Annotated in this window: 218 protein-coding genes, 1 tRNA gene and 6 pseudogenes (2 of these 225 cut by a window edge); 129 read left to right on the top strand and 96 right to left on the bottom strand. The window is 63.5% G+C overall.

The annotated features are described in order from the left end of the window. The 8 genes from EJ071_RS26775 to EJ071_RS26740 all read left to right on the top strand — a co-directional run. A protein-coding gene (locus EJ071_RS26775; RefSeq protein WP_126100544.1) for an ABC transporter substrate-binding protein crosses the window boundary here: on the top strand, positions 1-1,407 show its 3' portion. 132 nt of this gene lie to the left of the window's left edge; only the last 1,407 of its 1,539 coding nucleotides appear in the window; its start codon lies beyond the left edge, outside the window; it ends in the stop codon at positions 1,405-1,407. Between the two features lie 111 nt (positions 1,408-1,518). Next, positions 1,519-2,460, top strand: a complete 942-nt coding sequence (locus tag EJ071_RS26770; protein WP_126100543.1) for an ABC transporter permease — start codon at positions 1,519-1,521, stop codon at positions 2,458-2,460. Beyond that, a complete protein-coding gene (locus EJ071_RS26765; RefSeq protein ID WP_126100542.1) occupies positions 2,460-3,323 on the top strand; it encodes an ABC transporter permease in 864 nt (287 codons plus the stop codon). Before EJ071_RS26770 ends, EJ071_RS26765 begins: the two co-directional genes overlap by 1 nt. Continuing rightward, positions 3,323-4,543, top strand: a complete 1,221-nt coding sequence (locus EJ071_RS26760) for an amidohydrolase/deacetylase family metallohydrolase (RefSeq protein WP_126100541.1) — start codon at positions 3,323-3,325, stop codon at positions 4,541-4,543. Before EJ071_RS26765 ends, EJ071_RS26760 begins: the two co-directional genes overlap by 1 nt. Further along, positions 4,540-5,559, top strand: a complete 1,020-nt coding sequence (locus EJ071_RS26755; RefSeq protein WP_126100540.1) for an ABC transporter ATP-binding protein — start codon at positions 4,540-4,542, stop codon at positions 5,557-5,559. The genes EJ071_RS26760 and EJ071_RS26755 overlap by 4 nt, the downstream gene beginning before the upstream one ends. After that, complete coding sequence (locus tag EJ071_RS26750) at positions 5,556-6,578, top strand: ABC transporter ATP-binding protein (RefSeq protein WP_126100539.1); 1,023 nt, start codon at positions 5,556-5,558, stop codon at positions 6,576-6,578. The genes EJ071_RS26755 and EJ071_RS26750 overlap by 4 nt, the downstream gene beginning before the upstream one ends. 39 nt (positions 6,579-6,617) lie before the next feature. Further along, positions 6,618-7,427 carry an IclR family transcriptional regulator gene (locus EJ071_RS26745; protein ID WP_245459972.1) on the top strand — a complete coding sequence of 270 codons (810 nt, stop codon included), beginning with the start codon at positions 6,618-6,620 and terminating at the stop codon, positions 7,425-7,427. 118 nt (positions 7,428-7,545) lie between these two features. Then, the gene (locus EJ071_RS26740; RefSeq protein ID WP_126100537.1) at positions 7,546-8,919 is read left to right on the top strand and encodes a glutamate--tRNA ligase; all 1,374 of its coding nucleotides are present in this window, start codon (positions 7,546-7,548) and stop codon (positions 8,917-8,919) included. On the opposite strand, the gene EJ071_RS26735 is transcribed toward EJ071_RS26740, so the two are convergent. The 4 genes from EJ071_RS26735 to EJ071_RS26720 all read right to left on the bottom strand — a co-directional run bounded on the left by EJ071_RS26735 (position 8,837) and on the right by EJ071_RS26720 (position 13,981). Beyond that, positions 8,837-10,057, bottom strand: a complete 1,221-nt coding sequence (locus tag EJ071_RS26735) for a DUF2865 domain-containing protein (protein WP_126100536.1) — start codon at positions 10,055-10,057, stop codon at positions 8,837-8,839. The two genes, EJ071_RS26740 and EJ071_RS26735, sit on opposite strands and share 83 nt — an antisense overlap. Positions 10,058-10,117: 60 nt before the next feature. Then, entirely contained in the window at positions 10,118-10,525 is a 408-nt protein-coding gene (locus EJ071_RS26730) for an MAPEG family protein (protein ID WP_126100535.1), read from the bottom strand. A 121-nt stretch (positions 10,526-10,646) separates the two neighbouring features. Further along, on the bottom strand, positions 10,647-12,971 hold the full coding sequence (locus EJ071_RS26725) for an NADP-dependent malic enzyme (protein ID WP_126100534.1): 2,325 nt from the start codon (positions 12,969-12,971) through the stop codon (positions 10,647-10,649). A gap of 230 nt (positions 12,972-13,201) precedes the next feature. Next, positions 13,202-13,981, bottom strand: coding sequence for an SDR family oxidoreductase (locus tag EJ071_RS26720; RefSeq protein ID WP_126100533.1), 780 nt, complete (start codon positions 13,979-13,981; stop codon positions 13,202-13,204). 119 nt (positions 13,982-14,100) lie between these two features. Here EJ071_RS26720 and EJ071_RS26715 point away from each other — a divergent pair, with 119 nt between their 5' ends. Continuing rightward, complete coding sequence (locus tag EJ071_RS26715) at positions 14,101-14,931, top strand: UDP-2,3-diacylglucosamine diphosphatase (protein ID WP_126100532.1); 831 nt, start codon at positions 14,101-14,103, stop codon at positions 14,929-14,931. Between the two features lie 18 nt (positions 14,932-14,949). On the opposite strand, the gene EJ071_RS26710 is transcribed toward EJ071_RS26715, so the two are convergent. Continuing rightward, positions 14,950-15,870: an AraC family transcriptional regulator gene (locus tag EJ071_RS26710; RefSeq protein WP_126100531.1), complete on the bottom strand. Its 921-nt coding sequence runs from the start codon at positions 15,868-15,870 to the stop codon at positions 14,950-14,952. Positions 15,871-15,998: 128 nt separating this feature from the next. On the opposite strand from EJ071_RS26710, the gene EJ071_RS26705 reads away from it, so the two are divergent. Then, positions 15,999-16,889, top strand: a complete 891-nt coding sequence (locus tag EJ071_RS26705; protein WP_126100530.1) for an SDR family oxidoreductase — start codon at positions 15,999-16,001, stop codon at positions 16,887-16,889. A 171-nt stretch (positions 16,890-17,060) separates the two neighbouring features. Beyond that, on the top strand, positions 17,061-18,293 hold the full coding sequence (locus tag EJ071_RS26700; RefSeq protein ID WP_126100529.1) for an MFS transporter: 1,233 nt from the start codon (positions 17,061-17,063) through the stop codon (positions 18,291-18,293). On the opposite strand, the pseudogene dgcA reads toward EJ071_RS26700, so the two are convergent. Further along, a pseudogene (gene dgcA / locus EJ071_RS26695) lies at positions 18,263-19,228 on the bottom strand (N-acetyl-D-Glu racemase DgcA); the annotation flags it as partial. The gene EJ071_RS26700 and the pseudogene dgcA sit on opposite strands and share 31 nt — an antisense overlap. 77 nt (positions 19,229-19,305) lie before the next feature. On the opposite strand from dgcA, the gene EJ071_RS26690 reads away from it, so the two are divergent. From EJ071_RS26690 to EJ071_RS26675, 4 genes and pseudogenes are all read left to right on the top strand, one after another. Beyond that, positions 19,306-20,487: an ABC transporter permease gene (locus EJ071_RS26690; RefSeq protein WP_126100528.1), complete on the top strand. Its 1,182-nt coding sequence runs from the start codon at positions 19,306-19,308 to the stop codon at positions 20,485-20,487. Between the two features lies 1 nt (position 20,488). Next, the gene (locus EJ071_RS26685; RefSeq protein WP_126100527.1) at positions 20,489-21,307 is read left to right on the top strand and encodes an ABC transporter ATP-binding protein; all 819 of its coding nucleotides are present in this window, start codon (positions 20,489-20,491) and stop codon (positions 21,305-21,307) included. Positions 21,308-21,321: 14 nt separating this feature from the next. Continuing rightward, a pseudogene (locus EJ071_RS26680) lies at positions 21,322-22,700 on the top strand (MlaD family protein). A gap of 79 nt (positions 22,701-22,779) precedes the next feature. Continuing rightward, positions 22,780-23,382 carry an ABC-type transport auxiliary lipoprotein family protein gene (locus EJ071_RS26675; protein ID WP_126100526.1) on the top strand — a complete coding sequence of 201 codons (603 nt, stop codon included), beginning with the start codon at positions 22,780-22,782 and terminating at the stop codon, positions 23,380-23,382. A 370-nt stretch (positions 23,383-23,752) separates the two neighbouring features. Here the strand turns inward: EJ071_RS26675 and EJ071_RS26665 are convergent, their stop codons facing one another. Continuing rightward, positions 23,753-29,845: a kinesin gene (locus EJ071_RS26665; RefSeq protein ID WP_126100525.1), complete on the bottom strand. Its 6,093-nt coding sequence runs from the start codon at positions 29,843-29,845 to the stop codon at positions 23,753-23,755. Between the two features lie 291 nt (positions 29,846-30,136). Here EJ071_RS26665 and EJ071_RS26660 point away from each other — a divergent pair, with 291 nt between their 5' ends. The 3 genes from EJ071_RS26660 (at position 30,137) to EJ071_RS26650 (ending at position 32,162) form a co-directional block, all read left to right on the top strand. Continuing rightward, complete coding sequence (locus EJ071_RS26660) at positions 30,137-30,505, top strand: Hpt domain-containing protein (RefSeq protein ID WP_126102725.1); 369 nt, start codon at positions 30,137-30,139, stop codon at positions 30,503-30,505. A 108-nt stretch (positions 30,506-30,613) separates the two neighbouring features. Further along, a complete protein-coding gene (locus EJ071_RS26655; RefSeq protein ID WP_126100524.1) occupies positions 30,614-30,934 on the top strand; it encodes a 2Fe-2S iron-sulfur cluster-binding protein in 321 nt (106 codons plus the stop codon). Positions 30,935-31,130: 196 nt separating this feature from the next. Continuing rightward, the gene (locus tag EJ071_RS26650; RefSeq protein ID WP_126100523.1) at positions 31,131-32,162 is read left to right on the top strand and encodes an NAD(P)/FAD-dependent oxidoreductase; all 1,032 of its coding nucleotides are present in this window, start codon (positions 31,131-31,133) and stop codon (positions 32,160-32,162) included. A 23-nt stretch (positions 32,163-32,185) separates the two neighbouring features. Here EJ071_RS26650 and EJ071_RS26645 read toward each other — a convergent pair whose 3' ends face one another. Then, complete coding sequence (locus tag EJ071_RS26645; RefSeq protein WP_126100522.1) at positions 32,186-33,667, bottom strand: MDR family MFS transporter; 1,482 nt, start codon at positions 33,665-33,667, stop codon at positions 32,186-32,188. Positions 33,668-33,884: 217 nt separating this feature from the next. After that, on the bottom strand, positions 33,885-34,505 hold the full coding sequence (locus EJ071_RS26640) for a DUF922 domain-containing protein (RefSeq protein ID WP_126100521.1): 621 nt from the start codon (positions 34,503-34,505) through the stop codon (positions 33,885-33,887). Positions 34,506-34,589: 84 nt separating this feature from the next. On the opposite strand from EJ071_RS26640, the gene folP reads away from it, so the two are divergent. Genes folP through folK form a run of 3 tightly spaced genes read left to right on the top strand, consistent with a single transcriptional unit; the run spans position 34,590 to position 36,302 of the window. Next, on the top strand, positions 34,590-35,444 hold the full coding sequence (gene folP, locus EJ071_RS26635) for a dihydropteroate synthase (protein WP_126100520.1): 855 nt from the start codon (positions 34,590-34,592) through the stop codon (positions 35,442-35,444). Between the two features lie 2 nt (positions 35,445-35,446). Continuing rightward, positions 35,447-35,806 (top strand): dihydroneopterin aldolase, encoded by a 360-nt coding sequence (gene folB, locus EJ071_RS26630; protein ID WP_126100519.1) that lies wholly within the window; start codon positions 35,447-35,449, stop codon positions 35,804-35,806. Beyond that, complete coding sequence (folK, locus tag EJ071_RS26625; protein ID WP_126100518.1) at positions 35,790-36,302, top strand: 2-amino-4-hydroxy-6-hydroxymethyldihydropteridine diphosphokinase; 513 nt, start codon at positions 35,790-35,792, stop codon at positions 36,300-36,302. Before folB ends, folK begins: the two co-directional genes overlap by 17 nt. Before the next feature lies 1 nt (position 36,303). Here the strand turns inward: folK and EJ071_RS26620 are convergent, their stop codons facing one another. The 3 genes from EJ071_RS26620 to EJ071_RS26610 are packed head-to-tail and all read right to left on the bottom strand — an operon-like array spanning position 36,304 to position 38,965. After that, a complete protein-coding gene (locus tag EJ071_RS26620; protein WP_126100517.1) occupies positions 36,304-36,543 on the bottom strand; it encodes a hypothetical protein in 240 nt (79 codons plus the stop codon). A 27-nt stretch (positions 36,544-36,570) separates the two neighbouring features. Beyond that, positions 36,571-37,119 carry a DUF924 family protein gene (locus EJ071_RS26615; protein WP_126100516.1) on the bottom strand — a complete coding sequence of 183 codons (549 nt, stop codon included), beginning with the start codon at positions 37,117-37,119 and terminating at the stop codon, positions 36,571-36,573. A 10-nt stretch (positions 37,120-37,129) separates the two neighbouring features. Then, positions 37,130-38,965 (bottom strand): monovalent cation:proton antiporter-2 (CPA2) family protein, encoded by a 1,836-nt coding sequence (locus tag EJ071_RS26610; protein ID WP_126100515.1) that lies wholly within the window; start codon positions 38,963-38,965, stop codon positions 37,130-37,132. A 141-nt stretch (positions 38,966-39,106) separates the two neighbouring features. On the opposite strand from EJ071_RS26610, the gene EJ071_RS26605 reads away from it, so the two are divergent. From EJ071_RS26605 to EJ071_RS26595, 3 genes are all read left to right on the top strand, one after another. Next, the gene (locus EJ071_RS26605) at positions 39,107-40,090 is read left to right on the top strand and encodes an AraC family transcriptional regulator (RefSeq protein WP_126100514.1); all 984 of its coding nucleotides are present in this window, start codon (positions 39,107-39,109) and stop codon (positions 40,088-40,090) included. A gap of 60 nt (positions 40,091-40,150) precedes the next feature. After that, entirely contained in the window at positions 40,151-41,359 is a 1,209-nt protein-coding gene (locus EJ071_RS26600; protein ID WP_126100513.1) for an MFS transporter, read from the top strand. Positions 41,360-41,655: 296 nt separating this feature from the next. Next, the gene (locus EJ071_RS26595; protein ID WP_059185639.1) at positions 41,656-41,922 is read left to right on the top strand and encodes a hypothetical protein; all 267 of its coding nucleotides are present in this window, start codon (positions 41,656-41,658) and stop codon (positions 41,920-41,922) included. Positions 41,923-41,994: 72 nt separating this feature from the next. Here the strand turns inward: EJ071_RS26595 and EJ071_RS26590 are convergent, their stop codons facing one another. From EJ071_RS26590 to EJ071_RS26575, 4 genes are all read right to left on the bottom strand, one after another. Further along, complete coding sequence (locus tag EJ071_RS26590) at positions 41,995-42,549, bottom strand: hypothetical protein (RefSeq protein ID WP_126102724.1); 555 nt, start codon at positions 42,547-42,549, stop codon at positions 41,995-41,997. A 97-nt stretch (positions 42,550-42,646) separates the two neighbouring features. Then, complete coding sequence (locus EJ071_RS26585; protein ID WP_126100512.1) at positions 42,647-43,729, bottom strand: YcjF family protein; 1,083 nt, start codon at positions 43,727-43,729, stop codon at positions 42,647-42,649. Continuing rightward, entirely contained in the window at positions 43,726-45,195 is a 1,470-nt protein-coding gene (locus EJ071_RS26580) for a YcjX family protein (protein ID WP_126100511.1), read from the bottom strand. Before EJ071_RS26580 ends, EJ071_RS26585 begins: the two co-directional genes overlap by 4 nt. 63 nt (positions 45,196-45,258) lie before the next feature. Next, positions 45,259-45,762 (bottom strand): histidine phosphatase family protein, encoded by a 504-nt coding sequence (locus EJ071_RS26575; protein WP_126100510.1) that lies wholly within the window; start codon positions 45,760-45,762, stop codon positions 45,259-45,261. A 265-nt stretch (positions 45,763-46,027) separates the two neighbouring features. Between EJ071_RS26575 and dksA the strand changes: the two genes are divergently transcribed. Continuing rightward, positions 46,028-46,444, top strand: coding sequence for an RNA polymerase-binding protein DksA (gene dksA / locus EJ071_RS26570; protein ID WP_059185643.1), 417 nt, complete (start codon positions 46,028-46,030; stop codon positions 46,442-46,444). Between the two features lie 100 nt (positions 46,445-46,544). Here the strand turns inward: dksA and EJ071_RS26565 are convergent, their stop codons facing one another. Next, positions 46,545-47,336, bottom strand: a complete 792-nt coding sequence (locus EJ071_RS26565; protein WP_126100509.1) for an SDR family oxidoreductase — start codon at positions 47,334-47,336, stop codon at positions 46,545-46,547. A gap of 162 nt (positions 47,337-47,498) precedes the next feature. On the opposite strand from EJ071_RS26565, the gene EJ071_RS26560 reads away from it, so the two are divergent. Then, a complete protein-coding gene (locus tag EJ071_RS26560; RefSeq protein WP_126100508.1) occupies positions 47,499-48,512 on the top strand; it encodes a sigma-70 family RNA polymerase sigma factor in 1,014 nt (337 codons plus the stop codon). Between the two features lie 33 nt (positions 48,513-48,545). Here EJ071_RS26560 and EJ071_RS26555 read toward each other — a convergent pair whose 3' ends face one another. Beyond that, a complete protein-coding gene (locus EJ071_RS26555; protein WP_126100507.1) occupies positions 48,546-49,256 on the bottom strand; it encodes a flagellar biosynthetic protein FliO in 711 nt (236 codons plus the stop codon). A gap of 224 nt (positions 49,257-49,480) precedes the next feature. Between EJ071_RS26555 and EJ071_RS26550 the strand changes: the two genes are divergently transcribed. Continuing rightward, positions 49,481-52,063 carry a PAS domain-containing sensor histidine kinase gene (locus EJ071_RS26550; protein WP_126100506.1) on the top strand — a complete coding sequence of 861 codons (2,583 nt, stop codon included), beginning with the start codon at positions 49,481-49,483 and terminating at the stop codon, positions 52,061-52,063. A gap of 74 nt (positions 52,064-52,137) precedes the next feature. After that, the gene (locus EJ071_RS26545) at positions 52,138-52,845 is read left to right on the top strand and encodes a DeoD-type purine-nucleoside phosphorylase (protein ID WP_126100505.1); all 708 of its coding nucleotides are present in this window, start codon (positions 52,138-52,140) and stop codon (positions 52,843-52,845) included. 103 nt (positions 52,846-52,948) lie between these two features. On the opposite strand, the pseudogene EJ071_RS26540 reads toward EJ071_RS26545, so the two are convergent. Next, a pseudogene (locus tag EJ071_RS26540) lies at positions 52,949-53,146 on the bottom strand (ribbon-helix-helix domain-containing protein); the annotation flags it as partial. On the opposite strand from EJ071_RS26540, the pseudogene EJ071_RS26535 reads away from it, so the two are divergent. Further along, positions 53,145-53,786: pseudogene (locus EJ071_RS26535) on the top strand (GMC family oxidoreductase); the annotation flags it as partial. The pseudogenes EJ071_RS26540 and EJ071_RS26535 sit on opposite strands and share 2 nt — an antisense overlap. Positions 53,787-53,843: 57 nt before the next feature. On the opposite strand, the gene EJ071_RS26530 reads toward EJ071_RS26535, so the two are convergent. Beyond that, positions 53,844-54,233: a hypothetical protein gene (locus EJ071_RS26530; RefSeq protein WP_126100504.1), complete on the bottom strand. Its 390-nt coding sequence runs from the start codon at positions 54,231-54,233 to the stop codon at positions 53,844-53,846. Positions 54,234-54,570: 337 nt separating this feature from the next. Between EJ071_RS26530 and urtA the strand changes: the two genes are divergently transcribed. The 7 genes and pseudogenes from urtA to EJ071_RS26495 all read left to right on the top strand — a co-directional run bounded on the left by urtA (position 54,571) and on the right by EJ071_RS26495 (position 62,103). Then, positions 54,571-55,851, top strand: coding sequence for an urea ABC transporter substrate-binding protein (gene urtA, locus EJ071_RS26525; RefSeq protein ID WP_126100503.1), 1,281 nt, complete (start codon positions 54,571-54,573; stop codon positions 55,849-55,851). Between the two features lie 133 nt (positions 55,852-55,984). Next, a complete protein-coding gene (urtB, locus tag EJ071_RS26520; RefSeq protein WP_126100502.1) occupies positions 55,985-57,601 on the top strand; it encodes an urea ABC transporter permease subunit UrtB in 1,617 nt (538 codons plus the stop codon). Next, positions 57,598-58,656: pseudogene (urtC, locus tag EJ071_RS26515) on the top strand (urea ABC transporter permease subunit UrtC); the annotation flags it as partial. The gene urtB and the pseudogene urtC, both read left to right, overlap by 4 nt. A 172-nt stretch (positions 58,657-58,828) precedes the next feature. After that, positions 58,829-59,575 (top strand): urea ABC transporter ATP-binding protein UrtD, encoded by a 747-nt coding sequence (gene urtD, locus EJ071_RS26510; RefSeq protein ID WP_126100500.1) that lies wholly within the window; start codon positions 58,829-58,831, stop codon positions 59,573-59,575. 70 nt (positions 59,576-59,645) lie between these two features. Beyond that, the gene (gene urtE / locus EJ071_RS26505) at positions 59,646-60,341 is read left to right on the top strand and encodes an urea ABC transporter ATP-binding subunit UrtE (protein WP_126100499.1); all 696 of its coding nucleotides are present in this window, start codon (positions 59,646-59,648) and stop codon (positions 60,339-60,341) included. A gap of 437 nt (positions 60,342-60,778) precedes the next feature. Further along, positions 60,779-61,720 carry an IS110 family transposase gene (locus tag EJ071_RS26500; protein ID WP_126096410.1) on the top strand — a complete coding sequence of 314 codons (942 nt, stop codon included), beginning with the start codon at positions 60,779-60,781 and terminating at the stop codon, positions 61,718-61,720. 206 nt (positions 61,721-61,926) lie between these two features. Further along, positions 61,927-62,103 (top strand): hypothetical protein, encoded by a 177-nt coding sequence (locus tag EJ071_RS26495; RefSeq protein WP_126100498.1) that lies wholly within the window; start codon positions 61,927-61,929, stop codon positions 62,101-62,103. Between the two features lie 76 nt (positions 62,104-62,179). On the opposite strand, the pseudogene EJ071_RS26490 reads toward EJ071_RS26495, so the two are convergent. The 11 genes and pseudogenes from EJ071_RS26490 to EJ071_RS26440 all read right to left on the bottom strand — a co-directional run bounded on the left by EJ071_RS26490 (position 62,180) and on the right by EJ071_RS26440 (position 71,626). Beyond that, positions 62,180-63,321, bottom strand: a pseudogene (locus EJ071_RS26490) (GGDEF domain-containing protein). 111 nt (positions 63,322-63,432) lie between these two features. After that, complete coding sequence (locus EJ071_RS26485) at positions 63,433-63,687, bottom strand: hypothetical protein (protein ID WP_126100497.1); 255 nt, start codon at positions 63,685-63,687, stop codon at positions 63,433-63,435. Positions 63,688-64,041: 354 nt separating this feature from the next. Next, positions 64,042-64,848 (bottom strand): DUF72 domain-containing protein, encoded by an 807-nt coding sequence (locus EJ071_RS26480; protein ID WP_126100496.1) that lies wholly within the window; start codon positions 64,846-64,848, stop codon positions 64,042-64,044. Positions 64,849-64,874: 26 nt separating this feature from the next. After that, positions 64,875-65,333: a GNAT family N-acetyltransferase gene (locus EJ071_RS26475; protein ID WP_126100495.1), complete on the bottom strand. Its 459-nt coding sequence runs from the start codon at positions 65,331-65,333 to the stop codon at positions 64,875-64,877. Further along, the gene (locus EJ071_RS26470) at positions 65,330-65,740 is read right to left on the bottom strand and encodes a DUF302 domain-containing protein (RefSeq protein ID WP_126100494.1); all 411 of its coding nucleotides are present in this window, start codon (positions 65,738-65,740) and stop codon (positions 65,330-65,332) included. The genes EJ071_RS26475 and EJ071_RS26470 overlap by 4 nt, the downstream gene beginning before the upstream one ends. After that, positions 65,740-68,661, bottom strand: a complete 2,922-nt coding sequence (gene uvrA, locus EJ071_RS26465) for an excinuclease ABC subunit UvrA (RefSeq protein ID WP_126100493.1) — start codon at positions 68,659-68,661, stop codon at positions 65,740-65,742. The genes EJ071_RS26470 and uvrA overlap by 1 nt, the downstream gene beginning before the upstream one ends. A 783-nt stretch (positions 68,662-69,444) precedes the next feature. After that, positions 69,445-69,720, bottom strand: a complete 276-nt coding sequence (locus tag EJ071_RS26460) for a hypothetical protein (protein ID WP_126100492.1) — start codon at positions 69,718-69,720, stop codon at positions 69,445-69,447. A gap of 66 nt (positions 69,721-69,786) precedes the next feature. After that, positions 69,787-70,392, bottom strand: a complete 606-nt coding sequence (locus EJ071_RS26455) for an ATP-dependent Clp protease proteolytic subunit (protein ID WP_126100491.1) — start codon at positions 70,390-70,392, stop codon at positions 69,787-69,789. 27 nt (positions 70,393-70,419) lie between these two features. Beyond that, positions 70,420-70,890, bottom strand: coding sequence for an SRPBCC domain-containing protein (locus EJ071_RS26450; RefSeq protein WP_126100490.1), 471 nt, complete (start codon positions 70,888-70,890; stop codon positions 70,420-70,422). Next, on the bottom strand, positions 70,887-71,201 hold the full coding sequence (locus tag EJ071_RS26445) for a metalloregulator ArsR/SmtB family transcription factor (protein ID WP_126100489.1): 315 nt from the start codon (positions 71,199-71,201) through the stop codon (positions 70,887-70,889). Before EJ071_RS26445 ends, EJ071_RS26450 begins: the two co-directional genes overlap by 4 nt. Before the next feature lie 44 nt (positions 71,202-71,245). Beyond that, positions 71,246-71,626, bottom strand: coding sequence for a cupin domain-containing protein (locus tag EJ071_RS26440; RefSeq protein WP_245459971.1), 381 nt, complete (start codon positions 71,624-71,626; stop codon positions 71,246-71,248). Positions 71,627-71,821: 195 nt separating this feature from the next. Here EJ071_RS26440 and ssb point away from each other — a divergent pair, with 195 nt between their 5' ends. The 3 genes from ssb to EJ071_RS26425 are packed head-to-tail and all read left to right on the top strand — an operon-like array spanning position 71,822 to position 73,221. Continuing rightward, positions 71,822-72,343, top strand: a complete 522-nt coding sequence (gene ssb / locus EJ071_RS26435; protein ID WP_126100488.1) for a single-stranded DNA-binding protein — start codon at positions 71,822-71,824, stop codon at positions 72,341-72,343. 31 nt (positions 72,344-72,374) lie between these two features. Beyond that, entirely contained in the window at positions 72,375-72,773 is a 399-nt protein-coding gene (locus tag EJ071_RS26430; RefSeq protein WP_126100487.1) for a DUF2306 domain-containing protein, read from the top strand. A 22-nt stretch (positions 72,774-72,795) separates the two neighbouring features. Further along, positions 72,796-73,221 (top strand): OsmC family protein, encoded by a 426-nt coding sequence (locus EJ071_RS26425; protein ID WP_126100486.1) that lies wholly within the window; start codon positions 72,796-72,798, stop codon positions 73,219-73,221. 16 nt (positions 73,222-73,237) lie between these two features. Here EJ071_RS26425 and EJ071_RS26420 read toward each other — a convergent pair whose 3' ends face one another. The 3 genes from EJ071_RS26420 to EJ071_RS26410 all read right to left on the bottom strand — a co-directional run bounded on the left by EJ071_RS26420 (position 73,238) and on the right by EJ071_RS26410 (position 74,900). Next, positions 73,238-73,867: a MarC family protein gene (locus EJ071_RS26420; RefSeq protein WP_126089097.1), complete on the bottom strand. Its 630-nt coding sequence runs from the start codon at positions 73,865-73,867 to the stop codon at positions 73,238-73,240. Positions 73,868-73,959: 92 nt separating this feature from the next. After that, complete coding sequence (locus EJ071_RS26415; RefSeq protein WP_126100485.1) at positions 73,960-74,337, bottom strand: VOC family protein; 378 nt, start codon at positions 74,335-74,337, stop codon at positions 73,960-73,962. A gap of 32 nt (positions 74,338-74,369) precedes the next feature. Then, positions 74,370-74,900: a hypothetical protein gene (locus EJ071_RS26410; protein ID WP_126100484.1), complete on the bottom strand. Its 531-nt coding sequence runs from the start codon at positions 74,898-74,900 to the stop codon at positions 74,370-74,372. An 86-nt stretch (positions 74,901-74,986) separates the two neighbouring features. Between EJ071_RS26410 and EJ071_RS26405 the strand changes: the two genes are divergently transcribed. Next, positions 74,987-75,847, top strand: a complete 861-nt coding sequence (locus EJ071_RS26405; RefSeq protein ID WP_126100483.1) for an AraC family transcriptional regulator — start codon at positions 74,987-74,989, stop codon at positions 75,845-75,847. Positions 75,848-76,039: 192 nt separating this feature from the next. Beyond that, positions 76,040-78,835, top strand: coding sequence for a DNA gyrase subunit A (gene gyrA, locus EJ071_RS26400; RefSeq protein WP_126100482.1), 2,796 nt, complete (start codon positions 76,040-76,042; stop codon positions 78,833-78,835). Positions 78,836-78,885: 50 nt separating this feature from the next. On the opposite strand, the gene EJ071_RS26395 is transcribed toward gyrA, so the two are convergent. After that, a complete protein-coding gene (locus EJ071_RS26395; protein WP_126100481.1) occupies positions 78,886-79,038 on the bottom strand; it encodes a hypothetical protein in 153 nt (50 codons plus the stop codon). Positions 79,039-79,230: 192 nt separating this feature from the next. On the opposite strand from EJ071_RS26395, the gene coaD reads away from it, so the two are divergent. From coaD to EJ071_RS26355, 8 genes are all read left to right on the top strand, one after another. Beyond that, positions 79,231-79,731, top strand: a complete 501-nt coding sequence (gene coaD / locus EJ071_RS26390; protein WP_126100480.1) for a pantetheine-phosphate adenylyltransferase — start codon at positions 79,231-79,233, stop codon at positions 79,729-79,731. 17 nt (positions 79,732-79,748) lie between these two features. After that, a complete protein-coding gene (locus EJ071_RS26385; protein WP_126100479.1) occupies positions 79,749-80,339 on the top strand; it encodes a peptidylprolyl isomerase in 591 nt (196 codons plus the stop codon). Between the two features lie 30 nt (positions 80,340-80,369). Next, entirely contained in the window at positions 80,370-80,882 is a 513-nt protein-coding gene (locus EJ071_RS26380) for a peptidylprolyl isomerase (RefSeq protein ID WP_126100478.1), read from the top strand. 12 nt (positions 80,883-80,894) lie between these two features. After that, positions 80,895-81,344 carry a DMT family transporter gene (locus tag EJ071_RS26375; RefSeq protein WP_126100477.1) on the top strand — a complete coding sequence of 150 codons (450 nt, stop codon included), beginning with the start codon at positions 80,895-80,897 and terminating at the stop codon, positions 81,342-81,344. Continuing rightward, the gene (gene queA / locus EJ071_RS26370; RefSeq protein WP_126100476.1) at positions 81,344-82,432 is read left to right on the top strand and encodes a tRNA preQ1(34) S-adenosylmethionine ribosyltransferase-isomerase QueA; all 1,089 of its coding nucleotides are present in this window, start codon (positions 81,344-81,346) and stop codon (positions 82,430-82,432) included. The genes EJ071_RS26375 and queA overlap by 1 nt, the downstream gene beginning before the upstream one ends. Beyond that, entirely contained in the window at positions 82,422-82,691 is a 270-nt protein-coding gene (locus EJ071_RS26365; RefSeq protein WP_126100475.1) for a hypothetical protein, read from the top strand. Before queA ends, EJ071_RS26365 begins: the two co-directional genes overlap by 11 nt. Beyond that, complete coding sequence (tgt, locus tag EJ071_RS26360; RefSeq protein ID WP_126100474.1) at positions 82,684-83,814, top strand: tRNA guanosine(34) transglycosylase Tgt; 1,131 nt, start codon at positions 82,684-82,686, stop codon at positions 83,812-83,814. The genes EJ071_RS26365 and tgt overlap by 8 nt, the downstream gene beginning before the upstream one ends. Before the next feature lie 66 nt (positions 83,815-83,880). Continuing rightward, a complete protein-coding gene (locus tag EJ071_RS26355; protein ID WP_126100473.1) occupies positions 83,881-84,606 on the top strand; it encodes an SDR family NAD(P)-dependent oxidoreductase in 726 nt (241 codons plus the stop codon). Positions 84,607-84,615: 9 nt separating this feature from the next. Here EJ071_RS26355 and EJ071_RS26350 read toward each other — a convergent pair whose 3' ends face one another. Continuing rightward, entirely contained in the window at positions 84,616-85,035 is a 420-nt protein-coding gene (locus tag EJ071_RS26350) for a DUF4864 domain-containing protein (RefSeq protein ID WP_126100472.1), read from the bottom strand. An 85-nt stretch (positions 85,036-85,120) separates the two neighbouring features. Here EJ071_RS26350 and EJ071_RS40105 point away from each other — a divergent pair, with 85 nt between their 5' ends. From EJ071_RS40105 to EJ071_RS26265, 18 genes are all read left to right on the top strand, one after another. Continuing rightward, positions 85,121-85,255, top strand: a complete 135-nt coding sequence (locus EJ071_RS40105) for a hypothetical protein (RefSeq protein WP_281058878.1) — start codon at positions 85,121-85,123, stop codon at positions 85,253-85,255. Positions 85,256-85,323: 68 nt separating this feature from the next. Then, positions 85,324-85,560 carry an Lrp/AsnC ligand binding domain-containing protein gene (locus EJ071_RS26345; protein ID WP_059185676.1) on the top strand — a complete coding sequence of 79 codons (237 nt, stop codon included), beginning with the start codon at positions 85,324-85,326 and terminating at the stop codon, positions 85,558-85,560. Between the two features lie 168 nt (positions 85,561-85,728). After that, on the top strand, positions 85,729-87,141 hold the full coding sequence (locus EJ071_RS26340) for a circularly permuted type 2 ATP-grasp protein (protein WP_189521226.1): 1,413 nt from the start codon (positions 85,729-85,731) through the stop codon (positions 87,139-87,141). A gap of 100 nt (positions 87,142-87,241) precedes the next feature. Then, a complete protein-coding gene (locus EJ071_RS26335) occupies positions 87,242-87,556 on the top strand; it encodes a four helix bundle protein (RefSeq protein WP_245460357.1) in 315 nt (104 codons plus the stop codon). A 63-nt stretch (positions 87,557-87,619) separates the two neighbouring features. Next, complete coding sequence (locus tag EJ071_RS26330; RefSeq protein WP_126100469.1) at positions 87,620-88,561, top strand: alpha-E domain-containing protein; 942 nt, start codon at positions 87,620-87,622, stop codon at positions 88,559-88,561. 66 nt (positions 88,562-88,627) lie between these two features. Continuing rightward, positions 88,628-89,422, top strand: coding sequence for a transglutaminase family protein (locus EJ071_RS26325; RefSeq protein WP_126100468.1), 795 nt, complete (start codon positions 88,628-88,630; stop codon positions 89,420-89,422). Positions 89,423-89,557: 135 nt separating this feature from the next. Then, positions 89,558-90,289 (top strand): peptidase, encoded by a 732-nt coding sequence (locus tag EJ071_RS26320; protein ID WP_126100467.1) that lies wholly within the window; start codon positions 89,558-89,560, stop codon positions 90,287-90,289. Positions 90,290-90,399: 110 nt separating this feature from the next. Then, complete coding sequence (locus tag EJ071_RS26315; protein ID WP_126102722.1) at positions 90,400-92,028, top strand: thiamine pyrophosphate-dependent enzyme; 1,629 nt, start codon at positions 90,400-90,402, stop codon at positions 92,026-92,028. 149 nt (positions 92,029-92,177) lie between these two features. Continuing rightward, positions 92,178-92,945 (top strand): DeoR/GlpR family DNA-binding transcription regulator, encoded by a 768-nt coding sequence (locus tag EJ071_RS26310; protein WP_126100466.1) that lies wholly within the window; start codon positions 92,178-92,180, stop codon positions 92,943-92,945. A gap of 125 nt (positions 92,946-93,070) precedes the next feature. After that, positions 93,071-94,591 (top strand): glycerol-3-phosphate dehydrogenase, encoded by a 1,521-nt coding sequence (gene glpD / locus EJ071_RS26305; RefSeq protein WP_126100465.1) that lies wholly within the window; start codon positions 93,071-93,073, stop codon positions 94,589-94,591. Positions 94,592-94,630: 39 nt separating this feature from the next. Then, positions 94,631-95,710: an ABC transporter ATP-binding protein gene (locus tag EJ071_RS26300; protein WP_126100464.1), complete on the top strand. Its 1,080-nt coding sequence runs from the start codon at positions 94,631-94,633 to the stop codon at positions 95,708-95,710. 10 nt (positions 95,711-95,720) lie between these two features. Further along, positions 95,721-96,788 (top strand): ABC transporter ATP-binding protein, encoded by a 1,068-nt coding sequence (locus EJ071_RS26295; RefSeq protein ID WP_126100463.1) that lies wholly within the window; start codon positions 95,721-95,723, stop codon positions 96,786-96,788. Then, positions 96,789-97,655 carry a sugar ABC transporter permease gene (locus EJ071_RS26290; RefSeq protein WP_126100462.1) on the top strand — a complete coding sequence of 289 codons (867 nt, stop codon included), beginning with the start codon at positions 96,789-96,791 and terminating at the stop codon, positions 97,653-97,655. 1 nt (position 97,656) lies between these two features. Beyond that, on the top strand, positions 97,657-98,565 hold the full coding sequence (locus EJ071_RS26285; RefSeq protein WP_126100461.1) for a carbohydrate ABC transporter permease: 909 nt from the start codon (positions 97,657-97,659) through the stop codon (positions 98,563-98,565). 2 nt (positions 98,566-98,567) lie between these two features. Then, entirely contained in the window at positions 98,568-98,855 is a 288-nt protein-coding gene (locus EJ071_RS26280) for a DUF2160 domain-containing protein (RefSeq protein ID WP_126100460.1), read from the top strand. A 76-nt stretch (positions 98,856-98,931) separates the two neighbouring features. Beyond that, positions 98,932-100,659: an ABC transporter substrate-binding protein gene (locus tag EJ071_RS26275; protein WP_126100459.1), complete on the top strand. Its 1,728-nt coding sequence runs from the start codon at positions 98,932-98,934 to the stop codon at positions 100,657-100,659. Between the two features lie 92 nt (positions 100,660-100,751). After that, positions 100,752-102,245 carry a glycerol kinase GlpK gene (gene glpK / locus EJ071_RS26270; RefSeq protein WP_126100458.1) on the top strand — a complete coding sequence of 498 codons (1,494 nt, stop codon included), beginning with the start codon at positions 100,752-100,754 and terminating at the stop codon, positions 102,243-102,245. A gap of 31 nt (positions 102,246-102,276) precedes the next feature. Then, entirely contained in the window at positions 102,277-102,747 is a 471-nt protein-coding gene (locus EJ071_RS26265) for a DUF6882 domain-containing protein (protein WP_126100457.1), read from the top strand. Positions 102,748-102,878: 131 nt separating this feature from the next. Here EJ071_RS26265 and EJ071_RS26260 read toward each other — a convergent pair whose 3' ends face one another. Next, positions 102,879-103,349: a BA14K family protein gene (locus EJ071_RS26260; protein ID WP_126100456.1), complete on the bottom strand. Its 471-nt coding sequence runs from the start codon at positions 103,347-103,349 to the stop codon at positions 102,879-102,881. A gap of 284 nt (positions 103,350-103,633) precedes the next feature. Between EJ071_RS26260 and EJ071_RS26255 the strand changes: the two genes are divergently transcribed. Continuing rightward, positions 103,634-103,709 (top strand) — tRNA-Lys (locus tag EJ071_RS26255). 92 nt (positions 103,710-103,801) lie between these two features. Here the strand turns inward: EJ071_RS26255 and EJ071_RS26250 are convergent. Continuing rightward, positions 103,802-104,692 (bottom strand): adenylate/guanylate cyclase domain-containing protein, encoded by an 891-nt coding sequence (locus EJ071_RS26250; RefSeq protein WP_189521224.1) that lies wholly within the window; start codon positions 104,690-104,692, stop codon positions 103,802-103,804. 377 nt (positions 104,693-105,069) lie between these two features. Here EJ071_RS26250 and EJ071_RS26245 point away from each other — a divergent pair, with 377 nt between their 5' ends. The 3 genes from EJ071_RS26245 (at position 105,070) to EJ071_RS26235 (ending at position 107,310) form a co-directional block, all read left to right on the top strand. Further along, positions 105,070-105,609 (top strand): J domain-containing protein, encoded by a 540-nt coding sequence (locus EJ071_RS26245; RefSeq protein WP_126100454.1) that lies wholly within the window; start codon positions 105,070-105,072, stop codon positions 105,607-105,609. A gap of 60 nt (positions 105,610-105,669) precedes the next feature. Continuing rightward, on the top strand, positions 105,670-105,855 hold the full coding sequence (locus EJ071_RS26240) for a hypothetical protein (protein WP_126100453.1): 186 nt from the start codon (positions 105,670-105,672) through the stop codon (positions 105,853-105,855). Positions 105,856-106,164: 309 nt separating this feature from the next. Further along, the gene (locus EJ071_RS26235; RefSeq protein WP_126100452.1) at positions 106,165-107,310 is read left to right on the top strand and encodes a hypothetical protein; all 1,146 of its coding nucleotides are present in this window, start codon (positions 106,165-106,167) and stop codon (positions 107,308-107,310) included. Between the two features lie 7 nt (positions 107,311-107,317). Here EJ071_RS26235 and dprA read toward each other — a convergent pair whose 3' ends face one another. The 4 genes from dprA to EJ071_RS26215 all read right to left on the bottom strand — a co-directional run bounded on the left by dprA (position 107,318) and on the right by EJ071_RS26215 (position 111,362). Further along, complete coding sequence (dprA, locus tag EJ071_RS26230) at positions 107,318-108,454, bottom strand: DNA-processing protein DprA (RefSeq protein ID WP_126100451.1); 1,137 nt, start codon at positions 108,452-108,454, stop codon at positions 107,318-107,320. Next, the gene (plsY, locus tag EJ071_RS26225) at positions 108,451-109,032 is read right to left on the bottom strand and encodes a glycerol-3-phosphate 1-O-acyltransferase PlsY (protein ID WP_126100450.1); all 582 of its coding nucleotides are present in this window, start codon (positions 109,030-109,032) and stop codon (positions 108,451-108,453) included. The genes dprA and plsY overlap by 4 nt, the downstream gene beginning before the upstream one ends. Positions 109,033-109,098: 66 nt before the next feature. After that, a complete protein-coding gene (locus EJ071_RS26220) occupies positions 109,099-110,385 on the bottom strand; it encodes a dihydroorotase (protein WP_126100449.1) in 1,287 nt (428 codons plus the stop codon). After that, positions 110,382-111,362: an aspartate carbamoyltransferase catalytic subunit gene (locus tag EJ071_RS26215; protein WP_126100448.1), complete on the bottom strand. Its 981-nt coding sequence runs from the start codon at positions 111,360-111,362 to the stop codon at positions 110,382-110,384. The genes EJ071_RS26220 and EJ071_RS26215 overlap by 4 nt, the downstream gene beginning before the upstream one ends. 177 nt (positions 111,363-111,539) lie before the next feature. Between EJ071_RS26215 and EJ071_RS26210 the strand changes: the two genes are divergently transcribed. The 3 genes from EJ071_RS26210 to EJ071_RS26200 all read left to right on the top strand — a co-directional run bounded on the left by EJ071_RS26210 (position 111,540) and on the right by EJ071_RS26200 (position 114,225). After that, on the top strand, positions 111,540-113,168 hold the full coding sequence (locus EJ071_RS26210; protein ID WP_126100447.1) for a DNA alkylation response protein: 1,629 nt from the start codon (positions 111,540-111,542) through the stop codon (positions 113,166-113,168). Positions 113,169-113,323: 155 nt separating this feature from the next. Continuing rightward, complete coding sequence (locus EJ071_RS26205; protein WP_126100446.1) at positions 113,324-113,884, top strand: hypothetical protein; 561 nt, start codon at positions 113,324-113,326, stop codon at positions 113,882-113,884. After that, positions 113,884-114,225 (top strand): DUF6105 family protein, encoded by a 342-nt coding sequence (locus EJ071_RS26200; RefSeq protein WP_126100445.1) that lies wholly within the window; start codon positions 113,884-113,886, stop codon positions 114,223-114,225. The genes EJ071_RS26205 and EJ071_RS26200 overlap by 1 nt, the downstream gene beginning before the upstream one ends. On the opposite strand, the gene ruvX is transcribed toward EJ071_RS26200, so the two are convergent. Beyond that, positions 114,167-114,649 (bottom strand): Holliday junction resolvase RuvX, encoded by a 483-nt coding sequence (gene ruvX, locus EJ071_RS26195; protein WP_126100444.1) that lies wholly within the window; start codon positions 114,647-114,649, stop codon positions 114,167-114,169. The two genes, EJ071_RS26200 and ruvX, sit on opposite strands and share 59 nt — an antisense overlap. A 107-nt stretch (positions 114,650-114,756) precedes the next feature. On the opposite strand from ruvX, the gene EJ071_RS26190 reads away from it, so the two are divergent. The 6 genes from EJ071_RS26190 to EJ071_RS26165 all read left to right on the top strand — a co-directional run bounded on the left by EJ071_RS26190 (position 114,757) and on the right by EJ071_RS26165 (position 119,169). Beyond that, positions 114,757-115,464, top strand: a complete 708-nt coding sequence (locus tag EJ071_RS26190) for a metal-dependent hydrolase (RefSeq protein ID WP_126100443.1) — start codon at positions 114,757-114,759, stop codon at positions 115,462-115,464. A gap of 60 nt (positions 115,465-115,524) precedes the next feature. Further along, entirely contained in the window at positions 115,525-115,908 is a 384-nt protein-coding gene (locus tag EJ071_RS26185) for a hypothetical protein (RefSeq protein WP_245459970.1), read from the top strand. A gap of 105 nt (positions 115,909-116,013) precedes the next feature. Then, positions 116,014-116,301: an Asp-tRNA(Asn)/Glu-tRNA(Gln) amidotransferase subunit GatC gene (gene gatC / locus EJ071_RS26180; RefSeq protein ID WP_126100441.1), complete on the top strand. Its 288-nt coding sequence runs from the start codon at positions 116,014-116,016 to the stop codon at positions 116,299-116,301. Between the two features lie 3 nt (positions 116,302-116,304). Next, entirely contained in the window at positions 116,305-116,763 is a 459-nt protein-coding gene (locus EJ071_RS26175; RefSeq protein ID WP_126100440.1) for a GNAT family N-acetyltransferase, read from the top strand. Then, the gene (locus tag EJ071_RS26170; RefSeq protein ID WP_126100439.1) at positions 116,763-118,328 is read left to right on the top strand and encodes an amidase family protein; all 1,566 of its coding nucleotides are present in this window, start codon (positions 116,763-116,765) and stop codon (positions 118,326-118,328) included. Before EJ071_RS26175 ends, EJ071_RS26170 begins: the two co-directional genes overlap by 1 nt. A 43-nt stretch (positions 118,329-118,371) precedes the next feature. Next, a complete protein-coding gene (locus EJ071_RS26165; protein WP_126100438.1) occupies positions 118,372-119,169 on the top strand; it encodes a YdcF family protein in 798 nt (265 codons plus the stop codon). Here the strand turns inward: EJ071_RS26165 and EJ071_RS26160 are convergent. Continuing rightward, the gene (locus tag EJ071_RS26160) at positions 119,118-119,861 is read right to left on the bottom strand and encodes a DUF599 domain-containing protein (RefSeq protein WP_126100437.1); all 744 of its coding nucleotides are present in this window, start codon (positions 119,859-119,861) and stop codon (positions 119,118-119,120) included. The genes EJ071_RS26165 and EJ071_RS26160 overlap by 52 nt on opposite strands. A 175-nt stretch (positions 119,862-120,036) precedes the next feature. Between EJ071_RS26160 and EJ071_RS26155 the strand changes: the two genes are divergently transcribed. The 5 genes from EJ071_RS26155 to EJ071_RS38705 all read left to right on the top strand — a co-directional run bounded on the left by EJ071_RS26155 (position 120,037) and on the right by EJ071_RS38705 (position 123,429). After that, positions 120,037-121,440, top strand: a complete 1,404-nt coding sequence (locus EJ071_RS26155; protein ID WP_126100436.1) for an L-serine ammonia-lyase — start codon at positions 120,037-120,039, stop codon at positions 121,438-121,440. Positions 121,441-121,506: 66 nt separating this feature from the next. After that, on the top strand, positions 121,507-121,761 hold the full coding sequence (locus tag EJ071_RS26150; RefSeq protein ID WP_126100435.1) for a type II toxin-antitoxin system HicA family toxin: 255 nt from the start codon (positions 121,507-121,509) through the stop codon (positions 121,759-121,761). Further along, positions 121,758-122,096: a type II toxin-antitoxin system HicB family antitoxin gene (locus tag EJ071_RS39610; RefSeq protein ID WP_126100434.1), complete on the top strand. Its 339-nt coding sequence runs from the start codon at positions 121,758-121,760 to the stop codon at positions 122,094-122,096. The genes EJ071_RS26150 and EJ071_RS39610 overlap by 4 nt, the downstream gene beginning before the upstream one ends. A 73-nt stretch (positions 122,097-122,169) precedes the next feature. Continuing rightward, positions 122,170-122,607 (top strand): DUF1489 family protein, encoded by a 438-nt coding sequence (locus EJ071_RS26140; RefSeq protein ID WP_126100433.1) that lies wholly within the window; start codon positions 122,170-122,172, stop codon positions 122,605-122,607. A gap of 123 nt (positions 122,608-122,730) precedes the next feature. Further along, a complete protein-coding gene (locus EJ071_RS38705; protein ID WP_189521570.1) occupies positions 122,731-123,429 on the top strand; it encodes a molecular chaperone DnaJ in 699 nt (232 codons plus the stop codon). 42 nt (positions 123,430-123,471) lie between these two features. On the opposite strand, the gene EJ071_RS26125 is transcribed toward EJ071_RS38705, so the two are convergent. Beyond that, positions 123,472-124,923 (bottom strand): D-alanyl-D-alanine carboxypeptidase, encoded by a 1,452-nt coding sequence (locus tag EJ071_RS26125; RefSeq protein WP_126100430.1) that lies wholly within the window; start codon positions 124,921-124,923, stop codon positions 123,472-123,474. 288 nt (positions 124,924-125,211) lie between these two features. Here EJ071_RS26125 and EJ071_RS26120 point away from each other — a divergent pair, with 288 nt between their 5' ends. The 4 genes from EJ071_RS26120 (at position 125,212) to EJ071_RS26105 (ending at position 129,291) form a co-directional block, all read left to right on the top strand. Continuing rightward, positions 125,212-125,541, top strand: coding sequence for a phasin family protein (locus EJ071_RS26120; protein ID WP_126100429.1), 330 nt, complete (start codon positions 125,212-125,214; stop codon positions 125,539-125,541). Between the two features lie 277 nt (positions 125,542-125,818). Then, complete coding sequence (gene clpS, locus EJ071_RS26115; RefSeq protein WP_040972327.1) at positions 125,819-126,145, top strand: ATP-dependent Clp protease adapter ClpS; 327 nt, start codon at positions 125,819-125,821, stop codon at positions 126,143-126,145. A gap of 6 nt (positions 126,146-126,151) precedes the next feature. After that, the gene (gene clpA / locus EJ071_RS26110) at positions 126,152-128,617 is read left to right on the top strand and encodes an ATP-dependent Clp protease ATP-binding subunit ClpA (RefSeq protein WP_126100428.1); all 2,466 of its coding nucleotides are present in this window, start codon (positions 126,152-126,154) and stop codon (positions 128,615-128,617) included. A gap of 62 nt (positions 128,618-128,679) precedes the next feature. Then, positions 128,680-129,291 (top strand): chloramphenicol phosphotransferase, encoded by a 612-nt coding sequence (locus EJ071_RS26105; protein ID WP_126100427.1) that lies wholly within the window; start codon positions 128,680-128,682, stop codon positions 129,289-129,291. Between the two features lie 183 nt (positions 129,292-129,474). On the opposite strand, the gene EJ071_RS26100 is transcribed toward EJ071_RS26105, so the two are convergent. The 5 genes from EJ071_RS26100 to EJ071_RS26080 all read right to left on the bottom strand — a co-directional run bounded on the left by EJ071_RS26100 (position 129,475) and on the right by EJ071_RS26080 (position 133,959). Further along, the gene (locus tag EJ071_RS26100) at positions 129,475-130,677 is read right to left on the bottom strand and encodes a phosphatase PAP2 family protein (RefSeq protein WP_245459969.1); all 1,203 of its coding nucleotides are present in this window, start codon (positions 130,675-130,677) and stop codon (positions 129,475-129,477) included. 122 nt (positions 130,678-130,799) lie between these two features. After that, complete coding sequence (locus EJ071_RS26095) at positions 130,800-131,228, bottom strand: HIT family protein (protein ID WP_126100426.1); 429 nt, start codon at positions 131,226-131,228, stop codon at positions 130,800-130,802. Between the two features lie 118 nt (positions 131,229-131,346). Next, positions 131,347-132,561: a GNAT family N-acetyltransferase gene (locus EJ071_RS26090; protein WP_126100425.1), complete on the bottom strand. Its 1,215-nt coding sequence runs from the start codon at positions 132,559-132,561 to the stop codon at positions 131,347-131,349. Between the two features lie 193 nt (positions 132,562-132,754). Next, positions 132,755-133,483, bottom strand: a complete 729-nt coding sequence (locus tag EJ071_RS26085) for a glycerophosphodiester phosphodiesterase (protein ID WP_126100424.1) — start codon at positions 133,481-133,483, stop codon at positions 132,755-132,757. A gap of 11 nt (positions 133,484-133,494) precedes the next feature. Then, a complete protein-coding gene (locus tag EJ071_RS26080) occupies positions 133,495-133,959 on the bottom strand; it encodes a RidA family protein (protein WP_126100423.1) in 465 nt (154 codons plus the stop codon). Between the two features lie 138 nt (positions 133,960-134,097). Between EJ071_RS26080 and EJ071_RS26075 the strand changes: the two genes are divergently transcribed. From EJ071_RS26075 to tsf, 5 genes are all read left to right on the top strand, one after another. Beyond that, positions 134,098-134,928, top strand: a complete 831-nt coding sequence (locus EJ071_RS26075; RefSeq protein WP_126100422.1) for a cell envelope integrity EipB family protein — start codon at positions 134,098-134,100, stop codon at positions 134,926-134,928. A 96-nt stretch (positions 134,929-135,024) separates the two neighbouring features. Next, positions 135,025-136,320: a hypothetical protein gene (locus tag EJ071_RS26070; protein ID WP_126100421.1), complete on the top strand. Its 1,296-nt coding sequence runs from the start codon at positions 135,025-135,027 to the stop codon at positions 136,318-136,320. 63 nt (positions 136,321-136,383) lie between these two features. Then, positions 136,384-136,662, top strand: coding sequence for a DUF4031 domain-containing protein (locus EJ071_RS26065; protein WP_059188655.1), 279 nt, complete (start codon positions 136,384-136,386; stop codon positions 136,660-136,662). Positions 136,663-136,920: 258 nt separating this feature from the next. Then, entirely contained in the window at positions 136,921-137,700 is a 780-nt protein-coding gene (gene rpsB / locus EJ071_RS26060) for a 30S ribosomal protein S2 (RefSeq protein ID WP_126100420.1), read from the top strand. 120 nt (positions 137,701-137,820) lie between these two features. Then, positions 137,821-138,741, top strand: coding sequence for a translation elongation factor Ts (gene tsf, locus EJ071_RS26055; protein ID WP_126100419.1), 921 nt, complete (start codon positions 137,821-137,823; stop codon positions 138,739-138,741). A gap of 27 nt (positions 138,742-138,768) precedes the next feature. Here tsf and EJ071_RS26050 read toward each other — a convergent pair whose 3' ends face one another. After that, positions 138,769-139,695, bottom strand: a complete 927-nt coding sequence (locus EJ071_RS26050) for a LysR family transcriptional regulator (protein ID WP_126100418.1) — start codon at positions 139,693-139,695, stop codon at positions 138,769-138,771. Between the two features lie 114 nt (positions 139,696-139,809). Between EJ071_RS26050 and EJ071_RS26045 the strand changes: the two genes are divergently transcribed. The 13 genes from EJ071_RS26045 (at position 139,810) to lpxB (ending at position 152,897) form a co-directional block, all read left to right on the top strand. Next, complete coding sequence (locus tag EJ071_RS26045) at positions 139,810-140,337, top strand: nuclear transport factor 2 family protein (protein ID WP_126100417.1); 528 nt, start codon at positions 139,810-139,812, stop codon at positions 140,335-140,337. A 22-nt stretch (positions 140,338-140,359) separates the two neighbouring features. Next, positions 140,360-141,469 (top strand): aldo/keto reductase, encoded by a 1,110-nt coding sequence (locus tag EJ071_RS26040; protein WP_126100416.1) that lies wholly within the window; start codon positions 140,360-140,362, stop codon positions 141,467-141,469. 149 nt (positions 141,470-141,618) lie between these two features. Beyond that, the gene (gene pyrH, locus EJ071_RS26035) at positions 141,619-142,341 is read left to right on the top strand and encodes a UMP kinase (RefSeq protein WP_126100415.1); all 723 of its coding nucleotides are present in this window, start codon (positions 141,619-141,621) and stop codon (positions 142,339-142,341) included. 89 nt (positions 142,342-142,430) lie between these two features. Then, complete coding sequence (gene frr / locus EJ071_RS26030; RefSeq protein WP_126100414.1) at positions 142,431-142,985, top strand: ribosome recycling factor; 555 nt, start codon at positions 142,431-142,433, stop codon at positions 142,983-142,985. 31 nt (positions 142,986-143,016) lie between these two features. Continuing rightward, positions 143,017-143,736 (top strand): isoprenyl transferase, encoded by a 720-nt coding sequence (locus tag EJ071_RS26025; protein ID WP_126100413.1) that lies wholly within the window; start codon positions 143,017-143,019, stop codon positions 143,734-143,736. Positions 143,737-143,748: 12 nt separating this feature from the next. Beyond that, entirely contained in the window at positions 143,749-144,564 is an 816-nt protein-coding gene (locus tag EJ071_RS26020) for a phosphatidate cytidylyltransferase (protein ID WP_126100412.1), read from the top strand. Positions 144,565-144,667: 103 nt separating this feature from the next. Next, complete coding sequence (rseP, locus tag EJ071_RS26015) at positions 144,668-145,810, top strand: RIP metalloprotease RseP (RefSeq protein ID WP_126100411.1); 1,143 nt, start codon at positions 144,668-144,670, stop codon at positions 145,808-145,810. A gap of 218 nt (positions 145,811-146,028) precedes the next feature. After that, positions 146,029-148,401 (top strand): outer membrane protein assembly factor BamA, encoded by a 2,373-nt coding sequence (bamA, locus tag EJ071_RS26010; protein ID WP_126100410.1) that lies wholly within the window; start codon positions 146,029-146,031, stop codon positions 148,399-148,401. Positions 148,402-148,479: 78 nt separating this feature from the next. Then, a complete protein-coding gene (gene lpxD, locus EJ071_RS26005) occupies positions 148,480-149,535 on the top strand; it encodes a UDP-3-O-(3-hydroxymyristoyl)glucosamine N-acyltransferase (protein WP_126100409.1) in 1,056 nt (351 codons plus the stop codon). Further along, entirely contained in the window at positions 149,528-149,986 is a 459-nt protein-coding gene (gene fabZ, locus EJ071_RS26000) for a 3-hydroxyacyl-ACP dehydratase FabZ (RefSeq protein ID WP_126100408.1), read from the top strand. Before lpxD ends, fabZ begins: the two co-directional genes overlap by 8 nt. Positions 149,987-150,000: 14 nt before the next feature. Beyond that, on the top strand, positions 150,001-150,837 hold the full coding sequence (lpxA, locus tag EJ071_RS25995; RefSeq protein WP_126100407.1) for an acyl-ACP--UDP-N-acetylglucosamine O-acyltransferase: 837 nt from the start codon (positions 150,001-150,003) through the stop codon (positions 150,835-150,837). After that, positions 150,824-151,726: an LpxI family protein gene (locus EJ071_RS25990; protein ID WP_126100406.1), complete on the top strand. Its 903-nt coding sequence runs from the start codon at positions 150,824-150,826 to the stop codon at positions 151,724-151,726. Before lpxA ends, EJ071_RS25990 begins: the two co-directional genes overlap by 14 nt. Continuing rightward, positions 151,716-152,897 carry a lipid-A-disaccharide synthase gene (lpxB, locus tag EJ071_RS25985; RefSeq protein WP_126100405.1) on the top strand — a complete coding sequence of 394 codons (1,182 nt, stop codon included), beginning with the start codon at positions 151,716-151,718 and terminating at the stop codon, positions 152,895-152,897. The genes EJ071_RS25990 and lpxB overlap by 11 nt, the downstream gene beginning before the upstream one ends. Before the next feature lie 86 nt (positions 152,898-152,983). Here lpxB and gltA read toward each other — a convergent pair whose 3' ends face one another. Next, the gene (gene gltA, locus EJ071_RS25980) at positions 152,984-154,312 is read right to left on the bottom strand and encodes a citrate synthase (protein WP_126100404.1); all 1,329 of its coding nucleotides are present in this window, start codon (positions 154,310-154,312) and stop codon (positions 152,984-152,986) included. Between the two features lie 182 nt (positions 154,313-154,494). Next, entirely contained in the window at positions 154,495-155,919 is a 1,425-nt protein-coding gene (gene gltX / locus EJ071_RS25975; protein ID WP_126100403.1) for a glutamate--tRNA ligase, read from the bottom strand. A gap of 102 nt (positions 155,920-156,021) precedes the next feature. Between gltX and EJ071_RS25970 the strand changes: the two genes are divergently transcribed. Next, positions 156,022-158,478: a ComEC/Rec2 family competence protein gene (locus EJ071_RS25970; RefSeq protein WP_126100402.1), complete on the top strand. Its 2,457-nt coding sequence runs from the start codon at positions 156,022-156,024 to the stop codon at positions 158,476-158,478. On the opposite strand, the gene lexA is transcribed toward EJ071_RS25970, so the two are convergent. The 6 genes from lexA to EJ071_RS25940 all read right to left on the bottom strand — a co-directional run bounded on the left by lexA (position 158,472) and on the right by EJ071_RS25940 (position 164,727). Further along, entirely contained in the window at positions 158,472-159,206 is a 735-nt protein-coding gene (lexA, locus tag EJ071_RS25965) for a transcriptional repressor LexA (RefSeq protein ID WP_126100401.1), read from the bottom strand. The genes EJ071_RS25970 and lexA overlap by 7 nt on opposite strands. Before the next feature lie 115 nt (positions 159,207-159,321). Then, positions 159,322-160,527, bottom strand: coding sequence for a gephyrin-like molybdotransferase Glp (glp, locus tag EJ071_RS25960; protein WP_126100400.1), 1,206 nt, complete (start codon positions 160,525-160,527; stop codon positions 159,322-159,324). A 1-nt stretch (position 160,528) separates the two neighbouring features. Beyond that, on the bottom strand, positions 160,529-161,008 hold the full coding sequence (moaC, locus tag EJ071_RS25955; protein ID WP_126100399.1) for a cyclic pyranopterin monophosphate synthase MoaC: 480 nt from the start codon (positions 161,006-161,008) through the stop codon (positions 160,529-160,531). 2 nt (positions 161,009-161,010) lie between these two features. After that, positions 161,011-161,823, bottom strand: coding sequence for an indole-3-glycerol phosphate synthase TrpC (gene trpC / locus EJ071_RS25950; protein WP_126100398.1), 813 nt, complete (start codon positions 161,821-161,823; stop codon positions 161,011-161,013). A 4-nt stretch (positions 161,824-161,827) separates the two neighbouring features. Further along, positions 161,828-162,838: an anthranilate phosphoribosyltransferase gene (trpD, locus tag EJ071_RS25945; protein ID WP_126100397.1), complete on the bottom strand. Its 1,011-nt coding sequence runs from the start codon at positions 162,836-162,838 to the stop codon at positions 161,828-161,830. Beyond that, positions 162,835-164,727, bottom strand: coding sequence for a peptidyl-prolyl cis-trans isomerase (locus EJ071_RS25940; protein ID WP_126100396.1), 1,893 nt, complete (start codon positions 164,725-164,727; stop codon positions 162,835-162,837). The genes trpD and EJ071_RS25940 overlap by 4 nt, the downstream gene beginning before the upstream one ends. Before the next feature lie 144 nt (positions 164,728-164,871). On the opposite strand from EJ071_RS25940, the gene tpiA reads away from it, so the two are divergent. From tpiA to EJ071_RS25915, 5 genes are all read left to right on the top strand, one after another. After that, positions 164,872-165,639, top strand: coding sequence for a triose-phosphate isomerase (gene tpiA, locus EJ071_RS25935; RefSeq protein WP_126100395.1), 768 nt, complete (start codon positions 164,872-164,874; stop codon positions 165,637-165,639). Between the two features lie 163 nt (positions 165,640-165,802). Then, entirely contained in the window at positions 165,803-166,306 is a 504-nt protein-coding gene (gene secG, locus EJ071_RS25930; protein WP_126100394.1) for a preprotein translocase subunit SecG, read from the top strand. A gap of 213 nt (positions 166,307-166,519) precedes the next feature. Then, a complete protein-coding gene (locus tag EJ071_RS25925) occupies positions 166,520-167,644 on the top strand; it encodes a L,D-transpeptidase (protein WP_126100393.1) in 1,125 nt (374 codons plus the stop codon). A gap of 195 nt (positions 167,645-167,839) precedes the next feature. Beyond that, entirely contained in the window at positions 167,840-169,477 is a 1,638-nt protein-coding gene (locus EJ071_RS25920) for a CTP synthase (RefSeq protein ID WP_126100392.1), read from the top strand. 20 nt (positions 169,478-169,497) lie between these two features. After that, positions 169,498-170,037 (top strand): DUF1697 domain-containing protein, encoded by a 540-nt coding sequence (locus EJ071_RS25915; RefSeq protein WP_126100391.1) that lies wholly within the window; start codon positions 169,498-169,500, stop codon positions 170,035-170,037. A 67-nt stretch (positions 170,038-170,104) separates the two neighbouring features. On the opposite strand, the gene EJ071_RS25910 is transcribed toward EJ071_RS25915, so the two are convergent. Next, a complete protein-coding gene (locus EJ071_RS25910) occupies positions 170,105-171,562 on the bottom strand; it encodes an NCS1 family nucleobase:cation symporter-1 (protein ID WP_126100390.1) in 1,458 nt (485 codons plus the stop codon). Positions 171,563-171,714: 152 nt separating this feature from the next. Here EJ071_RS25910 and EJ071_RS25905 point away from each other — a divergent pair, with 152 nt between their 5' ends. Continuing rightward, positions 171,715-172,158, top strand: coding sequence for a DUF982 domain-containing protein (locus EJ071_RS25905; RefSeq protein WP_245459968.1), 444 nt, complete (start codon positions 171,715-171,717; stop codon positions 172,156-172,158). Between the two features lie 104 nt (positions 172,159-172,262). Here the strand turns inward: EJ071_RS25905 and EJ071_RS25900 are convergent, their stop codons facing one another. The 3 genes from EJ071_RS25900 to EJ071_RS25890 form a co-directional block, all read right to left on the bottom strand. Further along, entirely contained in the window at positions 172,263-173,789 is a 1,527-nt protein-coding gene (locus EJ071_RS25900) for an HlyD family type I secretion periplasmic adaptor subunit (protein ID WP_126100389.1), read from the bottom strand. Between the two features lie 3 nt (positions 173,790-173,792). Then, entirely contained in the window at positions 173,793-175,541 is a 1,749-nt protein-coding gene (locus EJ071_RS25895; RefSeq protein ID WP_245460356.1) for a type I secretion system permease/ATPase, read from the bottom strand. 88 nt (positions 175,542-175,629) lie between these two features. Further along, positions 175,630-179,277 carry a DUF5801 repeats-in-toxin domain-containing protein gene (locus EJ071_RS25890; protein ID WP_126100388.1) on the bottom strand — a complete coding sequence of 1,216 codons (3,648 nt, stop codon included), beginning with the start codon at positions 179,275-179,277 and terminating at the stop codon, positions 175,630-175,632. Between the two features lie 524 nt (positions 179,278-179,801). Here EJ071_RS25890 and dusA point away from each other — a divergent pair. After that, complete coding sequence (dusA, locus tag EJ071_RS25885; protein WP_126100387.1) at positions 179,802-180,788, top strand: tRNA dihydrouridine(20/20a) synthase DusA; 987 nt, start codon at positions 179,802-179,804, stop codon at positions 180,786-180,788. A gap of 156 nt (positions 180,789-180,944) precedes the next feature. On the opposite strand, the gene EJ071_RS25880 is transcribed toward dusA, so the two are convergent. From EJ071_RS25880 to EJ071_RS25830, 11 genes are all read right to left on the bottom strand, one after another. Further along, complete coding sequence (locus tag EJ071_RS25880) at positions 180,945-181,172, bottom strand: GDCCVxC domain-containing (seleno)protein (protein ID WP_126100386.1); 228 nt, start codon at positions 181,170-181,172, stop codon at positions 180,945-180,947. Further along, positions 181,169-181,450 carry a heavy-metal-associated domain-containing protein gene (locus EJ071_RS25875; RefSeq protein ID WP_126100385.1) on the bottom strand — a complete coding sequence of 94 codons (282 nt, stop codon included), beginning with the start codon at positions 181,448-181,450 and terminating at the stop codon, positions 181,169-181,171. Before EJ071_RS25875 ends, EJ071_RS25880 begins: the two co-directional genes overlap by 4 nt. 9 nt (positions 181,451-181,459) lie before the next feature. Next, complete coding sequence (locus EJ071_RS25870; RefSeq protein ID WP_126100384.1) at positions 181,460-181,840, bottom strand: mercuric transporter MerT family protein; 381 nt, start codon at positions 181,838-181,840, stop codon at positions 181,460-181,462. Continuing rightward, positions 181,837-182,493: an NrsF family protein gene (locus EJ071_RS25865; protein ID WP_126100383.1), complete on the bottom strand. Its 657-nt coding sequence runs from the start codon at positions 182,491-182,493 to the stop codon at positions 181,837-181,839. Before EJ071_RS25865 ends, EJ071_RS25870 begins: the two co-directional genes overlap by 4 nt. Continuing rightward, positions 182,490-183,095 carry a sigma-70 family RNA polymerase sigma factor gene (locus EJ071_RS25860; RefSeq protein WP_126100382.1) on the bottom strand — a complete coding sequence of 202 codons (606 nt, stop codon included), beginning with the start codon at positions 183,093-183,095 and terminating at the stop codon, positions 182,490-182,492. Before EJ071_RS25860 ends, EJ071_RS25865 begins: the two co-directional genes overlap by 4 nt. Further along, positions 183,092-183,577, bottom strand: coding sequence for a DoxX family protein (locus EJ071_RS25855; protein WP_126100381.1), 486 nt, complete (start codon positions 183,575-183,577; stop codon positions 183,092-183,094). The genes EJ071_RS25860 and EJ071_RS25855 overlap by 4 nt, the downstream gene beginning before the upstream one ends. After that, entirely contained in the window at positions 183,574-184,365 is a 792-nt protein-coding gene (locus tag EJ071_RS25850) for a DNA-binding domain-containing protein (protein WP_126100380.1), read from the bottom strand. Before EJ071_RS25850 ends, EJ071_RS25855 begins: the two co-directional genes overlap by 4 nt. Further along, the gene (locus EJ071_RS25845) at positions 184,349-185,212 is read right to left on the bottom strand and encodes a DUF692 domain-containing protein (RefSeq protein WP_126100379.1); all 864 of its coding nucleotides are present in this window, start codon (positions 185,210-185,212) and stop codon (positions 184,349-184,351) included. Before EJ071_RS25845 ends, EJ071_RS25850 begins: the two co-directional genes overlap by 17 nt. Positions 185,213-185,279: 67 nt before the next feature. Beyond that, positions 185,280-185,612, bottom strand: a complete 333-nt coding sequence (locus EJ071_RS25840) for a DUF2282 domain-containing protein (RefSeq protein WP_126102718.1) — start codon at positions 185,610-185,612, stop codon at positions 185,280-185,282. Between the two features lie 327 nt (positions 185,613-185,939). Beyond that, the gene (locus EJ071_RS25835; protein WP_126100378.1) at positions 185,940-186,644 is read right to left on the bottom strand and encodes a TIGR02281 family clan AA aspartic protease; all 705 of its coding nucleotides are present in this window, start codon (positions 186,642-186,644) and stop codon (positions 185,940-185,942) included. Positions 186,645-186,668: 24 nt separating this feature from the next. Next, positions 186,669-186,899 (bottom strand): DUF1289 domain-containing protein, encoded by a 231-nt coding sequence (locus EJ071_RS25830; RefSeq protein WP_126100377.1) that lies wholly within the window; start codon positions 186,897-186,899, stop codon positions 186,669-186,671. Positions 186,900-187,055: 156 nt separating this feature from the next. Here EJ071_RS25830 and EJ071_RS25825 point away from each other — a divergent pair, with 156 nt between their 5' ends. After that, positions 187,056-188,051, top strand: a complete 996-nt coding sequence (locus EJ071_RS25825; protein ID WP_126100376.1) for a nicotinate-nucleotide--dimethylbenzimidazole phosphoribosyltransferase — start codon at positions 187,056-187,058, stop codon at positions 188,049-188,051. A gap of 100 nt (positions 188,052-188,151) precedes the next feature. Here EJ071_RS25825 and EJ071_RS25820 read toward each other — a convergent pair whose 3' ends face one another. Beyond that, positions 188,152-189,672 carry a HAMP domain-containing sensor histidine kinase gene (locus tag EJ071_RS25820; protein WP_126100375.1) on the bottom strand — a complete coding sequence of 507 codons (1,521 nt, stop codon included), beginning with the start codon at positions 189,670-189,672 and terminating at the stop codon, positions 188,152-188,154. Positions 189,673-189,748: 76 nt separating this feature from the next. On the opposite strand from EJ071_RS25820, the gene EJ071_RS25815 reads away from it, so the two are divergent. The 4 genes from EJ071_RS25815 to EJ071_RS25795 all read left to right on the top strand — a co-directional run bounded on the left by EJ071_RS25815 (position 189,749) and on the right by EJ071_RS25795 (position 192,462). Further along, a complete protein-coding gene (locus tag EJ071_RS25815; protein ID WP_126100374.1) occupies positions 189,749-190,372 on the top strand; it encodes a thermonuclease family protein in 624 nt (207 codons plus the stop codon). A gap of 233 nt (positions 190,373-190,605) precedes the next feature. Further along, the gene (locus EJ071_RS25805; RefSeq protein ID WP_126100373.1) at positions 190,606-191,217 is read left to right on the top strand and encodes a glutathione S-transferase; all 612 of its coding nucleotides are present in this window, start codon (positions 190,606-190,608) and stop codon (positions 191,215-191,217) included. Continuing rightward, positions 191,157-191,861 (top strand): uracil-DNA glycosylase family protein, encoded by a 705-nt coding sequence (locus EJ071_RS25800; protein WP_126100372.1) that lies wholly within the window; start codon positions 191,157-191,159, stop codon positions 191,859-191,861. The genes EJ071_RS25805 and EJ071_RS25800 overlap by 61 nt, the downstream gene beginning before the upstream one ends. A 109-nt stretch (positions 191,862-191,970) precedes the next feature. Next, on the top strand, positions 191,971-192,462 hold the full coding sequence (locus EJ071_RS25795) for an Lrp/AsnC family transcriptional regulator (RefSeq protein WP_126100371.1): 492 nt from the start codon (positions 191,971-191,973) through the stop codon (positions 192,460-192,462). 45 nt (positions 192,463-192,507) lie between these two features. Here the strand turns inward: EJ071_RS25795 and EJ071_RS25790 are convergent, their stop codons facing one another. The 13 genes from EJ071_RS25790 to moaA all read right to left on the bottom strand — a co-directional run bounded on the left by EJ071_RS25790 (position 192,508) and on the right by moaA (position 202,148). Beyond that, positions 192,508-193,083 (bottom strand): DUF3299 domain-containing protein, encoded by a 576-nt coding sequence (locus EJ071_RS25790; RefSeq protein WP_126100370.1) that lies wholly within the window; start codon positions 193,081-193,083, stop codon positions 192,508-192,510. A 63-nt stretch (positions 193,084-193,146) separates the two neighbouring features. Beyond that, positions 193,147-193,725, bottom strand: a complete 579-nt coding sequence (locus EJ071_RS25785; protein ID WP_126100369.1) for a GNAT family N-acetyltransferase — start codon at positions 193,723-193,725, stop codon at positions 193,147-193,149. Next, on the bottom strand, positions 193,685-194,389 hold the full coding sequence (locus tag EJ071_RS25780; protein ID WP_126100368.1) for a DNA alkylation repair protein: 705 nt from the start codon (positions 194,387-194,389) through the stop codon (positions 193,685-193,687). The genes EJ071_RS25785 and EJ071_RS25780 overlap by 41 nt, the downstream gene beginning before the upstream one ends. 6 nt (positions 194,390-194,395) lie before the next feature. Then, positions 194,396-195,265, bottom strand: coding sequence for an NAD(P)-dependent oxidoreductase (locus EJ071_RS25775; protein ID WP_126100367.1), 870 nt, complete (start codon positions 195,263-195,265; stop codon positions 194,396-194,398). Between the two features lie 113 nt (positions 195,266-195,378). Beyond that, positions 195,379-196,206 carry an ABC transporter permease gene (locus tag EJ071_RS25770; protein ID WP_126100366.1) on the bottom strand — a complete coding sequence of 276 codons (828 nt, stop codon included), beginning with the start codon at positions 196,204-196,206 and terminating at the stop codon, positions 195,379-195,381. Then, a complete protein-coding gene (locus EJ071_RS25765) occupies positions 196,203-196,919 on the bottom strand; it encodes an ABC transporter permease (RefSeq protein WP_126100365.1) in 717 nt (238 codons plus the stop codon). Before EJ071_RS25765 ends, EJ071_RS25770 begins: the two co-directional genes overlap by 4 nt. 78 nt (positions 196,920-196,997) lie before the next feature. Beyond that, complete coding sequence (locus EJ071_RS25760) at positions 196,998-197,783, bottom strand: ABC transporter substrate-binding protein (RefSeq protein WP_126100364.1); 786 nt, start codon at positions 197,781-197,783, stop codon at positions 196,998-197,000. 151 nt (positions 197,784-197,934) lie between these two features. After that, on the bottom strand, positions 197,935-198,450 hold the full coding sequence (mobB, locus tag EJ071_RS25755) for a molybdopterin-guanine dinucleotide biosynthesis protein B (RefSeq protein WP_126100363.1): 516 nt from the start codon (positions 198,448-198,450) through the stop codon (positions 197,935-197,937). Then, on the bottom strand, positions 198,447-199,079 hold the full coding sequence (gene mobA / locus EJ071_RS25750; RefSeq protein WP_126100362.1) for a molybdenum cofactor guanylyltransferase MobA: 633 nt from the start codon (positions 199,077-199,079) through the stop codon (positions 198,447-198,449). The genes mobB and mobA overlap by 4 nt, the downstream gene beginning before the upstream one ends. Positions 199,080-199,084: 5 nt before the next feature. Next, positions 199,085-200,005 (bottom strand): DMT family transporter, encoded by a 921-nt coding sequence (locus EJ071_RS25745; RefSeq protein WP_126100361.1) that lies wholly within the window; start codon positions 200,003-200,005, stop codon positions 199,085-199,087. Between the two features lie 124 nt (positions 200,006-200,129). Beyond that, positions 200,130-200,486, bottom strand: coding sequence for a hypothetical protein (locus EJ071_RS25740; RefSeq protein WP_126100360.1), 357 nt, complete (start codon positions 200,484-200,486; stop codon positions 200,130-200,132). A 115-nt stretch (positions 200,487-200,601) separates the two neighbouring features. Further along, positions 200,602-201,099 carry a hypothetical protein gene (locus EJ071_RS25735; RefSeq protein WP_126100359.1) on the bottom strand — a complete coding sequence of 166 codons (498 nt, stop codon included), beginning with the start codon at positions 201,097-201,099 and terminating at the stop codon, positions 200,602-200,604. 53 nt (positions 201,100-201,152) lie between these two features. Beyond that, positions 201,153-202,148, bottom strand: a complete 996-nt coding sequence (gene moaA / locus EJ071_RS25730; RefSeq protein ID WP_126100358.1) for a GTP 3',8-cyclase MoaA — start codon at positions 202,146-202,148, stop codon at positions 201,153-201,155. Between the two features lie 195 nt (positions 202,149-202,343). Between moaA and EJ071_RS25725 the strand changes: the two genes are divergently transcribed. Together EJ071_RS25725 and EJ071_RS25720 are read left to right on the top strand one after the other, a co-directional pair. Continuing rightward, positions 202,344-202,697, top strand: coding sequence for a DUF971 domain-containing protein (locus EJ071_RS25725; protein ID WP_126100357.1), 354 nt, complete (start codon positions 202,344-202,346; stop codon positions 202,695-202,697). A gap of 93 nt (positions 202,698-202,790) precedes the next feature. Continuing rightward, on the top strand, positions 202,791-203,402 hold the full coding sequence (locus EJ071_RS25720; protein WP_126100356.1) for a pyridoxamine 5'-phosphate oxidase family protein: 612 nt from the start codon (positions 202,791-202,793) through the stop codon (positions 203,400-203,402). Positions 203,403-203,570: 168 nt separating this feature from the next. Here EJ071_RS25720 and EJ071_RS25715 read toward each other — a convergent pair whose 3' ends face one another. Then, entirely contained in the window at positions 203,571-204,023 is a 453-nt protein-coding gene (locus EJ071_RS25715; RefSeq protein WP_126089229.1) for a MarR family transcriptional regulator, read from the bottom strand. Positions 204,024-204,070: 47 nt separating this feature from the next. Here EJ071_RS25715 and EJ071_RS25710 point away from each other — a divergent pair, with 47 nt between their 5' ends. Then, positions 204,071-204,979 (top strand): alpha/beta hydrolase, encoded by a 909-nt coding sequence (locus EJ071_RS25710; RefSeq protein WP_126100355.1) that lies wholly within the window; start codon positions 204,071-204,073, stop codon positions 204,977-204,979. A gap of 131 nt (positions 204,980-205,110) precedes the next feature. Here EJ071_RS25710 and EJ071_RS25705 read toward each other — a convergent pair whose 3' ends face one another. The 4 genes from EJ071_RS25705 to EJ071_RS25690 all read right to left on the bottom strand — a co-directional run bounded on the left by EJ071_RS25705 (position 205,111) and on the right by EJ071_RS25690 (position 208,251). Further along, positions 205,111-206,091 carry a hypothetical protein gene (locus EJ071_RS25705; protein WP_126100354.1) on the bottom strand — a complete coding sequence of 327 codons (981 nt, stop codon included), beginning with the start codon at positions 206,089-206,091 and terminating at the stop codon, positions 205,111-205,113. A gap of 188 nt (positions 206,092-206,279) precedes the next feature. Then, positions 206,280-206,969: a hypothetical protein gene (locus EJ071_RS25700; RefSeq protein WP_126100353.1), complete on the bottom strand. Its 690-nt coding sequence runs from the start codon at positions 206,967-206,969 to the stop codon at positions 206,280-206,282. A gap of 189 nt (positions 206,970-207,158) precedes the next feature. Next, positions 207,159-207,560, bottom strand: a complete 402-nt coding sequence (locus EJ071_RS25695; protein WP_059188597.1) for a rhodanese-like domain-containing protein — start codon at positions 207,558-207,560, stop codon at positions 207,159-207,161. A gap of 79 nt (positions 207,561-207,639) precedes the next feature. Next, positions 207,640-208,251 (bottom strand): TetR/AcrR family transcriptional regulator, encoded by a 612-nt coding sequence (locus tag EJ071_RS25690; protein ID WP_126100352.1) that lies wholly within the window; start codon positions 208,249-208,251, stop codon positions 207,640-207,642. 112 nt (positions 208,252-208,363) lie between these two features. Between EJ071_RS25690 and EJ071_RS25685 the strand changes: the two genes are divergently transcribed. Next, positions 208,364-209,110, top strand: coding sequence for a 3-oxoacyl-ACP reductase family protein (locus EJ071_RS25685; RefSeq protein ID WP_126100351.1), 747 nt, complete (start codon positions 208,364-208,366; stop codon positions 209,108-209,110). Positions 209,111-209,320: 210 nt separating this feature from the next. Then, on the top strand, positions 209,321-211,198 hold the full coding sequence (locus EJ071_RS25680) for a murein L,D-transpeptidase (RefSeq protein ID WP_126100350.1): 1,878 nt from the start codon (positions 209,321-209,323) through the stop codon (positions 211,196-211,198). Between the two features lie 63 nt (positions 211,199-211,261). Here the strand turns inward: EJ071_RS25680 and EJ071_RS25675 are convergent, their stop codons facing one another. After that, positions 211,262-211,753 (bottom strand): hypothetical protein, encoded by a 492-nt coding sequence (locus EJ071_RS25675; protein WP_126100349.1) that lies wholly within the window; start codon positions 211,751-211,753, stop codon positions 211,262-211,264. Positions 211,754-211,860: 107 nt separating this feature from the next. After that, positions 211,861-212,118, bottom strand: coding sequence for a PepSY domain-containing protein (locus tag EJ071_RS25670; protein ID WP_126100348.1), 258 nt, complete (start codon positions 212,116-212,118; stop codon positions 211,861-211,863). A 409-nt stretch (positions 212,119-212,527) separates the two neighbouring features. Here EJ071_RS25670 and EJ071_RS25665 point away from each other — a divergent pair, with 409 nt between their 5' ends. Both EJ071_RS25665 and EJ071_RS25660 read left to right on the top strand, forming a co-directional pair. Beyond that, the gene (locus EJ071_RS25665) at positions 212,528-214,309 is read left to right on the top strand and encodes an adenylate/guanylate cyclase domain-containing protein (RefSeq protein ID WP_126100347.1); all 1,782 of its coding nucleotides are present in this window, start codon (positions 212,528-212,530) and stop codon (positions 214,307-214,309) included. A gap of 119 nt (positions 214,310-214,428) precedes the next feature. Next, on the top strand, positions 214,429-218,706 hold the full coding sequence (locus EJ071_RS25660; RefSeq protein ID WP_126100346.1) for a cytochrome P450: 4,278 nt from the start codon (positions 214,429-214,431) through the stop codon (positions 218,704-218,706). 17 nt (positions 218,707-218,723) lie between these two features. Here the strand turns inward: EJ071_RS25660 and EJ071_RS25655 are convergent, their stop codons facing one another. Further along, positions 218,724-219,410, bottom strand: a complete 687-nt coding sequence (locus tag EJ071_RS25655; protein ID WP_126100345.1) for a Crp/Fnr family transcriptional regulator — start codon at positions 219,408-219,410, stop codon at positions 218,724-218,726. A 612-nt stretch (positions 219,411-220,022) separates the two neighbouring features. Here EJ071_RS25655 and EJ071_RS25650 point away from each other — a divergent pair. Beyond that, positions 220,023-223,694 carry a S8 family serine peptidase gene (locus EJ071_RS25650; RefSeq protein WP_126100344.1) on the top strand — a complete coding sequence of 1,224 codons (3,672 nt, stop codon included), beginning with the start codon at positions 220,023-220,025 and terminating at the stop codon, positions 223,692-223,694. Further along, positions 223,687-224,105: the 5' end (the start) of an MBL fold metallo-hydrolase gene (locus EJ071_RS25645; RefSeq protein ID WP_126100343.1), read on the top strand. Its footprint extends 1,108 nt past the window's final position; only the first 419 of its 1,527 coding nucleotides appear in the window; its start codon is at positions 223,687-223,689; the stop codon falls past the right edge of the window. Before EJ071_RS25650 ends, EJ071_RS25645 begins: the two co-directional genes overlap by 8 nt.

The raw sequence follows: 224,105 nt of genomic DNA, 5'->3' as shown, positions 1-224,105 counted from the left end.
CCGATGGCGTCCACGGCCGATCTCGTCGGCATCGTCACCCAGCACATTTATGAGACGCTTTACACCTTCGACAAGGATTGGGGCATCACTCCGCTTCTCGCGGCCGACATGCCGCAGATTTCGCCCGACGGGCTCGTCTACACGATCAAGCTGAGGGCCGGCGTGAAGTTCCACGACGACAGCGATATGGACGCCACGGACGTCGTCGCGTCGCTGCAGCGCTGGATGAAGATCGCCACCCGCGGCAAGCAGGCCGCCGAGGTGATCGCCTCGGTCGACAAGGTCGACGACAACACGGTCAAGATCACGCTCAAAAAACCCTTCGCGCCGCTGCTGGCGCTGCTGTCGCTGAACAACGCGGCCGCCATCATCATTCCTTCTGAGAACGCCAAGCAGGACCCGCTGACCAGCTTTGTCGGCACCGGGCCTTACATGCTGAAGGACCGCAAGCCCGACCAGTTCATCCAGCTTGCCCGTTTCGACGGCTACAAGTCGCGCGACGGCGAGCCGAACGGCTATGGCGGCGCCAGGAAGCAGTATCTCGACGAAATCCGTTTCGTGCCGGTTCCCGACGCCAACACGCGCGTGGAAGGGGCTGTCGCCGGCCAGTTCGCTTATGCCGACGCGCTTCCCGTCGAATCCTTCGACAAGATCTCCGGCGGCAAGACTGCGCCCGTCATCCTGAAACCGTTCGGCTGGCCGGTCTTTGTCCTCAACACCAAGCAGGGGCCGAACAGCGACATCCGTATCCGCAAGGCGATCCAGGCAGCGCTTGCGCCCAACGACATGCTGCTCGCTGCGTTCGGTTCCAAGGATTTCTTCGCCGCCGACGGCGCGCTCTATCCGGAAGGCTATGCCTGGCACAGCGATGCCGGCACCGAAGCCTACAAGCCGGATGGCGACACCGAAGCGGCCGCGGCCCTGGTGAAGGAAGCCGGCTATGACGGCAAGCCGCTGCGCATCCTCACCAGTCGCCAGTACGAGTTCCACTACAAGATGGCGCAGGTCGCCGCGGAATATCTCAAGGCCGCCGGTTTCCAGGTCCAACTCGACGTCGTCGAATGGGCGACATTGACCAAGAACCGCACCGATCCGGCGCTCTGGGACATCTACATCACCCACAGCCCGTTCCTGCCCGAGCCGTCGCTGACCGGCATCATGTCGGACTCTTCGCCCGGATGGTGGGTCTCCGATCGCAAGCACAAGGTGCTCGACGCTTTCAACGCCGAGCCCGATCCGGCCAAGCGCGTCGCATTGTTCGCGGATGTCCAGAAGGCGGTCCTCGACGAGGTTCCGGCAGTCAAGATCGGCGACTTCAACGCACTGGCCGCCCAGGCGCCGACGCTCAAGGGCGTGACCCCGGCGCCGTGGCCGTATTTCTGGAACGCTTATCTGGAAGGCAAGTAGGTTTCCTCCCGCCTGTCCCGGCGCGCAACCGGGGCAGGCAAACAGGGTGCCGGCCAGTTACGGTCGGCACCTAAAAACTTCGCTAGACCACCGAAGAGAGGCTGAACGCCGATGCTGCGCTCTATCCTCAACAGGCTTCTCGGCATGATCGTCGTGATGGCGCTGGTCGTCACTATCGTCTTTGTCATCGTGCGGATAACACCCGGCGATCCGGCCGCCGTGATGCTCGGCCCGGATGCATCGGCCGCCGACATCGCGGCACTCCGTTCCAGGCTCGGGCTCGACGGCTCGATCCTGGAGCAGTTCGGACGCTACGTGCTTGGCGTCGTTCAAGGCGATTTCGGCCAGTCGATCTTCCTCAACGAGCCGGTCACGACAGCGCTCGCCCAGCGCGCCGAGCCCACCTTCTTCCTCACCGTGTTCTCGCTGCTGATCGCGACGGCGATCGCCTTGCCTGTCGGGATACTCGCCGCCTACAAGCGCGGATCGATCTTCGACCAGGCGACGACAACGGTCGCCATGTTCGCGGCCAGCGTGCCGAGCTTCTGGCTGGGTCTTTTGCTCATCCAGTTCTTCGCCGTCCGGCTCGGCTGGTTCGACACGTCGGGCTATGGCGGGCCGGGCGCATCCTTCATTGTGCGGTTGAACCATCTCGTGCTGCCGGCGCTGGCGCTCGGCCTGGTCAGCTCGGCGCTGATCACGCGCTTCACCCGCGCCTCGATGCTCGACGTGCTCAACGACGAATATGTACGCACCGCGCGCTCGAAAGGCATGAGCGAATGGCGCGTCGTGCTGAAGCATGCCTTCAAGAATGCGCTGATCCCGATCATCACCGTCATCGGCCTCACCGCCGCGCTGCTCATCTCGGGAGCCGTGGTGACTGAAACAGTGTTCGGCCTGCCGGGCGTCGGCAGTCTCGTCGTGTCGGCGGTGCTCAGGCGCGACTATCCCGTCATCCAGGGCGCGCTGTTGGTCATTGCCGGCCTCTATGTGCTGGTCAATTTCGCCATCGACATGCTCTACCTCGTCGTCGACCCAAGGGTTCGCTACTGATGGCCGCGATCTCCGTCCCGCTCCATTCCGAACCCAACATCCTGTCGCGGCTGATCGGTCGGCCGACATCCGCCATCGGCCTGATCGTGCTGGTCATCATCGTGCTGGCCGCCATTCTGGCGCCCGTCATCGCGCCCTATGCACCGTCGAAACTCTCGATCGCCAGCCGGCTGCATCCGCCTAGCCTCGATCATCTGTTCGGCACCGACGATCTCGGTCGGGACGTGTTCACCCGCATGCTCTATGCCGCGCGCACCTCGCTCAGCGTCGGTTTTGCGGTGGTCGTGCTGTCGTCGATCATCGGCACCATCTTGGGGCTGACGGCAGGCTATTTCAAACGTCTCGACACGCCGGTATCGCGGCTGATCGATGCCGTGATGGCGTTCCCGGACATCCTGCTGGCGATCGCGCTGGTCGCCGCGCTCGGCCCGACGGCGGTCAATGTCGTGGTGGCGCTGGGCATCGTCTATGCGCCAAGGATCGCCCGCGTCGTGCGAGCCTCGACGCTGGTCATCCGCGAGCTTCCTTATGTGGAAGCGGCGCGGGCGCTCGGCGTGCCGACGCCGGTCATCCTGATCCGTCACGTGCTGCGCAACGTCACGTCACCGCTCCTGGTACAGGCCACCTTCATCTTCGCCAATGCCATCCTGGCGGAGGCCGGCCTGTCCTTCCTCGGCGTCGGCATTTCGCCCGACATTCCGACCTGGGGCACGATGATCGCCACCGGCCGCCAGTACATGGACCAGGCCGGTTGGGTGATGATGTTCCCTGGCGCGGCGATCGTCGTGACGGTGCTGTCGCTGCAACTCCTCGGCGATGGGCTGCGCGACCTTCTCGATCCACGTCTCGCCAAGGATATCTGATGTTTGCCAACCGCTTCCCCCGGGCTGACCGGCCACTGCTGATCAAGGGCGCCAGACCCGTCGGGTTCGGCGACGGCCTCGATCAGCCGATCGACGTGATGATCGACGAGCAGGGCCGGATCGCCGAAGCCGCCTCCGCCATAGCCGCCGGCGATGGTGTCGAGACCGTCGACGCCAAAGGCGCTTTCCTGTCGCCGGGCTGGACCGACCTGCATGTCCATGTCTGGTATGGCGGCACCGACATTTCGCTGCGCCCCGAACAATGCGGCGCGACGCGCGGCGTCACCACGATGGTCGACGCCGGCTCGGCCGGCGAGGCGAATTTCCACGGCTTCCGCGAGTTCATCATCGAACCCGCGAAGGAGAACGTCTACGCCTTCCTGAACATCGGCTCGATCGGCCTTGTCGCCTGCAACCGCGTCAGCGAGCTGATCGACATGCGCTCGATCGATTTCGACCGGATCATCGCCACGGCCGAGGCCAATCGCGACGTCATCATCGGGCTGAAGGTCCGCGCCAGCCATGTCATCACCGGCGGCTGGGACCTGACGCCGGTGCGCCTGGCCAAGAAGCTCGGCCGTATCCTGAAGCTGCCGATCATGGTGCATGTCGGCGAGCCGCCGCCGCTCTATGACGACGTGCTCGGCCTCTTGAGCGAGGGCGACATCGTCACCCATTGCTTCAACGGCAAGGCCGGCGGCTCGATCATCGAGGACGACGACCTCTACCGGCTCGCCGAGCAGGCGGCGGCGCGCGGCATCGTGCTCGATGTCGGCCATGGCGGGGCCTCTTTCTCCTTCGACGTCGCCAAAGCCGCGCTCGAGCGCGGCCTGCCGCCGGCGACGATCTCGACCGACCTCCACAACCGCTCGCTCGACACCTCTGTCTGGGACATGGCCACCACCATGTCGAAGCTGCTGTCGCTCGGCATGAAATTCGAGGACGTGGTGGCGGCGTCGACCACGGCGCCTCGCCGCGCTATCCGCCTGCCGACCGAAAGGCTGCTGGACAAAGGCAAGCCGGCGGAATTCACGCTGTTCGACGTCGTCGACGCCGATGTCACGGTGCGTGATTCACGAGGTGCGCTGAGCACGCTGCATCGCCTGTTCGAACCGCGCCATGCCATCCTGGGCGCAGAAGCTGTTGCCGCGCATCGCCATGTGCCGGCAGAAGGCGAGGGCGGTTCCCATGCCTGTCCGCATTGCGGGTGGAAATCATGACCGAGCCTTTAGCCAGCGACGTCATCCTCTCGGTCCGCGATCTCAAGACCTGGTTCGTGACGCGCCGGGTGACGGCGAAGGCGGTCGATGGCGTGACCTTCGATCTGAAGCGCGGCAGGACGCTGGCGGTGGTTGGCGAATCCGGCTCCGGCAAGTCGGTCACCAGCCTCTCCATCATGGGGCTGCTGTCGCGGCCGGGCCGCATTGCCGGCGGCAGCATCCTGTTTCGCGACCGGCAGGAGCGCGTCCACGACCTCGCCGGCTTCGGCCAGCGGCAGTTCCGCAAGCTGCGCGGCAGCGAGATCGCGATGATCTTCCAGGAACCGATGACCAGCCTCAATCCGCTGTTCACCGTCGGCGACCAGATCGGCGAGATGATCGCGCTGCACGAGCCGGTCGATCGCCGCGAGGCGCGCAGGCGCGCTCTAGCCATGCTGAAGCATGTCGAAATCCCCGACGCGGAATCGCGCCTGGACGACTATCCGCACCAGATGTCGGGCGGCATGCGGCAGCGGGTCATGATCGCCATGGCGCTGTCCTGCAGCCCGTCTCTCTTGATCGCCGATGAGCCGACGACCGCGCTCGACGTCACCATCCAGGCGCAGATCCTCGATCTGTTGCGCCGGCTGCAGGCCGAGATGGGCATGTCGATCCTGTTCATCACCCACAATCTCGGCGTGGTGGCCGAGATCGCCCATGATGTCGTCGTCATGTATGGCGGCCGCGTCGTCGAGCAGGCGCCGGTCAACGATCTCTTCGCGCATCAGCGCCATCCCTACACCAAGGGCCTGCTTGCCTGTACGCCGAATGCAGCGCGCGACATCGATGCAGCCGGGCAACGCCGTGCGCTGCATTCGATCCCCGGCAGCGTGCCGCCGATCACCAACCTGCCGCCAGGCTGCGCCTTCGAGCCACGCTGCGATTTCGCCATCGCGCCCTGTCGGGCGGCTCCGCCGCCTTTGGTGCCTGCCGGTCCGCATGGTGCGTCCCGCTGCATCCGGAGCGCCGAGCTATGAGCCCTGCTACATCCGTCGAGGCGAAGCCCCTGCTCAGCGTGCGGGGCCTGACCAAGCATTTCCCGGCCAGGGGCGGCCGCATCGTCCACGCCGTCGAGGATGTCAGCTTCGACATCCAGCGCGGCTCGACCGTCGGCCTCGTCGGCGAATCCGGGTCCGGCAAGACCACCGCCGGCCGCGCGCTGCTGCGACTAATCGAGCCGACCGGCGGCAAGGCGCTGTTCGACGGCGTGGACCTGTTCTCGCTGTCGCAGCGCGAGATGCGCGGCTACCGGCAAAGGCTGCAGATCGTCTTCCAGGATCCGTTTTCGAGCCTCAATCCGCGCATGCGGATTGGCGCCATCATCGCCGAGGCCCTTGACGCGGCCGGCTATCCGCGTGGCAGGCGGCGCGCCGAACGCGTCGGCGAGTTGCTGACGCTGGTTGGTCTCACGCCGGAGCATGCCGGCCGCTACCCGCATGAATTCTCCGGCGGCCAGCGCCAGCGCATCGGCATTGCGCGGGCACTTGCCGTCGAACCGCAATTCATCGTCGCCGACGAGCCTGTCTCGGCGCTCGATGTTTCCGTGCAGGCACAGGTGCTCAACCTGTTCGGCGACCTGCAAAAGAAGCTCGGGCTCACCCTTCTGTTCATCGCGCATGACCTGTCGGTGGTCGAATATCTCTGCGACGAAGTGGTGGTCATGTATCTCGGCCGCGTCATGGAGCGTGGGCCGAGCCGGCTTGTCTATGCCACGCCGCGCCATCCTTACACCAGGGCGCTGCTCGCAACGGCGCCGGTGCCCGACCCGTCGCGCCGCCGCACGCATACGCCTTTGCACGGCGACATCCCGAGCCCGATCGCGCCGCCCTCCGGCTGCGTCTTCCGCACCCGCTGCCCCGAAGCCGTCGCCGCCTGCGCGCAGACCGTTCCGCCGGTCGAGCATATTGGCGGAGGACACCACGTGGCGTGCATCCGCCACAATGAGAAGCTGCCTGATCTGAACCGGGTTGACCACGACCGGGATGCTGCCCTTTAGATCATCGCGATCAACATTTGAAACCACATGACTGCTGACGTGAGAGACCAAGACCTGAGCCGCACCGAAGTAGCCGTCGAACCGCGCCGGTCGCGCACCAGCGGCATCGACCGCGTGCTGCAGATCCTGGACTGCCTGCAACGGCGGGGACGCCCGGCAACCGCCTATGAAATCGCGCGCGATATCGGCGCGCCGCTGTCGACCGTCTACGTCATCGTCGACGACATGGTCGAGAAGGAGCTTCTCGATCGCAAGGATGGCGGCCTGCTATGGCTCGGGCCGAGGCTTTATCAGTACGGGCTGACTTATGCCCGCACGCTCGATCTGCTCAATGTGGCGACGCAGGAAATGCACGAACTCGCCCAGGGATCGAAGGAAACCGTCCAGATATGCGGCCGCGACGGCGACTATATGGTCGTCTTGGCCATGGAGGAGGGCAAGGACCATTTCCAGGTGACGTCGCGAGTCGGCACGCGCACGCCGCTCAATTGGACAGCGTCGGGCCGGTTGCTGGTCGGTCACCTGCCGGAGGCTGAGCGTCTCGCCATTTTTGCCCGCTCGGCGACTGTTTCGCCGACAGGACGCGCTGAAACGGACGAGCACGTGCTTGCTCGCGCATCTGAGGCGGCGCTGGCGGATGGGCTTGCCATCCAGGCCGGCGAGTCGGATTTTTCGGTCGCCTGCATCGCGTCGCCGATCCGCGACAACCTGGGGGCGTGTCGGGCGACGATTTCGATCGTCGTGCCGGATGTGAAACTTCGCCAAAAAGATCCGGATTTGACGTCGCTGGTCAGGCAAAGCGCCAGGCGCATCGAGGAGCGGCTGGGCTGGCGTCGGGCAGGCGCGTAACCGCAGGCATTCGGACAGCCGGCTGGCAGGCTTTTCATTTTAGCTGGCTTGCACTATCTCTTGCCCTTGCGCGGGGGCGTGTCTTGTCAACCGTAAAAGCATTCGTTACGCCCCGCTCATGACAGTTACCGTCCGTTTCGCACCGTCGCCGACCGGCCGCATCCACATCGGCAATGCGCGCACCGCTCTGTTCAACTGGCTTTTCGCCATGAACAACAAGGGCCGCTACATCCAGCGCTTCGACGATACCGACGTTGTCCGCTCGACGCAGGAATTCGCCGATTCGATTCTCTACGACCTGCATTGGCTCGGCATTTTTCCCGACGTTACCGAATACCAGTCGCGTCGCTTTGAGATCTATGACGCGGCGGTCGAGCGGCTGAAGGCGGCGCGCGTGCTTTACGCCTGCTACGAAACGCCGGAGGAACTCGACCTGCGCCGCAAGGTGCGCCGCACGCGTGGCCAGCCGCCGGTCTATGGCCGCGAGGCGCTGACGCTGACGCCAGAGCAGGTGGCCGAGTACGAATCGGACGGGCGCCGGCCGCATTGGCGCTTCCTGTTGCCGAACTTCACCAGCGACCCGCTGCAGCCGGAGCGGACCGAGGTGCACTGGAATGACCTGGTACGCGGCGAGGAGACCGTCGATCTCGCCTCGCTGTCGGATCCCGTCCTGGTGCGCGAGGACGGCACCTATCTCTACACGCTGCCGTCCGTGGTCGACGACATCGAGATGGGCGTCACCCATGTCATCCGCGGCGACGACCACGTCACCAACACCGGCGTGCAGATCGCCTTGTTCCAGGCGCTGGGCGCTGAACCGCCAGTCTTCGGACACCACAATCTCTTGACCACGGTGTCGGGCGAGGGGCTGTCAAAGCGCACCGGCGCGCTGTCGATCGAAAGCCTGCGCGGGGACGGTATCGAGCCGATGGCGGTCGCCTCGCTGGCGGTGCTCGTCGGCACGTCGGAAAACGTGACGGCAGCCCACGATCTCGGCGAACTCGCCGGGCATTTCGATCCGGCGGCGACGTCCAAGTCTGCCGCCAAGTTCGACCCGGACGAGCTCTTCGTGCTCAACCGGGCCCTCATGCATCACATGCCGTTCGAGGAAGCGCGCGACCGGCTGATCGTGCTCGGCATTTCCGGCGACAGGGCCGAGCCGTTCTGGCTGGCGGTGCGCGGCAATCTGGACCGGTTGTCGGATGCGGTTGCGTGGTGGCGAATCCTGAGCGACGGGCCGCAGGAGGCGGCGGAATTCTCCGGCGAGGACCGCGACTTCCTCCACCAGGCGTTCGACCTGTTGCCCGAGGAGCCATGGAACGGCACCGTCTGGAAAGACTGGACCGGCAAGATCAGGGAAGCGACCGGGCGAAAGGGCAAGCCGTTGTTCATGCCGCTGCGACTCGCTCTTACTGGGCGCTCTTCCGGGCCGGAGCTTGCAGATCTATTGCCGCTGATGGGTCGGGAAGGAACGCTGGCCCGACGACCCTGACCTTGCGCTGTTCCGGCGGCAGTGACGATACAGGCGATACCGGCGCCTTGGTGGTCAGGCGCTTGATCGCCTCGCGGTCGAGTCCCCCTTCGGCATTGGCGAGGGTTTCGGGATCGGCGCCCGGATCTGGCTTGGCGGCCGGAACCGGGACGAACGGTGTCGCCTCGCTGTCCGGCCGCGACTGTTCCGGATTGGGCGGATTGCCGGCGATGATCGAGAAGTTCTCGGCCTGGGCATTGCAGCCGCAGGCGGGCGGGCGCGAGTAGTTGGCCTGCTTGTAGAGATAGGCGCTCGGCAACTCGCTGTAGGGGCGGCCGGTCACCGACGAGGTCATCGCGCCGGCATCGTCATCCATGCCGCGCGAGTAGAAGACCTGCATCTCGGTGCCGGGGCAGCTCGATTCGCAATTCTTCTGGTCGCGCTCGAAATCGCCGTAAGAGGCGGCGTTCGACATCGGGAAGAAATAGCCGTCGCAGGTGCGCACGCAAACCGTGCGGAACTCGCCGTTCATCCTCGGCAGGTCCATGCCGTGCGGCTGGTTGATCACGCGGCGGATGTTGCGCACGCTGGGATCGTCCAGCGGAACATCGGGCGCTTCAGGCGTGTCGAGCCTCTCGGTCTCCTGGTCGCCGCGGCCGAAAAGCTGCTCGAACAGATTGCCGTTGCCGTTGTCGTGGCCGGCCTCCTGAATGGGAGCGCGACGCGGAGCGATCTCGTCGTCGCGGCAGCCATTGGCGTCGAGCGCCGCAAGGATGCGGCTGCGGTCGCGCCGCGTGCCGCCGCCGGCCAGCCGCTCGCGCTTCACCTGCAAGGTGTCGAGATTGGCGCTCATGCGCTCTATCGAGGCATTGATCGCCGCACATTGGCTTCCATTGCGCGAAAACAGCGTGAAGCCGCAACTGGCATCGCTTGCCCGGCTGCGCGCCTTCGCCAGCTGCTCGCGCTGGCGCGCGATCGCGTCGTCATATTTGCGGATCAGGCCTGGCCCGCCGCCACCGCCGCGAGCATCGGCGAGCTCGGCTTCGAGCTGGCGGCACGTGCGGGACGCCGCCTGCGGTTCGGTCACGGCTACAGCCGATCCCGCCAGCGCTGCAAGCAGCGCCGCAAGGTGGGTCAGCTTCAACCCCGCGCCTTTCATTCGCCTGAAACCCCGATTGCCTGCGGCCGGAAGGCTACCGCGTTCGTGGTTAACTGTTCCCTAGTAAGGCAGATCGGGCCACACCGATGCCAGCAAAAGCAGGACAATTCCAACAAACGCAACGTTCCAGACGAGCGAGCGCAGCAGGGGAACGCCGAATGCATAGAGCGGAAGATAGACCAGCCTAGCCGAAAAATAGAGTCCGGCCCCCCACTTGCTGAGCACGGTCTCGTGGCCAACCGCGTGGACAAGAAAAACCGCCGCGACGAACACCGGAAATGTCTCGACGAAGTTTCGCAGTGCCCTTTCCAGGCGCCCCGCCGTTCCTGTGAGCGGAGGGACTTCGGTGTCTCGGGCGCTGGCCGTCCAGCGGTAACCGCGCTGGAAGCTCGCCGAATGCGAGGCGAGAACTATGTGAATGAAACAGAGCACGCAACTCGCGGCGAGCATGGCTAGTTCGAAGCTCATTCAACCCTCGTAGCTGCCCGTTCGTCTTTCGCGCCTGAATGTCGAAACGTGACGGAGTGGCCGCAATGGCCGACGCCATCTTACAATGAAGCACCATCGGTGTTTACAGCCAGGGCCGTCCTCAACCCAAATGGGCGATCGCCTGCGCCTTATGCGCCGCCTCGACAACGGCCAGCGCCGTCATGTTGACGACGCCGCGCGAAGTCACCGAAGGCGTCAGGATATGCGCGGGCTTGTCGGTGCCGAGCAGGATCGGACCGACATGCAGCGCGTCCATCATCGCGCGCAGCGCCGTCAGCGTGATGTTGGCCGAATCGAGGTTCGGAAACACCAGCAGATTGGCTTCGCCCTTCAACCGCGAATGCGGGTAGACGCGCTGGCGCAAATGTTCCGAGAGAGCGGAGTCGGCATGCATCTCGCCGTCGCACTGCAGGTCCGGCGCGATGCGCGCCAGGATCGACGCCGCCTGGCGCATCTTCAGCGCGCCGGGCGAATCGCGCGAGCCGAAATCCGAATGCGACAGAAGCGCCGCCTTAGGCTCGATGCCGAAACGCTGGATTTCCTCAGCCGCAAGCACCGTCATCTCGGCGATCTCCTCCGCCGTCGGATCGACCGAGACATGGGTGTCGGTGAGGAAGATGATGCCGCGCTGCGAGATCAGCATCGACAAAGTTGAGAGATCGCGGTCCTTGATGCCGGGACGCGGCCCGATGATCAGCGTGACATTGCGCAGATGCCGCTCGAAGCGGCCCTCGAGCCCGCAGATCATCGCATCCGCATCGCCGCGCTTCAGCGCGAGCGCCGCGATCACCGTATTGTTGGTGCGCACCATGGTGCGGGCGGCTTCCGTCGTTATACCGCGGCGGCCGGCAAGCTCGATCAGGAGGTCGACATAATGGCGATAGCGCGGATCGTCTTCCGGGTTGATCAGGCCGAAATCGACGCCAGGCCGGATGCGCAGGCCGTAGCGCTTCAGCCGGACTTCCACGACATGCGGGCGGCCGATGAGGATCGGCTCGGCGATGCCTTCCTCCAGCACCACTTGCGCGGCGCGCAGCACGCGCTCGTCCTCGCCGTCGGCATAGATGACACGCTTGGCGCTGGAGGCCTTGGCCGAGGAGAACACCGGCTTCATCACCAGGCCGGAACGGAAGACGAAACGGTTGAGCTTGTCGATATAGGCGGCGAAATCGGCGATCGGCCGTGTCGCGACGCCGGTTTCGCAGGCTGCCTTCGCCACCGCCGGCGCGATGCGCAGGATGAGGCGCGGGTCGAAAGGCGAAGGGATCAGGAAATCCGGGCCGAACACCGGCGTCTCGCCGGAATAGGCGCGCGCCGCGACGTCCGAAGGCTCTTCGCGGGCAAGCGCAGCGATCGCCCTGACCGCCGCCATCTTCATCTCCTCGTTGATGGCGCTGGCGCCGCAGTCCAGCGCGCCGCGGAAGATGTAAGGAAAACAGAGCACGTTGTTGACTTGATTGGGAAAATCGGAACGCCCGGTGCAGATCATGGCGTCCGGGCGCGCCGCCCTTGCCACTTCCGGCATGATCTCAGGCGTCGGGTTGGCGAGCGCCAGGATCAGCGGTTTCGGCGCCATATGCTGCAGGAGGTCGGGCTTGAGCACGCCGGCGGCGGAGAGGCCGAGGAATACATCGGCGCCCGGGATGACATCGGCCAGCGTGCGCGCTTCCGTGTCCTTCACATAAGGGTCTTTCCAGCGGTCCATCTCCTCGGCGCGGCCCTTCCAGGCGACGCCGAAGCGGTCGGTGACCCAGATGTTTTCCACCTTGGCGCCGAGCGAGACCAGAAGATTGAGACAGGCGAGTGCTGCAGCGCCGGCGCCGGAGGTGACGATCTTGATGTCGGCAATCGTCTTGCCGGCGAATTCCAGCCCGTTGAGCACCGCCGCCGCGACTATGATCGCCGTGCCATGCTGGTCGTCATGGAAGACCGGAATGCCCATGCGGGCCTTCAGCCGCTCCTCGACCTCGAAGCATTCCGGCGCCTTGATGTCCTCGAGGTTGATGCCGCCGAAGGTCGGCTCGAGCGCGGCCACCGTCTCGACCATGCGCCCGATCTCCGGCGCGTCGATCTCGATGTCGAAGACGTCGATGCCGGCGAATTTCTTGAACAGCACCGCCTTGCCTTCCATCACCGGCTTGGAGGCGAGCGGGCCGATATTGCCGAGGCCGAGCACCGCCGAGCCGTTGGAGACGACGCCGACGAGGTTGGCGCGCGCCGTGTAGTCGGCGGCGGTCGCCGGGTCGTCGCGGATCTCGAGGCAGGGCGCGGCGACGCCCGGCGAATAGGCAAGCGCGAGATCCCGCTGGTTGCCGAGCGGCTTGGTCGCCTGGATCTCGAGCTTTCCCGGGGTGGGATGCTTGTGGAAGAAGAGCGCGGCCTCGTCGAGGTCCGATCTGGCCGTTTTCTTGCTCTCGCCGTCCATCCGGCCCCTCCTTGCGCTTCCTGCTTTCGAGCCTTTTAGAGCAATTCCAGGAAAAGTGTGAAACGGTTTTCCGTCCGGAATTGCGTCAGGCAGATACATGCGGCGACGATTCTTCGCGACGCCAAATCTTGGCTGATGCGTTCACATTGCCGAATCTGAAATAGCCAAGCTATTTCAGCCGGTTGGAGCGAAACTCTCTGGCTTTTTGCGACAGCCGCCGACCAGCCCGGTCAAAACGCGCTGACATAGAGCCCGCCGTCGACCGGAATGTTCTGCCCGGTGAGATAGCCTGCGTGGACCGAGCAGAGGAAGGCGCAGATCTGGCCGAATTCCTCCGGCGTGCCGAGACGTTTTGCCGGCACATCGGCGCTGATGCGGGTTTTCCGTGCGGCGGCGGCTGCCGGGTCTTCCGGCGTGCCGGCCTCATGCGGGCCGCGCAGCCGGTCGGTGTCGAGCTTGCCGGGCAAAAGGCTGTTGATGGTGACGTTTCGGTCAATCACCGTGCGCGCGACGCCGGCAAGGAACGAGGTCAGCCCGGCTCGGGCGCCCGACGACAGGTCGAGCCCGGGGATCGGCACATAGACCGACAGCGAGGTGATGTTGACGATCCGGCCGAAGCCGCGCTTCGCCATGCCGTCGATCACCGCCTGGATCAACTCGATCGGCGTCACCATGTTCTGCGTCACGCCTTCGAGGATCTTTGCGCGGTCGAGCTCGCGGAAATCGCGAAGCGGCGGGCCGCCATTGTTGTTGACCAGGATGTCGGGGTCTGGGCAGGCGGCAAGCATTGCCTTCTGCACCTCCGGCTTCGACACGTCGCCGGCGACTTCGATCACCTTGACGCCGAACTTTTCGCGGATTTCCTGCGCGGTCTTTGCCAGAAGCTCGGCGTTGCGGCCGTTGACGACAAGGTTGACGCCGGCTTCGGCGAGCGCGATCGCGCAGCCGCGCCCAAGTCCCTTGCTCGAAGCGCAGACGATGGCTTTCTTTCCGCGAATGCCGAGATCCATGGTGATTTCTCCTTTTTCGAGGGCGGCAAGCTAGCGCCTGGGCTGGACCAACCGCAACCGTCATACGGTTGTTGCATGAATCGAGGCATAGGCACGCGAAAGCAAAGGGTGAAATCGCGATGTCCGGTCCAGAGCCCCGTACTTTTCGCACGATGTTCATTTCCGACGTGCATCTCGGCTCGAAGGCGGCCAAGGCCGATTTCCTGATCGATTTCCTGCGCCATCACGACGCCGATACCATCTATCTGGTCGGCGACATCGTCGACGGCTGGCGCCTGCGGCGCAGCTGGCATTGGCCGCAGAGCCACAACGACGTCGTGCAGAAATTGCTGCGCAAGGCGCGCAAGGGCGCCTCGATCACCTACATCGCCGGCAACCACGACGAATTCGCCCGTCAGTTCCAGGGCGTGCATTTCGGCGGCATCGTCGTTGCCGACCGCGCCATTCACGAGACCGCCGACGGCAGGCGCTTGCTGGTCATCCATGGCGATCAGTTCGATACTGTCGTGCACAACCAGCGCTGGCTCGCTTATCTCGGCGACTACGCCTATGACGCGGCAATGCTGGTCAACCGGGTGGTGACGAAGCTGCGCCATCTGCTCGGGCTGCCTTACTGGTCGTTCTCGTCCTGGGCGAAGGTCAAGGTCAAGAAGGCGGTGAACTTCATCGGCTCGTTCCAGACGGTGCTCTCCGAGGAAGCGCGGCGCTCGCATGTCGACGGCGTCATCTGTGGCCACATCCACCATGCCGCGATCGAAAACTATGGCGATGTGCAGTACATCAACACCGGCGACTGGGTGGAGAGCTGCACGGCGGTGGTCGAGCATTTCGATGGCAGCATGGAAATCCTGACCTGGGCGCATGTGCTGCCCGGGGTTCCGGTCGGCAAGGATACGCTGGTGCCCGTCGATATCGTCGATCTCAAGGGCAGGGCGGCCCGGGCTGCCTGAGCGCCTCGCGCATCGATCTCAAGCGGCAACCGCGCTGCGATCGCGGCCATACTGGCGCGGTGAAGCACCCATCACGCGTTTGAAGGCCGTGCTGAAGGCGCTCTCGGATACGTAGCCGAGCGAGAGCGCAATGACCGAAGTGTGCTCGCTGGAATTGGCGAGCCTTTCGCCGGCGAGCAGCATCCGCCAACGGGTCAGATATTCCATCGCCGAGGTTCCGACCATCTCCTTGAACTTCAGTGCGAAATTCGACCGCGACATGCCGGCGCGCTCCGCCAGTTCCTGCAGGGTCCAACGGTGCGCAGGATCCTCGTGCATGGCGCCGATCGCGGCGCCCATCTGCTTGTCGGCAAGGGCAAAAAGCCAGCCGACACCGCCATTCGGCCCTTCCGCCATGTGCAGGCGCAGTGCCTGGACCAGCATCATGTGCGAAAGGTGCTGCGCCACCAGGAAGCCGCCCGGCTGACCTTCGCTGAGCTCCTGCATCATCCGCTCCACCGACCAGCGAAGTGCGGATTTGTCCTCTTCCCGGCGGATATGGATAATCGGCGGCATCATCTTGAGCAGGATGTCGGCGTGACGGCCGCTCAGCACGAAACGGCTGCCGACCAGGAAGACATCGCCGCCGCCATTGTAGGTGACGACTCCGCCGGCGCGGGCAGGGGGAAAGATGGTGTGCGCACCGACCGGTGTGAGGCTGATGTCGCTTGTCATACGGAACGGTCGGCCACCCGGCAGCAGGAAGCAGTCGCCCGCGGTTAGATGCACCGGCTCGGGCACGCCTTCCACGACCAGCCAGCATTGGCCCGAGACGACCGCGTAGCATTTGATGCCGATGTTGCGGGGGAACTCAATCGACCAGTCTCCGCCGGCATCGAAGCCGGCCGAGACGTTGCTCTGCGGTTTCAATAGCGACAGCACGTCAGATAGCGGGTCCATAGGCGCTCTTGGACGATTGCGAAGATAATACGGACTTTGCCGCATAGATCGTCTTTCCTCAAGCGCTTATTTGAACGCGACGGGCCGCCAAGCAGCGGCGCCGATCAAATCAAACAAAGGAAACTGCAATGCGTGTCTTCGTCACCGGAGCCACCGGCTTTGTCGGCTCGGCCACTGTCCAGGAACTTCTCGGAGCCGGCCACCAGGTGCTCGGCCTTGCCCGCTCGGATGCCAGCGCCGACGCTCTCGCCGCCGCGGGCGCCGAGGTGCTCAGAGGAAATCTGGAGGATCTCGACAGCCTCCGCCGCGGCGCGGCGCGGGCGGATGGCGTTATCCATACCGGCTTCAACCACGACTTCTCGAGGTTCAAGGAGAATTGCGAGACCGACCGGCGCGCCATCGAGGCGATGGGCTTGGAGCTTGCCGGCTCCGACCGGCCGCTGATCGTCACCTCCGGCATCGGTCTGGTCCAGCCCGGCCGTCTCGCGACCGAGGACGTTCCGCCTGCGTCCAATCCATCGATCCCGCGTGTGTCGGAGCAGACGGCCTATGCCGCCGCCGAGAAGGGCGCGCGCGTGTCGATCATCCGCCTGCCGCCATCGGTCCATGGCGCCGGCGATCACGGCTTCGTCCCGATCCTGATCGGCATTGCCCGCGAGAAGGGCGCCTCGGTCTATACAGGCGAAGGCCTCAACCACTGGCCGGCCGTGCACCGGCTCGATGCTGCCAGGCTCTACAGGCTGGTGCTGGAGAAGGGCCGGGGCGGCGCCCGCTACCACGGCGTCGCCGAGGAGGGCGTGCCGTTTCGCGAGATCGCCGGCGTCATCGGCCGCAGGCTCGGCGTTCCGGTGGTGAGCAAGAGCCGGGAAGAATCCGCCGAACATTTCGGCTGGTTCGCGCATTTCGCCGCGATCGACAACGAGGCATCGAGCGCCCTGACCCGGCAGGAACTGGGTTGGGAGCCGACCCAGGCCGGGCTGATCGAGGACGTCGACCAGCCGACCTATTTCCAGAACTGAGCGAGGAGCACGGCAAGCCCGGGGCGCAGGAGCGCCACGGGCCTGAGATTTCTTTGTCTTTCAACAGCTTTAGCTTGATCGATTGGTCCAGGCAGTTCCGCCGCGTCTTGCCGCATGATAGGGATCGAAACGCGTTGCAGGTCGTGGGATGCAGCGTAATTGGATCGATTCATGTCGCTGCCGCCGCTTTCGCCTGAGCAACTCGTCAAGCCGAGCCATTTCGAACTGCGCATGAGCCTGATCTTCGCGACATTGTTTGTGTCGCAGGGCACGCATCTGCCCTATTTTCCGCTCTGGCTGGAGGCGAAAGGTTTTCATGCCGAGCAGATCGCCGTCATCCTGGCCGCGCCGATGTTCCTGCGCGTCGTGACGACGCCGATGCTGACCGCGCTTGCCGACCGGGCGAAGGATCGCGCCAACGTCTATATCGCGCTTGTCGCGGCCACGATGATCATTTCGGCCGGCTATTTCCTGCCGGCCACCTATGTGGGCGTGCTGGCCGTCTCGCTGTTGCTCTCGATCCCTTGGACGCCGCATTCGCCGATGGCCGATTCGCTGGCGCTGTCGGGCGTGCGCCGATTCGGCTCGAACTACACAGCCATGCGCAAATGGGGTTCGATCTCCTATTTCTGCGCCAATGTCGTGGGCGGCTTCATCCTGGCAGCCACGGGTCCTCAAGCCGTTCCGGTGATCATCTTCGTGGCCCTTGCAGCCGCCCTCGTCGCGGGGTTGTGGGCGCCGCGCATGGGGCGGCCCCGCAAGGCGTCGCCGCTGTCGGCGACCGATATCCAGCATTCGGCCCCGAGCCTTCTCAACGCCTATTTCCTCTATTTCACCCTCGGCGTCGGCATCATCACCGCCAGCCACGCTTTCCTCTACGGATTTGTGTCGATCTACTGGAAGTCGATCGGCATCGGCGATTCCGTCGTTGGCCTGCTGTGGGCCTGGGGCGTGATCTCCGAGGTCTGCATGTTCCTGTTTTTCAACCGCATTTTCGCCTCTGTTTCGGTTGTCAGGGTGATGGTGATCGCCGGCATGGGTTCGATCGTGCGCTGGATCGCCTTTCCGCTGGTCTGGCCGCTCGGGCTGGGCGTCGCCGGCTTCTTCGGCGTCCAGACGCTGCATTCGGTGTCGGTGGCGATGGTGCTGATCGGCCTGCAGAAGATGATCGGCGAAACGGTTTCCGAGGAACGCACCGGTGCCGCGCAAGGCATTGCCTATTTCTTCAACGGCTTCTTCATGGCGGCGGTGACGCTCGCTTCCGGCCCGCTCTACGATCGTCTCGGCGTTGACGGGTTCCTGGCGATGATCCCGATCGCGATTGCCGGCCTCGTGCTGATCGGCCTTGCCGCCCGCTCAGCCCCACAGCGCCCGGTCGGGGGTGACACCAGCGATCCCTGGTAGACCAGGCCGGGCTCACGGTCGCGCGCAAGCAGCAGCGGGCCGTCGAGATCGACGAAATCGGCGCCTTGCGCCAGCAGCACCGCCGGCGCCATGGCAAGCGACGTGCCGACCATGCAGCCGACCATGATGCCGAAACCCAGTTCGCGGGCGCGGTTGCGAAGGATCAGCGCTTCGGTGAGGCCGCCCGATTTGTCGAGCTTGATGTTGACGGCGTCGTAGAGGCCGGCAAGCGCTTCGAGGTTCTTCGCCTCATGCACACTTTCGTCGGCGCAGACCGGCACCGGATGCGCGATCCGACGCAGGATGTCATCCTTGCCTGCCGGCAGCGGCTGCTCGACCAGCGCGATGCCGTACTCGGCAGCAAAGGCAAGGTTGGCTTCGACATTGTCGTCGGTCCATCCCTCATTGGCGTCGAGGATGATGCGGCTTTGCGGAGCGGCTTCGGTCACCGCACGTATCCTTGCCATGTCGTTGTCGCCGCCGATCTTGACCTTGAGCAACGGCCGCGAGGCGTTGGCGCGGGCCTGCGCCGCCATCGCCTCGGGCTCGGCGAGCGAAAGCGTGTAGGCGGTTTCCAGCGCTTTCGGCGAAACAGCGCCGATGGCGTTCGCCACCGGCCTGCCGCTGAGCTTGGCCTCGAGATCCCACAAGGCGCAGTCGATGGCGTTGCGCGCCGCGCCGGCCGGCATGGCGGCGAGCAGGGCGGTGCGGTCGATGCCGCCGATGATCTGGCCGCGCATCGCCTCGATTGCGGCGTGCACGCCCTCCATCGTCTCGCCGTAGCGCTTGTAAGGGACGCATTCGCCGCGCCCGACGTGCCCGTTCTCGCCGATCGTCACCGTGATGACCTCGGCCCCGGTTTTCGATCCGCGCGAGATGGTGAAGGTGCCCGCGATCGGGAATCGCTCGGCCTCGACCGAAATGACACGCGCCATATTTTTCTTCTCCGGCTGTGCGACACCGGTCTGCCGGCAAATCGACACGCCAGTCCCGTCACGCTAAACAGGACGCCATGTTGACCATCCGCAAACGCGACGCAAGCGCCGCCGCCAAGGACAACCACCAGCCGCGCATCGCCGTCGGCGAGGAGTCCGGCGTGCTCGGCTGCGCTTTTTCCGGTGTCTGGACGACGCGGACCGTGGCATCGGTCGATGCCGAGATGCGCAAGATCGAGAAGCGCAGCGGCGCCAAGCAGCTGATGCTCGATCTTTCCCATATCGAGAAGATGGATACGGCCGGCGCCTGGCTGATCGACCGGCTGGCCAGCGCCTTCGAGAAGAAAGGCGTCGAGGTCCATGTGCAGGGGCAGAGCGAGATCGCCTCGATCCTGCTCGGCGCGGTCGGCGACGCGGTGCGGCGCGAGCCCGAATCGGGCCCGGCCGGGCCGCCCAACATCATCCTGCGCGCGCTGGAGCTGGTCGGCCGCCGCGTCTACGAGATGCGCGACGACTTTCTCGCCTCGATGAACATCCTCGGCGCCACCATCCGCGGCGCGCAGATGAAGCTCGGGCGCGGCCATGCCGTCAATCCGGCCGCGATCTTCAACCAGATCGACCGCATGGGCGTCGGCGCCATCCCCGTGGTGGTGCTGATGTCGGCGATCGTCGGCGCGATCGTCGCCCAGCAGGGCGCCTACCAGCTCAGCTATTTCGGCGCCGACATCTTCGTCGTCGATCTCGTCGGCGTGCTGATCCTGCGCGAGCTCGGCGTGCTGATGACGGCGATTATGCTTGCCGGCCGCTCGGGCAGCGCCATCACCGCCGAGATCGGCTCGATGAAGATGCGCGAGGAGGTCGATGCGCTGAAGGTGATCGGGCTCAACCCGATCGGCGTGCTGGTGTTTCCGCGGCTTGTCGCCCTGGTGATCGCGCTGCCATGTTTGACGATCATCGCCAATTTCGCCGCCCTTGGCGGCGGCATCGTCGCCGCCTGGCTCTATTCCGACATTCCGCCGGCGGCGTTCATCGACAGATTGCGTGTCGCCATCGACCTCAGCACCATCTTCGCCGGGCTGATCAAGGCGCCGTTCATGGCCATGATCATCGGCACCATTGCTTCCGTCGAAGGCATGAAGGTCGGCGGCAGCGCCGAATCGCTCGGCCGGCATGTGACCGCCTCGGTGGTGAAATCGATCTTCGTCGTCATCATCCTCGACGGGCTTTTCGCCATGTTCTACGCAGCGATCGAGTTCTGAAATGGCAATCGCGAACGGCAACGGAACTCAGACGACGCAGAACGCGGATGAAAGCGAGATCGTGCTTTCGGTTCGGGACGTCACCGTCGCCATCGAAGACAAGCTGATCCTCGACAAGCTTTCGCTCGACATCAAGCGTGGCGAGATCCTGGGTTTCGTCGGCGCGTCCGGCGCCGGCAAGTCTGTGCTCTTGCGCACCATCCTCGGGCTGATGCCTAAGCAATCGGGAACCATCAAGCTGTTCGACGTCGACGTCGACAAGGCAAGCGAGGTCGAGCGCCTGCGCATCGACATGCGGCTTGGCGTTCTCTTCCAGCACGGAGCGCTGTTTTCGGCGCTGACGGTGCAGGAAAACGTGCAGGTGCCGATGCGCGAATATCTGGACCTGCCGAAGGCGCTGATGGACGAGCTCGCCATGCTGAAGGTCGAACTGGTCGGGCTGCCGCCCGATGCGGCGCAGAAATTCCCCTCCGAGCTTTCCGGCGGCATGATCAAGCGCGCGGCGCTGGCGCGCGCGCTGGCGCTCGATCCGGATATCGTCTTTCTCGACGAACCGACCTCGGGCCTCGATCCGATCAGCGCGGCCGAGTTCGACGAGCTGGTCGTCAAGCTGCGCGATACGATGGATTTGACGGTCTACATGGTCACGCACGACCTCGATACGCTGTTTACCGCCTGTGACCACGTGGCGGTGCTCGGCAAGAAGAGGGTGCTGGTCGAAGGCACGATCGACGATATGCTCAAGAGCGAGGAGCCGTGGGTAAAGTCCTATTTCCGCGGAAAACGCGCTCGGCAACTTGATCTTGCGGCGCGCGCATAGCCATAAGTGAGGCAATGGAAACCAGAGCCAACTACGTCATTGTCGGCATCTTCACGCTGGCCGCGATCCTCGCGGCCTTCGCCTTCGTCTACTGGACCGCCGCGATCGGCGAACGGGGTGAGACGACACTTTTGCGCGTGCGCATTCCCGGTTCCGCTTCGGGCCTTGGCCGCGGCAGCTTCGTGCTGTTCAACGGCGTCAAGGTGGGCGACGTCAAACGGGTCTATATCGACGTCGACAATCCGACCGTCGCCATCGCCGACACCGAGATCGACCGCATGACGCCGATCACCAAGTCGACGCAGGCCGATATCGGGCTCGCGGGCCTTACCGGCCAGGCCAATATCGAGCTCAGGGGTGCCAATCCGAAGGAAGTGAAGCTGCTCGACCAGGCCGAGAAGGAAGGCCGGGTTCCGGAGATCGTCGCAAATCCGTCGGCCGTGACCAACTTGTTGCAGACGGCGCAGAACATCTTCACCCGCGCCGACAAGGTGCTGTCCGAACTCGAGGGCTTCACCAAGGACGTTCGCGGCCCGCTGACGCAGACCGTCAAGAATGTCGAGACCTTCTCCGACGCGCTGGCCAAGAATTCGGACGGCATCGACAAATTCCTGTCCGCCGTGAGCTCGCTTTCGGAGCAATTGCAGAATGTGTCGGGCCGACTCGACAGCACGCTGAAGGCGGCCGAGGGGCTGCTCAACTCGGTCGACAAGGACCGGATCAAGAGCATCGTCGCCAATGTCGACACGGTGACCGCAAACCTGAAGGAAACCTCGAAGCAATTCGACTCCACCATCGACAACGTCAACACGGCGGTTGGCTCGATCAACGACTTCGCCAAGCAGACGCAAGGCACGCTCGCCAAAGTCGACAACGTGCTCGACGGCATCGATCCGGCCGACGTGCGCACGGCGATGGCCAATATCCAGAAGGCGAGCGACAGCGCCAACAAGGCGGCCGCCGACATTGCCAAGGTCACCGACAAGACAAGATCGCCAACCGCTCCGACGACATCAACGACACCATCAAGAATGCCCGCCAGCTTGCGCAGCGCCTCAACGACGCTTCGGTGCGCGTCGACGGCATCCTCGAAAAGGTCGACAAGCTTCTCGGGTCCGGCGAGGCCAACGGCGTGATGGCCGACGCCAGGGCGACGCTGAAATCCTTCAAGCAGGTCGCCGACACGCTGAACGCTCGCCTCGGCACCATCACCGACAATCTGGCGCGCTTCTCGGGCTCGGGGCTGCAGGACGTGGAAGCGCTGGTGCAGGACAGCCGGCGGTCCATTAGCCGCATCGAGGAAGCAGTGACCGACCTCAGCCGCAATCCGCAGCGCATCCTGACGGGCGGCGAGGGAGAGGTTCGGCAATTCGATGGCAGGGCGCGGCGTTGACTTCGGATGCTGCGAACGTCAAGAACATGGCTTGCAGCTGTAAGTTGATCGTAAGGTCCGGGGACAACGGGGATCGCGCGTGAAGTCGGGTAGAGGGTGGTTGAAGCCGGTTGCCGCCGCGGCGCTCGTGTTGGCGCTCGCCGGTTGCGCGGCACTGGCAAGCAAACCGGCGCCGCTCGATACGTTCGAGCTTTCGGCTCCTTCGGTCGAAATGCGCGGCCACAGCCGCCGTCAGATCCTGATCGCTCAGCCTTCGGCGCTGAAGGCGCTGGACAGCCAGAACATCGTGATCAGGCCCTCCGACCAGTCGATCCAGTTCCTCAAGGGCGCGCAATGGGCGGACCGCCTGCCGCTGATCGTGCAGGCCAGGCTCGCCGAGACCTTCCAGCGTTCCGGCAGCTTCGCCGGCGTCGGAAAGCCGGGCGAGGGGCTGGCGATCGACTATCAGATCATCGTCGAGGTCCGCTCTTTTGAAGTCCGGGTCAATGGCGGCGAACATGCCGATGTCGACCTGTTCGTGCGCGTCCTCAACGACCGCAATGGCGAGGTGCGCGCCTCGAAGAGCTTCACGGCGAGCGCACCGGTCTCCGGCAGCGGCAATGCCGCCTATGTCGGCGCGCTGGACAACGCCTTCGGCCAGGCGGCAAAGGACATCGTCCGCTGGACGGATTCGGTGATCTGATATCGCTCACTGAGGCGAACGACAGCCGATCTTCGCGCCAAGCCAGAACGAGATGCAGGGCGGCAAGCTTAGCTAAATTAAGAGACGCCGGCGCTGCCCCTCATTGCCCTGCCGGGCATTTCTCCCCGTATAGAGACGGGGAGAAAGACGCCGTCACCAATGATTTCGCCAAACACCAGCGTTGCAGGAAGGGGCCGGCGGACGATCAGCCCCTTCTCCCCGTCACTATACGGGGAGAAGGTGCCGGCAGGCGGATGAGGGGCGGCGCCTACCGACGATATCTATTGCAGATCGCGTCACGAGCTTGCTGCCAGGACAAAAAAGGCGGGCTTTTGGGCCCGCCTTCTTGTGTGCTCTCGCTCCGGCCGGCTTAGTGCAGGCGGCCGCTGGCGTGGGCCAGCATGGTGTAGACCTTGCCGGTGTCCGACGTCAGATAGGTCTGCGCCATGATGTTGTCGCGGTCGTTGCGTGACACGTCCTTGAGCAGTTTCTCGAAATCGTCGCAGTAGCGGTCGACGGCGGCGCGGAACTCGGCTTCGGCCTGATACTTGCGGCGGATCTCGTCGAATGTCTGCTGGCCCTTCAGCGTGTAAAGCCGACGGGTGAAGACGTCGCGCTCGCCGCGGCGATAGCGGTTCCACAACTCGATCGAGGCGTCATGGTCGATGGCGCGCGCGATGTCGACGGACAGCGAGTTGAGCGACTCCATGACATGCAGCGGCGAGCGCTGGGCAGGCGCCGCGCGCGGCGCTTCCGCCGGCGCCGCCGGCTTCAGCTCTTCCTCACGCGAGGCATTGGTCAGGAGATCACGCACCCAGCCGCCCTGCGCCGTGCGACCGTTGGGATCGCGGCGCGGCGCCTCCGCGGGACGCTCGAGATCGAGCGTGCCGCGCAGCGTCGTCTCGGCGAGCGGTGCCTGTGGGGCTGGGCGCTCAGCTTGAGGCTGCGGCGCCGGCGGACGGCGCAGCGGCTGTTCGGCGGGGCGGGCAGGCGCCTGCGGCGCGGGGCGCAGGCCGCGCGGCTCGCCCGTCTCGCTGCTGCCGCTGCGGCCGGATTTCGCAACGATATCCGACAGTTCCTTGAGTGCGTTGATCTGCTCGGAGACGGCGCGGCGGATTGCCGAGGTCGATTCCTTGGCTTCCTCCGGCATCTCGATGACGCCCTTCTTGAGCTCGGCGCGGGTCAGGTCGAGCTCGCTCTTGATCGAGCCCGCGGTGCGCCGCATCTCCTCGGTCGCGTCGGCGAAGCGCCGCGTCGCCGAATCGACGACCTCGGCGATGGCCGTGCGGATCTTTTCCGCCGATTCCATCGTGCGGCCTTCGGCGTTCTGCATCGTCTGGCCGACGAGGCTCTCGAACGAGCGCATGACCTTCTCGAGGTCTTCCGATTTCTTGACCAGCCCGACGGCGAGGTCTTCCAGCGAAGACTGCCGCTCCAGCGTGTGCTCGAGATTGCTCTGCGCGGAGCTCAGCAGGTCCGAGGCGCTTGACAGCAGGCGGCTGTGCTCGTCGAACTTGGTCGCGATCGAGGCGACCTCGCGCAAGGTCGCCGAGGACAGATCGGTGAGCCGCGTCGTGTTCGAATCGACGAGACGTGCCGAGCTGGCGAAGGTTTGGGCGGCCTTTTCCGTGGTCGTGGCGAAGCTCTGCGTGCTGCCGGTGAGGCGTTCCTCGACCTGGCCGAGATTGACGGCCGCCTGGTCGATCAGCTGACCGAGCTGCGCGCTGGAGGTGGACATGCGGCCGATGAGGTCGGCAACGCTGTCGGCCAGCGTCGAGCGCGCGCCTTCGACCGCCGAAAGCGTCTCGGCGGTTCGGTTGGCAAGCGCGTTGACGAGGTTCGCGTTTTCGCTGCGCAGCTTCTCGGTCGCCCGTTCGGTGACTTCCTCCATACTCCGTTGCAGCTCGGAGCCGCCCTGGGCGAAGCGCTCGACCAGGGGCCGCGCCGTCTCGTCGAGGATCCTCGACATTTCGGCGGAGCGCGCCGCAAGCATGGTGTTGAGCTCACGGGTGTTGGCGCCGATGGTCTTTGCCGCCTCGTTGGTGCTCTGGCCGATATGCTGGCCGACCGCCGTGAAGGTCTCGGCGATGACATTTGCGCGCGAGATGAGCTGGGCCTCGGCGCCGGTGACCTGCTCGTTGAGCTTCTGGCCCATCGTTTCGGCGCCGTAGGCGAGGCGGTTCTCGACGCTCGCAACCTGCTCCTCGACACGGGCCGCCGCGGCGGCGGCGCTCGACGCCAGCCGCTCGTCGGCACCGGCAAGCGCCTGCTCGATCTCGCGGGCGTGGACGGCGAGCTCCTGGCCGGTCTGCCGGGCACGATCGGCGACGCGCTGCTCGGTGGCGGCGAATGCACCGACAATCGCGTCAGTATGTTCGCCGATGGTCGAGCTGCTGCTGGCGATGCGCGACACCAGGCGGTTGTCCGCGTCGTCGAAGATGCGGGCAATTTCGGACGCCCGCGACGACAACGCTTCCGAGCCCTCGGCAATGCGCGAGATCAGATGCTGGTCGGCGGCATCGAAGATGCGGCCGAGATCCGATGCGCGGGCAGCCAGCGCTTCAGCCGATTCGGAGATACGCATGCTGAGACGCTCGTCGGCGCCTTCGAAGTTGCGCAGGATGTCGCCGGCGCGCGCCGCCAGCGACTGCGCCGTTTCGACCGCGCGGGCCACCAGCTTCTGGTCCGCGGCGTCGAAAGTGCCTGCGATCTCGCCGGCGCGGGCGGCCAGCTTGTCTGCGGTTTCCTCGGCCCGGGCCATGAGCGAATTGGACGCATCGTCGGCGCGGGCCATCAGCATGCTGGACGTATCCTGAGCGCGCTCGTGCAGGCGGCGGTCGGCCGCCTCGAAAGCATTGGCGATGTCCTCGGCCCTGGCAAGCAGCGCAGCCGAAGTCTGCTCGGCGCGTTCGGCGATCTTGCGATCGGCGTCGCTGAAGGCAGCACCCGCCTGCTCATGCAGGGTGCTGGTGATTTCCATGACTTTGTCGCGCAGGGCGCCGGCAACGAAGACGGCGGTCTTTTCGAGAACGCCGCGGACATTGTCGACACCGGTCGACAGCGCACGTTCCATGGTGCCGGCGCGCTCCTCGATGACGCCGGTCTGGCGGCTGAAGGCCTGCTCGATCTTCTCGACATCGGCAGCGATCGCCGCCGAGATGTCGCTGCTTTTGGCCGCGATCTGGTCGATGTGGCCGGACACGGAGCGGTCGACGTCCTTGCGCGCTTCGGCGAGCTTGGCGAGATCGTCCTCAAGCGCCCGGGCCAGCATGTCGCGGCCCTCCGACAGTTTGCCGACATGGCCGGCAATGACGGCGTCGATCTCGGAGCGGCTTTCGGCCAGCTTCTGCAGGTCGGCTTCGAGCGCACGCTTGAGGATATCGCGACCCTCGGCAAGCTTCTCGACCTGGCCGGAGACCAAGCCGTCGATCGAGGTGCGGCTCTCGGCAAGCTTGGCCAGATCCGCTTCCAGGGCGCGCTTGAGGATATCGCGGCCTTCTGCGAGCTTCTCGACCTGGCCGGCGACCAGCCCGTCGATCGAGGCGCGGCTCTCGGCGAGCTTGGCGAGGTCGTCCTCCAGGGCCTTGGAAAGCGTCGTACGGTCCTGCGAGAGCTTGTCGGCGTGGGTCTGCATGAGGCCGCTGGCATTGGCCATGTCGGCATCGAGGGCGCGCGACAGCTCGGCGCGATGGTCGCTGATCTTCTGCGAATGGTCGACGATGGCGCCCTGGATGGTATTGAGGTCCGCCTCCAAGGCGCGCTTGAGGATATCGCGGCCTTCGGCGAGCTTCTCGACCTGGCCGGCGACGAGGCCGTCGATGCTGGAGCGGCTCTCCGCCAACTTGGCGAGATCGTCCTCGAGCGACTTCGACAGCACCGAACGATCCTGGACGAGTCTGTTCTGGTGATCGGAGATCGCGCCGCCGACCGTCTGCAGGTCGGCCTCCAGGGCCTTCGACAACTGGGCGCGTTCCTCCTGCACCCTGTCGGAATGCCCCGCGATGGCACCCCTGATGGTATTGACGTCCGCTTCCAAGGCGCGCTTCAGGATATCGCGCCCTTCGGCAAGTTTCTCGACCTGGCCGGCGACCAGACCGTCGATCGAGGCGCGGCTTTCGGCGAGCTTGGCGAGATCGGCCTCCAGCGTCTGCGACAACAGGCTGCGATCGTCCGCGAGTTTGCCGGCATGACTGTCGATCAGGCCACGGATACCGCCGAGGTCGCTCTCCAGCGCGCGGCTGAGTTCGCCCCGGTCTTCGGCGAGCTTGGCGGAATGGGCCTCGATCAAGTTCCGGATGCCGACGATATCGGTCTCGAGCGCTTTGGCGAGCACCGCGCGACCTTCGGCGATCTTCTCGACCTGGCCGGCGACGAGGCCGTCGATCGAGGCGCGGCTGTCTGACAGCTTACCGAGATCGGCTTCCAGCGCGCGCGCCAGAATGTTGCGTCCCTCGGCCAGTTTGCCGACATGGCCAGCAACCATTTCATCAATCAATGTACGAGCTTGCACGAGTTTGCCGGAGTCTTCATTCAACGCCTGGGAGAGGCGGTTGCGACCCTCTTCGAGCTGTTCGAGGTGGCTGCCCAACGAAGCATCGATGGCGGCGCGCGACTCGTTGACCTTGCGCAGGTCCTCTTCCAAGGCGCGCGAGATCAGACCGCGGCCTTCCGCCAGCTTCTGCACCTGATTGGTTACGGCTGCATCGATCTCGGCACGACCCTCGGCGAATCTCGCAAGGTCCTCCTGCATCGCGGCGGCCATGCGGTCGCGGCTCTCGGAAAGCTTTTGGCTGTGGTTTTCGACGGCTTCCTCGATGCCGACGCGGGCATCGGCAAGCCGCTGGATGTCGGCGTCGAAGGACCGCGACACGACGTGGCGTGCGGCCTCCATACGACCGGCGAAATCGGTAGCACGGGCTTCGAGCATGGACGAGGTCGACGAGATGATGTCGGCCATATCCGCGCCGATCTGGGTCTTGCCCTGGTCGATCATCGACGACAGCTGGTCCTTGCTCTCGGCGAAGGTGTGGGCGATCTCGCGGGCGCGCTCGACCAAGGTTTCGTTGATCTGGCGGGCGCGGGCCTCGAGCGCGGCGTTGAGCTTCTGCGTGCCGGTGTCGAGCGCCTCGGCGCGCGTCTGGAACTCGCTGATCAGCGCCTGGCCGCGCTCGGCCAGCGTCCGCTCGATGCCGGTGAGACTCGCTTCGAACTCGGAGCTCAGCGTGCGCGCGGCGCCGCCGAGCAGCGAGACCATGCCGGTGGTGCGGTCGTCGAGCAGATCGGTCAGCGAGCGGGTGAGGCCGTCGGTGGTATCGGTCAGCTTGGCGATGCGGGTGTCGAGCAGGCTGGCGAAGGCCTCGCCCGAGGTCGACAGGCGGTCGGTGATCGTATCGAGCCGGGTTTCCACCGAATCGAAGATCGACATCGAGCTTTCATTGATGCGATCGATCAGCGTGTCGCCGGAATTGTTGATCGTCATCGACAGTTTGGTCGAGGCGTTGAGGATCGAGTCGCGAATGATGTCGCTGGCCGAGCCGATCTCGTCGCGCAGCGTCTCATGCGCGCCGTGTATCGAGGCGCGGACGCGCTCTGCGTGGCTCACGACGGCTTCGCGTTCGCTACCGAGCCCGTCGACCAGCGAGCGGATGCGGGCCTCGTTCTCGGAATAGGAGCGCTCGATCTGGCTGACTTCGCTGTGGACGAGGGTTTCGAGCTCGACGGCGCGCGCCAAAGTGCGCTCGATACCTTCGCCCATGGCCGCCACCTCGCGGCGAACGGCCTGGCCGATCATCATGACGCGGTCCTGGGCAAGGTTTTCCGGCTCGGCAAGGCGGAAGGCCACTTCGGTCATCGATTGCGCGGCGATGCGCATTTCCTGGGCACGCCGGATCATCGCGGCGAAGGCCCAGAACAGAATGACCGGGATAATCGCGGCGACCGCCAGCCCGATCAGCTCGGGGCGGGCGAAGAACTGGTCGAAGGTGCGGATCTTCCAGATGCCTGGGCCGAACAGAAGGTTGGCGAGGCCGCCGGCGCCCGCGATCCAGGCGAGCGAAATGAACGCTATCACCCAGTAGACGGTGCTCGACGCACGCCGGTTGAGGCCGTGCAGAAGCGTCCGGTAATCCTTTTGGCGATCGTCATTGGCCGGCGTGAAAGCGGCAGGAGCCGGCGTGAAACCGTTCGGCTGCGAGGCGCGCGATTCGACCGGGCGCAACTCCGCCGGCTTCGGCTGAGGTGCCGCCTTCGCCGCCTGAGGCTCATTTGCAGGCTCTGATCTCTGGCTGCGGCCTTCGCGCGCCAATTCGTCCGCGGCCGCCGATATCTGGGCCTCGAGATCCTCCATCGACGCCGCCATGTCGAGCCCGCCTTCGTCGCCGTTGAGGTCAAGGTCAAGCGCCTTTTCCAGCTCCGCGGCTACGTCGCTCTCGAGGGATTTGGTCGTCGTCGGTTTCTTAGCCATGCCTTCGCTACCCTGTACTAGCTGCCGCGGGACTTATGATTTTGGCCTGATTCTGGCTTGTCTGGTCCCAGACAGGAGGCTGAAAATGGACGTTCGTATCGTAATGACACACTGGGGTAAAGAAAACATGCATTCCGGGCGATACGTAAAACTTTAAATATAAGGTTAACGGAAGCGTGATTCAGGCTGCCTCCGTGACAACATTTTTCCCGGCCAATCGTTAACCCGATGGCGACGCGGATCGCCTATTTTTGTGGGCGCCAGCCGCCTTTTTAGGGAGTTGCAGTGCGTATGCGTGGCGAGAGTGGAATCGCGTTTTCCATGCCCGGCGGCGACGTGTCGGGAACGGCAGGGTCGCGACCTGTGGATATGGCTCATCTTGCGCGGCAGACGATGGATGACCGCGCGCTCGAACAGGAAGTGCTGGCGCTGTTCGTGCAGCAGGCGCTTTCGGTGCGCGACAAGATCCTCGACGCCGATGCCAAGGAACGGGTGCTGCTTGCACACAGCCTGAAAGGCTCGGCGCGCGGTATCGGCGCCTTTGCCGTCGCCGAATGCGCCGCGACCATCGAAAAGCAGCCCGAGGACGCCCGCACCGTTAAGAAACTTGGCGTATTGATCGAGGAAGTGCGGGACTTCATCGCCGCCATCAGCCGCTAGCGCCGGCAAAGCGCGCCTTCTGAAAAAACGTCATGCGGTGGCGTTTTCGCGCCGCAGTTGACTTGTCCGGTGGAGTGATTATCTCGGCTGCGACTCCTCAGGTGACAAATGACCAAGCTGACTTACATCGCCAATGACGGCACTCAATTCGACGTGGAGGCCGAGAACGGCTCGACCGTCATGGAAAACGCGATCCGCAACGCGGTGCCCGGCATCGAGGCGGAATGCGGCGGCGCCTGCGCCTGCGCGACCTGCCATGTCTATGTCGACGAGGCTTGGACGGCCGAAGTCGGCGAGCCGGAAGCGATGGAGGAGGACATGCTGGACTTCGCCTACGACGTCCGGCCGAACTCGCGCCTGTCCTGCCAGATCAAGGTGCGAGACGCGCTCGACGGTCTTGTCGTCCGCGTGCCCGAGCGCCAGGGCTGAACCAACTCTCGATTTTCCAATTTTGCCCGTGGCTGCTTGGCAGCGGGCTATAGGTCATGCACTGTCCCCACCATTTCACTACAGCACCGCGCGCCCTCTTGGACGCGCAAAGGATACTGTAGCACTTTGATTGGCGCATGATCCTTTCCGAAAATCGATTCCGATTTTCGGGGTCATGCGCGATGGGGCGGAGCTGATGACGGACATGATCAAGACGGACGTACTCATTGTCGGGGCAGGGCCAATCGGCCTGTTCGCCGTATTCGAGCTCGGCCTCTTCGATATGAAATGCCATCTCATCGACATCCTCGACCGTCCGGGCGGGCAGTGCGCCGAACTCTACCCGGAAAAGCCGATCTACGACATTCCCGGCTGGCCGATGATCACGGCGCAAGGCCTGGTCGACAAGCTGATGGAGCAGATCCATCCGTTCAAGCCGGAGTTCACCTTCAACCGTATGGTCTCCAGCCTCGAGAAGCTCGAGGACGGCAGTTTTCGCGTCACCACGGACGAGAACGAGGTGTTCGAGGCCAAGGTGGTGGTGATCGCCGCAGGCGGCGGCTCGTTCCAGCCGAAGCGCCCGCCCATCCCGGGCATCGAGGGCTATGAAGGCAAGAGCGTCTTCTATTCGGTCCGTCGCATGGAGGATTTCCGCGGCCACGACCTCGTCATCGTCGGCGGCGGCGATTCGGCGCTCGACTGGACGCTCAACCTGCAGCCGATCGCGAAAAGCGTGACGCTCGTCCACCGGCGCCCGGAATTCCGGGCAGCGCCCGACAGCGTCAACAAGATGTATGCCATGCAGGAGATCAAAGAGCTGGAATTCCTGGTCGGCCAGGTGAGCGGCCTTGCCGGCACCGACGGCGAGCTGTCGTCCGCGACGATCAAGGGCGGCCCGGACGGCGACATCGAGGTGCCTTGCACCCGCATGCTGCCATTCTTCGGTCTCACCATGAAACTCGGGCCGATCGCCGAATGGGGGCTGAACCTGCACGAGAACCTTATCCCGGTCGACACCGAGAAATTCCAGACATCGGTTCCCGGCATTTTCGCCGTCGGCGACATCAACTCCTACCCCGGCAAGCTCAAGCTCATCCTGTCAGGCTTCCACGAGGTCGCCCTGATGGCGCAGGCCGCAAAACGCATCGTCAGCCCCGGGGAACGCATCGTCTTCCAGTACACGACCTCGTCGACAAGCCTGCAGAAGAAGCTAGGCGTCCACGAATAGCGCGTTGCGGGAAATCAAGCGCGCTACTCCGAGAGCACCGGCGCGGCGTGCTCGGCCTGGCCGCGCAACGGCTTTTCCGGCATCAGCGCCAGCGCAATCAGCGCCAGGACAAGCGTGATGCCGGCGGTGACGAAGATCATCACGAAAGGTGTCACCGAGGTGACCTCGATGCGGGTTAGCGAGCCCTCCGCTGCGAGCGGCAAGCCGTAGCCGAGCGCGACGGCGCCGAGCATGGCAACGCCAAGTGCGCCGCCCAGCGAACGCAGGAAGGTCAGCACCCCGGTCGCGACGCCGAGATGCGCGCGGTCGACCGCGTTCTGGACCGAGACGGTGCTGACCGGGAAAGTCGTTCCGGTGCCGAGGCCGATCAAGGTCGTCAGCACCTCGACTTCGAGCAGCGAAGCGTGGCCCGCAATGGCACTGAGCGCGCCGATGCAAAGGATCGCGAAGGCGATGCCGAACATGGCGATGCGCTTGTAGTGGACGAAGCGCGGGATGGTGCGGCCGCTGAACGTGGCGCCGGCGACGGTGCCGAGCAGCAGTCCAAGCATGGCCGTGCCGGACTCGCTGACCGAGAGCCCGACGACCGCCTGCAGATAAACCGGCAGATAGACCGAGATGCCGATGCTTGCCGCCTGCAGCAGGAACATCGACAGCGTGCCGGCGAGCACGATCGGATTGCTCAGCACTTCGAGCGAGACCAACGGTTCGGCGGCGCGGAGCAATCTGACCGCGAACAGCGCCCAGAACACGGCCGAACAGGCCACCAGTCCAAGGATTTCCGCAGAGAGCCAGGGATAGCTGCTGCCGCCCCAGTTGAGCGCCAGGAGCAGCAGCGCCGTGGCGATCACCAGCAGCGCTGCGCCAAGCCCATCGATGCGGTGGTGTTTCGCCGCAATCGGCAGCTTCTTCAGCGGGTTGTTGATGATCGCCATCGCCAGGAAGCCGAGCGGCAGGTTGATCCAGAAGATCAGCGACCAGTGCAGGTGTTCGGCGAAGGTACCGCCGAGCAGCGGCCCGGCGACGCTGGCGACCGCCCATGTGCCGGCAATCCAGGCGGCGTAGCGGGCCCGCTCGCGGGGCGGTACGAGGTCGCCAATGACAGTCTGCGTCAGGGCGAACAGGCCGCCGCCGCCAGCGCCCTGGATGGCGCGACCGATGACCAGCACCAGCATGTTGGGGGCGAGAGCGCTGACCAGCGATCCCAGGAGAAAAATGAGCACAGCGGCATAGATGACCGGCCGGCGGCCATAGACATCGGAAATCTTGCCGTAGAGCGGCGCCATCGCTGTCGCCGTCAAAAGATAGCCGGTGACGATCCAGGGCAGATATTCTGCATGGCCGAGCGCGCGGCCGATCGTCGGCAGGGCGGGCGCGACGATGGTCTGGTCAAGCGCCGCCAAAAGCATCGACAAAAGCACGCCGCCGATGATGGCGTTCTTCTCGCTCTCGCTCATCGGCGGCGCGGCTGTCGTTGCCGTGCGATTGTCGACGGTCTGGTCCATGCGTTATTCTTTCAAAGGCTGGCGCGCGGTCCGCAAGAAGCGATCCGTCGAGGATGTCTTCCGCCTGTCGTCCGTGTCTCTGTTTCCAAAGCCCGCCTCGGGCGAACCCGATATATGTCGTTCGATATAGGCCGTTTTCGACCGCCGCTCGCAAGTTTTTCGGATCTGGCACTATGTTTCGCCGGCATTGGCTTTCGCCGGCACACCGATCCAGCGGTCAAGCCGGCGGCAGGCGGCCGCTTTGGATGCGCTGCATCCGGTAGCGCAGGAGCCGGATGATCCGGCTTTCGAAATTAACGCCTTCGACACGGTCGAACTGGACCTGGGCGCGATCGTGCCTGGCGAGGATGGTAGCCGAAATCTCGGCGGCCTTCGCCTTCGCGGCTTCGCAGGTCTTTTGCGGATAAGTCGCTTTCAGCGCGTCCTCGAGTTCACGGGCATGGTTCTTGGCGATCTCGACATGGCGCTCCTCGTGGCGCTTGATGTCGGCCGAAAGCGTGTCCCAGAACAGCCTGACGTCCGGATCGGCCTTGCGCGGCCGCCGCCATTCCGGAAGGATCACCTTGACCTTCACGGTCACCTGCGCGTTCGCGATCCGGCAGGAATTGGCCGTCTGCGCGTAGCTGACGCGCGTGGTGAAAGCCATCTGCGTGGCGCCAGGATGCCTGGACCCGGTGCTCTTCACCTCGGGACCGTTTTTCGTCAGCTGCTTTTCGATGTCGTCCAGCGTGCGGCCGCCGACGCTGAAATAGCTGTAGGTCTTCACCAGGCTAGCCGCGCCGGCCGGCATGGCGGCGAGCGAAAAGATCAGGGCGCAGAGCAGGGAACGGTTCATCATGTTGCCTCTTCAGCCACCTTGCTTTACGGCCGTTGCCGGCGCAACGGAATTGATTTCGCGCGGATCACGCATGGTTGATGGACAATGACGACAAGGCGATGGCAGCTCGCGCATGGACGCCATCTCGACCTCGGCCCGAAAGCGGTCGTGGTCGGCATCCTCAACGTCACGCCGGATAGTTTTTCCGACGGCGGGCTGTTCATCGCGCCGGAGAAGGCGATCGCCCAGGCGCGTCGCATGGCGGAAGAGGGGGCGGCCATCATCGATGTCGGCGGGGAATCGACGCGGCCGGGTTTTGCCCCGATCACCGCCGAGGAAGAGCAGGGGCGGGTGCTGCCGATCATCGAGGCGCTCGCGGGATCGGGCGAGGCGCTGATTTCGGTCGATACCTATCGCGAGGACACCGCGCGGCGCGCCGTCGCCGCCGGCGCGCATATCGTCAACGATGTCTGGGGCCTGCAGCGCGAGCCCGGCATAGCGCGTGTCGCGGTCGAGACCGGCGCCGGCCTCATCATCATGCATACCGGACGCGAACGGCAGAAGCTGCCGGACGTGATCGAGGACCAATTCCTGTTCCTGCGCAAATCGCTGGAGATTGCGCGCGCCAGCGGCGTTGCCGACAGCCAGATCGTGCTCGATGCCGGCTTCGGCTTCGCCAAGGAAACGACTGAGGAAAATCTCGATCTGATGGCACGGTTCTCCGAGCTTCAGGCGCTCGGCTTTCCGCTGATGGCGGGGACGTCGCGAAAGCGTTTCATCGGCGGCGTCACCGGGCGCGAACCTGCCGGGCGAGCGGCCGGCACCGCGGCCACCAGCGTCATCCTGCGGCTCAAAGGGGCCGATCTTTTTCGCGTCCACGATGTCGCAATCAACGTGGATGCGCTGGCGGTGGCCGATGCTATGCTGGCGCGAGAAAACGACATTTCTCCCGGACGCTGACCATGTATGTCATCCGCATGAAGAACTGCGCCTTCTTTGCCCGGCACGGCGTGCTGGACGAGGAGGAGACGCTCGGCCAGCGTTTCTATGTCGACGCTGAACTGACGGTCGAGCCCAGCCGCCCGCTGGAGGAAGACTCCATCGAGGACACCGTCAATTACGGCATCGCCTTCGCGGTGATCGAGAAGATCGTCACCGGACACCGCCGCTTCCTGATCGAAGCGCTGGCGCTGGAAGTGGCGAAGGCGCTTGCCGCGCGTTTTCCGCAGATCAGGAAGGCCGAGATCACGGTGCGCAAGCCGAACGCCCCGGTGCCGGGCGTGCTCGATCATGTCGAGGTGACCGTTGTCTGGCCCCAATAGCGCCGTCTATCTCAGTCTCGGCGGCAATCTCGGCGACCCGGCGAAGTCCATGGCCGCGGCGCTGCGCATGCTGGACGGCGACGACAAGACGCGCGTCACCGCCGTCTCCTCGCTCTACCGCACCCCGCCCTGGGGCAAGCTCGACCAGCCGGATTTTCTCAACGCCGCCGCCGCCGTCGAAACGGCGCTGTCGCCGCGCGCCTTGCTCGACCTCTGCCTGGATGTCGAAAGGCGCCTGAAGCGGGTGCGCGAGGAGCGCTGGGGGCCGCGCCTGATCGACATCGATATCCTGGTGTTCGGCGACCGGGTGATCCACGAGACTGGGCTCGAAGTGCCGCACCCCCGCATGCTCGAACGGGCCTTCGTGCTGGCGCCGCTGGCCGAGATCGCGCCCGACCTCGTTGTAGGCGGCAGAAGCGTGTCGGAACGGCTCGGCGCCGTCGACATTTCGGGGATAGAGCGCCTGCCGTCCGGCCGGGAGTGGTGGCTGGCTTAGATTAGCCGGCAGTCGGGTCGGCTGGTGGAAGACGGACCTTGGCCGTGGCAATCATCCATTCAACCACTTCCAGGGGCACTTCAGGCTGAGACAGGGTAACCGTCATCTTCCCATCGACATCTGAGAAGAAGATCTCGCCCACTATCCGCTGATGGTGGTCAGCGAGTTCCAGGTACATGCCATCGCGTTGGACATCGCTTCCAATCGTGGCCTCATAGGTTCGCCCTGCTAACTCAATCATGTGGCAAGTATCCGTGAGCGTGCCTGTTCAGCCGGAGAAGCCGCCGCCATCGAGAAATGCCTTTTCGTCCGCTGTCGTCTCGCGGCCGAGCATTCTGTTTCGATGCGGAAAACGGCCGAAGCGCTGGATGATCTCCAGGTGCTCCTTGGCGTATTTGAGATAGTCGGGCGCGTTGGCGGCGGTGAGTTCCACCGACCTCTGCTGATCGGCGAGCGATTCCGAATGCTCGAAGGGCAGGTAGAGGAAGACGCGCACGATCTCGTCGAGCGCTAGGTCGTGGCTGGCGGCGATCGCCCTGTCGGCGAAATGCCTGGCCAGCGGATCGGTCGCGTACATATGTCCGGTGCCGCGGAAGCAGTTACGCGGAAACTGGTCGAGCAGGATCATCAACGCCAGCGATCCTTCGGCATGCGCGTTCCAGTCGTCGCATTCGCGCCTGGCGGCGGCATGGTGCAACTCGAGGAACTGGTTGCGGAAACCCGCGTCGAACGCGTCGTTCTTCTCGAACCAGGCGTCCTCGCCGGCGTCGCGCCAGAATTTGGTGACGGAAAGCGCCCGCGCGTCGAGCTCTGCCATGTGTTCCCTCTCAGCTCTTCGTCTCTGCCTTGTTCAGAACGCCGGCCGTCTCTTCGTTGAGCGCCCGGCCGGCGCGACGCGGCTGCGTGAGCGGCGTCGGGATGGGCGTGCCGATATTGCCTTTCAGGAAGCGCTGGCCGGCCCGCACGCCCTCGGCCAATTGCGTTTCGAAACGGGCCTCGTCGCGGCGGCGGACATCCTCGATGACCTCCGCGACCTCTTCCGGGTCGACGCCCAACGATTCCAGCGCCGAGCCACCGAAGACCAGCGCCGATTCGAAGGTCTCGCGCAGTTGATAATCGACGCCGGCACGGACAAGCTGCAGCGCGGTGCCGCGGTCGAAGGCGCGTGCCAGAACGGTGACCAGCGGGAATTCGGCCTTGATCAACTGGGCGATACGCACCGCTGCGTCCGGCTTGTCGACACAGATCAGCACGGCGCGCGCCCGGCCGGCGCCGGCCGCATGCAGGATATCCAGCCGTGTGCCGTCCCCATAGTAGACCTTGAAGCCGAAATCGGCCGCCGCCTGGATCATCTCGACCTCGTTGTCGATGATCGAGACGTCGAGGCCGCGCAAAAGCAATGGCTGGCTGGCGATCTGGCCGAAGCGGCCGAAGCCGATGATCAACACGCTGCCGCTGAGACCGTCGGCGATGTCGACGCCTTCGAGCGATTGCTCGTCGCGCGGCGTGAGGTAGCGCAGCGCCGCGATCGCTAACGGCGTCAGCACCATGGAGATGATGATGATGGCGGTCAGCGTCGCATTGGCCTGCCCGTCGATGATGCCGACAGCGGCCGCCGAGGAATAGAGCACGAAGGCGAATTCGCCGCCCTGCGCCATGAAGACGGCGCGCTCCAGCGCTTCGCGGTGGCCGCTCTTGAGCATGCGCGCGACGATATAGATGCCGAGCGCCTTCATGATCATGTAGGCGACGACATAGATGGCGACGAGGCGCCAGTTCTGGGCAACGACGCCGAGGTCGAGCGACATGCCGACGGCCAGGAAGAAGAGGCCGAGCAGGATGCCGCGGAACGGTTCGATATCGGCTTCGAGCTGATGGCGGAAGGTCGATTCGGACAGAAGCACGCCGGCGAGGAAAGCGCCCATCGCCATCGACAGGCCGGAAAGCTGCATGGCCAAAGCCGACCCAAGCACCACCAGCAGCGCCGCTGCGGTCATCACCTCGCGGGCGCGGGCTTCCGCCAGGATGCGGAACAGCGGGTTGAGCAGATAGCGTCCCGCCACCACTAGCCCGACGATCGCGGCGATGCCGATGCCGACCTCGGTCAGCCGCTCGGACAGGCTGGTGTCGGCGCCGCCGGGCGCTAGGAATGCAACCAGCGCCAGAAGCGGCACGATCATCAGGTCTTCGAGCAGAAGGATGGAGACGATGCGCTGGCCTTTTGGCGTGGCGATCTCGCCGCGCTCCTCGAGCAGCTGCATGACGATCGCCGTCGAGGTCAGCACGAAGCCGGCGCCGGCGACGAAGGACTGCGCGATCGGAAAGCCGCCGGCCAGCCCGACGCCGGTCAGAAGCAGGGAGCAAAGACCGACCTGCAGCGCGCCGAGGCCAAAAATCTCGCGACGCAGGCCCCAGAGCCGCGACGGCTGCATTTCAAGGCCGATGATGAACAGGAACATGACGACGCCGAGTTCGGCGACGTGGAGGATGGCTTCCGATTCGGAAAAGACGCGCAGCCCGAACGGCCCGATGACCACGCCGGCGGCGAGATAGCCGAGGATGGAGCCCAGCCCCATGCGCTTGAAGATCGGCACGGCGACCACGCCGGCGGCAAGCAGCGCCACCACCTGTACGAGATCGCTGCTCGATGCTTCAGCCGCCATGCCTGTCGTCCCGTTGTCTCGAAGCACTCCTTGCATGCAGCGGGAGCGCGAGGCAAGGGCAGGGAGCCTGGCGGGAAGGGCAGGGTGCCGTTGAAGCGGCCTCCGCTTGCGTGCCGGACGCTTGGCATCTATAACAACCAAATGCCTGACTATTCGTCCCGCCCGCCTCCACATATCCCGATGGATGCGCTCAGCGAAGTCCTGCAAGACTTTCGCCTGAGTGGCGTCAACTATGGCCGCTGCGAGCTCCGACATCCATGGAGCATCGCCTTTCCGCAACAGCCACTGCTTCGCTTTCACTTTGTCGGCCAGGGTCCGTGCTGGATTTATACCGAAGCGGAGGGCTGGCAGGAGTTGCGCGACGGCGATCTGGCGCTGCTGCCGCAAGGCATCGCCCATCGGCTGGCCAGTGCGCCGGACGTTGTCGGCGATTCGCTCGAGGGTTGCCAGGTGAACAAGTTGGGGAGCAATGTCTGCGAAGTGGTGCGGGAAGGGACGGGCCCGACAAGCACCCTTTTCTGCGGCTCCATGGCCTTGGGCGTCTGTGCGCTCAATCCACTGATCGCGTTGATGCCGCCGATCATCAAAGGGTGCGACGTGGCTGGCAACGATCCGGTCGTCGGCCCTTTGCTGGCGGCTATGACGGCGGAGGCCGCGCAACCGCAGATGGGCAGCGCCACCATCTTGTCGCGCATGGCGGACTTGCTGACAGCCCGGCTCATCCGCTGCTGGGTCAATTGCACTGGAGCCTCGACCACCGGTTGGCTCGCCGCTATCCGCGACCCCCATATCGGCCGCGCGCTGGCAGCCATGCACCGAGATCCCGGCTATAACTGGACCTTGGAAAGCCTTGCTGGCCTGGCAGGCCAATCGCGGTCGATTTTCGCCGAGCGCTTCAGCGCTGTATTAGGTGAGGGTGCTGCACGCTATCTCGCCCGTCTGCGTATGCAGCTTGCCCGCGAGTTGTTGGGGCAAAACGGCTTGTCGGTTGCCGAGGTCGCTACCCGTTTGGGCTATGATAGCGAAGCATCCTTCGCGCGCGCGTTCAAGCGCATCACCAACGTCTCGCCAGGCGTTGTGCGCCGCACAATTCCCGGACGAATGGACATGAATTTCGGATTTTAAGATACATACCATCCGAAAGGACTCGTCTATTGAAGACCTCCAGACCTTGGAGATCTTTCAGTGACAGACACAACATTACAGCTTGAAGACGCAGCGATTGACGTCGATGCCGCCGCGCCAACCGCGTGGAACGCAGCCACGTGGTTCGCGGTCATTTCATTGGCGGCCACCAGCTTTGCCCTAGTGTCAGCCGAATTCCTGCCGGCAGGTCTGCTGACGCCAATGGCGCGCGATCTCGGCATCAGCGAAGGAACGGCCGGACAGGTCGTCACCGCCACCGCTTCGGTCGGCGCTGTGACGGCCATGTTGAGCAATGTTCTCATCGGCCGACTGAACCGCAAGACGGTGCTGGTTGTCCTCAGCGCCTTGGCGGTCGGTTCCAACCTCCTTGCAGCGCTAGCGTCCAATTTCTGGCTGTTGCTGTTGGGCCGGGCCGGGCTCGGAATCGCTCTCAGCGCATTCTGGGCACTCTCGGTTGCCGTTGTGGCCAGGCTGGTTGGCGCCAATGCGACAGGTCGGGGCATGGCTATCGTCACCCTCGGCGTCTCGCTCGCCACCATTGCCGCACCATCTGCGGGTGCGTTGATCAGCGACTGGCTGGGATGGCGCAGCGCCATGGCCTTGACAGCGGTGCTGGCCGTGATTGCCATGCTGCTGCAGTGGCTTAGCCTGCCAACCCTGCCTGCCACAGCCAGCAATAGCCTCGCGGATGTATTTCGGCTGACACGGCGGCGTGGCATTCAACTCGGCATGCTGGCCATCCTTTTGCTGATGACAGGGCATTTTGCCGGGTCCGTCTATGTACGCCCCTTCCTCGAACATGTGACACTCCTTGCAACCGGGCCAATTGCCCTGGCGCTGCTCGGATTTGGCGTCGCCGCTGTGGTCGGCAATATTGCCGGCGGCCGCATGGCCGATGCCAATATCCGCATGGCTCTCGTGGGCAACGCCGCGTTGATGGCGTTTGCGGCGCTGGCATTGGTGCTTTGGGGCGTGCACATCGCCGTTGCCTTCGGATTCGTCACGCTTTGGGGCCTGGCATTCGGCATGGCGCCGGTGGTGCTGCCGACCAATCTGTCCCGCGCGGCACCTGATGCGCTGGAGGCAGCGGGTAGCCTGATGGTCGTCTCTTTCCAGGTTGCCATCACCATCGGCGCGGTTGTCGGCGGCTATGTCGTGGACACCTATGGTGCCTCGGGGCCTTTGACCCTTACCGTCGTCCTTGCCGCATCGACACTCATGCTGGCGCTGCTACAGCCTCGTAGGTGAACTTTGCTACAGCTGACCTAAAGCGCGTCGCGTCTGAACGACCTCACGCGACGCGCTTTAGGTTGTCTTTATGCATGTCGTTGTCCCAAAACCGCTGCGCACTTTTGGGCGACATGCATTGGGCGGCCTGAATCCGGAACGCCGCGATATTGCAGCCTGGTTACACAAGTTTACGCGGCCCGGTCGTTGCGTGCCGCCACAATCAGAGGTTATGGCACGGTCGGCTTTGGCCATTGGGCTTCGGCCATTGGGAGGCAGCGGCGATGGGCCGCTGCCTTTTTGAGGAGATGACTGACATGAAGAAGTTTTTGCTCGTTGCCGTTGGTGTTGCGGCGCTGGCCGTTTCGGCCTGTTCGAAGGGACCGGAATGCACGCAAGAGATTGCTACCAAGAAGGCGCAGGACATGGCCGCCGCGCTTCAGGAAGCGATCACCAAGGATCCGAGCAAGGCGGCCGATCTGACGGCCAAGGTGCAGGCCGTGACGACGAAATACCAGAACGCCACGACGCTCGACGAAGCCTGCAAGGCCTATGACGAAGTGACCGCCGCCATCAAGGGTTGAGCTAAGTCAAAAACCAAAGAAGGCGGTAGCCACCGGCTGCCGCCTTCTGTCTGCCTGGCTGAGCGCGCTTGCTCAGTTTTTCGCGATGGAGCCGACCTCGACAGAGTCGACCCGTTTCAGGCTCATGCCGATGACCGGCACCAGTTGCTTGTCGACACGCACGGCGACCGTGACGGTCATCGAATTATCGTCGGGGATACGGGCCTGCATGACGCCGTTCAACTGATTGCGGTTGATGGTGAAAACCACCTTCTGCGGGTCGACGACATTGCCACCGATGATGTCGAGCCCATTGCCGGCCGAGCCGCCCATGAAGTTGCCTTTGTAGCCCTCGCGGCCCTTGCGTTCCACGGTCGCGGACATCTTCTGCGTGAAGACGCCGACCCGGCAGTCGCCGTCGAGGCTCATGCCGACCTTGCCGTCAGGGGTGGAGCCGTTGAAATTGCAGGTGAATTTCGTGCCCTTGTATTTGCCGGCGATGATTTCGCCAGGGCCGACCCATTTGCCTTCCACCGAACGGAAGAACTGCTTGTCCGGTTCTGCCGCAAGGGCCTTTTCGACGAGGCCGAGCGGTGCGGCGAGTGCAACTGTCACGGGCAGGACGCAGGACAAGATCACGCTTTTCATGGACGACACCCGGCACGACAGACTGTTCTTAGGACAGAAACGACCATGAACAAGATTGGTTAATGCTTCGTCACCGGCGGCGGTTTCGGCATTTACCTTACTGCTCCATTTGACCATCTTTTCGCGTCGCGAACGAGGTCAGCGCCGAGAGGAAATCGCCAAGGCCAGGGCGCCTTGCCGCGATGAATGGCAGCGGGCGCGCCGTTTCCATCGCCGCGATGCCGATGCGCGCCGTCATCATGCCGTTGACCACACCCTCGCCAAGCTTTGCCGAGAGCTTCGCGGCCAACCCGTGGCCGACGATCTGCTGCACGAAACTGTCGCCGACGGCGATCGAGCCGGTCACCGCCAGATGAGCTAGCACGCCGCGCGCCAGCCGGAAGAAGCCTAGCGTGCCGGGGCGGCCGCCATAGAGTTCCGACAGGCGCCGGATCAGTCTGCCGGCCTCGAACACGACATAGGCGACGTCGACAAGCGCGCGCGGGCTGACCGCCGTCACCAGCGAGACGCGCTTTGCGGCCTCCAGGATCATCGTCTTGGCGCGGGCGTCGAGCGGCGACAGAATCTCGGTTTCGGCAAGCCGCACCAGATTGCCGCCGTCGATGATTTCGCCGCGCAGTTCGGCGAGCGAGCGGCGGCCGGCCGCCGTCTCGGGTTTTGCCGCGACAAAGGCGGAAAGCTCGTCGACCAGGGCGCGGGCGGCCTTGGGGTCGTCGCGCGCCACCGCATCCAAGGCACGTCGCTGCAGCTTCTCGACTTCGGCGAGGCGAGCGATGGCCAGGAATTCGCGGATAAGGATGACCAGCAGCGACAAAAGCGCGACCGCCGCCATGCCGGCCGCCAGCCATCCCAGCCATTCGGCGCGCGCGAAGAGATCGCGGATGAGCTGGTCCGTCCACAGGCCGACCGCTAGCGAGACAAGCACGCCGAAGGCGCCGAAGAACAGGCGGGCGAGCAGCGAGCGTTTCCTTGGAGCGGTCGCTGGCGGCGGCGCGGCCTCTCCGATATCCGGCTCGTCGAAGACGTCGACCTCGGAAGGAATGACGACCGCGACATCGGACCTGGCGGCTTGCGGCTTGCGTGCGGGCCGTTCGTCGGTGCGATGCTTCGGCGGTGGCTCCTGCCTTGGCGCCGGCTCCGGCTCGATGCGGAACGCCGCCGGTTTGCGGGGCGGGGTCATGCCAGGTAATCTCCGATCAGGAACTGCAGCGCGCGGTCGAGCCGGATATGCGGCAGCGAGAGCGTGACGCCTTCGGCCGTGCGCTCGAGCTTCGGCGGACGGAAGCGCACGAAACGGATCGCCGGCTCATTGCCTTCGGCCTGCGGCCCGGAAGGGTCGAAGACCGAATCGGCCTTTTCCGGCAAGTCTCCGGGGAATATGGCGGTTTCGGTTTTGCCGTCGAATGTCTCGCCGTTGATCTTCTCGCCTTTCAAGGGGGTGCCGATGATCACCGGCAATGTCTCGCGGCCCTGCTTGACCGTGCCTTCGCGGGTCGAGCGCACGGCCGCCATGGCGACGACGTCGACATCGGCACCGCTGAAGTTCGCTCGCGCGACGGCGCGGTCCGCCAGGCGGCGCACGATCGCCTGCAGCCGGTCATGGCTTTCGTGGTGCAACTGGTCGGCCTTGGTTGCCGCCACCAGGATGCGGTCGATGCGCCTCGAAAACAGCTCGGTGACGAAATTGCCGCGTCCAGGCCGGAAGCAGGAGAGGATTTCGGTGACGGCCCGTTCGAGGTCGGCCATGGCAGCCGGGCCGGCGTTGAGCGCCTGCATGGCGTCGATCAGCACGATCTGGCGGTCGAGGCGGGTGATATGCTCGCGAAAGAACGGTTTTACGACATGCGTCTTATAGGCCTCGTAGCGCCGCTCCATCATCGCCTGCAGCGATCCAGGACGCCGCCGGCCGGACAATTTCATCAGCGGTGCGAAGGTCAGCGCCGGCGAGCCCTCCAGATCGCCAGGCATCAGGAAACGGCCGGGCGGCAGTGTCGAAAGCGCGCGCTCGTCGAGCTTGCAGGCCTTGAGGTAGGCGGCGAAGCTTTCGGCGAGACGGCGCGCCGTCATCTCGTCGGCGTCGGCGTCCGGATCGATCGAGGAGGCCAATTCGCGCCAGGCTTGCGATAGGCCTGACCGCACGGGCAGCGTCGCCAGCTCGGCCGCCTCGCGCGAAAAATCGGTGAAGGACTTGCCGAGCAGCGGCAGGTCGAGCAGCCATTCGCCGGGATAGTCGACGATGTCGACCGACAGCTTTCCCGCCGAGAACAGCCGGTTCCAGCCGGAGGCCGATTCGTATTCGATGGTGAGCCGCAGTTCGGAAATGGCGCGCGTCGAATCCGGCCAGACGCGGTCGTCGACCAGGGCGGCTATATGGTCCTCGTACTGGAAACGGGGAACGGCGTCGTCCGGCTGCTCCTCGAGGAAGGCGCGGGCGATGCGGCCCGACTTTTGCGCCTGGAACAGCGGCAGCCGGCCGCCATGGATCAAATTGTGCACGAGAGCGGAAATGAACACCGTCTTGCCGGCGCGGGAAAGACCGGTGACGCCGAGACGCAGCGATGGGGAGAAGAGCCCTGCGGCGCGGCCCGACAACGTATCGAGCGCAATTCTCGCCTCGTCGGTGAAAGTGGTCAGCGATGATGCCAAATCTGCCTCTGGGTCGCACGTCAGGGTCCGATATAGGCCTTGGGCATGGCGTTTGAAATGGTGTCAGAGATCGGCGGGGGTCAGAAAGGCCTCGAGATAGCCATTGCCCTGGCCTGCTTCATCGAGATCACCGGGAAAGCGCACCACGGCGAGGCCGGAGGTCGGAAAACCGTGGTTCAGCATGCCGCGCGCGGTCTCGTCGCCGTCGCCCGACACCGCCATGGCGAGATCCTCCGTCATCGGGTTGTGGCCGATCACCAGCAACGAGCCGGCCCCGCCATTCTTGCGGATGATGTCGAGGTAGCCGGCGGCATCCTCGCTGTAGAGCGTGTCGAAAAACAGCACCCGGCCGGTGTCGGTGCGGCCCGCAAGACCCTCGAGCGTCTGCCGCGCCCGCTTGGCATTGGAGCAAAGCGTGACATCAGGCACATAGTTGCGGGCCCGCATGGCATCGCCCATCGCCTCGGCGTCGGCCATGCCCGATTCGTCGAGCGGACGATCGAAGTCACGAACGCCGGGCAGCGCCCATCCGGCCTTGGCATGCCTCAACAGATAAAGTCTGCTCAACCCGATCCCTCACTGGCGCCAAGCAACGAAAATTCGCCCAAGGCGTTATGGGATTAGCCACGAGAAGCGTCCCATGCACAATGGCCGGCATCGCTCAAGCATAGCGAATCGTACAGGAATTCGGCTGTGCCCTTACTGCGAAAGGGCCTGTCTGTGCTGGCCTCCCCCGCACTAACAATTGCGTGAAACTGTCGCCGATTGCGCTTGTGCAGCCTTCGGTCCGCGAATATATAGGCGCCAAATTTGGGGTTGTTGGGTGAGTCGAATGAACGATATCGTTACCGCCGATTACGTACCCTCCGAAGACGAGCCGTTCATGAACGAACGGCAGAAATCTTACTTCCGCATGAAGCTTATCACATGGAAGAACGACATTCTTCGCGAAGCGCGTGAAACCCTCGAAATCCTCCAGCAAGAAAACGCCAACCATCCCGATCTAGCCGACCGCGCCTCTTCCGAAACCGACCGTGCCATCGAATTGCGCGCCCGCGATCGCCAGCGCAAGCTCATCTCGAAAATCGATTCCGCGCTGCAGCGCATCGACGAAGGCACCTACGGCTATTGCGAGGAAACCGGCGAGCCGATCGCGCTGAAGCGGCTCGACGCCCGCCCCATCGCGACGCTGTCGATCGAGGCGCAGGAGCGCCACGAGCGCCGCGAAAAGGTCTACCGCGACGATTGAGGCGGTATGCAGACAGAGATTGAAAATGGCCGGGTTTCCCGGCCATTTTCTTTTTGGGCAGCGTTCGCAGGTTGTAAAATTGGCATTCGCCGGCCGGCACCTACTCGCCCAGAGCACCCATGGTCAGGTTGACGGTGGTTCCCGTCATCCCGCTTGCCCGGTCAGAGGCCATGAAGGCGGCCATGTTGGCCACCTCGTCGAGTGCCATGACGCGCCTGGGGTGCGTGGTGCCGGCGAGATAGGCTTGGAACTGGTCCCAGTTCATGCCCGAGGCCTCTGCCTTGAGCTCGAAGAGGTTCCGCATCGTGCTGGTCTCCGGAATGCCGTGCGGCCGCAGGCTGACGACGCGAATACCTTGCGGCGCAAGCTCGTAGGACAGGTCCCGGGTAAGCGCCTCCTTGGCGGCCTGCGCCGGTCCGTACCCACCGTTCAGTGGAGTCCCGATCCGCGCGGGCAGGGCGGTAACAGTCATAATCACCCCAGCCTTATTGGGGATCATGTGTCTGGCGGCTGCGCGTGCGGTCAGGAAGTAGGACGTCGTGTAGGCTACTATCGGCAACGAAAATTGACCGATTTCCATTTTAGCCAGTGGCACGCCCAACATCGCCGCATGTGCCACACCGACGGCGTTGAACGAGATGTCGATCCGACCTGCCTTCTCGACCACGGATTGGAGATGTCTCTCCACGGCCTGTTCATCGAGCGCATCGACAGCCTCCGCTTCGGCGACACCACCCGCCCAGACGATGTCTTTCGCGGCGGCCTCGACGGGTGCTCGGTTGTGTCCAGTCAGAAAAACTTTGGCGCCCTCGCTTGCAAATGCGCGTGCGACGGCACCGCCGATCGCGCCGCCGGCGCCATAGACCACCGCAATCTTGCCCTTTAACAACATGTCCTGTTCCTTTCGGTTTTGGTTCCTGGCCGCTCGAACGCATCAGCATTGGAGCCGTCCGCCGATAAAGACACCGCCGCGCCGCAAAACTGGGCGCCGCCCATTTCGAACCTCGGCCGGTGTCTAACGGGGATGACGCGACAGGAGACGCGGGAGAGCGCGATGACGAGTATGGCCGACCTGATCGAGATGGCCCGGGCGGGCGACGGCGATGCATTCCGGGACCTGATCGCGCCGCATAGGCGCGAGCTCCAGTTGCATTGCTACCGAATGCTCGGATCCTTCCAGGATGCCGAGGACGCTCTCCAGGACACGCTGCTCTCGGCCTGGCAGGGTTTTCACGGCTTCGAAGGGCGCGCATCGCTGCGCACATGGCTCTACCGGATTGCCACCAACCGCTGCCTCAACGCACGCCGCGCCGCCAGCCGGCGGCCCGCCAAGGCGTGGGACATTCCCGGCGTCGAACCGCCCGAACCAACCGGGCTCGGTGAGGTCGTCTGGCTGGAGCCGTTTCCCGACAGCCTGCTTGACGGCGCCTTCGACGCACCGCTCGGCCCCGATGCGCTCTACGAGCGCACGCAGTCCATTTCACTGGCCTTCATCACCGCCATGCAGGTGCTGCCGCCCCGCCAGCTTGCCGTCCTCATCCTGCGCGATGTTCTCGGATTCGATGCAAAGGAAGTCGCCGAGATGCTGGATTCGACGGTGGAATCGGCCAACAGTGCCCTCAAGCGGGCGCGCGCCGGGCTGCAGCGGCGGCCGCCGCCATCCGCCGGCCGCGAGCCGCCGCCTGTCGCCCATTCAGAACAAGAAAAGGCGATCGTGGCGAAGTTCGTCGGAGCCTATGAAGCCGCCGACCTCGACGCACTGGTGACGCTGCTGACGGACGATGTCTTCATCTCGATGCCGCCGATGCCGCTCGAATACCAGGGTCGGGATCTCGTGCTTCGTTTCTGCGCCGGCATCTTCAGCGCGGGGCGCAGGTTCGACCTGGTGCCGACCAGGGCCAACGGCCAACCGGCCTTCGGCGCCTATCTGCGCGGATCCGACGGCATCAGCCACGGGGTCGGTCTCGTCGTGCTGACCCTGTCCGGAAAAAGGATATGCGCCATGACCAGGTTCGAAAACAGCGTGCTGCCGTGGTTCGACCTGCCTAGAACGCTGCCGGGCCGATGAGCCGCCGGCCAACCAGGGTCGCGCGCTGCCGCGTCAGCGTTTGTGGCTGGCAAGCTCGCCGAGAAGTTTGGTCATCTCGTCATCGAGCGAAGGCCTCGCCGCCGGCTTGCTGCTTGCCGGCTTGGGGTGCGACTCGTCCAGCGATGCCTCGAGTTCATTCATCAGCGTATCGTCGATAGAGTCGTTGGAGGGCGGCGGCGGGACATGTCGGACGCTGCCGTTCGTTCCATAGGCAGGGAGCGGCATGACCTTCGCCGTCGGCTGGCTCGGCGCCATTGGTTTGGCCGCGGCTGCCGTCGAGCGCGGACGCGCCGGGGGCTCGGTGATCGGCGCCGGCGCAGGGGCTGGCGGCTGCCTAGGCGCTGGCGCGGGCTGCGGCGCGCGCGGGCGTGGCGCGGCGGCCTGTTGTTGGCCGCTGTCGCCGGTCAGCGCCGGGCGGCGGGGCGCGGCAAGCCTTATGTCGCGTTCGACCACGACATCGGTCGGGCCGCCGATCAGGATCAGGTGCTCGATATCGTCGCGCCGCACCAGCACCAGCCGGCGGTGGCTGTCGACAGCGGTGGCATCCATGACGGCGAGCCGCGTCTTGCGGTTCCTGCCGCCGGCCACGAAGGTGCCGAAGGTCAGGTTGCGGACCACCTTGATGACGAGGAGGACGACGACCAGCAGGATGAGGGCTGCAAACGTCCACAGGATTGCAGCGACATAACCCGGACCCGCCACGCTATCCAGCCACTGTAGCATCGGTGCACCCAATCGCCATTTGTGAGGCGCCATTCGTGAGGTGAGGCGACACTAGACCGTCGCGGCGTCTCGCCGCAAGTTCGCATCACGCATCGTGAACAGTTTGAAACATGAATCGTTGATTTTATCGGACATTTGCCGTCTGGGCCTTTTCCGCTACAGGAGAATGTGATTCAACCGGCCGTTCGCGGTGTCGGGGCATCGGAATCACGAGCAGGGGGCACATGGCCAAGGAAACGCGCGGCGATTTCTATCCGGTACCGATCGTCGACCAAAACACGCGTCCGGGCGCCGTCACCAGGCTCATCATCTTCATCGTCGTCTTGACCGGCGCCGCGATCGTCTTCGGGCTGTTCCGCGAGCGCCTCGGCGACCCCTTCCTGCTCGGCATGCTGGGCGTGCTCGCCATGATCGGCGTCGGCTTCCTATTTGCGACGGCGATCGGCTTCGTGCAGATCGCGCCGCGCTCCACCGGCGACGAGTTGTCGAAAGCCTTCGTCGATTCGATGTCGCAAGGTCTCCTGGTCACCGACACCAAGGGGCGCGTCGTCTACGCCAACCGGGCCTATGCCGACATGACGGGTGCTGCTTCGGCAGCCGACCTCAAGACGGTCGAAGGGCTGCTTTCGGATGTTCCCGAGGCCTCGATGACCATCTACCGGCTGGCGTCCGGTCTGCGCGACGGCCAGGCCGGCGACGGTGAATTCCGGCTGGCGCAGTCGATCAAACCGGGGGCCGAGCCTGGCGCGCGCTGGTACCGTGCCCGCGCGCGCGCCTTCAACGTGCCCGGCCAGCGGCTGCCGATGCTTGCCTGGCAAATCGCCGACATCTCGCAGGAGCGGGCGGAGCAGGAGCGGTTCTTCCTCGACCTGCAAAAGGCCATAGACCATCTCGACCACGCGCCGGCCGGCTTCTTCTCGGCCGACCAGGAAGGCCGCGTGACCTATATCAACGCCACCCTTGCCGAATGGCTGGGCATCGACCTTGCCAGCTTCACCCCGGGCGCGGTGACGCTGCCGGAAATCGTCGCCGGAGACGGCATGGCGCTCGTCCGCTCGGTCAAGGCGGATCCCGGCACCACGCGCAATGCCGTCATCGACCTCGATCTCACGACAATGAGCGGCCAGGCGCTGCCGGTCCGCTTCATGCATCGTGTTTCGGCGAGCCGCGAAGGCGTGAACGGGCCGACCCGCACCATCGTGCTCAACCGCACCCAGGGCGAGGACGCTTCCGCCGATCTCCGCGCCTCGGAAGTCCGGTTCACCCGCTTCTTCAACTCGACGCCGATGGCGATCGCCGGCGTCGACGCCAGCGGGCGCATCCTGCGCACCAACGCGCCGTTCCTGTCGCTGTTTTCGTCCGTCGTCGACCGCGACGCGGTAGACAGGCGCGTGCGCTTCGAGACCGTAATACATGAGCGCGACCGGCCGGCCTTCGCTGCCGCCTTCGAAAAGGCGCGGCAGCGGCAGGCCAATATCGAGCCGATCGACTCGCTGCTGCCCGGCAATGACGATCGCCACGTCCGCTTCTACGTCAACGCTGTCGCCGATGGCGCCGGCGGCGAAGGGGTGGAGGAGTCCGCTATCGTCTACGCGGTCGAGACCACCGAGCAGAAAGCGCTCGAAGGCCAGATGGCGCAGAGCCAGAAAATGCAGGCGGTCGGCCAGCTTGCCGGCGGCATCGCGCACGATTTCAACAACGTGCTCACCGCCATCATCATGGCGTCGGACCTTCTGCTCACCAACCACCGTCCGTCGGACCCGTCTTTCCCCGACATCATGAACATCAAGCAGAACGCCAACCGCGCGGCGTCCCTTGTCAGGCAATTGCTGGCCTTCTCGCGCAAGCAGACGCTGCGGCCGGAAGTGCTCAACCTGACCGATGTTCTCGCCGATCTGCGGATGCTGCTCGCCCGGCTGGTTGGCAACGACATCCGCCTGAAGATCGATCACGGCCGCGACCTGTGGCCGGTCAAGGTCGACATCGGCCAGTTCGAGCAGGTGGTGGTCAATCTCGCCGTCAACGCGCGCGACGCGATGCCAGCCGGCGGCGACCTCACCGTGCGTACCCGCAACGTCACGACCGAGGAGTGCAGATCCTTCGCCTATCGCGAGCTTACCCCGGCCGACTATGCGCTTGTCGAGGTCGAAGATACCGGCAGCGGCATCGCGCCGGACGTGCTGAAGAAAATCTTCGAACCCTTCTTCACCACCAAGGAGGTCGGCAAGGGCACGGGCCTTGGCCTCTCGATGGTCTATGGCATCATCAAGCAGACCGGGGGCTTCATCTTCTGCGATTCCGAGGTCGGCAAGGGGACGGTGTTCCGGATCTTCCTGCCGCGACACATCGCGGAGGTGAAGAAGGCGAGCGAGCCTGCCGACACCGCCGCGGTCGCCGCGGTGCCGGCCAAGTCGGCCGATGCCGTCAAGGACCTCTCAGGTTCGGCGACCGTGCTTCTGGTCGAGGACGAGGATGCCGTTCGCATGGGCGGGGTCAGGGCGCTGAACTCGCGCGGCTACACGGTCCATGAGGCGTCGTCCGGTGTCGAGGCGCTGGAGGTCTTCGAGGCCCTCGGCGGCAAGGTCGACATCGTCGTGTCCGATGTGGTGATGCCGGAAATGGATGGGCCGACGCTGCTCGGCGAGTTGCGCAAACGGCAGCCGGACATCAAGTTCGTTTTCGTTTCCGGCTATGCCGAGGACGCGTTCGCCAAAAACCTGCCCGCCGACGCGCATTTCGGTTTCCTGCCCAAACCTTTCTCGCTCAAGCAACTGGCGACCATCGTCAAGGACGTGCTGGAATCCTAAAACAGCTATCGCTTGCACATTGCCGGGAGCCTGCCATGATGGGGCGGGGTAAGTTTGCATGACAGGGAGGTAGCGTGACGCCGCACATCGAGGCGGGCAGGGGCGATTATTCCGAAACGGTGCTGCTGCCGGGCGACCCCGAGCGCGCTCAATGGATGGCGGAAACCTTTCTGGAGGCGCCGCGCTGCGTCAATCGCCGCCGGGGCGCCCTCGGCTTCACCGGCGGGTTTCGCGGCAAGCCCGTCAGCATCCAGGCAACCGGCATCGGCGTCTCGTCCTTCCTGATCTACGCCCATGAGCTGCTGGATTATCATGGGGTGAAGACGCTGATCCGCACCGGCACATGCGGCGCCCTATCGGAGGATGTTCCACTGCGCGGCGTGGTCATTTCCAGCGCCGTGCGCGCCGAGGGAGCAATCAGCGGGCAGGTTTTCGGGTTGTACCAACCGGCAGGACCGGATCAGGCCCTGCTTGCGCTGGCGCTGCGGCGGGCTGCCGATCTCGGCATCGCCTGCAGCGCTGGGCTGACCATCTGCAGCGACGTGTTCCACCATCCCGATGGCCGCGCCCGGTTCGACGAGCCAAGGACGCTCGGCGCGCTGGCGGTCGACATGGAAACGAGCGCGCTCTACCGCATCTCCGCGCAGTTCGGCGCGCGCGCCCTGTCGCTGCTGACCGTGGTCGACCACGTCGCCACGGACGAGCAGACCGACTATTCCGAACGTCAGGCGCTGTTCACCGACATGACGCGCCTGGCGCTCGAGGTCGCGGCGGCAAGCTAAAGCGCGTCGCGCTGAAACGGATTCAGGCGACGCGCTTTTAAAAGTCTTTGTTTTTATGCATGTCGTTTTCGCAAAACCGCTGCGCACTTTTGCGCGACATGCGTTAGGCGGCGACCTGTTTCAGCGCAGCCTGTTCCCCCACTGCCGGCCGGTGACGGCGCAGATAGAGCGCGCAGGTCGTGCGCAGCATCGAGGCGAAGTTCGGGATCTGGCCGTTGATCTCGATCGCCTCGTCATAGAGGGTCGAGATGAATTTGGGTGTCGTCAGGCCCTGGCTTTCGGCGATCTCGTCGAGCAGCGCCATCTTCGACAGGCCGGTGCATATGTATCGCGGCACCACTATGGCCGGCATCATCCGCGACGAGGCGCGTCACGATCCGTCGCGCGGCTTCGTCGGCGGCTACGAGATGGAGACGCTGTCGCTCGGCCTGCCGTTCATGGCCGCTTTCCTCAACCCCGGCGGCTGGGGCCGCTCCTTCACCACGGCGCTCGACCGCTACGACCACATGGCGGGCCTGTGGATCGTCGGCGAGGACATGCCGCGCGAGGAAAACCGCATCACGTTGCACAAAGACGAAAAGGACGAGCACGGGATGCCGATCGCCGACGTCCATTTCGACGACCATCCCAACGACACGGCGATGCGTGATCATGCCTACAGCCAAGGCCAGGCTTTGTATGCCGCCGTCGGCGCGACCACGACCTTCCCGACGCCGCCCTATCCCTCGACCCACAATCTCGGCACCAACCGGATGAGCGAGAAACCGGCTGACGGCGTCGTCAACAAGCATGGCCAGACGCACGACATCAAGAACCTGTTCGTGTCGGACGGCAGCCAGTTCACAACCGGCGGCTCGGAAAACCCGACGCTGACCGTAGTGTCCCTGGCCATCCGCCAGGCCGACTACATCGCCGCGCAGATGTCGGCGAAAAGTATTTAGTCCTCCCGACTGCCTGCTGGCGCGGGACCCGAAAGGGTTCCGCGCCTTTTTTGTCGATCAGCGTTTCGTGCAGGTCGAGGCCGTGAAGGCGCCGTCCTGCTGCTTTAGGATGATGTCGAAGGAGGGGCCGCCCGGATCGTCCAGCGTCGCTTGCGTCAGCGAGATCGAGTTGCCGCCGCTGGTATAGCCGCCAAGCGGACCGAGCCAGCTGATCTCGCCGTTGGCGTCCATCTGGTAGTTATAGGTTCCCGAAGTGCCGAAGGTCACCGGGCCGCTATAGACATTGCCCTTGATGGTGATGTCGCCGAGGTTGAGGAACAGGCCGAGCAGGTAGACCTCGCAGTGATAGGTCCCGTCGGGCAGCTTGCCGTCGGTGAAGTCTGCGCGAGCGCCGCCGGCGGCGGACACGAGAAGCAGGAAGCTCAGGATGATGATGTGTAAGGCCATGACGTCGCTCGTTTGCGCGGCGACCTTGCCCCATTTTGCCGCCGTCCCGCAACCGTCGGCAGATTGCGGTTATGCGGAGCAGCGATTAAAGTTTGGGCATTTTTACCGTGTGAACAAAATCTGGGCAGATATGCGCAAAGTTTTCTCAATCCGTCCGCACGAGAAGAGTCCTGACATGTTCGACGGCTATGCGATAACCGATTGTAAACACTGATCTATCGCTCTGTCTCCGACCAAGCTGCCGCGTTTGGCACGTCGCTTGCACCGCTATGTTGTGATGCAAAACAACCAGCTTGGGAGCGTGGAACATGAGGGGTAATTTCTCGGCAATAACAAAATGATTTCGGCCGGCGTGATCGCTGCCGGCCTGTCGATGTCGGCTCCCGCGAAGGCGGCCGACGACACGATCAAGGTCGGCATCCTCCATTCGCTGTCGGGGACCATGGCGATTTCGGAGACGACGCTGAAGGACGTCATGCTGATGCTGATCGAGGAGCAGAACGCCAAGGGCGGCCTGCTCGGCAAGAAGCTCGAGGCGGTCGTCGTCGATCCGGCGTCCAACTGGCCGCTATTCGCCGAAAAGGCGCGCGAACTGATCTCGAAGGACAAGGTGGCGGCGGTGTTCGGCTGCTGGACCTCGGTGTCGCGCAAGTCCGTGCTGCCGGTGTTCTCGGAACTCGACAACATCCTGTTCTACCCGGTCCAGTATGAGGGCGAGGAGAGCGAGCGCAACGTCTTTTACACCGGTGCGGCGCCGAACCAGCAAGCGATTCCGGCCGTCGACTATCTGATGAGCGCCGACGGTGGCTCGGTGAAGCGCTGGGTGCTCGAAGGCACCGACTACGTTTATCCGCGCACGACCAACAAGATCCTCGAAGCCTACCTCAAATCGAAGGGCGTTCCGGCCGAGGATATCATGGTCAACTACACGCCGTTCGGCTTTTCCGACTGGCAGACCGAAGTCTCGGCGATCAAGAAGTTCGGCTCGGCCGGGAAGAAGACGGCGGTCGTGTCGACCGTCAACGGCGATGCCAATGTGCCGTTCTACAAGGAGCTCGGCAACCAGGGCATCAAGGCCGAGGACATTCCGGTCATGGCCTTCTCGGTAGGCGAGGAAGAACTGGCCGGCCTCGATACCGGGCCGCTGGTCGGCCATCTCGCCGCCTGGAACTACTTTGAAAGCGTCGACACGCCCGAGAACAAGAAGTTCATCGACGACTGGCACAAGTTCATCAAGAACGACAAGCGCACCACCAACGACCCGATGGAAGCTCACTATATCGGCTTCAACATGTGGGTGAAGGCGGTCGAGAAGGCCGGTACCACCGATCCGGACAAGGTCATCGACGCCATGGTCGGCGTCTCGGTGCCGAACCTGACCGGCGGCTATTCGACGATGATGCCGAACCATCACATCACCAAGCCGGTGCTGATCGGCGAGATCCAGGCCGACGGCCAGTTCGAGACTGTCTCGCAGACGCCGGGCCTGGTGATGGGCGACGAATGGTCGGACTATCTGCCTGACTCCAAGGAGCTGATCTCCGATTGGCGCGCGCCTCTGTCCTGCGGCAACTTCAACGTCGCCACGGGCAAGTGCGGCGGCAAGGGCACCAACTGATCACGGTCCGGACCTTGGTCCGTGACCCCTGTCGGGTTGCGGAGTGGTCCCGCGACCCGAAACCGCTGCCCGGGCGGGCACTTCGGTCCGCTCGGGTGAAATCCTCAAACCCTTGAGAGTCGTTTTGAAGACGATGACCTTGTTGCGCGCAATCGGCATGATGCTGCTGCTGACGATGGCAAGCTTGTTGCCGTCCAAGGCAGCTGAAGCCGATCTCCGCGCCATCATCGCCAAATTCGCGGCAGCTGCCAATTTCTCAGCGACCGAGGCCGTGGTGCACGAGCTTGCCGCGAGCGGCGATTCCGCCGTCGAACGCCCGCTCTCGGCGCTCGCCGACGGCAATCTCTATATCCGCAAGGCCGATTCCCAGGTCTTTGTCGGCAAGGAGGCAGGAGGCGGCATCGAACTGCTCGATCCGCTAAGCGGCGAGAAATCCGCCGACGCCGCCAAGACCGACCTCACCAAGATCAAGGTCAACAATGGCCTGCGCCGCGTCATCCGCGATGCGCTGGGCACGCTGACTTTGCGCGCCAAGGACCCGGGCGTGCGCCTCGCCGCTGCGGCGACCATGTTCAAGACCCCCGACGCGACAAACATCGAGCCGCTCGATGCCGCGATCGCCGGTGAGGCCGAACCTGCCGTCAAGGCCTTGTTCGAACAGGCGCGCGCGGCGTCGGTTCTCGTTTCCGACAGACCGGAGGCCGACAAGCTGGCCGCGATCTCGATCATTGCCGGGCGCGGCGACCGCGATGCGCTCTCGCTGCTGACCTCGGTCGAGGCCAACGCTCAAGGTGCGGTCAAGGATGCGGCGACCGGTGCCATCGGCCGTATCAATTCGACGCTGGCGCTGTGGGATGCCGGCCAGAACATCTGGTATGGCGTCTCGCTCGGATCGGTGCTGCTGCTGGCCGCGATCGGCCTCGCCATCACCTTCGGCGTCATGGGCGTCATCAACATGGCGCATGGCGAGATGGTGATGCTCGGCGCCTACACCACTTTCGTCGTCCAGCAGGTCATCCGCACGTCGTTTCCCGGCCTGTTCGACTGGTCGCTGGTGATCGCGCTGCCGCTCGCTTTCCTTGTCGCCGCGCTGATCGGGCTGGCTATCGAGCGCGGCATCATCCGCTTCCTCTATGGTCGCCCCCTGGAGACGCTTTTGGCCACCTGGGGCGTCTCGCTGATCCTGCAGCAGGCGGTGCGCACCATCTTCGGACCGACCAACCAGGAGGTCGGCAATCCGTCCTGGATGTCCGGTTCCTTCGACATCGGCCAGCTGGCCATCACCTGGAACCGGCTGTGGATCCTGGTGTTCGCGCTCGCGGTGTTCGGCGTGCTGCTCTACGTCATGAAGCGGACGCCCTGGGGGCTGCAGATGCGCGCCGTCACCGCAAACCGCCGCATGGCCGCTTCGATGGGCATCAAGACGCCATGGGTCGACGCGCTGACCTTCGCGCTCGGCTCCGGCATTGCCGGTATTGCCGGCGTCGCACTCAGCCAGATCGACAACGTCTCGCCCAATCTCGGCCGCGGCTACATCATCGACAGTTTCATGGTCGTCGTCTTCGGCGGCGTCGGCAATCTCTGGGGCACGTTGGTCGGCGCCTTCTCGCTCGGCATCGTCAACAAGTTCCTCGAGCCCTATGCCGGGGCCGTGCTCGGCAAGATCGTGGTGCTGGTGCTGATCATCCTCTTCATCCAGAAGCGCCCGCGCGGCCTGTTCGCGCTGAAGGGCAGGGCGGTGGAAGCATGATCACACGAGGCTTCTTCGGCGCTGACCGTCGCATCGCGATCACCGTCCTGGTCCTGCTGGCTGCGGCGGTCGTCGTGCCGCTGCTCAACCTTGCGGTCTCGCCGACGAGCGCGCTCTATGTGCCGCCCTACATGGTGGCGCTGCTCGGCAAATACCTCTGCTATGCGCTGCTCGCCTTGGCGCTCGATCTCGTCTGGGGCTATTGCGGCATCCTCTCGCTTGGCCATGGCGCCTTCTTCGCGCTCGGTGGCTATGCAATGGGCATGTATCTGATGCGCCAGATCGGCTCGCGCGGCGTCTACGGCAACCCGATCCTGCCCGATTTCATGGTGTTCCTGAACTACAAGGAGCTGCCCTGGTTCTGGTACGGCTTCGACCATTTCTGGTTCGCAGCAGCGATGGTGCTGGCCGTGCCCGGCCTTCTTGCCTTCGTCTTCGGCTGGTTCGCCTTCCGCAGCCGCGTCACCGGCGTCTATCTGTCGATCATCACCCAGGCGATGACCTATGCGCTGCTGCTTGCCTTCTTCCGCAATGACATGGGTTTTGGCGGCAATAACGGCCTGACCGACTTCAAGGACATTCTCGGTTTCAACGTGCAGGCCGACGCGACGCGCGCGGCGCTGTTTGCGGCGAGCGCCGTGACGCTTGCGCTGGCCGTCTTCGTCACCGCGACCATCGTGCGATCCAAATACGGCAAGCTCCTGATGGCTGTGCGCGACGCCGAGGGCCGTACCCGCTTCCTCGGCTGGCGGGCGGAGAACGTCAAGCTGTTCGCCTTCACCGTCTCGGCTGTAATGGCCGGCATTGCCGGCGCGCTCTACGTGCCGCAGGTCGGCATCATCAATCCCGGCGAGTTCGAGCCGGCCAACTCGATCGAGGTGGTGATCTGGACCGCCGTCGGCGGGCGCGGCACGATCGTCGGTCCGATCATCGGCGCACTGCTCGTCAACGCCGGCAAATCCTGGTTCACCGGCGTGCTGCCGGAATTCTGGCTGTTCGCGTTGGGCGGGCTGTTCGTCGCCGTAACGCTGCTGCTACCCAAGGGCATCGTCGGCATGTGGGATTCCTGGCGCGGCAAGGCCAGGGCGCTACACGCGGCCTCGCTCGCGGCGGAAGCCGGCGCCGATCCGGAAAAGCCAGAGCCGAAGATCGTCCGCTCGGCGGCGAGGACCCCGGGCTCCTGGTCCGCCTCCGGCCCAGAACCGCAGCCGGCCGAGTGAAGGAACCATGAGCAAGTCGAACACCATCCTCTATCTCGACGGCGTCTCGGTTTCCTTCGACGGTTTTCGCGCCATCAACAATTTGTCGCTGGTGCTCGACAAGGGCGAAATGCGCGCGATCATCGGTCCCAACGGCGCCGGAAAGACGACGATGATGGACATCGTCACCGGCAAGACGCGGCCGGACGAGGGCGAGGTGTTCTTCGACGGCCAGGTCGACCTCACCCGGCATGACGAAGCCGAGATCGCCATGATGGGCATCGGCAGGAAATTCCAGAAGCCGACCGTTTTCGAAAGCCACAGCGTCGAGGACAATTTGATGCTGGCGCTGAAGGGGCCTCGCTCGATCTTCCCTGCTTTGTTCCACCGCCGCGCGGCCGCCGAGACGCGGCGTATCGACGACATCCTCGGCATCATCCGTCTCGGCGACAAACGCGAGGAGCTTGCCGCCAATCTAAGCCACGGCCAGAAACAGTGGCTGGAGATCGGCATGCTGCTGGCGCAAGACCCGAAGCTGCTGCTTGTCGACGAGCCGGTCGCCGGCATGACCGATGCCGAGACCGAGGAGACCGCGCACCTGCTCAAGGATATTGCGCGCGACCATTCGGTGATCGTGGTCGAGCACGACATGCATTTCGTGCGCGAGCTCGGTGTCAAGGTCACCTGTCTGCACGAAGGCTCGGTGCTGTCGGAAGGCACGCTCGATTTCGTTTCGGCCGACGAACGTGTCGTCGAAGTCTATCTGGGGCGATGAACATGGTCTGGCGGGTTCCGTTCCACCGTTTCGAGTTCGCTTTCCTGAAGCGGCGGAGAAGGGGCTGACCATGCTCGAAGTCTCCAATGCCACGCTCCATTACGGCGCCGCGCGGGCGCTGCGCGGCGTTTCGCTGAAGGCCGGTGCCGGCAAGATCACCTGCGTGCTCGGCCGCAACGGCGTCGGCAAGACCAGTTTGATGAGATCGATCGTCGGCCATCACCGGCTGACGAGCGGAAGCGTTGCCTTCGAGGGGAAGGCGCTCGACCGGAGCGCGGCGTATGACCGCGCCCGGTCGGGCATCGCATTCGTGCCGCAGGGCAGGGAGATTTTTCCCCTGCTCACGGTGCGCGAGAATCTGGAATCGGGATTCGCGCCGTTGAGGCGCGGCGACCGCACCATTCCGGCGCATGTCTTCGAGCTGTTTCCGGTGCTGAAGCAGATGCTGTCGCGGCGCGGCGGCGACCTGTCGGGCGGTCAGCAGCAGCAGCTCGCCATCGGGCGGGCGCTGGTGATGCGGCCGAAGCTTTTGGTGCTCGACGAGCCGACGGAAGGCATCCAGCCGTCGATCATCAAGGATATCGGCCGCGCCATCCGCTATCTGCGCGACCAGGCGGGAATCGCCGTGCTTCTGGTCGAGCAATATCTCGATTTCTGCCGCGACCTCGCCGACGAGATCAACATCATGGACCGCGGCCAGATCGTGCACACCGGTCCGGCCGAAGATCTCGACAGGGCGGACGTGAGGAAGTTCCTGACGGTGTAGTGCAGCTCAGATGTGCGGCGGCTCCGGCATCGTCATCAATGGGCGAAGCAAGGAGCGAAGCGACGCAGCGCAGACCCATGCCGTGACGTCGGTCGAAGAGTGCTGCGCTGCAGAATAGATTCATTGTTCCGCGCCATGCCGAGTTCCGCGCCGTTACTGACGCTTGGAAGTAACGGCATGGATCCTCGGGTCTGCGCTCCGCTTCGCGTCGCTACGCCCAAGGATTGTTTGAGAAGGATCGGGTAGTTTGGCGGCCGGGACTGCAGGCCCATCACAGCCAGCAGTCCCGGCGGCAGGCGACCGTCCTAAGGACCGGGTAACACCCGACGTCATCATGGTCCCTGCCGTCTTTGTCCGCCATCGCTTGGAGAGTTGATTGGCCGCTGGCCTGAGCCACGCCCGCAAACAATCCGAAGCCTTTTAAGGATACCACCAGCATGGCCTTCTTGCACCACCAGCCGCAGCTGTGCCTCGGCTTCGACATCGCCAAGGACACCATCACCGTCGCCGACGGCACCACCACCCGCACCATAGCCAATCAGCGGCGTGCAATCCGTGCCCTCCTCAAGCGCTACAAACACATCGACCTTGTCGTGTGCGAGCCGACCGGAGGTCATGAAAGCCTGCTGCTCGAGGAGTGCCTGCGCGCCGGCATCGCCTGCCACCGCGCCGACACGCTCAAGGTCAAAAGCTTCATCCGCTCCTTCGGCACCCACGGCAAGAGCGACGCCATCGATGCCGGCATGCTTTCTGCCTACGGCCGTGAGCGCTGGGAGAAGCTGTGCCTGTGGCAGGCTCCGGATGCCGATGCGACACGCCTACGCGCCTTGGTTCGCCGCCGCCAGGAGCTCATGGCCTTCAGGGGTGCTGAGAAGAACCGCCTCAAGGCCCCCGGCGGCCGCGGGCTCGCTGCCTCCTTCAAGGCGATGATCAAAGCCGTCGACAATCAGATCAAGACCATCGAGGCCGACATCCGCGAACTGATCGCCAACAGCCGCACCCTCAAGCACCGGGCAGCCATATGCACGGCCATGGACAATCTCGGCCCGATCATGGCGGCCAAGCTGCTGGCCAGCTTGCCCGAGCTCGGCTCCCTGACCCGCCGCAAGGCTGCAGCCCTTGCAGGGCTCGCGCCTCATCCAAACGACAGCGGCCAAAAACACGGCTACCGCAAAATCCGTGGCGGACGCCCTGACGTCAGAACCATGCTCTACATGCCGGCCCTGTGCGCCGCAGCCGGAAAGGGCGAGTTCGCAGCCTTCTACAAACGCCTGCGCGCCAACGGCAAAAAGCCTATGGTGGCCATCGCCGCCGTCATGCGAAAGATCGTCGTCACCCTAAATGCCAGGCTCCGGGACGCCATGATTCCTCAGAGTTGATGACGAAGTGATGGATGGCGCTGGCGCATAAAAGACCACATGCTAGTCTTTTCCTGGCCTTGGTGAGTCGGTCGCTTTCCGTATCAGTCGCAAAATGAAGGGGCGCGGGCGCGCCCGGCAAGTTCCACGCAAGCAAACCTGCCTAGCTTTCTCTGCAGTGATTGTCGGTCGATGCGTCCAACAAAGAACTTGCCAGGGGAAAGGCGATGGAACGTTTTGTCGAGGACTATCAGAAACGACGCCTCACCGAACGGGTCGATATCATGACGGCGATCAACATCCTTATGTCGCAAGGCTACGACGAGGACGATCTGCTCGGCGAGATAACCAAGGTCTTCTACGTCGACCTCGACACCTACAATGAAGTGATCGGACGCCATTGACGGCTTTAGCCGCTAGAGTTTGACGCAATTCCGGACGGAAAACCGTTTCACACTTTTCCTGGAATTGCTCAGAGCTTCAAGCGCAGCGGCGGAAGTCGAGCACGCGATTGCGCCCGCCGCGCTTGGCTGCGTAAAGCGCCTTGTCGGCGGCGCTGAGCACCTTGTCGAAGCTCGTGCCTTCGTTGCTACCGAAGGCGAAACCGGCGCTCACCGTGCATCTTAACCGGCCTGTCTCGGTTTCGATCGCCCGCGCGGCGAATGCCATCCTTATCCGTTCGGCCGTACTCTCGACCATCTCAGGCAAGGCGCGCTTCAGCACCAGCGCGAATTCCTCGCCGCCCGGGCAGCGACATCGTTCGGGCGCAGATTGCCGGACAGTTCTTCGGCGAACACCTTGAGCACCTCGTCGCCGGCGGCGTGGCCGTACTGGTCGTTGATCGCCTTGAAGCCATCGAGGTCGAACACCACCACCGCCATGAAGGCGCCGACGGGCAGCTTGCCGTGCAGGTCGAACAAGGCGCGGCGGTTGAGCAGCCCGGTCAGCGCATCGGTCTCCGCCTCGCGCTTGTGATGGCGCGCGAGCCGCCCCTGGTTGAGCGCCAGCGACAGCGCGCCGATGCCGGTCATCGAGGCGATGACGATGACCAGGCTCAGATCCTCCGCCCAGTTGTTCGGAGCGTGGCCAAGAACCAGCTTGCCGTCCCATGCCAAAACGACTGCGCACAGCACGAAGGACGAGGCGGTCAGCGTGTAGAGCAGCGCCACGCCAACAAGCTGCGCCGGCGCCTCCGCGCGGCCTTTCCAATAGTCATGCGCCGTGCCGAACAGGAGCAGCGCGGCGAGCGAATTCTCGAGCATGAAGCCCAGCCCGTCATAGCCGAGCGCCATGGGCGGCAGCGCCAGCGCGAAGGAGATGCCGGCGCCAAGCGCGATGCGCGGCAGCGGGGAGTGGCCGGTCCGGAACTGGTAGGCGGCGCCCAGCATCACCGAGAAGCCAAGCAGCAACAGCGCCAAGGTCAGGACGCCCAGGGCTGTTCCGGGCGCTTCGATATAGGCGTCATAGACAAAGACCTCGACTACCACCACCAGCACGCTGATTGCCCATGTCAGCAGGAACTTGTCGGAACGGGCGGTCAGCCAGGTTCCGAACAGGGTCAGGCTGAGGCAGGCGGCGGAGAAGCCGACGGCCAGCAGCAATGAGTTGTAGTCGAGCAGCATGCACCGTCCTTGCCAGCGCCGGGCTTCTGCAACCTGGCGTAGGTGCATTCATGCAGCAAGGAAGTATCGATTACGTTACGACAGCGGTGAGGACGCCATAATTCCGTAACGTCAGAGAACCGCCATCGACAACAGCAGGATGATGCCGACCGCCATCATCAGCAGACCCGGCCAATTCTGCGACAGGCCTAGGAAACCGAGTCCGCGCCGCCGCGGCTCCAGTGTCGGGCCCGGTGTTGCCAGGTTCGGCGCCGGGCGATCCGGCGCTGTGGGAGCTGGGTCACTCAGTCGTCCGCGCCTCAGAGCGGCGCCTGCCATGTACACGACGCCGGCGACGGTAAGCAACGCACCGAGGATGACGGTCATCTTTCCTCGCTCCTTTCCGGCGCTGCGGGATTTGGCGAGCATTTCGCGAGGCGGCAACCTCGCCGTAGCGACCTTTTGGCGAGATAACCTTGCGCCGACCTCGCGCGGTCGGCGACTCAGGCAGAACGGTCAAGATGGCCGGCGGGTTCCGACAAGCCAACCGCCGACCAGTGTCGCGTGGTGCGCCGTGCAGAGCTCAGGCGTTGGAACAAAGAGCCGGTAGAGGTCCGCAGTTCACATCTAGAGCATGATGCCGAAAAGTGTGAAGCGGTTTTCGGGCGACATCATGCTCTATCTCTTTGATTTAGAGCCGGATTCAGATTTCAGGTCGGTTCGACCTGAAATCATCCGGCTCTAGGCTGTCACCCGCTTCATCAGCGCCATGGCTCCGAAAGGCGCGCGCACCTTGCCCTCGGTGATGAAGTAGACGAACACATCGCGCGGCTTGACCGGCGCGTCGGTCTTGGGATCGGCGCGCGGCAGGTCGGCCGGCTGCTTGCCTTCCGCCCAGGTCTTTGTCCGCGCCGCCCATTCATCGAGCCCCTTTGGCGTGTAGCAGTCGGGATTGTCGTCGCTGCCGGTCTGCAGCCGCGCATAGACGAAATCGCCGGTGACGTCGGCGATCGCCGGGTATTTGGCGTGGTCTGCATAGACGATCGCGGCGTTGTATTTGCGCGCCAATGCCGGAAATTCCGGCACGATGAAGCTGTCATGCCTGACTTCCAGCGCATGGCGCAGCGGCACGCCGTCCTGTTTTTCGGGCAGAAGCTTCAAAAAAGCCTCGAAATCGTCGGCGTCGAACTTTTTCGTCGGTGCGAACTGCCACAGGATCGGCCCGAGCTTGTCGCCGAGCGCCGCGACGCCCGTACCCAGGAAGCGCATCATCGATTCGCCTGCCTCGCCCAGCACGCGGCGGTTGGTGACGAAGCGATTGCCTTTCAGCGAATAGACGAACCCGTCAGGCGCTTCGCTGGCCCATTTGACGAAGGTTGGCTCCTTGAAGCTGGAATAGTAAGTGCCGTTGACTTCGATGCTTGGCACCTGGCGGCTTGCATAATGGAGTTGCTTCGCCTTCGACAGATTGTCCGGATAGAAGGAGGTGTCCCACGGCTCGAAGGTCCAGCCGCCCATGCCGGAGCGGATCTTTCCTTGGCTGGTCATCGTCATCCTCCCGGTTTTCGAATTGATCAGGCCGCTTTGTCGATCGACTTGGCCATGTCGACCACGGTCCATCCTGGCCGATATGGGTTCGGCCGACGACCCGTTTCCCGATAGCCATAAGCCGAATAGAGCGCGATGTTCCGCTCCATCCGCGAATTGGTGTAGAGCCGCACCTCCGGCAAACCCCACAGTCGGGCCTGTTCGTCGGCGAACTTGAGCAGCTTGATGCCGAGCTTCTTGCTCTGGAAGGCCGGCGCGACGGCGACGCTGAAGATCATGGCGTGGTCAGGGTGCCGCTCGAGGACGATCAGCCCTGCGAGTTCGGTGCCTTCTTCCCGCAGCCAGATTTCGCCGCGCTCGATGCGCGGCGCATAGTCTTCCGTCACCGGGATCGGCGCCGCGCCGAGCAAGGCGGTGTAGGGCGCATAGGCGGCCGTGGTCAGCGAAACGACGGCGGCAAGGTCTTCAGAGCGGGCCAGTCTCATGATTGATTGACTCCAGCAGCAGCCGCGACGACCTTTTCCATGCCCGCCGAAATGGCCGCAACGGCATCGCGGCTGGCGTCGCCAAGCCCATGCCGTTCGGCCAGCCAATGCGCATCGTTGTAGGACAACCAGACCTTGCCTTGTGCATCCTCGCAGGCTAGCGCCTTCACCGGCAGATCGATGCCGGCAAGCTGCTCATCCTGCATCAGCGGCGTGCCGCCTTTGGGATGGCCGAAGATCAGCAATTCGGTCGGACGCAACGGCGCACCGATTTCATGCGCGCCGGCGGCATGGTCGATCCTGGCGAAGACACGCAATCCCGCACGGGTGACGGTTTCGACCAGCCTGTCGATGGTTTCGGCCACGCCGAAACGACTTTCGACGGAGATGAGGCCGGTGTTCGCCATCACTCCGCCGCTTCGCGTTTGCCTCCGGGGCGTCGCTCCAGAAGCTCCTTCAGGAACTGGCCGGTATAGCTGCGCTTCTCGCGCACGATCGCTTCCGGCGTGCCGGAGGCGACCAGCTCGCCGCCGCCGTCGCCGCCCTCGGGGCCGAGATCGAGCACCCAGTCGGCGGTCTTGATGACCTCGAGATTGTGCTCGATCACCACCACCGTGTTGCCCTGGTCGACCAGCTCGTGCAGCACTTCGAGCAGCTTGGCGACGTCGTGGAAGTGGAGGCCGGTGGTCGGCTCGTCGAGGATGTAGAGCGTCTTGCCGGTCGCCTTGCGCGACAATTCCTTGGCGAGTTTTATCCGCTGCGCCTCGCCGCCCGACAGCGTCGTCGCCTGCTGGCCGATATGGATGTAGCCGAGGCCGACCTGGTTCAGCGTCACCAGCTTGTCGCGCACACCGGGCACCGCCGAGAAGAAGTCGACGCCTTCCTCGACCGTCATGTCGAGCACGTCGGCGATCGACTTGCCCTTGAACAGCACGTCCAGCGTCTCGCGGTTGTAGCGCTTGCCATGGCAGACGTCGCAGGTGACATAGACGTCGGGCAGGAAGTGCATCTCGATCTTGATGACGCCGTCGCCCTGGCAGGCTTCACAGCGGCCGCCCTTGACGTTGAAGGAGAAGCGGCCCGGCTGGTAGCCGCGCGCCTTAGCCTCGGGGAGGCCCGCGAACCAGTCGCGGATCGGCGTGAAGGCGCCGGTATAGGTGGCCGGGTTGGAGCGTGGCGTGCGGCCGATCGGCGACTGGTCGATGTCGATGACCTTGTCGAGGAATTCCAGGCCCTCGATGCGGTCGTGCTCGGCCGGATGCTCGCGCGAGCCCATGATGCGGCGCGAGGCCGCCTTGAACAGCGTCTCGATCAGGAAGGTCGACTTGCCGCCGCCGGAGACGCCGGTGACGCAGGTGAAGGTGCCGAGCGGAATCTCCGCCGTGACATTCTTCAAATTGTTGCCGCGCGCGCCGACGACCTTGATCCGCCGGCTCTTCTTCGCCTCGCGGCGCAGCTGCGGCGTCGCCACTTCCAGCTCGCCCGACAGATATTTGCCGGTGATCGAGGCGGGTGTGGCCATGATCTGCTGCGGCGTGCCCTGCGCGATGATCTGACCGCCATGGATGCCGGCGGCCGGGCCGATGTCGACGACATAGTCGGCATGCAGGATGGCGTCCTCGTCATGCTCGACGACGATCACCGTGTTGCCGATGTCTCGCAGGTGCTTGAGCGTATCGAGCAGGCGCGCATTGTCGCGCTGGTGCAGGCCGATCGACGGTTCGTCCAGAACGTAGAGCACGCCTGTCAGGCCCGAGCCGATCTGCGAGGCGAGCCGGATGCGCTGGCTCTCGCCGCCGGACAGCGTGCCGGAGTTGCGCGACAGCGTCAGATAGTCGAGGCCGACATCGTTCAAGAAGCGCAGCCGCTCGCGGATTTCCTTCAGCACTCTGACGGCGATCTCGTTCTGCTTGTCGTTGAGTTGCGCCGGGAGGTCGGTGAACCATTGGTCGGCCTTGCGGATCGACTGTTCGGTGACCTCGCCGATATGTTTGCCGGCGATCTTCACGGCGAGTGCTTCGGGTTTCAGCCGATAGCCGTTGCAGGCGGGGCAGGGCGTCGCCGACATGAAGCGCTCGATCTCCTCGCGCATCCAGGCCGATTCCGTTTCCTTCCAGCGCCGGTCGAGATTGGGGATGACGCCCTCGAAAGTCTTGGTGGTCTTATAGGAGCGCAGGCCGTCGTCATACTGGAACGTGATCTCACGCTCGCCGGTGCCGTGCAGCACGGCCTGCTTCGCCTCGGCGCTCAGGTCCTTGAACTTGTCGCCGAGCTTGAAGCCATAGGTCTTGCCGAGCGCTTCCAGAGTTTGAGCGTAGTAGGGCGAGGTCGATTTCGCCCAGGGGCTGATCGCGCCGTCGCGCAGCGAGACGTTCTCGTCCGGCACCACGAGGTTGGCGTCGATGGCGCGCTGGCTGCCGAGGCCATCGCAGGTCGGGCAGGCGCCGAACGGGTTGTTGAAGGAGAACAGCCTGGGCTCGATCTCGGGGATGGTGAAGCCGGACACCGGGCAGGCGAATTTCTCCGAGAACATGATGCGCTCATGCGTCTCGTTCTTCGACTTGTTGACCGAGTCCTCGCCCGTCTGGCTGGCGTCGAGCGGCCTGTCGGCGAATTCGGCCACCGCAAGTCCGTCGGCGAGCTTCAGCGCGGTTTCCATCGAGTCCGCAAGCCGGGTCGCCAGATCGCCGCGCACGACGATGCGGTCGACGACGACGTCGATGTCGTGCTTGTACTTCTTGTCCAGCGCCGGCACGTCGGCGATCTCGTAGAAGACGCCGTCGACCTTGACGCGCTGGAAGCCCTTCTTCTGCAACTCCAGCAGTTCCTTGCGGTACTCGCCCTTGCGGCCGCGCACGATGGGCGCCAGCAGATAGAGGCGCGTGCCTTCGTCAAGCGCCAGCACGCGGTCGACCATCTGGCTGACCGTCTGGCTCTCGATCGGCAGGCCGGTGGCCGGCGAATAGGGGATGCCGACGCGTGCGAAGAGAAGGCGCATGTAGTCGTAGATTTCGGTGACGGTGCCGACCGTCGAACGCGGGTTGCGCGAAGTGGTCTTCTGCTCGATCGAGATGGCGGGCGACAGGCCGTCGATCTGGTCGACGTCCGGCTTCTGCATCATCTCCAGGAACTGGCGGGCATAGGCCGACAGGCTTTCGACGTAACGACGCTGGCCCTCGGCATAGATGGTGTCGAAGGCGAGCGAAGACTTGCCGGAACCCGACAGTCCAGTCATGACGATCAGGCTGTCGCGCGGCAGGTCGAGATCGACGTTCTTGAGATTGTGTTCGCGCGCCCCGCGAATGGAAAGGTATTTTTGGTCGGCCATCGCCGGTCGCCGCCTCAGGTCTGGAATTTGCTGGATTGGCGGGTTTGTCCCGGCCATCCTCTATGTAGGTAGTTTGGCCGCCGCGTCGAGAGACGCCACAATCTCGACGGAAGCGGCCAACTATGGGTTTAACCGTCTTTCGCGTGGGCGGGCAAGCGGAAAGAACAAAGGCCGAACACGCTCCTGACAAAAGCGTTGTGGAAACATTCGCGAGAAGCGCTGTGGAAACAGCGGTCGCAAAGCCGCCAATCGGCAGACGGTATGGACTTACCTGAACGTAACCTCCAAGCAATCACATTTTTCGGTAACCGGCTATTCAAGGTTGACGCCGCCGACTCACGGGAGCAGTGTCGGGGCGTCAGCGAAGCCGGCCGTCTGTCGATGGCCTCGCCACCCCAAGGTGGCCTGCGAGACGCCGCAGGCGTTTGCGACTAGAGCTTCGTAAGACAATGGTCGCAACGGACAGAAGGAGCGGAGCATGACGCCACCGGACAGTCCCTTGAGGCTCCACGAGTTGATGGAGCCGCGGCGGGCATAAGTGCCAGGGTAGGCGCGAGCGCCAACCCGACAAACCGTGACCTGCCGATTTCGTACAATCAGAGACCATAGTCGGATCGTCGGCCGAGCGCCGCGTTGCATCCGAAACAGAACGCCGGCAGTCCACTCCCGGCTAAAGTTGGGTTTCAGATCCATGAAAGCCCCGTCCACCTGCGGAAGCAGTGGCGGGGCTTACATTTTGTGGACAGAACGGAGGCTTATTCCCGCAGCCAGTCAACTCGCCGATCAATGATTGGGAGGCCTGATGCCGCCGGTCGCCATATCGATGGTGATGCTGCCGGAAATCCTGACATCGGTATCGCCGATCTTGAACGTACCATTGCTGCCGGCGGGCTGCGCGTCGTCCGGCTCAGGCTGTGGCGCAGGCTTGGCGATCCGATAGTCGCCGCTGACGCCAGGTAGCTTCTGCGCCGAGCTGTCGTTCGCGAAGGCTGCGCCGGCCATCAGGGTGCTGGCGAGCGCGGCAGCGGCAATAGCCGGTTTCTTGAAGGAACAGATCATCCGCCGACTATAGAGGCGCGCCGGAAGCGAAGCCAGACGCGCGGCAATCAAATTGCCGCGCGTCCCTCAGGCAGCCTTCTTGCGCGTGTCGTAGACATGGTCGACGAGGCCCCAGGCCTTGGCCTCCTCGGCGGTCATGAAATAGTCGCGGTCGAGCGTGCGCTCGACCTCTTCGTAGCTCCGGCCGCAATGCCTGGCGTAGAGCTCCGTCATATGACGCTTGGTGCGCAGGATGTCCTCGGCATGGCGCTGGATGTCGGAGGCCTGGCCCTGGAAGCCGCCGAGCGGTTGGTGCAGCACGATCCTGGTGTTGGGCAGCGCGATGCGCCGGCCCGGCGAGCCAGCCATCAAGAGGAAGGAGCCCATCGAGGCCGCAAAACCCATGCAGACCGTCGACACCGGGCAGGAGATGTATTGCATCGTGTCGTAGATGGCGAAGCCGCTGGTCACCACGCCGCCCGGCGAGTTGATGTAGATCGATATCTCCTTGTCGGGATGATCCGATTCCAGCGACAGAAGCTGCGCGCAGACCAGCGCCGACACGCCGTCATTGATCTCGCCGTTGATGAAGACGATGCGTTCGCGCAGCAGCCGCGAGAAAATGTCGAAGGCGCGTTCGCCGCGGCTCGACTGCTCGATCACCATCGGCACCAGATTGGCAAAGGCGCTCATGGCCAAGTCTCCTCGGATTGTCGTTGGTCAAGCCGCGCGCAGCATCATGCATGGCGCATTGGCGGCGGTTGGATTCTTGCGTGCATTTAGCGAGAGTCTGCAGCCTGCGCCTGCAACGGCGAGGACAGGTTGCGCCGCCGGCACGAAGCCGTCATGGACGATGCTGAGATGCGTGCCGCCGGAGGGCGTGCGCGCGAGCGTGAAGGTGACGACGCTTTCGAATGCCGGCAATCGCTGGGCATCCTCAGCACTTGGCCGCTCGCGCCAGGAATAGCGCAGCAGCTTGCCCGGCTTGGCGTCCAGCACCTCGCATTCGATCGGCGCATCCGGTCCAGCAAAGGCGAAGCGATTGCCGGTTTCCGGCTTCATGTCGTTCGGCATCATCCAGGCGGCGAGCAGTTCCGGCTCGGTCAGCGCTCGCCAGACTTTTTCCGGCGGATCGGGAAGCTCGCATTCGAAATTGAGCGGCGCGTCGGTCACCATCGGATATTTCGTCATTGGTCCATTTCCTTCAGAACCGTCTTCAGTTTCTCGATGCGCTCCGGCCAGAAGGCGCGGTAGCGCTCGATCCAGCCGAGCAGCGGATCGAGACCTTGCGGCTCGGCGCGGTAATAGGCGTTGCGACCGGCGCGCCGCTCCGCCACGAGGCCGGCGCCGCGCAGCACTGCGAGGTGCTGCGAGACGGCGGGCTGCGACACGCTCGTGCCGGCGCGCAGCTCCGACACCGTCATCTCGCCGGCTGCCAGCCGCTCATAGACGGCGCGCCGAGTCGGATCGGCCAGCGCCCGGAAAATTTCTGTTTCGATCATGATCAAAGCATAAGCCGATACTTATTGGTTTGGCAAGCGCGGTTTTAGGATGTCCAGCGTCTCACCGGCTCAGCGGCTCCGTCGAAGCTTGCCTCGAAGATCGGCGATGCGAGCACGGCATGGATGTGAAGCGCGGCGGAGCCGACGTTGCGAAAGCCATGCCTGCGGTGCGCCGGGATGGTCAGCGACTGTCCGGCGGTTAGCGCCGCCCGTCGGTCGTCGATCCACATTTCGGCTACGCCGGCAATCACCGTCAGCACTTCCTCGACCGAGTGCACATGGGTCGGCGCGCCGGTGCCCGGTTCGACCCACTGCTCAAATATGCAAAGCCCGGCCGCGCCATTGGCCGCGGCAATGTGCATACGGGTTTCTACCCCAGCCCGCCACGTTTCGCGCGGCTGATCCTCATGCGAAACAATGTTCATTCCGATTTCTCCCTTTGTTTCCTGCGCAGGAATACTACCTTTTGCTGACATTCCTTGACAGAACTGGCGGTTGCGACTAGAACGAAAAGAGAACAAAAACCTTGTGGGAAAAGCCAGCCTTAGCGGGCATGGGCGACCCACAGGCTGTAAGGTGAGCGACTTAAAATTTGTTTCGGATGAGCGCGGAGAAGTACGATGGCGGGTAGCGTCAACAAGGTCATTCTGGTCGGCAATCTCGGGGCGGACCCTGAAATCCGCCGCCTGAATTCGGGTGATCCGGTCGTCAACATCCGCATCGCCACGTCGGAAAGCTGGCGCGACAAGAACTCGGGCGAGCGCAAGGAAAAGACCGAGTGGCACAATGTCGTCATCTTCAACGACCAGATCGCCAAGGTGGCCGAGCAGTATCTGAAGAAGGGCATGAAGGTCTATGTCGAGGGCCAGTTGCAGACGCGCAAGTGGCAGGACCAGACCGGCAACGACCGCTATACGACCGAGGTCGTGCTGCAGAAATTCCGCGGCGAACTGCAGATGCTCGACGCACGCGGCGAAGGCGGCGGCCAGGTCGGCAACTATGCCGGCGGCGGCAACAGCCGCGGCTCCGATTTCGGCCAGTCCGGCCCGAACGAAGGGTTTAGCCGCGGCGGCGGTGGCGGTTCCAGGGGCGGTGGCGGCGGTGGCTCGTCGCGCGAGCTGGATGACGAGATTCCGTTCTGAGAACCGCGTGACCGGCATTTGAGGAGAGGCGATGTCGCTCGGACCTCTGCTTTCGGCGCCGCCTCCCATCCCGTGGCATGCGTTTGCCGCCTTTGCCGCGCTGGCGATAGGCGGAGCGCAATTGGCTCTGCCGAAAGGCACGCCGAGCCACCGCATGCTGGGCTATGTCTGGGCGGCGCTGATGCTGGTCGTCGCCATCTCGAGCTTCTGGATCCGGCAGATACGCCTGATCGGGCCATTCGGCCCGATCCATATCCTGTCGATCCTGGTGGTGGTCACAGCGCCGCTGGCTGTATGGTATGCGCACACTCACAAGGTGGCCGCGCATCGCAGTGCCATGATCAAGCTCTACGTTTTTGGGCTGGTCGGCGCCGGCATCTTCACGCTGCTGCCCGGCCGTATCATGCACGCCGTCGTGTTCGGCCAATGATGCGTTAGGAAGGAAGAGTTCAGTGAAAGCACGCGTTAAATGGGTTGAGGAGCGCACCTTCGTCGGCGAGTCCGGCAGCGGTCACAAGGTGGTCCTGGGGACCGCGCATGGACCGGAAGGCCGGACGCCGGGGCCTAGCCCAATGGAGCTGGTGCTGATCGGCACCGGCGGCTGCTCGGCCTATGACGTCGTGCATATTCTCGAAAAGGGCCGCGAGGCCATCGAGGATTGTGTGGTCGAGCTCGACGCCGATCGGGCCGAGACCGATCCAAAGGTGTTCACCCGCATCCACATGCATTTCATCGTCAAGGGCCGGGCGCTGTCGCGCGACAAGGTCAAACGCGCGATCGGCCTGTCGATCGAGAAATACTGCTCGGCGTCCGCCATGATGGCTAAGACGGCGACGCTCACGCATGATTTTGAATTAGTCGATACAGCGGGGCAGTAGGGCAGTGGGGTACTGTTCAAGCGGCCATCAGCGCCCTGACGCCGTCAGCTACGAACTGGACGGCAAGCGCCGCAAGGATGACGCCGAGCAGCCGGGTCAGAATTGAGCGGCCGGTCTGGCCGAGGATGCGATCGATGCGCTCGGCCAGCACGAACACCAGATAGGTGAGGACCAGGCAGATCGCGATGATGCCGACCAGCGCGGCTTGAGCGCCAAAGCCCTCGAAATGTCCCGATAGCAGCACGGTCGCCGAAATCGCGCCGGGGCCGGCGATCAGCGGGATTGCCAGCGGGAAGGCGGCGATGTTGTGAATCATGTCCTTGGTTATGGCGACGTCGCCGATCTTTTCCTTGCGGTCCTGGCGGCGCTCGAACACCATTTCGAAGGCGATGAAGAACAGCAGGAAGCCGCCGGCGACACGGAAAGCCGGCAGCGTGATGCCGAACACCGACAGGATCGAAGCACCTGCCACGGCGAACAGCGCCATCACCAGGAAGCCTATCACCGAAGCGCGCACCGAGACCTGCTGACGCTCCTCGCGGTTCATGCCGCGCGTGACGGCGAGGAAGAGCGGCGCCAGCCCGGGCGGGTCGATGGTCACCAGGATGGTGACGAAGGCATTGAACAGGCTGTCGAAGCTCGGCATCGCTGGTCCCCTCCCGCCGGGCGACGCCCAAGCCCTGCAATTGGTAGAGCAAAGCCGGGGCGCTGGAAACAGGCGGAGGGGAAATCAGCCGGCTATTCGGCTTTGCCGCAATAGGCCTCGAGGCGATACCCATCGGGATCGATGACGAACGCAGCATAGTAGTTGTCGCCGTAGGCGGCACGCAGGCCGGGCTGACCATTGTCCTTGCCGCCTTTGCGAAGCGCAGCCGCATGGAACGCATCGACGCTGGCGCGTGTCGGCGCGGCAACGCAGAAGTGCAGGCCGGAGCTGGTGTCGGCCGGGACCGGTCGTGCGGCCTCATTGACCCAGAGCTCAACCGCTTCAGCGCCATAGCCGAGCGAACCGGGGGACTGGCTGAGGCAAGAATAGCCGAGCGGTTGCAGCGCGGCGTCGTAGAAGCGTTTCGAGGCGTCGGTATCGCGGACGCCGATCGAGACATGGTCGAGCATTGTTTTCTCCATGGTTACAATGGGTTGATTGCTCAGGTTGGAGTTGCGCGGCGGGCCAAAAACTCAACCTCGATGCGCCAGGTCGCGCCGCCGTCATGCGAGCGTTCGCCCAGCCAGCGGAACGAGTTCTCGGTGATGCGCGAGAAGCTCCAACGTACCGAGGAGCCTGTGCCATCGGCGCCGATCTGGACGATCGTGTCACCCTCGGCGCGGCCGAGCTGCCGGCTGTAGTACTGGTTGCGTGGATCGCTCCAGAAGATGTGCCAGGCGTCCGCGCCGGGATCGTAGACACGCAGCGTCGTGCCGTAGAAGGTCCATGGTCCGAGCGAGGGCGAGGGGCCGGCATCGCGCGCGGGCAGGATCCAGACGTCCTGGACTGCCTTGCCTTCCAGGACCCAGCCGAAATGCACCTCGCCGCGCCCCGTCAGCTTGGTGCCGTCCTCGAGAATGCGCGTGGCGTCGAATGTCCAGGCGCCGATGAAGCGCCCATAGAGGTTCAGCTTTTCGGCGAGGTCCGGATTGGGCGCATCGCGGTGCAGGGCTTCGGCAAAAGTATCGGTCATGGCTGCTGCCTCTTTTGTCAGGAGAGGGCGAGCAATAGGCGCAGGGCGGGGTTCTGCGCTTGGGAAAAATTGCTATCTTTCACTCGATGACAACGACTGCGAAAAACCTGGCGTCGGGTCGAGGCTGGCAGGTGTCCGACGTAATCTGCACCGCCGTTGCCGGCGACAGACTGTTCGAGGAAGAGCACCGCAGTTTCTGCGTCGCCGCCGTGACCAGGGGCACGTTCCGCTATCGGACGAACCAAGGTACGGCGATGCTTGCGCCCGGCGCCATCCTGCTCGGCAATCCGGGCGCCTGTTACGAATGCGGGCATGAGCATGGCGCGGGCGACCGCTGCCTCTCCTTTCATTTTACCCCGGCCTATTTGGAGCGCATCGTCGCCGATGTGCCTGGCGCAAAGCGGCTCGGCTTCGCCGGCCCACGCCTGCCGCCCTTGCCGGCGCTGGCGTCGTTGCTGGCGCAGGCGGAGGCCGCCCGGGAAACCGGCGACGGCGAGGCGTTCGAGGAGCTCGGACTACGCATTGCCGGCGCGGCGGTCGCGGCTACAACCGGCTCTCCCGGCATCGCACCGACACCCAGCCGCCGCGACCAGAAACGCGTCGCCGAGGCGGTGCGCCTGATCGAGCTCAACGCCGAACAGCCGCTGTCGCTGACCGAGATCGCCGACAGCGCGGCGACCAGCCCGTATCATTTCCTGCGCACATTCCGGCATGTCGCCGGCATGACGCCCTATCAGTTCCTGTTGAGGACCAGGCTGCACCGGGCCGCGGTGCGGCTGCGCGCGTCGGAGGAGGCGATCTCGGCGATTGCTTTCGATGCCGGTTTCAACGATCTGTCGACCTTCAACCGCCGGTTCAAGCGCGAGATGGGAGAGACGCCGGGAACATATCGCGCCTGCCGGTCGAGCGCGAAATCATCCGGTTCGGCGGCTGGGCGGAGCCTGTGAGGTAAAGGTCGCCCAACGGCGCAAGCTGACGGCGTCGGCCCCTGGAGGGCTTCTGGCCAAATCGTCGCAATCAGCGGTATCCATTTGAAATTGCCACCGAAATTGTCTCTGGAAAAGTGCGGCCGCCATTGGAGTTTCGGCCCGGCTTCCTATATAAGCGGTGAGTGATTCCCGACAGGATTGTGACCTGATTTGACCGACCAGAAGACACCGCGCGGGCCGGAGGGCGGCCCCACCGGCATCGAGCCGATTTCGATCATCGAGGAGATGCAGCGCTCCTACCTCGATTACGCCATGAGCGTGATCGTCAGCCGCGCGCTGCCTGACGTGCGCGACGGCCTGAAGCCCGTGCATCGCCGCATCCTCTACGCCTCGCATGAGAGCGGCTACCATTGGAACCGCAAATATGTGAAATCGGCGCGCCCGGTCGCCGACGTGATGGGTAAATACCATCCGCATGGCGACGCCTCGATCTACGACGCGCTGGTGCGCATGGCGCAGGACTGGTCGCTGCGCGTGCCGCTGATCGACGGTCAGGGTAATTTCGGCTCGATCGACGGCGATCCGCCGGCGGCGATGCGCTACACCGAGTCGCGTCTGACCAAGGTCGCGCACGAGCTGCTGGAAGACATCGACAAGGAAACCGTCGATTTCCAGGACACTTACGACGCGTCGGGCAGCGAGCCGCGCGTGCTGCCGGCCCGCTTCCCAAACCTTCTCGTCAACGGCTCGGGCGGCATCGCCGTCGGCATGGCCACCAACATTCCGCCGCACAATCTGGCCGAAGTCTGCAACGGCGCCATCGCCATCATCGACAACCCGGCCATCGACCTGCCGTCGCTGATGGAGATCGTGCCCGGTCCGGATTTCCCGACCGGCGGCATCGTGCTTGGCCGTTCCGGCATCTACAACGCCTATTCGACGGGCCGCGGCTCGATCGTCATGCGCGGCCGCGTCAATATCGAGGCGCGCGGCAACGACCGTGAATCGATCATCGTCACCGAGATTCCCTATCAGGTGAACAAGGCGGCGATGATCGAGAAGATGGCCGAGCTGGTGCGCGAGAAGCGCATCGAGGGCATCTCCGACATTCGCGACGAGAGCGATCGCCAGGGCTACCGCGTTGTCATCGAGCTGAAGCGCGAGGCGGTCGCCGACGTCATCCTCAACCAGCTTTACCGCTTCACGCCGCTGCAGACCTCGTTCGGCGCCAACATGGTGGCGCTCAACGGCGGCAAGCCGGAAGTGCTGACGCTGATCGACATGCTGAAGGCCTTCGTCGGCTTCCGCGAGGAGGTGATCAGCCGGCGCACGAAGTATCTGCTGCGCAAGGCGCGCGAGCGCGCCCATGTGCTCGTCGGTCTGGCCATTGCCGTCGCCAACATCGACGAGGTGATCAAGCTGATCCGCACCGCGCCCGATCCGCAGACGGCGCGCGAGCAGTTGATGGAGCGGCGCTGGCCGTCCCACGACGTCGCTCCGCTGATCCAGCTGATCGACGATCCGCGCCACCGCATCAACGAGGACGGAACCTACAATCTCTCCGAGGAACAGGCCCGCGCCATCCTCGATCTGCGCCTGCAGCGCCTGACCGCGCTCGGCCGCGACGAGATCGCCGACGAGCTGAACAAGATCGGCGCCGAAATCGTTGATTACCTTGATATTTTATCTTCCCGCGCGCGCATCCAGCAGATCGTCAAGGACGAGCTGATCGCCGTCCGCGACGAGTTCGGCACGCCACGCCGCACCGAGCTTGCCGAGGGCGGGGCGGACATGGAAGACGAGGACCTGATCCAGCGCGAGGACATGGTCGTCACCGTCAGCCATTCCGGCTACATCAAGCGCGTGCCCCTCTCGCTCTACCGGGCGCAGCGCCGCGGCGGCAAGGGCCGCTCCGGCATGTCGACCAAGGAAGAGGATTTCGTCACCCGGCTGTTCGTCGCCAACACGCACACGCCGGTGCTGTTCTTCTCCTCGCGCGGTATCGTCTACAAGGAAAAAGTGTGGCGGCTGCCGGTCGGCAATCCGCAGTCGCGCGGCAAGGCGCTGATCAACATGCTGCCGCTCGAGCAGGGCGAACGCATAACCACCATCATGCCGCTGCCCGAAGACGAGACGAGCTGGGGCGAACTCGACGTGATGTTCGCCACCACGCGCGGCACGGTGCGCCGCAACAAGCTGTCCGACTTCGTCCAGGTCAACCGCAACGGCAAGATCGCGATGAAGCTGGAGGAAGAGGGCGACGAGATCCTCGGCGTCGAGACCTGCACCGACAATGACGACGTGCTGCTGACCGCGAATTCCGGCCAGTGCATCCGCTTCTCGGTCGGCGACGTGCGCGTCTTCCAGAGCCGCAACTCCGTCGGCGTGCGCGGTATCGCCATGGCCGAGACCGACCGCGTGATCTCGATGTCCATCATCGAGCATGTCGACGCTTCGCCCGCCGAGCGCGCCGCCTATCTCAAGCGCGCTGCCGCCGAACGCCGGCTTGCCGTGGGTGGTGCAGCCGAGGAGGAAGAGATCGCGCTGACCAATGAGGAGATCGGCGAGGAAACCGAGCTTTCCGACAGCCGTTACGAAGAGCTCAAGGCGCATGAGCAATACGTGCTGACGGTGACCGAATTCGGCTACGGCAAGCGTTCATCGTCCTACGATTTCCGCCTGACGGGCCGCGGCGGCAAGGGCATCCGCGCCACGGATGTGTCGAAAGTGGCCGAGATCGGGCGCCTTGTCGCGACTTTCCCGGTCGGCAACGACGATCAGATCATGCTGGTTTCGGACGGCGGCACGGTCATCCGCGTGCCGGTCAATGGCATACGCTTCGCCAGCCGCGCCACCAAGGGCGTGACCATCTTCAACACGGCCGAAGGCGAGAAGGTGGTTTCGGTGGAGCGGATTTCGGAGCCGCAGTCGGACGAGGAAGCCGAAGAGGCGCCTTCGAGTGAGGCTGGCACCACAGAGGATGCGGGCGAGAGCAATCCCCAATAGGCTTTGGCTACGCCACCGGCCCTTGGGGCCGGTGCGATCATGGCTGGAAATCAGTGGCGACGGTAAGCATTGCGGGCAACGAAGCCGTCGAGCCGCTTGGTGTTGGCCTTGACGCGCACTCGCGCTGCCTCCTGATGCAGGCCGAATGCGGTTGCGATGAGCATCACGATGGTCATTGCAGTGGCAAGCATGTAGATGAGCATTTGCGTGTTCTCCTGCACTCACAACGATAAGATGGGGTTTTGGTTTCATCTCCTGAAGCGGCAACCTAGTGAACGCTGCGTGAAGTGTTCGTGATCGTCGCATTCATCCGTCGTTCACGTCCGTGAAAAGGTTCACGAGCGGGCACATCAATGGGATTTGCCTTTGTTCGAGAGGCTCGCTAGAAGCCTGCCATGACCGAACGCACCGCCCTTTACGCCGGCTCCTTCGACCCGCTGACCAACGGCCATCTCGATGTCTTGAAGGCGTCGCTGGCGGTGGCCGACACAGTCTACGCGGCAATCGGCATCCATCCCGGCAAGACGCCGCTGTTTTCCTTCGAGGAACGCGTGAAGCTGATCGAGGCCGCGACCAAGGCGGAGTTCGGCCGCGACAGCGATCGCATCAAGGTCGTTGCCTTTGATGGCCTGGTCATCGACGCCGCCAGGAAGCACGGTGCCGCGATCATCATCCGCGGCCTGCGCGATGGCACCGACCTCGACTACGAGATGCAAATGGCCGGTATGAACGAGACCATGGCGCCGGAGCTGCAGACGGTTTTCCTGCCGGCCAGTCCCTCGGTGCGCACCATTACCGCCACACTTGTGCGCCAGATTGCGTCGATGGGCGGCGACATCCGGCCATTCGTGCCGGCGGCCGTTGCTGGCGCGCTCACCGCCAAATTCGCGAAGTAACCCTCCCGGAGATCCCCATGCAGCTGAAAAAGCTTGCTTCGTTCCTTGTCGTGCTTGCCGGCGTTTTGGCGGCATCCTTTCCGGCCTTCGCCGCCGACAAGGAAAACACCATGATCGTCACGCTGAAGGACGGCGACGTGACGATCGCGCTGCGCCCGGACCTTGCGCCCAAGCATGTCGCGCAGATCAAGAAACTGGTGCGCGAGGGCGCCTATGACAATGTCGCCTTCCACCGCGTCATCGACGGCTTCATGGCGCAGACCGGCGACGTCAAGTTCGGCAACATGAAGAAGGGTTTCAACCCAGAGGCCGTCGGCACCGGCGGCTCCGAGCTTCCCGACCTGCCGGCCGAGTTTTCGCAGACCGAGCAGTTCACGCGCGGCGTGATCGGCATGGCCCGCTCGCAGGACCCGAATTCGGCCAACTCGCAGTTCTTCATCATGTTCGCGCCGGCACCGAACCTGGACGGCCAGTACACGATCGTCGGCAAGGTCGAAAGCGGCATGGAACTGGTCGACAAGATCAAGAAGGGCGATGAGGCGGACAACGGCACGGTCACGGACCCCGATCGCATGATCAAGGTTCGCATCGCCGCCGACAGCAAATAACTTCCTCAATTTTCAAAAGGATTTTCTGACATGGCTGAGATCAAGGACCGCGAGAACGCGCTGATCATGGAAACGACCAAGGGCCAGGTCGTCATCGAAATGTATCCCGACCTGGCGCCCGGTCACGTCGCCCGCATCAAGGAACTGGCGCGGGAAGGCGCCTATGACGGCGTGGTCTTCCACCGCGTCATCGACGGCTTCATGGCGCAGACCGGCGACGTCAAGTTCGGCAATTCGAGCAAGCCCACCTATGCGCCTTCCCGCGCGGGCATGGGCGGCTCCGACAAGCCGGATCTCAAGGCCGAGTTCTCCAACGCCAACCATGGCCGCGGCACCTGCTCGATGGCCCGTGCGCAGAACCCGAACTCGGCGAATTCGCAATTCTTCATCTGCTTCGACGACGCCGCCTTCCTCAACCGCCAATACACGGTCTGGGGCCAGGTCATCGAAGGCATGGAGAATGTCGACAAGATCAAGCGCGGCGAACCGGTGCAGGATCCCGACAAGATCGTGTCGCTGAAGGTCGCGGCCGACGTCAAGTAAGGCAGAATGACAATGATGGGCGCTGTCTGGTCCCTGCTTGGCATCCTGTCCGGCGCCTTCATCGCCATCCAGGCGCCGATCAATTCGCAATTGGCACGCGGTCTCGGCCTTCCGGTCGCGGCCGCAGCCTTTTCCTTCCTGTCGGGCGCCATCGTGCTCGGCATCATCGCGGTCGCGGTGATCAGGCTGCAGGGCATCTCGCTCGACTGGAAGGCGCCGGCACCGTGGCTGTTCGTTGCCGGCGGCATGCTCGGCGGCTTCTATGTCACGCTCTCCACCATCCTCACGCCGCGCATCGGTGCGGCCGCGCTGATGGCCTTCCTGGTCGCCGGCCAGCTGATCGCCGGTATGCTGGTCGACCGCGCCGGCTTCCTCGGTGTCGCAGTGCGCGAGATCTCGCTTGGCCGCGTCGCCGGGGCCGTGTTGCTGCTCGCCGGAGCGCTGCTCATCCGGCTGTTCTGATGCGCGTCGATCTTTTCGATTTCGACCTGCCGGAGGAGCGCATCGCGCTGCGCCCGGCCGAGCCGCGCGACAGCGCCAGGATGCTGATCGTCAGACCAGGCCAAGGCCTGGAGGATCGAACGGCGCGCGATCTGCCGTCGCTGTTGAGAGAAGGCGACGTGCTGGTGTTCAACGACACCAAGGTTATTCCGGCGCAGCTGAAAGGCATCCGCAGGCGCGGCGAGGCGATGGCGCAGGTCGAGGCGACGCTGCACATGCGGGTGGCGCCCGACCGCTGGCTGGCTTTCATGCGGCCGGGCAAGCGCATCGCCGTGGGCGACCGCATCCATTTCGGCCATGACCAGAATTCCTGCTTCCTCGGGCAGCTCGATGCGACGGTGATCGAGAAGGGCGAGGCCGGCGAAGCGCTGCTCGGCTTCGATCTTTCCGGCCCATTCCTCGACGAGGCGATGCACGCCGTCGGCCACATTCCGCTGCCGCCTTACATCGCCTCGAAGCGCGACGACGACGAGCGCGACCGCAGCGACTACCAGACCATCTATGCCAGGGAAGAGGGCGCCGTCGCCGCGCCCACCGCAGGGCTGCATTTCACGCCGGAGCTGTTTGCCGCGCTCGACGCCAAAAGTGTCGAACGCCGCTTCGTCACGCTGCATGTCGGCGCCGGCACCTTCCTGCCGGTCAAGGCCGACGACACCGCCGACCACAAGATGCATGCCGAAACCGGCTCGGTGACAGCCGAGACGGCGGATGCGCTCAACGCGGCCAAGGCGCGGGGAGGTCGAATCGTCGCCGTCGGCACGACGTCGCTGCGCCTCCTGGAAAGTGCCGCCCGCGACGATGGCAGGATCGAAGCCTGGTCAGGGCCGACCGATATCTTCATCACGCCCGGCTACCGCTTCCGGACGGCCGACATGCTGATGACCAATTTCCATCTGCCGCGCTCGACGCTGTTCATGCTGGTCTCGGCCTTCAGCGGACTGGAGACGATGCGTTCGGCCTATGCGCATGCCATCGAGAGCCGCTACAGATTCTACTCCTACGGCGACTCCAGCCTGCTTTTCCGAGCGGAGACGAACGATGGACGATGATCTCGACACGATGGACCGCGACGCTTTGATCGCGGAAGTGAAGAAGCTGCGCGCCGGCATCCGCACCCACCGCGATGCGACCGGCCATGATCTGTGCTGGCATCATCCGGGTCTTTGGGACCTGCTGCCGGAAAAGACCGAGCCGGCGATCGCCGTGCCCCCCTGGCCGAAATTCATGCGCGGCTGCATCCGCTACAGGCAGTCGCTCGACCAACAGGCACCCGGCGCGCCGGTGCATGACAAGGAATTCGATGGCTGAGACTTTCTCCTTCAAGCTCATCGCCATCGACGGCAAGGCGCGGCGCGGCGTCATAAGCATGCCGCGCGGCGAGATCCGCACGCCGGCCTTCATGCCGGTCGGAACCGGCGGCACCGTCAAGGCCATGTATATGGACCAGGTGCGCGGCGTCGGCGCCGACATCATCCTCGGTAACACCTATCACCTGATGCTCAGGCCAGGCGCGGAGCGCGTGGCGAAGCTCGGCGGCCTGCATGAGTTCGCGCGCTGGCCGCACCCGATCCTGACCGACAGCGGCGGCTTCCAGGTCATGTCGCTGTCGAAGCTGAGAAAACTCAGCGAAAAGGGCGTCACCTTCCGCTCGCATATCGACGGCGCGCCCTACGAGATGTCGCCGGAGCGGTCGATCGAGATCCAGGGGCTGCTCGATTCCGACATTCAGATGCAGCTCGACGAATGCACGGCGCTTCCGGCCAAGCCGACGGAGATCGAGCGCGCCATGGAACTGTCGCTGCGCTGGGCCGAGCGCTGCAAGACGGCGTTCGGCGACCAGCCGGGCAAGGCCATGTTCGGCATCGTGCAGGGCGGCGACAGCGCGGTCATGCGCGTGCGCTCGGCGCAGGCGCTGAAGGCGATGGACCTCAAGGGCTATGCCGTCGGTGGGCTGGCGGTCGGCGAGCCGCAGGCCGTGATGCTGGAAATGCTCGACATCACCTGTCCGGAACTGCCGGCCAACAGGCCGCGCTATCTGATGGGCGTCGGCACGCCCGACGACATCTTGAAATCGGTGGCGCGCGGCATCGACATGTTCGACTGCGTGATGCCGACGCGCGCCGGCCGCCATGGCCTCGCCTACACGCGCCGCGGCAAGATCAACCTGCGCAACGCCCGCCATGCCGATGATCCGCGCCCGCTGGACGAGGAGAGCGACTGCCCGGCCGCCCGCGACTATTCCCGCGCCTATCTGCACCATCTGGTGCGCTCGCAGGAGTCGCTGGGGGCGATGCTGCTCACCTGGAACAACCTGTCCTACTACCAGAAGCTGATGCAGGACATCCGCGCCGCGATCGAGGCCAAAGCCTTCGAGACGCGCGCGGCCGAGATTTCGGAAGGCTGGGCGAGAGGCGATATTCCGGCCATCTAGCCGCTCCGTCCCCGCAATTGACGGGCGGCCGCTCCCGGGAGCAGACTTGGTGCCCTGGGGATCAGCATGAACGTAACATACGACTTTGCCGGCAAGACGGCGATCGTGACCGGCGGCTCAAGGGGCATTGGCAGGGGCGTCGCCACGCTGTTAGCCCGGTCGGGTGCAGACGTCTGGATATGGGACGCTGACCCTGCGCCTGCCGACGGAATCCGCAGCCAGACCGTCGACGTTACCAAGGCGCAGGACATAAGCACTGCCCTTGGCGAGGTCGTCGCCAGGACGGGGCGGGTCGACATTCTCGTCAACAATGCGGGCTATCTTGGTCCCTACCTTGGCTTCGAGGCTTTCGATCCGGCCGAGTGGCAGCGCATCGTTGGTGTGAACGTCATCGGCACCTTCGAGGTCACGCATCAGGTCCTGCCTGTCATGCGCAAGGCCGGCAACGGCCGCATCGTCAATATGGGGTCGCTCGCCGGCAAGGAAGGATTGCCGAACCTTGCGGTCTATTCGGCGGCGAGCGCGGGCATCATTGCCTTCACCAAGGCCCTATCGCGTGAGGTCTGCGACACCGACATCCGCGTCAACTGCGTCGCGCCAGGTCCGATCGACACCGATCTTATCCGGCGTCTCGGAAACGAGGTCGTCAGCGACATGGTCGGCGCCAGCCCGCTGAAGCGGCTCGGAGCGGTGGAGGAGGTCGCGGCGCTGGTTCTCTGGCTCTGTTCCGACGCCTCAAGCTTCAATACCGGCGCGGTGTTTGACATGTCTGGCGGAAGGGCGCGGTATTGATCGACCGCGTCAAGTACTGACCGAGGTCGAGGCGCGCAGGCTGCAGCCGGTGATCTTGAAGCTGCCGTCCGGCTGCTGCTCCAGCGTATAGACCGCCTCATAGTCTTTGCCGTCGGGTCCGACGATCAGCACCTGCTGGATGATCGAGGCCGGACCGGTCTGCTCGACCTTGCCGAAGGAGTAGCTCTGCGGCCTGCGCACCGGCGCGTAGCCATTGGTCACCATGTTCATGAAGGTGTCGACGGTCGGGAAGATCCGCTTCACGTTCGGTGCCGCGAAGCTGTAGGCGGTGGCGCCGTCATCGGCGAGGAAGGCTTTGAGCTGGCTGTCGATGACCGTCTGCGCCGCCTTGATCTCGGCGTCGCCGGCGGAGGCGATCGAAGCGATGAGCATTGGAATGAGAGCTAATGCGAACAATAAGCGGCGCACGGCCTGTCTCCCGGAATTCGCTTTGCTGACGCAATCTAACATACGCGCGTCGGCACGCCGCGGTTTCATCGCTGCTGGAAGATTCTTGGCGCCACCGATGGGCCAGACCGATGCTCGGCTGTGGAGCACTCCTACGCTCGTTGCCGGCGGCAGCCTGTACCGGCGCGGCACGCCGGTCGGGGGATTGCGGCAAGCGGTCGCCAAGGCGCGTGCAGCCTGATGCTTGAAAGCCCGTCGCCAGTCTGCCACAAGGGCCGCTTATTCGCGTAGAAGCTCACAGGATCGGCAATGAAGGCATTTTTCGTGCAGATAAAGTGCGATCTGGGCAAAGCCTATGAGGTCGCCAGCGCGCTCGCCGATGCCGAGATCGCCTCCGAAATCTACTCGACCGCCGGCAATTATGACCTGCTCGCAAAATTCTATGTCGATGACGAGGAAGACATCGGCCACTTCGTCAATGAGAGGGTGCAGATTCTGCCCGGAATCAAGGACACCTTCACCATCGTTACCTTCCGGGCGTTTTGATCGTCCCGGCAGTGCCCGGCCGCGAGGCAGAGCCTGACCTGGCATCGATCGCGCTGCCCTAATCTTAGGCAAATTCCATCGAGCGGCCGCCGCGGCCTCTCAAATCACCGATTGCGCTTGCTTTTCTCAGGCGAGGCCAGTGAAATGGCTTCAGAGGGGAGTACGCGATTGGCAGCGTTCGACGAAATGCTTCCGGAAGTTTCCGGATTGAGAAGACCATATCAGGCTTACGATCGCTGGCTGAAGGAACAGGACCCGGCCAGGCTCACCCAGAAAATGCAGGACGCCGAGCGCGTCTTCCGCAAAACCGGCATTACTTTCGCCGTCTATGGCGAGCAGGAAGCCTCCGAGCGGCTGATCCCTTTCGACATCGTCCCGCGCATCATTTCCGGCCAGGAGTGGCGCCGGCTCACCCAGGGCATCGAGCAGCGCGTGCAGGCGCTGAACGCCTTCCTCGACGACATCTATCACCGTCAGGAAATCCTGCGCGCCGGCCGCGTTCCCAGGGATCTTATCGCAAAGAATGAAGCCTTCCTGCCCGAGATGATCGGGGTAAGACCGCCGGCGGGCGTCTACACCCACATCATCGGCGTCGACATCGTCCGCACCAGCGAGAACGAATTCTACGTGCTCGAGGACAACGCCCGCACGCCGTCCGGCGTCTCCTACATGCTGGAGAACCGCGAGACGATGATGCAGCTCTTCCCGGAACTGTTCCAGCAGATCAAGGTGCGGCCGGTCGAGAATTATCCGCAGCTCTTGCGCCAGTCGCTGGCGGCGGTGCGGCCGCAAGGCGCCAAGGGCGCGCCGACCATAGCCGTGCTGACGCCGGGTAGCTACAACTCCGCCTATTTCGAGCACGCCTTCCTCGCCGACCAGATGGGGGTGCAACTGGTCGAGGGGCAGGACCTGCGCGTGGTCGACGGCCATGTCACGATGCGCACCACAGAGGGCTACAAGCAGATCGACGTGCTCTACCGGCGCGTCGACGACGCCTTCCTCGATCCGCTGACCTTCCGGCCGGATTCGGCGCTCGGCGTGCCGGGCATCATGGATGTCTATCGCGCCGGCAACATCACCATCGCCAACGCGCCGGGAACCGGCATCGCCGACGACAAGGCGATCTATTCCTACATGCCGGAGATCGTCGAGTTCTACACCGGCCGCAAGGCGATCCTCGGCAACATCCCGACCTGGCGCTGTTCGGAGCCGGACAGCCTGAAATATGTGCTCGAGCACATCGGCGAGCTCGTGATCAAGGAAGTGCACGGCTCCGGCGGTTACGGCATGCTGGTCGGCCCGGCGGCGACCAGGAAGGAATGTGAGGCGTTCGCCAAGAAGCTGCAGGCAAAGCCGGCGAACTACATCGCCCAGCCGACGCTTGCGCTGTCGACCTGTCCGATCCTGACCGAGAAGGGACTGGCGCCGCGCCACGTCGATCTCAGGCCCTATGTCCTGGTCTCGGACCGGATCCAACTCGTGCCGGGCGGCCTGACGCGCGTTGCCCTGAAGAAAGGGTCGCTGGTGGTCAATTCCTCGCAGGGCGGCGGGACGAAGGATACGTGGGTGCTAGATGATTGAAGTGAGTGAGTAGCGAATAGCGAATAGCGAATAGGGAAGAGGGGATACGACGGCAATCAATTCTTACAGAGACCTAATTGTTTGGAAGGCGGCCCTGCGTCTGGCAGTGGATTGCTACTCGGCCACGAAAGCTTTTCCTAACAGCGAAGCATACGGAATGACCTCTCAGGTACGACGCTCGGCGGCTTCCATCGCGGCGAATGTCGCGGAAGGTCATGGCCGAGAAAATACAGGAGCTTTCATCCAATTTCTTCGCATGGCGCAGGGTTCCCTGAAAGAATTGGAGACACATCTCATTCTGTGCGGAGAGGTAGGATTGATGGTCGAAGCGGAGGTCGCCAGCCTGCTTGGCCAGGCTGACGAAATCGGAAAAATGCTGCGTTCGATGATCAGGAGCCTGCAACAAAAGCTATGAAATCTCTTTTCCGCTATTCGCTATTCGCTATTCGCTACTCGCTTGAAATCGAGGCATGTTGATATGCTTTTGGGCCGCACCGCCAACGGTCTCTACTGGATGAACCGCTATATCGAGCGGGCCGAAAACATGGCGCGCCTGGTCGACGCCGGCCTGCGCATGGCTCTGACGCGTACCCAGAACGCGTCCGAGGAATGGAACTCGGTGCTGCTCAGCGCCGGCTCCGATGTTGCCTTCAGCCAAAAATACCAGGATTACACGGTCGGCAATGTCTCGGATTTCCTGCTGCGCGACACGTCCAATCCGTCGAGCACGATGTCGTCGATCGAGACGGCGCGCAACAACGCGCGCATGGTGCGCACCGCGCTGACTCGCGAGACCTGGGAGAGCATCAACGAGGCCTGGATGTCGCTGAAGCGCATGCTGGCAACGCCGATCGACGAGCGCGACCTGCCGACGGTGCTCGACGCCATCAAGCGAGAGACGGCGCTGATCCGCGGCTCGTTCTACGGCACCATGCTGCGTAACGAGATCTTCGATTTCTCGCAGCTCGGCACCTATGTCGAGCGCGCCGACAACACGGCCCGCATCCTCGACGTGAAATACTATGTGCTCTTGCCGTCGATCTCCTGGGTCGGTTCGACGCTCGACAATTATCAATGGGAATCGATTCTGCGCTCGGTGTCGGCGCACCGTTCCTATCGCTGGGTCTATGACGCCGACTACAAGCCGACCAACATTGCCGACTATCTGATCCTCAATGTGCGTATGCCGCGCTCGCTCACCTTCTGCTACCGCTTCCTCGGCGAGCACCTGAAGTTCCTCGCTGACGACTATGGCGAGCGCCATGCCTGCCATGCCACGGCCGAGAAAACCCAGGCGATGCTGAAGAAGGGGTCGATCAAGGATATTTTCGACCACGGCCTGCACGAGTTCCTGGCCGAATTCATCCGCGACAACACCAGGCTGGGCGACGAGATCGCCCAGGACTACCGGTTCTACTGAGCATGATCCCGAAAAGTGGAAACCGGTTTTCGGACAAGATCATGCTCGCAAACGGAAAATGACGCCATGCGGCTCAAGATCACCCACCGGACCGAGTACCGCTACGACGCGCCGGTGCAATATCTGCTGCAGCGGCTGCGCCTGCTGCCGCTGAGCGGACCGACACAGACGGTTGTGTCCTGGGCGATCAAGATCGATGGCGCCCGGGAGGAAGTGCGCTTCACCGACCATTTCGGCAACGACACGCGACTGGTGAGCGCCGAAGGCGGCCACAACATCATCACGGTCGAGGCAGCGGGAGAAGTGACGACGCGCGACACGGCCGGCGTATCCGGCCCGCACCACGGTTTCGCGCCGCTCTGGCTGTTCGCCCAGGAAACGCAGCTCACCACTGCCGGTGACGGCATCCGCCAATTGGCCACATCGGTCGGCGAGGGGACCGATATCGAGCGGCTGCACAGGCTAATGATGACGATCCGCGAGCGCGTCGACTACAAGCCGGGCACGACCAGCGCGGTGACGCCGGCGGAAGAAGCGCTGACGCTGAAAGCCGGTGTCTGCCAGGACCACAGCCATATCTTCGCCGCCGCGGCGCGCGTGATGGGCTTTCCCGCGCGCTACGTCAGCGGCTATCTGATGATGGACGTTTCGGTCGAGCAGGCGGCGAGCCATGCCTGGGCTGAAGCGCATGTTGCGGGTCTCGGCTGGGTTGCCTTCGATCCCGCCAACGGTATCTCTCCCGACGAACGTTATGTGCGAGTGGCGACGGGTCGTGATTATCGCGATGCCTCGCCTGTTTCCGGGATACTGCTGGGGCAAGCGCAGGAGAAGCTTGCAGTCACCGTCACGGTCGAGCAGTAATCGCCGTTAGAGCAGTTCAGCGTTTGATGGAATCGCTGCACTGCTCTAACTATTTGTCGTCTTTACGCAATTCCGTACGGAAAACCGCCACACACTTTTCCTGGAATTGCTCTAAGGTTCACCAGAAGAGCGACCATGACCTATTGCGTCGGCCTCAAGATCGATCGCGGGCTCGTGTTCATGTCGGACACGCGCACCAATGCCGGCATGGATTCGATCTCGACCTTCAAGAAGATGCATGCCTGGGAGGAACCTGGAGACCGCGTCATTGTGCTGATGTCGGCGGGCAATCTCGCCACGACCCAGGCCGTTGTCAGCCTGCTCGACGAGCGCAACAAGGCGGTCGGCGACCGCCACGAGAAGCTGCTCGAAACGCCGTCCATGTACCAGACGGTGCGGCTGGTCGGCGACACGGTGAAAGAGGTCATCGCGCAATCCTCGCCCGCCGGCGACAAGGCCGATTCCTATTTCAACGCCTCCTTCATCCTTGGCGGCCAGATCAAGGGCAGCCCGCCCCGGCTGTTTATGATCTATCCCGAAGGCAATTTCATCGAATCGACCGACGACACGCCGTTCTTCCAGATCGGCGAGACCAAATACGGCAAGCCGATCATCATCCGCGCCTATGACCGTGCGATGAGCCTGGCAGAGACGGTGAAGTTGCTTCTTGTCTCCTTCGATTCGACGCTGAAGTCGAACCTGTCGGTAGGTCTGCCGCTCGACCTGCTCTTCCTGGAGAAGGACGCGCTCAAGGTCGGTCTCAAGAAGCGGTTCGGCCAGGACGACCAGTATTATCGCGCCATTTCCGAGGGTTGGTCGAACGCGCTCAAGACCGCCTTCGCCAGCTTGCCGGACTTTCCGGGGTAGGGGCGGCAGCCCGTTGCCTTATTCGACATGTTAATCAAAAGTTGGAAAGGTAGGAACAACTGACCGGCAAGGCAGTCGGTCGGCCGGGAGCAATCATGGTTGTGCAAGAAATGGCAAAGTCTGAGACAACCGCGGAGGCAATCACGCGAGCCCTTGTTGAACACAGCATCGACACCGTGTTCGGCATACCCGGGGTTCATATGTACGATTTCAACGACGCGCTCCATCGTGCCGGCGACAAGATCAAATTCATCCATACGCGACACGAACAAGGTGCCGCCTACATGGCATATGGCTATGCGAAGGCAACAGGCCGGATTGGTGCGTTCACCGCGGTTCCGGGACCAGGCGTGCTGAACGCGGGTGCGGCGCTCTGCACCGCCTTGGGTGCGAACGCGCCGGTGCTTTGCATCACGGGCAACATCATGTCTCACTTGATCGGCAGAGGCCGGGGACAGCTTCACGAATTGCCGGATCAGCTGGCGACCCTGCGCGGCATAACGAAAGTCGCCGAACGCATTAATCATCAGTCAGAGGCTGGCTTCGTCGTCAGCGAGGTTATCTCCAAGATGATCTCCGGGCGAAAAGGACCCGGCTCGATCGAAGCGCCGTGGGATGTCTTCGGCCAAACAGGTCCGGAGGTGCCGATTGTTTCGGCAGCGCGAGCCGAGAGTGCCCGGCCGGACCCGCTGGCGATTGAGCAGGCCATCCAGCTCATTTCAAGTGCCAAACGTCCACTCATCATGGTTGGTGGCGGAGCGGTTGATGCGCGCAAGCAGGTGCGAGAACTCGCCGAGCGGCTCGGTGCGCCCGTAACGGCTCATCGGTCGGGCAAGGGCGTGCTCCCTGACGATCACCCCAATGCACTCAATCTGGTCGCTGCATACGACTACTGGAAAGATGCCGATCTTCTCATCGGTATTGGCAGTCGCCTTGAATTGCAGTTCATGCGTTGGCGATACCTTCCCAAGAACCTCAAAATCATCCGGATCGATATCGATCCGAAGGAAATGGTTCGCCTTCGTCCGGACGTCGCTATCGTGGCGGATGCGGCCGATGGTGTCGCTTCTCTTCTCGAACAGTCGCCTCGATCTTCAATCGATATGCGCGTGGAAGATTTCGCTCGACTGGACAACGCCGCGAGGGAACGCTTCGCTGCCGTAGAACCTCAGGTTTCCTACATCAACGCGATCCGGCGCGCCCTGCCGAGGGACGGCTTCTTTGTCGAGGAAATCAGCCAGGTGGGCTTCACCGCCCGGTTCGCGTTCCCGGTTTTCGCTCCGAGGCAATACGTGACCTGCGGCTATCAGGAAACTCTGGGTTTTGGCTTCAATACCGCGTTGGGCGTCAAGGTTGCTCACCCGGACAAGATGGTGATCTCCGTCTCCGGCGACGGCGGTTTCATGTTCGGCCTCCAGGAGCTTGCAACCGCGGTTCAACATCGCATCAACGTGATAGCGATCGTGTTCAACAACGGTTCTTACGGGAACGTGCTGAGAGACCAGAGACAATCGTATGACGGTCGCTACCTAGGGTCTGAGTTGACCAATCCGGACTTTGTGAAGCTCGCCGAGAGCTTCAATATCCCGGCCTTCAAAGCGACGACACCCGAGGAGCTCGAGCGTTTGATAACGACTTGCGCGACCCTCGACAGTCCCGTGTTGATCGAAGTGCCTGCGGACAGAGGGTCCGAAGTGAATCCCTGGACGTATCTCCATCCCGCTCCCCATCCAGATTAAGATCTCCGCCGCTTCGCCAGAACCTGTCCGTATTAGCTTGCGAACCGGTTTGCCTTTGCGATCATATGGATTTCATTAGCCGGCTTCTACCTTTTCATAGCTTTCGTTTTCCGATATAGACGAAAAAAACGAAAACGGGAGGATGCCGGATGTTTCTTTCGCCACGCCATGCCGAGATCATCCAGATGGCGAAGGACCATGGCCGGGTGCTGGTCGAAGACCTGGCGACGCATTTCAGCGTGACGCCGCAGACCATCCGCAAGGATCTCAACGATCTCTGCGATCAGCGCCTGCTGACGCGCATCCATGGCGGGGCGTTGTTTCCCTCGGGCATCGAGAACATGGAATATGAGGCGCGGCGCAAGATCGCCGCAGACGAGAAAGAGGCGATCGGGCGCGCCGCGGCCAGGCTGATCCCCGATAACGCCTCGCTGTTCATCAATATCGGCACCACGACGGAAGCCGTTTCAAAGGCGCTTCTCGACCACAGCGGACTTATGGTCATCACCAATAACATCAATGTTGCCAATAGGATGCGCATCTATCCTTCGATCGAGGTGGTGATCGCCGGCGGCGTGGTGCGTGGCTCCGACGGCGGTGTCGTCGGCGAGGCCGCCGTCGATTTCATCCGCCAGTTCAAGGTCGACTACGCCGTCATCGGCGCCTCGGCCATCGACCATGACGGTGCGCTGCTCGACTTCGATTTTCGCGAAGTGAAGGTGGCGCAGGCCATCATCGCCAATGCGCGCCACGTGATTCTCGTCTCCGACCAGACCAAATTCGAGCGCACGGCGCCGGTCCGCATCGGCCATCTGTCGCAGGTCAACACCTTCATCACCGACCGTTGCGACATCCCGTCGGTGCGCAGGATCTGTGAGGAAACAGAGGTTCGTTTGATCGAGACGGCGCTCGAATAACGTCGTTTCACGGCAGTCTCACGCGCCTGTGATATTTCGTTTGACATTCGTTCTTAGTTCGAAATAATCCGTCACGGTTTCGCGAAACACAAAAATGGTGCAATGCGAAATCGCGGAGGAAACCTGTGAACGCATCACCGATCCATGACATCTTCGTCATAGGCGGCGGCATCAATGGCTGCGGCATCGCCCGCGATGCCGTTGGCCGCGGATTTTCGGTTTTCCTGGCCGAGATGAACGATCTGGCCAGCGGCACGTCCTCCGGTTCGACCAAGCTGATCCATGGCGGTCTGCGCTATCTCGAATTCTATGAATTCCGGTTGGTGCGCGAAGCGTTGATGGAGCGCGAAATTCTGTGGAAGAACGCGCCGCACATCATCTGGCCGATGCGTTTCGTGCTGCCCTATGCCAAGGGCCTGCGCCCGGCCTGGCTGATCAGGCTTGGCCTGTTCCTCTACGACCATATCGGCGGGCGCAAGCTGTTGCCGGCGACGAAGACGCTGGACATGGCCAGCGATCCGGCCGGCAAGCCGCTGAAACCGCTCTTCCGCAAGGCGTTCGAATATTCCGACGGCTGGGTCAACGATGCCCGCCTGGTGGCGCTCAATGCCCGCGACGCGGCTGACCGCGGCGCCGTCATACGCACCCGCACCAAAGTGGTCAGCGCACGCCGCGACGGGGCGCTGTGGACGATCAAGATCCAGAATGTGTTGACCGGCGAGACCGAGGAAATCCGGGCCCGCCTTCTCGTCAATGCTGCGGGGCCCTGGGTCGACCAGGTGCTGGCAAAGGCGGTCGGGCAGAACGACGTGCACAATGTCCGGCTGGTGCAGGGCAGCCACATCGTCATCAAGAAGAAGTTCGACGATCCGCGCGCCTATTTCTTCCAGAACAAGGACGGGCGCATCATCTTCGCCATTCCTTATGAGGAAGAATTCACGCTGATCGGCACCACCGATCGCGACTATCCCGGCGATCCGCATGACGTGAAGATCAGCGATGCCGAGATCGATTATCTGTGCGCCGCAGCCAGCGAATATTTCGCTCAGGCCGTCAAGCGTTCGGACATCGTCTGGACCTACTCGGCGGTGCGCCCGCTCTATGATGACGGCGCCTCGAAGGCGCAGGAAGCGACGCGCGACTATGTGCTGAAGGCCGAAGGCGGGGAGGGTGCCGCCCCCTTGCTCAATTCATTCGGCGGCAAGATCACGACGTTCCGCCGCCTGGCGGAATCGATGCTGGAAAAGATCGAGGGTTTTCTCGGCAAGCGCGGCAAGCCGTGGACCGCCAATGCGCCGCTGCCCGGCGGCGATTTCCCGGCGACCGGCTTCGACGCGCAGGTTGCAAGGCTTAAGAACGCCTATCCGTTCCTCGACCAGCGGCTGGCGCGCAGGTTCACCCGGCTCTACGGAACGCGTGCCGAGAAACTGCTTGGGCTGGCCAAGTCGAATGCCGATCTGGGCCGCAATTTCGGCGCCGACCTTTATGAGGCCGAGGTGCGCTACCTCGTCGAGAACGAATGGGCGGTTACCGCGGAGGACGTGTTGTGGCGCAGGACCAAGCGCGGCCTGCATTTCAGCCGCGAGCAGACCGCGGCACTCGAAGAATTCATGCGTGGCCGACGCCATGTCGCGGCGGCGGAATGACAGCCGCCCAATGACGTGCAAGGCTCGGAAGGAGGCGTGATGCTGGAACTGAGGAACGTGACGAAGACGGTCGGCGCGCAGGAGCATATCCGCGACGTGTCGCTGACGCTTCAGCACGGCTCGCTGAACGTCCTGCTCGGGCCGACGCTTTCAGGCAAGACCAGCCTGATGCGGCTGATGGCCGGCCTCGATGCGCCAACCTCCGGCTCGGTCTGGTTCGACGGCAAGGACGTCACCGGACAGCCGGTGCAGAAGCGCAACGTCGCGATGGTCTACCAACAGTTCATCAACTATCCGGCGATGACCGTCTACGAGAATATCGCCTCGCCGCTTCGGGTTGCCGGCGTGGAGCAGGGAAAGATCGACAAGGAAGTGCGCAATGCGGCGGCGCTGCTGAAGCTCACGCCCTATCTCGACCGCACGCCGCTCAACCTGTCGGGCGGCCAGCAGCAGCGCACGGCGCTTGCCCGCGCCATCGTCAAGAACGCCAGCCTGGTCCTACTCGACGAGCCGCTCGCCAATCTCGATTACAAGCTGCGCGAGGAGTTGCGGGCCGAGCTGCCGAAGATATTTGCGGCCTCCGGCACCATTTTCGTCTACGCCACGACCGAGCCGCACGAGGCGCTTTTGCTTGGCGGCAACACAGCGACGCTCTCGGAAGGCCGCGTCACGCAATTCGGGCCGACTGTCGAAGTGTTCCGCAAGCCGGTCGACCTGGTAACGGCAAGGACCTTCGCCGATCCGCCGCTCAACGCCATCGTGCTGGCCAAGAAGGGCTCGGATTTCCTGCTCGAAGGCGGCGTCAAGCTGCCGGTGCCGCCGGAACTGCTCGGCATTCCGGACGCCAGCTACACGATCGGCTTCCAGCCGCATCATCTGTCGCTCGATCGTCCCAATGCCAGCGCCGTGCCGGTGCGGGCCAAGGTCACCATCACCGAGATCACCGGCTCGGAAAGCTTCGTCCATCTCGACTTCGCCGATGCGCGCTGGGTCATGCTGGCGCATGGCATCCTCGACTTCGAGACGGACGACGAGGTCGAGGTGTTCATCGACCCGCGCCACATCATGGTGTTCGACCAGAACGGCCGCGCCGTGACGGCGTCGAAGCTGGCCGCCTGAGGAGGAAGCGATGGCGCGCATCGACGTCAACCACATCCGCCACTCCTACCTGCCCAACCCGAAGAAGGATTCGGATTTCGCGCTGAAGGAAGTGCACCATATTTTCGAGGACGGCGGCGCCTATGCGCTGCTCGGACCCTCGGGCTGCGGCAAGACCACCTTGCTCAACATCATTTCGGGGCTGCTCCACCCCTCGCACGGGAAGCTTCTGTTCAACGGCCGGGACGTGACCAGGCTGTCGACGCAGGAGCGCAACATCGCCCAGGTGTTCCAGTTCCCGGTCATCTACGACACCATGACCGTCTACGACAATCTGGCCTTCCCGCTGCGCAACCGGCGCGTGCCGGAAGCCGATGTCGACCGTAAGGTGCGCGAGACTCTCGACATGATCGATCTCGCCTCGATGGCCAACCGGAAGGCGCGCCGGCTGACCGCCGACCAGAAGCAAAAAATCTCGCTCGGACGCGGACTGGTGCGCTCGGACGTCAACGCCATCCTGTTCGACGAGCCGCTCACCGTCATCGATCCGCATATGAAGTGGGTGCTGCGCTCGCAGCTCAAGCAGCTGCACCGCCGCTTCGGCTACACCATGGTCTACGTCACGCACGACCAGACCGAGGCGCTGACTTTCGCCGATCGCGTCGTGGTCATGTATGACGGCGAGATCGTGCAGATCGGCACGCCGGCCGAGCTGTTCGAGCGGCCGCGCCACACCTTCGTCGGCTATTTCATCGGCTCGCCGGGCATGAACGTGCTGCCGGTCGCGCTCGACGGCAGGACTGCGATGCTCGGCGCGCAACGCATCGAGCTGCCAGGCGCGCCAAAGGCCGAAGCCGGTTCCGTCGAGCTCGGCATCCGTCCCGAATATGTGCGGCTCGGCCGTGAAGGCATGGCGGTGTCCATCAACAAGGTCGAGGACGTCGGTCGCCACAAGGTGGTCCGCGCCAGCCTGGAAGGCCGGGAGATCGCCGCCGTCATCGGCGAGGACGACGAGGTGCCGGCCGAACCAAAAGTCCGCTTCGACCCGGCCGGCATCAACATCTATGCCGATTCATGGCGCGTCGAGATGGGGGCCTAGATGGAAAAGACCTGGAACAACAGGGCCTGGTTCCTTGTCCTGCCGGTGCTGGTGCTGGTGGCGTTCTCGGCCGTCATCCCGCTGATGACGGTCGTCAACTATTCGGTGCAGGATACGTTCGGCAACAACGTCTTCTTCTGGGCCGGCACCGAGTGGTTCGAGGAACTGCTTGCGTCCGATCGCTTCTGGGAAGCGATGGTGCGCAACCTGATCTTCTCCTTCATCATCCTGGCGATCGAGGTGCCGCTCGGCATCTTCATCGCGCTCAACATGCCGAAAAAGGGCTGGGGCGTGCCGGTCTGCCTGGTGCTGATGGCGCTGCCGCTGCTCATCCCGTGGAACGTTGTCGGCACGATCTGGCAGGTCTTCGGCCGCAATGACATCGGCCTGCTCGGCTACTACGTCAACGCGCTCGGCATCGACTACAACTATGTGCAGGATCCGATCGATGCCTGGGTCACCGTCATCATCATGGATGTCTGGCACTGGACGAGCCTCGTCGTGCTGCTCTGCTATGCCGGCCTGGTCTCCATTCCCGACGCCTTCTACCAGGCGGCCAAGATCGACGGCGCGTCGCGCTGGGCAGTGTTCCGCTACATCCAGCTGCCGAAGATGCAGCGCGTGCTTCTGATCGCCGTGCTGTTGCGCTTCATGGACAGCTTCATGATCTATACCGAACCTTTCGTCGTCACCGGCGGCGGCCCCGGCAACTCGACGACATTCCTGTCGATCGACCTCGTCAAGACGGCGCTCGGCCAGTTCGACCTCGGTCCGGCGGCGGCGATGTCGCTGGTCTACTTCCTGATCATCCTGTTGTTGTCGTGGGTGTTCTACACCGTGATGACCAACTACGACGCGGAGCGCTGAGATGACGGGCGCCAACGAGACGACACGCGTGAGCGAAACGGCAGTCACCGAAGTAGGCAGCACGCTGTCGCAGGACGAGGTGGCGAAGCTGATGCGCCGCCGCGGCGAGGAATCGCGCTGGTGGTGGATCGTGCCGACGCTCTACATCGTCGTGCTGCTCTTACCGATCTACTGGCTCATCAATATGAGCTTCAAGACCAATGCGGAGATCGTGTCGTCGCTGACGCTGTTCCCGCACAATCCGACGCTCGCGAATTACCGCACCATCTTCACCGATGCATCCTGGTATTCGGGCTACATCAACTCGATCACCTATGTGGTTATGAACATGGTAATCTCGGTGGCGGTGGCGCTGCCTGCGGCCTACGCCTTTTCGCGCTACCGTTTCCTCGGGGACAAGCACCTGTTCTTTTGGCTGCTGACCAACCGCATGGCGCCGCCGGCGGTGTTCGCGCTCCCATTCTTCCAGCTCTATTCGGCCTTCGGTCTCATCGACACCCATATTGCCGTGGCGCTGGCGCACTGTCTGTTCAACGTGCCCCTGGCGGTATGGATCCTGGAAGGCTTCATGTCCGGCGTGCCGAAGGAGATCGACGAGACCGCCTATATCGACGGGTATTCCTTCCCGCGCTTCTTCGTGAGGATCTTCATGCCGCTGATCGCGAGCGGCATCGGCGTCGCCTGCTTCTTCTGCTTCATGTTCTCATGGGTGGAACTCTTGATCGCGCGCACGCTGACCACGACCGACGCCAAGCCGATCGCCGCGACGATGACGCGCACCGTCTCGGCCGCGGGGATGGACTGGGGACTGCTTGCTGCCGCCGGCGTGCTGACGCTAATCCCCGGCGCGGTCGTCATCTGGTTTGTCCGCAACTATATCGCCAAGGGCTTCGCCCTGGGGAGGGTGTGATCATGAACCTCGACCTCTCCTGGATGGCGTGGACCTGGCCGACGGCGGCTTTCTTCGGAACCATCCTGCTGCTGCTTTGCGGTATGGCGGCTTGGGAATACGCTTCGCCCGGCGGCAATCCGCGCGTCGGCATCCTGCGCTTCGAGACGACGCGCGGCGATCGCCTCTTCCTTTCGCTGCTCGGCAGCGCCTTCATCCATCTCGCTTGGTTGGGTCTCGTTGGCCCCAACCTGTGGTGGGCTCTCGCTCTCTCCGTGGTCTACGCCATTGGCGTGTTCCGATACGTATAGAGGGGGAATAGCCGGAGCGGCCGCGTGCTGGCGGCCGTCCCGGATCACACTTGAAACCTAAGACTGGAGGAGACACATGCGACGGCAATTTCTTACATCGACGACCGCCCTTGTCCTGTTGCTGGGCGCGGGCCATGCCTATGCCGGAATGGATGAGGCAAAAGCCTTTCTCGACAAGGAGATAGGCGACCTGTCGACGCTTTCGCGCGCCGATCAGGAAAAGGAGATGCAGTGGTTCATCGACGCCGCCAAGCCGTTTGCCGGCATGGATATCAAGGTCGTGTCGGAAACCATCGCCACCCATTCCTATGAATCGCAGGTGCTGGCGCCTGCCTTCTCGGCCATCACCGGCATCAAGGTCACGCACGACACAATCCAGGAAGGCGACGTCGTCGAGAAGATCCAGACCCAGATGCAGACCGGCCAGAACCTCTATGACGGCTGGGTCAATGATTCCGACCTCATCGGCACGCATTGGCGCTACCAGCAGGTGCGCAACCTGACCGACTGGATGGCGGGCGACGGCAAGGACGTCACCAACCCGAACCTCGACCTGAAGGACTTCATCGGCACGTCGTTCACGACGGCGCCCGACAAGAAGCTCTACCAGCTGCCCGACCAGCAATTCGCGAACCTCTACTGGTTCCGCTACGACTGGTTCAACGACGAGAAGAACAAGGCCGACTTCAAGGCCAAGTACGGCTACGACCTCGGCGTGCCGGTCAACTGGTCGGCTTATGAGGACATCGCCGAGTTCTTCACCGGCCGCGAGATCGACGGCAAGAAGGTCTATGGCCACATGGACTACGGCAAGAAGGACCCGTCGCTCGGCTGGCGGTTCACCGACGCGTGGCTGTCCATGGCCGGCAATGGCGACAAGGGCATTCCGAACGGCCTGCCGGTCGACGAGTGGGGCATCAAGGTCGACGAGAATTCGCGCCCCGTCGGCTCCTGCACCGCGCGCGGCGGCGACACGAATGGACCGGCGGCGGTCTACTCGATCCAGAAGTATCTCGACTGGCTGAAGGCCTATGCTCCCGCGGAAGCTCAGGGCATGACCTTCTCCGAAGCCGGCCCGGTTCCTGCACAGGGCGCGGTTGCCCAGCAGATGTTCTGGTACACCGCCTTCACCGCCTCGATGGTCGACGCCAGCGCCAAGGCGGTGCTGAACGACGACGGCACGCCGAAATGGCGCATGGCGCCGTCGCCGCACGGCGTCTACTGGAAGGACGGCATGAAGCTCGGCTACCAGGACGTGGGTTCCTGGACGCTGATGAAGTCGACCCCGACCGACCGGGCGAAGGCCGCCTGGCTTTATGCGCAGTTCGTCACCTCGAAGACCGTCGACGTGAAGAAAAGCCATGTCGGCCTGACCTTCATCCGCGAGAGCACGATCCACGACAAGAGCTTCACGGAGCGCGCTCCGAAGCTCGGCGGCCTGATCGAGTTCTACCGCTCGCCGGCTCGCGTCCAGTGGTCTCCGACCGGCACCAACGTGCCTGACTATCCGAAGCTGGCACAGCTCTGGTGGCAGGCGATCGGCGATGCCTCGTCGGGCGCCAAGACCGCGCAGGAAGCGATGGACTCGCTCTGCGCCGAGCAGGAAAAGGTCATGAGCCGCATCGAGAAGTCGGGCGTCCAGGGCGATATCGGCCCGAAGATGGCCGAAGAGCATGACCTCGCCTACTGGAACGCCGACGCGGTCAAGAAGGGCAATCTCGCTCCTCAGCTGAAGATCGAGAACGAGAAGGAAAAGCCGATCACCATCAATTACGACGAGCTGGTGAAGAGCTGGCAGAAGTAACTGCATGACGTGGGCGTGCTCGTCCGCGTAAGAAATGCAGGGGAGGCGGCTTTGCCGTCTCCCCTGTTGCATGAGAAGTGGAGGGATGCGGAATGAGCGGTTTTGTGCTGGCCATCGACCAGGGGACGACCTCAACCAGGGCGATCCTGTTCGACGACAAGATGAAGGTAGCCGGCACCGGTCAGCAGGAATTCGCTCAGCATTATCCGGCTTCCGGCTGGGTCGAACATGACCCGGAAGATATCTGGGCAAGCGTGATCGCGACTGTGAAGGCGGCGCTGAAGGCCGCCGGTCGGGCGGCATCGGACGTGGCCGCGATCGGCATCACCAACCAGCGCGAGACGGTCGTCATCTGGGACAAGGCGACCGGCAAGCCGATCCACAACGCGATCGTGTGGCAGGACCGCCGGACGGCGCCGCTCTGCCAGAAGCTCCGGAAGCAGGGGCTGGAGAAGAAGTTCACGCGCAAGACCGGGCTGCTGCTCGATCCCTATTTCTCCGGCACCAAGATCGCCTGGATGCTGGACAAGGTGAAGGGCGCGAGGAAGCGCGCCGAGAAGGGTGAATTGCTCGCCGGCACCATCGACAGTTTCCTGATCTGGCGGCTCACCGGTGGCAAGGTGCACGCCACCGATGCGACAAACGCCTCGCGCACGCTGATCTACAACATCGAGAAGAACGTCTGGGACGACGAGCTGCTGTCCACCCTGAACATACCGGCCGCGATCCTGCCGCAAGTGAAGGATTGCGCCGACGATTTCGGCGTCACCGAGAAGAGCCTCTTTGGCGCCGAGATGAGGATATTGGGCGTCGCCGGCGACCAGCATGCGGCGACCATCGGCCAGGCCTGTTTCGAGCCCGGCATGATGAAATCCACCTACGGCACCGGCTGCTTCGCGCTACTCAACACCGGCGCCGACCTGGTGCGCTCGAAGAACCGGCTCTTGACCACCATCGCCTACCGGCTGAACGGCAAGACCACCTACGCGCTAGAGGGTTCGATCTTCATCGCCGGGGCCGCCGTGCAGTGGCTGCGCGACGGCATCAAGGTGATCGGCAAGGCCGAGCAGAGCGGTGCGCTTGCTGCGAGCGCCGATCCAGCGCAGCAGGTCTATCTGGTGCCGGCCTTCGTCGGGCTCGGCGCGCCGCACTGGGATGCGGATGCGCGCGGCGCGATCTTCGGGCTGACCCGCAATTCGGGCCCGGCGGAGTTCGCGCGGGCGGCACTGGAATCCGTCGCCTTCCAGACGCGCGACCTGCTCGACGCCATGCGCAAGGACTGGAAGGCGGCTTCCGCCAAGACGGTGCTTCGGGTCGACGGCGGCATGGTTGCATCCGATTGGACCATGCAACGGCTGGCCGACATTCTCGACGCGCCTGTGGATCGTCCCACCATCCTGGAGACGACCGCGCTGGGGGCGGCCTGGCTTGCCGGATCGAAAGCCGGCGTGTGGCCGAAGGCGAAGGAATTCGCCAAGACCTGGGCGCTCGACCGGCGGTTCAAGCCGGACATGGATGCCGTCACCCGCACGGCGAAGCTGGCGGGATGGCGCGACGCTGTGCGCAGGACGCTGAGCGTGCGATAAGCAGGTGGGGGCAGATCGCGTGGGGTAGGGGATGAATCCGGACTGGTATGTTGCCTGGCGCGAGGAGGCTTTTGAACAGCTTCGTGCGAAGAACAAGCGCTTGCAGGATGACTTTCACCTCGGCAGTTGGTCCCGCTATGACTACGACCTGAAGGCTGGAAAGCTTCTGTTCTCAGAAGAAGGCGTCGTCAAGGTCGCCTCGGAGATCCAGATCGCCGGCTCTACTAGTGCCAAAGCTGGCAACTGGCTCTGGGCCTGGGCAAATTCGAATTGGCCTCTCGAACTTGTAACCGACGCACAGTTAGCTCGGTCGTTCGGGGAGCAGCACCGTATCGGCGAGCTAACCCAGGACTATCTGAAGGACGATGACCTGAATGCACTCGGTTGGGAATTGACCTCTGCAGTGACTCGTATCTGCAACGCTTGCGGAGCCTACCGTTCTCCTCCCGATGACGGTGTGGGCCTCTATCTGATCTTAAAGAGCGTCAGTTGGGCAAGCTAATCGAAGTGTTGCGCCTCCCGGTTAGTAGAGACCCGAGAGCACCAGCGGAACTTTGATTACCTCACTCAATAACAAGCCCGCGCCGTTGCCGGCACGGGCTCTTTCAGTCTCCCGTGTGCGATCCGATCAGGTCAGTAAGGCGAAACGCACTGCCGACGCGGGCCGCTGTTGGGCTGGAAGGTATTGTCCGAGGCGCGATAGGAGCGGTAGCGGTCGTAGCACCACTGCACATGCGCATCGCCACCGCGATAGACTCGGTTCTGGCTGTTGACGATCGCGCCGGTGATCAGCGCGCCGGTGGCGAAGGCAGCCAGCGGGAACCAGAAGTCGCCATGACGGCGATAGCCGCGGTGGTATTCGCGATAGCCGCGATGGCCGCGCCAGTACACGTCACCGTTGCGCGAATAAACCCGGTCACGGGAAAAACTGCGATTGAAACTGCGGTGCCTGCGCCAATCCTGGTATTGCACGGTCTGAACGTCCGATGAGAGACCTTGGCCGAGCGGCGTGTAGGTTGGCTGCGCGTTGACCGGCACGATCTCCGCCGCGGCGAACGAAACCGATAGCACACTGGCCAGCAGGCCTGTTGTGATTCTGTTCATGACTTTCTCCTCGCAGGTTGGTTGCCGTCGCCTGTGGGAAGAAAAACGGGCGGCATATGCAATTGTTCCGGGAAAAGCACCGGGCCGCTGTTTTGCAGTCCTGCCGCTGGTCCTGCCATGAGAAACCTTTTCGGTTCCCAGGCCGAGGCTTCGCAAACGCGGTCCGAACAGGGCGCTGGGGCAGTGGAAAAACCCGGCCTGCAAGCCATCTTTTTCCGGTTGACCGGTTGATGCACTCTCCCTATGTTCCGCGCAATTTCGAGGGCGGCGTTTCCTGCCCGCGGGAGCGCGTAGCTCAGCCGGTAGAGCAACTGACTTTTAATCAGTAGGTCATGGGTTCGAATCCCATCGCGCTCACCAAGATTCTGTTCCAGATCGGTATAGCCGAGATCCTAGTGCACGAAGGAGACGAGCCAAATGCCTTCGCCGGTCGGCTGTCGCGTCCGGCCGGGTCAGCCTGAGACAATTTCGTAGTGAAGAACCTGGGCGTCGCGAAGGGACGACCTCATTCCAGGCGAGATGTCGCCGGAGCCGAAGAGGAGAATATCTTCGCGGCGTACGAATACTTCATGGCCGGGCCCCATCGACACAAATGTGCCCGACGAGCTTCGCTCGATAAGCCGCGCCTTGCCATTTGAAATGGTGAAGGTCGCGTGGTGTCGCGAGACCCAGGGCCGCTGGACAACGATATCGCATTCCGGAGATCGGCCGATCGTCACGAATTCGTTGTTTCGGCAGGATCGCAACTGATCTCCATAGCGGATGACCAGAATGATCTGCCGCGGCGGGGCGGAGCGCCTGTCGATAATGGTGCCCCGGCTGGCGATGTGTGTACTGCGGTTCCCATCGTCGCTCCCCAGGGTATAGACATCGAAGAGTTCCTGCTTCCCCTTGAAGGCCATTTTGTCGAGAAGCCGCAAGGCACTGCGGCTGCCCGCAGAAAGCGCTTCGAAGAAGTTCTGGCTGATCAGCACCTCCCCGGGGTTGGCCGTGGTGGACAGCCTTGCGGTGACATTGACAACGTCGCCAAATACCGCGCCCCGCGCGCGAATAACCGCCCCGAAATGCAATCCGATCCGGGCGCTCAACGGCCCTTTCGTCAGTTGGCTGCTGATTTGGCAGACGGCCCTCAGCGCCCCCTCCGGACTCTCGAACAGGCTGAGCACGTCATCGCCCTTCGAGTGAATGAAATCACCGCCGTGCCGGGCGACGATATCGCGCATCGCGTCCAGGCAATCCGAGATCTGCTTCAGAGCGGCATCGTCGCCGATGCGCTCATAGAGCGGCGTGCTGCCCACGACATCAGCTAACAGGACTGCGGCTAGAACTGTTTCCTGATCCATCGATCTCGTATCCGCGCCGAGAGCGCAGCGTATGTATATAACACACCAAGGTGCCTTTAACTTATCTACTTGCGCGCCTGAGGCCGGGGCGGTGCTTCGGCGCGATCGTTTTGGACGGACGGGCGTCTGCCTTCCCTCATCCCTCAAAATCACGCGCTTTTCCCATCGGATCTGCACTAGGCGCCGGAAACGGAATGTGTGGACCTGCTCTCCCGTCGAAGAAATCCAACGAGAATTATGGTCGCCGGCGATCGGCAAGGCCATCCGGAGTGCTTGTTTACGATGGTGCGGGAAGCCCGCTTGCATGGGCAGAACGGTTGCGCGATGCTGCCGTTGGGGAGTGGTGTTCGCAATGTCGATTCTGTGAAAGCACCACTATGTTCATTGATTACTACGAACTTCTGGAAATCAGTCCGAACGCGAATTCGGAAACGATTGAACGGATATTTCGTTATTTTGCCATGCGTTACCATCCCGATAATCGGGACACCGGCAATGAGTCACGCTTCAGCGAAATCGTAGAGGCCCATAATACGCTCAAAGATCCGGTCAAACGCGCCCAATACGACATCCAGTATAAAGACCATTTGAGCCTTAGGCGCGAGCTGAGCGAGGAAGCGAGCAACACCAAAGGGCTTGAACGGGACATCGTCATTCAGGCCAAACTGCTGTCGCTGCTCTATGTAAAACGCCGGCAAGACGTCAACAATCCCGGCATTGGCGATGAAGAGCTCGAACGCTTGTCGGGCTGCCCGCGAGAACATCTGGAGTTTCATCTCTGGTATCTGAAGGCAAAGGGCTGGATAGCCAGGATCGAGAACGGGATGTTCGCGATCACCGTGGATGGCATCGATCGCGCCAATTCCGAACATCGTCGTGAAACCGCCGCGACTAGGTTGCTTGATCATACAAAATGAAAGGCATTTCGAGGTTCCGGGCTGCCACCGGTAAGTGGGCGTCCAGGGGAGGGGATAAAATTGTCCGAGAAGAAGGTGATCGCGGTCAAGGACTGGACCTGCGTCATGAGCGACGAGCTTGGCCGCGTGGCCTTGACGGTCAACCCGACTGACGGCGAGCCGATCCTGGTTTTGATGACCATCTTCCAGGCGGCGAAGATGGGGCGCGAACTGCAGTCGCCGAAACGCGCGCAGTCCCCAATCTAGGTCGTAGGCCGGCTGCCGTCGCGCAACTGGATCGTTCCCCGGAGACGGGTTTGGACAATTGGCGATACGATACTCGTTCTGGGCAGTGGCGGAAGCGCGCGGCGCGTGGCCGGCGGTGGCGCCCTTCTCGCAACGCCGTGACATGGGCGCTGATTGTGTCGGCTATTGCGACCTTTTCCATCCTGATAGCACTAAAAGCCGGCTAGCGAGGCTCGGTCCTCCATCGCCGCGGCTGTGGTTCGGAGCAGTTCCAACCTTGTGACCAGAGCGGGCGATGGTTAAGGTCGGTCCCCCGAAGGAGGCTCGACCATGGCACTTGACCTTTCGGTAGATGCGTCAGCCGCCAAGGCGGCGGCGCCACCTGGCAAGTATCTCTTCGGCCCGGTCGCCGACTTCCTCATGCTCGGCGGCGGCGCGTTTCTGGTCCTGCCGATTCTGCTGTTGGTGCCGCTCAAATATGAAGGCCCCGTCGCCGCGACGATGGTCATCGTGGCTTACCTGGTGAACTATCCCCACTTCGCCCACTCCTACCAGATTTTCTACCGCAATTTCGGGCGCAAGGTGAGCGGGAACGGGTACGACAGGAGCCTGCAGCTTCGCTATATTTTTGCGGGCATTGTCGTTCCTGTGATCATGGGCGCATTCTTTGCGTATGGGGCGGCAACGGCGAACACGCGGCTGCTCGGATATGCGGCCAACGCGATGTTCTTCTTCGTGGGCTGGCACTACGTCAAGCAAGGCTACGGCATGCTGATGGTGGACGCCGTGCTGAAGCGCAAATTCTTCGGCGATCGGGACAAGAAGGTGCTGCTGGTCAACAGCTATGCCGTGTGGATCCTGGCATGGCTCCAGACGAACATGGCAGTCACTCAGGGAAAATATTACGGCCTGGAATATTACACGTTCGCGGCCCCTTCCTGGATCGCCAACATTGCCCTGCTGGCGGCCGTTGCCTCGACGGCGGCCACGGTTTTGATGCTGGTCAACCGCTGGCGAAAAAACGGCCGAGCGCTGCCGTATAACGGCATCGTGGCCTATGTCGCGTCGCTCTATCTGTGGATCCTGATTGCGAGGATAAACCCGCTCTGGTTGCTTGTGGTGCCGGCGCTCCACTCGCTGCAATACCTGGCGGTGGTCTGGCGTTACCAGACCAACGTCGAACGCGACGTCGCGGATGCGGCAAGAAATCCTGAACCGAAGATTCTATCCGTTCTCGGACCTCTCTACAGGCTTCGGGTCCTGGGATTTATCGTCGGTGGCGGTGCGCTTGGGTATCTCGGTTTCTGGCTGATCCCGTTCGCGCTGACGGCCTTGATCCCCTACGACAAGCAGGTTCTCGGTTCCTCGCTGTTCTTCTTCATCGTGCTGATCTTCATCAACGTGCACCACTATTTCCTGGACAACGTGATGTGGCGTCGCGGCAACCCGGAAGTGTCCAAATATCTGTTCCGGTAGGGGCGCTTCAGGAACGTCCCAGGACCAGCGACACATTCCCGCCAGCATGGCGCTCGAGCCGCCCGGCAAGATCGAGCTCCAACAGCACCATCGCGATCTGCGCGGCACTGAGCCCCGTGTGGCGAATGATCTCGTCCACGCCGACCGGTGTGGGGCCGAGCGCTTCCAGCACGTCGGCGCGCTCGTTCTCGCCGGGCGGCAGCATTGCCGACAGGTCGGGTGCCTCGGCGAGCGGCGCGGTCCTTGGCGGGCGAGTGCCGGCAAGAGGGGCCAGCGCGCCCAGGATGTCGGTCGCTTCGGTCACCAGCGTTGCGCCGTCCTTGAGCAGGGCGTTGCAGCCAGCGGCGCGCGGGTCGAGCGGCGAGCCCGGCACCGCGAAGACCAGCCGGCCCAGCTCGTTGGCGAGGCGGGCGCTGATCAGCGAGCCGGAGCGTTGCGCCGCCTCGACCACCACCAGCCCCATCGCCATCCCGGCGACCAGGCGGTTGCGACGCGGAAAATCCTGCGCGCGCGGCTGCCAGCCGAACGGCATTTCCGAAACGATGGCGCCGCCGCGCTCAGCGATCTCCTCGCACAGGCCGATATTTTCGGGCGGGTAGGGGACATCGAGACCGCCGGCCAGCACGCCGACGGTGCCGGTCGAAAGGCTGCCCTGATGCGCCGCCGTGTCGATGCCGCGCGCCAGGCCCGACACGATGGCATAGCCGTCGCGGCCGAGGTCTCCCGCCAGCATGCGCGCCATCTTGATGCCGGCAAGCGAGGCGTTGCGGGCGCCGACGATCGCCACCGCGGGCAAGCGAAACACCGCGCCTTCGCCCTTCACCGCCAGCAGCGGCGGCGGATTGTCCATGGTCTTCAGCAGGGCAGGATAGTCGGCCTCACCGATGCCGACGAAACGGGCGCCGGCGCGGCGCGCCGCCTCCAACTCCGTTTCGGCTTCGGCGATAGAGGGAATGCGGACGATGCGGTTGGCGCCACCCGAAATCATCAGTTCGGGAAGCATTTCGAGCGCGGCTTCGGCTGAGCCGAAGCGGTTGATCAATTCGCGAAAAGAGGCCGGGCCGACATTGGGCGTGCGGATCAGCCGAAGCCAGCTCAGCCGCTGCCGGTCGCTGAGGCGCGGGCCGGCGGCAGGCCCGCTCATCCCTTCGCCCCGATCTTACCCTCGGTGCCGGCGAGAAGCCGCGAAATGTTGGCGCGATGCTTGATGAAGACGATCAGGCTCATCAGTGCGAAGAGGCCGCCAATCTGCGGCGTGCTGATGAAATAGAGCGCGATCGGCACCACGACCGCGGCTACCAGTGCCGCCAGGGAGGAGTAACGGAACAGGAAGGCCATGGCGAGCCAGACGACGGCGAAGACAAGCATGCCCTGCCAGGCAAGGCCGAGCAGAACGCCGAGATAGGTGGCGACGCCCTTGCCGCCCCTGAAGCCGAGCCAGACCGGGAAGAGATGGCCAAGGAAGGCGGCGAAGCCGGCGAGAAGCCCGAAGTCCGGCGAGAAATGTCCGGCGATGAGCGCTGCAGCCGTGCCCTTCAGCGCGTCAAGCAGCAGCGTCGCCGCGGCGAGCGCCTTGTTGCCGGTGCGTAGAACATTGGTCGCGCCGATGTTGCCGGAGCCGATATTGCGCACGTCGCCCAGACCGGCCGCGCGGGTGATCAAGAGTCCGAACGGGATCGATCCGAGCAGATAGCCGAAGATGAGCGCGAGCACGTAACCCATTGTTTCCCCCGCATTTCCTATTTCAGTATCCGGATCGCGATACCGTCCCGGCTTGTCGGATGATGCTCAGGCCGAAAACACTGTGCGGCCCGCCACCATGGTTTGCAAGACCTTGCCCTGCAGGCGCGCGCCCTCAAAGCACGTGTTCTTGGAACGCGAGTGCAGGCCGCTCTCGCTGACGATCCATGGCTCGTCGAGATCGACCACGGCGAGATCGGCCGACGCACCCGGCTTCAGCGTGCCGCCAGGCAGGCCGAACAATCTTGCCGGCGCGGTCGATAGCGTCTCGACCAGCCTCAGCAGCGGCACGTCGCCGTTGTGGTAGAGCCTAAGCGCCGCGCCAAGGAGCGTCTCCAGGCCGATCGCGCCGGCGGCGGCATCAGCGAAGGGCAGGCGCTTGGTGTCGACATCCTGCGGATCGTGCGAGGAGACGATGATGTCGATGGTGCCGTCCTTGATCGCCTCGATCATCGCCAGCCGGTCGTCCTCGGCGCGCAAGGGCGGGGTCAGCCGGAAGAAGGTGCGATATTCGCCGACATCGTTCTCGTTGAGCGAGAGATTGTGGATGGCGACGCCCGCGGTGACATTGGCGCCGTCCGTCTTTGCTCGGCTCACCGCTCCAACCGCCATCGCCGTCGAGATCTTGGCGGCGTGATAGGCGCCGCCCGTCAGCCGCGCCAGGGCAAGGTCGCGCTCCAGCGGGATGAGCTCGGCCTCGCGCGGAATACCGGAAAGCCCGAGCCAGCTCGCATAGAGGCCTTCGTTCATCACGCCGGACGAGGCGAGGTCGGCGTCCTGGGTCTCATGTGCGATCACACCGCCGAAGTCGCGCGCATAGGTCAGCGCCCGGCGCATCACCAGCGCATTGGCGATCGTGTGGCGGCCATCGGTGAAGGCGACGGCGCCGGCTTCGCGCAGCAGGCCGAACTCGGTCATCTCGCGGCCTTCGAGACCCTTGGTGACCGCCGCCGCCGGAAAAATGTTGACGCTCGCCGTGTCCCTTGCCGTGCGCAGCACGAACTCGACCAGCGCCACATTGTCGATCACCGGATTGGTGTCGGGCATCATGACGATGGAGGTGACGCCGCCGGCCGCCGCCGCGACGCTTGCCGAAGCAATCGTCTCGCGATGCTCGCCGCCAGGTTCGCCGATAAAGACGCGCGCATCGACGAGGCCTGGAATGATCGTCTTGCCGGCACAATCAATGACGACAGCGCCTTCGGGAGCGCCCTGGTTCACCGCCGCCTTGCCGGCGGCGGCGATCTTGCGGCCCTCGACGATGATTGTGCCGATCTCATCGACGCCGCGCGAAGGGTCGACGATATGGGCCTTGCTGAAGACCGTCGCGCTCATGCGCCGCGCTCCTCGTGGTTGCGGCCCTCATCGTTGCGACGAGGATCTAGCAGCGCTTCCATCACCGCCATGCGCACGGCGACGCCCATCTCGACCTGTTCCTGGATGACGCTTTGCGGTCCGTCGGCGATTTCCGAGGCGATCTCGACGCCACGGTTCATCGGGCCCGGATGCATGACCAGCGCATCCTCCTTCGCCGCTTTCAGCTTCTCGGCGTCGAGGCCGAAATAGCGGAAATATTCGCGGATCGAAGGCACGAAGGCGCCTTCCATGCGCTCGCGCTGCAGGCGCAGCATCATCACCACGTCGGCATCCTTGAGGCCTTCGGCCATCGAGCGCGAGATGATCACCCCCATCCTATCGATGCCTGACGGCAGCAGCGTCGAGGGCGCGACGACGCGCACCTGCGCGCCGAGCGCGTTCAAGAGCATGATGTTGGAGCGGGCGACGCGCGAATGCAGGATATCGCCGCAGATCGCCACGATCAGCTTCGACAGCGGTCCCTTGGCGCGGCGTATGGTCAGCGCGTCGAGCAGCGCCTGCGTCGGATGCTCATGCGCGCCGTCGCCGGCATTGACCACGGAGCAGCCGACCTTTTGCGCCAGAAGGGCGGCCGCGCCCGCCGACTGGTGTCGGATGATCAAAATGTCCGGCCGCATGGCGTTGAGCGTCATGGCGGTGTCGATCAGCGTCTCGCCCTTCTTCACCGAAGAGCTTGCCACCGACATGTTCATGACGTCGGCGCCGAGCCTTTTTCCCGCGAGCTCGAAGGACGATTGCGTGCGGGTCGAGGCCTCGTAGAAAAGGTTGATCTGGGTACGGCCGCGCAGCGTCGAAGTCTTCTTTTCCGACTGCCGCGAGATCGCTACAGCCTGGTCCGCCCGGTCGAGCAACAGCTCGATATCGGCGGGGGAAAGATCACGGATGCCCAGAAGATGGCGGTGTGGAAAGAGCGGCAGGGACGAAGCGTCGGTCATCTCAAGGCGCTGCTATAGGGTGCGGTCCGGCCGGCCGCAAGCGCCAGCTTTGGATCGTGGGCTTTCTCCCCGGTATTTTCGTTGCGTGGCTTGGGCTATAACGCAGCAAATGGCTTCGGATTCGCGACCGCGGCCTTCGGACAAGTAAGGGCTTTTCTGCCAATTGAAGGACAGGGCGTGACCGACGACGTGATCAACCAGCCGCCGCCGCTGACAGGCGGCAACGCATGGCGGGGCGATCCGTTGCTCATCCAGCTTGCCGAGCGTTTTTCCGATCCGGTGCGCAAGGATCTCGACGGGCTCGGCCGGTTCGTCATGACGCAGGAGGCGCAGGAGCTTGCCCGCCTCGCCAACACCGATACGCCGAAGCTCAGGACGCATGACCGCCAGGGCCGCCGCATCGATCTGGTCGAATTCCATCCGGCCTATCACGCTTTGATGCGCCGCTCGATCGCCGGCGGCCTGCATTCCTCGGTCTGGGAAAACGGCGACGCCGAGATCGGCCGCCGGCACCAGGTGAGGGCGGCGCGCTTCTACCTGACCGCCGAACTGGAGACCGGACATCTCTGCCCCATCACCATGACCAGCGCTTCGCTGGCGGCGCTGATGGCGAGCCCAAAACTGTTCCGCGAATGGGCGCCGCGCGTGACCACGCGCAAATACGACCAGAGCCAGAAGCCGCCGGTGCAAAAGACCGGGCTGACGCTCGGCATGGGCATGACCGAAAAGCAGGGCGGCACCGACGTGCGCGCCAACATCACCAGGGCGGAGCGCATCGGCAGCGGTTTCTATCGGCTCACAGGCCACAAGTGGTTCATGTCGGCGCCGATGTCCGACGCCTTCCTGGTGCTTGCCCAGGCGTCGGAGGGGCTTTCCTGCTTTCTAGTCCCGCGCATCCTGGGTGACGGGTCCGGCAACGGTTTTCGCTTCCAGCGCCTAAAGGACAAGCTCGGCAACCGCTCGAACGCCTCGTCGGAAGTGGAATTCGTCAATGCCATCGGCGAGATGGTCGGCGAGCCGGGCGCCGGCATCAAGACGATCATGGACATGGTGACGCTGACCCGGCTCGACTGCGCGGTCGCGTCTTCGGCGATCATGCGGGCGGGGCTAGCCGAAGCCGTCCACCACGCGCGTCATCGCCAAGTGTTCGGCACCAATCTGATCGACCAGCCGCTGATGCAGCGCGTGCTGGCCGACATGGCGCTCGACGTCGCCGCCGCGACCGCGCTGTCGTTCCGCCTTGCGCGCTCCTTCGACGAGGCGGCGAGCGATCGCGGCGAGGCTGCCTTTGCCCGCGCCATGACGCCGGTGGTCAAATACTGGGTCTGCAAGATCGCGCCGCAGCTGCTGTACGAGGCCATGGAGTGCCTCGGCGGCAACGGTTACGTGGAGGAAGCGCCGCTCGCCCGTTATTATCGCGAGGCTCCGGTCAACGCGATCTGGGAAGGCTCGGGCAATGTGATGGCGCTGGACGTGCTGCGCGTGCTCGGCCGCGCGCCCGGCCTGTTCGAGGAGGTTCTGGCCGGCATCGACCGCGACCTCGGCGCAGGCGGTCGGGGCACTATAGGTGTGCTCAAGGCGGCCATGCAGGTCGCTTCGACCGACCAAGGTTCGGCGCGCCTGCTGACCGAACAGCTGGCGCTGTCGGCGGCGGCGGCGGAGTTGCGCAGGCTCGGGGCAGGGCGCATTGCCGACGCCTTCGTCGAAACAAGGCTCGGCGGTCAATGGCGCACCACTTACGGCATGCTCGATTCGCGCCATGACGCCCGCATGATCATCGACACGCTCTATCCGCCCCTGACCTGAACAGGCCTGACCCGCGATCCGTCGCCGGCCTGTGGATGGCCGTTAACCTTAACAAATGGTTTCCATTGCGGGGAGCCTTCGCAGAGCCCACTCTGACGACCGGAGTAGGGAAGCGTTAACCATGAGCATCCCGTGCTCCGCCAGGCAGGAAGCGCATGCGGCACGTGTTGACATCATTTCTGGCCTTGCACTGGGCGGTCGTGTTCGCCCTGCTGGCCTATATCTGCATGGATGGGAATCGCGGCATCGCGTCGGCGCTCGGCGTGCTTGGCGTATCCGTGCAAAGCAGCCGCTTCCCGGGGCTCGAACACCCCGTCGTCGTGGCGCCGCTTTCGGTCGCGCTGCTGACTGTGGCGCTGCTGTTCTGCTGGGCTTTCGTCGAAACGGTGCTCAACATCGCGACAAGGCCGGATGCCGGCGACGCAGTGGTGCGGATCGCCTTCATTTCAGCCTCGTTCCTGCTTTCGGTCATCCTGATCGGCGGCGCCGCGCAAGGCATCAACGGGCTGTTCATGGTGGTCGCCATCCAGATGACGGCGCTGCTCGCCTCCTATGTAGCGGTGCTCGCCGAGCGGCGTTCGACGCTTGCCTCGATGACCTTGCATGAGGCCGACGCCCGCCTGACCGCCCATCGCATGGCGACGGGCGCGGCGCACAGCTCGCTGCTTTCCCGCATCTCCAGCCGGCCGGAAACCAGACCCGGAGGTCGCCGCTGATGCGCGCCTTGTTCGTATTCTGGGCGGCGCCGCTGGTCCTGTTCTGGGGCTGGTTCTTCCTGTCGCTCAACGACATGAATTTCGGCTATGTGATGCTCAGCCGCCAGCTGCACGACCTGGTCTTCCAGCTCTACGGCCAGATGCTCGGTATCGATCCGGCGATCATCCCGGGCATGGTGGCGCGGGCCTGCGTTTTCGACAGTTTTCTGCTTGCCGGACTGGTGGCGTTTCGCCGCCGGCGCCAGATCGCCGAATGGGTCAGGCGGCGCCGGGAAGGTCCGGTCAATCCAGACCGGCTCGGCCGAGCGACTGAAGTCGGTCCAGGGCTCCCTGCAGAATAAAGGCCGCCGCCGCCGAATCGATCTTGCCGGCGCGCTTCTTGCGCGAGAAATCCATCTCGATCAGCGTCCGTTCGGCTGCGACCGTCGACAGCCGCTCGTCCCACAGCACGAAGGGCAGGTCGGACAAAACAGCCATGTTGCGCGCAAAGGCGCGGGACTTTTGCGCGCGCGGGCCCTCTGACCCGTCCATGTTGACGGGAAGGCCGAGCACGATCGCGCCGACATTGTCCTTCTCGAGCTGAGCCAGCAACTGGGCGGCATCAGCTGAAAACTTCTTGCGCAGGATGACCGGGCGCGGATGAGCAAAGGACAGGCCACGGTCCGACACCGCGACCCCGATCGTCTTGTCGCCGAGATCGAGGCCGGCGAGCGTGCGGCCGCCGGCGAGCCGTGCCGGCAATTCCTCAATGCTGATGATGCTCAACAGCCCACCCCGGTCTTTCCCTGCGCGGCTTTTTGACGGGCCGCTGGACTTTCAATTTGCCGTCGGCGTTCTATCCTTTGATAACGGGAAAATCGAGGAACGCATTCATGAAACTGACCTGGTACGGCCATTCGGCATTCCGCATCGAGACAAAGGACGCCAACATCCTCATCGACCCCTATCTGGTCGGCAATCCGTCCTGGACGGGCGGCTGGGAAGGGCCCGCGGAAGGGGTGACGCATGTTCTCTTGACCCATGGCCACAACGACCATGTCAACGGCGCGATCGAAGTGCTGAAGAAAAGCGGCGCCATGCTGGCCGCCAATTTCGAGATCTGCATGTATCTGGTCGGCCAGGGCGTCAGCGACAAGAAGATCAATCCCGGCAATATCGGCGGCACCGTCGATTGCGGCCCCTTCACCGTCACCTTCGTCCAGGCGCTGCATTCTTCCTCGTTCGGCGGCCAGGACGGCACCAACACCTATCTCGGCAACCCGGGCGGGCTCGTGCTGCATTTCCCTCAGGACAACACGCTCTACCACATGGGCGACACCGACATCTTCTCCGATATGGGGCTGATCAACGAATTGCATGAGCCGAAGATCGGCATCGTGCCCATCGGCGACCGCTTCACCATGGGCGGCGCGGTGGCAGCCCTTGCCTGCCGTCGCTTTTTCAGCTTCGATACGGTCGTTCCCTGCCATTTCGGCACGTTCCCGATCATCGACCAGACCGCCGACAAATTCGTGGCCGGGATGGAAGGATCAGGGGTCAAGGTGGCGCTGCCCGAGATCGGCAGAGCAATTACGATCTAGGTCGTTGCATCAGGATACTGGAATAAAATCATGGCCTTGAGGCGGACTCTTTGTGTTTCGATGCTGGTCGCGGCGACGCCCGCGCCGGCGGCGGACGATTTTATCGAGGGCGTCTACCTGCAATCGGAGGAGCTCTGCGCGCAGGCCAAGAAGGACACGCTGCAGACCGTGATCGACACCGGCAACATCGTATTGTCGGCCGATGGTTTGCAAGGGGTCGAATACAATTGCGAGTTCCTTCAGATCAGCAAGGCACACGGCGCGACAAGCTGGGCGGTAACAGCGATCTGCCAGGAACCGGGCTATGTCTTCCCGGATGTGCTTTCGGTCACCCAGTTGAGTCCAAAGCAGATCGATCTCGTCTCGGTCCGGCCGGCGGATAGCGAGCAAGCCGGCAACAGCGGCAGCTACTATCACTGCGAAGGCGTGGCACTGCCTCAGTAAGCGCCGAGCGGGCGACCGCGTGCTGATCGGTCCGGCACATGATCGATGTTGCGCCGCAAGCGTCGCGCCGCTATAGCCCGCACTGGTTTTCCCGAGGCGATAGACATGTCCGTTGATCTTCTGACCGTGAAGCGCGTCGCGCACCTTGCCCGTATTGCGGTGAGCGAGGAGGATGCCGAACGCATGACCGGCGAACTGAACGCCATTCTAGGCTTCGTCGAGCAACTGAACGAGGTCGACGTCTCGGGCGTCGAGCCGATGACCTCGGTGACGCCGATGGAGATGAAGAAGCGGGAGGACGTCGTCACCGACGGCAGCAAGGCAGCCGACATCGTCGCCAACGCGCCGGCGACCGAAGAAAACTTCTTCCTCGTCCCCAAGGTCGTGGAGTAAGGCGTGGCTGTCGAGATCGCCGTCGAGACACCCTTGCAGGACGACGTGCGCGCGCTGGTCGCGGAGCTCAATGCCACGCTGCTTGAACTGACGCCGCCGGAGCATTGCTACCACCTGACCGTCGAGCAGATGGCCGGCAAGGACACGACCGTGTTCATCGCCCGCGACGGCGGCCTTGCCGTCGGCTGCGGCGCGCTGAAGCGCCATGACAACGCGACCGGCGAGGTCAAGCGCATGTACACGCGGCCCTCGCATCGCGGCCAGAAGATCGGCGCGCAAATCGTCGCGCGGGTCGAGTCGCTGGCGCGGCAGGAAGGGCTGAAACGACTGGTTCTCGAAACCGGCGACCGCCACCCCGCCGCCTGGACCGTCTATGAGCGCGCCGGTTTCTCGCGTTGCGGCCCGGTGCTGGATTATCCCGACTCCGAATGGTCGGTGTTTTACGAAAAGAGTCTTGCCTGATGAGCGACCTCACACATCTCACCATTTCCGAGGCCCGCGCCAAGCTGCGTGGCAAGGAAATTAGCGCGGCCGAGATCACGGAAGCCTATCTCTCAGCGATCGAGCGCGCCAACTCGGTGCTCAATGCCTATGTCGCGGTGACCGGCGACAAGGCGCGCGACATGGCCAAGGCCTCCGACGCCAAGCTTGCCAAAGGCGAGGGCGGCGCTCTGGAAGGCATTCCGCTCGGCATCAAGGACCTGTTCGCAACCGAAGGCATCCATACCCAAGCCTGCAGCCATGTGCTGGACGGTTTCCAGCCGCGCTACGAATCGACCGTCACCGGCAATCTCTGGGCCGACGGCGCCGTCATGCTCGGCAAGCTCAACATGGACGAGTTCGCCATGGGCTCCTCCAACGAGACCTCCTATTACGGCCCGGTCATCAACCCGTGGCGGCGCTCGCGCCTCGACACGGTGGTGATGCCGACGACGCATCAGGGCGACGGCGGCTTCGTCTCGTCCGGTGGCGCGAAGACGGCGCGCACGCTGGACAATGCGCAGTTGGTGCCGGGCGGCTCCTCCGGCGGATCGGCTTCGGCCGTTGCCGCCTTCCTCTGCGCCGGCGCCACCGCGACGGACACCGGCGGCTCGATCCGCCAGCCCGCCGCCTTCACCGGTACGGTCGGCATCAAGCCGACCTATGGCCGCTGCTCGCGCTGGGGCGTGGTCGCCTTCGCTTCCTCGCTCGACCAGGCCGGTCCGATCGCGCGCGACGTGCGCGACGCCGCCATCCTGTTGAAGTCGATGGCCTCCTCCGACCCGAAGGACACGACTTCGGTCGACCGGCCGGTGCCGGATTACGAAGCGGTGATCGGCAAGCCGATCAAGGGCATGAAGGTCGGCATTCCGAAGGAATACCGTGTCGAGGGCATGCCTGAGGACATCGAGGCACTGTGGCAAAAGGGCATTGCCTGGCTGAAGGAAGCCGGCGCCGAGATCGTCGACATCTCGCTGCCGCACACCAAATACGCGCTGCCGGCCTACTATATCGTGGCGCCAGCCGAAGCCTCGTCCAACCTGGCGCGCTATGACGGCGTGCGCTACGGGTTGCGCGTGCCCGGCAAGGACATCGTCGACATGTATGAGAAGACGCGCGCCGCCGGCTTCGGCCGCGAGGTCAAGCGCCGCATCATGATCGGCACCTATGTGCTGTCGGCAGGCTATTACGACGCCTATTACCTGCAGGCGCAGAAGGTGCGTACGCTGATCAAGCGCGATTTCGAGAACGTCTTTGCCGCCGGTGTCGACGTCATCCTGACTCCGGCAACGCCTTCGGCCGCCTTTGGCGTTGCGGACGAGGACATGAACGCCGATCCCGTGAAAATGTACCTCAACGACATCTTCACCGTGACAGTGAACATGGCCGGGCTGCCAGGCATCTCGGTGCCCGCCGGCCTCGACGGCAAGGGGTTGCCGCTCGGCCTGCAGCTCATCGGCCGGCCGTTCGACGAGGAGACGCTGTTCCAGACTGCCCATGTCATCGAACAGGCGGCGGGCAAATTTCAGCCGGAAAAGTGGTGGTAGCGTCGTCCCTCATCTGACCAGAGGATCTTGGAACGGGTGAGGGATGTTCTACTATCTTTCCAAGATCCTCTGGTTCTTCATCCAGCCGCTCAACCTGGCGATTTTCCTGCTGCTGGCCGGACTGGTGGCGGCGCTTTTCGGTCGTCGGCGGCTCGCTGCCACCGGCAGCGTGCTGGCCTTTCTGATCCTTGCGCTATCTGCTTGGACCTCGCTGGGCGCGATGATGCTCAATCCGCTGGAAGAGCGCTTCCCCAAGCCGCCGCTGCCGGAGAGGGTCGACGGCATCGTTGTCCTTGGCGGCGGCTTCGAGGGCGCCATCAACCTTGCGCGCGGCGGCTATGAGCTGAACAGCGGCGGCGACCGCATGGTGGAGACGGCGATCCTCGCCAGGCGCTTCCCGCAGGCGAAAGTGGTCGTCTCCGGCGGCAATGGCGAGCTTTTCCTTGACGGCGAGGGCGATGCCGACACCGCGCCGCGCCTGCTCGGCGCGCTCGGTGTTGCGCCTGAGCGCCTGCTCCTCGAGAACAAGTCGCGCAACACCTATGAGAATGCCGTCTTCTCCCGCCGGTTGGTCGAACCGAAGCCGGGCGAGATCTGGCTGCTGGTGACCTCGGCCTTCCATATGCCGCGCGCCAAGGCGCTGTTCGACAAGGCAGGTTTTCCGACGCTTCCCTGGCCGGTCGACTACCGCACCTCGGGCAAGGAGGGGATCGGTCTGTTCCGCGATAACCCGGCCGATTCGTTGCAGGCGACTACGACGGCAATCCGCGAATGGATCGGGCTTTTCGCCTACTGGCTGTCTGGCCGGATCGATGAGCCTTTCCCGGCGCCGGGCGGCTGACCGAGCACCGCCTGGCGCGCGGCCGAGAAGAATTGGCGGCGCACCAGCACAGCCAGCAGCACGAGCGTCGAGATCACGAAGACGACCGGGTCGACGAACCAGCCGAGATAGCCGATCGAGAAAAAGACGGCTCGCAGGCCGGAGTTGAAGTGCTTTCCGGCAAGCACGTTCATGCGCGTCGCGCGCCAGACTGCGGTTTCGCTGATCGGGTTACGCGAGGCCGCTCCATGCGGGATCGGCACGGCCCCGATCAGGATCGAGCAGTAGTTGAACAGCCGGTAGGCCCAGCCGAACTTGAAGAAGGCGAAGGCGAGGATCAGCACCAGGCCGAACACCTTGGTCTGGAAGGCTTCGCGCGACGAAGCCGCGCCGAACGGCAGGTCGGCCAGCACCTGGAGCACGCGGTCGGATGCGCCAAGCAAGGCAAAGCAGCCGCCGAGCGCGATCAGCGAGCTCGAGGCAAAGAAGGCGGTGCCTTGCTGCAGGCCGGTCATGATGGCGGTGTCGACGATGCGCACTTCGCGCTCCGCCATGTTGCGCATCCAGGCCTCGCGCTGGGCGTTCATCGCCGTCGTCAACGACACGCGGCTGACGAGCCTGCCGTCCGAGGCCAGAGTGTGCAGCACCCAGACAGCCAGGAAGAAGGCCAGCGTCGCCAGATCGGCGGCCGAAAGATGGATGGAATCGCCCATGCATTCTTCTACCACAGGCCGAGCCGACCCTTCGATGGCGCATACAAGCACCTGGCGATGTCGCTGCCGGAGCAAACAAGGTCGGCAGACGCCGCGCCGTGACACGCAAAACAGCGGAAACATCACGGGAATTCCTATATGTAATTTTTGAGCGGCCCCCAGGAGACAACGGCGCGTGTTCCTTTCGGTTTTCGACCTGTTCAAGATCGGCATCGGCCCATCGAGCTCGCATACGATGGGGCCGATGACGGCCGCGCGCCGCTTCCTCGACGAAATCCTGGCCGGCGACTGGCCGCGTCCGGCCGGAGTCAAGGTCGATCGCATCGGCGCCAGCCTGCACGGATCGCTCGCCTATACCGGCATCGGCCATGGCTCGGACCGCGCCGTCATCCTCGGCCTTGCCGGCGAGACACCCCAGACGGTCGATCCGGACGAGGCGGACGGCATCGTTGCCCGCATCGGAGCCGACAAGCGGATTTCGCCGCCTGGGCATCCGACCTATCGCTTCGACCCCGCCAAGGACCTGGTGCTCGACCGCAAGACGCCGCTGACCGGCCACGCCAACGGCATGGCCTTCTATGCCTATGACGCATCCGACCGGCTGCTGCTCAAGCGCATCTATTATTCGATCGGCGGCGGCTTCGTCGTCTCCGAGGAAGAATTGCAGCGCATGAAGGCCAAGGGCTCGGTGACGACCGAAGGCAAGAAGGTGCCGTACCCGTTCAAGAACGCCGTCGAGATGCTGGCGATGGCGGCCAAGAGCGGGCTTTCCATCGCCGAGATGAAGCGGGCCAACGAGGAGAAGCACATGTCGCGCGAGGAGCTCGACGCCGGCCTCGACGCGATCTGGAGCGCCATGAAGGGTTGCATCGACCGCGGCCTGTCGCAGGACGGCATCATGCCCGGCGGGCTGAAGGTACGCCGCCGTGCGCGCCAGCTGCACGACAAGCTGCAGGAACAGTGGCAGCAGAACCGGCCCAATCCCTTGCTCGCCAATGACTGGCTGTCGATCTATGCCATGGCGGTCAATGAGGAGAATGCGGCCGGCGGGCGCGTGGTGACTGCCCCGACCAATGGTGCTGCAGGAACGCTGCCGGCGGTGCTGCGCTATTGGTTGCATTTCCATCCCGAAGCCGACCAACCGAGCATCCGCGACTTCCTGCTGACGGCAGCCGCTGTCGGCGGCATCATCAAGTCCAACGCCTCGATCTCGGGCGCCGAGGTCGGCTGCCAGGGCGAGGTGGGCTCGGCCTCGGCGATGGCGGCGGCCGGCCTCTGTGCCGTCATGGGCGGCACGCCGGAGCAGGTCGAGAACGCCGCCGAGATCGCGCTCGAGCATCATCTCGGCATGACCTGCGATCCCGTGGGCGGGCTGGTGCAAGTACCCTGCATTGAGCGCAATGCGCTCGGTGCGGTCAAAGCGGTGACCGCTGCTTCGCTCGCCATCAAGGGCGACGGCACGCATTTCGTGCCACTGGATGCCGCGATCGAGACCATGCGCCAGACCGGTCTCGATATGAACGAGAAATACAAGGAAACCAGCCTCGGTGGGCTGGCGGTCAATGTGGTCGAGTGCTGAAGACGTTACGCTTTCCAGCTCTTTCATTTCTTGCCTAATGATACCAATTTGTAGTACTAAGATGTGATGAAGCGAAAGCATCAGGCAACGCTCGCGCAGATTTTCTCGCGGCCGGTAAGCGGCACAATTCGATGGTCGGATATCGAGGCATTATTCATGGCCTTGGGTGCCGAAGTCAGCGAACGCGAAGGATCGCGCGTCGGCGTGTTTCTGTTCGGTGAGGTCCGGGTTTTCCATCGGCCTCATCCGACACCGGACACCGACAAAGGCGCGGTTGCCAGCATTAGGAAGTGGCTAGAAAGCCATGGAGTGAGACCATGAAGAACATCATTGAGATCGACGGCCACAAGGCGTCGGTGTCGTTCGACCCTGAACTCGGAATGCTGAGGGGCGAATTCCTGGGACTGACCGGGGGCGCGGATTTTTACGCCGCGAATGTCGAACAACTCTACGCCGAGGGCACAACATCGTTGAAAGTTTTCCTCGACATGTGCCGAGAGAGGGGCATCAAACCTTTTCGAGAATTTTCGGGCCGCTTCAACGTTCGACTTGATCCGGCTACTCACGAAGCCGCCGTTATCGCTGCGGCCGCCGAGAACAAGAGCCTCAACGAGTGGGTTGCCGAAGCAATCGAAACGGCCGCTCTGGCATCATAACCGAGCGGGTATCGGCCTGTGCATAACGTCGCTCGGCGTTGAACGGCTCCGGGGCAGTCGCTAGATTGCGGGCATGTCTCTCAATCTCATCAAGCTCTGTGTCGGCTGCGACAGCGTCGAGGACCTGGAAGAGTGGATTGCCTTCCGTCTCGATGAGCGGCGGCGCGCCGGGGAGCCGGCCGAGCATTGGCACACCACGCGCATGGTGCCGACGCGCGGCGGGGAGATCATCGATGGCGGCTCGCTCTATTGGGTGATCAAGGGCAACGTCCAGTGCCGGCAATTGATCACCGAGATCCGGCCTTTCACCGACGGCGAAGGCATAGGCCGCTGCCATCTGGTGCTTGATCCCGAAGTGGTGCGCACCGACTGGCAGCCGCGCCGCGCCTTCCAGGGCTGGCGCTATCTCAAGCCTTCCGACGCCCCGGCCGATCTCGGCAAGGGCAAGGCGGCACTCGCCGAAATGCCGCCGAAACTGCGGCTGGAACTCGCCGAACTGGGGCTGCTTTAATCCAGGTCAAACCAATCGTTGCGTCGCTGGCCCTTCGGCTGGTTCGGTGTGGGGCTTGCAAGAGCTGCACCTGCGCCACATCTTGATTTCCATGCACAATCATTTGCGTGGCGGTGCGAACCGATGGGCGTGATCATCGCATTGGCGGCTTTGCTTCTGGTGCTTTTTGGCGTGGCGACAGTTTTCGTGCGCGCCGACCCAGCCAGGATGGCGGACAATCTCAGAACGCTTGGGCCCGCGCTGCTGGGCCTGACCGGCGCGACGATGCTCGTGGTCGGTCGCAGCGGCATCGGCGGCCTGCTGATGGTCGCGGCGGCAGGCTGGTATGCCTGGATGCGGGCGAGACGACCGCCGGCAAAAGCTGTCGCGGCCAAGCGTTCGACGGTGCGCACCGCGGCCCTCGAAATGGACCTCGACCACGACAGCGGCAAGCTCGAAGGCCTCGTCCTGGCCGGCCACTATGAAGGTAAAATGTTGGGCGCCATGGGGATCGCGGACCTGCAGCAACTTTATGTCGAGTTGCGGCCGGATCCGGAGAGCCGCCAGCTTCTAGAGACGTATCTTGACGGCCGTTTTCCCGTCTGGCGCAAGGACGCGCAGCCGGACAGTGGCGAAGGGCTGGGTGTTGCGCCAGGTGCGGGCGCCATGACTAAGGAGGAGGCCTACAAGATCCTTGGTCTTGAAGCGGGGGCTGCCGCGGCGGATATCCGCAAGGCGCACCGCCGCCTGATGCAGCGCCTGAACGCCGATGTCGGCGGCACGTCTGTCCTGGCGGCGCGAATCAATGAAGCCAAGGACGTCTTGCTCTCCAATCACGATTAGTCTCCTTCGACGCAGAACTTACCGGGGAGCTTCAAACGCCGCTTACTGCTGGACGGCGTAGCACGAGATTTTCTTTCGCTTCAGGGCATCGCAGGCCTTCCAGGCGGCGTCTTTCGAACCGAAGCCGCCGAAGCGGGCGCGGTAGTAGGTGACGCCGTCCTTGTCGAACGCGACCGTGAAGCCCGAAGCGTCGGCCAGCGCTTTCGGCGCCTGCTTGGTTGTCTTGTCGAGGAGGGCCTGAGCTCCAGACTGTGTGGGCGAGGACGCGACCTGCACCACCCATCCCGACGGCACCGAAGACGTCCTGACCGGATCGACGGCCGGCGCGGCCGCTGGAGCCGGCTCGGCGTAAGCGGCGACTGTCTGGGACGTGGCTTCGATCTGAGACGCGGTTTCCTGGGGCGCAGGCGCCGGAGCCATGGCTGCCACGGCAACCGTCTTCACCTTCCTGACCTGGATCACCGGCTTGGTCTCCTCGGCGACCGAGGTACTGTCGTCAGCCGCATTGTCGTCGGCCGACGCGACTTCGGTGTCGTCGACAGCCGGCTTTTCGTCCGGTGTCGGCGCGTCATGCTTCGGCAGGAAGACCTTTGCCAGTGTCTTGATCGGGTTGTCGCCGCCCGCCTTGGCGATCAGATTGCCGCCGCCGCGGGTCGAGGCGCGCGGCAGATAGGTGTTGATCAGCGAGGCCATCTGGTTGTCGCGGCTGCGGCCGGAAGCGCCGCCCATCACCACGGCGACAAGGCGTCGGTCGCCATCGGCGACGGAGGAAACCAGGTTGTAGCCGGAAGCGCGCGTATAGCCGGTCTTGATCCCGTCGACGCCCTTGATGCGGCCGAGCAGTCGGTTGTGGCCGTTGATACGCTGGCGGCCGTAGAGGAACGAGCGCTGCGAGAAATAGCCGTAATATTGCGGGTAGTGCTCACGGAGCGCGATGCCGAGCATCGCCATGTCATGCGCCGTGGTGAACTGGCCGGGATCGGGCAGGCCGTTGGCGTTGCGGAAGACGGTGCCGTTCATGCCGAGCTGGCGCGCCTTGGCCGTCATCATGCGGGCGAAATTGTCTTCGCTGCCACCCAAGAGCTCGCCCAGCGCGGTCGCCGAATCGTTGGCCGACTTGGTCACCATCGACAGGATTGCCGTCTCGACCGGCACCGAGCCGCCGGCGCGCACGCCGAGCTTGGTCGGCGGCTCGGACGCGGCATGGGCCGAATACGGCACCGGCGTGTTCTTGCTGATCCTGCCCTTCGCCAGCGCCTCGAAGGTGAGGTAGAGCGTCATCATCTTGGTGAGCGAAGCCGGATAGCGCCGGCCGTTGGCGTCGGCCGAATAGAGCACCTTGCCGGTCTTGGCGTCGACGACGATGGCCGCGGACTTCGCGGCAAGGGCCGAGGCGACATCGGCGGCGACAATCGTCACCGCGAGAGCGGCGACCATGATTGCCTTGATGGAGAATGGAGATTTGGAGACGAAGCCCGACAACGCCTGACGCACCGTTATTTACCCTGAATTTTTGTTGCCCCGGAGGCGGCAGAGGGAGTGCCTGCCTCGCTTTCGGCCAAGCTATCGCGGCCAGCGTTACCAATCCGTTTATGGTAACCGCGGCGTTCACCATTTTCTGGCGATTTGAGCCTCTATTTATTCGAATTTTAGCCGTTGCTGCCGCTCGGGCCCCTTGCCGTCCAAGGGAATCTTGACTTTTTGTGCGGTGCACAATATGTTCCAGTGCATTGCACAAGGGCGCCCGGGGCTAATGGGCGTTTCAACCAAGGGAAGAATGAAATGACCCAGACCTATGAGGACTTCACGAAATACGGCAAGGAGTTTGCCGACACCGGGCTGAAGAGCTTTGCCTCGCTCACCAAGGGCGCGCAGGCGATCGCCACCGAAGCCGGCGAATACACCAAGAAGAGCTTCGAGGCCGGCAGCGCCGCCGTCGAGAAGCTGTTCGCGGCCAAGTCGATCGAGAAGGCCATCGAGATCCAGACCGACTACGCCAAGCAGAGCTACGAGAGCTTCGTGGCCGAGGCCAGCAAGATCGGCAATCTCTATGCCGAGCTCGCCAAGGAAGCCTACAAGCCGTTCGAATCGGTCGTCGCCAAGGCGAAGTAATCCCGCCCGATCATATCGGACACGGCCAGCCGGCCTGCCAAAAGGACCCGGTCGCGGAAGCGCGGCCGGGTTTTTTCGTGCGCGGCTGCAACCGCCTGAGCCCTGCCGCATTCACGATTAAGAAAATCGCTGAAGTTTGCCCACCTAGCCATATTGTCAGCTAAACAGAAGGGCTTAAAATCGTCCATCGAAGACCTACATGTTGAACTCGCATGAGGATTCGAAAAGGCAGGACTACGTGACGATCGGTTTGACTGCCACGGCAGGCGTGGTGCGAATGCAAAGTGACGGCGACCGCAACGATCCCGGTCGCGGCACGGCGGTCATCACGCGCACCAAAACCAAGACCAAGAAGCCCAGCCTCTATAGGGTCCTCATCCTCAACGACGACTACACTCCCATGGAGTTCGTGGTCCACGTCCTGGAGCGTTTTTTCCAGAAGGACCGCGAGGCCGCCACACGCATCATGCTGCATGTTCACAATCATGGAGTGGGCGAGTGCGGGGTCTACACATTCGAGGTGGCCGAGACCAAAGTGTCTCAGGTCATGGATTTCGCCCGACAGAATCAGCATCCGCTGCAATGCGTGATGGAGAAGAAGTGAGGTAACATGCCGGCTTTCTCCCAAGGCCTGGAAAAGGCGCTACATCAGGCGCTGACATTCGCCAACGAGCGGCATCATGAATATGCGACGCTCGAACACCTGCTGCTCGCCCTCATCGACGACACCGAGGCGGCCGCCGTCATGCGCGCCTGCAACGTCGATCTCGACGAGCTGAAGCACACCGTTCTCACCTATATCGACACCGAGCTCGACAACCTCGTCACCGGTTACGACGAGGATTCCAAGCCGACCGCCGGGTTCCAGCGCGTCATCCAGCGCGCCGTCATCCACGTGCAGTCGTCCGGCCGCGAGGAAGTGTCCGGCGCCAACGTGCTCGTCGCCATCTTCGCCGAGCGCGAGAGCCACGCCGCCTATTTCCTGCAGGAACAGCAGATGACCCGCTACGATGCGGTCAACTACATCTCGCACGGCATCGCCAAGCGCCCCGGCGCCTCGGAGTCGCGCACGCCGCGCGGCGCCGAGGACGAGCAGGGCGGCCAGAACGGCGCCGAGCCGCAGGAGGACGGCGGCAAGAAGAAGCCGCAGGACGCGCTGACGGCCTACTGCATCAACCTCAACAACAAGGCCAGGGCCGGCAAGATCGATCCGCTGATCGGCCGCGAGAGCGAGATCAACCGCACCATCCAGGTGCTGTGCCGCCGCTCCAAGAACAATCCGCTCTATGTCGGCGACCCCGGCGTCGGCAAGACAGCGATCGCAGAGGGCCTTGCCAAGCGCATCGTCGAGGGCGACGTGCCCGAGGTGCTGCAGGACGCCACCATCTTCGCGCTCGACATGGGCACGCTGCTGGCCGGCACCCGCTATCGCGGCGACTTCGAGGAGCGGCTGAAGCAGGTCGTCAAGGAGCTCGAGGACTATCCCGGCGCGGTGCTGTTCATCGACGAGATCCACACCGTGATCGGGGCAGGGGCCACGTCAGGCGGCGCCATGGATGCCTCGAACCTCTTGAAGCCGGCGCTGTCGTCGGGCGCCATCCGCTGCATCGGCTCGACCACCTACAAGGAGTTCCGCCAGTTCTTCGAGAAGGACCGCGCGCTGGTGCGGCGCTTCCAGAAGATCGACGTCAACGAGCCGACCATCGAGGACGCCATCGAGATCATGAAGGGCCTGAAGCCCTATTTCGAGGAGTTCCACAAGGTCCGCTACACATCTGAGGCGATCAAGGCTTCGGTCGAGCTTTCGGCGCGCTACATCAATGACCGCAAGCTGCCCGACAAGGCGATCGACGTCATCGACGAGACCGGCGCCTCGCAGATGCTGGTGCCGGAGGCCAAGCGCAAGAAGACGATCGGCATCAAGGAGATCGAGGCGACGATCGCCACCATGGCGCGCATTCCGCCGAAGACGGTTTCGGCCGACGACGAGAAGGTGCTGCAGGGCCTCGATGTCGAGTTGAAGCGCGTCGTCTACGGCCAGGACACCGCGATCACCGCGCTGACCTCGGCGATCAAGCTGGCACGCGCCGGCCTGCGCGAACCGGAGAAGCCGATCGGCTCCTACCTGTTCTCAGGGCCAACCGGCGTCGGCAAGACCGAAGTGGCCAAGCAGCTCGCCGCCTCGCTCGGCGTCGAGCTGATCCGCTTCGATATGTCGGAATACATGGAACGCCACACCGTCTCGCGGCTGATCGGCGCGCCTCCCGGCTATGTCGGCTTCGACCAGGGCGGCCTGTTGACCGACGGCGTCGACCAGCACCCGCATTGCGTGCTCTTGCTCGACGAGGTCGAGAAGGCGCATCCGGACCTGTTCAACATCCTGTTGCAGGTCATGGATCACGGCAAGCTGACCGACCATAACGGCAAGCAGATCGACTTCCGCAACGTCATCCTGATCATGACGACCAATGCGGGCGCGTCGGACGCTCAGCGCGCGGCGATCGGCTTCGGCTCGACCAAGCGCGAGGGCGACGACGTCGAGGCGATCAACCGGCTGTTCACGCCGGAGTTCCGCAACCGTCTCGACGCGATCATCCCGTTCGGCTCGCTGCCGGTGCCGGTGATCCATCAGGTGGTGCAGAAGTTCGTCATGCAGCTGGAGGCCCAGCTCTCCGAGCGCGGCGTCACCTTCGACCTGTCGCCGGATGCGATCGCCTGGCTGGCCGACAAGGGCTATGACGAGCGCATGGGCGCGCGTCCGCTCGGCCGTGTCATCCAGGAGCACATCAAGAAGCCGCTGGCCGACGAGGTGCTGTTCGGCAAGCTGAAGAAGGGCGGCACGGTGCGCGTCACCGTGGAGAAGAAGGAGACCGGCGAGACCGGCCTGAAGCTCGAGTCGCTCGCCGACGAAGCCCCGGTGAAGCCGAAGAAGGAAGAGCCGGAGGATTCGCCTAAGCCCAGAAAGGCCGCGGCGAAAAAGTCTGCCGCCAAGAAGGCGGTGGCGCAGAAGCCGGAGCCGAAGGGCAAGGACGGCGGCAAGCGCAGCCTGGTGCCGCAACTGCCCCGCAAGGGCTGATCGGCCTGAAGATCAAAAAAGCCCCGGCAACGGGGCTTTTTTCGTTGGGAGAAAACTGGCGCATGGAAGCCGGACAAATCATCATCCTCAACGGTGCGCCGCGATCCGGTAAGTCGAGCATTGCCGCCGCCGTTCAGGAGATGTTCGACGGCGTCTGGATCAATCTCGGCGTCGACGCCTGCGTGCAGATCACGCCGCCACGACTGCGTCCGGGTATCGGCTTGCGCCCAGGCGGAGAACGCCCGGACCTGGAGGCCTTTGTGCCACGCCTCTACGCTGCGCTTTATGACTCCATCGCAGCACACAGCCGGCTGGGATTGAATGTCGTCGCCGATGTCGGTCACCACGATGCGTATTCGAGGCCGCTCGGCATCCTTCGCGATTGCGCCCGGCGCCTAGCCGGCCTGCCGGTCCTGTTTGTCGGGGTCCGCTGCCCGGTTGACGTGATCATGCAAAGGCGTGCCGCGAGTGGAGCGGACGGAGCGTATGTGACCGGCTCCGTCGACGATCCAGTGCCGTTGCCCGTCGGTCTTTGGCAGGAAGAGGTGCATAGGCCGGGCGTTTACGATTTCGAGGTCGATACATCGCGGCAAAATCCCACCGAGTGCGCCATGGCAATCCGGCAACGGCTCGATGCCGGACCGGAACCGCTGGCCTTTCGGAGGCTGGCGTGAATGCGAGCCGCCTGAGCCTCACCGGTCAAGTTCCGTAAAGCGCGCCGCGATCTTTCAGATTCGCTCCGTGCGCTTTAGGTTCTTGATTTTAAGTATGTCTTTGTCCCGAAACCGGTCCCACTTTCGGGAGACATGCTGCCGCGCAAGTCTTGCCGGTGAAGTCCAAATCGCTTGTCGCTGGAGTCAAGCAATCCCTTCCGGCGCGAAGCGGCTCAGGAAATATCCGCATGCCTTCCAGATCGCGACTGACAGAAACGCGCCTGCGTAGCCGTCCAGGGCGTAGTGCCAGCCAAGCGCGACCGAACCGATCATGATTATGCCGGCGAATGCCCACATCAGCATGCCGGCCAGCCGGGAGCGGCGCATTGCGTAGAGGGCGAAAAGCACCGCCATCGCCACGTGCATGGAAGGGAAGGCGGATATTCCGATACTGCCGCTGGTCGCGCCGGTATAGCCGCTCCACAGCATGTCCTGGGTGCTGAGCGCCCAGATCGGATAGATGCGATCGGCGGCGGCGAGTGCTTGCATGAGCGGACGAAAGTCAGTGCCGAGACCCAGCCGCTCAAAATAGCACGGCCCGGCCGACGACAACCCCATCGCCAGGAAAAAGCCGCCAAAGGTCCACACCAGCATGAAGCTCATCAGGAACTGGTGACGCAGCTTCGTATCGCTGCGTGTAATGCAAGCGGTGAAAACCGTGGCGATGAGTGCGATGAACCAGAAATTGTAGGCGAAATTGAGCAGCCTCAACGCGAGTGGCGATTGCACGACGAACCACAGCCACTCGTGCGGCGCCCGGCCGAAATGCAGGACCCGATCGGCGTGAGCCAGCGCCTTGTCCCATGCGAACGGGGAAAGAATTGCGATGGCTCCCTTCAGCACGCCGACGGCGGATATGAAGGCGATGCTGGAGGCCAGGCCGTTCAGGCTGTTGGCAGTGCGTTCGGCATCGCCGAAGAAGCTGCCCAGCGATTTCAGGAAGGCGCCGAGCGGTTCGGTGTCTCGCTTGATCAGTGCCAGGTTGAAAAAGCTTCCGAGAGCGAAGACGCAGCCGCAGATCCAGAAAGCGATAAAAAGATACTGGCCGTATTCCTTCAATACGCCGAAATCCGGCATGTTTGCGGTGTGGATGCCGACCGCGGTTGCCAGAAGCAAGGCCGCGACGGCCATGGCGTGCAGCAGCCGGTGCCGTTGAAAGGCGTCCGCCAGCGCGATCAGAAAAGCGCGTCCGACGGCTGTCCTCGTCAGGGACGACGTCGCAACCGAATTTTCCATAGCTTTGAAACCCGATAGCTCGCTACCGCTCAACGTCTTACCGCGAGATGGTTCGATATTCCCTAACCAAGCGATTCGAGTGCAAACGATCGCACCCGGCCCGGTACGCAATCGGCTCGGCTCCAAAATTTACCTTCTGGAAGGTCGAGCTGCGCGGAGGCTTTCGCAAACCAGATCGGGCTTGTCAGCTCGAGGCTATCGGTCCGCCTCTCATGTCGACGGACTTGCGAGTTTCAATTTCCAAGCGCCGCCCGGATCTTGCCGGCGTTCTCGGCCAGCACCTCTGGCTTCTCCATCTGCCCGGAATGCGGCTTGAGCGGCACACCCTCGAAGCGCGGGATGACGTGGACATGGAGGTGGTAGACGGTCTGCCCGGATGCCGGCTCGTTGAACTGCAGGATGGTGACGCCGTCGGCGTTGAAGGCCTTTTTCACCGCCACCGCCACTTTCTGCACCACGGCAAAGAGCGGGGCGAACGTTGCCGGATCGGCATCGAGGATGTTGCGCGACGGCGCCTTCGGCACCACGAGCGTATGGCCGACCCCTTGCGGCATCACGTCGATGAAGGCAACGACCGCGTCGTCCTCATAGATGCGATGCGAGGGGATTTCGCCGCGCAGGATTTTCGCAAAGATGTTGCCGGGATCGTAGGCTTCGGCCATGGCGGGTCCTCCGGATTGTAGCCTGCCACCCGATGTAGCGAAGCCGCTTGTATGCGGCAAGGCAAGTCAGGCAAGATCGACCATGCGGCACTGGAACTCCGCGCGCGACGATTTCGGCCTACTCCTTGAGATCCTTGCGGAACGGCGTGTGCTCTTCGAGATATTCGCCCATCCGCTCGACCTCGTGGCGTTCGCGGCGCAGATAGTCGGCGACGGCGTTGCGCAGGCCCGGATGCGCAATGTAGTGCGCCGAATGCATGGTCACCGGCTGATAGCCGCGCGCCAGCTTGTGCTCGCCTTGCGCGCCGGCCTCCACCACCTTCAGCTTGCGTTCGATCGCGAAGTCGATCGCCTGGTGGTAGCAGACCTCGAAATGCAGGAAGGGGTGATCCTCGATGCAGCCCCAGTTGCGCCCGTAGAGGGCATCGGAGCCGATGAAGTTGATGGCGCCGGCAATGTAGCGGCCGTTCCGCTTGGCCATCACCAGCAGAATATCGTCCGCCATGCGCTCGCCGATCAGCGAGAAGAACTGGCGGTTGAGGTAGGGCCTGCCCCATTTCCGGCCGCCGGTATCCATGTAGAAGGCGAAGAAATCGTCCCAGGCGCGTTCGGTGATGTCCTTGCCGGTCAGCCAGTCGATGCTGATGCCGTCCGCCAGCGCCTCACGCCGCTCCTTCTTCATCGCCTTGCGCTTGCGCGAGGCAAGCGTGGCGAGGAAGTCGTCATAGTTCGAAAAGCCTTCGTTGAAGAAGTGGAACTGCTGGTCGGTGCGGTGCAGGAAGCCGGCTGCCTCCAGCGTCGCGACGTCGGGCTCCGTGGCGAAGGTGACATGGGCGGAAGACACGCCAAGCTTATCGGTCACCAATTTCAGGCCAGCGGCAAGTCCGGCCCTCACTGCGCCTTCGTCCTCACCCTTGCTCACCAGCAGGCGAGGGCCGGTGACCGGCGTGAACGGCACCGAGCATTGCAGCTTGGGATAATAGCGCCCGCCGGCACGCTCGAACGCATCCGACCAGCCATGGTCGAAGACATATTCGCCCTGGCTGTGCGATTTCAGGTAGCAAGGCACGGCGCCGAGCAGCTTGCCTTGCGCATTCTCGAGCCTGAGGTGATGGCCCTGCCAGCCGGTGCGCCGCACGGCGCAGCCGGAATCCTCCAGCGCGCTCAGAAAAGCGAATGAAACGAGCGGGTTGTAGCCGTTTTCTTTGTCGCTGCGCGTGGTCCCGGCGAAGCCGTTCCACTCCTCGCAGGTGAATGCGCCGATACCCGCCGCGACGCGGATCGCATAGTCCGCATTCGCCGTCCGTCCATCATCGTCGTCACCCTGATCCATGCGGCTTATTTAAGCGTCCTCAGGGCTGCTACAAGTCACGTTTCAGGCACCGCCCTCAGAGCATGATGCCGAAAAGTGTGAAGCGGTTCTTGCTTCGCTGACCTTCGGTTCGGGCGACATCATGCTCTCTCTTTAGAGATTGATTTAGAAGCGGATCAGATTTCAGGTCGTTTCGACCTGAAATCATCCGGCACTAGGCGACCTTGACCAGATCGGGCTCAAAACCCTCGAAGGTCATCTGGTCGGCATATTTGAAGGTCAGGTCGACCGCCGGCTGGTCGTGCACCGTCCAGGTGATGACCGGCATCCTGAGCTTCTCGCGCACGAAGCTGACGAACGGGTTGGGCAGGTCGCCAGCGGCGTAGGAGGTGAAGGCAAGGTTGTGCGCCAGCATGGCAAAATGCGCCTCGATGAGCTGGTTGTCCCTGCCGTAGGCGGTCAGCCCGCCGGGGATGCCCGGAGCATCCTTGGCGAAATCGCGGATCAGCCAGTGGTCGAACGACATGATCGCCACCTTGCCCTTGTAGCGCTTGAGCAGCCTGCCGACGCTCGCGACTAGTCCGTTGTCGTGGCCGGCAACGCCTTTCAGCTCTACCACCAGCGGCACCCGGCCGTCGATCAAGTCGAGCGCTTCCTGCAGCGTCGGCACGTGATCCTTGGTGCCGCCCACCTTCAGCGCCGTCAACTCGGCCGCGGTGCGCTGCCAAACAAAACCGTCCTCGCCGGTCAGGCGTTTGAGCTCGCCGTCATGGATGATGACGGGAACGCCATCGGACGAAATATGCAAGTCGCATTCGATCGCATAGCCGCGCTCAGCCGCCGCCGCAAAGGCCGACAGCGTGTTCTCCCAGCGCGTCTTGTTCATGTCGTGAAAGCCGCGGTGCGCGACCGGGCGGGCGATCAGCCAGGAAAGGTCGGTCATGTCAGGCGCGCTCACTCGACTTCGAAGATCGCTTCGATTTCAACCGCGGCGTTGAGCGGCAGCGACGCGGTGCCGACGGCGGAGCGGGCATGCTTGCCGCGTTCGCCGAGCACGGCGACAAGGAAGTCGGAAGCACCGTTGGCGACCAGATGCTGCTCGACGAAATCCGGCGCCGAGGCGACGAAGACCGTGATCTTGACCAGCCGGCGAATCTTCTCGAGATCGCCAAGGGCTGCCTTGGCCTGCGCGAGTATGTTGATGGCGCAGAATTTCGCGCCCTCCCTGCCGGCCGCGGTGTCGATGTCGCGGCCGAGCAGCCCGCTTGCCTGCAGCTTGCCGTCCTTGAGCGGCAGCTGGCCGGCGGTGAACAGCATGTTGCCGGACCGGCAGTAGGGCACGTAGTTCGCGGCGGGCGCGGCGGCGGCCGGAATGGTGACGCCGAGATCGCTTAGCCGCTTTTCGATTGTTTCGCTCATTGGTTTTCCCTATTGCTGGAAGACGCCGCGTTGGCCGGGCCGAAATTGCTATTTTTGCCTCGCTTCCGCCACGACTTTTTTTAAGCTGGACCATCTTTCCCTGCGGTCTGCCATCGGCCGCGACGATCGGAGCACTTCATGCGCGTGACGCGCCTTTTTCTTTCCGCCGCTCTCCTGTCGACGGCCATCCCGATGGCTCCGGCCTTTGCCGTGCCCGCGCTGCAGGCGCACCGCGCCGTCTACGACCTCACCCTGAACAAGGCGTCGGACCGATCGGGCATCACCGGCATTTCCGGCCGCATGGTGTACGAGTTCAACGGCTCGCCCTGCGAGGGCTACACGGTTAAATTCCGCTTCGTCACCCAGATCGTCACCAGCGACAACACCAGGCTGACCGACCAGCAGACGACGACGTTCGAGGACGCCGAGGGCAAGACCTTCTCCTTCGTGACGAAATCCTTCGTCGATCAGAACCTCGACAAGGAAGTCAAGGGCATGGCGACCAGGGAGCCGAAAGGCCTCAAGGTGGATATCGACAAGCCCGAGAAGAACACCCTCGAGCTCGCCGCCACGCAGTTCCCGACCCAGCACCTGGTCGAACTGATCGGCAAGGCCGAGCGGGGAGAAAATTTCTATCAGACCAATCTGTTCGACGGCTCCGAGGATGCCAACAAGGTGATGACGACCACGGTCGTCGTCGGCAAGAGGACGGACGCCGACAAGTTGGACCCCGAAGCGCCGGCGCTCGCCAAGCTCGCGACCGACAAGTACTGGCCGGTCGACATCGCCTATTTCGACGATACCGACAAAAGCGGCGAGGAAGTGCCGGAGTACCGGATCAGCTTCAAGCTGCACGAAAACGGCATCACGCGCGATCTCGTCATGGACTATGGCGACTTCTCGATGACCGGCAAGCTGGTCAACCTATCGCTGTTCGATCAGGCCAAGCCTTGCCCGGCGTCGAAATAGCGACGAGTTAACCACAAATCGACCTGCCGGGGCGGCTCGACTTGAAGGCGCCGCAATCCGGTTCCAGCTTCCTTGCGGGCACTTCGGGGGAGAAGCTTGGGCAGGATCGACGTGTTCGTGGCGCCGCGACCCAATCCGGCGCTGATCAATGTGATGACGATCGTCAACCGCGTCGTCATGTTGAGGGGCGTTCCGGGGTTTCGCGACCTGTTGCCGTTCAACCGCCTGGCCGGCCTGCGCGGTGTCTCAAACGTCCGCCACATCGACTTTCCCGCCGCCGACCGGCAAAGACTGCAGGCCTGCTGCGGCGGGGGCCAAGCGACGTTCATCACGCCCAACCATCCGGAATTCTTCACCGACTGGATGATCGACAAGGAGATCGTCTCGCGCGTCAGTCCGCTTGCCGCCTCATGGGCGACGCATGGCGTGGTCAACGGGCTTGGCCGGCTGATGCAGAAATTCTGGCTGGCCAACAATCTGATCGCGCAGATTCCCGGCAACACCGACGCCGCCAAGGCGCATTCGGTCGACTGGGCCCTCAAAGGCCATGGCGTGCTGCTTCATCCGGAAGGCGCTGTCGGCTGGCACAGTAACTATGTCGGGCCATTGCTTCCGGGTGCGGTGGAGATGGGGCTCGAAGCCTTGAAGCGCGGTCGCGAGACGAACCAGGATTTCAAGGCTTGGGTCGCTCCGGTCGTCTGGAAACTCGCTTTCACCGGCAATGTCGAGCGGGCGCTCGCTCGCGAATGCGCCTACATCGAGAAGAGTCTGAAAATCGCAAGCGCCGCAAACGGCTCTCTGCCGGAACGCGTCTATCGTATCTATTCGATCTTACTGTCCCGCGACGAACAGGCCTGTGGCCTGGCGGCGGAGGAGGGCGCTTCCTATGCCGACCGCCAGCAAGGCGTTCTGGCTGTGCTTGGACGGGAGCTAGCCGCAGCCATTGCTGCCGAGCCGGGCCTGGATATGGCCGAGTTGCTGCGGTGCTCACGCCGATGGCTGCGTGAGAATAAGGCCGATGCCGGTGAGCAGAAACGTGTGCGAAAGCTGACGGAAACGATCCAGCGCATTCAGCGCGTCGGCCCCTGGGCCTTCGCCAATCAAACGATCACCCAGGAAGAAATCGCCGAGCACCTGAAACGCATCCGCAACGATTATTGCAAGGGCACCCTTCGCGACACGATCAACCGCTTCGTCCCGCAACCCGCGGGACCGCGCTGCGCGCACATCCGCGTGCCAGAGCCTTTGGGATTGCACGACTACAAGGGCTCGGTCGACGAGGCGCTCGCCGAACTGCGCTCGCGCATGCAGGAAGCGGTGACAGGGATCGTCGCCGAGCTCGAAGCCGCCGGCGGCTTCATTTCCTATCCGAATCCCTTCTATCATCGCTGACTTCATTTCGGCCCGGGTGACCGTGAGCGGGCCACCAATGTCGGTAGGAGTGCGGCAAGCTCGATGGCTGTCTATGTCGATGCGGCGATCTGGAAATGGGCCGGCCACCGCTGGTGCCATCTGCTTGCCGACGACACCGACGAGTTGCATCGCTTCGCCGCAGAGCTCGGCGTCAAGCGCTCGTCCTATCAGGGACCGCCGAAGACATCGGCGCCGCATTACGATATCACCGGTTTCGAGCGCGACCGTGCCGTGCGACTTGGCGCGGTCGAATGCAGCCGAGAGGAGATCGTGGCGATCTTCCGCCGCGTGCGGGTGCCGAACGGAAAGGTGAAACGCTGATCTGCTTTATGCATGTCGTTGTCTCAGAACCGCAGCACACTTCTGGGCGACATGCATTGGCTGCGCGGATCGCCGCAGGCAAAAGCGTTTTCCGGTGCCTCGCTTGCGTTTATGGCGCATCCCCTCTATATGCGCGCTCATTCCACACACGGACTTTGGTGTCTGCCCGGGAGAAATCCGGCTGAAACCTCCGGTGGCATCAGGATATCCGTCCGAAATGCCTGTGTCCGTGGAGGCCAACCGGAAAGGAACTAAAGAATGGCTCTGCCTGATTTCAGCATGCGCCAGCTTCTCGAAGCTGGTGTTCACTTCGGCCACCAGACCCACCGCTGGAACCCGAAGATGGCGCCCTACATCTACGGCGCCCGCAACAACATCCATATCGTCGACCTGTCGCAGACGGTTCCGCTGCTGCACCAGGCCCTTAAGCAGGTCTCCGACACCGTTGCCAAGGGCGGCCGCGTGCTGTTCGTCGGCACCAAGCGCCAGGCTTCGGATATCGTCGCCGACGCGGCGCAGCGTTCGGCCCAGTACTATGTCAACTCGCGTTGGCTGGGCGGCATGCTGACCAACTGGAAGACGATCTCGAACTCGATCCAGCGCCTGCGCAAGCTCGATGAGACGCTTGCTGGCGAGGCCCAGGGCCTCACCAAGAAGGAGCGCCTCAACCTCGACCGCGAGCGCGAGAAGCTCAACAAGGCGCTGGGCGGCATCAAGGATATGGGCTCGACGCCGGACCTGATGTTCGTCATCGACACCAACAAGGAAGCGATCGCCATCCTCGAGGCCAAGCGCCTCGGCATTCCGGTCGTCGCCATCATCGATTCGAACTGCGACCCGGACAAGATCGACTTCCCGATCCCCGGCAATGACGACGCGGCCCGCGCCATCCAGCTCTATTGCGATCTGATCGCCAAGGCTGCCATCGACGGCATCGCCCGCCAGCAGGGCGCGCTCGGCATGGATATCGGCGCGTCCGCCGAGGCCCCGGTCGAGCCGGCGCTCGATACCCCGGCCGCCGAGACCCCGGAAGCCTGAAAAAGCGAAGGCCGGTTGCGGCCTTCATCTTTCCAATAAGTTGGCGCGCTAAAGCGCTTTTGCCGGGCGCATCATCGGGATTCGATGGTGCGTCGGCGCATTTGAAACAAAGAGGCGACAATGAGCATTACGGCTGCACAGGTCAAAGAACTCCGCGACTTGACCGGCGCGGGCATGATGGACTGCAAGGCGGCGTTGAACGAAACCAACGGCAACATGGAGGAGGCCGTCGACTGGCTGCGCAAGAAGGGCATCTCCAAGGCCGACAAGAAGGCCGGCCGCACCGCGGCGGAAGGCCTGATCGGCGTCGATTCCGGCGTTCGCGAAGCCGCGGTCGTCGAGGTCAATTCGGAGACCGACTTCGTCGCACGCAACGCGGCCTTCCAGGAAATCGTCGCCAAGGTCGCCAAGGTCGCGCTCGCCTACGGCACGACCGAGGCGGTGGCCGCGGCCAAGTATCCGGGCTCCGACAAGTCGGTCGCGGACACCATCAAGGACGCGGTTGGCACCATCGGCGAGAACATGGGCTTCCGCCGCTCGGCCAAGCTCACCGTTCCGCACGGCGCGGTGGCGACTTATGTGCACAACGCCGTTGCCGACGGCCTCGGCAAGCTCGGCGTGCTGGTCGCGATCGAGACCACCGGCAATGAGCATGCGGCGAACGCCTTCGGCCGTCAGGTCGCCATGCATGTCGCCGCCACCAACCCGATGGCGCTGACCACGGAAGAACTCGATCCGGCCGCGGTCGAGCGCGAGAAGGCGATCTTCGCCGACCAGGCGCGCCAGACCGGCAAGCCCGAGGCGATCATCGAGAAGATGGTCGAGGGCCGCCTGCGCAAGTTCTACGAAGAGGTGGTGCTTCTGAAGCAGGCCTTCGTGCTCAATCCCGACATCACCGTCGAGAAGGCGCTGAAGGATGCCGAGAAGGAGATCGGCGCTCCGGCCAAGATCAACGCTTACCTGCGCTTCGCGCTTGGCGAGGGCATCGAGAAGGAAACGACCGACTTCGCGGCGGAAGTCGCGGCCGCGGTCAAGAAATAGCCCGAAGAAAAAGTAAGGCTAAACAGCTCAGGCAACTCGGCCGGGTGTCCGCATGGATGCCCGGCCGATCTCTTGTGCGGTATCGATAAAGGCCCTGAGCTTCGGCGCCATCGACGCCCGGCGCGGAAAGTAGAGGAAGAGGCCCGGCTCCTCGATCGCCGTCTTCGGCAGGATCTGGACGAGGCGCCCGGCGGCAAGACCGGCACGCACCAGCGGCTCGAACACATAGGCGAGCCCGACGCCCGCAAGTGCTAAATCGACCGCTGCAAGCGAATCGGTGACGACGGCCGTGCCGCGCGTCTCGACCACGACATCCTTGCCGTTATCGTTCAAATCCCAGCGATAGAGCCCGCCCGAGCGGACGAGCCGATAGCCGATGCAATTGTGGTTGGCGAGGTCGGCGACGTTGCGCGGACGGCCGTGCTTCCCGACATAGGTGGGCGAAGCGACGATCACGGCCTTGAAGGGTGGCGTGAGCCGCACGGTGACCATGTCCTGCGCGATCATCTCGCCGAGCCTGATGCCGGCGTCGAAACCCTCTCCGACGATATCGACCAGAGCCTGGTCGGCGAAGACCTCGACGGTTACGTCCGGATAGCGCTCGGCCATGGCCGCGACCACGGGCGTCACCGCCAAGGGGATTGCGATGTTGGAAGCATTGATCCTGAGAAGGCCGGAGGGCCGGCCCTTGACGCCGCGGATGCGGTCCAATCGTTCGGCGATCTCCTGAAGGGCGGGGGCCGCCGTCTCCACCAGCGCTCGGCCGGCTTCGGTCAGTGAAACGCTGCGCGTCGTGCGGGCGAACAGCGGCTGGCCGATCCGCTCTTCCACCAGCCGCACCGCATGGCTGACGGCCGACGGGCTCATGCTGAGCTCAGCCGCGGCGAGCGCGAAGCCGCCGCGCCGCGCCACGGCGACTACAACAGGCAGATGCGTGAGCAGATCGCGATCCATTCATGAATGATATCGCATGGTCTTTACGAACAATGCAATCTTATCGATGCCAACGCGCTGCTCCACATTGTCCTCAACACATCGGCGATGGGCTGATCCTCGAGGAGAAAAGACATGAATGCGTTGAGACACATGACCTTCGCGGCAGGATTGGCGCTGGCGCCGATCGACGCCGGCGGAGCCGAACCCACGGGCTGGCAGGCGCTTGCCGATGAGCGCGCCGTCATTCGTATCGCGGATGCGATCGACCGCGCCGTCGATGCGCAGGACTGGAAGCTTGCGCGCAGCTATTTCGCGGACCGCGTCACCGCCGATTTCAGCAGTCTTTCCGGCCAGCCTGCCGCCACCATCGCCTCCGACGATCTGATCGGCGTATGGGCGGCCAACCTCAAGGGCGGCAAGACGAGCCTGCATCTGCGCACCAACCATCAGGTCGTCATCGAGGCCGATGCGGCGACCGTTCGCTCCAACGGCTATGCCTGGAACCGGATGGAGGGTAATGGCGACCCGCTCTGGGAAGTGTGGGGCACCTATGAGCACCACCTGACCCGCTCCGGCGCCGGCTGGAAGGTCGACGGCTTCACCTTCCGCATGACGCATGAGCGCGGCAATCCCTGGGTCAAGGCGACCCCCGGCCAGTAAGCAAACAGGATCGGAGAACATCATGAGCATGACCTATTACACGCTCGGCAACAGCGGTCTGCGCGTCAGCCGGCTGGCGTTGGGCACCATGACCTTCGGCACCGAATGGGGCTGGGGCGCTGACAGGGATACCGCCCGCGCCATGTTCGATGCCTATGTCGAGGCTGGCGGCAATTTCTTCGACACCGCCGACCTATACACCGGCGGCACTGCCGAGACCTGGCTCGGCGAATTCGTCGCCGAGCGCGGTTTGCGCGACAAGGCGGTGATCGCCACCAAATTCACCTTCAATTCTGAACCGGGCAATCCGAATGCCGGCGGCAATGGCCGCAAGAACATCATGCGCGCCATCGACGCTTCGTTGAGGCGGCTCGGAACCGACTATGTCGACCTCTATCTCATGCATGTGTGGGACCGGCTGACGCCGGCCGAGGAGGTGCTGCGCACGCTGGACGACCTGGTGCGCGCAGGCAAGGTGCGCCATGTCGGCCTCTCCGACGTGCCGGCCTGGTATGCCGGCCGGGCGCAGGCGATCGCCGAACTGCGCGGCTATGAGCCGATCTCGGCCCTGCAGCTCGAATATTCGCTGACTGAGCGCACGATCGAGCATGAATTCGTGCCTTTGGCCACACGACACGGCGCCGGCATCATGGTCTGGAGCCCGCTGGCCAGCGGGTTGCTGAGCGGCAAATACCGCCCGACGCAGGCCGGGAACGCCGGCCGGCTCGACGGTTTCCGCAACACCACGCATCCGGGCTTCCAGAAATTCAGCGACCGCAACTGGGCGATCGTGGCGGAGCTCGAGAAGGTTGCCGCCGAACTCGGCCGCAGCATGGCTGAGGTGGCGCTTAACTGGGTTGCGACGCAGCCCGGCGTTGCAACCGTCATCCTCGGGGCGACGAAGCTCGCGCAACTGCAGGACAATCTCGCGGCGCTGGATTTCGAAATTCCCGCCGCACTTCGCCAGCGGCTGGAAGCGGTCAGCAGCGTTCCGGCGCCATTTCCTCACCCGTATTTCGGCTCGCAGATTCAGGTCAGGGTCACAGGCGGCACCGCGACCGGCGACAAGCCTTCGGGCTATTCGCTGCCGGTCCTGGTCGAAGGCGAGGCGGTCAGCATCAGCAGCAACTGATCGAAAAAGCCTGGGATTTTGCGCAAGGGCGCGGCGTGACATCGCCGCGCCCTTCGTGTATCGGGTCGATCCATCATGCCAGCGCCGCCAGGCGAAGCGGGGCAGTTTTCGTCCCCAGATTTGCCGCGCCGAGATTTTCGAGGAACCAGATGACGGTGAAGCCCCTCTATCGACGTGTCTTGCTGAAAGCTTCGGGCGAAGCGTTGATGGGAGAACAGCATTTCGGCATCGACGTTTCGGTCGTCGACCGCATCGCCGCTGACATTGCCGAGGCGCGCGCGCTTGGCATCGAAGTCGGCGTCGTCATCGGCGGCGGCAACATTTTCCGCGGCGTGGCCGTCGCCTCCAAGGGCGGCGACCGCGTCACCGGCGACCACATGGGAATGCTCGCCACCGTCATCAACTCGCTGGCGCTGCGCACCTCGCTGAACAAGATCGGCGTCGACGCCGTGGTGCTTTCGGCCATCGCCATGCCCGAGCTCTGCGAGAGCTTCTCGCAGCGCCAGGCGACCGCCTATATGAACCAGGGCAAGGTGGTGATCTTCGCCGGCGGCACCGGCAATCCGTTCTTCACCACCGATTCGGCCGCGGCGCTGCGCGCCGCCGAGATCGGCGCCGACGCCCTGTTCAAGGGCACGCAGGTCGACGGCGTCTATTCGGCAGACCCCAAGAAGGATCCGGACGCGGTGCGCTTCGACCGCATAAGTCATGCCGAAGTCATCAAACGCGGGCTTACGATCATGGATACGGCCGCGATTGCTCTTGCGCGCGAAAACAACATTCCGATAATCGTCTATTCGATCCACGAAAAGGGTGGTTTCGGCGAAATTCTGAGGGGCGGCGGCCGTTGCACGATCGTCGCCGACAATTGATCGGATCAGAACCGGCTAAACGAGCGTTGGTTCCGGACGGGAACCTGAACACAAACAGTGAACCCGGCGAACGGGTCGAGGAGATGATCATGAGTGGCGAGTATGACGACCTCAAGCGGCGCATGGACGGGGCGATCTCGGCCTTCAAGCACGATCTCGCTTCGCTGCGCACCGGCCGCGCTTCCAGCAACCTGCTCGACGCTATCCAGGTCCAGGCCTACGGCACGACGATGCCGATCAACCAGGTGGCCAATGTGACGGTGCCGGAGCCGCGCATGATTTCGGTCTCGGTCTGGGACAAGTCGATGGTCAGCGCCGTCGACCGCGCTATCCGCGAAGCCAATCTCGGCTTCAATCCAATCGTCGACGGCACCAATCTGAGGATTCCGCTGCCCGAGCTCAACGAGCAGCGCCGCAAGGAATTGGTCAAGATCTCGCACGGCTATGCCGAGAACGCTCGCGTCGCGGTGCGCCACGTTCGCCGCGACGGCATGGATTTCCTCAAGAAGGCCGAAAAGGACGGCACGCTCAGCGAAGACGATCATCGCAAGCGCTCCGACCAGGTTCAGAAGCTGACCGACGAGATGATCAGCACCATCGATCACCTGCTTTCCGATAAGGAAGCTGAAATCATGCAGGTTTAGGGTCGGCTTCTACCGGCTCGAAAGCGAGACTATGGCAACGCCCGCGCATGTCGCGATCATCATGGATGGAAATGGACGCTGGGCCAAGGCGCGCGGCATGCCGAGGCTTGCCGGCCATCGCGCCGGCGTCGAGGCCTTGCGCAAGACGGTGCGCGCCGCGCCCGAACTCGGCATCTCCTATCTGACGGTCTATGCCTTCTCCTCGGAAAACTGGTCGCGGCCGAAATCCGAAGTCAGCGACCTGATGGGTCTCTTGAAGCTCTTCATCCGCCGAGATCTCGCCGAACTGCACCAGAACGGCGTGCGGGTGAGGGTGATCGGCGACAGGGAGGGGCTGCAACCCGACATTAGGGGCCTGCTGCAGGAGGCCGAATCGCTGACCGCCGGCAACGAAGCGCTGACGTTGGTCATCGCCTTCAATTATGGCGGCCGCGACGAGATCGTTCGCACCGCGCGCAAGCTCGCCGATGCCGTGGCGCGCGGCGAAATGACAAGCGATGCCATCACGATGGAGAGCTTTGCCGGTTCGCTCGACACCGAAGACATTCCAGATCCCGACCTGGTAATCCGCACCAGCGGCGAGCTCCGGCTGTCGAACTTTCTCTTGTGGCAGGCCGCCTATAGCGAACTCGTCTTCCTGCCTTGCTACTGGCCGGACTTCAGCCGGGAGCATCTTGCCGACGCCCTGCGGGACTTTGCCGGCCGCGAGCGACGTTTCGGCGGGCTCGCCGCCCGCGACGTCGCCTCCTAGGCGCCGCCAAAAATGAGCAATCTCCAGCAGCGCGTCATCTCGGCCATCGTGATGGCGGGCGTCACGCTCGCGCTCACCTGGCTGGGCGGGCTGCCGTTCCGCCTGTTCTGCGCGGCGATCGCGGCGCTGATCTTTTACGAATGGACGCGGATGTCGCGCCCCGGGAACGGCGCGGCGCTCGGTTTCCTGGCGGAAGCGCTGATTCTGGTCTTCATCGGCGCGCTGATTGCCGGCCTGCCGGCCTTATGGCTGCTGATCCTTGTCGCGATCCTTGTGGCAGTCGCTGTCATCGCCGCGCGCATTCAGGGTGGGGCGCAGTGGGAAGCCTGTGGGCTGGCCTATGCGGCTCTGTCCGGCCTTTCGCTCGCATACATGCGCGATGACAACCACTCAGGGCTGATCGCCATTCTTTTCCTGTTCGCGGTGGTCTGGGCGACCGACATAGCGGCTTATTTCGTCGGCCGCGCGGTCGGCGGCCCGAAGCTCGCGCCGTCGATCTCGCCCGGCAAGACGCAGAGCGGCGCGCTGGGCGGCGCCGTCGGCGGCGTGGTTGCCGGATTGCTGCTGGCAATCGTCAGCGGGGCCGGCAACCTCGTGCAGCTTGGATTCGTCGCCTTGGCGCTCTCGATCGTCTCGCAGATCGGCGATCTATTCGAGTCCTGGGTCAAGCGCCGGCATGGCTGCAAGGATTCGAGCAATCTGATTCCCGGCCATGGCGGCGTCATGGATAGAGTCGATGGGCTTGTCGCGGCGGCTTTCGCCCTGTACGTCATCGGTTGGATTGCGGCGGGCGCCGACCATCCGGCAATGGGGCTGTTTCCGAACTGAAGGGCGTCGCCGCTGGGCGAAAAACGACGCGCGCCACGGATTCGCCCGGATTGATGCCACAGTCGCGGCGGACTGTCGCGCTGGGCGAATTTGAGGGCATGACTTGAACGACATTCTTCACGCGCTCTTCAGCACTCAAGGCTTTGTCCTTGGCACCCTGGTGCCGTTCCTGTTCGTCCTTACCGTCGTGGTGTTCGTCCACGAGATGGGCCACTATCTCATCGGCCGCTGGTGCGGCATCGGCGTGAAGGCGTTTTCGATCGGCTTCGGACCGGAACTCTTTGGCTTCAACGACCGCCACGGCACGCGCTGGAAGCTTTGCGCCATCCCGCTTGGCGGCTATGTCAAATTCGTCGGCGACATGAACGCGACGTCGAGCCAGCCGAGCGCCGAAGACCTCGAATCGCTGACCGAGGCCGAGCGCGAGGTCGCCTTCCACACCCAGCCGATCTGGAAACGCGCGGCGACCGTCGTTGCCGGGCCGCTGTTCAATTTCCTGCTGACGATCGCTGTGTTCGCGGTGCTGTTTTCGCTCTACGGCCGTCCGGTCATGGAGCCGACGGTGGCCGAAGTCACTGCCGGCAGTCCCGCAGCGCGGGCAGGCATCCAGCCCGGCGACCGATTCGTGAGGGTTGACGGCAACAAGGTGGAGACTTTCGCCGACGTTCAACGCCTGGTCTCGGGCCGCGCCGGCGACGCCATCACTTTCACCATGCTGCGCGACGGCAAGGAAATCACCGTCACGGCCACGCCAGAGCCGATGGAACAGCAGGATGCGCTGGGCAACAAGGTCAAAGTCGCGGTCATCGGCGTCGCCAACAATGCCGAGCTCGGGCAGCCGCGGCTGATCTCCTATACGCCCGCGGGCGCGCTGGCGGCGGCCGTCGAGGAAACCGGGCACGTCATCGAGCGCACCGGCCAGTTCCTGAAGCGGTTTGTCGTCGGGCGCGAGGACAAGTGCCAGCTGGGCGGACCTATCAAGATCGCAAAAATGTCGGGACAGGCTGCCAAACTCGGCTTCGAGTGGCTGGTGCAGCTTGTTGCATTCCTGTCAGTCGGGATAGGGATTCTCAATCTTCTGCCGATTCCCCCTCTCGACGGCGGCCACCTCTTGTTCTACGGCGTGGAGGCCGTCATAAGGCGGCCCGTGTCGGAGCGGATGATGGAGATGGCCTACCGGGCCGGTCTCCTTCTGGTGCTCGGGTTCATGGGCTTCGTTTTTTGGAATGATCTGTTTGGGTGCTGAAATCATGAAGAAATTTGGCTTCGGCCCTGACCGTATTGAGACGCCGTTTACCATGCGTGGGGATATGCGTGACGCGAAAGCCACGCATCAGGGTTAAGTAAATACAAATTAACCGGGAGCCTTGCGTGTAGGGAAAATCCGGTTAATACGGTAAGGGAAAATACCGCACGTCCGGTTTTCTCGCCGTGGGGACTACGAGAAAAAGGTACAAAAGCCCGATGAAGGCAGCATCCAAGTTTCTGAGCGCCGCGTCCGCGGCGGCTTTGTCCGCCGCGCTGGTTTTGCCAGGCGCGCTCGCAGTGCAGTTCGTTGCCATATCGGTAGCCGAAGCAGCAGTCGTCAGCAGGGTAGAGGTCAGCGGCAACCAGCGTGTCGATGCCGAAACCATCCGCAATTACATCTCGATCAAGCCGGGCAAGGCGTTTTCGAGCGCCGACATCGACAGCGCCGTGAAGGCTCTGTTCGGCACCGGGCTGTTCTCGGACGTCCAGATCAATCAGGTCGGCTCGACGCTGGTCGTCAAGGTTTCCGAGTACAAGGTCGTCAATCAGGTCCTGTTCCAGGGCAACAAGAAGCTCAAGGACAACGCGCTCCAGGCGGCCATTCAGCTGAAGCCGCGCGCGACCTTCTCGCAGCAGGCGCTCGATGCCGACGTCGAGGCGGTCAAGGCTGCCTATCGGCGCATCGGCCGCGACGACGCCGCCGTGACCACCCAGATCATGGATCTCGGCGACAATCGCGTGAACGTGGTCTTCAACATCAACGAAGGCGGCCGTACCCAGATCGCGGCCATCAACTTCGTCGGCAACAGCGCCTATTCCAGCCGCCGCCTGTCGGACGTGATCAACACCAAGCGTTCGTCCTGGCTTTCGTTCGTGCTGCGCGACGACGTCTATGACGAGGACAAGCTGCGCGCCGACCAGGAGTTGCTGCGCCGCTTCTATTACAATCACGGCTATGCCGACTTCCAGGTCGTTTCCGCTGTCGGCGAGCTCGACGACACCACGAACAAATACACGGTCACGATCACCGTTCAGGAAGGCGAGCGCTACACCTTCGGCGACATCAGCGTCGAGAGCAGCATTCCCGAAGTCGACTCCAAGTCGCTGGAATCGGTGGTCGAGACCCACAAGGGCGATGTCTACAACGCCAAGGACGTCGAGGATTCGATCGTCGCTCTGACGGAGAAGGTCGCCGGTTCGGGCTATGCTTTTGCCCAGGTGACGCCGCGTGGCGACCGCAATTTCGAGAATCACACGATCTCTGTCGTCTACACCATCGACCAGGGCACCAAAGCCTATGTCGAGCGCATCGAAATCCGCGGCAACGACCGCACGCGCGACTATGTCATCCGTCGCGAATTCGACGTCAGCGAAGGCGACGCCTTCAACCAGGTTCTCATCCAGCGCGCGAAGAAGCGGCTGGAAGCGCTGGATTACTTTGAAAAAGTCGACATCTCGACTGTTCCCGGGTCAGCTCCCGACCAGGTCGTTCTGGTCGTTGACGTGGTCGAGAAGTCGACCGGTGAGTTCTCGGTCGGCGCCGGCTATTCGACCGGCGGCGACACGCCCGGTCCGTCCGTCGAAGGCTCGATCACCGAGCGCAATTTCCTCGGCCGCGGCCAGTATATCAAGCTATCGGCCGGCGGCGGCAGGCACTCGCGCGACTATGCGATTTCCTTCACGGAGCCGTATTTCCTCGGCCGGCGCATCGCGGCGGGCTTCGATATCTACAAGTCGACCCGCGAGTACAGACACTACGACACTGACGTCACCGGCGCGACCATCCGCTTCGGCCTGCCGATCACCGACAGTATCTCGACGCAGTTGGCGTATAATATCGCCCAGGAAAAGTATAAGTTGGCGGACGGCTGCGATGACAATGGCGATGGTATTCCCGACGCAGACTGCAATGTCTCCCAGGCAATCCTAGACGGCATCGAACAAAGCCCTTGGCTGAAATCGTCGGTCAGCCTCGGGCTGGTCTACAACACCATCGATGACATGAAGAACCCGCATGAGGGTCTTTACATCACCGGCACGACCGAGGTCGCTGGTCTCGGTGGCGACGCCAAGTGGGTGAAGCTGACCGGGCGCGCGAGTGTCTATCAGACCTTGTCCGAGCAGCTGGACCTAGTCGGCCTGGTGTCGGGTGGCGCCGGCTATATCGCGAGCTACGGCAATGGCGATCTGCGCATTTTCGACCACTTCCAGAGCAATGACCGCATGATCCGCGGTTTCGCCTATGGCGGCATTGGTCCTGTGGCTGCTGGAACCAGTGGTGACCATCTCGGCGGCACGACCTATTTCAATGCCTCGGCGGAAGCCCAGTTCCCGATGCCGGTCATTCCGGAAAGCTTCGGATTGCGTGGCGCGGTGTTCGCCGACGCAGCAACACTCTATGGCAACAAGCTCGATCCGACTTTGATCCAGGCCGGATCGGCTGACATGCATCTGCGTGCTTCGGTCGGTGTCGGCCTGATGTGGGCTTCGCCGTTCGGTCCGATCCGCATCGACTATGCGATCCCGGTCGAGAAGCAGCCGGGCGACGACGTAGAGGAATTCAACTTCGGCATTGCGACCCGTTTCTAATCCGCGGGTTACGATGTTTCCGGGCTGCCTGCCGGCCCGGAATAGACTGATCCGACCGAGCTGGATACTATTTGTGGAATGACCGATCCGGTGTTCTTCGCGCCTTCACGCCGGTATACGGCTGGCGAGGTCGCGAATCTGACCGGCGCCAACCTCGTCGATTCCTCGCAAGCCGATATTGCCATCGAAGCGCTGGCGCCGGCCAATGAGGGCGGCGATGGTGCGCTTGTCTTCGTCGACGGCAAGCGCAATTTTGCTTTGATGCAGTCGCTCAAGGCGGCCGCGGTCCTGTGTCCCGCCGACTTTGCCAACAGAGCCCCGCAAGGGATCGCGGTGCTGGTGCATCCGCGCCCGCAGCAGGCCTTCGCCATGGTCGGGCGGCTGCTCTTTCCGCAAGCTGCCACTCCAGGGCCGATGACCGGGGAAACCGGTGTTTCACCGCAGGCGCATATCGATCCGTCCGCGCATGTCGAAGCCGGCGCGATCGTGGAGGCGGGCGCCGTGATCGGTCCCGACGCCTCGATTGGCGCCGGCACGGTCATTGCGCCCCACGCCGTCATCGGCCGCTCCTGCAAGATAGGCCGCGACGGCTATGTCGGTCCGGGCGCCAGCATCCAATATGCGCTGATCGGCAATCGCGTCATCATCCATGGCGGCGCAAGGATCGGCCAGGACGGGTTCGGCTTCGTGGCCGGCGCCAAGGGGCCCGAGCGCGTGCCGCAGATCGGCCGCGTCATCGTCCAGGACGATGTCGAGATCGGCTCCAACTCGACCGTCGATCGCGGCGCGATGTCCGACACAGTCATCGGCCAAGGCACCAAGATCGACAATCTGGTGCAGATCGCCCACAATGTTCGCATCGGTCGCAATTGCATTATAGCCGGGCTTTCGGGTATTTCCGGGTCCGTCGTCGTCGGCGACAACGTCACCATGGGTGGCGGTGTCGGCCTCGCCGACCATTTGACCATCGGTCCGGGAGCCAAGCTTGCTGCGAGAAGCGGATTCATGAGCAACGTGCCGGCGGGCGAGGTCTGGGGAGGCTATCCGGCGCAGCCGATGGCGGAAGCCATGCGCGAGATCGCGATGCTGCGCAGACTGGCCAGGACGCGCAAGCAGGGCGACGGAAATGGCTGACATGGTAGCGACGACACTCGAAGCGGTCGACATAATGGGGCTCATGAAGCTCCTGCCGCACCGCTATCCGTTCCTGATGATCGACCGCATCGTCGATATCGACGGCAACGATTCGGCCGTCGGCATCAAGAACGTGACCATCAACGAGCCGCATTTTCAGGGTCATTTTCCGGAACAGCCGGTGATGCCGGGCGTGCTGATCATCGAGGCCATGGCCCAGACGGCCGGTGCTATCTGCATCCGCAGCCTCAACACGGAAAAGCCGTCTCTGGTTTATTTCCTGACCATAGACAACGCAAAATTCCGCAAGCCGGTCGGTCCAGGCGACCAACTCAGGATCCACGTCAAGAAAATCAAGATGCGCGGCAACCTGCTCAAATTCGCCTGCGAGGCGATGGTGGACGGCGCGAAGGCGGCGGAGGCCGAGATCTCGGCCATGGTTGCCGGCTGAGGTTCGAAATGCTCATGAAAGTCGAGACATCAATTCATCCTTCCTCGATCGTCGAAGAAGGCGCCCAACTCGGCGAAGGCGTCCGCATCGGGCCGTTCTGCCATGTGAGCGCCGACGCGGTGATCGGCGACCGTGTCGAACTGTTCAGCCATGTCTCGGTGATGGGCGCGACCACTATCGGCGCCGCGACCAAGGTCTATCCGATGGCGATCCTGGGTGGCCCGCCGCAGAACACAAAGCACAAGGGCGGGCGCACCACGCTGATCATCGGCGAGAACTGCACCATCCGCGAAGGCGTCACCATGCATGTCGGCACGGATTCCAGCCGCGGCGAGACGACAGTGGGCGACAACGGCAATTTCCTCGCCTACGCCCACATCGCTCACGATTGCGTCGTCGGCAAAAACGCCACCTTCGCCAATGGAGCGACGCTCGGCGGACATTGCGAGATCGGCGACAACGTCTATATCGGTGGCCTCAGCGCCGTTCATCAATTCGTGCGTGTCGGGGACAACGCCTTTCTCGGTGGGTGCTCGGCCTTTGTCGGCGACGTCATCCCCTATGCGATCGCCGTCGGCAATCGCGCCAGCCTGCGTGGCCTCAACATCATAGGCTTGAAGCGCTCCGGCCTGCCGCGCGCTGAAATCTATTTGCTGCGCAAGGCTTACAGGATGATCTTCGACCGCTCCCGCACCGTCGGCGAGAATGTCGAAATCGCCAAGGCCGAATTCGCCTCCTCGCCGACGGCCATGAAGATCATCGACTTCATCACCAGCCGCGGCAAGCGGCACTATGCCGTCCCGTCACTCAAGGGTGGCGGCGACGATGATAACGGCGATGACGAGGGCTGAGCCCGCCGGATCAGCGCTTGCACTCGCGCCGGGCTCCAGGGTCGGCATCATTGCCGGCGGCGGCAACCTGCCGGTCGAGGTCGCCGACGGTCTCGCCGCGCACGGCTATCCGCCCTTCATTCTATTGATGGAAGGTGAGGCTGACCGTGAGCAGCAGCTTAGCCGATACGAGCACGTCACCATGGCGCTCGAACAGATCGGTTCCTTGGTGTCGACGCTGAAACGCCACGGCGTCACCCATCTGGTTCTCGCCGGGGAGATCAAGCGCAGGCCAAGGCTGAGCAACATGCGCCCCAGCCTCGGATTGCTTGCGATCGTACCGTCGGTGATCGTCGCACTGGCGCGCGGCGATGACGGACTTCTGAAGGTTCTGACACGGGGCTTGGAAAAGCGCGGCATCAAGGTGGTCGGCGCGCACGAGGCCGTCCCCGAACTGACCGCCGGTAGAGGCACGCTCACGGCAACCGAGCCAAGCAAGTCCGACTGGCGCGATATCGAGGCGGGTCGCGCTGCGGCCAAGGCCATCGGCGCGCTTGATATCGGGCAGGCGGCGATTGCGATCGGCGGCCGGGCCATTGCGCTGGAAGGCATCGAAGGCACTGCCGGCCTGCTGGAGCGGACGAAAGAGCTGCGGCATCACGGCAGACTCGCCGGAAAGACGCGCGGCGTTCTCGTCAAATGCGCCAAGCCTGGTCAGGAATTGCGCGCCGACCTGCCTTCGATAGGCCCGCAGACGGTAGAGGCGGCACATGCCGCGGGGCTTGCCGGCATAGCCGTCGAATCAGGCCGCTCGCTCATTCTCGAAGGCCCGGCGACACTGACGCGGGCCAATGCGCTTGGCCTGTTCATCGTCGGTCTCCCAGTAACGGAGCCGGCTGATGGCCGATGAGAAGCCGTTTAAGATCGCCATCGTCGCCGGCGAGGAATCCGGCGACCTGCTCGGCGCCGACATCGTGCGCGCGCTGGAGAAAATCACCGGCCGCAAGATCCAACTGATCGGCATTGGCGGCCGGCATTTGCAGGAATTGGGGCTGAGACCGCTCTTCGACGGCAGCGAGATCGCGCTGATTGGCTTCAGCGCGGTCCTGCGCGACCTGCCGCGGCTGATGCGGCGGATCAGCCAGACAGCCGCCGCAATCGAGGCGGAGCGACCGGATTGCCTGATCACCATCGACAGCCCCGATTTTTCGTTGCGCGTCGCTAAAAAGGTCCGCGCTGCCGCGCCCGCCATTCCGATCGTCCACTATGTGTGTCCGAGTGTATGGGCATGGCGGCCGGGCAGGGCGGTGGCGATGAAGCCCTATGTCGATCACATTCTCTGCATCCTGCCTTTCGAGGTGAAGGCGCTTGCCCGGCTTGGCGGACCGCCCGGCACTTATGTCGGCCACCGGTTGACGCAGGAACCCGGCGTGCTTGGCGCCGCCAAGGCGCAAAGCTTGCCGCGCGACCTGTCGGGGGATCGCGTCAAGACGCTGCTGGTGCTGCCGGGCTCGCGCCGCGGCGAGGTGCGCCGGCTGATCGAGCCGTTCGGCGAGACGATGTCGGTCTTGCGCCAGCGCGGCCACCGGTTGCGCCTGCTGCTGCCGACCGTGCCGCATGTCGCCGACCTGGTCAGGACCTCCGTCGCGGGTTGGGACGAAAAGCCCGAGATCATCACCGATGCGGAGCGCAAATGGCAGGCTTTCGGCAAGGCCGATGCGGCTTTGATCGCGTCCGGAACGGTTTCGCTCGAGCTTGCGCTTTCGGGCGTTCCGATGGTGTCCAGCTACAAGCTTGATCCGATCGCGCGCGTCATTTCACGCTATCTGGTGACCACATGGTCGGCACTGCTGCCCAACCTGATCTCGGACCGTACGCTGGTTCCTGAATTCTACAACCAGTATGTCCGGCCGGAGAACCTGGCCCGCCAGTTGGAAGGCCTGTTTGCCGATACCGGCATGCGCGTCTGGCAGAAGGCAGGCTTCGCCGAGATCGTAAGACGCATGGCAACGGAAAGGCCGTCGGGCGAAATCGCTGCAGGGGTGGTTCTTGGATGCATCAAGAGAGCGAATAGGGAGTAGCGAATAGCGAGTAGGGGCCTGGGTGCTGCTCAGCGCTTTGCTGCTTTTCCCTATTCGCTACTCGCTATTTCGCTATTCGCTCAAGTTCACCTTTTCGCAATCGGCACGTAGTCGCGTTCCGTGGCGCCGGTGTAGAGCTGGCGCGGGCGGCCGATCTTCTGGTGGGGATCCTCGATCATTTCCTTCCACTGCGCGATCCAGCCGACGGTGCGGGCGACCGCGAACAGCACGGTGAACATGGTGGTGGGGAAGCCCAGCGCCTTCAGCGTGATGCCCGAATAGAAATCGACGTTCGGATAGAGCTTCTTCTCGATGAAATAGGAATCGGTGAGTGCGATCTTTTCCAGCTCCATCGCGATGTCGAGCAGCGGATCGTCCTTGATGCCGAGCTCGCCCAGCACCTCATGCGCGGTCTTCTGCATGATCTTGGCGCGCGGATCATAGTTCTTATAGACGCGGTGGCCGAAGCCCATCAGCCGGAACGGATCGTTCTTGTCCTTGGCGCGGGCGATGAATTCCGGGATGTTATCGACATGACCGATCTCGCCCAGCATGTTGAGGGCCGCCTCATTGGCGCCGCCATGCGCGGGGCCCCACAGACAGGCGATGCCGGCGGCGATGCAAGCGAACGGGTTGGCGCCCGACGAGCCGGCAAGCCGCACGGTAGAGGTCGAGGCGTTCTGCTCGTGGTCGGCATGCAGGATGAAGATGCGCTCCATGGCGCGCGCCAGCACCGGATTGATCTTGTACTCCTCGCAGGGCACCGCAAAGCACATATGCAGGAAGTTGGCGGCGAAATTCAGCTCGTTCTTCGGATAAATGAAGGGCTGGCCGATATGGTATTTGTAGGCCATCGCGGCGATCGTCGGCATCTTGGCGATCAGGCGCATCGAGGCGACCATGCGCTGGTAGGGGTCCGAGATGTCGGTCGAGTCATGGTAGAAGGCCGACAGCGCGCCGACCACGCCGCACATGACGGCCATCGGATGCGCGTCCCGGCGGAAGCCGGTGAAGAAACGCGACATCTGCTCATGCACCATGGTGTGGCGCGTCACGCGGTAATCGAAGTCGTCCTTCTGCGCCTTGGTCGGCAGTTCGCCATAGAGCAGCAGGTAGCAGACCTCGAGGAAGTCGCCATGTTCGGCAAGCTGGTCGATCGGATAGCCGCGATGCAGGAGGATGCCGGCATCGCCGTCGATGAAGGTGATCGCCGACTCGCAGCTCGCCGTCGACGTGAAGCCCGGATCGTAGGTGAAGGCGCCGGTGGTGCTGTAGAGCGCGCCGATGTCGATGACGTCGGGCCCGGTCGAGCCGCTTCGCACCTTGAATTCATGGGTCTTGCCGGCGAGTTCGAGCTTGGCGGTCGACTCATGCGCCTTGCCGCCCGGTTCCAGTTTTGTCGCAGCTTCGCTCATTCTCAAACTCCTTTATGTTTCCTCATGCCGGCAAGGCAATTCCTGCAAACGACACGTCGAAATCACCGGAATGCGCGAACTTACCACCGCATTTTAGGGGGTGCGTGCCAGATTGGGCCAAGGCCTAATGTTGCACTGCGAAACACACCTTTCAATGCCAATCTTCTTGGGCCAGTTCGCTCCTAATCGATTTGATCTCCGATCCGCGCCAGGCTCTCCGCGCGCCCCAACACGGCGAGCACGTCGAACACGCCGGGCGAGGTGCTCCGGCCGGTGAGCGCGGCTCTCAACGGTTGAGCCACGGCGCCAAGCTTGTGGCCGCCGGCCTGCGCAAAGGCCCGAATAGCGGCTTCCGCGGTTGCCGCGCTCCAGTCGGCGGGGACCGCCGCGAGCGCTGCATGGGCGCCACGAAGGATGGCGCGCGCGTCAGCGCCAAGCAATCCCGCGGCCTTCTCATCGAGCTGCAGGGGCCGCTCAGCGAACAGGAAGGCGGCTCCGTCAACGAGCTCGACCAGCGTCTTTGCCCGCTCCTTGAGGCCGGGCATGGCGGCCAGCAGCTGTGCCTTGCGCCTGTCGTCGAGCTTTGCCGCGAGCGCCGGTCCGCCTTCGAGATAGGGCAAGGTGGCGACGAAGATGTCGAAGAGAGCCTTGTCGTCCATCTGGCGCATGTGCACGCCGTTCAGCGCCTCGAGCTTGGCGAAGTCGAAGCGCGCGGCACCCTTGTTGACGTCGCCGATGTCGAACCAGGAGATCATGTTCTTGATCGACATCACCTCGTCGTCGCCATGGCTCCAGCCGAGCCTCGCCAGATAGTTGAGCAGCGCCTCGGGCAGATAGCCCATGGCGCGGTAGGCCTCGACGCCGAGCGCGCCGTGGCGCTTCGACAGCTTGGCGCCGTCGGCGCCGTGGATCAGCGGGATGTGCGACATCGACGGCACAGCCCAGCCCATGGCGTTGTAGATCACGGTCTGGCGCGCCGCGTTGGTCAGATGGTCGTCGCCACGGATGATGTGGGTGACGCCCATGTCGTGGTCGTCGACGACGACCGCGTGCATGTAAGTCGGGTTGCCGTCCGAGCGCAGGATGATGAAATCGTCGAGATCCTTGTTCGGGAAGCGCACCTCGCCCTGCACGCGGTCGTGCACGATCGTCTCGCCCTCAGTCGGCGCCTTGATGCGGATGGCGCCCTTGACGCCGGGAGGCGCCTCTGACGGGTCGCGGTCGCGCCACTGGCCGTTGTAGCGCGGCGGCAGGCCCTTGGCTCGCGCCGCCTCGCGCATCGCCTCGAGCTCTGCCGGCGTCTCGTAGCTGTAGTAGGCCTTGCCGAGACGCACGAGCCCCTCGGCCACCTCGCGGTGGCGCGGCGCGCGCGCGAACTGCGACACTGCTTCGCCGTCCCAAGAGAGGCCGAGCCAGGTCAGTCCATCCAGGATGGCGGCCGTCGCAGCCTCGGTGGAGCGCTCGCGATCAGTGTCTTCGATGCGCAGCAGCATCGTGCCGCCGGTGTGCTTGGCGTAGAGCCAGTTGAACAGCGCCGTGCGCGCCCCGCCGATGTGCAGGTAGCCGGTGGGCGAGGGGGCAAAACGGGTGACGACCTTATCGGACATGGAACTCTCAGAATGGCACTGAAAACAGGCGTGGCTGCGCGGACTTTCGCGCTGTCGCGGTTCATGTAGCATAGGAGGTCTGGGGCGCAAGGGGCAGACCCGATGGCTGGACGTGGCCGGGGCGCGGTGGAGGGCGAGGGGACGACGGCTGGCGTCAGCGAGCGCCTGCTGTTTGCCGGCACCGCGCCTGCTGAAGCGACGCCGGTTTCGCTTCCGATGCCGCGGCCGGCTGGTGAGATTTTACCGCCGGACGGCGGTGCCGCCCTGCAGCCGCCACAGTCGGCAACCATCGACCGGATCCGACGGCAGTTCAGCTGCGCCTCGTTTTCCGCGTTTCGCCAAAGCGTCGTTGTAGCCGCTACAACCGAGCTCGACCGCGGCATCGCCTTCCTGCTGGTGCCGGTGTTCCTGGCTGCCGGCGTGATCTTCTATTTTTCCCTGAACGCGGAGCCCGATCTCTACAGGCCGCAGGCGGCGGTAGCGCTGATGGCGGTCTGTGCGGCCATTTCCCGCTCTTGGCCAAAGACGCATCTTCTCTTCATGGCGGCGCTGTTTTGCGCATTGGGCTTTGTCGCCGCGAAAGTCGAGACATGGCGGACCGCAACGCCGATGCTCGGCTCCGAAATCCAGACGCGGCTGACGGGTCGCGTCGTCATCGCCGAGGAAATGGCCAATGGCCGTGTGCGGCTGACCATCGACCTCATCTCGACCGCGCATCCGACGCTGCGCTACGCGCCGGATCGCGTCAGGCTCTCGGCGCACAGAATTCCGCCCGAGATGAAGGCAGGGTCGCTGGTGACAGGCTATGCCCGGCTCTTGCCGCCGACCGGACCGGTCCGCCCCGAAAGTTATGACTTTTCCTTCGATAGCTATTTTTCCGGCATCGGCGGCAGCGGCTTTTTCCTCGGTGACCCGAAAGTCATTTCGACAACCAATCCGGCCGCTGGGGCGAGCATCACCTCGGCGATCGAGAACGCGCGCGAGGCGATTGCCGGTCACATCAGAAGCACCGTCGGCGGACCCGAAGGCGAGATTGCCGCGGCGCTGATCGTCGGCATTCGCGCCGGCATCCCCAAAGACATCAACGAGGCGATGCGGCGGACCGGAATCTACCACATCATCTCGATCTCGGGCCTGCACATGGCGCTGGTCGCCGGCACGATCATGCTTCTGCTGCGCGGCGCCTTCGCGTTGTTTCCGGATTTCTCTTCGCGGCGCCCGGTGAAGAAATATGCAGCGGCCATCGCGCTTGTCTCGATCGCCGCCTATCTCGTCATCTCCGGCGTGGTGGTCGCCGCCGAGCGAAGCTTCATCATGCTTGCCGTCATGCTGGTTGCCGTGCTGTTCGACCGCGCGGCGCTGACGATGCGCAACCTGGCGATCTCGGCCGTCGCCGTCATCCTTGTGTCGCCACATGAAGTGGTCGGCCCAAGCTTCCAGATGTCGTTCGCCGCAACCGCCGCCCTTGTCGGCGCCTATGCCGGCTGGGCCGACTACCGCGCCAGCAAGGAGAGGGCGCCGCCAGCAAAGCGCTCGTTCCTGCGGTTCCTGTCGCGAAAGCTGGCGGTCGGAGCGGGTGGCGCCGCCATGACGTCGATCATTGCCGGAAGCGCTACGGCGCTGTTTGCCATCTGGCATTTCCAGCGCGTCTCGCCGCTCAGCCTATTGGCCAATCTGGCGATCATGCCGATCGTTTCGTTGATCGTCATGCCGTTTGCCGTCCTAAGCGCGTTGGCGATGCCATTCGGCATCGATGGTCCGTTCCTCTATTTGATGGGCAAGGGCCTGACGGCGATGATCGCGATCTCGGCGTGGATTTCGCAATGGTCGCCAGTCGATGCCGTAGGGCTGATCTCCATCCAGTCGGTGCTACTGTCGACAATCGCGCTCGTCATCGCGACTATGGCGACCACCTGGCTCAGGCTGGCGGCCGTTCCTTTCGCTCTGGCCAGCCTGTTGACGATCCCGCAGGTGCGCACGCCGGACCTTTTGATCTCCGAGGACGCGCATCTGGTGGCCATGCCGATCGGCGGCGGCGAACTCGCCATCAACCGCGCCCGCTCCAACGAATTCACCACCGACAACTGGAAACGGGCGCTGAAGGCCGAAGCGATCGTGCCGCCGGAGACGTTCGCCAAAGACGCGCTCGACATCGCCGATCCCGTCGACCTGCCACCGGGATCGCCCTTTTACTGCACCGGAGATCTCTGCATCGGCCGGCATCCTTCCGGTGCGATCGTCGCGTTGGCGGAAAACCGCAACAGTGCCAGGCCGGCCTGTAGCTTTGCCGACCTCATCGTCATAAACGACGCCACGGCCTATAATCCTTGCCGCGATCCACGGGTTCTCGTCGTCACCAAGCGCCAGCTCGCGCGTGACGGCAGTGCTGCCGTCTTCTTCGACCCGCAATCGGCAACGGCGCGACCAGCCATTCAATATGCCGTCGAAAAGCCCTATCGCCCCTGGCATGAGCAGCGAAGCTATTCGCGCGAGGCGAGGGGCCTGCCGCCTTACCAGCGGCCCGAGAAGCCGGAGGCCAAGCCGCAACCAGCTCAGTAGCGGCGGATCAGCCCGACCAGCTTGCCCTGAACCTTGACGCGATCGGGTCCGAAGATGCGGGTCTCATAGGCCGGGTTGGCGGCCTCGAGCGCGATCGAGGCGCCCTTACGGCGGAAGCGCTTCAGCGTCGCTTCCTCGTCGTCGACCAGCGCCACCACGATCTCGCCCGGGCTCGCGGTGTTGGCGTTGCGGATGATGACCGTGTCGCCGTCGAAGATGCCGGCCTCGATCATCGAGTCGCCCTTGACCTCCAGCGCGTAATGCTCGCCGCCCGCGATCATATCCGGCGGCACTGTGATCGAATGCGTCTGGTGCTGGATGGCGTCGATCGGCACGCCGGCGGCGATGCGGCCCATCACTGGAATGGACACGGCCGAAACGGCATCGTCGTCATTGCTGGGTGTTGGCGCGCGCGAGGGCGCCGCAGGCTTGATCTGCCGCCCGAGATTGCCTTGGCCGCCCTGGATGACGCTTGGCGAAAACTTCCTCGCCGCATTCAGGCCGGGCGCGATCGAATCAGGCAGGCGCAGCACTTCCAGCGCGCGCGCCCTGTTCGGCAACCGGCGAATGAAGCCGCGCTCTTCCAACGCCGTGATCAGCCGATGGATGCCCGACTTCGAGGCTAGGTCGAGCGCCTCCTTCATCTCGTCGAAAGACGGCGGAATGCCGCTTTCCTTGAGCCGTTCGTGGATGAACATCAGAAGTTCATGTTGTTTGCGCGTCAGCATGGCAGCCCCCAACGGGTTCCAAATCAGAATCAGAAAACAAACCCAGAACAAACACTATCTGTTCCAGTTGTGTTCCGCAACCGTTTAAAGTTTAGTGAATGTGTTGACGTTTTGTTCAGCGTAACATCAGAACGCTGCATTCGTCGCCGACCTCGGCCGCCGGGGCGAAGGGCTGGCGCACGATCAGGCCACTGGCGTCCGCCAGCATCCTCAGCATCGAGGAATCCTGGATGCCGAACGGGGTCGCGACCAGTTGCCCGGCCTCCTCGCGCACGGCGGCCCGCACATAGTCCTGCCTGAGATCGTTGGCGTGCATTGCGGCAGCCAGCCGCGCAGTGCGGATGTCCTGCCGGTAGCTACGGCCGCCGAGACGCGCCAGAAGCGGCTTCAGGAACAACTGCGAGCAGACAAGGCTTGCCACCGGATTGCCGGGCAGGCCGATGCAACGGATGTCGCCGAGCCGGCCAAACATCAACGGTTTGCCGGGGCGCATGGCGATCTTCCAGAAATCGAGCTGCATGCCTTGGCCGGTCAGCACGTCGTGGATCAGGTCATGATCGCCGACCGACGCGCCACCGAGAGTGACGATGACATCGGCGCCGGCCTCGACGGCCTTTCCGACCAGAGCCGCAATTGCGTCATGGCGGTCGGCGGCGATGCCGAGATCGAGAGCGCGCGCGCCAACCGACTGCGCGGTCGCAGCGACGCCGTAGGCATTGGACGAGATGATCTGGTCGGGGCCGAGCTCGCTGCCCGGCGGCAGCAATTCGTCGCCGGTGGCGATGATGACAACCAGCGGTCGGCGCACCACGGTGAGGCTTGGATGGTTGGCCGACGCCGCCAACGAAAGCGCCGCTGGATCGAGCAGGCGGCCTTTTTCGAGGAGCACGTCGCCTTTCAGGAAGTCGAGACCGGCTCGCCGGATGTTGCGTCCTGCGGACGTCGGCTCGGTCACCTCGATCTGGCCGCCGCCGAGGTCGCGGACATTTTCCTGGATGACGATCGTGTCGGCGCCTTCGGGGAGCGGCGCGCCGGTGAAGAGGCGCACGGCCTCGCCCTTGCCGACGATGCCGGTAAAGCCGCGCCCGGCCGGCGCCATGCCGATCACGGAGAGCCGCGCCGGCACCGAGCCCACATCCGCAAAGCGTGCGGCATAGCCGTCCATGGCCGAAGCATTGAAGGGCGGCTGAGTGCGCAGCGCCACCACCGGTTCGGTCAGAACCCTATCCGCTGCGTCGGCCAACGGTACGCTTTCGCCCGGCAGCGCAGTCGCGCCGCCCAGCAAGCGCTCGAGCGCCTCGGCGACCGGAAGCAGTGCCATCTTAGGAACCTGCCCTGTAGTCGCCCGACTTGCCGCCGGTCTTCTCGACCAGCCTGATGCCGGAAATCACCATGGCGCGGTCCGCCGCCTTGGCCATGTCGTAGATGGTGAGGCACGCGACCGACGCCGCGGTCAGCGCCTCCATCTCCACGCCCGTCTTGCCGGTGACGCGAGCAAGCGCGGTCACCTTCAGGCCGGGCAGCGCGCGGTCGGGCTCGATATCGACCGCAACCTTGGTCAGGAGTAACGGGTGGCAGAGCGGAACGAGTTCATGTGTCTTCTTGGCCGCCATGATGCCGGCGATGCGCGCGGTGCCCAGCACGTCACCCTTCTTGGCGTCGCCGGCCAGGATCATCTCCAGCGTTTGCGGCTGCATGGTGACAAAACCTTCGGCGATTGCCGTGCGTGTCGTCTCGGCCTTGTCGCCGACATCGACCATGTTGGCTTCGCCCTTGGCGCCGAGATGGGTGAGGGCAGGCATCGTCAAACGGCCTCGGCCGGCGCCTTGCCCGTCAGCAGAAGCGAGGTCGCGGCCGCCACGTCGGCCTGCCGCATCAGGCTCTCGCCGACGAGAAAGGTGCCGATCCTGCTCTTTTCCAGCCGACGGCAATCCTGATGGGTGAAGATGCCGCTTTCGCTGACAAGCAGCCGGTCCGCCGGCACCATGGCGGCGATCCGCTCGGAAACGTCGAGGCTGGTCTCGAAGGTTCTCAGATCGCGGTTGTTGATGCCGATCAGCCGCGACGAGAGGCGAAGCGCGCGCTCCATCTCCTTCTCGTCATGCACTTCGACCAGCGCGTCCATGCCGAGATCGAAGGCCGTCGCTTCGAGCTCGCTAGCCAGCGCATCGTCGACGCTTGCCATGATGATGAGGATCGCGTCCGCGCCCCAGGCCCGGGCCTCGTAAACCTGGTACGGATCGAACAGGAAATCCTTGCGCAGAGCGGGCAGGCTGACGGCGGCGCGCGCGGCGGTCAGGAAAGCGGGCGCGCCCTGGAAGGACGGAGCGTCGGTCAGCACCGAAAGGCAGGCCGCTCCCCCCTGTTGATAGGCCCTGGCGAGCGCCGGCGGGTCGAAGTCGGCGCGGATCAGGCCCTTGGACGGGCTCGCCTTCTTGATCTCGGCTATCAGCGCGAAGCCGCCGGCCTTCCGCTTGGCCTCGAGCGCCGCGAGGAAGCCGCGCGGTGGCTCGGCATCCTTGGCCTCCGCCTTGATCTCGGCAAGCGGCACGCTGAGCTTCGCCGCGGCGATCTCTTGGCGCTTATAAGCTTCGATCTTGCGCAGGATATCGGACAAAGTTCTAACCGTTCGAGATTTCGATGAGCTTATCGAGCACCGCGAGCGCCCGGCCGCTGTCGATGGCTTGCGCGGCTGCTTCAATGCCGTCGGCGAGCGTCGTCGCCTTGCCGGCCACCACCAGCCCGGCGCCAGCATTCATCAGCACCGTGTCGCGATAGGCGCCGGCAGCACCGCCCAGCATATCGCGTAATGCCGTGGCGTTATAGGCCGCATCGCCGCCGCGCAGCTCTTCCTTGCTGTGCCGCTTCAGTCCCACCGCTTCCGGAGTGAGCGTGAAGTTGCGGATTTCTCCGCCGGCGAGCTCGGCAACTTGAGTCTCGCCGGTGGTGGTGATCTCGTCGTAGCCGTCGCCATGCACGACCCAGGCGTGATCGGCGCCAAGCGCCTTCAGCGTCTCGGCCACCGGCGTGATCCATTCCGGCAGGAAGACGCCGACCATCTGGCGGCTGACGCCGGCCGGGTTGGACAGCGGTCCGAGCAGGTTGAAGATGGTGCGCGTGCCGAGCTCGCCCCGGATCGGGCCCACATGCTTCATCGCAGGGTGATGCGCCGGCGCGAACATGAAACCGACGCCCGCCTCGTGGATGCAGCGGCTGATTGTTTCCGGCGGAATGTCGATCTTGACGCCGAGCGCCATCAGCACATCGGCCGAACCTGTCAGCGAGGAAAGGCCGCGATTGCCGTGCTTGGCGACCGGAACGCCGGCCGCCGCAATGACGAAGGCCGAGGCGGTCGAGATGTTGACCGAGTGCGAGTTGTCGCCGCCGGTGCCGACGATGTCGATGGCGCCGAGCGGGGCTTCGACGCGCAGCATCTTGGCGCGCATCGTGGCGACGGCGCCGGAGATTTCGCTTACCGCCTCGCCGCGCACGCGCAGCGCCATCAGGAAGCCGCCGATCTGGCCCGGCGTCGCGTCGCCCGACATGATGATGTCGAAAGCCTCGCGCGCTTCCTCGAAGGAGAGCGCGCTGCCGGTGGCGACCTTGGCTATGTGTGTCTTGAGAGCGCTCATCGGGTCTGTGCCTGGGAAACGGCGGACGGATCGATGCGAACTTCGTATTGCGACTGCAGTTGCGCCACCAGCTGGTCGAGCAGGTCGTCGGACATGCCGGCGCTGAAGGATTTCTGCGCATCGTCGGGAACCGAGCTGCCGTCGGCGCCGGCCGGCTCGAAGACTTCGGCGACCTTGAACAGGATCTGGCCATCGCCGGTGGGCGAGGGGATCAGGCCCGTGCCGCCTTCGCCGACGCCGAACATGGCCGCGGCACCTTCCTTGCCGAAGTCGGCATCGTCGGCTTCCCGCTTCAAGCCGCGCTTGGTCTGCTTCTCGAGCTTCAGCTCGCCCGCGATCACGTCGAGCGTCGTGCCGGCCTTCAGGCGCTTTTCCAGCTCCTCAGCCTTCGCGTCGAGCTGCTTGTCGGTCTCGGCGGCCGTCCAGTCGGCCGCCACCTTCTGGCGAACCTCGTCCAGCGTGCGGTCGCGCGCCGGCGTGATCGACTGGACTTCATAGAAGACGAAGCCGTTGTCGGCGGTGGTCAGGCCTTCGTTTTCCTGGTTCGGCTCGGCCTCGAAGACCGCCTTGATGAGATCGGCCGATTGCGGCAGGTCGTTGACGATCGTGCCGTCCGGCCGCTGGCCGGTGCGGTCGATGGCGTCGATGGTGACGACCTTGAGCTTCAGCTTTTCGGCGGCCTGAGCAAGCGAGGCGCCCGAAGCGCGGGTGTCCTCGTAGCTGTCGTGCACGTCGAGCAGGATGCGGCTAGCCTCGCCGAGCGCCAGATCCTTGCGGATCTGATCCGACACTTCCGAAAGCGCCTTCACCACTTGCGGCTTGATCTCGGTGACGCGCAGCAGCACCGGGCCGAAGGCGCCCTGGACCACCGGGCTGACCTCGTTGACATTGAGCGAGAAGGCCGCGTCGGCCACCGCCTTGTCGACGATCTTGTCCTTGGCCAGCGTGCCGAGCAGCGTATCGGCCTGGGTCTTGCCTTCGGCGGTGACGATCTTGTCGAAGGTGGCGCCGGTTTTCAGGGAATCATATGCCGCCTTGGCCGCATCCGGCGTCTTGAACACCAGCTGTTCGATCGTGCGCATTTCAGGCGTGGTGTAGCGCGCCTTGTTCTTGTTGTAGTCGTCGGCGACTTGGCTGTCGGTCACCGCCGTCGGGTCCATGATGTCCTGCGGCTCCAACCGGATATAGGAGAATTTGCGGTATTCCGGTGCGGCGTAGTTCTTCTTGTTGGCTTCGAAATAGGTTTTCAGCGCGCTGTCGGACGGCGCTTCGATCGGCTGCACCAATGTCTTCGGCAGGACGAGATAGTCGATCGTGCGGTCCTCGCCGCGATAGAGCGCGACCGCCTTCAGGAAGGTCTGCGGCGCCTTGAGGCCGTCGGAGATTGCCTCGACGATCTGCTGGCGCTTGGCCACCTGAGAACGATTCCTGAGATAGTCTTCAGGTCGTATACCGAGCTCGCGAAGCCTGGCCTCAAACACCCGGAGATCGAACTGGCCGCTTGGGCCCCTGAAAGCTGGTTCTTGGTGTGTCAATTCGGCCAAGCTGTCCTTGGAAAAGCCAAGCCCGAGCTTGCGGGCCTGCTCGTCGAGCACGGCGCCCGAAACGAGCTGCGCCAGAACCTGGTTGTCGAGGCCGAGCAGGTTGGCCTGCTCCTGCGTGATGCGCTGGCCATATTGCTGTGACAAAAGGTTGATCTGGCGATCGTAGGCGAAGCGGTATTCGTTGATCGAAACCGTCGTGCCGCCGGCCGTGATCACCGAATGATGACCGCCCAACGTTCCTGACAGGCGCCCGGAAATGCCCCAGACGGCAAAGCTCACCACCAGGAGGGACAGCAACGCCTTCGCGACCCAGGTGCCCGCCGCGCTTCTCAATAAACCAAGCATGCCTACTTCCGATTTTTGCGCATTTTCGCATGCGCCGAGTCTGAAACAAGCGCAATAGCGTCCTTCCGGGCCACTGTCGATTGCTTTGTGGCCTGATTTTGGTAGTGAGGGCGCTGCCTTATGTCGCCTGGAGAACCTGACCCCATGACCCCTGGAATCCGTCCGCTCGTCGCCGGCAACTGGAAAATGAACGGCACCAGCGCCTCGCTCAACGAGTTGAGGATGATCGGCAACGGTTTCATGAGCGGCCTCGATGCGGAGACGGAAGCGCTGGTCTGTGTGCCGGCGACCTTGCTTCACCAGGCTGCCGAGATCCTTTCGCGCACGCCCGTCCGCGCCGGCGGCGAGGATTGCCACCCCAAGGAAAGCGGCGCCTATACCGGCTGCATTTCGGCCGAGATGCTGAAGGATGCCGGAGCCAGCCACGTCATCGTCGGCCATTCCGAACGCCGCGAGCAGGGCGGGGAGGACGACGCTATTGTCCATGCCAAGGCGTCGGCCGCATGGCGGGCAGGGCTGGTGGCCATCATCTGCATCGGCGAAACGCGCGCCGAGCGCGAGGCAGGCGCGACGCTCGATATCCTGTCGCGTCAGCTCGACGGGTCCGTGCCGCCGAGCGCCACCGCCGCCAACACCATCATTGCCTATGAGCCGGTCTGGGCCATCGGCACCGGCCTGACGCCGACCGCAGCCGACGTCGCCGAGGCACATGCGCATATCCGCGGCAAGCTCACCGCGCTGCTCGGCGATACCGCGGCCAAGATGCGCATTCTCTATGGCGGTTCGGTCAAGCCTTCCAATGCGGTGGAACTGCTTGGCGTCGAGAATGTCGATGGCGCGCTGGTCGGCGGCGCAAGCCTGAAGGCGGCCGACTTCCTCGCCATCGCGGAAGCCTATATGAACGTTTCATAGCCGCGGCCCGAGGTGGCAGGGAGGCGGGCCGGGCCGTTGCAAAGGCTGTCTTGCTTCCCATATTCCGGCCGCAGGCTTGGAAATGCCATCAAAGCATTGTAAGGAGCCGCCTCCAAATCACCGGTCGTATGCGCGGCCGCGCAAGGCCTCGCCAGGATAAATTATGGAAACCGTACTGATCGTCGTTCACCTCATGGTCGTGCTCGCCCTTGTCGGCGTGGTGCTACTGCAGCGCTCCGAAGGCGGCGGTCTCGGCATCGGCGGCGGGTCCGGTTTCATGACGGCGCGGGGCGCCGCCAATGCGCTCACCCGCGCGACCGCGATCCTGGCCGCGGCGTTCTTCGTGACCTCGCTTGCGCTCTCCATCCTCGCCCGCTACGGCGAGAAGCCGATCGACATCCTCGACCGCGCGCCTGCCGGCGGCGTGCTCAACCAGTTGCCCGGCGCCAACGGTCCGGTGGGTGGCTCGCAGCCCGCAGCGCCGGCAGGCGGCACCACGCCCGCGGTTCCGTCGGGTGGCACGACAACGACCACTCCGCTGTCCAGTGGCGGCCCGACCACGGCTCCGGCCACCGCTCCCGCCACGCCGTCGCCCGCCAATCCGACCACGCCGCCGGCCGCGAATGGCGTCACCTTGCCGGTCACCCCGCAGGTTCCGAACCAGTAGCCGGGCAAGCATTGCCGCAGCGATCTGTTGTTCTTTGAACACAGTCGCGGCAAATGCTGCTTGATCACGAAGATTCAACCGGGCGTAGCCTGTCGCTCAGCTTGAGCGGCCTACGGCTAATCGATTATAGATTGCGCGCGGCACTATTCGGCGTCCTTGGGGGGCGCCGGGGCGACGCCGTGGGCAACTAGCATAGAAAATCGGATCTTCGCCATGCAGCTTCGCAGCTTCATCCTTTTGGGATTCTGTGCCGTATTCGGCATGGGGTCCGCGGCCTTTGCCTCGCCGGCAAACCTGGCCGCTTCGCCGTCGGTAGAGAAGACCGACGCAATTCCCGTCGTCGCCAAGAGCGACGCATCGCAGCTGAAGCTTCTCAAGAAGAAGAAAAACCCGACTTCGGACGACCTCGCGCAGATCAAGAAGCTCGAGGCCAAGATCGTGGCCGACAAGGAAGCGGCCAAGGAAAAGGCGCTCGAAGCCCGCAAGCTGGCGATGCGCGAGGCGGCCAAGGCCAAGGCCGACGCGGCTCGCCAGGAATGGCTTGCCAAGAAGGGGGCGGCAGCATCGTCGGAAATGGCCGACGCCAGGCCGGTGAAGAAGACCGTCAAGATCATCGCGCCGCTCGAGCCCCTTGCGCCGATTGCGCCGATCCAGACCGACGAACCAATCTCGGATGAAGCCATGAACATCGCGGCCACCGGCAACAACGGCGAGCTGCGCAGCGAGCAGCCGGGACAAAAGCAGACCAGCGGTGGCGGGCTGTTCGCCGGCCTGTTCGGCGGCCAGTCGGTATCCTCGATCAGCTATCTTCCCGAGACCCGCGCGCTCGATTCGGCGCTCGCCAGGAAGGATGCCAAGAGGCCGTTCAAGGTGAAGCCGGAGTTTGTGCCGCAGGACGTTACGTTCACCGGCTATGAGCCGGGCACGATCGTCATCGACACCAGCGCGCGCCGCCTCTACCTCGTCGAATCGTTTTCCACCGCACGCCGCTATGCCATAGCGGTCGGCCGCGAAGGCCTGCAGTTCAAGGGCACCGTGGCGGTCGGCGACAAGCAGGAGTGGCCGCGCTGGATCCCGACGCTCGACATGCAGAAGCGCGAGCCGAAGCACTATGGCCAATACAAGGACGGCATGCCCGGCGGCGGCGAGAATCCGCTCGGCGCGCGCGCCATCTATCTCTATGACGGCAAGAAGGACACGCATCTGCGCATCCACGGCACCATTGCGCCGCAATCGATCGGAACCAGCGCCTCCAACGGCTGCTTCCGCATGATCAACGAGCACGTCATGGATCTTTACAGCCGCGTCAAGATCGGCACCAAGGTTGTTATTATCTGACGACAAGGTCGTTACCTATATAACGACCCAGTCGTCATCATCTGACGCGTTCGAACAACTGCCGAAAGGGCCGGCACCGCCGGCCCTTTCGTTTTGACATAAGCAAATCGCCTGTCACGGGCACCGGCGCCATCTTGGGAAAAAGCCTTCGCGGCGGTTTTTTCTCTGGCGGAATCAATCAGGCCGCGTTAAGCGATGACTCCCATGGCGCGATATGTATTCATCACAGGCGGCGTGGTTTCCTCACTCGGAAAAGGCATCGCCGCAGCAGCTCTTGGGGCTCTTCTGCAGGCGCGAGGCTATCGCGCGCGGATCAAAAAGCTCGATCCCTACCTCAACGTCGACCCTGGAACGATGTCGCCGTATCAGCATGGCGAAGTGTTCGTGACCGACGACGGCGCCGAGACCGATCTCGATCTCGGCCACTATGAGCGCTTCACCGGCCGCTCGGCCAACCAGCAGGACAACATCACCACCGGCCGCATCTACAAGAACATCATCGAGCGCGAGCGGCGCGGCGACTATCTCGGCGCCACCGTGCAGGTGATCCCGCACGTCACCGACGAGATCAAGCATTTCGTCCTCGACGGCAATGACGACTACGATTTCGTCCTGTGCGAGATCGGCGGCACGGTCGGCGACATCGAGGCGATGCCGTTCCTGGAGGCGATCCGCCAGCTCGGCAACGACCTGCCGCGCAACAACGCGGTCTATGTGCATCTGACGTTGATGCCCTATATCCCGACGGCGGGCGAATTGAAGACCAAGCCGACGCAGCATTCGGTCAAGGAATTGCGCGGCATCGGCATCGCGCCCGACATCCTCTTGGTGCGCGCCGACCGGCCGATCCCCAAGGAAGAGCGCAGAAAGCTTTCGCTGTTCTGCAACGTGCGCGAAAGCGCCGTCATCCAGGCGCTCGACGTGCCGCATATCTATGACGTGCCGATGGCCTACCACCAGGAGGGGCTCGATTCGGAAGTGCTCGCTGCCTTCGGTATCGATCCGGCGCCGAAGCCGCGCATGGAGCCGTGGCAGGCGCTCTCCAACCGCATCCACAATCCCGAAGGCGAGGTGACGATTGCCGTCGTTGGCAAGTACACAGGGCTGAAGGACGCCTATAAATCGCTGATCGAGGCGCTCTCGCATGGCGGCCTCGCCAACCGCGTCAAGGTCAAGCTCGACTGGATCGAGAGCGAGATTTTTGAGAAGGAAGACCCGACGCCGTGGCTGGAAAAGGTTCACGGCATCCTCGTTCCCGGCGGTTTCGGCGAACGCGGCTCGGAAGGCAAGATTCTCGCCGCGAAATTCGCGCGCGAGCGCAAGGTGCCTTACTTCGGCATCTGCTTCGGCATGCAGATGGCCTGCATCGAGGCGGCGCGGTCGCTGGCCGGCGTCGAGAAGGCCTCGTCGACCGAGTTCGGCCCGACCGGGGAGCCGGTCGTCGGCCTGATGACCGAGTGGCTGAAGGGCAACATGCTGGAGAAACGCAGGGCGACCGGCGACCTCGGCGGCACCATGCGGCTAGGCGCCTATCAGGCCGAGCTCAGCAAGGGCTCGAAGATCGCCGAGATCTATGGAGACACCCAAATTTCCGAGCGCCACCGCCACCGCTACGAGGTCAATGTCGACTATAAGCAGCGGCTCGAGGATTGCGGCCTGGTCTTTGCCGGCATGTCGCCCGACGGCGTGCTGCCGGAGACGGTCGAATATCCCGACCATCCTTGGTTCATCGGCGTGCAGTACCATCCGGAATTGAAGAGCCGGCCGCTCGAACCGCACCCGCTGTTCGCGAGCTTCATCTCGGCCGCGGTGGAACAGTCGCGGCTCGTTTGAGCCGTTTGGCTGGACCGGCCATGCGGACCTATGTCGCGCTGCTCTACAGCATTCTCTTGGGCGAGGGGCGGCGGGTCGTCATGTCGGACCTCAAGGCGATGGCCGAAGGCCTTGGGCTGAAGAATGTCCGCACGCTGGTGGCGACCGGCAATCTGGTCTTCGAGGCGCGGACGACCAAAATTTCCGATCTGGAGCGGCGACTGGAAAAGGCGTTCGAAGAGACCTTCGGCCGCCATGTCGACATCATCGTGCGCGGTGCCGAGGACTGGCTGAAGCTTACGGCCGGCAATCCGTTTCCGGCCGAGTCCGCGGCCGCCGGCGACCAGGTCGCCGTGCGCGTCATGCGCGAGCCTGCACCGACGGATGCCCTATCAGCGCTTCAGGCCCGTGCTGCTGAAGACGAGAAGGTGCTTTTGGTCGGCGGCGATATCTGGCTCGTGTTTTCGCGCCAGCGGCCAAGCTCGCGGCTGCTCGCGGCCGCCAATCACAAACGCATGGGGACAGGCACCGCGCGCAACTGGAACACCGTGCGCAGGCTGGCTGAGATGGTGGGAAAGTAGGCAGTAGGCAGTAGGCAGTAGGGATGCGTTCTCTATTCCCTATTGCCTAACGCCTACTGCCTTCTCTTCAAGCCTTCACCGTCTTCGCCCCGGCGCCCAGCGCCATCGTGCGCAGGACGTAGTAGACGGCGCCCGCGATCGCCACGCCGAAGAACCAGCCGTAGACGCCCCACCAGGACGGCAGCCAGCTGGTGAAGTTCGGCAGGATCGAGGAGAAGATCGCGCCGATGCCGGCGGCGATGAAGGCGTTGACGTGCCAGCCCCCCTGGAAGCGGAACTCGCCGTCTTCGCGGTAGAGCGCCTCGACGTCGACCTCGCTTTTGCGGATCAGGTAGTAGTCGATCATCATCACGCCGAAGATCGGCCCCATCGTCGCGCCGATGATGTTGACGAAGGAAGCGGCACTGCCTTCCCAAGGCGCGAAGGGATAGAGCACCAGTGCGATAAGTGCTGCGATGTAGCCGCCCTTCTTGAAGTCGATCTGGCGCGGGAAGACGTTGGAGAAGTCGAAGGCCGGCGAGACGAAGTTCGCCACGACGTTGATGCCGAGCGTCGCCACCGCGAAGGTCAGCGCCGCCAAAGCCGCCAGGAACCAGCTATCGAATTTGGCCGAGATCTGGTCGGGATGCAGCAGCACCTCGTGATAGACGTCGTAGGCGGCGATCGTGGTGACGCCGGCGACCAGCGAGAACAGGATGAGATTGACCGGCAGGCCCCAGATGTTGCCCTTGCGCAGCGATGCCTTGTCGGGCGCATAGCGGGCAAAGTCGCAGAAGTTGAGGTAGAGCGCCGAGAAATAGGTCACCCAGATCGCCGCCACCGCGAACAGCGCCGTCCACGAACCCGGCTCGCCGGGCACGCCGGCGTCCTTGGTCTTGTCGAGCAGCACGTCCATCGGGATGTCGCTGGTGAAGGCGAAGGTACCCGACTTCACGCAGAGATAGATCGCCAGGATCAGCATCATCACCCACACGGCGGGGCCGGCCCAATCCTGGAAGCGGCGCACGGTTTCCATGCCCTTCTGGATGATCAGGAGCTGCAGCGCCCAGATGACGACGAAGCAGATCACTTCCAGGGTGGAATGGCCGAGCAGGTGCGAGGTCTGGTTGAATTCGTTGAACCATGGCAGCCGCGTCAGCAGCGCGACGATCGCGCCCGATGCCGCAGCCGTCTGCGCGCCGTACCAGAAGCAGGCGACGACGGCCCGCACCAGCGCCGGGATGTTGGCGCCCCAGATGCCGAAGGAGGCGCGGGCAAGCACGGGGTAGGGCACGCCGGTCTTCACGCCGGCATAGCCGACAAGGTTCATCAGGAAATAGATGATCAGCGAGCCGATGCCGATGGCGATGATGAAGTTGACGAAGCCGCCGCAGAACAGGAACAGACTTGCGGCGAGATAGTAGCCCCAGAGGCTGTGGACGTCGGATGTCCAGACGTTGAAGATCGAAAACGGTCCCCAGTTCCTGACCGTTGCCGGAGCCAGATCCTCGTTGTAGAGGCCGGGCGATGCGCCTTGTATGGTCATTGGAAGTGTTCCCCTTTTGCAAAACGCGCCCTCACGCGTTAACCGTCGAGGTTAAGCCTGACGCTGGGGAACCGGCAAGCAATCCATTTGCCGGCTTTCGCCTTAAAGACATTCAATGAGAATGGCCCTTATCGCTGACACTGATCTCATCATTGCCTGAGTCGGCGTGGGCGTTTTCGCCGCAGATCGGCGGTTCCAAAATTTTCAAGCGGCAACCAAATTTGTTTGGAACTAATCCACAGGATATGCGTTTATTGCGGTTCGGCCGCTCTGCGGTCGACCGGGAGGAAATTATGGATCGCTTGCATTTCTTTACCCCAGTGCGGATTGCGCGTGGGCAGGGATACCCCTTGGAGGAAGTCGATAGCGTCTCCGAAGCGATGGTATTCCTGCGGAAGTGGCCAACGGGCAGACGCGGCCCCGTTTATCAGTGCGCCGTGAATTGCTGTTCGGCGGCGATGTCGGGCAAAATGTCGGCCGAGGAAGCGAGAAAGGCCTTTGTCGGCTTTGCCCGCATCACCCGGCTGCTTGACGACGACATGGCGCTGCCGCTGGGTGGCCCGTCCACGGACAATGTCTACGCCCTGAGGCGGTAGCTCCGTCGCCCCCGCGGCTGCTGCTGACAAATGCGATGATGAGGCGTTGGCTTATGGCCGACGCCGGCCGCCTTTTGTTTTCGTCCGCGTGCCGCCCTGTTGTTTCAATTCTCCCTGAAAGAGCGTGTGAGCGAGGCCTGCAGCGGCGCCAGCATATAGTCGAGCAGGGTATGTTCCCCGGTCAGGATCATGACTTCCGCCGGCATGCCGGGCGACAGACGGATGTCATGCAGATCTTCAAGATCGGCCTTGTCGACCTTGACCTTAGCGAGGAAATAAGGCTCGCCGGTCTTCTCGTCCGTCAGCCGGTCGGCCGACACCGACGTAAGCAGGCCATGGATTTGCGGCAAATGCCGGCTCGGATAGGCTGTCAGCACCACGCGGGCGGGCATATCCGGATGCACCACATCGATATCCGTGGGCCGGATTCGTGAATCGATGATCAGATTGGGCTCGTTGGGTACGATGTCGAGAAGCGGCTGACCGCTGGAGATCACGCCCGATTCGGTCGTTACCCGCAGGTTCATCACAGTTCCGGCGATCGGCGCGACGATATCCGTTCTGGCCAGCACGTCCTGGCGCGAAGGCAATTGGCTGCGCAATTCGGCGAGGTCTGTACGCGCTTTGGCAAGATCCTCGTTGGCGGTCTCGCTGTCCTGCTGGCGCAGGTTGAGGAGCTGGAACTCGGTCTCGCCGATCTGCTGGTCGTTTTTCGCCACCTCCGCCCGGTTCGATGCCTGGTTGGCGCGGATGTCGGCCTGGGAACGCTGCAGCGCCAATATCCGCGGCAGGCGTTCGAGGCCCTTCTTATACATCTCCTGCGCGGAGGCGATCTCCTGTTCGATCAGGCCGAGCTGTTCGGTCTCTGCGGCGATCACGTCTCGTGATCCCGCGCTTTGCTCCTTAATCTGCGCGATGCGCTTGTTGAGGATCTGCGTGCGCCCATCGCGGGTTGCGAGGCGGCTGTCGAGCAGTGCCTGCTCCTCGACGACGACCTTTCGCGCCAACTCACTATCGATCGACGTCAACTCCTTGGGGAACGAGATCCGGTTCTGTCCGGCAAGCTCCGCGACCAGGCGCGCCTCGGTTGCCAGCAGGCGGATGTAGTGCCCCTGCAACTCGTCGTAGCGCCCTTGCGCCTCCGTTGTCTTCAGGCTGATCAGAACCTGGCCGGCGCTGACCTTGTCGCCTTCCTTCACGTGGATCGCCCCGATGATGCCGCCTTCGAGATGCTGGACCGTCTTGCGATAGCCTTCCGGGCTGACGACGCCGTTGGCGACGACCGCGCTTGCCAGAAGCGCGACGCTCGACCATGCGGCGACGCCGCCGACGAAGACGATCGAGGAAACGTAGCCCAGCATGCGCGCAGGCCGCGTCCGTTGATCGAGGTCGCGCCTGCTGGCTCGGGCTGCAGGTGACCGCCGCCGGACGAGGCGTCCAATCAGGAGCAGGAAGAGCGCGCTTGCGGCCGCTGCCAGAGCGATGCGCTTCGGCTGGTCGAGCCCGTCGAACCACACGGACACTGCGGCAATGAGTTGCCCGGCGGAGATGGTTAGCCTGCCGGACAGCTCGCGCAGGGCGTCCGCCAGCCCGTTCAGCATCGTCGAGAAATCGTCAAATCGCTCGTCCATGGCTCACTCCACCGCCTTCAGGTTTGCCGGCGCGAAGGCGGCAATCTTGTCACGGATGGCTGCCGGCACCGGTATGCGCTTGGGCTGGCCCGCCAGAGCGCCGAGAACCTCGTCGCGCGGACCGAACATCGAGACGGATCCGTCGCGGAGGAAGACGACATGATCGGCCGTGCGCAGAAGATTGGTCTGATGGGTGACGACAACGACGGTGCGGCCACGCTCCTTCAATTGCTGGAGCACGTTGAACAGCGCCACCTCGCCTTCGCCGTCGAGGCCGGTATTCGGCTCGTCGAGAACGATTAGCGGCGGGTCGCCGAACAGGGCCCGGGCCAGCGCGATGCGCTGGCGCTGGCCGCGCGAGATCTTGACGCCGTGCGGCCCGACCTCGGTCCGATAACCGTTCGGCAGCCGCAGGATCATCTCGTGTATGCCCGCGAGCTGCGCCGCGGCGATGACGGCTTCGCTGTCGACTTCGTCGCGCAGACGCGAAATGTTCTCGGCGATCGTTCCCGGGAACAATTCGATCTGTTGCGGCAGGTAGCCGATATGCTGGCCCAACTGGTCCGACGGCCAGTTCCAGACCTCCGCGCCATCCAGCCTGACATGGCCGAGCGACGGCCGCATCGTGCCGACGATGAGACGGCAGAGCGTAGTCTTGCCGGAGCCGGACGAGCCGATCACGCCGCAGGTTTGGCCAGGCTCGACACCGAAGCCGATCCCATTCAGCAGCGCCTGCGAGGTTCCCGGCGCATAGTAGTGCAGATTTTCGAGTTTCAGCCGACCCTGCGGACGCGGCAGGGTGACGCCGGCGTTCTGCATCGACGCGGTGGCGGCGAAGAGCTTGATCAGGTTCTGGCGCGCCGTCCGCGCGTTGACCAGGCTGCGCCAGGCGCCGATCGAACGTTCGATCGGCGCCAGCGCGCGGCTTAGCAGAATGGAAGCTGCTATCATCGACCCGCCCGTCAGTTCGCGGCGCAGGACGAAATAGGCGCCGAGCCCCAGCACGGCCACCTGGAGGGCGAGGCGCAGCGAGCGCGACAGACTGCCGATAACGGTGGTGCGCTGGAAAATCCGGGACTGCAGATCCGTCAGTGACTGCTGGTTCTGTTCCCACCGCAGCAGCGCGGGCTCGGACATGCCAAGCGAGCACAACGTCTCGGCGCCATCGATATATTGACCGACGGCGGCCTGGCTGCGGCGCAGCCCCGCCGCCGCTTCCTGACCCTTGCGGCGGGTGAGGAAATCATTAGCGAGCGCGCAGCAGAACAGGAGCACGGCGCCAGCCAGACCGAGCACGCCCAATGCCGGATGCAGAAACCACATGAATGCCAGGAACACCGGTGTCCATGGCGCGTCGAGAAAGGTCAGTATGCCGTCGCCGGCAATGAAGCCGCGCAGATCGCCCACGTCCTTCAGGCCGGCCTCAAGGCTGCTGCCGGCCAGGCGCGCCTCCATGGCGCGTTCGATCACCGGCACGCTGAGCTGGTCGTCCAGCCATTGGCTGATATGGCCCAGCATCATCCGGCGGGCATGTTCCAGCAGGCCGTACACGGCGATGGCGCCGATGACGGCCAGAGTGAGCCACAGCAGCGTGTCGATCGAGCCGCTCGACAGCACCCGGTCGTATATCTGCAGCATATAGACGGTGCTGGCGAGCAGGAGGACATTGGTGAGCAGGCTGAAGAGGAGAAGGGCCGGCGCTTGATGGCGCGCCAGGCGCATCACCTCCTGGAATTGCGGTCTTGGCTGCATCACGGATACCCCCCGGTTTCGATGCCTTTACTGCTGCTTTACTGAGGTCCAACGGGGGCAGCTGGTGCTGCCCCCGTTGGTCGAGTGGTCAGGCGATGTCGACGAGGATGTGCTGGAGGGCGGTCGTATCGCCGTCCGCGTCGGCCACCTTGAACGAGAAGTCGAGATTGGCATCCGGCGTCTCGCTCACGGTCGAGGTGAAGCCGATATCCACGATCTTCAGCACGTCGTTGTCGACGGCATCGAAGCTCACCAGACCGCCGGTCGCATTGCTGCCGCCGCCAGCGCCGGTCGCTCCGTTCAGGCTGATCGCCTGACCGGTGATGCCGTTGCCCGACTGCATGATCTGGACACCCTGCAGGACATAATCTTCGCCGGCCGCGTTGTAGTCGTTCCGCTCGATGATCAGGAGACCGTCATTGTTGTCGAGCGTGAACTCGCTGCTGTACGGCGCCGGGACCTGGCCCTTTTTCAAGATGTCGGAGTTGTCAGCGTAGACAGCCCGCGTGATCGAGGTGTCGTCCGCGGTGCCGAGGATGTTGTCGGCGCCATCGTCGACCAGGTTGAGGATCAGCATCAGGTCCTCGCTGGTGCCGATGCCGTCGAACTTGATCGCCATGGCGCCGGCGGTCGCCGTCGGGACGGTTGCCTCGTTCACGATGCCGACGTCGCTGCTGAAGAACCGCAACGTCAGCAGTTCGCCCTTCTGGATCGTGTCGCCGGCGACACCGTTGGTGCTCTGCGTCGCCGAAACCCACGTTGGATTGTTGTTGCTGACCATGTCGTGAGTGCCGGTCGGCGTGTTGAACGAGGTGTCGGAGGACGATCCCTGGCCATTGTTCGTCAGGCTGAACGGATTGGCCTTGTTGATCGCGTTGCCGGTGAATTGCACGTAGAAGTCTTCGTCTGCCGGCGTGTTCGGGTCATCCGCCTGCAGTTTTTCCAACACGATCGGTGGGTGGCCCACGTTGCTCGTGGGCTGCTTGGACAAGAGCTCGGCGGTGTGGATGACGTCGAAGCTGAAGCCCTCCAGCGGGTCGGTCAGGGTGATGGTGTAAGTACCGGCGACCTTGTCGAAGACCAGGGTACCGCCCGCTGTGCCTGTCTGGACACCGGCGGCCGGATCCTTGTCGTAGGTGAAGCTGAAGTTGAACGTCGCGGAGGCATCAGTCTCCGATGCCAGCGTCACGTCCGGGGTCAGGATACTGCCGCCGCCGCCGCCGGTGATCGAGCCGGTGAGCCCGATCTGGATGCCGGCAGTCACGAGGTCCTGGTCGACAAAGTCCGAATGCGTGGCATCGTAAAACGCGGCCGGGTGAGCATCCGCGCCGATATCGTAGCCGAAGTCGCCGCTGGCCGACGCGTTGAGTGTATTGGCCAACGTTTCGTGGGTCCCGGTACCGTTGCCGGCATCCGCGTCGCCATCGAACGGCTTCGTGATCGTCGGACCGTCGTCCTCGAACTTGAAAGCCGTGCCGATATTGGCGGTTGCATCGGCGGTGTCACCGTCACCATCGGTGATGGTCGCCTTCAGCGTCACCAGATCGGCAGCGGCAAGTGTCGCCGCCGAAAGGCCGCTCTCCACCGGGTCTGTCGGATCGTTATGGATGACCGAGCGGTCCTGGGTCAGTGTCACCTCGCCGGTGTTCTCATCGACGCTGATCAGGAAGGCGACGGTGCCCGTGTCGTTCTCCAGATAGCCTTCGACCTGGCCGCTGGCATTGACGCGCAGCAGGATGTTGTCGCCGCTGAGGGTGTCGTCGAGACCGCTGTCGACGTTGGCGCTCTTGATGCCGAGCTCATAGGTGACGGCGTCGCCGTCGGTGCCGGCGTCCGTGGTGAAGGCCGAAGCAAAGCCCGCCGATGCGGTATCGGAAATTTCGGTATCGTCGGTGGTCACCGTCGGAATGGTGCCGTCTGCGGTGATGCTCGGCCCGTCGTCTCTGATCTGCACCTTGTCGCCGATGGCGATGCTGGTGTCGTCGCCGTCGCCGTCGCCGTCATCGACGGTGACCACGGCCAGCAGGGCGCCGTCGTTCATCGTCTGCACGTCGTCGGGATCGCTGGCGTCGGAATGCGCGATCGCAATGTATTGCGCAATGCTGAGGATGCCGTTGTCGTCGATGGAGATGGCGATGGCCACTGCGTCACTCGTGTCGACGCTGCCGTCATCATTGGCATCGACGCGGCCGACGACGAGGCCGCCCTCGACATTGAGCAGGATGTTGTGTCCGTCGAGCGTATCGAAACCGGAATCGGCATTCGCCGCACTGACGTCGAGCGACAGTGTCTCGGTGCCTGGTCCGTCAGTGCCGAAGCTCGAGCTGGGTGTGACCACGGCGGAGGCGCTGGCTGCCCAGCCGATGGCCGTACCAAGCCCCGAGAAGGCGCCGGGCAAGGAGGCGAGGGGCTGGTCGTCCGAGCTGGCGTCGACGCCGGCCGTTTCGTCATGCAGCACGGTGGCGCTTTCCTCGGTCAACCCCGCCGTCGGGCCGTCGTCATCGAAGTTGATGAAGGAGCCGACCTCTTCGGTGTGGGCATTGGTGGTCGTCGCCTTGAAATGGAACTCGGTGATGTCGCACCCTTCATTCGCGTCGACCCCCGTAACCGTCAGTCGATCCATGTTATCGGCGGTGGTGATATCGACGGTGGTGACGTTATCCAGCCCGGTGATGGTGACGGCGTTCCCGGTGCCGCTAAGCCCTGTGACGGTGACGTTGCCGCTCGCGGTGGCATAGGTGCCGTCGACGGTGATGGTCGAGGCAAACCCCGATGCACCTGTCAATTTGACACTGGTGATGTCAACGGGGTCGGTCGTGGTGCCGTCAAAGAAGTCCGTGCCTTGCTGGTTGGCCGTGTTGTCGAAAGCCTTGATCGTGATGTCCACCCGCTTGTCCGGGCTGGAAGGCGTGATCTGGTTGATCGTGAACCCGGCCTCCGTGATGGTCTCGATATGGCTGCCGTACTGGATTTGCGACGCGGAACCCGCGTTCAGCAGGCCGCCGGTCACAAAATCGACCTGCAGCGTTTCGTTCGGATTTATGCTCTGGTTGTTGATGCCGAAGCCCTGTTCACTGACATTGGCGGTGCCGCCGTTCAGACCTATCACCAGAAGCTGCTTGGAGGCGTCATCGGGCGAATTGATCAGGTAGAAATCATGATTGCCGGGAGCAGCGTTCTGGCCGGAGAAGCTGATCTGGGAGGTCCCCTCGATCGACGCGTACACCAGATCGGTCAGATCGATCTGGTCGTCCGGATCGGACGCATCTGGATGGGACAACGCCACATATTGAACCAGATACAGATCCGCATCGGTGGTGCTGGTGTGATCGAGCCCAAACGAGAAGGCGAGCGGATCGGTTGCCGGGTCGGGCTCGGCGGTCGGGTCAGCGGTACCAATGACGCCGATCACGACATCTGCATTGTTCGGGTCCTGGAACAGCCAGACATAATTGCCATCGACCGTCTGGATGTCGGTCACCACGCCGTCGGTGGTGGAAAATGGCGTTCCCGAGGCGTCCTGGGTGAGAACGACCGAGGTGATGGTTTCTCCGGCGCTCGCCGTGGCCTGCACGAAATCGGCCTGATAGGCGACCTCCAGCGCGGTGCCGAGAGTGAGAAGATGTTGCAGCGTGGTGTTGGTGTCGTGCGGCGGAACGGCCGGATTAATATCGTCGTCTGTCAAGCCGCTTGTTTCGTCGATGATGATGTCTTGAGCTGTGATGTCGAGTGCCATTGCGAATTCTCCCTGGTTCAATGCGACAGGCGCGAAATCAGCCCCAACGCTGGCAACCGGTCGCATGGGCGTGCATTCGCCGGCAGGGCCGGCGCTGCGCGCCATCGTTAAAAGGGACCTGAAGTTTCGATTGACTCAGGGGGTAGAGGGGTTGGAGGAGCCGCCGCTAATCCTCCGCTCCTTGCCCCGTCAGGCAATTGTAGGCGGATGCGTCCTATGCGCATCGGTGACCCACCAACGGCGGGCACCAAGGATCGACAATGAGGGCATACTCAACCCCGCCCCTCTTCAACAGGCATTGACTGCCTGTACGCCTCCCGCTCAGAACATGAGCACAAAAACTTTACTCTTATTTGTGGAAATTTCAAATCGGACTATTGCCTTTTAATAAAAAGTGTGGATCGGAAATAGTCCCTCCAGGGGCAGGACTTTTGTCCCCATGATTCGAACCATTTAAAGTCAAAAAGAACACACTAGATGGTGTCCGTGGATTTGGGATCGCCTGAAAGAATGAATAGGACCTAATGCAGACGATGATCGCCATAGCACCAATGATGGATTGGACGGACCGGCATTGCCGGTTCTTCCACCGTCAGTTGACGCGCCGCGCGCTGCTCTACACTGAGATGGTGGTGGCGGACGCGGTCATCCATGGTGTGCGCGAGCGCCTGCTTGGCTTTGATGACGCCGAGCATCCGGTTGCGTTGCAGCTTGGCGGTTCGGATCCGCGCAAGCTCGCCGAGGCGGCCGTCATCGGCGAGGCGTTCGGTTATGACGAGATCAATCTCAATGTCGGCTGTCCGTCCGATCGCGTCCAGTCGGGCACGTTCGGCGCCTGCCTGATGAAGACGCCGCTGCTGGTGGCGCAATGCGTCGCGGCTATGAAGGCGGCGGTGAAAATCCCCGTCACCGTCAAATGCCGCATCGGCGTCGACGATCAGGACCCCGAACCAGCTCTCGATACGCTGGCTGACGGAGTGCTCGCGGCCGGTGCCGATGCCCTCTGGGTGCACGCCCGCAAGGCGTGGCTGGAGGGGCTGAGCCCTAAGGAAAACCGCGACATCCCACCGCTCGATTATTCGCGCGTCTATCGGCTGAAGGCCAGAAAGCCGAACGAATTCATCGGCATCAATGGCGGTATTCAATCGCTCGACGAGGTTTCCGAACATCTGCGCCATGTCGACGGCGCCATGCTTGGCCGTGCGGCCTATCATACGCCGGGCATCCTTGCCGGCGTCGATGCGGCTTTCTATGACGAGGCGCGGATCGCATTCGACTACGCGGCGCTGATGGATGCAATGGCTGCTTACGCCGCGCGCCATATCGAGAAGGGTGGAAGGCTCGGCCACATCACCCGCCATATGGTCGGCCTGTTCCATGGCCTTCCGGGCGCGCGCCGCTACCGGCAGATTCTGTCCACCGATGCCAACAAACCCGGAGCGGGGCCGGAGGTGCTGGAGGCAGCCTTTGCGGCGGTCGATCTCAGCGGGGCTGCGGCCGAAGCCGCCTAAAGCAGGTCGCGTGAAAAGGATTCACGCGACCTGCTTTAGGTTTTCGATTTTAAGCATGTCTTCGTCCCGAAACCGGGCCCACTTTCGGGAGACATGCTTTAAGAGGCTGCAACTCAAATCTCGCAGGCGATCCTGTCCGTATTTATGTCACAGATCTCAGCAGCGACAATGCTGGCCTGCGGGACCGGATTGCGGCTCCTTCTGTCTCGGCGGACAGGGGTGATCACCGTAAGAGCAGAATACGCAGCAATCTCCCGCCAGGGGCTTGAGGAGAATCCCGCAGCTTTCGCATTCGTAGAAATACTGGCAGGCATCGGCCGGCATCGTCTCGGTTTTGCGGTGACCGCAGGCCGGACAGGTGATGGTGCTGGTGAGTTCGGTCATTGCTCATTCACCAAGGCTGCTGCATAGCCGGCGTTTGTGGAAGCATCGGCGATCGCTGCTGGGCTCGTCTTGCTGTCGTCGAAGACAACCGTCGCGGTCTTGGCATCGACGTCGGTTGAAACGGAGACGATGCCGTCGAGGTGCTTGATTGCGGTCGTAACGGTGGCCGGGCAGAGCGGACATGTCATGTCGGGCACCGAGAATGTGGCCGTGCGCTGTCCGGCAGCAGCGGGCGCGGCGACGAGGAGCAGGACAGCGATTGCAATCGCAATGCGCATGGGGACCTCCTACGAATTGAGCCGTCCGAAGAGATCGACAGCGGCCGCCGACGCTGCAATCAGGCTCGCGGCCAACAGAATCCATCGGGTGGAACGGCGATAAACGGGGCTGGCGCAGAGGGAGCCTGGATCGCAGGCGGCCGCTTCACTGCGGCGGTAGCGCCAGTATCCGAGAGCGATGGAGACGGCTGCGAGCGTCAGGAAGTACGGCTGATAGGGCGCCAGCGCGGTGAGGCGCGCGATCCAGGCGCCGCTAATCCCGGCGAGTGCGAAAGCGAGTGGAAGGATACAGCAGGCGGAGGCGAGGAGACCTGCCGAAAGGCCGCCAAGAGCGAACGACAGGCCAGTCCATGATGTCGTTGGGTTGCTGACGGGCGATGGTCCGATCATTCCGGCATCTCCACGCGGCTCGACAGGAACAGGTTGATGGCGGCGCCCGACAGCATGATCAACAATCCGGTGCCAAGATTGAACATCAGAATCTCGATGCTGGCGTCGATTGGATGGAACAGGGTAAGCGCCGCGGCAGTAATTCCAGCCACGGAGAGACTTGCGGCGAAGATCACCGGCGCTGGGTTGAAACTGGCGGCATGGCGCAGCATCAGAGCCAAGGCCAGCGACAACGGCAGGCTGGTCAGCACCAATGTGGCAATGCAGGAGGCCGTCTCACCAGGAGCCGCGCTACCGGGAACCATCGGGGTCCAGAAGCGCAGGCACTGATAGCCGATCGAGAAAAGCCACAAGGCAAGCGCCGGAAGCGGCAGCCAAAGCCAATGACGTGAACGGCCGGGAAGGCTGATGAAGAATGCCGCGACCGCGGCAAGGATGCCGGTTAGGACAGCCCCTGTGAGGCTCACGGCGAAGCGGATATCGGCCAGGCGAACAAGGAGGCCTGGTCGCCAGCCATGGCCAGCGGCGATCATCGTGAGGATCAATGCGGCCAGAAGCAGGAAACCGGCGGCGCGCAGCAGCGGTGGGCGCAGCCGCCTGACCGGTCTCAGATTGGCCGCAAGCGCGGAAATGAGATCATCCGTGGGGATCATGTTTCACTCCCGCCATGGAAGAATCGCCGCAGACGCTGGATGGCGCGGTGAGTGGCGATTTTAAGCGCCGCCACGCTCGTACCACTCACCGCCGAGGCTTCCTTCAGCGACAGCCCTTCGATCTTGGTGAGCCGGACGGCTTCGCGCTGTCCGGCAGGAAGGCGGTCGAGGGCCGCCGCAATCTCATGGATATCCGTCATGCCCTCAAGGTTCGCGGGCGGATCGGCAAAGGTTTCGTGAGCAGATTCAAATTCCGTTTCGTAGGTCCGGCGGCGGCCCTGGCGGCGCAGGCGGTCGATCAGCCTGCGCCGGGCAATGGCCGTAAGCCAGGGACCGAACGGCCGCGCCGGATCATAGGTCCGGCGCACGGTATGCAGGCTGAGCAGTATATCTTGCACCGCATCCTCGATATCGCTGGGATTGCGGTGGCAGCGCGCCGCGTGAGCGCGGAGATATGGAGTGATGCTCTCCAGGAGCCGCCGGTAGGCATCGGCGTCACCGTCCTGAGCCCTGGCCATGAGGATCGACCAATCCAGTTCTCGCACCTGCAGCGAGGGAACAGCCGGCGCCCGCACAAGTTTCAGCACCGGTTTGGTGGTCATTGCCGGTGTGCCTCCGAAGCAAATCGTAAGGCTATCAGCCGATCGAGGGAAATCGGCCCTGCGCCCAGGGCGATGATGGAGATCGCCATGGCGGCCCAGGGCAGGTGGAAGTTGGCCCAGCCATCGGGCACCACAAGCTGGATGACACCGGTCATGATGAGCATCGCCAGCGCGGCAAAGCGGGTGGCGAGGCCCAGGACCAGCAGCACTGGCAAAACGAGTTCGGCGGTCGCGACCAGATAGGCCACGACATCTGGCATGGGGAAACCATACTCGGCGCCGAAGATGTGCAACTTGAACTCCTGTTCGAACAGATAGACGGTGCTGTCCGAGAGCTGCAGGAAACCGTCCCAGCGGGTAAGGCCTGAGCGGAAAAACGGCACCGCGAGTGCTGCTCGCAGAAACAGGGGCGCCACAGCCACGGCAACCGAGGAAAGCCGCCTTGTCAGTGTACGGACGAGTTCCGGAGCTGAGATCGTCATGGCTCACCTGCGGCATCCCGTTCGAGGCTCCAACCGACGAAGGCGCCGGCTTCAATCAGTCCGGCCAACGTCGCGCTGAGATCGAAGTAGACCGTGACCTCAAGCGCTGCGATAGCCGCGGCCACTACTGGCCTGCCGGCGCCCAGGCACGTGACAAGGGCCGCGGCGCCCATCGGGATTTGGTGAACACCGACTTCTGCGCCCGGCCGGATGATGAGAGTATCCTCGCCGCCAGCTTCGAGATCGACGGGTGCAGGCTCGCCGCCCGCAATGTTCATGCGCCAGATGGTGAGGGCGGGAAACTGCGATCGCGTAACACGCAGCGAAGGATGGAGCGCCAGCCTCACCTGGGCGAGGCGATCCTGTTCGATGGCGAGGAGATCGGCGGCTGTAAGCGGTTCCGCATCGGCCGCGTGATAGGCCTCGATCCAGGCGCGCTCGATCCTCGCCACGTCGGCGAGATAGGGCAGCGCCGCCACAGGCTCGAATCCACCAATGAATTCCGGGAAACCCGACCCGTAGCCGAGCATGATCGGAGACCGAGGCGGATGGGCCGTTGCGAATTGCCCGGCCATAGCGCGGAAGAATTCGTCCCCGACGATACGATGAACCGCCGGGTAGTTTTCCTTCAATGTCTCGATGAGGCCGGCCACGACGTTGTTGCGATAGACCGCAAAGCGGCGTGGACTCGGTAAGCCATCGGGACCCACGATGCCCGGCGGCGTGGCGCGAGCAGCATCGAGCAGGGCCATCGCGAAGTCCTGCTGCCGTTCAGCCAGTCCTTGCAAGGCGCACCTCCTGCGGTGTCGCGTGAGACTTCATATGCGCTTCGGCCCGCATGGCCTCGGCGTGCAGCTCGCCCCATGATGGCAAATCGGCATCCCATTCGATCAGCGTCGGCGTGGGACCGAGCTTGCCGATCACGTAGGTGTAGAGCTGCCAAACCAACGGGTCGACCGGTCGGTTGTGGGTATCGATAAGCAGCGGCCGCTGTTTCTCGTCGGTCTCCGGCGTGAAGCCGGCAAGGTGTATTTCCTGCACGGCGACGAGCGGATAGGCATCGATATAGGCGAAGGGATCCCATTGCTGATTGGTCGAAGCGACGTGGACGTTGCTCACATCGAGCAGCAGACCGCAGCCGGTGCGCCGCTGCACCTCGGCGATGAAATCGGGCTCGGCATAGGTGCTTTCGGCAAAGGCGACGTAGGTGGAAGGATTTTCCAGCAGCATCTGGCGGCCGAGCGTCTCCTGCACCTCGTCGATGTGAGAGGCGATGCGTTGGAGCGTTTCCTTGGTGTAGGGCATCGGCAGTAGATCGTTCAGAAACGCCTCGCCATGGCTCGACCATGCGAGGTGCTCGGAGAAAAGCCCAGGCTCGTAGCGGGCGATCAGGTCCTTCAGGCGCCTCAGATGGTCTTGGTCGAGGGGCCTGGCCGCGCCAATCGACAGGCCGACGCCGTGCAGCGACAGCGGATAAAGCTCGCGCACCGCCGCAAGGTAGCGGTGCGGCGGTCCGCCCGCCCCCATGTAGTTTTCGGCGTGGACCTCGAAAAAGCCGATATCCGGCACAGTTTCCAGGATCTCGCGGTAGTGCTGCGGCTTAAGTCCCACTCCGGCGCGCTGAGGTATGTTCATGTCGATCTCCCGGAAAGTCACGGATAGGAGGCGGATGGCCTCGCCATCCGCCGGGGTTTCCTGGGGATCAGCCGATCGGCTTCAGCGAGCCATGGCCATTGGGCGTGGTCATGGCGGTGCAGGTTCCCTTCTTCACCAGCTTGAAGGCATTGCCTTGGTAGTTCTTGGTGGAGGTGCCCGCGCAGGTGGTTCCAGCGCCCGCATAGCAGTCGTTATGGCCCTTCAGCGCCACGCCGAAGCACTTCTCCATTTTGCCGGAAGCGACCTCCTTTTTGGTCATCTCCCGCATCTTCATCATTTCTGCCTCGCTCATAGCGGCCGATGCGGAGCCGATGGCGGCGGCGCCAATGGCTGCGGCAAAGGCGCTGGCGACGGCAGCGGAAATCAGGCGGTTTGACATGCTATCCTCCATTGGCATTGTTGGACGAACCTTCTCCCCGGCGATGCTGGAAGCGGCAGGTTCTTCTGGAGGTTCGCGGCGGCGCCTTCTGAGGTTACGGCGGTTCAGATCGCCGCGGTTCACGAATTCGTGTAGTTGGGCTCAGGAATGGTCGGCACAAATGCACCTGAAGCAAAGCCATAAGGCCGGCCTCGGCAAGGCGGTGGCCGAACCGGCTTGAGGGTCTAAAGCGCGTCGCGATCTTTCAGGTTCGCTCCGTGCGCTTTAGTTTTTGATTTTACGCATGTCTTTGTCCCGAAACCGGTTCCCACTTTCGGGAGACATGCTTTAATCGCGCAGCACCATGCGGTCTCCGCGCACGTCGAAGCCCGACAGCGAACTGATAAAGTTCATGCCGAGCAGGCTCTGCTCGAGCATGCCGGGCGCCGCCACCATGACCGGCATGTCCTTGCGCACGATGCCGCCGATCGCCACTTCATCGGTTCTGACCGTCGCCGCGCGAGCCATGCCGTTGGCGGTCGAAACGTCCACGGTGTAGCTGAGCGCCGCCGGATTGAACCCGGCCGCCTGGGCGTCCTGCGCCGTCAGCACCGTGCTGGTCGCGCCGGTGTCGACAACCGTCCGCACCGGAGTACCGTTGACCAGGATTCGCGCTTCGAAATGGCCGTTGTCGGCCTTGTCGAGCGTGACGGTGGCGCGGCCATTGTCAACGCCCAGCGCCAGCGGGCTTCCCGGAACAAGGCCGGCCGTCACGCGGCTGGCAACGTCTTGAAGCTCGTAGCGGTATTGGTAGCCGGCAATCAGCGCCAGCACGATGGCCGCCCAGACGCCGATATTGCGCGCCATGTCGCCGAGCGGCCGGCCCGAGCGAACGAGGCTGGCGCCAATCACCGTTACCAGGACGCCAACCCAGATCAGCCGGCTGAAATCGTGGTTCTCGATGCCGAAGGTACGGCCGGCGGAATCATTCATCATCAGCAGGATCAGCCCGGCGCCGATCACCAGCATGACGATCCAGAACAGGCGACTCATGGCCAGCCCTCTCTCAGTCCTTGCTCACAACATGCCGCGCTCGCGCGCCATGCGGACGCGCCGCGTTTCGCGGCGGGGCCGGCGTTCGACCGTCTCCAGCCGCGCCGGCAACTCGGCCATCACCGTCCGCCGGACTTCCGGCGTCATCGTGAGCCAGGTCGCGATCTCATCGCGCGTGCGCCCGCAGCCGAAGCAGAAGCCGGTTTTCATGTCGATCGAGCAGACGAGTATGCAGGGAGACTCGATGGCGGTCATGCTGTTCTCTTGCCTTCACTCCACATGGTGCAACCACAAAGCCAATGCAAGCCCTCCGCAATGCGCCGCCCACCGGTGCTTTCGCGGCATTGCCGGGCGGTTGTGCCGGGCAGCGAAGGCGGCTATGCCGCTGCCTGTTCCTGCAATGAGACCGATATGACCGCCAAGCCTTTCGATGATTTCCGCACCCTGCTCGCGACGCTGCCGACGGCGGACGTCGCCGCCGAAACCCGTATCCGCACGCTGTTCGCCAAGACCGACAAGCCAAAGGCCTCGCTTGGGCGCATCGAGGATATCGCGACCTGGCTGGCCGCCTGGAGCGGGCGTGCGCCGCCGGCGGTAAACCGGCCTCTTGTGGCGATCTTTGCCGGCAATCACGGCGCTGTCCGGCATGCGATCTCGCCGCGGCCCGTTTCGGCGACCGCCAATGCCGTCGAACTCTGCGCTGCCGGCGGTGCGGCAATCAACCAGGTCTGCATCGCCAACGATCTCGGCCTGAAAGTCTTCGATCTGGCACTCGACATTCCGACCGGGGACATCACCGAGGAAGCGGCGCTCGACGAACGCGGCTGCGCCGCCACCATGGCCTTCGGCATGGAAGCCGTCGCCGGCGGTGCCGACCTTCTTTGCCTGGGCGACCTCGGCGTCGGCAATTCCACGATTGCGGCCGCCTTGTGCGCGGCGCTGTTCGGCGGCAAGGGCGCCGACTGGGTCGGGCCGGGATCGGGCGCGGATGCGACGATGGTGGCGCGCAAGGCCGACGCGGTCGACCGGGCACTGGCCCTCCACGGCTCCAGCCTTGACGATCCGCTCGAAGCGTTGCGCCGGGTCGGCGGCCGCGAGCTCGCGGCGATCTGCGGCGCCATTCTGGCAGCCCGCATGCAGAAGATCCCGGTGTTGCTTGACGGGTTCGTCTCGACGGCCGCCGCCTCGGTTCTGCACAGGGCCAATCCCGGTGCGCTCGACCATTGCCTGCTCGCCAGCCTGTCGCCGGAGCCCGGCCATGCCAAGATCGCCGAACGGCTTGGGCTCGAGCCGTTGCTTGATCTCGGCGTCAGTCACGGCGAAGGGGTGGGGGCTGGACTTGCCGCAGGTCTTGTGAAGGCCGCGGCGCTTACCAGTTCCGGCATGGCGGTAGTTGTTCGCAACTAAGGCGCGTTGCGATCTTTCAGATTCGCTCCGCGCGCTTTAGGTTCTTGATTTTACCCATGTCTTTGTCCCGAAACCGGTCCCCATTTTCGGGAGACATGCTTTAGCGCCGGCGCGCCGCAACCGCCTTGGTCGGCAGGGCCGGCAATTCCTCCATCACCCGGCTCAGCGGGAAAATGGCGATGGCCTCCGTGCCTTCGCGCAGCTTGGAGTGAAGCTCGAATTCGCCGCCATGCATGTCGAGCAGCCCCTGCACGATCGGCAGACCGAGGCCGGTTCCCTGTTCGGCGCTCTTGATGGCGATCGAGCCCTGGCCGAAGGCGGAAAGCACCACCGGGATTTCCTCGTCCGGGATGCCCGGGCCGTTATCCTTGACCGAGATGTACTGACCGCCGCCCGCTGTCCAGCCGACGCGCACGCGGACTTCGCCTCCCGACGCGGTGAACTTGATCGCATTGGACAATAGGTTGAGCGTGATCTGCCGGATGGCCCGCTCGTCGCCGAACAGACGCGGCAAGGTCGTCTCGAACTCCTGGATAACGCGGATGTCCTTATTGCGCGCCCTGAGCTCCATCATGTGACAGCAGTCCTCGACGATCGTCACGAGCACCACCGGCTCCTCGTTGAGCTGGTAGCGGCCGGCCTCGATGCGCGACAGGTCGAGGATCTCGTTGATCAGGTCGAGCAGGTGCTGGCCGGATTCGTGCACATCGTGCGCGTAGTCGCGATAGGTCGGGTTGTTCATCGGCCCGAGCACCTCGTTGGCCATCACTTCGGAGAAACCAAGGATGGCGTTGAGCGGCGTTCGGAGCTCATGGCTCATCGAGGCGAGAAAGCGCGACTTCGCCAGATTGGCGTCCTCGGCGCGCCGCCGTGCCTCGTCGGACATCGATTTCGCCGTCTCCACCTCTGCGATCAGCGCGTCCTTTTCCGAGCGGAAAGAGAGCACCATCCACGAGGCCTGGTTGAGATGGCGCGCGACATAGCCGAAGAAAGGCAGGGCAGCGACCAGAAGCGCCGCCATGATCCCTTCGATCGGCATCCATAGGCGCAGGACCGCGTAGACATAGACGGCGACAGGAACGGCGAAGGTCGCGAGCAGGGCGCCGCCCAGCGACGACGCCATGACCGCGGTCGTCGCCATGGCAACCAGAAGCACCATCGCCTTGACGACGTGGAACTGGTCGACCTGGCACGTGTCGCAGCCGAGCCAGGCGAACCAGGCCCAGCCGAGGCCGCACAGCGAATGGCCGATCAGGAAGTCGCGGCGCGTTTGCACCGGGTCGAGTTCGGCTGCTTCCGTCCGCTCGACGCGCCGCGCCATGAGGGCGACGATGGTGTAGCAAAGCAGCGTGAAGAGAGCCCAGATGGCAACCTGATTACCAACACCGGAAAGGCGGCCGATCGCCGCCACGGTAAGCACCAGCAGTGGTATCGCCGCCGCGCTGACCACCATGGCGCGTGCGTGCAGCTTCAGCAGTTCGCGGTCGAAGTCGAGGCTGCCGGCCTGCTGCGAAAGGCGGTCACGCGTCCTGCGCACCGCGCGCGCCACATCGCTGTTGCGATGCGGTCTCCTGCGGTCCACTATGAATTTGTCCGCTGTGTCCGAGCGTAGCAAAGGCATGCGAAGTTCAATTTCTGCGCGCAGCGATTTTCAGTTCGTTAAGCTACGTTCGAATGATTAAGAGACTGTTTGCCATATGAGCCGTTCCTGGTCGCGAGGACCGCGCCGGCGATATGCTCCGCGGCCTCCGCGCAGCCTCTGGCGCAGGCTGCTGGATTATGGGCTGACCGCGATTGTGCTTGGCCTGTTCATCCTGGTGGCGGCGCGGCTCGACCGTTTCGAGACGCGCAAGGAGCAAGGCACGGCCATCGTCAATGATGGCGATTCGCTCACGCTGGGTACCGAGCGCATCCGCATGCGCGGCATCGACGCTCCGGAATACACACAGACGTGCCGCAAGGAGGGCGCCGACTACCCTTGCGGCAGGCTTGCACGGCAGTCGCTGGTGCGGCTGATCGCCAACAGGCCGGTGTCCTGCAGCGGCTGGCAGCGCGACCGCTACGGCCGGCTGCTCGGTGACTGCAAGGCAGGCGACACCCAACTCAACCGTGCTCAAGTGCAGGCTGGATGGGCCGTCGCCTTCGGCGACTTCGAAACCGAGGAGGCGACCGCGCGGGTCGCCAAGGTCGGCATTTGGGCCGGCTCCTTCGAAGAGCCGCAGGACTGGCGCGACAGCCATCACGACCAACCGACCGAAAGGAAGCATGGCACGTTGGCTTCGCTTGGCGACGCGCTGCGCGAGCTTGTTCGCTTCTGGTGATGCCGCTTCTGGCGATGCTCTGTTCGATGCATGTCGTTCTCCCAAAACCGCTGCGCACTTTTGGGCGACATGCATCTTTGTTTTGATGCATGTCGTTCTCCCAAAACCGCTGCGCACTTTTGGGCGACATGCATTGAAGTGCGCCCTTCTTGTTGGGCATGATCTTTCCCGAAAACCGCCGCACACTTTTCGGGATCATGCCCTATGATCAGGGTGAAAGATCGGAGAATGGAATGAAGTTGTTCGATGGCGGCCGCGCTCCGAACCCCAGGCGGGTTCGGGTTTTCCTGGCGGAAAAGGGGCTGACGGTTCCGCTGGTGCCTGTCGACATGGGCGCGCTGGAGCATCGCGAGGAGCCGGTGGCGTCGCGCAATCCACTGCGGCGGCTGCCGGTTCTGGAATTGGACGACGGCACCATCATCACAGAATCGATAGCCATCTGCCGCTATTTCGAGGAGTTGCATCCCGAGCCCGCTTTGTTCGGAAAGGGCGCGCTAGGCAAGGCCAAGGTGGAGATGTGGCAAAGGCGCCTGGAGTTAAACCTCCTCAGCTGCGTCGCCGCTGCCTTCCGGCATATCCACCCGGCGATGAAGGACTGGGAGGTGCCGCAGATCCCGGAATGGGGCGAGGCCAACAAGCCCAAGGTCATTGAATTCCTGCATCTCCTTGACCGCGAACTGGCGGATAGGGAGTTCGCCGCCGGCGACACCTATTCGGTCGCCGACATCACCGGGTTGATCGCCATCGACTTCATGAAGCCGGCCCGTATCACGGTGCCCGAGGAATGCGCGAATGTGCTGCGCTGGCACGCGGCGCTCTCCAGCCGGCCAAGCGCCGCTGCCTGAGGCCCCATTTGGACGACTTGCCGAGCATGACCCAAGCGCTGGAAAGCCTCACCACCAGGGTGCGGGCCTGCCGCATCTGCGTCGAGCAACCGCGCGGCCGACCGTTGCCGCATGAGCCGCGTCCGGTGCTGAGGCCATCGTCGAGCGCGCGCATCCTGCTCGCCAGCCAGGCGCCGGGCACCAAGGTCCACATATCGGGCATGCCTTTCACCGATGCTTCCGGGGATCGCCTCAGAAGCTGGCTCGGTGTCAGCAGCGAAGAGTTCTACGACACGAAAAAATTCGCCATCGTGCCGATGGGTTTTTGCTTCCCGGGTCAGGATGCCAAGGGCGCCGACCTGCCGCCGCGCCGCGAATGCGCGCCGGCCTGGCGCGCTGCGTTGATGGCGCTGATGCCGCAGATCGATCTGGTGCTGACGATCGGCGGTTATGCGCAATCCTGGCACATGGGCTCGGCCCGTGGGCCATCGCTGACGGAAACGGTCAAAAACTGGCGCACCATTTGGGACCAGTCGCCCGCCCGGAAAGTGCTGCCGCTGCCACATCCGTCATGGCGAAACACCGGCTGGTTGAAGCAGAATCCCTGGTTTGAAATGGATTTGCTGCCTTTCCTGCGGTCGCAAATCCGCTATCGCATCGGATAGGCATTCGGCAAGATATCACTCGCTTTTGCCGCCATTGGCAGAATTTCTTTCTTGTGGAAGGCCCGGATAAAAGGGAATATAGCGAAACTATTCCCCTGGAGTTCTCCCGATGGACCGCCTTGACCGAAAAATTCTCCGCCTCCTGCAGGAGGATGCGACACTTGCGGTCGCCGATGTCGCCAAGAAAGTCGGCCTGTCGACCACGCCGTGCTGGCGGCGTATCCAGAAGCTCGAGGAAGAGGGCGTCATCCAGCGGCGCGTGGCCATTCTCGACCACGAAAAGGTCAATGTTCGCGTCACCGTTTTCGTGTCGATCCGCACCAATTCGCACAGCCATGAATGGCTGCGGCGCTTCTCCGAGGTCATCCAGGAATTCCCGGAAGTGGTCGAGTTCTACCGCATGAGCGGCGATGTCGACTATCTGCTGCGCGTCGTGGTGCCCGACATTGCCGCTTACGACGCCTTCTACAAGCGGCTGATCGCTAAGATCGAGATCCGCGACGTGTCGTCGTCCTTCGCCATGGAGCAGATCAAATACACGACCGAGATCCCGCTCGACTACATGGTGCTCGACAAGGAATCGGGCGCCAACGCGGCCTGATCATCTAGCGCTCGCCGCTTTCCACTATACGCGAAGCGGCGAGATTTAGTTCTTCTTTTTGTTGAGGAAATTCCACGGCGAGTTGACCGGCAACGTGACCGCGTCCGGCACCGTATCGACGCTCGCCACCTCCGCCTTGCGCACGGTATAGCCCGACTGGACGATCAAGACGCCGTCGAGGATGAAGAGCTGGCTCTTCTCCATGCCGGGCTTCAGTACGCCGGTGACGGAGACCGGCTGATAGGCCTCCGACATTTTGTACGGATGCGCCGGCGTCACCAGCACGATCTGGTTGGGCGGCGGCGTCGGCATGTGGCTGCAGGCGCCCGTCCACGGCACCAGCAGGAACTGGTAGACGAGGTCGCCGTCGCGATCGACCGGCAATGCATAGCCGGCCAACTGAATGGTCTTGTCCTGCAGATCGAGCGACAGCGTCTCGCCGTGGTCAGGCAGCTTCGCTGCGATCATCGGCAGGTTGGCGTCCTCGGCCACCGCCTGCGTCGTCGGGCGCAGATTCTTCCAGAAGATGTGCGCGATATCGGCCGCGGCATTGGTTCCGGTGGTGGCGAGCGCGAGCGCTAACGCCACCAGCATCGCGCGTGTTTTGAAATGCTTGCTCATAGTCGTGCCATCCTCCGTCAGTTGATCTCCGGAATCGAGTAAGAGCGTTGTGACTGTTTCAGATCAACGGTCCATCCGCATCACATGCCGCCGTGCGCCGGCTGTGCCTACCTCATGAAAACCCCGTGCGACGAACATGTCGCGAAAACCCATGAAGCGATAGCTCGGTGCGGCCTCGTCGACCGGATAGGCCTCAATGGTAGAAGCGCCTTTGGCGAAAGCGTGCTCGATCGCGGCATCCAGCAAAGCGGAAGCGAGGCCGCCACCGCGCAAGGCCCTTGGGACGTAGAAGCAAACAATCGACCAGACGCCTGTTTCGCTGTCGTCCTGCTGCTTTGAGAGTTTTCGATAGGTTTCGCGCGGCGCGACCGAACACCAGCCGACCATCTTGCTGTCGAGCTCGGCGACGATGCCGACGGGAGTGCCGGCGTCGATCAGCGCCATCATCATGCGCTTCTTCTCGTCGTTCTCAATGTGCTCACGGCTGGAATGGCGCCAGGCCATGCACCAGCAATATTTCGGCGCGCCGGGCTGCTCGAACAGGTCTTCGAAACGACCGCGCGTTTGCCGCGTCACCTCGATGAAGCGGATATGGCCGAGATCAAGCCTTTCCGGCAGCGAGCCGTTCGAGCTGTTTGGCATCCGTCAGTTCCTTGACAGCGTCCTTGCCGATCCAGCGCGCCGTCTTGTCGGACGATGCCGCCAGTTTCTCGGCCAGCGCAAGGGCAGGGGCGTGCAGTGCCATCGACCGCTTGCCGATCTGCCGCAGCGCCCAGTTGACCGCCTTGCGGACGAAGTTGCGCGGGTCGCCCGCATGCTTCTCGATCAGCGGCAGATAGGCAAGGAAGGTCGCATCCGGCTCCTTCTTCAGATGCACCGCGCCCCAGGCCAGCATGGCAAAGGCGGTGCGGCGCACGAACTCGCGTTCGTCCTCGGCGAATTCCTCGATCAGCTCGCGCCAGAACGGCGTTTCGGCGAACAGGTCGGCAACGGTGTCGACGATTTCCCAGCTGTCGAAACCGGCGGCCCAGCGCCGGCACTGGCCGACATCGACCTTCTTCGCCTCGCCGGTGAAGGCGGCCATCAATCGCGCCTCGCGGATGCCGGTATCCCAGAGAAGCAGCGACCTCTCGTGGTTCTTCTTCAGCTTGCTTGCCAGCGGCCGCAGATCGGAATTGCCGACGCCGAGCGCGGCCGCGGTATTGATGCCGAACCGCGCCATGCCGGCGCGGTTCTCCTCGGTGCCGATCGAGCGCAAATGAGCGACGATGTCGTCGGCGCTCCAGCTCGGATCGGGCGGGGCCATCGCTGTCTATTTTTCCAGGCGCGCCAGCAGCGAGGACGTGTCCCAGCGCCGCCCGCCCATCGCCTGCACATCCTTGTAGAACTGGTCGACCAGCGCCGTCACCGGCAGCCTGGCGCCATTGCGGTTGGCCTCGGCGAGGCAGATGCCGAGATCCTTGCGCATCCAGTCGACGGCAAAGCCGAAATCATATTTTCCGGCGTTCATCGTCTTGTGGCGGTTTTCCATCTGCCAGGAGCCGGCGGCGCCCTTGGAGATCACCTCGATGACCTTCTCGATGTCGAGCCCGGACTTCTTGCCGAAATGGATGCCTTCGGCCAGCCCCTGGACGAGGCCGGCAATGGCGATCTGGTTGATCATCTTGGTGAGCTGGCCGGCGCCCGCCGACCCCATCAGCCCGACCATGCGGGCAAAGGCGTCGATGATCGGCCTTGCCTTGTCGAAGGCTGCCTGCTCGCCGCCGACCATGACGGTCAGCACGCCGTTCTCGGCGCCTGCCTGGCCGCCCGATACCGGCGCGTCGAGGAAGGAAAAGCCGGCATTTTCAGCGGCGTCGGCCAATTCTCGCGCGACCTCGGCCGAGGCGGTAGTATTGTCGATGAAGACGGAACCTTTCTTCATCGCTCCGAAGGCGCCCTTGGCGCCGGTCGTCACCGAGCGCAGGTCGTCGTCATTGCCGACGCAGGAGAACACAAAATCTTTGCCTTCGGCCGCTTCGGCCGGCGTCAGTGCCAGCCTGCCGCCATGTTGGGCGACCCACTGCTCGGCCTTGGCCGTTGTACGGTTGTAGACGGCGACGTCGTGGCCGCCCTTGTTCCTGAGGTGGCCGGCCATCGGATAGCCCATGACGCCAAGACCGAGAAATGCAACCGATGCCATTAGCCTGCCTTCCAACAAAAGAGAGATTTCAGTGCCGGAAGGTCTAGGCCATGCGAAAAATTCGTCAAGGCACGGAGGGCCACATCGACTGGTACAGCCTGGAACGCGGCGCTCTATCGCTTGAGGTGAATGGTGATCCGGCGCTCGATCCATTCGACGCCGTGGCGCAGGATCTCGACCATCACCAGATAGACGATCGCTACCCAGATATAGGCTTGGATGTCGAAGGAGTTGGCGTAGGCGAGCTTGGCATTGCCCATCAGGTCGTAGACGGTGATGATGGCAACGATGGCCGAGGCCTTGATCATCAAAACGAGCTCGTTGCCGTAGGGCCGTAGCGCGACGATGATCGCCTGGGGCAGGATTACCTTGCTCAGCGTCTGAAGCTTATGCAGCCCGAGCGAGGCGGCACCCTCCCATTGGCCCCGGGGCACGCTCTCGATGGCGCCGCGCAGGATTTCGGCCTGGTAGGCGGCGGTGTTGAGCGAGAAGGCAAACACCCCGCAATAGAAAGCTTCGCGGAAGAACCACCAGAGACCGACGGATTGCAGTTCCGGCCTGAACGAGCCGATGCCGTAATAGACCAGATATGTCTGCACGAGCAGCGGCGTGCCGCGGAAGAAATAGACGTAGCAATAGGCAAATCCGGACAGGATCCGGTTCTTCGACATGCGGCCGTAGGCAACGGGGAGCGAGAGGATCGCACCGGTCACCATCGAGATGCCCACCAGCGCCAAAGTGGTGCCAAGTCCCCTCAGATAGGCTGGCGCGTATCTGTCAAAGAATGTGCCGCCCTGCCAGGCATGGACCAGATAGGCCACGATGCCGAGGCCGAAGAGGATCCACACGCCGACCAGCGCATAGCCTATGATGCGGGCGCGCGGCCAGCCGCGAGCCTCGGGCGGCGGCCTGTCGACGGCAATAGCGTGGCTGACGCTCATCGTGCCTCTCTCCGCCCGAGGGAGCGCAGAATATAGCCGGTGGCGACCGATGACAGGATGGCCAGCACAAGGAAGACCAGCGCGGCGACGCTGTAGAAGAGGAACGAATGCTTGGTGACGCGCGCCGCGACGCCGGCGTTGCGCAGCGTTTCCGCAAGATTGACCACGGACACTAGCGACGTGTCCTTGAGCAGGCTGAGCCAGCAATTCTCGAGGCCCGGAAAAGCGATGCGTATCAACTGCGGCAGGACCACGAGGCGCATCGTCTGCCATTTCGAAAGGCCAACGGCGTAGCCGCCCTCGTACTGGCCCTTGGGAATGGCGCGAAAGGCGGAAAGAAAAACCTCGCTGGCGTAGGACGAGAAGATCAGCGAGAGCACAATCATGCCGGCAATGAAGCTGTTCACGTCGATCGTGGCATCCGGATTGAACAGCCGGACGACATATTGCAGCAGCAGCGGCATGCCGAAGAAGAACAGGAACAGCGTCACCAACTCCGGCAGGCCGCGAAAGACGGTCGTGTAGATGTTGGCCGCGAGCCGCAGCGACGGTTCTTGCGACTGTTTGGCGAAGGCGACGAAAAAGCCGATCACCAGGCCGATGGGGAGGGTGGCGAGCGCCAGCGCAATCGTGACCAGCACGCCAGAGGCGATATCGTCACTCCAGCCATCGGGCCCCCAACTGAGAAGTGTCCAAATGCTTTGGGCCGGCATTGGCGGGGCGTGTCTCCGTGGCGATCCCGGAACGAAAGAAGGGCGGTGAGGTCGTCCTCACCGCCCCGAGCGCAATGATCAGGACTCGGCGCCGTAGACGTCGAACTTGAAGTACTTGTCGTTGATTTCCTTGTACTTTCCGTTGGCGCGGATGGCGTCGATCGCCGCATTCAGCTTGTTGACAAGATCGGTCTCGCCCTTGCGCACGGCAATGCCGGCGCCCGGTCCGAAGATTTCGACCGGCTGCGGCGAAGGCTGGCCGAGGATCTTGCAGCAGGCGCCGTCAGGCGAATCCAGCCACTGCTGCAGCACGACGATGTCGTCCTCGATGGCGTCGAGACGGCCGTTGGCGAGATCGGCCTGCTCCTCGGGGCTGCTCGGATAACCTTTGATGGTGCTGTCGGTATAGGTCTTCGAGGCATAGTTGAAATGCGTCGTCGTGGTGGCGACGCCGATATTCTTGCCGGCGAGGTCTTCCTTGGTCACGCCCTTGAGCGGCGAATCCTTCGGCACCGCGATCGCAGACGGCGTGTTGTAGTATTTGTGGGTGAAGTCGACCTTTTCCTGGCGCTCAGGCGTGATCGACATCGAGGCGACGATGGCGTCGAACTTGCCGGCCTGGAGCGCCGGAATGATGCCGTCCCAGTCCTGCGCGACGAAGGTGCATTTCACCTTCATTTCGTCGCAGAGGGCCTTGGCGATGTCGATGTCGAAGCCGACCAGCTGGCCGTCCGAGGTCAGGTTGTTGAAGGGCGGATACGCGCCTTCGGTGCCGATCCTCAGGGTCTTTTCCTGAGCCTGGGCGACGCCAAGTGTCAGCAGCGCGGCCGAAGCGGCGAGCGCGATACGCAGTGCAATACGCATGATAATCCTCTCATATTGTCATGGCCGCTGTCCCATGCGGCTCTTGAGGACGGAGCTACTTGTCCGCCCGCTGCGCGGGATACTCCCACTCTTTCGAAGAAAAAAGCAACCGCAAAACAACAGCAAACGACAATCGCCGACTGCCGCTGGGTTACTTGCCGGGAGCAACGAGGCCGGTCGCGCGCTCGATGAAGTCGGCTATCGATTTCGTATCATCGAGGTCGAAAACCGGCAGGCTCTCGCCTTCGACCGCAAAGTCGGCGGCGACAGCGACGATGTTCGGATCGTTGGCCGAAAGCGGCGTCCGGTCCTTGGCTTCCAGGCGTCGCGCCTCGATCTTCTTGTGCGCCTCGCGCTTGTAGCCTTCGATCAGCACGATGTCGGAGGGCGCCAGCCGCGCCAGGATGTCGTCCAGCGAGGGCTCGTCCTCATTGCGCAGCTCGTGCATCAGCGCCCAGCGCCGGCCGGAGGCGACCGCGACCTCCGTGGCGCCGGCCTGGCGATGGCGAAAGGAGTCCGCTCCCGGCTTGTCTATGTCGAAGTCGTGATGGGCATGCTTCACCGTCGAGACCGTCCAGCCGCGCCGGACCAGTTCGGCGACCAGCTTCTCGGTCAGTGTCGTCTTGCCGGAATTCTTCCAGCCGGTGATGCCGAATACGCGTCTCATGGCTGGAGGCTTTGCAACAGACGTTTCGCCTCCGCAAGATCGTCCGGCGTGTTGATGTTGAAGAACGGGTCGATCCGCCGGCCTTCGGCTTCGATCATCGGAAACTCCACCTGAACAAGACCCTGCCGCTCCATGAAGGCCGAAACCCGGCGGTTGTCTTCGTCGACCAGGAAATGGCGCAGTGCATCGCGCAGGCCAAGGGGCCACAGCGCGAAAGTGGGGTGCAATCGGCCATCGGAACTGGCGGCGGCGATCGCGCCCGGCCGTTCTTGGGCAGCAGCGTTCAATCGTTCGACAAGATCGCCGGGGAAGAACGGCGTGTCGCCGGCCGCGCTCACCAGTGACCGGCAAGCCGTGTTCGTTGCCGCCCATTCGAGGCCGGTCAGAATGCCGGCCAGCGGGCCGGCATAGCCGGGCATCGTGTCAGCAAGCACAGGAAGGTTCGTGCCGGCAAACCGCGAGGGATCGCCATTGGCATTGAGCGCCAGCGTGCCGACCTGCGGTTCGAGGCGCGCGGCGACATGGTCGATCAGCCTGGCTTTGCCCAGCGAAAGCAGGGGCTTGTCGCCGCCGCCCATCCGGCGCGACTGGCCGCCTGCCAGGATGATGCCCGCTACGCTCCGGTCCATCGGCCCTATATGCCGTCCGGCGCCATGTCGGGTCCAGCGCTTTCGGCGGCGGGCTGCAGCCTGCCGACGACGCGCTCGCGGTAGAGCGCATAGAGGCCGGAGCCGATGATGATTGTCGCGCCGACGATCATCGGCAGATCGGGGACGTCGCCGAAGATGACGAGGCCGAGCAGGATCGACCACAGCAGCGCCGTATAGCGGAACGGCGCGATGAAGGAGATGTCGCCCGAACGCATCGCCATGATGATGAACTGATAGCCGATGAGCACCAGCACCGCCGCCAGCGCCAGCAGTACGGTCGCCTTGCCGCTCATCGGCGTCCAGCCGCCCATCGGCGACAGCAGCAGCGCGCCCAGCACAGTCATGGCCAGCGCCGTCGCCGTCGACACCAGCATGGTCGGGATCGCCTGCGGGATGCGCTTGGTGGCGAGGTCGCGCACGGCGCAACAGGCAACGCTTGTCAGCGCCAGCAGCGAATAGACGCTAAAACCTTCGAAACCCGGCCGCACGATGATCAGAACGCCGGCAAAGCCGACGACAATGGCCAACCAACGCCGCCAGCCGACGCCTTCGCCGAAGAAAAGTGCCGCGCCCATTGTCACCGCAAGCGGCAGCGCCTGCAGCACTGCCGAGACATTGGCGATCGGCAGATGGGCAAGGGCGATCAGGAACGACACCGTGGCGCCGGCCTCGCCGGCGACGCGCATCGCCACCATCGGCTGCAGCATCGCTGCCGGATTGGCCAGCGCGCCGCGCCGCCAGGCAAGCAGGCCGACGAAGAGCGATGCGAAAGCGCCGCGCACCAGCATGACCTGCGCCATGTTCATCGATTCCGACGAGAATTTGGTGATGGCGTCGTTGAGGGTGAAGCCGATCATGGCCACCACCATGAAAAGCGCGCCGCGAAGATTGGGCGAGAGAGGCAAGGGCGTTTCCAGATTCTATTTTTGGGTCAAGCCTGTAGCAGGCAACTGGAAAACAGCAACGGCAAAGAAATGGGCCACGAATTCTCCGCGGCCCGGACGATCGATTTGCAAATGCGTCGAACGCTTACTTGGGCGTCAGCACTTCGGTGCCGTTGCCGTTCTGGCCGGCGATGGTCCACAGCCCGTGCAGCGAGCCATCCTTATCGACCTTGTAGACGACGAGGCCGATTTCCTTGCCCATCACATAGCCGGCGGAAAAGGCGTTGTCGTTGCGCATGCAGATGCCGTCGGAGGACGAGCCGCCGGTTTCCCAATGGATGGTGCAGGTGGTGTCGCTGGTCAGCGTGATGGTCGCCTCGCCGCCATATTTGGAGCCGTCGAAATTGGTGCCGGCGACAGTGTAGGTACCGCCGATCGACTGGGCGGCGGCCGGTGCGGAAGCAAGTCCGAGCATTGCAAGCGAAAGCATGAATGTGCGCATGAGAATTCCCCCTGGATGCGAAAAGTCGCTTCTGGAGGCTAGGCCCGAACACTGCCGCGGTAAATCGCTGTGGAAGCCCGTGCGAAGGGTTATTTGCAGGGGTATCGCGTACGCCTCAAGGACCGCGCAGGCTGGCAGCGATGGCGACGATCAGGGGGTCATATTTCGCCTTGAGCGAGGAGGGATATTCGATCCACACGGTGCGGATGACATCGTCCTTTCCGAACAGGCGCCGCTCGTAGAAAACCCTGTCGCCCTTGACGCCGGAGAGCACGGCCCAGTTCTTGCCGGTCTTGCTGTAGGTGATCTTGTAGCCCGGTCCGATGTTTGCCTTTTCGCCGGCGACGAAGCCCTTCGGCGTGTCGTTGTCGATGTTGTAGATGCCGGAGCAGGTCAGGCTTGCGCCGTCGGGCGCGGTCCATTGCTGCCCGTCGCCGTTCTCCGGCTCGGCTTCGGTGATGCTGAATACCTCGTCGGGAAAGGTGCAGGCGGTTCCGAAACGCGCATTGACGTAGGTGAATGGCCTCGCGACCGCCGTTGTGGCGGCGACCGCCAACAAGCACGACAAGGCGATCGCCAGAGGCGTGCCCTGGATGAGATGAAAACGCTTCATGGTGCCCCCAAGGTCAGTGACCAAGGCGATCCTGCACCAATTTCCGGAAAAAATCAGCCGCCGGTGACGCTCATATGGCGCGATACCGAGGGGCGGCTGGTGCGGCGGTCGATGATGAAATCATGGCCCTTGGGCTTGCGCCCGATCGCCTCGTCTATGGCCTCGCCGACGAGTTCGTTGCCTTCGGACGCACGCAACGGCGCCCTGAGGTCGGCTGCATCCTCCTGGCCGAGGCACATATAGAGCGTGCCGGTGCAGGTCAGGCGGACACGGTTGCAGCTTTCGCAGAAATTATGCGTCATCGGCGTGATGAAGCCGAGCCGGCCGCCGGTCTCGGCGACACTGACGTAGCGGGCAGGGCCGCCGGTCTTGTAGGGGATGTCGGTCAGCGTGAAGTGGCGCTCGAGCGAGGCGCGCAGCAGCGACAGCGGCAGGTACTGGTCGGTGCGGTCGGCGTCGATCTCGCCCATCGGCATGGTCTCGATCACGGTGAGGTCCATGCCGCGGCCATGCGCCCAGCGCAGCATCTCGGGGATTTCGGCGTCGTTGAAGTCGCGCAGCGCCACGGCGTTGAGCTTGACCTTCAGGCCTGCGGCCTGCGCGGCGTCGATGCCTTCCATGACCTTGCCGAGATTGCCCCAGCGGGTGATCTGGCGGAATTTGCCGGCATCCAGCGTGTCGAGCGAGACGTTGATGCGCTTCACCCCGCAATCGGCGAGCTCGGCGGCAAAGCGCGAGAGCTGCGAGCCGTTGGTGGTGAGCGTCAGCTCTTCCAGGGCGCCGCTCTTGAGATGCCGCGACAACTGGCGCACCAGATGCATGATGTTCTTGCGCACCAGCGGCTCGCCGCCGGTCAGCCTGAGCTTCCTCACGCCCTTTTCGATGAAGACTGTGCAGAGCCGATCGAGCTCCTCGAGCGACAACAGATCCCTCTTCGGCAGGAAGGTCATGTCCTCGGCCATGCAATAGGTGCAGCGGAAGTCGCAGCGGTCGGTGACCGACACGCGAAGGTAGGTGATCGTACGACCGAATGGGTCGATCATGTTCATGTTCAAGCGCTTCCGTGGCCGTGAACGGGCTCGTTATATATGGCTATGTGATACGATCCGGCCCGGCATTCAAGATAGAAGGTCTTGATCTTTGGTAACAGTCCCCGACCGACATCGCATGTCGGCTGGCTTCCATGACCTTTCCGCATCGCGCGAAGCGGCGTAGGGAAGGGTTCCATTCACGCAGGACCAAACATGACGGCGCCGAAGGAACTGAGGGTCTCGAAAGACCGCAAGCTGCTCACCGTGACTTTCCCGGATCACCAGCCGTTCGAGCTGCCGGCGGAGTTTTTACGCGTTGCCTCGCCCTCGGCGGAGGTGCAGGGCCATTCGCCCGAACAGCGCGTGACGGTGCCCGGCAAGCGCAATGTCGCGATCCTCAAGATCGAGCCGGTCGGCAACTACGCGGTGCGCATCACCTTCGACGACTTCCACGACACCGGCATCTTCACCTGGAATTACCTTCACACGCTCGGCCATGAGAAGGAGGAACGCTGGAACGCCTATCTCGCCGAGTTGGCCGAGAAGGGGCTCAGCAGGGATCGCTAGCCTGACGCCCGCAAGTTCAACTTCGGTGTCGGACTGTCGTCAAAGCGTCATGGACATAGAGTAGCGCCGGCAAAAGGTCAGGAGGCAAAAAAGATGTCGCTCGTCACATCGGTCGAACAGCTCGAAGCCCTTTACGGCCTCCCTGGCGAGGCCTCGATCGTCAAGGAACTCGACCATGTGATCTCCGAATATGCCGCCTTCATCGAGGCCTCGCCCTTCGTGGCGCTGGCGACCAGCGGGCCGGAGGGGCTCGACTGCTCGCCGCGCGGCGATCTCGCCGGCTTCGTGCGCCTTATCGACGAAAAGACGCTGATGATGCCCGACAGGCGCGGCAACAACCGCGCCGATTCGCTGAAGAACATCATTCGCGATCCGCGCGTCGGGCTGCTTTTCCTGGTGCCGGGCTCCGGCACGACGCTGCGCGTCAACGGCCGCGCCCACATCACCACCGATGTCGAGCTTTGCGCTTCCTTCACCGTCGACGGCAAGCCGGCGCGGTCGGTCACCGTGATTTCGGTCGACACCGTCTATTTTCAATGCGCCCGCGCCATCGTGCGCTCCGAGATCTGGAACGCGGCAAAGCATGTCGACCCGAAGTCGCTGCCGACGCCCGGCCAGATCCTCGAGATCACCAGCCGCAAGAACATCGACGGCGAGATCTACGACAAGGAGTGGCCGGAGCGGGCCAAGAAAACCAGGTGGTGACAGGTGCACCGATATTTCGGTGAGGCCGGCCTGCAAATGGTGGGTTCCTGCGCTTCCGGTGCTCACGTACTTTAAGTACGCTCCGCTCCGGTTCTCGGAACCCACCATTTTCGACTCGGCCTGACCGAAATCTCAGCACACCTGTAGTACGTCTCAGCCAACCTATGCTCAGGCTTCCTTCAGCACGTCGGCGATCTTGCGCATCTGCTCGCCGATCATGTCGCACTGTTCCGGCGTCGACTGGCTCATCGCCTTTTCGATCAGCGCCATGTGCACTTTCAGCGCCCGCATCAGCAAGGCCTCGCCGGCTTCGGTGAGGTTCAGCCGCAGCACCCGCTTGTCCTTTTCGTCGCCTTCGCGGCGCAGCAGGCCGCGCGCCTCGAGCTGCGGCAAAAGCATGGTGATGTTGGAGCGGCCGACCAGCAGTTTGCGGGCAAGGTCGTGCTGCGACATGCCGGGGTGGCGGTAGAGGTTCATCAGCACGTCGAGCTGCGCCGGCTTCAAGTCGAGCGGCGCGAGCTTCGTCGCCAGCGTGCGCTCCAGCACATGGCAGGCGCGCGCCACCGCAACCCAGTTGCGAAAGCGCGGATTGTCCCAGGGCAGCTCTTGCTTAATGTTCATGTTTGAACTATTATGTTCATGCTTGAACGAATGGATGGACCGCCACTATGGCATCATTTGGATTGAAGGTCATCCGGGGCGTCTTCGGTGCGGCCGAGCATGTCGCCCCGCGTCTCAGCGGCCGCGCAGCGTTCGAATTGTTCTGTCGCACGCCAAACGTCAAATCCTTGAGCGATGGCGAGCGCCGCGCCGTGGAGCGCGCTGCCGGTTTCATGGCCGAGGCGCGCCATCACAGGCTGAAGACGAGGACGGACTGCGTTGCGGTGCATGAGTTCAGGCCCGAGCCGGGCAGGGGCTCTCATGGCACAGTGCTCGTCATCCATGGCTGGCGCTCGCGCACCGAATATATGCGCGCGCTGATCGAAGGATTTCGCGGGGCCGGTTACAAGGTCGTCTCGCTCGATCTGCCGGGGCACGGCCATTCGCTCGGCAGGCATCTCAATATGGTGACCGCGGTGGATGCGGCGCGAGCCGCAGGCGAATGGTTCGGTCCTTTTGCAGCCGTGGTCGGCCATTCTTTCGGCGGCGCGATCGCCGCCAACGCCGTTGCGGCGTCGGTCAAGGGCATGCCGCCGCTCTCGGCCGAAAAGCTGGTGCTGATCGCGGCGCCAAGTTCCATGCCGGCGATCTTCGACGACTTCAGTCGCATGATGAATGTCGGGCCGCGCTCCCGGATCGCCATGGCGGATCGGGTGAAGCATCTGTCTGGGCGGCCGCTCAGCGAATTCACCGGCGACCGCCAGCTTGCCGAGGCGCCGGTGCCGACGCTGATCATCCACGCGCCCGACGATCGCGAAGTCCATGCCCACCATGCCAAGCGCTATGCGGGAGCCGGCGATCATGTCCGCCTGCATTGGGCCGAAGGGCTTGGCCACCGCCGCATCCTTGCCGACAAGGATGTCGTCGCGCGCGCCGTCGAATTCGTCATTGAGGAAGGCCAATCGGCGCTACATTGAGCTTCACTCTCTTTCTCGGCATCGGCTCGGAAGTCTAGGCGGCAGTCCTGGTGGCATCCTGGAGCCGTGCTCGAGGGACCCCTAACAGCGCGGCGTGATCAGCTACTTGTGTATAGGACGGATGGGTGAACTCAGAATGATTGAAACTGCTTAAGCTCATTATCGAACACGGTTTGAGCTGGGACCGACTTGCAATCGATCGTCTTGATATCCGGCCTATCTTCTATCGGTTGGATAGAGCCGTTGATCATCGGCGGACTGCAGAAGCGAACCTGCTGCAAGAGCTCGATCGGCAAGGGATACTCCAAGACAATATCGTCGCCGTCCTTTCCCTGGCGATAGGTGATCGGAGGGAAATCGGACCATGCTATTCCGTCAAAGACCTTGATTCCATCGGGCTTGAGGAAAGTCGCGCGATTGAGCGTTGCATACTTGAAGTATGCACCCTCGACCGAACCAGAGAACTCAGTGTCAGACAGGTCTGTTCCATTGAATGCAGTCCCCTGAAAAGACCCGGTCAACGCGCTAGCCTTTATCGATCCGTCGACAAATTCGGCACCATCCAAGTTTATGCCGATAAAATACTCGCGCTCGATGAGAGCATTCTCAATCTCGGCATTCGTCAGGCGGAAATTGCTTATGGGCGTGTGGTTGCCATCCGTTTTGAACATCCAAGGTCCAGGTGCCTGCATGCGCAAATCCTGGACAATAGGCGGGTTTCTGCAGACGTGCTTTTCATCGTCCCACACGCCAACGGCTTCACACGATTGATCGTAGTTTGAGAGATCCCAGCCTTTGCCATATAGGAAGCTAAGCGCACTCCCGCGACCAGTGTTGCCGGCCGCTCGCGTTTGCAGTTTTTCTATTGCCTTGTCTATTCGCTCTTGCTCTCGGTCCTTCAGGTCGACGTTGATCTGTAGCAATGTTTCGAAAGCGACATAGACGCCAAGCAGAACGATGATTGCCCCAAATATGCGGACAATAGGGTCGTGCTCGATCGCATTAACGGCGTTGCCAAAACGCCGATACCATCCGGGCCTGTTTGTGTCGGCCTGAGTAGTTCCTACCTTTCGGGTAGTCGAACGTCTCGGTTTTGATGGCGCGTCAGGCATAATCCCCCCTGTAGTGGGGCAGGACATAGCAGGACTACCACGTCGGCTGGAAGACCCAAGGCGAAACCCGGCGACGATGGGGATGACGAACTTTCTGCCGGTTCCGCCGGACGGTGAACTGCCGATGCCCGCCTTGCAAGTCAGCATGTCCCCCGGTAGCGAAATGGCGCTCGGTCGGACAGCGGATGTTAGGGTTTGGATGGGCGATGATGCTTGTCGAACTCTCTCAAACATTGCGAGAGTTTCGACAGCGGTGTAGCCATATCCTGAATAGCATAGCACAGCCTGTAGAAATAATCGGCATCTTCCCGGTCGGGCAGCGTTCCATCGAGTACGCTGATCGCAAGGTGCTTGAGAAATTCTCTATATTCATCTTTCTCAAGTTCTTCGTCCTTGAGAGCAATGAAGTTGAAATTCATTTCGATCGTCGCATCGAAGAAGGGACGGGCTTGCCGGATTGTTTCATCTCTGACGGCCTGGTGCAGGAATACCAGAAAGTGCCCAACTATCTCGACGATTCGCCTTGTGATGTTTTTTGAGTCTGTGCCTTCCGTCATGAGCAAGCCGACCTCTTGGGCCTCGGCGGCGAGATAGTTGAAGTATTCGGGATAGATTTCGACGACGCGTTGACGAGCAAGCCGCTCAGGTTGCCTTGCGTACTCCATCTGCTCAGCGTGTCTTCGCCTCTGCTCCTGGTCCGAACGACCCATGGCGTCGACGGTGATGAAGGCGGCGGCGACGGCTAAAAAGCCGGTGATCAGGGTCTGATAGGTAGCCAGCCATTCGCCCGAATGACCGGTGTCCTTCCACGCCATTCCAGCGAAAAGACCGATTGCAGCGGCGACGGCCGCAATGAACCAGGCTTCGCTGCGTTCCATGAATTCGCCCCTCCCGCATCGATCCTAGCGAGCAGGAGGGCATTGGCAACAGGTGCCGCTTGCTGAACTGTGGCTCTGATGCGCGTACTCTCGCCCTACTGCCCTCTCCGAGTGGCGCGCTTTGGTCGATGCGTCAGTTTCAAGTGAACCATGCTCCGGTTACCCGCCAGGAAATGTGTAAAAACGCGGTCAGTCAGCTTTCTTCTTCTGACCGGGCTCGACCGGCAGGCCCGCCGCCTTCCAGGCGGTGTAGCCGCCAAGGATGTGCTTGACCGGGGCAAGACCCATGTCCTGCGCCGTCTTGGTGGCGAGCGCCGAGCGCCAGCCGCCGGCGCAGAAGAAGACGAAGGTCTTTCCCGAGGCGAAGAACGGCTTGTGGTAGGGGCTTTCGGGGTCGATCCAGAATTCGAGCATGCCGCGCGTCACATGCTTGGCTCCGGGGATCTTGCCGTCGCGCTCGACTTCGCGAGGGTCGCGCAGGTCGACGAAGATCGTGTCGTCGTCCTCCAGCAGCCCGGCCGCCTCCTCGGGCGATACCACCTCGATCTCGGCATTCGCCTCATCGAGAAGCTCGCGATATCCCTTCTTCACTGCACATCCTCCAGGCCATCTCGAGGCCGCTGGAATTTCGATCACAAAGACCGCTGTTTGTCACGGATTGATGTTTGGTTCAGGCCCGAGCGCCGGCCAGCGTTGCCCAGGCCGCCATGGCGCCGGCAACGGTTGCCATGAGGGCAGCATGCGTGGCGCCGTCACGCGCCTGGATCGACATGCCGTGCTGCACCGTGGCGAAGAAGGTGGCGGCGGTTTGGCCGTCGAAATCCGCCGGCAGTTCCCCTTCGGCGACGGCGCGTTCCAAGCGCCTTTTGAGCGCCATATGATTTTCGGCCCGGCGGCGGCGCAGATCATGACAGATCAGACCCTGGCTGGAATCCTGATGCAAGGCGCCGAGCGCGATCAGGCAGCCTTGCGGCCGATCGGCCTGGGAATAGGCCTTTGCTGTCTGGGTCAGGAACCCTTCGATCGCCAGCCGCGCGGTCGGCGCCTGTTCCAGCGTCGTCCAGATATCGGAGCCCTCGACGCGCGTATAGAGGTCGGTTGCTTCGAGGAAGAGCGCTTCCTTGCTGCCAAAGGCGGCATAGAGGCTGGGCGAATTGATACCCATGGCTGTGGTCAGGTCGCTCAGCGAGGCGCCTTCATAGCCTTTGACCCAAAAAACCTCCATCGCTCGCCGCAGCGCTGCGGTTCGATCGAAGGAACGGGGGCGGCCTCTTTCCGGCATAGTGTTTCTGGGTGGCATCCTTTTCTGTGTTGATCGATACATAATTCAGTTGACGGGGCGGGGCAAGGCTGACAGATATTTATGTATCGATCATTACAAAAAGGAGAAATCGATGCCTTCCAAGCCACTGAGCGGCAAGGCCGCCTTCGTGACCGGCGGCAGCCGCGGCATAGGCGCGGCCATTGCCAGGAGATTGGCGCGCGACGGTGCAAGCGTCGCCTTGACCTATGTCCATGGCGAGATGCAGGCCCGCGCCGTCGTCGACGAGATCGAGGCGGCCGGCGGTCGCGCTCTTGCCATCAAGGCGGACGGCCGCGACGCCGAAACGATCGAGCGCGCCATCGAACAGGCAACCGATGCGTTTGGCCGGCTCGATATCCTGGTCAACAGCGCCGGCATCTGGCGCGCCGCGCCGATCGATAGCCTGTCGCTTGCCGATTTCGACGAGAGCATGGAGGTCAATCTGAGGGCGCCTTTCGTTGCCTCGAAAGCGGCCGCCCGGCACATGGCGGAAGGCGGTCGCATCATCTCGATCGGCAGCAACCTGGCCGAACGCGTGACGGACGCCGGCCTCAGCGCCTATTCGACCAGCAAGGCGGCGCTGGTCGGGTTGACCAAGGCTCTGGCACGGGACCTCGGCCCACGCGGCATCACCGCCAACATCGTTCATCCGGGATCGACCGACACCGACATGAACCCTGCCGACGGGCCGCATGCCGAGCACCAGCGCCGGAAAATGGCGACCCCGCGATTCGGCGAGGCCGAGGAGATAGCGAGCCTGGTTGCCTGGCTCGCCAGCCCCGAGGGCCGCTTCGTCACCGGCGCGGCGCTGACCATCGATGGCGGCGCCAACGCCTGATTGTCATCAGGTTTCTGAAACCAGGAGCGGCCCTGCCGCATTGTGTCTCACAAGGATGTGAAACTGTTCTGCAACACGGTCGCGGAAATTTATGGAAGCTTAACGAAATCAGTATGAATCGGTATAGTCGCGCCTTACATCCGCCATGCGGAGGGCGGGACCGTCAAGCGGCGCGGAACGGGAACCGGTTTCAACCGGTGCGGGTGAAGCATGAAAATCCTCGGGAACAAAACGGCTGTCATGCCGGTCGCGATCGCGGCGGCACTTGCCTTCGGGCAGCAGCCGGCGAGCGCGCAGGGCCTGTTCGATATGCTGTTCGGCGGTGGCATCCGGCACAATCCGCAAGGCGAGTTTCCGCCACCGCCGAAGCCCCGCAAGATGCAGCCAAGTACTGGCGACGGGGGCGGCCTCAGGATCAGCAGCCCTACCTACAACACCTACAGAGCCGACAAGCTCGTGCGTGTCGATTTCAAGTCGCTGCTGCCGGCTCCGCAACTCGCGACCGCACAGGACGCAGCCTTTGTGCCGTCCGTGACCGGAAGCGTGTTTCGCGACGCGCTGGCAGGCCTGAGCGACTACGAACTCTTTGCCGAACCCGACATCGCCAAGGCGCTGGTCGCCTACTACTCGGCCAATCCGGATTTCATCTGGATAACAGGAGACGCGCCCAACAGCAGGGCGCAGGATGCCGTGCGGGTTCTTGGCGAGGCGGCGAGCTACGGCCTGACTCCTGCCGACTATTCCGTCGACGTTCCGGCGGCCACGACTGCCGCCACGCCGGAAGAGCGGACCAAGGAACTGGTCCGCTTCGAGATGGCGCTGTCGGCGCGCGTGCTGCGCTATGCCCATGACGCCCAGAACGGCCGCGTCGACCCGAACCGCATGACCGGCTATTACGACTTCCCGGCCAAGCCGCTCGATCTCGAGGGTGTGTTGAAGACGCTGGCGCATACCCAGGAGGTGCGCACCTACCTGGAATCGCGACACCCGCAGAACCCGGAATACCAGGCGCTGCGCGTCGAACTGGAATCGCTCGAGGCGAGCGAGGAGAATGAGATCGTCGTCGATCCGAAGCTGCTCTTGAAGCCCGGCGAAAGCAGTCCTGAGCTGCCCAAGCTTCTGACGCTCATTGCCCGCAATCTCGATGACGAGATGGGCGGCGACTATGGCGAGGTTCTCGCCAGGCTCGGCAAGAGCGAGGTCTACGATCCAGAGCTGGTGCCGGTGATCAAGGCGGTGCAGCAGCGGGCCGGCATGAAGGGCGACGGCGTCATCGGCCCGCGCACCGTTGCTTCGCTTGCGGGAACCTCCAAGGCCGACAAGATTGAGAAGGTCAGGGTCGCGCTCGAAGAACTGCGCTGGCTCCCCTCCGACCTTGGCAGCCCGCGCGTCTTCGTCAACCAGCCAGCCTTCACGGCGAGCTATATCGATAATGGCGAGGAGAAGCTGAAGACCCGCGCGGTCATCGGCAAGGTCACCAATCAGACCGCCTTTTTCTACAACCAGATCAAGCAAGTCGACTATCACCCCTATTGGGGCGTGCCACAGTCGATCATCGTCAACGAGATGCTGCCGCGGCTGCGCAGCGATCCTGGCTATCTCGACCGCGCGGGTTATGAGGTGACGGATTCGCGGGGTAGGCAGATACCGTCGTCGTCGGTCGACTGGGGCGCCTACGGCGCCAAAATCCCTTTCAGCGTGCGCCAGCAGCCGAGCGAGGCCAACGCGCTAGGCGAACTGAAAATCCTGTTCCCCAACAAGCACGCCATCTACATGCACGACACGCCGCAGAAGTCGTTCTTCGAGCGCGATATGCGTGCGCTGAGCCATGGCTGCATCCGTCTGCAGGATCCACGCGGCATGGCTGCCGCAGTGCTCGGCACCTCGGTCGACTATGTCGCCGAGAAGCTGAAGCATGGCCATTCAACCGAAAATGTCACGCGCGTCATCCCGGTCTATGTCGCCTATTTCACCGCTTGGCCTGACATGTCCGGCAAGGTCGAATATTTCGACGACGTCTACGATCGCGATTCAAAGCTGATGCAGGCGCTGGACGCGACCGAAGCGGTACGCACGCCGTCAAGCTGAGCGCTGTTTGTTTTTCACCAATTGCGGGCGGAAGGCTACGGCGAAGCCGCCGAGCCAAACCGCTTAGGACTTTTCCTGGAATTGTTTAATTTGGGCGAGCGGGCGCCGAAAGCCGGCGTCGCGCCCGGCGATCAGCCAGTAGACCAGGCCGGCGACGAGACCGGCGCCGGCGATGATGCCCATGTCGGCCCAGCGTTCCGGATCGTCCGGCGCGTCAGGCCAGAGCAGCACGAAACCGGCTGCTGCCGCGGCGCAGCCGAACAGCATGTGCAGCCAGAAGCTCCGCAACGAGAAGAACTCGGCAATCAGGGCAAAGACCAGGGTCTGCATGCCGGTGACCACGATCGTCAGGAAATAGACGAACATGCCGAGGGGCGGCACCACGAGCACAGCGACGGGCGTGAACTGCATCAGCTCGAAATAGCCTGGAGCGCTGGGCAGCGAGCTCAGCACCATGTAGATCACGACCAGCGCGATCAAGCCGACGAGCACGGCGACCAGATAGCCGGCGAGCATCATCAAGATGCGCTTCAGGACGTAGCCAACCACTGCCATGCACCCCCGTGCCCGCAATCGTGGCGCGCAGTCAGCCATCAAATACGCGTCGACGCAAGACTCGGATGGGCAGGGGCGGCTACCCACGGGCAGCCGTCTTCAGGTGTCTATCTTGGCTCGCCGGTTACCGGATCGTAGGTGATTTCGACCTTGGCCTTGTCGGTCGTGTAGTAGGTGACGGTATAGCCGTCGCTGCTCCAGCCGACCTCCTTCACATATTGGAAGTCGTTCCGCTTCTCGACCTTGGCGACGATTTCCGAGAGCTTCTTGGCATTTTGCGGCGGCATCGGTTGCTCGTCCGCCGCCAAAGCCGGCTCGCCGGCAAGGAAAGACGCAATACCGATTGCCAAAACAACAGCGCGCATGACTGCCCCTCAATTTCGTGTTGGCATGAGTGCGCTGGAAAACTCGAATCCCGGCCGGTTGGTTCCACCACGGGACGACAACACCTTGCTCCACGGCCAGTCCGCCACGACCGGCACCATTTCCATTCGCGGAAGCGGAAATAAATAAAGCCTCGAGATTCCAATATGTAAGCAAGGTTCCAGAATCTGGTGCTTCAGGTAACAAACGGCTAACCATGGGTCGGGCCGAAGGCGCGTTCCATTAGCTGTTCGTGGTAGAGCTTTTGGCAAGACCCTGTTAGAGTTCCAAGCTGACAGGGTGGCAACGGCGCGCCGAGCCTGCCGGGGATTTTCCGTCGGCAAACGGCGAAGTGTTTTGAGAGCGGAAGTCGCCTGTTCTGGACCGAAAACAGGGACCGGGGGCTCAACCATGGCTGAACGGCACTATATCCGTCAGCTGGCGACAATCATTTCTATCGACGCCGTTGGCTTTTCACGGCTGATGGGCATCGACGACGAGCTCGCCGTCGCGGCCTTCGAGGAGCGGCGCGATATCATCACCGACAGCTGCGGCGCCTTCGGCGGCCGCACCTTTGGCGTTGCCGGCGACAGCATCATGGCCGAGTTCGGCAACCCGATCGAAGCCTTGCGCGCGGCCTTTGATTTCCAGGACAGGATCATGGCGCTCAATGCCTCGGTGGGCGAGGAGATGCGCATGCCGTTTCGGGCCGGGATCAACACCGGCGACGTCATCGTCCGCGAGGGCCGGCTCTATGGCGACGACGTCAACATAGCCGCCCGCCTCCAGGAATTCGCTCCCCATGACGGCCTCGCCATTTCGGAGACAACCTGGCACCACGTAAAGGACAAGACCGCGGCGGTCTTTACCGACCTCGGCGAGTTCATGCTGAAGAACATCGCCCTGCCGGTGCGCGTCCTGATAGCCGGGCGCGGCGGCAACGGCGCCACGATGACGGCTCCCTTGGCCGCCATCCCCACAGCTTCGGGTTCCTACAGACCCTTCGACAAGGGACCGCCGGCAATCGCGGTGCTGCCGTTCCAGGGCGACGGAAGCGAGCCCGATGTCGGCTACATGGCCGACGGCATTGCCGAAGACATCATCTACGGCCTCTCCAACACCCGCTGGCTTTCGGTGATCGCCAAGGGCTCCAGCTTCCAGTTCCGCGACGACAGCCTCGGGACCAGGCTCATCGGCAATGCGCTTGGCGCGCGCTATATCGTCGGCGGCACGCTGGCACGCTACAGCGGGCAGATCCGCCTCAACGCCTCGCTCACCGATACGTCGAACGGACGTCTCGTCTGGTCGCAACGCTTCGACCGCGACCTCGTCGACATCTTCAGCCTTCGCGACCAGATCGGCAGCGAGATCGTTTCGATCCTCGACAAGGAAGTCGATCGGGCCGAGCAGGTGCGGACCTTCCAGGTGCCGTGGGAAAGCCTCGAGACCTGGCAGTTGGTGCGGCGGGGCCGCTGGCACATGAACAGGCGCACGCGCGGCGACACCGAAATCGCGCTCGAATTCTTCGACAAGGCCTACCAGGAGGATCCGAATTCCAGTGCCGTTCTGAACGAGCTGTCATGGTGGTATTTCTGGCGGGCTTGGCTGCGCTTCGGCGACAGCGACGACCTGGACAAGGTCGAGGCGTTCGCGCGCAAGGCGCTTTTGATGGATAGCCTCGACGCGCGACCGCATGCCTATCTCGGCGCGGCCGACATCATGCGCGGCCGGCCGGCGTCGGCCGCCGAGCATCTCACCGAGGCGATCCATATCAACCCGAGCTTTGCCTTCGCCCGCTCGGCGATGGGCAGCGCGCGCCTTTTGCTCGGCGATGCCGCCGGCGCGATCCCATTCTTCCTCGATACCGAGCGGCTGAGCCCGTTCGACCTTTACCGCTTCCACAATCTTGGGGAACTGGCCGCCGCATACTGCTTCGTCGAGGACTGGCCCGCGGCAATTGCCGTTGCCGACCGCTCGCTCAACCTTTCGCCCGGCTACTTCTACGCCAGGTTCCTGAAAATCGGCGCCTTGATGCGGAGCAGCCGCCGCGACGATGCCGAGCGGGAACTCGCCATTTTCGCAACCAGGCATCCCGACTTTTCCGAGCAGAGGATTCGCTGGATACCGTTCGTCGATTCGGCGAAGAACAACTTCCTGATCGCGAATTTCGACCAGGCCAAGTCCATTGCATGATCGCTGGAACCGAAGACAGACGACTGTGAAAAAAATCACATACGCCGGACCGATGCAAACCTAGGCCATTAGGTTGCCGGCATCGCATCGACTTGGACAGCCGGGGGGCTCGAACGCGCATGATCAAGTTGAAGTATTTCGCTGCTGTCCGCGCGGCCCAGAAGAGCCAGCGCCCTGTCGTCGAGATGCCGTCGTTCGATATCAACCGGCTTCGCGCCAGGGATGGTATTGCCTCCCGCATCGCCGGGTTCTTTCTAAGCGATCCGCGCTGGTTGCTGGCGCTGCTGCGCCGTTTTTGGCCGAACCTGGCCTTCGGCAATTTCCTGCTCGTCACCAAGGGCGTCGACGTGCGCGACATATTGGAGCGCGGCGACGAGTTCGAAACGCCCTACGGTCCGGAAATGGCGGAACTGGCCAGGGGTTCGAACTTCATCCTCGGCATGCAGGACGGGGCTGCCTACCGGCAGATGAAGTCGGCCGTGCTGAGCGCCTTTCCGCCAGCGGAAGTCGAAGCCGCCGTCAGGCCGATCGCGGAGCGTCATTCACGCGACATCATGACCAGAGCCAGCCCGGGCTTCGACGCCATCGCCGGGCTGATGAAAATTGTGCCGGTGCGAATCTGCCGCGACTATTTCGGTCTCGAGATCGACGACGAAACCGAGTTTGCCGATTGGTCGATTGCGCTGAGCGCGCTGTTCTTTTCAGATCCGACCGCGAACCCGACAACGCGCCAGCTCGCGGTCGTCGGCGGCGATCGCCTGATCAAGGTCATCGAGCGCTCGATCGCCGCGGTCAGGGACAAGGGAGGGAAGGACGGCCGGCCGCTGGCCCGCCTCGTCGCGCTCATGGATCAGGGGCGCCTGTCGCGGCCCGACATCCATTCGATCATGCTCGGCATGATTGCCGGTTTCGTTCCGACCAACGTGCTTGCCGGCGGCAATTGCCTGGACGTCATCCTGTCGCGATCCGATGCCCGCCAGGCCGTCGACGCGGCCATTGCAGCAAGCGATACCGGCAAGCTCGATCGGGCGATCCTGGAAGCCATGCGCTTCAAGCCGATCTGGGTCGGCCCGTGGCGCTACACCGCCCGCGATGCGACCATCGGCAAGGGCTCGCGCCGCGAGCGCCTGGTGAAAGCTGGAACCGTGGTGATGCCGGCGACGCTGTCGGCCATGTTCGATCCGGAAATCGTGCAACGGCCAAATGAATTCGACACCTCGCGTCCGCACCGCGACTACATGGTTTTCGGCCATGGTATCCACCTGTGCATCGGCGCCGAGATCGCCCGCATACAGATCGGCGAATGCGTTCGTGCCCTGTTCAGCAAGCCCAAGCTCAGCCGCGCGCGCGGCAGAGCCGGCAAGATGGTCAATGTCGGCGCCTATCCGGCGAGCCTCAAGGTCGATTTCGAGCGCTCGCCGCTTTGCCGCACAGTCGGCCAGTCGATGGTCACCGTGGTTTGCCCGATCGCGCGCGCGGTGCCGTTGGATGCCGTGCGCGACAAGGTCGGCGCCCTCGGCAATCCGGCGATCGACGAGGTGGGCGGCGCGCTCGACAAGGTGGGCTCGATTCATTTCGCCAGCCTTGCAGTCGCGGCCACCGGAAAGGACGAGAAATCGGGCCTCGATACCGGGGCGCTCGTGTTCGAAATCTCCGGCGACGGCAGCGCCGACGATGTGATCGGCGCCGTCACGCTGGCCATAGGCCACCGGCTGCGGCCGATCTTCAGGGACGTTTGCGGTCTGTCCGACGGCGGCTCGCTTGCCGGCTTCCTGAAGAAGCATCACATCGAAATATCGCCGTCCTTCGGCAGCACGGCAGGGTTGGTTTTTTCGGGCACGCCCGGCCATTCGGTGCGCCGCATCCTGGCCGAGGCCGAGCTTGCCGACAGTGTGCGCGAGATCGTCGAAAAGCCGCGCGCCGGTACCGGCAACGCCCTTGCGGTGATTACCGAGGCGCGCCGGCATGCCCAGTTGCTGGGACAGTTCGGCTGGGCCTTCGAGCCGGCCGAAAGCCTGCTCGAGCGGCCGCCGGGCCGCTGGTGGCGGGCCTTGACGACGACGCTGCTTGCGCCGGCTATGCTCGCCACAGTCGCGATCGTCGTGCTTGCCTTCTGGCGCATGATCTACGTGCTTGTGTTCGGCAACCTCCACGGCATCACCTTCACCAACATCGCAATTGCCGGCACCGCGCTTCTGCTGGCGGTGCTGGGACTGCTGGCTATCGCCCTGCTGTTCGTCGGCTTGTGCTTCCTGGGCCTGCGGCGCCTCGAGGACAAGGACAGACCGCAGAACACCCCGGTCCACATCGGCGCCCTGGACAGGATCCTCGCCAATGAGGACCACTGCGCGCAGAACCATCTGACCGCGATCTCGACGATGAAGGCCGGCACCTTGCGGCGGCTGGCACTGAGGCTTTCCTTCTACCTGATCTCGATATCGGCGCAGAAAGTGTTCAAGCCGGGATTCCTTGCCACCATCAACACCATTCACTTCGCCCGCTGGGTGCTGCTGCCGGGCACCGACAGGCTGATGTTCTTCTCCAACTACGGCGGCAGTTGGGAAAGCTATCTGGAGGACTTCATCGCCAAGGCTTCGGAAGGCCTGACCGGGATGTGGAGCAACACCGACGGTTATCCGCGCACGCGCTGGCTTTTCCTCGACGGCGCGCGCGACGGCGACCGCTTCAAGCGCTGGGCGCGGCGCCAGCAGGTGCCGACGCTGTTCTGGTACTCCGCCTATCCCCATCTCAACACCACGCGCATCCGCATCAACTCCAGGATCAGGCGCGGCATCGCTTCGGCCACCGGCAACGAGGCGCGCGACTGGGTGAGCCTGTTCGGCTCGTTGCAGCGGCCGCAGGCAAGGCCGGCGGAAACCGCCAGCCGTGAACCGGCGCCTTCGCCTCTCGAAGAGCTGGAAGCGGGCGAGATCCAATCCATCTTCTTCGGTCCGTTCGGCGCGCTCGGCTACGCGCATATGCTGGCGATCCGGGTGCCCGAAGATCTGCCGGCAATGCAACGCAAAGCATGGCTGGACTTCGTCATCGACAAAACGAGTTTCGGCGACGGCGTGCCTGCCGGACGAGCCATGACGGTGGCTTTCGGTCCCGACGGCCTTCGCCGTCTCGGGCTGGCAGGTGGCGTCGACGACGATCCGCTGGACACATTTCCAGCGGCCTTTCGCCACGGCATGGGCAATCCCGAGCGTAGCCGCATCCTCGACGATACCGGCCCGGACGCGGCCGACAAATGGCAGTGGGGCTCGGCCAAGACGCCGGTCGACGCGGTCGTCATCTGCTACGCCGAAGAGCCGGCGGCTCTCAAGGGAGAGATCACGACGACAAAGCGGAAGACGACGGGCGCCGGGATGAAAATCGTCGCCGAGCTGCCGCTCGTCGTGAACCGCTCGCCGAAAAGGGACGGCGCGAAATCCCAGCATGCCGGCAACAGCGGCAAGCCGGAGCGCTCGCGCGCCTATGAACATTTCGGCTTTGCCGACGGTGTCTCGCAGCCGATCGTCAGGGGCACGTCGCGCGCCAACAAGGGCGCCGCGCCGATGCATCTGGTCGCGCCCGGCGAGTTCCTGTTCGGCTATCGCGACGAGCACGGATTCTATCCAGCCTCGCCCTCAGTCGAGGCAGCGCAGGATCGCACCGGCATCCTGTCGCAGGTGCGGCGGAACCGGCAGATCCCCGGCCAGCCTCCACCGCCGCGCGATTTTGGCCGCAACGGCTCGTTCCTCGTCGTGCGTCAATTCGAGCAGCATGTCGAGCTGTTCAACGACTACTGCAAGCACGCCGCCGCGCGGGCTGCGCACGAGACCGGCGACGACGCCATCACGCCGCGCTGGGTGGCGGCCAAGATGCTCGGGCGCTGGCAGGACGGCAGCTCGCTGGTGCGCAACCCCGATGGCCGCCCCGGCCGCGGCGTCGACAACGATTTCGCGCTTGGCGCCGAGGACCCGCAAGGGCATCGCTGCCCGCTCGGCTCGCACATACGCCGCTCCAATCCGCGCGATTCGCTCGGCGAGGACCGCGAGACGCAGATCAGGATCGGCAAGCGCCATCGCATCCTGCGCGTCGGCCGCACCTACGAGAAGAAGGGCCGGAGCGGGAAGGTCGAGAAGGGGCTTCTCTTCATGTGCCTCAACGCCGACATCGAACGTCAGTACGAATTCATCCAGCAGACCTGGGTCTCGTCGAGCTCGTTCCAGGGGCTTGTCGGCGAAAAGGATCCGACGATCGGCGCGCGCGACGGCGGCGGCCGGTTCTCGATTCCGTCCTGGGAAAAGGTCACTGTGCTTAAGGACATGCCACAATTCGTTACCACGAAGGGCGGCGGTTACTTCTTCATGCCGAGCCGGTCCGCGCTGCGCTACCTGATTTCGCGGCTTTGATTCGGGCCAAAAATCGCTCAGTCGTCGTCCTGCGATTCGGCGATCTGGTTCAGCGCGGCGGCGTTGGTGATGCGCAGCCCGCCGCGCCTGATGGCGATCATATGCCGATTGCGCCAGTCGTTGAGCGTCTTGTTGACGGATTCGCGAGTCGCGCCGAGGAACTCGCCGAGCTCCGATTGCGAGATCGGGATCCATCCGGCCGCGTCGGCCATGACACTGCTGAGGAACACCAGCCGCTTCGCCAGCCGGGCCTCGATGCCGAAGAAGGCCTGGTCGCCGAGCTCGCCGCTGACCCAGCGCAGCCGCGTGCACAGAAGTTCGATCATGGCACGCGCCAACGGCGGATTTTTTTCAATGCGATCAAAGAGTTGCGTTCGGCTGAGAGAAACCAGCTCGCACGCGGTGAGGCAGATCGCGGTTGCCGTTCGCGGGCGTCCGTCCAAGGCGCCGATCTCGCCGACAAGGCTACGCGAGAGCTCGATATTGGCCACCAGCTTCTGTCCGCCCGGCGAATAGAGCGAGATTTCGACGGTGCCGTTCATCACGCCATAGATGCGGTCGGAAGCGTCCTCCTGCACGAACAGGTGCTGACCCGCGGCATAGCGTTCGACCTTGCAGCCGCCGAACAGCAGATCGAACTGACGCGGATCGATCCGTGCCAGGCGCGGCACGGCGCCCCGGTCGTCTACGCCGGCTGTCGACATGATGCGATTCCGCCTCTCGTTGAGCGGAAATTGTATGACAAGTGCGTGCTCGATCAAGGCCTGGTCTCCTTTCGTGGCGGTCACGGCAGCACGATGGCCTTTGGTCAAGATCGAGCGCCAGACGTGTGTCGCAGGCATCAAATTAGCCGGCGACTTCCCTTGCAATGAGAATCGGAGCGCGCTGGCGGACGCGGACCGATCTTTGAAACGCCGTCCGCGCGCGTGGCGGGAGGTGACCGACGCGCGCAGACAGCAAATCTGAAAATGGCTAGGTGATCGAAATTCCCTGCCGAGGACCGACCCATTTTCAGGCCCGGAAGCCATTCGAGCCCGTGCGTTGAAGCAGAAGCCAGTGCTACCCGGTGCGATATCTGTGCGTGAAGCTCGCGCGGCGTATGTGAAGGTGGTCACAGAAGCGCCTACCGGCCGGCGCGATTGTCATTCGTCGCATGCATGTTTCAGACACCGAGCATAATTGTGCCGAAGCCGAAACGGAATCGGCCGGTTTCCTAGTTGGCAAACAAACAGAACGATCGAAGCATGGTTTGGGACTTGGCTTGACTGGGATTGGCAGCTCACGCCATGGTTTCAACTTCCGAGGAGGGGCATGCCATGGCGAGGAGTCTCCTTGTCAAGGTTCGCGGCGACGGCGCCGGGTTTGCGGCCAAAAGCCGGTCGCTTGGTATCGGAAGGATCGACGCCGAACCGATCCTGACTGTGCCGCCAGGTGCTTCCGGCGCCGACTTCGGGGCAGCAACGGACCGGGGCGCGACCTGGCTGCGGCTTTCCGCCAGGGCCGCGGACTCGGACAATCCCTGGGACGACGCCCACGAACTGGTGGCTCGCGGCGGAGATGTCGCGATTGCCGACGCCGATGTCCTAGCGATCGAGCCCGACATCGTTCAGCAATGGGACTACAAGAACGGCAGCGGCGACCGCGGCATGGCGGCGAGCGCCAGCCCTGTCTGCGCCTTCGACGATCAGGACCCGAGCGGCAGGCAGGCGACGGTGCCTGGCGTGGTTGCCTGGAACGCGGGGCCGTCCTTCAGCCAGTTCGCCGCTGCCCGCAGCAAGGCCGGCGCCAAGCAGGCCAATATCACCATTGCCCATCTCGATACCGGCTTCGATCCGGGCCACCGCACCGTGCCGGCCGGGCTTCTCACGGCCAAGCAGCGCAATTTCGTCGACGATGGCACTGGGCCGGACAATGCGACCGATCATGCGCCTGCCGGCACACTCACCAGCAATCGCGGCCACGGCACCGGCACGCTCAGCCTGCTTGCCGGCAACAAGCTCGACGGCACGTCGCCACATTGGCCGGGCTTCACCGACTTCGTCGGCGGTGCTCCGCAAGCGAAGATCCTTCCAGTGCGCATCGCAGACTGGGTGGTCCGCCTGACCACGGGCACCATGGTGCAGGGGATCGACTATGCGCGCCAGCAAGGCGCGCAGGTGCTGTCGATGAGCATGGGTGGTCTTACCTCACAGGCCCTGGTCGATGCCGTCAATCTCGCCTACGACCATGGCCTGGTGATGGTCACCGCGGCCGGCAACAATTTTGCCATCACGCCGCGCAGCATCGTCTATCCAGCCCGCTACAACCGTGTCTTGGCCGCATGCGGCGTGATGGGTGACGGCCGCGCCTATACCGGGCTCGATTTCGGCACCATGCAGGGCAATTACGGCCCGCCATCGAAGATGAAGACGGCGCTCGGCGCCTACACGCCCAACGTGCCCTGGGCGGAGATCGATTGCGCCAAGATCGTCGACATGGACGGCAACGGCACCTCTGCGGCGACGCCGCAGGTCGCCGCCGCGGCCGCGCTTTGGCTGGCCGAGCACTGGGACGTCGTGAAGACCTATTCGCAACCCTGGATGCGCATCGAGGCCGTGCGCTTCGCGCTGTTCAAGGCAGCGCAGAAATCGACGCTGAAGATGAACGCCGCCGAGGCGCTGGAGAAGATCGGGCAGGGCGTGGTGCGCGCCTTCGACGCGCTGGCGGTCGCCCCACCGGCGGAAAGCCTGCTGCAGAAACTGCCGCGGGCGACTTATACGTGGAGCTGGCTCGATTTCTTGACCGGGGGCAATTCGCTTGCCGCACAGTCGTCCGTGGCATTGCAACGGCAAAGGATGCTGGCGCTGGAGCTGATGCAGATGACGCAAAGCACGGCCGCAGTCGACGAGGCGATCGCCGATCCGGACGGCGACCCGGCCGCCATCTCGGCCGCGGCGCGCAACCGCTATCTCGAAGCCGCCCTGGACCAGGGCAATCCGTCGAAGCCGCTCAGGGCCTTTCTCGAGGACGTGCTGGGCAGGGCCGGCGCCAAGCCGGTGCCGGCCGCCGCTCCGGCAGCAAGCCCGGCGCCGATCAAGCGCAAGCCGCGTCCGTTGCCGCCGCCACAGCGGCGCCTGCGCATCTACGCGCTCGACCCTTCGGTCGCCAAGCGATTGGACTCGGTGTCGGTCTACCAGGCAACGCTCTGGGTTCCCTGGGACGACGAACCGTCGGCCGACAAGGCGCTGCAGCCGGGCCCGATCGGCGAATATCTCGAAGTGGTCGATGTCGATCCGGCATCGAACCGCATCTACGATCCGGTCGACCTCAACGACAAGGTGCTCTTGGCGCAGGACGGCCTGCCGCCCTCGGAAGGCAATCCGAAATTCCACCAGCAGATGGTCTACGCTGTCGCCATGACCACGATCGGCCATTTCGAGCGCGCGCTGGGGCGGCGGGCGCTATGGGCGCCGCACTATTCGCAAACTCCCGGCCGCGCCGGCGACATGACGGTGAAGGCGCATTATGTGCCGCGCCTGCGCATCTATCCGCATGCGCTGCGCGCCGAGAACGCCTATTACAGCCCGGAAAAGAAGGCGCTGCTGTTCGGCTATTTCCCGGCAACCGGCAATGAAGGAGATGTCACCACGCCCGGGACGACGGTGTTTTCGTGCCTCTCCAGCGACATCATCGCGCATGAGATGTCGCATGCGCTGCTCGACGGACTGCATCGCCGCTTCCAGGAGGCGTCGAATCCGGACGTTCCGGCGTTCCATGAGGCCTTTGCCGACATCGTGGCGCTGTTCCAGCATTTTACGCTGAAGGAGTTGGTGAATTTCGAGATCGGCAAGGCGAGGGGTGAGTTGTCGGCGGCCTCGCTACTGTCCGGCATCGCCAAGCAGTTCGGCGAGGGCAGCGGCAGGGCCGGACCTTTGCGCGAATATGGCGGCGCCGGCATGGCCGCCCTCGATTACGACAAGACCGTCGAGGCGCACGACCGCGGCTCCATCCTCGTCTTCGCCGTCTACCAGGCGTTCATCGCCATCGCCGACCGCCGCACCGACGATCTGATCCAGCTTGCCACCGGCGGTACCGGCATCCTGCCGGCGGGCACGTTGCATCCGAGCCTCGTCGAGCGCCTTACAGACGAAGTCGCCAAGACCGCCAGTCAGATGCTGACCATGTGCATCCGGGCGCTCGATTATTGCCCCGCCGTCGACATCACCTTCGGCGAATATCTGCGGGCGCTGATCACAGCCGACCGCGACGCCTATCCCGACGATCCTCTGCACTATCGCCTGGCATTCCTGGAATCCTTCCGCAAATGGAAGCTCCTGCCGCGCGACGTGCGCACTATTTCGGAAGAGACGCTCGCCTGGAGCGCGCCGGAGGATCCTTCGCCACCCTGGCTGAAGGGGCTGCTGAGCAAGATCGACCTCGGCTGGAACCAGAAACTGAAGCGCTCCGAGATCTTCGCCCTCAACGACAAGAACCGCTATGCGCTCTGGAAGGCGATGCACAAGGCTTTCGCGTCCGATCCCGACCTCTACAAGCAATTCGGCCTGCTTCCCGATCTGCCGCGCTACAATGACGACGGCACGGTCATGCACCAGCCGAAGAAGGGCGAGACGACCTTCGACATCTACAGCGTTCGCCCGACGCGGCGCGTCGAGCCGGACGGCTCGTTCCGCGTCGAGGTCGTCGCCGTCATCCAGCAGCGGCTTCCGATCGCTTTCGACGGCACGCCGGCGCCGCAGGGCGTGAACAAGGGTGACGGCTTCTTCTGGTTCCGTGGCGGCGCAACGATCATCATCGACCCGCGCGAAGGCTTTGAGGAGATCCGCTACGCGATCATCAAGAACACCGGCAGCGCGGAGCGGCAGAAGCGCCAGGCTGAGACCGTGACGGCGAACTATCTGTCGCCGCTCCGGGCGCTCTATTTCGGCGGCGAGGTCTCCGAGCCCTTCGCCATGCTGCATGCCAGCGACGGAGACGACGATCATGTCTAGGAAGCCAGCAGCAACGAGGCGGCCTCGCAGAGCCGCGACCTCCGCAACAGCGCGCGTTCCTTCCGTCACGGTCCGGCACTATTGCCAGGGCATTGGCGACTGTCACCTGCTCACTTTCACGAAGGCCGATGGCGCGCCGTTCCGCATGCTGATCGATTGCGGCATCCACGTCTCGATCACGGGAGGTCCGGCGCTGGTCGCCGACATCGTCGGAGACCTCAAGAAAGAAACGGGCGGCAAGATCGATGTGCTCGTCGTCACCCATGAGCACTGGGACCATGTTTCGGGATTCCTGACTTCGAAGGACCTGTTCAAGGATTTTTCCGTCGGCGATGTCTGGATGGCTTGGACCGAAAATCCAGCCGACCCTGGAGCCATCGAGCTCGACAAGTTCAAGGGCCAGGCACTGGA

It is taken from the genome of Mesorhizobium sp. M1B.F.Ca.ET.045.04.1.1 (assembly GCF_003952465.1).
Taxonomy (GTDB): domain Bacteria; phylum Pseudomonadota; class Alphaproteobacteria; order Rhizobiales; family Rhizobiaceae; genus Mesorhizobium; species Mesorhizobium shonense.
The sequence above is the reverse complement of the archived record's forward strand: the minus strand, read 5'-3'. Positions and strand labels throughout refer to the sequence as shown.

Bases quoted from the DNA above. Each gene is read 5' to 3' on its own strand.
- EJ071_RS26215 (WP_126100448.1), bottom strand. From the start codon at position 111,362: ATGACCGACGCTTCGTCCCTGCCGCTCTTTCCACACCGCCATCTTCTG.
- fabZ (WP_126100408.1), top strand. From the start codon at position 149,528: ATGGCTGACATGGTAGCGACGACACTCGAAGCGGTCGACATAATGGGG.
- tgt (WP_126100474.1), top strand. From the start codon at position 82,684: ATGGCTGAGACTTTCTCCTTCAAGCTCATCGCCATCGACGGCAAGGCG.
- dprA (WP_126100451.1), bottom strand. From the start codon at position 108,454: ATGAGCGGGCCTGCCGCCGGCCCGCGCCTCAGCGACCGGCAGCGGCTG.
- EJ071_RS26730 (WP_126100535.1), bottom strand. From the start codon at position 10,525: ATGAGCTTCGAACTAGCCATGCTCGCCGCGAGTTGCGTGCTCTGTTTC.
- EJ071_RS26345 (WP_059185676.1), top strand. From the start codon at position 85,324: ATGAAGGCATTTTTCGTGCAGATAAAGTGCGATCTGGGCAAAGCCTAT.
- EJ071_RS26385 (WP_126100479.1), top strand. From the start codon at position 79,749: ATGCAGCTGAAAAAGCTTGCTTCGTTCCTTGTCGTGCTTGCCGGCGTT.
- tpiA (WP_126100395.1), top strand. From the start codon at position 164,872: ATGACCCCTGGAATCCGTCCGCTCGTCGCCGGCAACTGGAAAATGAAC.
- EJ071_RS26475 (WP_126100495.1), bottom strand. From the start codon at position 65,333: ATGAGACTGGCCCGCTCTGAAGACCTTGCCGCCGTCGTTTCGCTGACC.
- EJ071_RS26710 (WP_126100531.1), bottom strand. From the start codon at position 15,870: ATGGACCCGCTATCTGACGTGCTGTCGCTATTGAAACCGCAGAGCAAC.
- EJ071_RS25880 (WP_126100386.1), bottom strand. From the start codon at position 181,172: ATGACCGAACTCACCAGCACCATCACCTGTCCGGCCTGCGGTCACCGC.
- EJ071_RS25770 (WP_126100366.1), bottom strand. From the start codon at position 196,206: ATGAGCGTCAGCCACGCTATTGCCGTCGACAGGCCGCCGCCCGAGGCT.
- EJ071_RS25990 (WP_126100406.1), top strand. From the start codon at position 150,824: ATGACGAGGGCTGAGCCCGCCGGATCAGCGCTTGCACTCGCGCCGGGC.
- EJ071_RS25920 (WP_126100392.1), top strand. From the start codon at position 167,840: ATGACTCCCATGGCGCGATATGTATTCATCACAGGCGGCGTGGTTTCC.
- EJ071_RS25710 (WP_126100355.1), top strand. From the start codon at position 204,071: ATGGCATCATTTGGATTGAAGGTCATCCGGGGCGTCTTCGGTGCGGCC.
- EJ071_RS26755 (WP_126100540.1), top strand. From the start codon at position 4,540: ATGACCGAGCCTTTAGCCAGCGACGTCATCCTCTCGGTCCGCGATCTC.
- urtB (WP_126100502.1), top strand. From the start codon at position 55,985: ATGACCTTGTTGCGCGCAATCGGCATGATGCTGCTGCTGACGATGGCA.
- dusA (WP_126100387.1), top strand. From the start codon at position 179,802: ATGCAGACGATGATCGCCATAGCACCAATGATGGATTGGACGGACCGG.
- EJ071_RS26445 (WP_126100489.1), bottom strand. From the start codon at position 71,201: ATGATCGAAACAGAAATTTTCCGGGCGCTGGCCGATCCGACTCGGCGC.
- EJ071_RS26355 (WP_126100473.1), top strand. From the start codon at position 83,881: ATGAACGTAACATACGACTTTGCCGGCAAGACGGCGATCGTGACCGGC.
- EJ071_RS26620 (WP_126100517.1), bottom strand. From the start codon at position 36,543: ATGATTGAGTTAGCAGGGCGAACCTATGAGGCCACGATTGGAAGCGAT.
- EJ071_RS25875 (WP_126100385.1), bottom strand. From the start codon at position 181,450: ATGCGCATTGCGATTGCAATCGCTGTCCTGCTCCTCGTCGCCGCGCCC.
- EJ071_RS26065 (WP_059188655.1), top strand. From the start codon at position 136,384: ATGGCTGTCTATGTCGATGCGGCGATCTGGAAATGGGCCGGCCACCGC.
- EJ071_RS26300 (WP_126100464.1), top strand. From the start codon at position 94,631: ATGCTGGAACTGAGGAACGTGACGAAGACGGTCGGCGCGCAGGAGCAT.
- EJ071_RS26440 (WP_245459971.1), bottom strand. From the start codon at position 71,626: ATGAACATTGTTTCGCATGAGGATCAGCCGCGCGAAACGTGGCGGGCT.
- EJ071_RS26560 (WP_126100508.1), top strand. From the start codon at position 47,499: ATGACGAGTATGGCCGACCTGATCGAGATGGCCCGGGCGGGCGACGGC.
- EJ071_RS26380 (WP_126100478.1), top strand. From the start codon at position 80,370: ATGGCTGAGATCAAGGACCGCGAGAACGCGCTGATCATGGAAACGACC.
- EJ071_RS26650 (WP_126100523.1), top strand. From the start codon at position 31,131: ATGACGGACATGATCAAGACGGACGTACTCATTGTCGGGGCAGGGCCA.
- EJ071_RS39610 (WP_126100434.1), top strand. From the start codon at position 121,758: ATGAAGAACATCATTGAGATCGACGGCCACAAGGCGTCGGTGTCGTTC.
- EJ071_RS26310 (WP_126100466.1), top strand. From the start codon at position 92,178: ATGTTTCTTTCGCCACGCCATGCCGAGATCATCCAGATGGCGAAGGAC.
- EJ071_RS26690 (WP_126100528.1), top strand. From the start codon at position 19,306: ATGTTGACCATCCGCAAACGCGACGCAAGCGCCGCCGCCAAGGACAAC.
- EJ071_RS26330 (WP_126100469.1), top strand. From the start codon at position 87,620: ATGCTTTTGGGCCGCACCGCCAACGGTCTCTACTGGATGAACCGCTAT.
- folP (WP_126100520.1), top strand. From the start codon at position 34,590: ATGACGACAAGGCGATGGCAGCTCGCGCATGGACGCCATCTCGACCTC.
- EJ071_RS26205 (WP_126100446.1), top strand. From the start codon at position 113,324: ATGCGGCACGTGTTGACATCATTTCTGGCCTTGCACTGGGCGGTCGTG.
- EJ071_RS26700 (WP_126100529.1), top strand. From the start codon at position 17,061: ATGTCGCTGCCGCCGCTTTCGCCTGAGCAACTCGTCAAGCCGAGCCAT.
- EJ071_RS26565 (WP_126100509.1), bottom strand. From the start codon at position 47,336: ATGTTGTTAAAGGGCAAGATTGCGGTGGTCTATGGCGCCGGCGGCGCG.
- EJ071_RS26530 (WP_126100504.1), bottom strand. From the start codon at position 54,233: ATGGCCTTACACATCATCATCCTGAGCTTCCTGCTTCTCGTGTCCGCC.
- lpxD (WP_126100409.1), top strand. From the start codon at position 148,480: ATGACCGATCCGGTGTTCTTCGCGCCTTCACGCCGGTATACGGCTGGC.
- EJ071_RS26610 (WP_126100515.1), bottom strand. From the start codon at position 38,965: ATGGCGGCTGAAGCATCGAGCAGCGATCTCGTACAGGTGGTGGCGCTG.
- EJ071_RS26500 (WP_126096410.1), top strand. From the start codon at position 60,779: ATGGCCTTCTTGCACCACCAGCCGCAGCTGTGCCTCGGCTTCGACATC.
- mobB (WP_126100363.1), bottom strand. From the start codon at position 198,450: ATGAGACGCGTATTCGGCATCACCGGCTGGAAGAATTCCGGCAAGACG.
- EJ071_RS25780 (WP_126100368.1), bottom strand. From the start codon at position 194,389: ATGGCCCCGCCCGATCCGAGCTGGAGCGCCGACGACATCGTCGCTCAT.
- EJ071_RS26275 (WP_126100459.1), top strand. From the start codon at position 98,932: ATGCGACGGCAATTTCTTACATCGACGACCGCCCTTGTCCTGTTGCTG.
- EJ071_RS26365 (WP_126100475.1), top strand. From the start codon at position 82,422: ATGGACGATGATCTCGACACGATGGACCGCGACGCTTTGATCGCGGAA.
- EJ071_RS26040 (WP_126100416.1), top strand. From the start codon at position 140,360: ATGAGCATGACCTATTACACGCTCGGCAACAGCGGTCTGCGCGTCAGC.
- EJ071_RS26605 (WP_126100514.1), top strand. From the start codon at position 39,107: ATGCCTGACTATTCGTCCCGCCCGCCTCCACATATCCCGATGGATGCG.
- EJ071_RS26160 (WP_126100437.1), bottom strand. From the start codon at position 119,861: ATGGGCGATTCCATCCATCTTTCGGCCGCCGATCTGGCGACGCTGGCC.
- EJ071_RS25800 (WP_126100372.1), top strand. From the start codon at position 191,157: ATGCGCGAATGTGCTGCGCTGGCACGCGGCGCTCTCCAGCCGGCCAAG.
- EJ071_RS26290 (WP_126100462.1), top strand. From the start codon at position 96,789: ATGGAAAAGACCTGGAACAACAGGGCCTGGTTCCTTGTCCTGCCGGTG.
- EJ071_RS26090 (WP_126100425.1), bottom strand. From the start codon at position 132,561: ATGGATCAGGGTGACGACGATGATGGACGGACGGCGAATGCGGACTAT.
- EJ071_RS25835 (WP_126100378.1), bottom strand. From the start codon at position 186,644: ATGAGTCGCCTGTTCTGGATCGTCATGCTGGTGATCGGCGCCGGGCTG.
- EJ071_RS26685 (WP_126100527.1), top strand. From the start codon at position 20,489: ATGGCAATCGCGAACGGCAACGGAACTCAGACGACGCAGAACGCGGAT.
- urtD (WP_126100500.1), top strand. From the start codon at position 58,829: ATGAGCAAGTCGAACACCATCCTCTATCTCGACGGCGTCTCGGTTTCC.
- EJ071_RS26245 (WP_126100454.1), top strand. From the start codon at position 105,070: ATGTTCATTGATTACTACGAACTTCTGGAAATCAGTCCGAACGCGAAT.
- EJ071_RS26705 (WP_126100530.1), top strand. From the start codon at position 15,999: ATGCGTGTCTTCGTCACCGGAGCCACCGGCTTTGTCGGCTCGGCCACT.
- mobA (WP_126100362.1), bottom strand. From the start codon at position 199,079: ATGGACCGGAGCGTAGCGGGCATCATCCTGGCAGGCGGCCAGTCGCGC.
- lpxB (WP_126100405.1), top strand. From the start codon at position 151,716: ATGGCCGATGAGAAGCCGTTTAAGATCGCCATCGTCGCCGGCGAGGAA.
- EJ071_RS26655 (WP_126100524.1), top strand. From the start codon at position 30,614: ATGACCAAGCTGACTTACATCGCCAATGACGGCACTCAATTCGACGTG.
- EJ071_RS26640 (WP_126100521.1), bottom strand. From the start codon at position 34,505: ATGATGAACCGTTCCCTGCTCTGCGCCCTGATCTTTTCGCTCGCCGCC.
- EJ071_RS26480 (WP_126100496.1), bottom strand. From the start codon at position 64,848: ATGACCAGCCAAGGAAAGATCCGCTCCGGCATGGGCGGCTGGACCTTC.
- EJ071_RS25790 (WP_126100370.1), bottom strand. From the start codon at position 193,083: ATGAGCAAGCATTTCAAAACACGCGCGATGCTGGTGGCGTTAGCGCTC.
- EJ071_RS26470 (WP_126100494.1), bottom strand. From the start codon at position 65,740: ATGGCGAACACCGGCCTCATCTCCGTCGAAAGTCGTTTCGGCGTGGCC.
- gltA (WP_126100404.1), bottom strand. From the start codon at position 154,312: ATGAGCGAAGCTGCGACAAAACTGGAACCGGGCGGCAAGGCGCATGAG.
- EJ071_RS25900 (WP_126100389.1), bottom strand. From the start codon at position 173,789: ATGGACGAGCGATTTGACGATTTCTCGACGATGCTGAACGGGCTGGCG.
- EJ071_RS26375 (WP_126100477.1), top strand. From the start codon at position 80,895: ATGATGGGCGCTGTCTGGTCCCTGCTTGGCATCCTGTCCGGCGCCTTC.
- EJ071_RS26765 (WP_126100542.1), top strand. From the start codon at position 2,460: ATGGCCGCGATCTCCGTCCCGCTCCATTCCGAACCCAACATCCTGTCG.
- EJ071_RS26105 (WP_126100427.1), top strand. From the start codon at position 128,680: ATGGAAGCCGGACAAATCATCATCCTCAACGGTGCGCCGCGATCCGGT.
- EJ071_RS25830 (WP_126100377.1), bottom strand. From the start codon at position 186,899: ATGACCGCCATCGAGTCTCCCTGCATACTCGTCTGCTCGATCGACATG.
- EJ071_RS25670 (WP_126100348.1), bottom strand. From the start codon at position 212,118: ATGCGCGCTGTTGTTTTGGCAATCGGTATTGCGTCTTTCCTTGCCGGC.
- EJ071_RS25845 (WP_126100379.1), bottom strand. From the start codon at position 185,212: ATGAACATACCTCAGCGCGCCGGAGTGGGACTTAAGCCGCAGCACTAC.
- EJ071_RS25680 (WP_126100350.1), top strand. From the start codon at position 209,321: ATGAAAATCCTCGGGAACAAAACGGCTGTCATGCCGGTCGCGATCGCG.
- moaA (WP_126100358.1), bottom strand. From the start codon at position 202,148: ATGAACATGATCGACCCATTCGGTCGTACGATCACCTACCTTCGCGTG.
- EJ071_RS26735 (WP_126100536.1), bottom strand. From the start codon at position 10,057: ATGAAAGGCGCGGGGTTGAAGCTGACCCACCTTGCGGCGCTGCTTGCA.
- EJ071_RS26150 (WP_126100435.1), top strand. From the start codon at position 121,507: ATGAAGCGAAAGCATCAGGCAACGCTCGCGCAGATTTTCTCGCGGCCG.
- frr (WP_126100414.1), top strand. From the start codon at position 142,431: ATGAGTGGCGAGTATGACGACCTCAAGCGGCGCATGGACGGGGCGATC.
- EJ071_RS26645 (WP_126100522.1), bottom strand. From the start codon at position 33,667: ATGGACCAGACCGTCGACAATCGCACGGCAACGACAGCCGCGCCGCCG.
- EJ071_RS26770 (WP_126100543.1), top strand. From the start codon at position 1,519: ATGCTGCGCTCTATCCTCAACAGGCTTCTCGGCATGATCGTCGTGATG.
- EJ071_RS26415 (WP_126100485.1), bottom strand. From the start codon at position 74,337: ATGCTCGACCATGTCTCGATCGGCGTCCGCGATACCGACGCCTCGAAA.
- clpS (WP_040972327.1), top strand. From the start codon at position 125,819: ATGCAAAGTGACGGCGACCGCAACGATCCCGGTCGCGGCACGGCGGTC.
- lpxA (WP_126100407.1), top strand. From the start codon at position 150,001: ATGAAAGTCGAGACATCAATTCATCCTTCCTCGATCGTCGAAGAAGGC.
- EJ071_RS26140 (WP_126100433.1), top strand. From the start codon at position 122,170: ATGTCTCTCAATCTCATCAAGCTCTGTGTCGGCTGCGACAGCGTCGAG.
- EJ071_RS26120 (WP_126100429.1), top strand. From the start codon at position 125,212: ATGACCCAGACCTATGAGGACTTCACGAAATACGGCAAGGAGTTTGCC.
- uvrA (WP_126100493.1), bottom strand. From the start codon at position 68,661: ATGGCCGACCAAAAATACCTTTCCATTCGCGGGGCGCGCGAACACAAT.
- EJ071_RS25795 (WP_126100371.1), top strand. From the start codon at position 191,971: ATGGACCGCCTTGACCGAAAAATTCTCCGCCTCCTGCAGGAGGATGCG.
- glpK (WP_126100458.1), top strand. From the start codon at position 100,752: ATGAGCGGTTTTGTGCTGGCCATCGACCAGGGGACGACCTCAACCAGG.
- EJ071_RS25915 (WP_126100391.1), top strand. From the start codon at position 169,498: ATGCGGACCTATGTCGCGCTGCTCTACAGCATTCTCTTGGGCGAGGGG.
- EJ071_RS25860 (WP_126100382.1), bottom strand. From the start codon at position 183,095: ATGACCACCAAACCGGTGCTGAAACTTGTGCGGGCGCCGGCTGTTCCC.
- EJ071_RS26265 (WP_126100457.1), top strand. From the start codon at position 102,277: ATGAATCCGGACTGGTATGTTGCCTGGCGCGAGGAGGCTTTTGAACAG.
- EJ071_RS26725 (WP_126100534.1), bottom strand. From the start codon at position 12,971: ATGGACGGCGAGAGCAAGAAAACGGCCAGATCGGACCTCGACGAGGCC.
- EJ071_RS25775 (WP_126100367.1), bottom strand. From the start codon at position 195,265: ATGGCATCGGTTGCATTTCTCGGTCTTGGCGTCATGGGCTATCCGATG.
- folB (WP_126100519.1), top strand. From the start codon at position 35,447: ATGTATGTCATCCGCATGAAGAACTGCGCCTTCTTTGCCCGGCACGGC.
- EJ071_RS26260 (WP_126100456.1), bottom strand. From the start codon at position 103,349: ATGAACAGAATCACAACAGGCCTGCTGGCCAGTGTGCTATCGGTTTCG.
- EJ071_RS26720 (WP_126100533.1), bottom strand. From the start codon at position 13,981: ATGGATCTCGGCATTCGCGGAAAGAAAGCCATCGTCTGCGCTTCGAGC.
- EJ071_RS26615 (WP_126100516.1), bottom strand. From the start codon at position 37,119: ATGGCAGAGCTCGACGCGCGGGCGCTTTCCGTCACCAAATTCTGGCGC.
- EJ071_RS26295 (WP_126100463.1), top strand. From the start codon at position 95,721: ATGGCGCGCATCGACGTCAACCACATCCGCCACTCCTACCTGCCCAAC.
- EJ071_RS25760 (WP_126100364.1), bottom strand. From the start codon at position 197,783: ATGCGTATTGCACTGCGTATCGCGCTCGCCGCTTCGGCCGCGCTGCTG.
- EJ071_RS26165 (WP_126100438.1), top strand. From the start codon at position 118,372: ATGTTCTACTATCTTTCCAAGATCCTCTGGTTCTTCATCCAGCCGCTC.
- EJ071_RS26590 (WP_126102724.1), bottom strand. From the start codon at position 42,549: ATGAAAAGCGTGATCTTGTCCTGCGTCCTGCCCGTGACAGTTGCACTC.
- EJ071_RS26410 (WP_126100484.1), bottom strand. From the start codon at position 74,900: ATGACCGATACTTTTGCCGAAGCCCTGCACCGCGATGCGCCCAATCCG.
- EJ071_RS26315 (WP_126102722.1), top strand. From the start codon at position 90,400: ATGGCAAAGTCTGAGACAACCGCGGAGGCAATCACGCGAGCCCTTGTT.
- EJ071_RS25940 (WP_126100396.1), bottom strand. From the start codon at position 164,727: ATGCTTGGTTTATTGAGAAGCGCGGCGGGCACCTGGGTCGCGAAGGCG.
- urtE (WP_126100499.1), top strand. From the start codon at position 59,646: ATGCTCGAAGTCTCCAATGCCACGCTCCATTACGGCGCCGCGCGGGCG.
- EJ071_RS25715 (WP_126089229.1), bottom strand. From the start codon at position 204,023: ATGAACATTAAGCAAGAGCTGCCCTGGGACAATCCGCGCTTTCGCAAC.
- EJ071_RS25840 (WP_126102718.1), bottom strand. From the start codon at position 185,612: ATGTCAAACCGCCTGATTTCCGCTGCCGTCGCCAGCGCCTTTGCCGCA.
- EJ071_RS26595 (WP_059185639.1), top strand. From the start codon at position 41,656: ATGAAGAAGTTTTTGCTCGTTGCCGTTGGTGTTGCGGCGCTGGCCGTT.
- lexA (WP_126100401.1), bottom strand. From the start codon at position 159,206: ATGCTGACGCGCAAACAACATGAACTTCTGATGTTCATCCACGAACGG.
- EJ071_RS26665 (WP_126100525.1), bottom strand. From the start codon at position 29,845: ATGGCTAAGAAACCGACGACGACCAAATCCCTCGAGAGCGACGTAGCC.
- EJ071_RS26760 (WP_126100541.1), top strand. From the start codon at position 3,323: ATGTTTGCCAACCGCTTCCCCCGGGCTGACCGGCCACTGCTGATCAAG.
- EJ071_RS25720 (WP_126100356.1), top strand. From the start codon at position 202,791: ATGTCGCTCGTCACATCGGTCGAACAGCTCGAAGCCCTTTACGGCCTC.
- pyrH (WP_126100415.1), top strand. From the start codon at position 141,619: ATGACGGTGAAGCCCCTCTATCGACGTGTCTTGCTGAAAGCTTCGGGC.
- EJ071_RS25820 (WP_126100375.1), bottom strand. From the start codon at position 189,672: ATGCCTTTGCTACGCTCGGACACAGCGGACAAATTCATAGTGGACCGC.
- EJ071_RS25700 (WP_126100353.1), bottom strand. From the start codon at position 206,969: ATGGAACGCAGCGAAGCCTGGTTCATTGCGGCCGTCGCCGCTGCAATC.
- EJ071_RS25785 (WP_126100369.1), bottom strand. From the start codon at position 193,725: ATGCCAAACAGCTCGAACGGCTCGCTGCCGGAAAGGCTTGATCTCGGC.
- EJ071_RS26325 (WP_126100468.1), top strand. From the start codon at position 88,628: ATGCGGCTCAAGATCACCCACCGGACCGAGTACCGCTACGACGCGCCG.
- plsY (WP_126100450.1), bottom strand. From the start codon at position 109,032: ATGGGTTACGTGCTCGCGCTCATCTTCGGCTATCTGCTCGGATCGATC.
- moaC (WP_126100399.1), bottom strand. From the start codon at position 161,008: ATGCCTGCCCTCACCCATCTCGGCGCCAAGGGCGAAGCCAACATGGTC.
- EJ071_RS25865 (WP_126100383.1), bottom strand. From the start codon at position 182,493: ATGATCCCCACGGATGATCTCATTTCCGCGCTTGCGGCCAATCTGAGA.
- secG (WP_126100394.1), top strand. From the start codon at position 165,803: ATGGAAACCGTACTGATCGTCGTTCACCTCATGGTCGTGCTCGCCCTT.
- EJ071_RS26320 (WP_126100467.1), top strand. From the start codon at position 89,558: ATGACCTATTGCGTCGGCCTCAAGATCGATCGCGGGCTCGTGTTCATG.
- EJ071_RS25805 (WP_126100373.1), top strand. From the start codon at position 190,606: ATGAAGTTGTTCGATGGCGGCCGCGCTCCGAACCCCAGGCGGGTTCGG.
- EJ071_RS26455 (WP_126100491.1), bottom strand. From the start codon at position 70,392: ATGAGCGCCTTTGCCAATCTGGTGCCGATGGTGATCGAGCAGTCGAGC.
- EJ071_RS26085 (WP_126100424.1), bottom strand. From the start codon at position 133,483: ATGACCGACCTTTCCTGGCTGATCGCCCGCCCGGTCGCGCACCGCGGC.
- EJ071_RS26220 (WP_126100449.1), bottom strand. From the start codon at position 110,385: ATGAGCGCGACGGTCTTCAGCAAGGCCCATATCGTCGACCCTTCGCGC.
- EJ071_RS26190 (WP_126100443.1), top strand. From the start codon at position 114,757: ATGAAACTGACCTGGTACGGCCATTCGGCATTCCGCATCGAGACAAAG.
- EJ071_RS25675 (WP_126100349.1), bottom strand. From the start codon at position 211,753: ATGGCAGTGGTTGGCTACGTCCTGAAGCGCATCTTGATGATGCTCGCC.
- dksA (WP_059185643.1), top strand. From the start codon at position 46,028: ATGAACGATATCGTTACCGCCGATTACGTACCCTCCGAAGACGAGCCG.
- EJ071_RS26420 (WP_126089097.1), bottom strand. From the start codon at position 73,867: ATGCCGAGCTTCGACAGCCTGTTCAATGCCTTCGTCACCATCCTGGTG.
- EJ071_RS26050 (WP_126100418.1), bottom strand. From the start codon at position 139,695: ATGGATCGCGATCTGCTCACGCATCTGCCTGTTGTAGTCGCCGTGGCG.
- EJ071_RS38705 (WP_189521570.1), top strand. From the start codon at position 122,731: ATGGGCGTGATCATCGCATTGGCGGCTTTGCTTCTGGTGCTTTTTGGC.
- EJ071_RS26740 (WP_126100537.1), top strand. From the start codon at position 7,546: ATGACAGTTACCGTCCGTTTCGCACCGTCGCCGACCGGCCGCATCCAC.
- EJ071_RS25925 (WP_126100393.1), top strand. From the start codon at position 166,520: ATGCAGCTTCGCAGCTTCATCCTTTTGGGATTCTGTGCCGTATTCGGC.
- bamA (WP_126100410.1), top strand. From the start codon at position 146,029: ATGAAGGCAGCATCCAAGTTTCTGAGCGCCGCGTCCGCGGCGGCTTTG.
- EJ071_RS25825 (WP_126100376.1), top strand. From the start codon at position 187,056: ATGACCGCCAAGCCTTTCGATGATTTCCGCACCCTGCTCGCGACGCTG.
- EJ071_RS26200 (WP_126100445.1), top strand. From the start codon at position 113,884: ATGCGCGCCTTGTTCGTATTCTGGGCGGCGCCGCTGGTCCTGTTCTGG.
- EJ071_RS26460 (WP_126100492.1), bottom strand. From the start codon at position 69,720: ATGATCTGTTCCTTCAAGAAACCGGCTATTGCCGCTGCCGCGCTCGCC.
- EJ071_RS25705 (WP_126100354.1), bottom strand. From the start codon at position 206,091: ATGCCTGACGCGCCATCAAAACCGAGACGTTCGACTACCCGAAAGGTA.
- queA (WP_126100476.1), top strand. From the start codon at position 81,344: ATGCGCGTCGATCTTTTCGATTTCGACCTGCCGGAGGAGCGCATCGCG.
- EJ071_RS26550 (WP_126100506.1), top strand. From the start codon at position 49,481: ATGGCCAAGGAAACGCGCGGCGATTTCTATCCGGTACCGATCGTCGAC.
- EJ071_RS26430 (WP_126100487.1), top strand. From the start codon at position 72,375: ATGTCGCTCGGACCTCTGCTTTCGGCGCCGCCTCCCATCCCGTGGCAT.
- EJ071_RS25910 (WP_126100390.1), bottom strand. From the start codon at position 171,562: ATGACCATACAAGGCGCATCGCCCGGCCTCTACAACGAGGATCTGGCT.
- glp (WP_126100400.1), bottom strand. From the start codon at position 160,527: ATGGCACTGCTTCCGGTCGCCGAGGCGCTCGAGCGCTTGCTGGGCGGC.
- EJ071_RS26170 (WP_126100439.1), top strand. From the start codon at position 116,763: ATGAGCGACCTCACACATCTCACCATTTCCGAGGCCCGCGCCAAGCTG.
- EJ071_RS25650 (WP_126100344.1), top strand. From the start codon at position 220,023: ATGGCGAGGAGTCTCCTTGTCAAGGTTCGCGGCGACGGCGCCGGGTTT.
- coaD (WP_126100480.1), top strand. From the start codon at position 79,231: ATGACCGAACGCACCGCCCTTTACGCCGGCTCCTTCGACCCGCTGACC.
- EJ071_RS26585 (WP_126100512.1), bottom strand. From the start codon at position 43,729: ATGACCCCGCCCCGCAAACCGGCGGCGTTCCGCATCGAGCCGGAGCCG.
- EJ071_RS26045 (WP_126100417.1), top strand. From the start codon at position 139,810: ATGAATGCGTTGAGACACATGACCTTCGCGGCAGGATTGGCGCTGGCG.
- EJ071_RS26405 (WP_126100483.1), top strand. From the start codon at position 74,987: ATGACAACGACTGCGAAAAACCTGGCGTCGGGTCGAGGCTGGCAGGTG.
- EJ071_RS26080 (WP_126100423.1), bottom strand. From the start codon at position 133,959: ATGAGCGAAACAATCGAAAAGCGGCTAAGCGATCTCGGCGTCACCATT.
- EJ071_RS26185 (WP_245459970.1), top strand. From the start codon at position 115,525: ATGCTGGTCGCGGCGACGCCCGCGCCGGCGGCGGACGATTTTATCGAG.
- EJ071_RS25895 (WP_245460356.1), bottom strand. From the start codon at position 175,541: ATGCAGCCAAGACCGCAATTCCAGGAGGTGATGCGCCTGGCGCGCCAT.
- EJ071_RS25735 (WP_126100359.1), bottom strand. From the start codon at position 201,099: ATGAAGCGTTTTCATCTCATCCAGGGCACGCCTCTGGCGATCGCCTTG.
- EJ071_RS26075 (WP_126100422.1), top strand. From the start codon at position 134,098: ATGCGCGTGACGCGCCTTTTTCTTTCCGCCGCTCTCCTGTCGACGGCC.
- EJ071_RS25765 (WP_126100365.1), bottom strand. From the start codon at position 196,919: ATGCCGGCCCAAAGCATTTGGACACTTCTCAGTTGGGGGCCCGATGGC.
- EJ071_RS25855 (WP_126100381.1), bottom strand. From the start codon at position 183,577: ATGACGATCTCAGCTCCGGAACTCGTCCGTACACTGACAAGGCGGCTT.
- gltX (WP_126100403.1), bottom strand. From the start codon at position 155,919: ATGTCCGATAAGGTCGTCACCCGTTTTGCCCCCTCGCCCACCGGCTAC.
- EJ071_RS26715 (WP_126100532.1), top strand. From the start codon at position 14,101: ATGTCCGGTCCAGAGCCCCGTACTTTTCGCACGATGTTCATTTCCGAC.
- urtA (WP_126100503.1), top strand. From the start codon at position 54,571: ATGATTTCGGCCGGCGTGATCGCTGCCGGCCTGTCGATGTCGGCTCCC.
- EJ071_RS26250 (WP_189521224.1), bottom strand. From the start codon at position 104,692: ATGGATCAGGAAACAGTTCTAGCCGCAGTCCTGTTAGCTGATGTCGTG.
- EJ071_RS26450 (WP_126100490.1), bottom strand. From the start codon at position 70,890: ATGACGAAATATCCGATGGTGACCGACGCGCCGCTCAATTTCGAATGC.
- EJ071_RS26495 (WP_126100498.1), top strand. From the start codon at position 61,927: ATGGAACGTTTTGTCGAGGACTATCAGAAACGACGCCTCACCGAACGG.
- EJ071_RS26285 (WP_126100461.1), top strand. From the start codon at position 97,657: ATGACGGGCGCCAACGAGACGACACGCGTGAGCGAAACGGCAGTCACC.
- clpA (WP_126100428.1), top strand. From the start codon at position 126,152: ATGCCGGCTTTCTCCCAAGGCCTGGAAAAGGCGCTACATCAGGCGCTG.
- EJ071_RS25690 (WP_126100352.1), bottom strand. From the start codon at position 208,251: ATGCCGGAAAGAGGCCGCCCCCGTTCCTTCGATCGAACCGCAGCGCTG.
- trpD (WP_126100397.1), bottom strand. From the start codon at position 162,838: ATGAGCGCTCTCAAGACACACATAGCCAAGGTCGCCACCGGCAGCGCG.
- EJ071_RS25740 (WP_126100360.1), bottom strand. From the start codon at position 200,486: ATGCGCACATTCATGCTTTCGCTTGCAATGCTCGGACTTGCTTCCGCA.
- tsf (WP_126100419.1), top strand. From the start codon at position 137,821: ATGAGCATTACGGCTGCACAGGTCAAAGAACTCCGCGACTTGACCGGC.
- EJ071_RS26660 (WP_126102725.1), top strand. From the start codon at position 30,137: ATGCGTGGCGAGAGTGGAATCGCGTTTTCCATGCCCGGCGGCGACGTG.
- ssb (WP_126100488.1), top strand. From the start codon at position 71,822: ATGGCGGGTAGCGTCAACAAGGTCATTCTGGTCGGCAATCTCGGGGCG.
- EJ071_RS25815 (WP_126100374.1), top strand. From the start codon at position 189,749: ATGAGCCGTTCCTGGTCGCGAGGACCGCGCCGGCGATATGCTCCGCGG.
- EJ071_RS26095 (WP_126100426.1), bottom strand. From the start codon at position 131,228: ATGGCCGAAGCCTACGATCCCGGCAACATCTTTGCGAAAATCCTGCGC.
- EJ071_RS26025 (WP_126100413.1), top strand. From the start codon at position 143,017: ATGGCAACGCCCGCGCATGTCGCGATCATCATGGATGGAAATGGACGC.
- EJ071_RS25655 (WP_126100345.1), bottom strand. From the start codon at position 219,410: ATGTCGACAGCCGGCGTAGACGACCGGGGCGCCGTGCCGCGCCTGGCA.
- EJ071_RS26555 (WP_126100507.1), bottom strand. From the start codon at position 49,256: ATGCTACAGTGGCTGGATAGCGTGGCGGGTCCGGGTTATGTCGCTGCA.
- EJ071_RS26750 (WP_126100539.1), top strand. From the start codon at position 5,556: ATGAGCCCTGCTACATCCGTCGAGGCGAAGCCCCTGCTCAGCGTGCGG.
- EJ071_RS26235 (WP_126100452.1), top strand. From the start codon at position 106,165: ATGGCACTTGACCTTTCGGTAGATGCGTCAGCCGCCAAGGCGGCGGCG.
- EJ071_RS25685 (WP_126100351.1), top strand. From the start codon at position 208,364: ATGCCTTCCAAGCCACTGAGCGGCAAGGCCGCCTTCGTGACCGGCGGC.
- EJ071_RS25970 (WP_126100402.1), top strand. From the start codon at position 156,022: ATGGCTGGACGTGGCCGGGGCGCGGTGGAGGGCGAGGGGACGACGGCT.
- rpsB (WP_126100420.1), top strand. From the start codon at position 136,921: ATGGCTCTGCCTGATTTCAGCATGCGCCAGCTTCTCGAAGCTGGTGTT.
- EJ071_RS25870 (WP_126100384.1), bottom strand. From the start codon at position 181,840: ATGATCGGACCATCGCCCGTCAGCAACCCAACGACATCATGGACTGGC.
- EJ071_RS26280 (WP_126100460.1), top strand. From the start codon at position 98,568: ATGAACCTCGACCTCTCCTGGATGGCGTGGACCTGGCCGACGGCGGCT.
- EJ071_RS26020 (WP_126100412.1), top strand. From the start codon at position 143,749: ATGAGCAATCTCCAGCAGCGCGTCATCTCGGCCATCGTGATGGCGGGC.
- EJ071_RS25660 (WP_126100346.1), top strand. From the start codon at position 214,429: ATGATCAAGTTGAAGTATTTCGCTGCTGTCCGCGCGGCCCAGAAGAGC.
- EJ071_RS26485 (WP_126100497.1), bottom strand. From the start codon at position 63,687: ATGACCGTCATCCTCGGTGCGTTGCTTACCGTCGCCGGCGTCGTGTAC.
- gatC (WP_126100441.1), top strand. From the start codon at position 116,014: ATGTCCGTTGATCTTCTGACCGTGAAGCGCGTCGCGCACCTTGCCCGT.
- EJ071_RS25890 (WP_126100388.1), bottom strand. From the start codon at position 179,277: ATGGCACTCGACATCACAGCTCAAGACATCATCATCGACGAAACAAGC.
- EJ071_RS25665 (WP_126100347.1), top strand. From the start codon at position 212,528: ATGGCTGAACGGCACTATATCCGTCAGCTGGCGACAATCATTTCTATC.
- EJ071_RS26395 (WP_126100481.1), bottom strand. From the start codon at position 79,038: ATGCTCATCTACATGCTTGCCACTGCAATGACCATCGTGATGCTCATC.
- EJ071_RS25725 (WP_126100357.1), top strand. From the start codon at position 202,344: ATGACGGCGCCGAAGGAACTGAGGGTCTCGAAAGACCGCAAGCTGCTC.